Origin of the sequence: Alcanivorax sp. IL2, from assembly GCF_047495475.1 — a bacterium.
Classification (GTDB): domain Bacteria; phylum Pseudomonadota; class Gammaproteobacteria; order Pseudomonadales; family Alcanivoracaceae; genus Alcanivorax.
This window is the reverse complement of the sequence record NZ_CP179932.1, coordinates 3197233-3426705: the sequence shown is the minus strand read 5'-3', so window position 1 is coordinate 3426705 and position 229473 is coordinate 3197233. Positions and strand designations below refer to the sequence as shown.

The following is a 229473-nucleotide window of genomic DNA, read 5'->3' as shown; positions in this document are numbered from 1 at the left end:
AGAAAGTCACGAACACCCTGTTGGTGCCGACCATGGTCAATCTTCTAGCCTCATCTGGTCGCATCGCCAATTACGATGTCAGCAGCATAAAACGCATGCTGTATGGCGCCTCGCCAATGCCAGAGGCGGTATTGATTAGTGCTATGGAACAAATGCCGACAGTGTCATTTGCTCAGGGCTATGGCCAGACCGAAGCCTCCCCAATCATTACCTCACTCGGGCCAGAACATCACATTCCCGGCGGAGAAAAATTACGTAGCGCCGGTCGCGCAGCACTGGGTGTGGAGGTGGTGGTGCTTGATGAAAATGATCAGGTGGTATCTCAAGGTACGGTTGGCGAAATATGTGCGCGGGGACCAAACGTCATGTTGGGTTACTGGGGAATGGAATCAACAACCGCTGATACCTTGCGCAATGGTTGGCTACATACCGGCGACCTTGGCTACATGGACGAGGATGGATTTGTCTTCATCGTTGATCGAGCCAAGGACATGGTAATCAGCGGTGGAGAAAATATTTTCTCTGTTGAAGTTGAAGGTGCCATTTATGGCCATCCTGCGGTACAGGAGTGCGCGGTAATTGGTATTCCCGATGAACGCTGGGGTGAAGCTGTGCATGCAATCGTGGTGCTGCGTGAAGGAGAGCACGCCAGTGAGGCAGAGATTATCGAACATTGCCGTGAAAGAATTGCAGGTTACAAAGTGCCTCGTAGCGTTGAGTTTAAGGCCGAGTCGTTGCCGGTGAGTGGGGCAGGTAAGGTGCTGAAAAACGAACTGCGAGCCCCCTTTTGGGAGAGCAACGGTAAACAGGTTAATTGAGTAATCGATGACCTTGTATTGCGAAATTTATTGGCTTGGAGGCTTCCATGAATCTGGATTTCAGTAATGACGAAAAAGAATTTCGTAAGAGTATCCGGCAGTGGATGAAGGAAAATGTGCCTGATGATATTCGGCGCTGTACTGCCCGAGGAGCGATGCCAGACAAGAATATGCAGCAACGATGGGAGCGTTTGCTGGGCAGTCAAGGTTGGCTCACGTCTACTTGGCCAGAACAATTTGGTGGCCCAGGGTGGAGCGCTACCCAGCGGTATATTTTCGATCAGGAACGCGCCTCGGCAGGGGCTCCGCCAACAAGTCCTTTTGGTGTGGCCATGGTTGGGCCGGTGTTATATACCTTTGGTTCTGAAGCACAGAAGGAACGGTGGTTGCCCGGCATTCAGCGTGGCGAAACGCTATGGTGCCAGGGTTATTCTGAGCCCAATGCGGGCTCAGATCTGGCCTCGTTAAAAACGCGAGCCACGCGTAATGGCGACCATTATTTGGTTAATGGTCAAAAAATCTGGACGACACAGGCCCATTGGGCAGACATGATGTTTTGCTTGGTGCGAACGGATAGCACCGTGAAACAGCAGCAGGGTATTTCATTCCTGCTGATCGATATGAAAACCCCCGGGCTTGAAGTACGGCCGATTTATTCAATTGATGGGCATCATCACCTTAACGAAGTCTATTTTACCGACGTGAAAGTGCCTGTGGAAAATTTGGTGGGTCAAGAAGGAATGGGGTGGACCATTGCCAAGTTTCTTCTTACCCACGAACGCACCACCATTGCCGGTGTGGCGGATATTCACTACGAAATCAATCGCCTTAAAAGTGCTATCGATGCGCTACCAACGGAAACAGATAAGCAGTTGGCGGTGCGTCGGTTGGCTGGCTTGGAAGTCGATCTTATGGCACTGGAATACACCAACTTTCGCACCGTTGCTGCCACAGATGAAGGCAAGCCGTTCGGCCCAGAATCGTCAGGACTGAAAATCAAAGGCACGGAACTACAGCAAAGGGTTTCCCAAGCGATGGTGGAAATCGGAGGTTTGATGTCTTTGCCATGGGATAACGAGGAGCCCATTGGGGAGCAAATTTTTAATCAGGCCAGTCGCCGCTATAACTTCCTGCGTGCGAGCACCATCTATGGTGGATCTAACGAGATCCAGAAAAACGTGTTGGCGAAGATGTTGCTCGGATTGTGAGGTGAAAAATGGATTTCAAGTTACCCGAAAATACCACCATGATTGCGGATACCGCGCGCCGTTATCTTAAAGACAACTATTCATTTGACACCTACATTGCACAGTTGAATGAGAGTAATCACCTTGAAGCGAATCGCTGGCAGGCCATGAATGATTTGGGTTGGTTTGGCCTTCCGTTTGCTGAATCTGTTGGAGGGTATGGCGGCTCATTGCTTGACGTGTGCGCCATTGTTCAGGAGTTAGGAGCCGCGCTTTGTCTTGACCCTTTTGTCGATTTAATTGTTTCCCCCGGCAAGTTATTGGAGTGCGCCAATACGCCAACATCCTTGGCGTTGCTTGATCGCATTATTGCTGGTGAGGCACGTGTGGCTTGCGGTCTTTATGACCGGCATGCCGGTTATCACGTGCTGAACCCTTCCTTGAGGCTAAACGGAGAACGACTTTCCGGGCAGAAGCACGTTGTGTCTGATGGTGGCGTTGCAGACACCGTGCTCGTCTCCGCTATGTCTGGTGATGAGTTGGTCATTGTCGCGCTACCTTTCGACGCCTGTGGCGTTGAAAGATATCGACTGCTCGATGGAAGCCGTGCTGCCAGTTTGACGCTTGATGATGTGCTCATCACAGACGAAATGGTTTTGTGTCGTGGTGATGCGGCAAAGCAGGCGGTTTCTGCCTGGTTCGATTATCTGTGCGCATTGGATTGCGCACGTATGTACGGTGCCTGCCGAGAGGTGTATCAGGCCACTCTGGAGTACGCTCGAACGCGTAAACAGTTTGGTACAACGATTGGCAGTTTTCAGGTAATCCAGCACTACCTTGTTGATGCGTTTATTGATCTCCAGCAGCTGGAATCCATGCTCTTGATGGTGTCAGTAAAAGGAGAGGACGCAAACGCTTGTGAGCGCGGGCGCGCGACAGCGGCGGCAAAGGCTTACTACGCAAACCAGGCCGTCGGTATCACGCAGCAAGGTATCCAGATCCATGGTGGCGTTGGTGTTACGGAAGAGCTGAACATTGGCCATTACTTCCGTCTGGTGACACATGCGTCATTGAGTCATGGCGACCGAGAGCACCACATGTCACGGTTTATTCAGGCGGGGGAGAACCAAAATGAAGTCGTTTGATTTTATCGTCGTGGGGGCGGGCTCTTCGGGCTGTGTTCTTGCCAACCGGTTAAGCGAGTGCGGCAAGTATTCCGTTTGTCTTATTGAGGCCGGCCCCCACGATAATAGCGGTTTTATTAATATTCCGTTTGGACTCATCGGTCTAATTAAACAAGGAAAGCGAAACTGGGGCTACGACACCGCGCCACAGAGTCACCTTAATAAAAGGCGCCTCTACTGGCCGCGAGGAAAAACACTGGGGGGCAGCAGCTCAATCAATGCCATGGTCTACATTCGAGGCCAACAACAAGACTATGATGACTGGGCAGCGCAAGGCGCAACAGGGTGGGCGTGGAAAGATGTGCAGCCGGTATTCAATGCACATGAAAACAATGAACAATACTCCGCTGACAATTGGCATGGTGTGGGTGGGCCGCTGAATGTTACCCAAGTCAGGGATGTTAACCCGTTAACCCCGCTGTTTATTAAGTCCGGTGAAGAGCTGGGTTATACCCGAAACGATGATTTTAATGGGCCGGAACAGAAAGGCTTTGGCCGGTTTCAGGTAACACAAAAAGAAGGGCGCCGATGGAGTGCCGCGCGTGCTTTCCTGGATCCTGCACGTGGCCGCGATAACTTGCACATCATGACGGATGTGCAGGTAACCAAGGTGTTACTGGATTGCGGCAGGGCGATTGGCGTCGAAATTTGTGATAGTGATGGTGCTCAATCGGTCATTGGTACGAACAAAGAAGTCATCCTGTCCGGTGGGGCGATCAATACCCCTCAGTTGCTGATGTTGTCGGGTATTGGAGAGCGAGAGCACCTATCGAAAATCGGCATCACCTGTTTGCAAGACTCGCCGGAAGTTGGGGAGAACCTTCAAGATCACCTTGATATGACCGTCATGATCAAGGATAAAAGCCGTCAATCAATCGGCATGTCACCGTTTTTTATACCTCGGCTGATTAGTGCCTTCTACCAGTATTTTCGTCATCGGCGCGGCTTTCTTGCCAGTAACGCGGCGGAAGCAGGGGCTTTTGTCAGCCTGCTCAGCGAGCCGGATCGTCCGGATGCTCAGCTACACTTTTTACCGGCTTATCTACGAGATCATGGACGTCAGTTGACGCCAGGGTTTGGTTGTACGATTCATGTGTGCCAACTCAGGCCTAAGAGTCGAGGACAGATTCGATTGGCCAATAGCGATCCATTTGCTGCGCCTTTGATAGACCCAAACTATCTTTCTCATCCTGACGATATTCTTGTGCTCCGTGAAGGCGTGAAACTAGCCAGAAAAGTGTTTCACAGTCATTCTTTCAGCTCTGCTTTTGGCGGTGATGACGAACCGGCTTCCAGCGTGGAGAGTGATGAACAGATTGACGCGGATATTCGCCAGCGCGCTGAAACAATCTACCATCCCGTCGGCACTTGCCGAATGGGTAGTGATAAAAAAGCGGTGGTGGATGTCCGTCTGCGGGTAAACGGTGTGAAGGGGTTGCGTGTCGCGGATGCCTCGATCATGCCACTGTTGATCAGTGGTAATACGAACGCGCCATGTATGATGATTGGCGAGCGAGCGGCACAATTCATTCTAGAGGATGCGCAATAAAGATCGGCTAGAGAAAAGCTATTATAAAAGGTGTAATGCCGGAGTTGCATGGAAGCAATTCCGGCATTTTTTTGTGTGTCTTTTAGCAAACGGTGGTGACAGAGTCGTCAACTATTCAGAGGTTCCCTAAACCCCTTGAGCATTATTATGCCGCCGGATTGCTATACAGCTCATGCAGTTGGCCACCTTCAGCGAACAACTTATCACGCCACAGTTTTTCCAGCCCTTTGGTGTCATGTTGATCAGGGTGGAAATCCGGCTGAATGAACTCAGGAAGGCGCGAAAGGATTTGCGATACAAACCCGTTACGACCTAGCAAAATATTCAGACCTTTAACATTATCGCTGATGTTGCCGAGCTGGCCGTCTTTGACAAGCATCCAGCTCCAGGTGATGCCCAGCATCGGCAGCAAGACGACCATCGAGGCGAGGGCTGCAGCCACGCGCTCTGTACGGCTGTTACCAATAAGCTCATATACGTCGTAGGCAACAGATTTGTGTTCCAGCTCTTCGAGCGCATGCCACTGCCATATTTTGAGCATTTCAGGGTCTGCCTGGCGTACAAAATTCTCGTCTTCAAGCAGCTGCTCGGCGAGAAGCGCAGTAAAGTGCTCCATAAACGTGGTGGCGGCTAGCCGAGTGCTCGGCGGCAACTTCTCTAGTATGGCCAAGCCAATTTTGACAAACCGATCTGGCGACTGCATGTCATAGCCGTACTCGGCGAGAATCTGGTTCAGCCTGTCATGCTCTCGTCCGTGAATGGCCTCCTGCCCCATGAAGCCCGATATGGCCGCCCGTAGAGATTCGTCCTTAACCTGACCACGAAAGTGTCTAACAGACTCCATGAAATAGCGTTCACCAGGTGGGAAAAACCCGGAGAGCATGGCAAAGAAAGTCGTTGCTGTGGCATTTCCAGCATAAAAATACTTTGGAATGGAATCCGGAAATTGAAAATTGATATGACGCGGTGGAATGCCCACCAGCGCGCCGCTGAGTTTCTTAATGCTTTTTACCGTATTAGACGAGCGCATATCGCCTCCAATCAATAATGTGATAGTTAAATAGAAAAATGTCAGGCCATGCCCTGATGCGTTTTTTTATTTTTGCTGCTTTGCTGTTTTTTAAACATAATTTCAAGCAAGCGTTGGTAGCCTGTGGGTATCAGTCTTTGTGTGGTGTCCAGCATGACCGCGTCACCGCCTACCAAAACTCTTCGCCGGTTTTTCCGCACGCCTTTCAGGATGGTTCTAGCGGCAGCTTCGGGTGTGGTCATGGCAATTTTTTCGAACATGCTGGCAATCTCTTCTTTGTCGCCCATGTTCATGCTGCCCATGTCTCCCATGCGACTATTACGCGCTATGTTGGTCTTTACTCCACCTGGATGAACGCAAGTCGCGCTGACAAGGCCGCCCGCGATATCCAGCTCTTCACGTAATGATTCTGTAAATCCGCGAACAGCAAATTTTGCGGCGTTGTAGGCTGACTGGGTTGGAACACCGATAATGCCGAAAACGCTGGAGATGTTGACGATATGGCCTTCACCTATTTTCTGGAGATGGGGAAGAAATGCCTTTGTACCGTATACGACACCCCAGAAATTGATATTCATCAGCCATTCAAAGTTTTCATAGCTCATGTTCTCGACGGTCTCACCCAGTCCCACACCGGCATTGTTCATGATGAGATTTACTTTTCCGTGTGTTGATACGGTATCTTCCGCGTATTGATAAACCGCATTTTTGTTGCTGACATCAACAACATGAGTGCTGATGTTGACGGCGTAGCCTGCCAGTAATTCGACCGTCTTCTCTAGGCTTTCTTCGCTGATATCAGAGATCGCTAAGTGGCAGCCTTCTTTTGCTAGAGCAATCGCCGTGGCTTGCCCGATGCCCGACCCGGCGCCAGTGATCGCCGCGACTTTTCCTGAAAATGATTTCATCGTTGCGCCTCTATATTGAGTGTGTTGCTCAGAAGTTTTTGGACGAGATTGCGTTTCGTTTTATGTAGGTTTGTCGTTTCGAATTTAAGGTGGCCATCATTCATTTTTCCATAACGAAGCGCCGGCAGGTCGTGAAGATAATCGTTGAGGTTTTGCCAAGGATCTTTGTTGCCTTGGCGTGGCAGGCGGTCATCAGCACGTTGAATGTAGCCAGAGCGAAGGTTGAGAAAGTTGACATCAGAGCCACACCCTTCCTCGTCGATAGGGGTCACCTTTTCTGCGCCTGTCTTGCGCATATGCTTGAGAAGCCGACAAACAAATTCGGAGGCAATATCTGCCTTGAGGGTCCAGGACGCGTTGGTATAGCCAAAGACCAGTGCCATATTAGGCACTTTTTCCAGCATTAAGCCTTTGTACATCATGGTGTTTGAGAGATTGACGTGCGTACCATCAACACGTAGCTCTGCGCCGCCCAACATTTGCAAATCCAGACCGGTAGCTGTGACGATAATATCGGCAGGTATCCAATCCCCAGATTCCAGTTTTATACCGGTTTTGGTGACATTTTTTATATGATCCGTCACCACGGAAGCCTTGCCTTCACGAAGCACCTTGAACAGATCCCCCTTGGGAACTGCGCACATTCGTTCCTCCCATGGGTTGTAGTGAGGTTGAAAATGCTTCATGTCGATATCCGGCCCCAGTTGTTTGCGAGCAGCGGCCAGCAGTAATCTGCGGATCGCTTTGGGCTTACGAATCGATAGGTTAAATACGGTTCTCTGCAGCAGGATATTGCGTGTGCGCGCCATGCGGTAAACAAGCATTTCTGGCAGTACTCGGCGCAGGTTTTTCGAGATGAGATCTTGCTCAGGGACGGAGGCAACATAAGTAGGGGAGCGCTGTAACATGGTGACATGCGCAGCGCGGTCGGTCATCGCGGGCACCAGTGTTACGGCGGTGGCGCCGCTGCCGATCACGACAACTCGCTTACCCGTATAGTCGTAGTTATCTGGCCAGTGCTGCGGGTGAATTACCTCGCCGCCAAAGCGATTGATTCCAGGAATTTTCGGTGTGTAGCCGGCGTCATAGTTATAATAACCGGTACAGTTGAGGACAAACCCAGCGGTGAAAACTTCTTCTTCACCGGTTTCCTCGTTCAACGCGGTAACCGTCCAGCGATTGAATTCGCTGCTCCAGTCCTCGGCAGTGACTTTCAGGCCAAAATGAATTTTCTTGTGGACCTGATGATGCTCAGCGGTTTCTTCGATGTAATTGCGAATAGAGGGGCCATCGGCAAGCATCTTGGTGTCTGTCCAAGGCCGAAAGTTATAGCCGAGTGTGAACATATCGGAGTCCGAACGGATGCCGGGATAGCGAAATAAATCCCAGGTGCCACCAACGCGCTTGCGTCGCTCAAGGATGCCATAGCGTAGATCTGGGCACTTGCGGCTTAGGTGACAAGCCGCACCAACGCCGGAAAGGCCCGCGCCAATGATCAGCACGTCGAGGTGTTTATGTTTCATGGTGTAAGTCTCCGATCGGTGGAGCGTATGTGATTTCCTTGCGGGTCAAGGTGCTGAAGAAAGTCCAGCACTGCTCCGGTAAAAATACTGTTGCGGTCACCCGCTACCATATGACCTGCTTGATGGATTACTCGGTACTTGGCATGTGGCACGAGGGCTAATAATTCCTGGGCTCCTGCTTCGCTGAGTACATCACTGTGATGGCCGCGGATGAGTAATATCGGTAATTTGAGTTTGCTTGCTGCAAGATTGAGTCGCGCTCGGCCGAACATGCCTTCATTTGCTTCAGGGATTACCGCATGATCAAGAAACGCAGGATCCCAGTGCCAATGGAGACGGCCATTAGCGTCCTGGCGGAGGTTTTTTCGCAAGCCCTGTGAGCTTGATTGTGCTTTTCGTGTTGGGTTATAGGCAGCCACGGCATCCTGAACCTGATCCAGAGAGTCGAAACCGTCAGGGTGGCGGCGCATGAACTCAATCACCCGGCGAACGCCTTTGGTCTCAAGCCGTGGGGCCACATCCACCAGTACCAGACCTCGACAGGGCAAGGGGGGCTCCTCCCCAAGGGTAAGCATGGCCGTCAGTCCGCCCATTGACGCTCCCACGATATAAGGTGATGTGGGAAGTGATTGGATGATGGCGCGGAGGTCTGATACCAGCGCGGTGCCGCTGTAATCCCCTTCAGGGCACCACTGGCTTTGACCATGACCGCGGGCATCAATGCAGGTAGCGCAGTACCCGGATCTGGCCAGAGCTGTTGCCGTGTGCGCCCAGGCATGACGGGTCTGTCCGCCGCCATGCAGCAAAAGCACCTGCGGTGACTTCGGGTCCCCGAACTGGGTTGCACTAAGAACCAACCCGCCGTTTCCCGGGAACTGTATATCCCTGCCAGATTCCGGTGAGTGCTTTGAATCGCTATAGGCAAGGCTTGCGAGGCTGTCGTGAGGATGCATCATTATAGGCATTTATTTATTTGGCCAAACAACCAAATATTAGCGTTTCTTCTACACAAAGAAAAGTCCTATTTGACGATATTGATGATCATTCAGCGGTGTGGCATACGGTGAGGACAGAAAAAAGCCCCCATAAAGGGGGCATGAAAGTGCGTTAGCACAAGGGGAATATATTAAAAATCTTTTACCGGCAAGAAGGTAAAAGTAAGGTCTACGCCGAGGGGCGGTACCTCCAATTCGACACCGGCCAAACCTATGCCAAGCAGATCAATGTTGGCTGGTATGACGAGAGAGTCAGGGTTGCGAACTTTTAGAATCAGGCGACCATCGTCAACAAAACGTAACGGCCCTTCCAAGGTGACTCCGGTTATTTTTTTACTGCGGATGTCATGCCCAAGTTCAATGATTAGTCGTGGTTCCAGTTCTGGTGCATCCACCATGAGATCAAACGTGGTGCTAAACCAGGGGCCATCAGGGGTTCGGGTGATATAGCCAGTAATGGGCTGATTGTTTTCATATGCCAAGCGAAGCACCAGGGGGCCGGTGTCTAACGGTATTGTGATTAATCCCAGTGCACGGGCTTCCAGAAACACACTCGTCGTTGGGAGAACAGTGGGGAAGACTTTGGCAATGACGGCGCCGGTGACTTCATTTGATGTCATTGGGTCGCTGTCGATGAGGCGTCGGTTGATGGTGACATCCGGCTCATACTGGCTTACCCCGGCTTGCAAGGCGCCTGACCCGACAAAGGCAAATTTCTTTTCCGGGCAATCGTCGCCTATACCACAGCCAATGTTGGCATGGGTTATTACTCCCGATTTGTTTTTTAGCCTAAGCTGTAGGTAGTTGGCATCGGCAATGGCACCGCCGTTACCATCGGGTACCGCACCTTGCTCGTTGTCATCGATACTAAGATTAGCGTTAACATCCGCAACCGGCAGAGAGCGTAACGACACACGGGTGATCCGGTCCTCTTCCCCTGTTACAACGAAGTGATTGGTTAGGTCTGGACCTCCTTCTCTAAGCTCTGGGGCTGAGGAACTGGACTGAGAGATTTGACGTGTTTGTAGCGGTGCACCATCGGTTGAACATATGGCATTGGTGCCACAAACAGGCGAGTTTTGCTCGGAGTGCAGGGTGTAGCGATAAAGCTCGCCAATCTGCCACGGGTTGTTCGGGAGAAACTCTATTCGCTGGGCAAGCACCTTGAGACGACCATTGATGGGGTCCCATGCGTTATTGTTGGTATCGAAGTGTTCAACAACAAAAGTCTGATCATTAACCGTGTCGCCGTCGATACTGCGGCTAAAGATGACTCGAATACTAAAATCCTTGAACATATTCGGTACAGGATAGAGCGGGTCGCTATTTTTACCTCCTACACATCGGCCATTGCGCCAAGTCTCTCTTTCGCCGGTAAGATCGACATCGGTTAACGCACAGGGGTAACCGGGAAAAACAGCAGCGACAAGTGGTGCACGTAGCTCATTGGTGCTGCCATTGGGAAGCACGAAGTCCGGTAGGCGGATGTTGAGTGTCTGGTCCTGGTTGAGCGGGTTTCCCTGCGTATCTCGGAGCAGGCTGGTGAGGGTGACCTCGACGTCTTTTCCGTGTTGAAGGATATCTCCTCCGATGATGATCGTGGCTCCATCGTGACGTATTGGGTACGTCTTTACTACATCATCAACAGAAACCTGTACGGCACCGTCAAGGAACACCGAAGCTGGGTCTAATGGTTTGTTGAAGTTCAGGATAACGGGGTCACCAGGCCTTGCATTGGGTTGGAACGTTTCTCCCGGTGCCCAAGACTGAAGCTGCAAGGGTCGAGTGTCTTGGCTTGGGGCAGGCGCTTGGCGCTGGTTTTGATAGGCCTCCATGCGGAATGAGAGCAGACCGGATGCCTTCTCCAGGCCCAGTACATCAGGTTCAACCACACTGACCGCATCCAGTACTAGTACACCATCCTTTACAACGGCTAAACCCGCTACCTGCACATTAAGCAGGTTCTGGCTGAGAGCCGCATTGGGCTCTTGACCTGCTGCAGTCATTGCTGCGTCCATATTAAGCAGGGCATAGCGGGGAACCGATGGGGAATCACTGAATGGATTCGGGATCAGATACCCATTAGCGTCGCTGAGTATCGTGATGGTGACTTCACCGGTTTCCAGCCCGGACGGTATTTCGCCCAGTATATTGACGTCCACGGGGGTGCCTCGGAGTACGGAACCAGCGGGTACTCGCAGTGGAACGGCATTAGGAAAGTTGGGAGCAAAAGCCAGATCTGCAGCTAGATCCCCGCTCAACCCGGTAAATGATTCATCTCCCAGCACAAAGGATTGTACTGGCACCTGATTGATCGGGTTGCCGGTTAAAGTTGACACTAGTCCAGGTTGCTCAGCTCCAAGACTGCCAACTTTTAGAACGGATGTAGCACGGGGAAGAGTGGCTTCCGGAACAAAAGTCCGATTGTACTCCGGCAACTGTTCACCGGTAGTCTGGGCCCGCAGCCCAGCAATCGTTAGTGTGTGTTCCACAGGTTTCAGATCCTGGTCAGGATCCAGTGTCAGGTAACGACCCTGCAAAAATAGCGATGCGGGAACCAACTTGCCGAGGTTGTCACGAAGTTGAACCGATCCGGTTTCGCCATATGCTGTGCTGGTCGGATCAACCGTTTGGTTAAACGACATCCTGAAGGTGCTCATGTCGTTGGGATGGCTGGCATCATCAATCGGCTCTAGCAATGACGGTTGGTCTAGAGGAGTGGCTGAAAGCAGGGTGAAAGAGCCGCTTCCCATGGTTTGCGATGCGCCGGCTTGACTGCCTGCAGTCCGAAACCGAACGCGGGCCACGGAGTTATCATCAATGGCTCCAAGGCCATCATCGTTGACAACCAGATGGTACGCTTCCGCCGGAGCCAGCCGCGATTGAGGATACAGGGCCAGGCCTCTGCCATTGTCTACCACCTGATAGTCAACCATGACGGTATTCCCATCAGTATCACTGACCAGCTGTAGGCGTGAGTCAATGTCATCAATAACCTCTTGCTCAAGTGCAGAGGAAAATCGCAGGATTACTGGCGCGGTAGCTGGAACCTCGGTCTGGCCAGGATAAGGGTAAGAAAAAATTAATGTCTCTGGTGTGCTCCAGGGATTGCTTACATCGCCCTGATCGCCACCGCACCCGGTCAGAAGGGCTGCTATGGCGACCGCCAGACTAATCAGAAACTGGTGGATTGTGATGGGGTTATTATTCATTGCTCTTCTCCTGGTATTAATCGCATGCCTGTTGTTAAAACTTTAGCGACAGGGAGGAAGAAAATACGTTTATTTCACCATCAGCCCTTACCGTTTCATAAGGGGCTGGATCGGTGGAAGAGTTGATGGAGGTCAATTCGAAATCAGCTTCATCCAGCATTTGATACTGGTAAGCGAAGGAGAGTTCTAATGGCATATCTATTATTGGCGCGCTGGACAGACGGTAGCTGGCACCCAGACCGAAAACCTTTTTATCGGTGTCAAGATAGTTAACGTCCTGGGATCGGCTGGATTTTAAAGGTGAGTCCTCCAGGGCTGCGCCGGCAAAGAGTTTCATGGACTCCGACCACTGATAGCTAACGCCAATTCGGGGAATGGTGATGTCGTCAAACGCTAGATTAGCCTGATCGCGAATAGTATCGTCGGCAAACTCGCTTTCAAGCGCAGACCAATTGTGCTGCTCAATGCCTGCCGTCAATTCGAATTTGCCAACGGGAAGCAAAATGGCTGCGCCGAGAACTTCAGGTTGATAGGTATCAATTGTACTAAGCGCTAGGCTCAGGCCTGGTTCAGGGATAACTCCCGGCACAACCACATTGGCATCCACGGATACCTCATAGCTACTTTCCCCCCGCCAGAAAAGAGCCAGCTCCATCTTATCCATTCCAAAAGGCATGCACTCGCTTGTACCGCAAAACATTTCTCCAGAGCGGATATTGATACCTAGTGCCGGTGATAGGGATGGAGAGGCTTCCAGGGAAAGTTTTTCAGAGTCTGTGTTGCCGCCAAGGTCTGAAACTGCTTCCAGGTTGGCTTTGGCCTGGAGGGTAAGACGTGCTGATGCGCCGACGTCAACGCCCCTCAGGACGTTGCTGATAGCGCCACCAAAGGCGAGATAAAGTGGCTGAGATTCATAGCGTAGAAACTGCCCTTTCTGGCTGGTATTGGCCTGATAGGGCAATAGGTTGGATGTGTATTGGTCTACACCCACGTTCAGGCCAAAGTAAATGGGCTTGTCGATGCTGGAAATGCCGGCGACGCGGCTTTTGAAGCCGATTAATAATAGTTCGGAACTGGTGTCAGAGAGGATATCATTCTCTCGCTCCAAAGGGTCTGTTCCTCCCAGTGATTTGGCACGTAATTCCTGGTCGCCATACTGCACAATGACTCCCAGTTCGCCCTCCGGGGAGCGGGCCATGGCGGCCGGGTTGTAGTACACCGACCAGCTGTTGGATGCAAAAGGACTGAATGCCAAGGCAGTGCCGGCATTCATCGGGCCTAGCCCATAAGTGCTCGCTCCGTCGCCAGCACCGCCAATAGCCAAGCCGGGTGAGAGCAATGCTGTAGTGCACGTGAAGAAAAGGAGAGGTAACCGTTTTGTTTTTTTTGCAGACATTTCAGGCTCCTAAAGGGGGCTGTTCTGGTTATAGATGGTGAGTTGTTCTGATTTTCTGTTTGTTTGGTTAAACAACCAATATTGGTCTCAGGCTTAGCTGTCTGTGTCCATGACTGTAATGACGTTGTGCTCTGGCGCTCCGGTAATGTCACACATTAATGCGTGACGCCCAGTCGTCGTCTATGACGAGATGCAGTGTTCTGTTGCTGACCAGGCATGGGTTATCGAGTGGTGTAACGCCTCCTGGGCAGCGCTAAAGCGCACGGTCAACTGGATCTGGAGAGCTCTGCTGGCGTGACATGTACAAGCAGGCTCCACACTTTCTCTGGCACAGTCACTGAGAATTGTTATCTGTTTGTTTTGCCGGAATGCCCTTCTCTGGCAGCTGGGGATGTGGCTCACAGGCTTGTCTCCCGCCGTCGTGTCTGCTGGGAGTGTGCCCGGCCAGTACACTGAACCGGTAGTGATCCATCGGTAAATGCTTGGCTCGCCACAGCATTTCCAGAGAGGTAGAGGGCCGCAGCATTGGCGCGTCACCATGATGGTCGAAGTAATAACTGTTCGACAGCGCGCAGTTGTGGTTAAGGAACACGGTGTTTTGCTGGCGTTTCTGGATATTGCGGAAATACGCGTCATGGACGGACTGACGTATTTCCACTTGGCTGGCTCCACGTCGGTTGGCTTCGCGAATACAGCGAGAGAGGTGGATGGCATTCCCTTCGACCATCTTGAAGTAAGAGGTGCCGATAAGGGCATAGGGACCGAGCATGATGTAAAAGTTCGGGTAGCCCGGAATGGTCAACCCTTCATAGGCCTGGTAACGGTAGTCATGCCAGAAATCGCCCAAATTGATGTTGTTGCTGCCGATGACGTCGAACGAGGGAATATTTCCTTTCTCGAAGGTTTTGTAACCGGTGGCGAGGATCAAGGTATCGATACGCCGTGAGCGGCCGTCCTGGGTGGTGATGCCGCGGGACGTAATACGCTTGATCGGGGTCGTGACAAGCTCAACGTTGTTTCGGGCAAAGGTTCGGAAATAGTCGTTGGAAAACGTTGGCCTTTTGCACCCGAAGCCGTATTTCGGTGTCAGTGCTTGCCACAGGTCCTGGCGGTTGGGCAGCTGTTCGCGCAGGTTGTTTATGCCCGCCTTTTCACACATGCGAACCAGCCAAGGGGCCTGCCGGTAATATATTGCGGAAAGCACCATCAGGGTTTCGCTGACGGTGTCGGTAGCGCCGCGAAGGCTGCGTTGCAAGCCCGGTACGGTTCGGAACAATACCTTGAGCCAGCCAGGCAGAGTCTGATCAGGCTTCTTCAGCACCCAGATGGGGGTGCGCTGGTAGACGTCAAGTTGACGAGCCTGGCGGGCAATTTTCGGAATCAGTTGCACTGCAGTGGCGCCAGTGCCTATTACCGCTACTCGCTTGTCACTAAGATCAAGGTCATCTGGCCAGCGTGCAGTGTGAATGACATTGCCCTGGAACGTATCAAGCCCTTCAATATCTGGCATCTTGGGTGATATCAAACCGCCACAGGCCGAGACAATATGGCGTGCACTAAGTCGCCTGCCATCCGTAAGATCGATCAACCAGACATGGCTGTCGAGATCAAAACGGGCGCTAGCGACTTCGACACCAAAGCGAATCAGTGGGTAGATGCCATACTTGCTTGTTACCAGTCTTGTATACTGGTAAAGCTCGTTTCCCGGCGCAAAAACGCGAGACCAATTTGCGTTTTGTTCGAAGGAAAATGAATAGGTAAACGAGGTAATGTCGACAGCGATTCCCGGATAACGGTTGTCGCGCCAGGTTCCTCCCACATCCTTGCTTCGCTCAAGGATCAAGATATCTTTGATGCCATCGGCACGCAGCTGGATTGCCGCACCAATTCCAGAAATTCCCGCGCCGATGATAATGACTTCATGATCAGGAGTAACGCTGGGACGAGGGTTATGGATTGCAACAGCAGCCATATTCATGATGCAACCTCAACTATGGCGCTATCGCTAGCATTGACCGTTTGGGATGGGGCTTTGCCGACGTTATTGCTGGTCAGATACTTTCCCAGAATTCGGACGATGGTAGGGAAGTCCTGCTTTGCCTCTGGTAGCAAAAAGGTGAATACGGGCCACACGTGCGGCATATCATCGCGCTCCAGAACCTGCACGGGCACCCCCGCATCTCGCGCGCATTGTGCTGCTGCATGGGTATCGTCGCGCAGACACTCTTCGCTACTGACAGTGAAAAGTAGAGGGGGCAAGCCGGTGAAATCCGCGGTGATTGGTGAGGCATACGGGTGAGCGGGGTCCGCGCCGGCCAGATAGATATCCGTTGCCACCTCAATCATGCCATGGGAAAGCATGGTATCGCTGTCGCTATTCGCCTGTCTGGACATCAGGGTGCCTCGCGCATCCGATGCCGGCGAAATGGCGAGGGCGCAAGCCGGCATTTTCAGCAGCTGATCACGGGCACGCAGCAATGTGACTAACGTCAGGTTGCCTCCCGCAGAGTCTCCTGCAATGACCACAGGGCGAGGGTCTGCGATCAGTTCACGATACACATTAAAGGCGTCATCCGTTGCTGCCGGGAAGGGGTGCTCAGGGGCTAGTCGGTAATCCGGAAGAAAGACCCGCGCATTCAGGGCGTGAGCCAAACGGCCACAAAAGTGGTGATAGGTATCAAGCCGCCCGCCGATGAAGGCGCCACCATGCAGGTAGAGTATGGTGATGTGTGGGTCTGCGGTGCCTAGCCAGTGGCCAGCTATTCCTGCAACCTTGCCTCGCTTGAGTCGCACTCCGCGTGGCAGCAGAGAGGGGGCCAAAGGCGCGTTCATCACCCTGCGAAGATGTCTTACCAGTTTGTCCGGGTCGCGTATATCACGCTTCATGCCGGCGCGAAAAAGTAGCTTCAAAATTGTTGTAGGAATGGAGGCCATATTGAATTCCTTGCGTGTTCCGTTTCCTCAAATGCGGTTTAATCAGCCAGCATTCTGTAAGCTTCGCCAATTGCGCGGGCGTATAGTCGTGGCGTCAGGCGTTTCAACCGCCAGGCAAGCCGGCCGTCAATTTGTGGCAGCATGTAAAGCTCACCTCGATCAAGGGCACTGAGGGTCTGTCGGGCCACCTGGTCGGCGTTGGTGAGGGCATAGCGGGTCATCGCTGAACGGGCAAAGTCACGGCGACGTTCAGGCAGGCGCCCATTCTCGACGATATTGGTCGGGACCACGGTTGGGCACAGGGCCGTGATTTTTACGCCGGTTCCGGTCAGTTCAGAAGACAGCGTTTCGGACAGGGCCAGTACCCCTGCCTTGGTGACGTTGTAGGCGGCCATTTCCGGGGCGGACCCGAATGCGGCAGCAGAGGCCACATTGATGATGCCTCCATAGCCCAGATCGCGAAGCTGAGGGGCAAAATAATGGCAGCCGTGAATAACTCCCCATAGATTGACGTTCATGCACCAGTGCCAATCTTCAAGTGACACCTCGCCGATTGGGCCACCGAGGCCGACGCCGGCGTTGTTGATTACCAGGGTTACCGGCCTGCCGAGCAAAGGCTCGGCATTTTCCGCCAGGTATGCCATCTGTTTTTCATCGCCGACATCACACCCCAGGGCTACCGCGTGAGTACCGAGTGCTCGCAGGCTGATCGCCACCTGTTCGGCGCGCTCTTCATTGATATCGACACACAGTACCGAACCGCCTCGACGGGCAACTTCGTAAGCAAAGCTACGACCGATGCCGCTACCCGCCCCGGTGATGACAGCTGCCGCCTGAGTTGACGGGTGCAAGGGTTTCTTTTTCATGCCTGCCCCCATGCGGGTTCAGGTTGTGGCGTTTCGAATGTACCGTGTACATTGTTGGCTCGGTGGTCTCTGAGCGCTTGATAGGCCTTATGAGGGTCGCCAGTTCTTTCGTAGGCGCGTTTCCAGATCCGGATTACATCACGGTTATCGTCATCCCACGGGTGGAAAGTGGGGGAGAAATAGGGGGGCACGCCAGCGAGTACCTTGGAAAGAATGCCGGGACGCCAGAACAGGACTTTGGTCATTTTGGCGGCGGACCACAAATTCAGAATTTGACGATCCTTGTAGAGCAGATAGGTCTGGTTGCCGATCATAATGGGGAAGCCCAGGGCAATGGCCAGTAGCATGCCACTGATACGCAGTCGGTAACTGCGGTAGCCACCACCACTGGCATCGACGAAGACGTCATAACTGACGCTCTTGTGCTCGGTTTCTTCGACAAAGTGCCAGTAGAGCATGGCACGCAAATCCGGGTGGGTTTCGTCAAACAGCTCCGGGTGCTCAAGCAGTACCGAGGAAATAATGGCCGTGAAATGTTCAAACGCCGCTGCGATGGAGCTCTGCATATCGTCACTGAGGCGGTGTTGGAGTTGCTTACGGATCAGCTTGAACACGCCTTCAACCTTGTCGATGGGAACCCCGTGTTGCACGCCGATGGCGTTCATTTCATCGTGCTCACGAGCATGAATGCGCTCCTGACGAATGAATTCTTTAGCTGCGTTCAGCACTTCTGGATCGTCAAGCTTGCCAAGCTGCCGTCTTGCAGAATTCATCACCCAGCGTTCACCGTCGGGGACGGCGGCGAGAATGGCATTCATCCAGTGAGTGGACCACGGGTCGTTGCGAAACCAGTGGCGAGCCACGTTTTCGATGTTCATGGGAAAGTGAATGTCACGGGTTACAACCTCGTCGTAACCAATCTTGCGGTTTGCCAGAGCCATTGGATCGCTCCCAAGTAAAGTGCATTCATTGGACTTTATTTGTATGACCAACCAAATTCAAGATTATAAGGTAGACAGCGTGTTTTTATCTGTATAGATCGAATAGTGCCATCGGCCAGGAAGGCTGGGCCGACTTTAAAAGGAATGCTAGAATCAAAGGCTTATAGTATGGGAGTGGCTTGTGGGAAGAAAGAAAAATCAGGTAACACCGGTAGCGCAAGCGGATCGAGAGTTTGTGCTCGGTGCTGCGGCACGTCTATTTCGTCAAAAGGGGTTCGATAAAACCACCGTTAAAGAAATTGCCGAAGCTTGTGACATGTTGCCTGGCAGCCTGCATTACCGTTATCCCTCCAAGGAAAGCATCCTGGTAGACCTGATGCGTCTTGCGCTTGAGCAAGCCTCCACAGCTTTGTCTGAGGCTATTCGGGGGGAGAGTGAACCACTTGAGCAGTTGCGTCAGGGCATTAATGCTCACCTTGAGTTACTGGTCGGCGGTTCGGATATGGTCTATGTGCTCCTTTTTGAATGGCGCTCCTTGCAGGGCCAGTCACGCAAGGAAATGATTGATCTACGAGACAGATACGAACTTCTTTGGTCTGCTATGATCCAATCCTTGTCCTCTCAAAACCTGATTCGTGCGGATGTAGATCGTGACCTTTTGCGCCTTATCGGCTTGGGAGCGTTAAATTGGGTCGCAACATGGTTTAACGAGGGCGGGCGGTATACCGTAAAAGATATCGGTGACTTTGTGTGGGTGGTAATTAAAGACGGTGTGCTCAAGCGCTAGACGATCTATTGAATGAGAAGTCATGACCAGCGCTGATTGCTGACTGTCAGCACGGCTTATGTGCCCGTCCTTTGTCTGTACTGATCAGGAGTCTGACCAAACCAGCGTTTAAACGCCCGTCTGAAGCTGGCAGTGTCATGATAATTCAACAGTGTAGCGGTTGCTTCGACCGAGAGCTGACTCTCGCATAAATAGCTTGCTGCTTGCCTGGATAGCACTTCATCGCGAATCTTTCTGAAGCTGCTGTTTTCTTTCTTGAGCTTCCGTGCAAGGGTGCGTTTGCTCATGAAGAGGGAGGCGGCGGCTTCATCTTCACTCAGTGTCCCGGGTGGTCGGGAAAGCATCATTTTCTGTAGCCGAGTCCGATAGTCCGGTTCAGGGTTCTGAAGGCGCGCAAGCATGGATTCGCACTGCTGAAAGGCCAGATGATAGCTTTCATGATTGGCTGATGCGTTCGGCTTTCGACATAACTCCATTGCTAATTTTAGTTTGAAGTGATTGCAGTCGAAGTAAACTTTGCCTGGTAAATACTCCCGGTACATGTCCTGGTAGACGGGGGCTGGATGGGGGAAATGAACCTCTGATTCATACAATGGGCGACCTACGATGAACTCGCCAATTTCAAAAAAAGCCTTGATCACAGTATCTGCCAAGCAGCGCTCCACGTCGTTGTCCATCGCTACCTGAAAGCTCACAACACATTCCAGATAATCCTCAGTGTTTTGCAAGTTCACCTGAATAAAGCTTGCTCGCGTAGGCAGGAAAGTGTGAACGGCTTGCAGCGCGGTATAAAGGTCGGGGCTGCTGTTAGCAACAAAGCCCATCACCCCATGGGTTGCCGGGGTGAGGCGCCTGCCCAACCGCAAGCCGAACTCTGGTTTACCGGATAGATCCAAAGCATTACGCAAGATCTGCATCTGTTGGGTTGCGGTGAGTCGACTCTCATCTTTGAGTAATTGCGTAACATCCACATCTGTTTTGCGCAGGAGTCGGGGCAGCTCTCGTGCACTCAGACCAAGTTCACGGGCGATAAGGCGTGAGTAGTTCGATGGGATATCAGCATCCACGCTTTGCAAGCTATCACTCTGCGTAGTTATTGCCATTAGCCTCTCCTCGGAAAGTCATTACTGTCTTTAAATGTCCCCGTCCTGTCAAGAAATGTCCTCGCTGGCATGCCGCTATATAGCCAATCTTCAGGTTAGACATAAATACTAGGAGACGCGCTGTGGGAAAAATTATCTTTATTGAACATGACGATACCGAGCATGTGACGGAATTCAGGGCGGGTTCTACGCTTATGCAAGTTGCGGTTGATAACGCCGTGCCAGGTATCGATGGTGATTGTGGCGGCGAGTGCGCCTGTGGTACCTGCCACATGATTGTTGCCGATGAGTGGTTCGGCAATACCGGAACGGTTGGTGACGCGGAAGAACAGATGCTGTCCATGACCCCGGAGCGGGCGAGAACCTCGCGTCTGGGCTGCCAGGTGGAAATTACTGAGGCGATGGACGGTATGACCGTGCATTTGCCTGAATTCCAGATGTAAGCAGGGAGAAAGCTATGTCAACAAAAACAAGCTCAAGCAATAGTTTGCAGACCAAGGTTTTCAACGTTTCGTCGAAAGTGGTGCCAATGCATTTTCAGATTAAAACCATGAAAATGTTGATGAAGGCAAAGAGAAAGGCCGTGGGTTCTCGCTCCACACAAATGGAGTTTGTCGAAACTCCCCTGCCTGATGTTAGCACCTTGGCACTGGAAGATATCGACACCAGCAACCCTTTTCTGTATCGACAAGATCAGTGGCGCGCCTATTTTAAGCGGTTACGAGATGAAGCTCCGGTACATTACCAGAAGAACAGTCCATTCGGGCCTTTCTGGTCAATAACGCGCTATGAAGATATTTTGTTCGTCGACAAGAGCCATGAACTGTTTTCCTCTGAGCCGCAAATTATTCTGGGTGATCCACCGGACGGACTATCGGTGGAAATGTTTATCGCCATGGATCCGCCCAAACATGATGTACAGCGCCGAGCGGTGCAGGGCGTCGTTGCTCCGAAAAACCTTAAAGAAATGGAAGGGCTGATTCGTTCTCGTGCGGCGGAAGTGCTAGACAGCTTGCCTCTGGATAAACCTTTCGATTGGGTGCCGGCGGTGTCCAAAGAACTGACTGGCCGTATGCTCGCTACGTTGCTGGATTTCCCTTATGAGGATCGTCACAAACTCGTTGAATGGTCTGATCGTTTGTCTGGCGCGGCATCCGCCACGGGTGGAGAATTTACCGACGAAGATGTCATGTTTGATGACGCGGCAGATATGGCGAGGGCGTTCTCCAGGCTGTGGCGAGACAAGGAGGCGCGACGTGCTTCCGGCGAAGAACCCGGTTTCGATTTGATCAGTATGCTGCAGAGCAACGACGATACAAAAGACCTTATCAATCGACCGATGGAGTTTATCGGGAATCTGGCTCTGCTTATCGTTGGCGGCAATGACACCACAAGGAATTCCATGAGTGGTGGTGTTTTGGCCTTGAATCAATTCCCCGAGGAATTCACCAAGCTGAAGGCGAATCCGGACCTGATTCCGAACATGGTTTCGGAAATCATTCGTTGGCAAACTCCACTGGCCAACATGCGTAGGGTCGCGACACAGGATGTAGAACTTCGTGGCCAGACCATCAAGAAAGGGGACCGGGTGTTAATGTGGTATGCCTCGGGTAATCGGGACGAACGCAAGTTTGATAATCCCGACCAACTCATTATTGATCGCAAGGACGCACGGAACCATATTTCTTTTGGCTACGGTATTCATCGTTGTATGGGTAACCGCTTGGCCGAACTGCAGTTGCGCATTTTGTGGGAAGAGCTGCTCAAGCGCTTCGAGAATATCGAAGTGGTTGGTGAGCCGGAGCGTGTACAGTCCAACTTCGTGCGCGGCTATTCCAAGTTGATGGTCAAACTGACGGAAAAAAATTAATGAAAGGTTTGACCGGACTGGCGACTGAAAAATTCGATTATATCGTTGTGGGGGCTGGGTCGGCAGGGTGTGCGGTAGCCAATCGTTTGTCTGAGAGTGGCCACTATACGGTGTTGCTACTCGAAGCCGGGCCAGAGAGTCGCCGCAACCCTTTCGTCAGCACGCCTCTTGGATTTTTGCAGTTGATGTTCAGTCGCCGTTTCAACTGGCAGTTCTATACTGAGCCACAGCGGCACATGTACGGTCGTTCATTGTTCCAGCCGCGGGGCAAGATGCTTGGCGGTTCGAGTGGGATTAACGCCCAAGTCTATATCCGTGGTCACGCCAGAGACTACGACGAGTGGGCACGGCAGGGGTGTAACGGTTGGTCATACGCCGAGGTGCTGCCGTATTTTCGTAAGTCAGAACATTACGAGCCTGAGATGGTGCCGGGTACAGAAGGCTTCCATGGTCAGGATGGCCCTCTCAATGTGGCGGAGCGGCGTTATACCAACCCGTTGAGTGCGGCGTTTGTCGAGGCAGCAGTACAGGCGGGGTATCGACGTAATCGGGATTTCAACGGTCCTGATCAGGAAGGTGTCGGTTATTACTACGCCTACCAGAAAGACGGCTCCCGTTGCAGTAATGCGCGTGCTTATCTTGAGCCTGCGGCGGGGCGATCTAACTTGACCATTTGCAGCGATGCACATGTTACCCGCGTGCTATTTGAGGGTGCTCGCGCTATTGGTGTCGAGTATCGTCACGCAAAGCGTTTGGTTAGAGCGCATGCCAGACGGGAGGTTGTCCTCTGCGGTGGTGCATTCAATTCGCCGCAACTGCTTATGTTGTCAGGCATCGGTCCCCGCGAGGAACTTGCTCGACATGGCATTGAGCTACGTCATGCACTGGAGGGGGTGGGGCGCAATCTCCAGGACCATATTGATGTTTTCGTCCGGGTCAAGGCACGCAGCCGCCATAGTATCTCGATGCACCCCAGCTACTGGTTGAACGGTGCGTGGGCCTTGCTGCAATACCTATGGGGCCGTCGCGGTGCACTGTCGAGCAACGGCGCTGAGGCCGGTGCGTTTATCTGTTCCCGGCCAGAGTCGCCGATGCCCGATCTGCAATTGCACTTCGGGCCAATGCTATACGCCGATCACGGACGTGACATAAGAACCGCAATGAGCGGTTATGGCTACATAGTGATGCTCTATGGGCTCAGGCCTTTGTCCCGTGGCCGTATTGGTTTACACAGTGCCGATCCTCTGGTAGCCCCGTTGATTGATCCCAACTATATGGCTGAACCTGCCGATGTCGAGCAGCTCGTTCGTGGGGTAAGGATTGTTCGTAAGATCCTGATGCAGCGTGCATTTTATGAGCACCAGGACGTAGAGCTTTCACCAAGCCAGTCCATACAGGAGGACGTCGATCTCGCCGACTGGGTGCGTCGCAACGGCGAATCGGCATATCACCCGGTCGGCACCTGCAAGATGGGGAGGGGGCCGATGGCTGTGGTGGATTCCCGACTTCGTGTGCACGGTTTGCAATCGTTGCGGGTGGTTGATGCTTCCATCATGCCAACACTGGTTGGTGGGAATACTAATCAGCCGGCGACCATGATCGGTGAGAAAGGCGCTGCGATGATTCTTGAGGACGCCGCGATGACAGGCGGTCAGGCATGATGTGCTTAGTTCGCTGGATATTACAGGTTCTTTTTCTTCACTAAGTTTTTGGTAAGTGGATAACTCGGTTACAGGACACATAGAAAGAGACAAGATATGACCAACAAAAAGAAAGAGACCACTGTCATCATTGGTGGTGGACACGCAGCAGGAACACTTCTGACCGCCTTGCTGCAAAAAAAATACCCAAACGAAGTGGTCTTGGTGAGCGAAGAGCCGCACCCTCCCTACCAGCGGCCGCCCTTGTCCAAGACTTATCTGGCGGGGGAGGTTGATCAGACGTCGTTATACCTTAAATCGCCCTCTGTCTACGAGAATGCGGGGCAGCAATTACGACTCGGCGTGCGCGTAGAACAGATTAACAGAGACGACAAAAACCTCATTTTGTCAGATCAGAGCACCTTGCAGTACGACCGACTGGTCTTGGCCACTGGCTCACATGTTCGCCGCCTTAACGCGCCGGGCTCAGAATTGAAAGGCATTCATTATCTGCATGATATCGCGGACACGGATGCCCTGCGTAGTGAGTTAGCACCCGGTAAACGCCTGGTCATCGTGGGGGGCGGCTATATCGGACTTGAAGTAGCAGCCAGTGCGACCAAGCAGGGTGTTAGTGTTACCGTCCTGGAAGCTGCCGAGCGCTTAATGCAGCGTGTTACTGGGCCAGAGATATCTGAATTTCTCTACGCCAAACACACGAGTGCAGGAGTCGATGTTCGTCTGGGGGCGGCCGTAATTGGTTTTGAATCAGATGATCAAGGGTGCGTGAATGGTGTGACCTTGGCCGATGGGGGTAAGGTGTCAGCGGACATCGTTCTCGTTTCGATTGGTGTCATACCAGAAACGGCCTTGGCTGAAAATGCTGGCCTGCTTTGCGATGATGGCGTTGTCGTCGATGAATTTACCCGCACCGATGACCCAGACATTCTGGCGATAGGAGATTGTACCCGCCATCATAATCTGTTCTTCGACAAAAGGCAGCGTCTTGAATCAGTCGCTAACGCTGTTGAGCAAGCTCGTACGGCGGCAGCTACACTTATGAGTGAAGAAAAGCCCTACGATAGCCCTCCCTGGTTCTGGTCGAACCAGTATGATGTTCGTTTGCAGATGGTAGGATTGTCCCAAAATCATGACCAGCGTGTACTGCGTGGCAGTATCCTTGACAAGGAATTCGCAGTTTTCTATCTATGTCTTGGTCATGTTATTGCTGTTGATGCAGTCAATTTTCCAGTTGCATTCATGGTGGGTAAACAGTTGGTTAAACTGCGCAAGAGTGTCAGCGCTGAAGTATTGTCTAATCCGAATATCGAACTGAAGTCTTTAATCTGAAGCACTGCAAGAATTGCTATCTCCAATAGTCTCGATGACGACTTGTGTCAACGGAAACCGTATCCGGTACCGAAGGTCGATCTGAGCAATCAAGTGGCGTGGACATGGTCGATATACAGCTTTATTCGTTGGGTGTTAACGACAACGTAGCTATGTGTAGAGATGCCGCAAGCCCAAGTGGGGCGGTCAAGCATCGCTCAGCGGTAGTTCCCACTTGGGCGGGTAAGGCGGTGGGTCGTTTACATCTGCACGGGCTCGCAGATGAACGGCGAGCATGTTGCACCAGACTTTGAGATAGCGGTCAAAGAGCGTTTTGTCGGCAACGATGTGCAAATCCTGCGCCATGCCGCGCAACAGCCATTGCGTCAACATCATCATCGAGCGCACATCGGTGTCTTCACTAATGGCCTCCAGATAATGGTCAGCCGCGTTACCGACGATGAAGTAATTGGAAGTCCAGACACGTTGCAAAATGGATGCAAGCTCAGGGTCATGTTGGCTGGCTGTCAATAGTTGCATCAACGGGATAAATTCCGGCTGATCGAAAACATTCTTCCATGCACCAAAGATAAGGGCTTCTAGTCGATCTTCAGATCCATGGAGTTTGGCGATGGCTTTACCCAGCTGAATATAGTGCTGGCGAATTAAATGCTCAGCTGCCGCAGCGATCATGTCTGCTTTACTAGAGAAATGGTGTAGTGGGGCGCCCCTAGATACGCCAGCGATGTTGATAATGCGACTGACGGTGGTGCCAGCGAATCCATCCTTCTCTAGACAGGTGAGCACTGCCTGAATGATGCGTTCCCGCATGGCGTCGCTACGTTGTTCCTGGGTGCGTCGTTGAGCATTCATCGCGTTCTCTGTCTATTACTGAGCATGGTCACTGGGATGCAGAGGCCTGATTCTAAATGATAAATGGATTGTAGCGTAGCTCGCCAATAAACAAGTTGAACGTACGTATTGTAAGTTATAAAGTCTTGCCATTGTTCCTGAATCAACGTTGGAAGCCTGTAATGAGTGATGTGCATGTACCGGCGGCTGTATCGCCGATGATCCCCCGTACTCTCTTCAATGAAGACCATGAGGCGTTCCGCGCCACAGCAAGGCGTTTCTTCGAGACTGAAATCTCCCCTTACCACGAGAAGTGGGAGGAGCAGCAACATATTGATCGTGAACTGTGGAATAAGGCGGGGGAGCTGGGGCTGCTGTGTCCAACGATGCCTGAAGAGTACGGCGGCTGCGGCGTTGACCGTCTCTATTCGATGATACTGATGGAGGAGCAGGCGAGGGTGGGGGATTCGGCCAGCGGCTTTGCCCTGCACTCGGACATTGTTGCCAACTACATCAACAACTTTGGTTCCCATGAACAGAAAAGCCAGTGGCTGCCCAAAATGGCCACCGGTGAAGCGGTCACTGCCGTGGCCATGACCGAGCCGGGTACCGGTTCCGATCTTCAACGTATCAAGACCACGGCCACCCTTGAGGGCGATCACTACGTGGTAAATGGCTCGAAAATCTTTATCACCAACGGTTACCTCTGTGACATGGCGGTGGTGGCGGTGCGTACCGGGCCGGCTGAGCTGGGTGCACAAAGTGTGTCCCTGATGATTATTGAGGCGGATCGCGAGGGCTTCTCCAAGGGCAAGCCGCTGAAGAAAGTCGGCATGCGCGGGCAGGACACCTGCGAGTTGTTCTTCGACAACGTCAAGGTGCCCAAGGAAAACCTGCTGGGTGCCGAGGGCATGGGTTTCATTGCCTTGATGAAGGAGCTGGCCTGGGAGCGGATGATGATCGCCATCATCTGTTCGTCGGCTGCCGAGCATGCGCTGGCAACCACCGTGGAATATGTGAAACAGCGCCAGGCGTTTGGCAAGCCCGTGGCGGCATTCCAGAACACCCGCTTTGAATTGGCCGAGATGCGTTCTGAAATCCAGATTGCACGGGTTTATGTTGATCGCTGTATGGAGCTGGTGGTGAAGAATTCCCTGTCGCCCGAGGCTGCCTGTGCGGCCAAGTACTGGGTATCCGATTTGCTCAGCAAGGTGGTTGACCGCTGTGTGCAACTGCATGGTGGCTATGGCTACATGCTCGAGTATCCGATCGCCCGAGCCTACATCGACACCCGTGCCAACCGCATCTACGGCGGCACCAACGAAATCATGAAAGAACTTATTTCACGCTCTATCTGAGGATTCTCGACCCTGCACGGCATGTGTGCCCTGTATTGAAAAGAGGAAAGTATCATGGCAGAACTTCGTTTTGATGATCGTGTAGCCATTGTCACCGGTGCCGGGGGCGGGCTGGGCCGGCAGCATGCCCTGACCCTGGCCGCGCGTGGCTGCAAGGTGGTGGTTAACGACCTGGGTGGCAGCGCCCACGGTGATGGCAAGTCGTCGTCTGCCGCAGACAAGGTGGTGGATGAGATCCGGGCCATGGGAGGGGAGGCGGTTGCCAACTATGACTCGGTGGAAAACGGCGAGTCGATAGTACAAACCGCGTTGGATAGCTTCGGCACTGTGGACATCGTGGTCAACAATGCCGGCATCCTGCGTGACGTCAGTTTTGCCAAGATGTCGAAGCAGGACTGGGACTTGGTGTTGAAAGTCCATCTGGAAGGTTCCATGAGCGTCACCCATGCGGCTTGGCCGATCATGCGTGAGAAGGGCTATGGCCGCATCATCATGACGACCTCGGCAGCCGGCCTCTACGGTAACTTTGGTCAGGCCAACTACTGTGCTGCCAAGTTGGGTCTGGCCGGGCTGGCCAACTGTCTGGCGGAGGAAGGTCGCAGCAAAAAAATTCATGTGAATACCATTGCGCCGATTGCGGCCTCGCGGCTGACTGAAACCATCATGCCGCCGAATTTGCTGGAAAACCTCAAGCCAGAAGCGGTCAGTCCGCTGGTGGCCTGGTTGTGCCATGAAAAGTGCGAAGAAACCAAGGGTATCTTCGAAGTGGGTGCCGGCTTCATCAGCAAGTTGCGCTGGGAACGTAGCCAGGGCAATAGCTTCCCCCTTGGCAAGGCCTTCAGTGTTGATGATGTAGCGCGTCGTTGGGGCAAGATCACCGACTTCACCGATGCGGAGCATCCATCCAATGTCAACGAATCCTTCTCGCCGATTCTCGACAACATCAACAACCCGTCACTGGGCGGCAACGAATTCATCGATCTGGATGTGGCCAGCAAGGAAAGCCTCGAGCTGGAATCGTCCTATGATGAAAATGACCTGTCGTTGTATGCCCTAAGTGTGGGCGCCGCACGTGATCCGCTCGACAAGGATGAACTGAAGTTCGTCTACGAGCTGGGTGGCAATTTCCAGGCGTTGCCCACCTATGGCGTCATGCCACAGATCGGCGCGATGCTAAAGGCAGCAAAAGAAGGCGCGCTGGCTCTGCCAGGGATGAACTTTGGCTTCGACCGGTTGCTGCATGGCGAGCAATACACCGAAATCAAACGGCCGCTGCCGCCGCACGCCAAGCTGAAGCACACCTTCAAATTCAAGAAGGCATTGGACAAGGATCCGAATGCGGTAGTTACCTTTGCTATTACCTCCACCGACGAAAACGGTAACGAGGTGGCCTATAACGAGATGACCTCGTTCGTGAAAGACGCCGGCGGCTGGGGCGGTGAGCGGGGCGATTCCGGCGAGATCAATGTGCCGCCCGCACGTGAACCGGATGCGGTGATCGAAGAGAAAACCGACGCCAACCAGACGCTGCTGTATCGCCTGTGCGGTGACTGGAATCCGCTGCACGCCGACCCGGCGTTTGCCAGGGCGTTCGGTTATGACAAGCCGATCCTGCATGGGCTGTGTACCTTCGGTTATGCCGGACGCCATGTCATCAAGGCGTTCAGCAATAACGATGGCCGTTATTTCAAGAGCATCAAGGTGCGCTTTGCCAAGACGGTCTTTCCGGGTGAAACCCTGGAAACCCGCATGTGGAAGGAATCCGATAACCGCATCGTCTTCGAAACCTGGGTGAAAGAGCGTAACGAGGTGGTGCTGAAGAATGCCGCCATCGAGTTGTTCTCGGAGATTCCGGCAGAAGCGCCGGTGCCGGAACAGGTGTCCGCCGAGGAAGTGTCTGCGCCGCAGGTGGAGCAGGCGGTGACGCCTGACGATGTGTTCGCGGCGGTGGCGACCTACATCAAGCAGAAACCGGAACTGGTTGATCAGACCGGTACCAGCTTCCAGTTCGAGTTCAGCAATCCGGATCAGCAGTTCTTTATTGATCTGAAAAATGCACCAGGCGCGGCAGGGCCTGGCACGATCGACAAACCGGACGTGACTCTGGCGCTGGACAGCGAGCATCTGGCGACCGTGTTTGGTGGCGATCTTGCGGCGGTGCAGAAACTGTTCTTCGGTGGCGAGCTGAAAATTTCCGGCAACGTGATGGCGTCCAACAAGTTGACCGTGTTGCAGGACATGGACCCGAAACTGGCCGAGCAGGCGCGTGACAAGCGCGTGGCTGACGGTGGTGGTTCACAAGCTGTCGCAGTACCGGTCGAATCGCAGGAGCCGACCATGGCGGATGTGTTCAGTGCCATCGGCCACTTCATCGCTGACAACCCGGATCTGATCGAGAAGGCCGCTACCAGCTTCCAGTTTGCGTTCAGCAACCCGGATCAGGATTTCTATATTGATCTGAAAAACGCACCGGGTACCGCCGGGGCGGGCCAGCTGGACAAGGCGGATGTGACGCTGGAGTTGGACAGCAAACATGCCCCGACCCTGTTTGGCGGTGATCTGGCTGCGGTACAGAAACTGTTTTTTGGTGGCGATCTGAAGATCGGAGGTAACGTGATGGCCTCCAACAAGCTCACCGTGTTGCAGGACATGGACCCTAAGCTGGTGGAGCAGGCACGCGACAAGCGATTGGCCTCCGGCCAGCCGGATACCGCTACCGCACAACCGAAAAAGCAGAAAGCACCGCAGGCGGAGAAAGTGCTGCCGGAGCTGGCGGAAAAACTGTCGGCCATTGGTGGACAGGGTGGTGTGTTGCAGATCAAGGTGCGGAGCCCAGACAGTGCCTGGTTTATCGATCTATCCGCCTCGTCGCCCGGCATCGTCAGCGGCGAGAAGGACGCGGCGGCGGTGATCACGCTGGACGACAGCAAGCTTGCCGACCTGATTGCCGGCAAGGTGGCCTTGAGCACCTTGTACCAGAAGGGCGACATGCGCGTCGACGGTGACCTGGCGCTGGTGCGCAAACTTGAACAAATCCTGTAACGCCATAATTCGGAGAACAGAGAATGAAACGTAGAGTGAATGTGATCGGTGTCGGGATGACCAAGTTTGCCAAGCCCGGTGCCTGCGATGATTACCATGTGATGGCAAAAGCGGCTGGCCTCGCCGCAATGAAGGATGCCGGCATCCAGTACAGCGATGTTGAGCAGGCGTTCTGTGGTTATGTCTACGGCGATTCCACCTGTGGTCAGCGTGCCGTGTATGAACTGGGCTTGACCGGCATTCCCGTGGTCAATGTGAACAACAATTGTTCCACCGGTTCGTCGGCCCTGTTCCTGGCGCGCCAGGCCATCGAAGGCGGTTTGGCTGAATGTGTCATCGCCCTGGGTTTTGAAAAAATGGAGCGCGGCGCGCTTGGTGCTAAGTTCAATGATCGCGAGAACCCCATGAGCCAGCATGCGCAGGTGATGATGGATACGCAGGGCTTCAATCAGGCGCCGCCGGCGGCACAGATGTTCGGTGGCGCAGGGCGTGAATACCGCTGGAAGTACGGCACCAAACGGGAAACCTTCGGCAAGATTGCCGAGAAGGCGCGTCAGCATGCCGCCAACAATCCTTACGCACTGTTCAGTCAGGTGCTGTCGCTGGAAGAGATCATGGCGTCAGACGAGGTGTTTGATCCGCTCACCCGTTTCCAATGCTGCCCGCCCACCTGTGGTGCCGGCGCCGCGATTCTGTGTTCGGACGAGTTCGCCAAGAAGCATGGCATTGCTAACCCGGTGTATATCGCCGCCCAGGCGATGACCACGGATTTCGCCAGCAGCTTTGATGAAAAATCCATGATCAAGATGGTCGGTTACGACATGACCCGTTCCGCCGCCGACAGCGTGTACGAGCAGGCCGGTATCGGCCCGCAAGACATCAATGTGGTCGAGTTGCACGACTGCTTTACCGCCAATGAGCTGCTCACCTATGAAGGTCTGGGTCTGTGCCGGGAAGGCGGCGCGGAGAAATTTATCTGGGATGGCGACAACACTTATGGAGGCAAGTTCGTGACCAATCCGTCCGGTGGCTTGCTGTCCAAGGGGCACCCGCTGGGGGCTACAGGTCTGGCGCAATGTGCCGAACTGGTGTGGCAGTTGCGTGGCCAAGCAGAAAAGCGACAGGTCGAGGGAGCTCGGGTAGCCTTGCAGCACAACCTTGGTCTGGGGGGGGCCTGTGTAGTGACCCTGTACCGCAACGATTGAGCCGTTACATGCAAGGGATGGGCTGGCTGCGCTTCTGATCGGGATGTTGACCAAATAGGGCAGTATCCTTGGATGTGCGCTGACGTCTTTGGTGGCCCTAGGACTATGTTCAATGACTTGCTTTGTGAGCCTGCGCTATACTGCCGCCCACGAAGGGTTCGGGTCCCATTTTTAGGCTATTTTTAGTGGGGCCAACAGTGTGGCCAACACCCTTTTTGGTTTTTTTATTATGTTGTAAATCAGATGGTTGGGGGTCTATTTGAGTCCGGCCTCTGTACCAAACGAATAAAAAAGCCCGCTTAGTGCGGGCTTTTTTATGGGCGTTGCATGCACAGGCTAGTCGCCAAATGCACCATCGCTCGACGCTGAATGGGAGTGACCTGATGGAACAGCTGCAACCTGCCGGTTTGCTGAAACGTCTTATGGCGCTGGTTTATGACGGTTTTCTGGTGCTGGCGCTGTGGTTCGTGACTGCTGGCATCTTTGTGCTGGTGTATCCCCACACCGGTTTGCCGGAGGAGTCCATCAATGGCGTGACCCGAGCGGCACCGGGTTACCTGAAAGGCATTCTGTTGCCCTTGTTGCTGCTGGAGACTTGGCTGTTTTATGCCTGGTTCTGGATGCGCGGCGGGCAGACCCTGGGCATGCGTGCCTGGCGGTTGCAGGTGCAGGATTACCGGGGTGGGCCAGTCAAGCTGTGGCAGACCGTGGTCCGTTTTCTGGGCGCCTGTGTTTCCTGGGCGCTATTCGGCGCCGGCTATCTGGTGGTGCTGATCGCGCCCCATCAGACGTTACACGACCGTCTTTCCGCCACCGCCACGGTGGAATTGCCGAAAAAGCCGAAGAAGAGCTGATTTTCCCCTCGCACTTTATTCGCGAAGCCGCCGTAGGGGTTCCTCTTGAGGGACGAATCCGAGCCTTCGCGAGGAAAAAGCAGTGATGTCTGGCTCCGGGGCGTTCAGGAGAAACCTGATAGCCATTTCACGCTGACGCGTGATTCGTCCCTCAAGAGGAACTCCTACAGCAACGCCGTAGAGGTCTTGATGAAGGGTGTTTTTTCCTCGTGGCAGAGCAGGTATCCTTGCAACCCCCAATAGCTTCCGTGCCGGTACAGTACGTGAACGTCGACGATTTTGATTTTGATCTCCCTGACGGGCTGATTGCTCGTCATCCTCCCGCCGAGCGTCGTGACGCCCGCCTGTTGGCGCTGACCCGGGATGCCCTGCAGCATCACCAATTCCCGGATCTGCTCTCCCATGTGCGCCCTGGCGATCTGCTGGTCTTCAATGACACCCGGGTGATTCCGGCCCGCCTGTTTGGCCAGAAGGAAAGCGGCGGCAAGGTGGAAGTGCTGATTGAGCGGGTGGTGGACGACCACGAGGCCCTGGCCCATGTGCGCGCCTCCAAGTCGCCAAAGCCGGGCTCCTGGCTGCAGTTCGACGATGGCGTGCGCGCCCAGGTAACCGGTCGCCGCGATGCCCTGTTCATGCTCCAGTTTCATGGTTGCGACACCTTGTTGGGCGCGCTGGAGCGTATTGGTCATGTGCCCTTGCCGCCGTATATAGACCGGCCCGATGAAGCCGGGGACATGGAGCGTTACCAGACGGTCTATGCCCGCGAGCCGGGTGCGGTAGCGGCCCCCACAGCGGGCCTGCATTTTGACGATGAGATGCTGGCGGCCCTGCAGCAGCACGGGGTAGATGTCGGGTTTGTCACCCTTCATGTCGGTGCCGGCACGTTTCAGCCGGTGCGGGTGGACAAGGTGGAAGACCATCACATGCACAGTGAGCGCTACCAGATCCCCGACTCACTGGTGGAGCAGGTGGCGCAGGCCCACGCCCGGGGAGGCCGGGTTGTGGCGGTGGGTACCACCGCGCTGCGCGCCCTGGAAGCGGCCAGTCAGTCCGGTGGCTTGGTGGCGGGGCAGGGGGAGACCGAGATTTTTATCTATCCGGGCTACCGGTTCCGGCTGGTGGATTGCCTGGTGACCAATTTCCATCTTCCCAAGTCCACCTTGTTGATGCTGATCAGCGCCTTCGCCGGTCGCGACCGGGTAATGGCGGCTTACCAGGCGGCCATTGACGCGCAATACCGTTTCTTCAGTTACGGCGATGCCATGTTTATTGAGCGGGTGGATATATCTCCCGCAGAGGGGCTTTGAATGTCTCGAATGCAGTTTTCTCTCAATACTACCGATGGCGCCGCGCGGCGTGGTCAGATCACCTTTCCGCGCGGCACCATCCAGACGCCGGCGTTCATGCCGGTGGGCACCTATGGCACCGTCAAGGGGATGCTGCCCAGGGATCTGGCGGATACCGGCGCCGAAATCTGCCTGGGCAATACCTTCCACCTGATGCTGCGTCCCGGTACGGAAGTGATTGAGGCTCACGGCTCCCTGCATGGTTTCATGCAGTGGGACAAGCCGATCCTCACCGATTCCGGCGGCTTTCAGGTGTTCAGCCTGGGCGACATGCGCAAGATTTCCGAGCAGGGGGTGGTGTTCAAGAACCCCATCAACGGCGACCGGGTGGAGCTGACTCCGGAAAAGGCCATGCAGGTGCAGCGTTCCCTGGGCAGCGATATCTGCATGATCTTTGATGAATGCACACCGTTCCCGGCTACCGAACAGCAGGCCCGCGATTCCATGCAGCTGTCCCTGCGCTGGGCCCAGCGTTCAAAAGAGGCCCATGAGGGTAATGATGCGGCCTGTTTCGGCATCGTTCAGGGTGGCATGTACGACAACCTTCGCCAGGAGTCCCTGGCCGGGCTGGTGGATATCGGTTTTGACGGTTATGCCATAGGTGGTCTCAGTGTGGGCGAGCCCCAGGAAGAGATGCTGCGCACCTTGGGTGCCATCGCCCCGCATATGCCTGAAGACCGCCCCCGTTACCTGATGGGCGTGGGCAAGCCGGACGACATCGTTGAGGCGGTCCGGCGTGGTGTGGACATGTTCGATTGTGTGATGCCCACCCGTAATGCCCGTAACGGGCACCTGTTTACTGCCGAAGGCGTGGTGAAAATCCGCAACGCCCGGCATCGTCATGATCTGGCTCCCCTGGAGTCAGATTGTGACTGCTATACCTGCCAGCATTTCTCGCGCAGCTATCTGCATCACCTGGATCGCTGCAACGAAATGCTGGGCTCCCAACTCAATACCATCCACAACCTGCGTTATTATCAGCGGCTGATGGCTGGATTGCGGGGGGCCATTGAAGGGGGTACATTGTCCGCCTTTGTGGACGACTTCTACGCAACGCGAGGCCAACAAACCCCCGCGTTGTAGCTATTTGAAACTGGAGTAATCAATGAAAATCGCAATGCGTTCCATCCTGGCCCTGTTGGCCACGGCCCTGATCTCCCCGGCCTACGCTGCTGCACCTGCCGGCCCCGGTGGCGTGGAGCTGATCATGCTGGTGGTGATGATGGTGGTGTTCTACTTCTTCCTGATCCGCCCTCAGCAAAAGCGTGCCAAGGAACACAAGAACCTGGTGGAAAGCCTGAGCAAGGGTGATGAAGTGGTCACCAGCGGCGGCATTCTGGGCCGGATCACCAAGGTCACCGATGACTTCGTGGTAGTGGAAATCAGCAATAACCTGGAAATCAAGCTGCAGAAAGGCAGCGTCCAGGCGACCTTGCCCAAAGGCACCATGAAGTCCATCTAAAAACAACGGTCAGCCCCGTCGAGTACGGGGCTTTTTGCAGGCCCATTGATGCCTGTATTGCCAAGGGATTGAGGGCGCAGCGCTTTCGATACCCAGCCCAAAGGACCGGCAACACCGGAAAGAACTATGACCCGCTACCCCCGCTGGAAATTTTTCCTGCTAATGGCTGCGCTGATTGTCTGCGGCCTTTATGCGCTCCCTAATCTTTATCCCGATGCGCCTGCCATTCAGATCAGCCATGCCGAAGCCGGTGGCGAAGTCACCGATGTGGCACGTCAGCGAGTGCTTGGCGCCCTGGAGAATGCTGGTCTCAGCCCTGGCCCCGGCGAGAGTGTCGGTACCTCTCTGCTGGTCCGCTTGAGCGATACGGAAGCGCAATTGCGTGCCCGGGAAATCGCCTCCAACCTGCTGGGGGATAACTATGTGGTAGCCCTGAACCTGGCAGCCACCACCCCGCAATGGCTGCGAGCGGTGGGCGCTAGCCCGATGAATCTGGGGCTGGATCTGCGTGGCGGGGTGCACTTCCTGCTGCAGGTGGATATGGAAGAAGTGGTGACCAGCCGCATGGAAGCCTGGGCGGGGAATGCCAAGCTGACCCTGCGCGATGCCGGGGTTCGCTATCGCGGTGTAGAGGTTGATGGAACGACCATCACCGCTACCTTTGCGGATCAGGTGGCAGCCGATGCGGCCCGGGCGCCGTTGCGTCGGGCGCTGGAGAACTTTGCCATGAAGCCCGCCGGGGATAGCCCGGAAGTGGTGCTGACACTTAACGATACCGCGCTCAAGGAAATGCAGGACTACGCGGTGGACCAGAACCGCACCGCCCTGAACAAGCGGGTCAACGAACTGGGTGTAGCGGAAGCGGTGGTACAGCGTCAGGGGTCTGATCGCATCGTCGTGCAGCTGCCGGGGATTCAGGATGCCTCTCAGGCTCGCCGGATTCTTGGCCGTACCGCTACCCTGGAATTCCGCCTGGTCGACAACAGTGTGTCGTCCGCCCGTTTGCGCACCGGGGTGGCGCCGCCGGGGCTGGAATTCTTCCCCTTCAAGGGGCAGCAAGGCCGTATTGTGGCACTGAGCAAATCCAAGATTGCCACCGGCGATCAGGTGATCGATGCGCGCATGGGCTTCGACCAGCAGAACGGTTCACCGGAGGTGAACGTGACGCTGGATGGCGATGGCGCCAAACGCATGCAGCGCATCACCGGCAAGAATGTGGGTAACCCCATGGGTGTGCTGTTCATCGAAACCAAAACCGATGTGCAGAAGGCCACCGATGCCGATGGCAATACCGTGGACAAGATGGTCAGCACCACGGAAAAGTACGTGATCAACGTGGCCACTATTCAGGATACCCTGGGTAGTCGCTTCCGCATCACCGGCCTGGATAATCCGGCGGAAGCCTCTGAACTGGCCCTGCTGCTGCGCGCCGGCTCCCTGGCGGCGCCGGTCAGCATTGTCGAAGAGCGGACTGTAGGGCCAAGCCTGGGGGCGGAAAACATTGAAGCCGGCCTCAAATCCATGGCGCTGGGGCTGACCCTGGTGCTGATATTCATGGCGGCCTGGTACAAGGTGTTCGGGCTGGTGGCCAATGTGGCCCTGCTGGGCAACCTGGTGATTATCGTCGGCATCATGTCACTGATTCCCGGCGCTACCCTGACCCTGCCCGGCATTGCCGGTATCGTGCTGACAGTGGGGATGGCGGTGGATGCCAACGTGCTGATTTTCGAGCGGGTGAAAGAAGATCTGCGCCGGGGCCTTAAACCGTTGCAGGCTATCGAAGAAGGCTACGGTAAGGCCTTTACCACCATTCTGGATGCCAATATCACCACCCTGATCGTGGCGGTGATCCTGTTTGCTGCCGGTACCGGCTCGGTACAAGGGTTCGCGGTAACCCTGTTCATCGGCATTCTCACTTCCATGTTCACGTCTATCATTGGCACCCGTGCCATGGTGGAAATGATCTACGGTCGCGGTGCCCGTGCACCGGCCAAACTGAGTATCTAAGGCGGTGATGGCGATGAGTAAGGAAGAAATGAACATCAATTTCATGGCTGCCCGGAAACCCCTGGGCATGCTGTCCATTGCGCTGGTGGTCATCTCAGTCATCCTGTTGGTGACCCGAGGCCTGAACCTGGGCCTGGATTTCACTGGCGGCACCACCATCGTGGTGAAAAGCCCGGTGGATGTGGAGCTGTCCCAGACCCGGGCTGACCTGACCGAAGCCGGTTTTGGTGATGCGGTGGTTCAGCATTATGGTTCGCCCAAGGAAGTGAATATCCGTGTGGCGCCCAAGGACAGTGTCGATGCGGACAAGATCGGCTATGTCGTGTTTGACGCGCTCAAGGCAGGCAACAGTGACCTGGAATTACTGAAGGTGGAGTTTGTCGGCCCGCAAGTGGGCGACGAACTACGCGATGAATCCGGCACAGCCATGTTGCTGGCGCTGGGGCTTATGATGCTCTACGTCTGGTTCCGCTTTTCCAACAAGTTCGGGGTGGCCACCGTGGTCGCCCTGTTCCACGACGTGATCGTCGTGCTGGGTCTGTTTTCATTGCTGCAGTGGTCTTTTGATCTGACGGTGCTGGCGGCGGTGCTGGCACTCATCGGTTACTCACTGAACGACTCCATCGTAGTGGCGGACCGGATTCGCGACGAATTCCGTAATACCCGTGAAACGGACCCGGTGGCCATTATCAATGGTGCGGTGAATCAGACCATGACCCGGACTATCAACACCTCGTTGACGACGTTGCTGGTGCTGGTGGCATTGTTCTTCTTCGGTGGCGAAGTCATGAAGTCGTTTTCCGAAGCACTGATCGTGGGTGTGCTGGTGGGGACGTATTCCTCCATCTACGTGGTGACCAACATCCTGTTCATGATGAAGGTCGACAAGGAAGACTTCCTGATTCCGGAACCGGAAGAACTGGATGAAACACCATAAAAGACAGTGAATAGTTAATAGCTAAACCAAAAAAGCCGCGATTTTCGCGGCTTTTTTGTGTCTGGCGTTTTGGTGTTTTATTACCCGAAATTTTGTTTTTTCATCCATGGGATGATGCGTTCGAAAGCTTCTTCGATCTGGTCCAGGGAGGTGGAATAGCTGATGCGCAGGGCGTTTTTGCCGGCTTCGCCGAAGGTGTCGCCGGGGATGGTACAGACGCCGGTTTCACGTAGCAGCTTCAGGGCCACGTTGGCGCCATCCACGCCGTCCGGCAGGGAGGGGAACAGGTAGAACGCACCGTCCGGTCGGTAGCCGGTCAGGTGTGGGGTCTGGCCCACCAGTTCCACCAGCCGGTCCCGGCGGTGCTGGTATTCCGACACCATGCTGTCAATGAAATCATTGCTGCCGCGCAGGGCGGCGACCCCGGCCCACTGACAGGGAGTGTTGGCCACGGTGGTGGTGAACATGTGGTAGCGCCGCAGCTTCTTGATGGCGCCCTGGCTGCCGATCAGCCAGCCAATGCGCATGCCGGCCATGGAAAACGTTTTCGAGAAACTGCTGATGACCATGACATGGTCCAGGTCCGAGCAGCATGACAGTACGCTGGGGTAATCCCGACCATCATAGATCAGGTGGTCATAGACCTCGTCACTGATCACATGAATGCCCCGGTAGGCCGCTTCTTCCACGATGGCTTCGATGGTCTCCCGTGGATAGATGGTCCCGGTGGGGTTGCTGGGGGAGTTGAGTACCACAGCAAAGGTATTTGGACCCATGGCATCAATCACTTCCTGGGGGTCCAGTTGGTGATTGTTCTCTGCGCGGGTGGCAATGCTCTTTACAGTGCCGCCATTCATGCGGATCAGGGGGCCGTAAAGCATGAACGACGGGTCGGGGACGATGAACTCCCGCCCGGGTGCGGAAGTGGCCGTGAGCGCCAGGTAGATTGCCTCCGTGGCGCCAGTGGTGATCATCAGGTTTTCCGGCACCAAGGGGCGTTGGTATCGGTGGCTGTAGTATTCGGCCAGGGCTTCGAGCAGTTCCGGTAGACCCGCGTCCATGGTGTAGCCGGTCTGCCCCGCGTTCAGGGCGTCCACGGCGGCCTGGATCACATGGTCAGGTGGCTTGAAGTCCGGTTGGCCAATGGAAAGGTGAATCACGTTATCCAGGTCCGATGCCAGATTCACCATGCGGCGAATGCCAGGCACCGGAATGGTGAGCAGCGCCGGATTCCAGATCGGGTCTTCGCTTTCGTAGAAATCCGTATCCAGATTGATATTGCCCATCATGTGCTCCTTCTCTTTGATTCGCTGCTCTGTAGAGGCGTCGACTATGCCCCTCGCAAAGACCTTTTTTAGTTTTGCAGCAACGGTGGCAACACGGTAAACGGCTTGGCTTGCTCGAAGGCGTGGCCGGCGGCCAGGACCCGGGCATCATCGAAACGCGCACCCACAATCTGCAGCCCCATGGGCAAACCGTTGCTGTCCAGCCCCATGGGTACTGACAGTGCAGGCTGGCCGGTAAGGTTGAACGGATAGGTAAAGGGGGTCCAGGTGGGCCAGCGGGTGCTGGGCCAGTCCACCGGCACTTCGCGGTTGGTGTCGAACGCCCCCAGGGGCAGCGTCGGGGTGATCAGCAGATCGTATTTGGTGTGGAAGACCGCCATGCGTTCACTGACCGCCATTCGCTCGTTCATGGCGCCCAGATAATCCAGCATGGAGAGTTTCTCGGCCTTGGTAGCGACTTCAATCAGCGCCGGGTCCATCAGGCTACGTTGGCGCTCACCGAGATCACGCATGGCATTGGCCGCACCGCTATAGAAGAGGTGACTGAACGCGGCCAGCGGGTTGCTGAATCCGGGATCAGCCTCGGTGATGATTGCGCCCAGATCTTCGAATACCTTGGCGGCATCCTGGAACGCTTTCTCGATATCCGGATCCACATCCACATAACCCAGATTGGTGCTCATGGCGATTTTCAGCCCCTTCATGGGTTGGTCCAGAGCCGCCAGATAATCGATATGACGGCGGGGCGCGGCCAGGCTATCTCGGGCATCGGCTTCGCACATCACGTTCATCATCAATGCCGCATCCGCTACCGAGCGCGTCATGGGGCCAGCGTGGGCGAGCGTGCCGAAAGGGCTTGCGGGCCAGTGAGGAACTTCACTGAAGGTCGGTTTGTGGCCGACGATGCCACAGAAGCTGGCGGGGATGCGGATGGAGCCGCCGGCATCGGTGCCGAGAGCCAGTGGGGCCATGCCTGCGGAAACCGCGGCGGAACTGCCGCCACTACTCCCCCCGGCGGTTTTAGATGGATCCCAGGGGTTGTTGGTGGGCCCGCACATGGGGCTATCGGTAATCCCTTTCCAGCCGAATTCAGGCGTCGTGGTCTTGCCCAGAGGGACATAACCATGGCGTTCCAGCGCGGCTACCGCCGGGGAGCGCTTGTTCAGCGTAGAGGCCGGATCAATGGTTTTTGAGCCTTTCAGTGTCGGCCACATGGGGGTGAGGAAGACATCCTTGACGGCCACAGGCACGCCATCCAGCAACCCTTCTGATGTACCTTGCTGATAGCGTTGTTCTGATTCCCGCGCCCATTGCAGGGTGGTGTCGCGGTCAATCAGGCACCAGGCATTCAGCGCCTGATCATGCTTTTCGATATGGTCCAACAGGTTGGAGCAAACCTCCACTGGGGATAAGGCGCCGGTGTGGTAGGCGGTTTTCAGCGCCTGGGCGCTCATGGTCAGTAGTTCCTTGCTCATCGACATCACTCCTGGTTGACGCGAATATCCTCTCTTGCTCTGCGCAGTATGCTGCTGGTGGCCGTCGTCAGGCTCGTGCCTCAGGCATTACTGACATAGCCGTGTTCCTTGCTGACCGGGTTTTTCAGGGGCTCTCCCTTTTGCCAGCGTTGAAAGTTATCAACAAATTGCTGCCCCAGCGCAGCGCGCCAGCCAATAAAGTCACCGGCCATATGGGCGGATAACATGGCGTTGGGTTCATCCCAGAGAGGGTGGTTGGCGTGCAGGGGTTCTTCTTCGAATACGTCCAGAGCGACCCCGCCCAGGCGTCCGCTTTGCAAGGCGGCAAGCAGCGCCGATGTTTCCACGATCGGGCCGCGCCCCACATTGACCAATACCGCGCCAGGCTTCATGCGCAGGAACTGGTCGGCGTCGAACAGCCCTTCGGTCTGCGGTGTCAGGGGTGCCGTGATGATGACGTAGTCTGCTTCCGGGAGAAGATCAGGTAGCTCCTGTTGGGCATGAACCCGCTCGAAAGCCGCATCCTCACGGGCGTTGCGGGCGGTGCCCACCACACTGACGCCCATGGCACCCAGTACGGTTGCCACCTCCCGGCCAATGGAGCCGGCTCCCACAACCAAAGCCCGGCTGCCTCGCAGCAGGTGGGTTTCCCGATGTTGCCAGCGATGCTCCTTCATCAAAGACAGGTTGGTGAGCGTGTCTTTGGCAAACAGTAGCAGGGCGCCGAGTACATATTCGGCAATACCGCGGTCAAAGATACCCCTGGCATTGGTGACAGGAATATCGCTGTCACGCACCGGTGGAATCATCAGAGCATCCACCCCCGCACTAGTGGCATGTATCCAGCGTATTTTGCAGGGATCGGGCCAGACTTCCTGCAGCATGTCGGTGCGAAAATCCGTCACCAACAGGATTTCCGTTTCCGGAAGTGCCGCTTCCAGCTCCCCCCGATGCCGGGCCTCGCGAACCACCGCTTGCCCCTCAAGGGCTTCAAGCCCGGGCATGGTGGGCTCATCCTCGGCCATCAGTACCGTAATTACCGGTTTGCTCATAATGTGACTCTTTCACTTTCCGGTGGTTTTCGATTTCAGCTTTTGCAGCCTGGGCAGCGTTTATCCTGATTATTGCACGTGCTGGCCAGCGCCTTGGCGAAGGCGCCCACGGCAATATCGATTTCCTCGCGGGTCACATTCAGTGCAGGAAGCCAGCGCACCACCTGGCCCTTGTGACCACAGCGAAGCAGCAGGACACCATCGTCCTCGCAGGCCTTGAGTATGGCAGCCGCGTGGTCGCCATCCGCAACGCCCGGTGAGCTGGTGATCTCGGCGCCGAGCATGAGACCCTGGCCGCGTATCTCTTCGATGCAGGGGAAATCCTGTTGAACGGCAACGAGTTTTTCCAGTAGGTAGTCACCCATTACACGGGCGTGCTCTACCAGCCCTTCTTCTTCGATCACGTCCAGGGTGGCGATGGCTGCGGCACAGGCAACCGCATTGGCGCCGTAAGTGCCGCCCTGGGAGCCGGGGTAGCCCTTGTCCATGAGTGACTTGCTGGCAGCGATGGCAGACAGCGGATAACCGCTGGCCAGCCCCTTGGCGGTAATCAGGATGTCGCCGGATACCCCGCTGTGTTCGTGGCTCCAGAACTTGCCGGTACGCCCGTAGCCGGCCTGGATTTCGTCCACAATCAGCAGGATGCCGTGTTCCTTGCAGCGTGCCTGCAGGCCTTCCATGAAGCGTTTCGGCGCCGGGTAGTAGCCATATTCACCCTGAACCGGCTCGATGATGATGGCCGCAGTGTCCTTGGGATTGCACTCGGTAATCATCACGTGGTCGAGTTCTTCCAGGCAGAAGTCCACTGTGGTGTCTTCGTCCCAGCCATAGCGGTAGGAATGCGGGAAGGGAGCCACCGACACGCCCGCCATCAGTGGTGCCCAGCCGGTACGCACCTTGTTGTTGGAGGTGGTCAGCGAGGCCGCCCCCATGGTTCTGCCATGGAAGCCGCCCCGAAACACCACAATGTTGGGGCGACCGGTAGCCTGGCGTGCCAGGCGAAATGCCGCTTCCACGGATTCACTGCCGGAATTGGAAAACGCGATAGCATCCATATGTGCGGGTAGATGCTTGTAGAGCCGGTCGGTCAGTTCAAGCAGGTTGGGATGTTTGACGGTGGCATATTGCGCGTGCACCAGTTTGGCGACCTGCTCCTGAGCGGCGGCCACCACTTTGGGGTGGCAGTGTCCGGTGGAGGTCACGCCGATACCGGAGGTGAAATCCAGCCAGCGGTTGCCTTCCTGGTCGTAGAGCCAGTTTCCTTCGCCGCGCTCTGCACAAATACCGCTGGATTGCACCAGCAGGGGGGACAGGTGACTCATAGTGCCTCCTTTCTGTTGTTGGCTTGCCAGCGCCGCTTCAGGCTGCCAGCCATTGGCATAGCCGTTGTCCGGTTTCCCGGGTACCCGAAAAGGCTTCACCGTCCGCCTCTCGAGCCAAGTCTGCCTGGATAAGGTCATGCAGATGTTGTGCCGCGCTGCCGATGGCCGGGTGATGGTGGGCCAGATTGTCCAGCAGCATGGCCAAGCTCATCAGTGTAGCGCGGGGGTCGGCCAAGTTCTGGCCGGCAATATCCGGAGCGCTGCCGTGAACGGGTTCGAACAGGGCCGGCAGGGCCGGTTCATTCGGGTTCAGGTTGGCGGATGGCGCCAGTCCCGGCCCGCCACACAGCACCGCCGCCAGGTCAGTAAGAATGTCGCCGTGCAGATTGCTGGCGACGACGACGTCGAAGCGCCAGGGGCACTGCACGAACTTCATGCAGGCGGCATCCACCAGCTCGTGATGGATGTCCACATCGGGAAACTCGGCGGCGATGCGGTGAAAGGTGTCCGTATAAAGGTCGCCCCAGAAGGGCTGGGCATTGCGCTTGGTGATCAGGCACACCTGGGCGTGCTTGTCGTCTTTGAACTGGCGCGGCATTTCCCGCTGGGTGGCCCGTTGACGGGCCCGCTGGAAAGCGTGGCGAATCAGCCGTTCGGTGGCGCGGGCGGTGAACACTTCTACCTGGGTGGCCACCTCCTGTGCCGTGCCCGGGGCGAGCCGCCCCCCCTGGCCGCTGTATTCCCCTTCACTGTTTTCGCGGATCACCAGCATGTCCACTTCCCGGGCGCGCGGGTCGGCAAGATACTGGGGCGAGCCGGGTAGCCAGCGGGCCGGGCGTTCGCAAGCCCACAGGTCCAGCTGTTTGCGCAGGGCCAGCAATGGTGCCAGCGAGACACTGTCGGAAAGGACAAAACGGGAAGGGTCTTCAAGCGGCCCCGGGTCGCCCAGAGCGCCCAGCAGCATGGCATCAAATTCGCGTAGCTGTGCGACCCCGTCGCTGGGCATCATCTCTCCATGGCTCTGATGCCAGGCGTGGGACGGCCAGTCAAAGCGGGTATGCTCCAACGGCAGCCGGTAGCGCTGGATCAGCAGGTCCAGCACTGCCTCCGCCACGTCCATGACTTCCGGGCCGATGCCGTCACCGGGGAGCAGGGCGATGTTCAACGCTTGTCCCATTCCGCCTCCTAATCAGCTGCAGGTCACTTTCTCCACGCTGCAACGCAGGCTGTGTCTTGGCAGTGGCGGCAATGTGTGCCCGCGATGCAAGCCTGTGTGCGTAAATGAAGCGCTGCGGTTACTGCAAGCAATGCGTCAGCATTCAGCGTGCAGCCTGTCTCGTGAAGCTGTCGTTAGCTACCCATACACAGGTACTTGTCTTCCAGGTACTCGTCCATGCCCTGGTGGGAGCCCTCACGACCCAGGCCGGATTCCTTGACCCCGCCGAAGGGCGCGGCAGCGTTGGAGATCAGCCCTTCGTTAACGCCCACCATGCCGCTTTCCAGGGCTTCTGCCACGCGCCAGCAGCGGTGGATGTTGTCGCTGTAGAAATAGGCAGCCAAGCCGTAGGGGGTGTCGTTGGCAATGCGAATGGCCTCCTCTTCCGTGCGGAATGGAATCACAGCAGCCAGCGGGCCAAAGGTTTCTTCCTGGCAGAGCTTCGCATCGGTGGTCACGCCGGTGATCAGGGTGGGCTGCACGAAGTTGCCACCGCGCTGATGACGTTGACCGCCGGTAACTACTTTGGCGCCCTTGCCCAGGGCATCTTCCAGATGCTCCATGACCTTGTCGGCGGCATCGCGGTTGATCAGGGCCGCCTGGCTGACGCCGTCTTCCAGACCATCACCGACTTTTATGGCCTCAATGGCGGTTTTCAGCTTTTCCACGAAAGCGTCGTGAATGCTGTCCTGAACCAGGAAGCGGTTAACGCACACGCAGGTCTGACCGGTATTGCGGAACTTGCTGGCCATGGCGCCTTCCACGGCCTTGTCCAGGTTGGCATCGTCAAACACGATAAAGGGCGCGTTGCCGCCCAGCTCCAGGGATACTTTCTGGATGTGCTTGGCGCACTGAGCCATCAGCTTGGAGCCCACTTCCGTGGACCCGGTAAAGCTCAGCTTGCGAAGAATGGGCGAGTCGGTGAGGGCGGTGGAAATGGCCCCCGCGCTGCCGGTAATTACATTGAACACGCCAGCGGGAATGCCCGCGCGCTCGGCCAGCTCGGCCAGGGCCAGGGCGGAGTAGGGGGTAGCACTGGCGGGTTTGACCACCATGGTGCAGCCGGCTGCCAGAGCTGCCCCGGCCTTGCGGGTGATCATGGAGGAGGGAAAGTTCCATGGCGTGATGGCGGCGGTGACGCCGATGGGCTGCTTGATCACCACAATCCGCTGGCCCGGCTTGGGGGCAGGAATGGTATCGCCGTAGGCGCGCCGTGCTTCCTCGGCAAACCACTTCAGGAAAGAGGCGGCATAGGCGATTTCGCCTTTTGCCTCGGCCAGGGGCTTGCCCTGCTCCAGGGTCATCAGTCGACCCAGGTCGTCCTGGTGTTCCATCATCAGGTCGTACCAGGCCTCCAGCAAAACGGCCCGTTGCGCGGCGGCCATATCCCGCCAGGCAGGAAAAGCCCTGTGGGCGGCATCGATGGCCTGGCGGGTTTCTGCTTCGCCCATGCGCGGCGAGGTGCCCAGGCTTTCATCAGTGGCCGGGTTGGTCACGGTGAAGGTGGCGCCGTCATCCGCATCGCACCAGTGGCCATTGATATAGCACTGCTGGCGAAACAGGGCGTTGTCAGTGAGGGTAACCGTCATCGTACATCTCCCGAGCTTTTTGCACCGTGTTGCGTATTACGCTAGCAAAGCAAGGGCAGATGTCCATGCCGGAAGAGAAAAATCGGTTCGGGGTCTAAGGAAAAGATGGGAGGGGTTGGCGTGGAAGGGTAACAATCTCGCCGTAGGGGCGCCGCTTGAGACGCGAATGATACGAAGCGAGAAGCGAGTAACGAAAATCAAAACCGAAGTACGTATCGCCTTTCGCGACTCGCTTCTCGGTACTCGCCTCGGATTTTTGCCTATTCGCGCCTCAAGCGGCGCTCCTACAGAGGCGTGAGAGTAGAGGATCTACCGACGCAAACTCTCGTTCAGGTGCGGTTTGATCTTCTGCAGCAGGCCCTTGAAGACTTTCGGGCTGCCGGCGACGATGCCGCCGCTTTCCAGGAATTTGTGGCCACCGCTCAGGTCGCCTACCAGGCCACCGGCTTCGGTGATCAGCAGGGCGCCGGCGGCCAGGTCCCACTCGGACAGGCCGAATTCGAAGAACCCGTCCAGGCGGCCGGCGGCCAGCCAGGCCAGATCCAGCGCAGCAGAGCCCGGGCGGCGCAGGCCAGCGGTGGCAGCAGCGATGTCGGCAAACATGCCCAGGTAGGCGTCCATGTGCGGCGCCTGGTCCTTGCGGAACGGGAAGCCGGTGCCGATCAGGCAGCCTTCCAGGCCGGGGCGGTTGGTGCAGCGGATACGGCGACCGTTGAGGGCGGCGCCACGGCCGCGGCTGGCGGTAAATTCTTCATCCCGATTGGGGTCATAAATCACCGCGTGCTCCAGCTTGCCCCGGTATTTCAGGGCGATGGAGACGCAGTACTGCGGGAAGCCGTGGATAAAGTTGGTGGTGCCATCCAGCGGGTCGATCACCCACTGATATTCGGCCCCGTCACCCTTGCCGCGGGTTTCGCCGGATTCTTCGGCCAGGATGCTGTGATCCGGGTAGGCCTTGAGGATCACCTCGATGATGCGTTGTTCGGCGGCCCGATCCACTTCGGTGACGAAGTCGTTCATCCCTTTCTTGCTGACAGATAACGGGTCATTGCTTTCGGCAGCACGACGAATCAGGTTACCCGCCTGACGGGCGGCTCGCAGGGCAATATTCACTTGCGGCGCATGCATGCATCTGTCCTCAAAAAAGTATTAGGGCTGTCAAAGAACGCCCGGCCAAATAAACCGGGGCGCGGATTGTAGCAGAGCCTGCGCGATCAGGGCAGCGTTAGGCGCCACTTAAGGGATTATTCAGTGATTCCCATGATAACATTGCCGCCTTTTCCGGCCAGACCCGTGTACAGGTACCTCTCATGCTAGAAAATGTGCGTATCGTGATGGTGGAAACCACCCATCCCGGCAATATTGGTGCCGCAGCCCGGGCCATGAAAACCATGGGCATGTCGGACCTGAGGCTCATCCAGCCCCGTGATTATCCGTCCGTGGAAGCGACTGCCCGGGCTTCCGGGGCAGGAGACGTGCTGGAAGCCGCCCAGGTCTGCGAGACGCTGGATGAGGCTCTGGAGGGCGCCACCCTGGTGATCGGCACCAGCGCCCGCCAGCGGCGCATTCCCTGGCCCTGTCTGACGCCCCGGCAGCTGGCGGCGCAATTGTCCCACGAGCCCGATGACACCCGTATTGCGGTGCTGTTCGGTCGTGAGGACCGGGGGCTCACCAATGACGAGTTGCGCCGCTGTAATCTGCATGTGAGCGTGCCCACCAATCCCGAGTACGGGGTCTTGAATGTGGCGTCGGCGGTCCAATTAATCAGTTACGAGCTGCGCATGGCTCTGCTGGGCGATGATTTCGATCTGAAGGAATCCCGTTCCCGTCGCGAGGCCATGCCGCTGCCGGAGATGTTCTGGGATGAGCCGTTGGCCAGCAACGAAGCGGTGGCCGGTTTCCTGGATCACCTGGAAAAGGTCATGGCGCAGAGCGGTTTCCTCAATCCTCAGCAGCCTGGCCAGGTCATGACGCGCATGCGCCGTTTGTTTATGCGCGCGCGACCGGACAAAATGGAAATGAGTATTCTGCGTGGTGTGCTGGTGGCGCTGGAAAGAAAAATGCCGCGCAATGACGGGAAGTAGCAAACGCTCCCCGTGTTATCCAACCGGCTATACCTGAGACGAGGTATCTATGTTTGATCGAGTACGCGAGGACATCGCGTCGGTATTCCACCGGGACCCCGCGGCGCGCAACACGCTTGAGGTGTTGCTGAATTACCCGGGCCTGCATGCGGTGCTGTTTCATCGTCTTGCCCATGGCCTGTGGAGGCGCAATTTCAAGCAACTGGCGCGCTTTGTTTCCACCTTCGCCCGCTGGATGACCGGCATCGAAATTCATCCCGGCGCCAAAATCGGTCGACGTTTCTTTATCGACCATGGCATGGGAGTGGTGATTGGTGAAACCGCAGAAATTGGCGATGACGTGACGCTCTATCATGGCGTCACGCTGGGTGGTACCAGCTGGAGCAAAGGCAAGCGTCACCCGACCCTGGAAGATGGCGTGGTGGTCGGTGCCGGTGCCAAGGTGCTGGGCCCATTCACCGTACACAAGAACGCCAAGATCGGTTCCAACTCCGTGGTCACCAAGGAAGTGCCGGAAGGGGCAACGGTGATAGGTATTCCCGGCCGGGTGGTCAGTAAGCCGATTACCGAGACGGAAAAGAACCGTCAGGAAATGGCAGAGAAGATCGGTTTTCAAGCCTATGGTGTCAGCAACGACATGCCCGATCCGGTGGCTGAAGCCATCCACCTTCTGCTGGATCACATGCACGCAGTGGACAACAAGCTGGACCGGGTCTGCAATAATCTCAAGAAGCAGGGGATTCAGGGTTGCGACGAGAAGCTGCCGGAGTTGAAGGATGAAGACTTCGAGCCGGTGAATGCCGGCGGCACGGACTGAAAAGCAGTTAACAGTTAATAGTGAATAGTTAACAGCGGAAACAAAAAAGCCGCGCCTGGGAGGGTGCGGCTTTTTTTATTCCGGGGGCGCTTAAACGTTAAACCGGAAGTGCACTACGTCTCCGTCCTTGACGATGTATTCCTTCCCTTCCAGGCGCCATTTGCCGGCATCCTTGGCGCCGGCCTCGCCGTTATTTTCGACATAGTCATCGTAGGCCGTGACTTCGGCGCGGATGAACCCCTTCTCGAAGTCGGTGTGGATGACGCCGGCGGCCTGGGGGGCGGTGGCGCCAACGCGAACGGTCCAGGCGCGAACCTCCTTCTTGCCTGCGGTGAAGTAGGTCTGCAGGCCCAGCAGGCTGAAGCCGGCGCGGATGACTCGGTTCAGGCCCGGCTCTTCCATGCCCAGGTCGGCCAGGAAGTCGGCTTTCTCTTCGTCGTCCAGCTCGGCAATTTCCGATTCGATCTTGGCGCAGATCGGCACCACGGAGGAATTTTCCTTCTCGGCCAGTTCGCGCACGGCGTCCAGCAGGGCGTTGTCTTCAAAGCCGCCTTCGTCCACGTTGGCGATGTACATGGTCGGCTTCAGAGTCAGCAGGTTGAGACTCTTGATGGCCTTGCGCTCATCATCGGTCAGCTCCACGGAACGTGCCGGTTGGCCTTCGTTGAGGGCGGGCAGCACCTTGTCCAGCACGGGCAGCAGGCCCTTGGCGTCCTTGTCCTGCCCCTTGGCAGCTTTGGTGGCACGCAGGTGAGCCTTCTCCACGGTGTCCAGATCGGCCAGCGCCAGCTCGGTGTTGATGATGTCGATATCATCCAGCGGCGAGACCTTGCCGGACACATGGATCACGTTTTCGTCATCGAAGCAGCGCACGACGTGGGCGATGGCATCGGTTTCGCGAATGTTGGCGAGAAACTTGTTACCCAGGCCTTCGCCCTTGGAGGCCCCGGCTACCAGGCCGGCGATATCCACGAACTCCATGGTGGCGGGCATGACCCGCTCCGGGCTGACAATGGCGGACAGCTTGTCCATCCGCGGGTCAGGAATCGGTACAACCCCGGTGTTGGGCTCAATGGTGCAGAACGGGAAGTTCTCGGCATCAATTCCCGCTTTGGTCAGCGCGTTGAACAGGGTGGATTTCCCCACGTTGGGCAGACCGACGATACCGCATTTGAAACCCATGACAGACCTCCGTTTTTCGAGGCCGCAATGCTACGCAAGCCGGGGCAAAAAAGCGACCGTGGCAGGTGCAGGATCAAGGTTAAGCCGGGTTGCTGGCGGGACGGACGTGTCAGGCGCTGTTGCCGCTAACGACGGGACAGGGGGCGGCTAGACTGCAAGTCCGCAAAACTGAACAAGAGTCACCATGGCCGAGCGTATTCTTTACCAGTTCCCCATCTCCCATTATTGCGAGAAATCCCGCTGGCAGCTGGACCACAAGGGTCTGGCATACCGTACGGTCAATTTGCTGCCGGTGGCGCATCGGGTGCGTACCCAGTGGCTGGCCCGTGGCAATACCGTGCCGTTGCTGCGCGACGGCAGGCGTCGGGTGAGCGATTCCACCAAAATCGCCTATTACCTGGAAAAGTACTACCCCGATCCGTCGCTGTTGCCCAAGGCCGGTGATGCGCGAGCCCGGGTCATTGAACTGGAGCAGCAGTTTGATCGTTACGGCGTGCATGTACGGCGCTGGGTGTACGGTCAGATTCTTGATCGACCGGAGGTAATGACGGCCCTGGTGGGCGATTGCGGCCTGCCTTCTCCCCTGGAACGGCTGGCGAAACCGCTGGTTCGCGAAGCAATACGTCGAGGTTACGCTATCAACCCGCAACGGGTGATGCGCTCGGAGCAGCGGGTGGAAGAGGCCTTGGCGCTCCTGGAGAGCGAGCTGAAGAAAGGCAAGGGGCAGTATCTGGTGGGTGACCGCTTCAGCCTCGCAGACATCACAGCCGCCAGTATGCTGGCGCCACTGCTCAGCCCGGAGGGCTCGCCCTGGGATCTGTTCGATGAAACCACGTTGTCACCGGCATTGCGCAAGCAGATCGAAAAATGGCGAGCCCGGCCGGCGGGGGAGTGGCTGTTGGCGAGGTACGCGCAGGATAGATAATAATCAGCTACGAGCTACGAGCTACGAGCTACGAGCTACGAGCTACGAGAAAAAGAAAAGCTGATATTGCGGCTGGGCTTCGTTTTAGCTGGGGCACAATCCTGCAAGCTAGAAGCTAGAAGCTAGAAGCTAGAAGCTAGAAGCTACCGTCAGGCTTTAAACCCGTTCAGCCGATTCATCGCCCCGTTCAAATCCCCGCGCAGCATATCGGCGGTGTGGTAAGCCGCTTCATCAATGGCGCGGTCGATCAGGTCACGGTCGGCCTGGGAGGGTTTGTTGAGGACATGGGGGGTGACGCGGTCGGCGGAGCCGGGGTGGCCGATGCCGATGCGTAGCCGGTAGAAGTCGCGGCTGTTGCCATGCTTGCTGATGATGTCGCGCAGACCGTTATGGCCGCCATGGCCGCCGCCTTGTTTGAAGCGGGCACAACCGGGGGGCAGGTCGAGTTCGTCATGGGCGACGAGCATCTGCGTGACAGGAATCTTGAAGAAATTCGCCAGAGCGGCGGTGGCCTGACCACTGCGGTTCATGAAGGTAGTGGGAACCAGCAGACGAATCGTTTCGCCTTCGAAGGTAAAGGTGCCGGTAAGGCCGAAATATTTCTTGTCTTCAGAAAGGAAAACGCCCTGGCGACGAGCCAGGGCGTCCACATACCAGACGCCGGCATTGTGGCGGGTGTCCTCGTATTCGCGGCCCGGATTACCCAAGCCTACGATCAGTCGAACCGGTTCCGCTACAGCCACAGTGCGTCTTATTCCTCGCCAGCGGCTTCTTCGCCTTCGCCTTCGCCGTCTTCGTCGTCAGCAGAAGCACGGACTTTCGGCGCGTGAACGGCGGCTACCGGCTGGTCGTGGTCGTCGCCCAGCGCGAGCTGAGTCAGTTCCACGCCTTTCGGCAGTTTCAGATCGGACAGGTGGATAATGGTGTCCAGCTCGGCCGCTGCCATGTCCACTTCGATGAACTCTGGCAGGTTCTGGGGCAGACAGCTGATCTCCACCTCGGCGATGTTGTGCTGAATCTCGCCGCCCTGTTTCTTCACACCAATGGAGCTTTCTTCATTGATGAAGTGCAGGGGCACGTTCATGGTGATCTTGTGGGTCTTGTCGACGCGCAGGAAATCCACGTGCATCGGGTGACCTTTGGCCGGGTGACGCTGCATATCGCGCAGGACTGCCTGCACCTCGGTGCCATCCAGTTTCAGGGTCAGTACGTGGCTGTAGAAGGCTTCGGTTTCCAGAGCCTTTTTCAGTTCGCGCAGTTCCACGCTGATCATCTGCGGCTCGTCTTTGCCACCGTAAATGATGCCGGGAACACGTTCTTGCAGACGACGCAGGCGGCGGCTCGCACCTTTCCCCATGTCGCTGCGGCTTTCAGCGAATAGCTGGAATTCATTGGACATGATATGTCTCCATTAAGCTCTCGGGCGTCCCGCGACCAGGTCGGCCAGAGAGGTTGATAAGCCACGGAGGATTCCGCGGGGGCGCGATTATGCAGGAAAAAGGCGCTGCGTGCCAGCGGAAAGGGCTTCAAGCCACAAGCTACAAGCTGCAACACGGTTTGGGATTGGGGTGGCCTAGAATGAAAGAGGCCGCGCACAGGAGCTGTGCGCGGCCTCAGGGGCTTCAATCTGGCAACAATTCATGTCGTGTTGAAGCTTGTAGCTTGATGCTTGCCGCTGATTTACACCAGCTCCAGCCGGTCGAACATGGCGCTCAGGGATTCTTCGTTGTTCACCCGGCGTACTGTTTCGGCCAGCATGGGCGCCAGGCTGAGCACGCGGATGTTGGCGCAGGCGCGGCCGGCTTCAGACAGCGGGATGGTGTCGGTGACGACCAGCTGGTCCAGAGCGCTGTTGGCGATGTTGTCGATGGCCGGGCCGGACAGTACCGGGTGGGTAATGTAGGCGTAGACCTTGGCAGCGCCGTGGTCTTTCAGGGCCTGGGCGGCCTTGCACAGGGTGCCGGCGGTATCGACCATGTCGTCCACCAGGATACAGGTGCGGCCTTCCACTTCACCGATGATGTGCATCACCTGGGAAATATTGGCCTTGGGGCGGCGCTTGTCGATGATGGCCAGGTCGGCATCGTTGAGCTGCTTGGCCAGGGCGCGGGCACGAACCACACCGCCCACGTCCGGGGATACCACCATCAGGTCATCGTGGTTCTGGCGTTCGATGTCCGCCACGATCAGCGGGGTGGCGTAGACGTTGTCCACCGGAATATCGAAGAAACCCTGAATCTGGTCGGCGTGCAGGTCGACGGTGACAACCCGGTCGATGCCCACGGCGGTAATCATGTCGGCGACCACCTTGGCGGTAATCGGTACCCGTGCGGAACGCACCCGGCGATCCTGGCGGGCGTAACCGAAATAGGGCATCACGGCGGTGATCCGGCCTGCAGAGGAACGACGCAGGGCGTCGGCCATGACCAGCAACTCCATGATGTTGTTGTTGGTGGGGTTGCAGGTGGATTGCACGATAAAGACGTCTTTGCCGCGCACGTTTTCCTGGATTTCCACGGCCACTTCACCATCACTGAAGGTGCCCACATCGGCGTTGCCAATGGGCAGGTTCAGGTGTTTGACCATGGCCTGGGCCAGTTCGGGATTAGCGTTACCGGTGAAAACGACGAGTTTGGACACTGGCGTCCCTCTTGAGTCGTGAATTTCGGGAGCCTCCGAGGAAAGGGGGGAGGGCTCCGGGCAAGAAAATGGCTGGGGTACCAGGACTCGAACCTGGGAATCACGGGATCAAAACCCGTTGCCTTACCAACTTGGCTATACCCCAACACTCGGTCTCAGGTCTGCGTTAAGCAGGTTTTCCTGAATTCTGTGTCTCTCGAAACTTCGCCAGTGTCTCTCCCAGTATCTGGTGGAGAGGAGAAGTATTACAGCTTCGAGCGACGAAACCTGTCCAGTGTTGTGGCAACTGTTGCAGCAGATGCTGCCCCTGTTGCACTCCGGCAAGGCGTGCAAAACAACAAGCGCCAGTGCCGGTCATACGGGCATTTCCCGTATGTTGCTTGAGCCAGTGAAGCAACTCCCCGATTTCTGGAAATTGCCGTATTGCTGCCGCTTCACAGTCATTGCGAAAGTCGCGGGTCAGCACCACCTCAAGCGAGGCCGGTAATTTACTGACGGGGGTATCCCTTGTCAATTGCCGGTCGCCGAAAATTCGAGCAGTTGACACATGAATTGCGGGATGAATGACTAAAAAAACGTCGTTTGGTAGAGAAACCGGGGTGATTTGCTCGCCGACCCCTTCCGCCCAGGCACTGTTGCCGCGCACAAAGACCGGTACGTCCGCCCCCAGCGACAGCCCCAGTTCTGCCAGCGTGTCCTCGGACAGGTCCAGACCCCACAGCGCATTGAGCCCCAGCAGGGCGGTGGCCGCATCGGAGGAGCCGCCGCCCACGCCACCGCCCATGGGCAGGTGTTTTTCCAGGACGATGCGGGCACCTTTCTGACAGCCGGTGTGGCTCTGCAGTAGATGGGCGGCCCGCAGGATCAGATTGTTGTGGTCGGTGGGCACCCCGGCCTGATCGCATTCCAGGGTCAGGGTGTCCGCCGGAGCGAAGTGCAGGGTGTCGCCCTGATCGAGCAGGGCAAACAGGGTCTGCAGCTCATGGTAGCCGTCCGGACGACGGCCGGTGATATGCAGGAACAGGTTCAGCTTGCCGGGGGCCGGAAGGGTCAGCATGGTCATTTTTCGGCGCCGGGCTGCCAGTCCTTGATCAGCAGGGTGAAGCGATTACCGTTCTGCCGCGCCTTGATGCGATAAGGCAGGGTAACGCCGGCTACCGGCTGGTATCGGTCGAACTCCAGGCTCCAGCCCAGTTGCTGCAGAGTTTGCAGGTGACCGCCTTCGTCATAGTCGGCCTCGCCATGGGCGCCGGGCCAGGGCAGGCCGCGGGCCCAGTATTGCAGGGCGGAGACCGGCAGCCAGAAGCCGGTCAGGTGCCAGGCCAGCTCGCCGGGGCTGCGTGCCTGATATTGCTCCTTGGCGGTAATCAGTTCGGCGCGGCCACTGTCCCAGCGCAGGTCGGCGCTACCGAACCCCAGCGGCCCGGAAAAGCGGATCTGCCCCCGATTGGGTTTCTGGGTCCAGTCGAAGGAGGCACTGCCGCCGTCATTGGCGGTGCGGTAGCCGAGTTTGCCGCTCATTGCCCAGCGGTCGATCTGGTTGGGGTGCTCGAAGGTGTCAGTGGTGGTGTGTCGCGACTGACAGGCACTCAGGGCCAGGGCCATCAGCGCCAGGGTGATAATGCGGGTGGGGCTCAGGGTCACAGGCGGGCTCCGAGTTTTTCCATGACTTCACGGATATGGGGGGCGTCCGGGTTACTGTTCAGGGTGTCGCGCCAGACCTGGCGGGCCTGGTGCTGGGCACCCAGTACCCAGAGGACTTCGCCGTAATGGGCGGCCACTTCCGGGTCGGGGAATTTGTCGTAGGCCCGGCGCAGGTAGTCCCGGGCGGCTTCCAGCTCGCCACGCTTGTAGAGTACCCAGCCCATGGAATCCAGGATGGCCGGATCGTCCGGGCGTAATTCCAGAGCCCGGGAAATATAGTCGTAGGCTTCGTCCAGACGCTGGGTGCGGTTGGCCAGGGTATAACCCAGGGCGTTGAGGGCGCTGGCATCGTCTGGGTCGATGGCCAGCACCCGCCGCAGATCGCTTTCCAGTTTTGCCATATCGCCGGTCTTTTCCGCGATCATGGCCCGGCTGTAAAGCAATTCGGTATTGTCCGGTTCTGTCTCCACTGCCCGGTCAAGCAGGACAAGGGCGCCTTGTGGGTCGCCGATAGTGTTACGCATTTCCGCTTCGGTGACGGTGAGGCTGGTGGCCAACTCCGGATGCTGCTGGGCCAGGCTGGCCATCAGCGCGCTGGCCTGATCATTGTTGCCTTGCTGGTAGAGCAAGCGGGCCGCCTGGACGTTGGCGCGAACGGCCTGGGGCCCCTGGACTTTCAGGTAATGGTCCACTGCCTGGGCCGGCTCTTCGGCCTGTTCGGCGGCCTGGCCCAGGTAGAGATGCATGTCATCGGGGCGATAATTCTCCGCCAGCAGGGCCTGCAGTTGCTGGCGGGCCGGTTCGGTGGCGCCGGCTTCCAGGGCCAGCAGAGCCAGCGAGAAGCGCAGATCCAGATCCTCCGGATGCTGCTCGGCCATGGTGGACAGTTGCTTCTCTGCTGCGCCGGTTTCACCGGCGGCCAGCAGCATGCGGATGTAGGTAATCCGGGGGCGCCGTGCCTGAGGATATTTGCGAACCAGTTTTTTCAGGTGGCGCAGGGCCTGCTTTTCTTCGCCGAGTTTGTGCAGTAACTGGGCCTTGAGTAGCAAGGCGTCTTCGTGGCGGGGCATCAGATCCAGCGCCCGTTCATCTGCCTCCAGGGCGCCGGCGTAATCGTTTTCATGCTCCAGCCAGAGCGCGCGGGCGTACCACAGTGGTGCCTGTTTCGGGTAGCGGTCGGAAAGTTGCGCCAGTGCCTGCACCAGTTGCCGGTTGCCCTGGGCATCCAGGCCACGGGCCTGACTGACCAGCCGGCCCAGGGCGTCGCCGCCGTGTTCGCCGAGCAGGGTATCCAGATAGCGGCTGGCGGCGTCGATGTTGCCCAGGCGAATTTCCGAAAGAATGGCCAGTTGCAGGGCCTCTTCGTTGGCGGGGACCGTCTCCAGCCACAGCTGGCTCAGTGCCAGGGTCTGCTGGTGATCTTCCAGATAATGGGCCAGTTGTGCTGCCTGGCTGATCACTTGTGGATCGCCGGTAGTCCGGGCCGCCTGGCTGTAATAGGCGAGCGTCACCCCCAGAGACTGGCGCTGGGCGGCCACTTCCGCTACCAGCAGGTCCGACAGGGTCTCACTGTCATAGCTCGGCGCGCTCTGGGTTGCCGCAGGTGGCTCGGGGTCGGCGGGTGTCGGGGCCGGTGTCTTGCTGGCGCAGCCGTTGAGCAGCAGGGCGCCGCACAGCGGCAAAAAAGCGAATCGCGTCATTAACCAGTATGCCTGTTTGATGGTCCGGCTATCATGGCACAGCGATCTGGGATTGCCCAAACCCTGTTGCTATCGGTGCTCGCTGTGTCGCTGATCAGCGGGCTCGTCATTGTTTTGGAGGGCGCTTTCACGCAAAATGCGTGACCCTTGCGTGGCCTGTTTTCACCGGGCTATTGCCTTCTGACGAGATTGGCGGACAGAGAGTTCCATGCGCCGCCAACACGTGTGTAAACCGGTGAGGAAAGTGGCCCGGGTCTGCTGCGGGCACGAGAGTCTATGAATCTAGTCGCTGTTGGCGTAAATCACACCACCGCGGATGTGGAGTTGCGTGAACGTCTGGCGTTCTCCACGCAGCAGGCGGAAGCGGCGCTGGCCAGCTTGCGAGACATGCCCGGGGTGCGCGAAGCGGCTCTGCTATCCACCTGTAACCGCACCGAACTGTATTGTCTGGTTGACGAGACAGTGCCGGATTTTGCTGCCTGGCTGGCGCAAAGCCGCCACCTGCCGGTGGACAAACTGGTGTCCGTACTCTACCAGCATCAGGGCGAGCAGGCCCTGGAGCACATGATGCGAGTGGCCGGCGGCCTGGATTCGCTGGTCCTGGGCGAGCCGCAGATTCTGGGCCAGATGCGTGAAGCCTATGCCCGTGCCCATGAGGCGGGGTTGTTGAATGGCGAGTTGTCGCGGCTGTTCCAGGAAGTGTTCTCGGTGGCCAAACGCATCCGTACCGAAACCGGTATCGGCGCCAACCCGGTATCCGTGGCCTATGCCGCGGTGTCTTTTGCTCGCCATATCTTTGCCGATCTGAAAAAGAGCCGCGCCTTGTTGATTGGCGCCGGGGAGATGATCGAGCTGGTGGCGCGCCACCTCAATGAGCAACAGGTCAGCGAAATCACCATCGCCAATCGTACCCAGCAGCGGGCTGCGGAGCTGGCCGCCAGTGTCGGCGGTCGCGGCATCAGCCTGGAAGAGTTGCCGGTGGCCCTGGAGCGGGCGGATATCCTGATTTCCTGTACCGCGGCGCCCCTGCCTATTTTGGGCAAGGGGATGGTCGAGCGCGCCCTGAAAAAACGTCGTCACAAACCCATGTTCATGGTCGATATCGCCGTGCCTCGCGATATCGAGCCCGAGGTGGGTGACCTGGATGATGTCTATCTGTACACGGTGGATCATCTGCAGGAAGCGATTCAGGAAAATGTTCGCGCCCGACAGCAGGCCGCCCAGGAGGCTGCCGAGCTGATTGGTGATGCCATCGTTCGCCACCGTCGCCAGCGTCGAGAGCAGGATGCGGTGAGTGTGCTGCGAGAGTATCGCCAGCAGCGCACCAGCCTGGCCGAGAGCGAGCTGGAGAAAGCGCTTCAGCAGTTGAACAATGGCGCAGACCCGGAACAGGTGCTGCGCAAGTTTCAGCATTCCCTGGTCAACAAGTGGCTGCATACGCCCAGCGTGACCCTGCGCAAGCTGGCGGCGGAGGGCCGGGCAGAATCATTGCTGCTGGCCCGCGAGTTGCTGCTTGACGACCCGGACACCTCGTCCGAACCGAAATAAATCCCTCTGAGGGTCTTATGAAAGCGTCTTTGCAAGGCAAGCTGGAAAAGCTCGCCGACCGTTTTGAAGAATTGTCCGGCCTGTTGTCGGACCCGGAGATTATTGGCAACCAGAAAAAGTTTCGGGACCTGTCCCGGGAATATTCGGAAATCGATCCGGTGGTGAAGTGTTATCAGAATTACCTGAAAGTCGCTGCCAACCTGGACGCTGCCAGGGCAATGCAGGATGACAGTGATCCTGAGATGCGTGAAATGGGGCAGGAAGAGGCCCGTGACGCGACGACGAAGATGGATGCACTGGCCGACGAGTTGCAGAAACTGATGTTGCCCAAGGATCCCCGCGATGGCGCCAATGTGTTTCTGGAAGTGCGCGCCGGCACCGGCGGTGATGAGGCGGCGATTTTTGCCGGTGATCTGTTCCGCATGTACAGCAAATATGCCGAGCAGAATGGCTGGAAAGTCGAGCTGGTCAGTGCCAGCGAAGGCGAACATGGCGGCTACAAGGAAGTGATCGCACGGGTCATCGGTGATGGTGTCTATTCGCGCTTCAAATTTGAATCCGGTGCCCATCGGGTGCAGCGGGTGCCGGCGACGGAATCCCAGGGGCGTATTCATACCTCTGCCTGTACGGTTGCGATCATGGCGGAAGCCGAAGATCTCGGTGATATCCAGATTCGTACCGAAGATCTGCGTATTGATACCTACCGTTCCTCCGGTGCCGGGGGGCAGCACGTGAACACCACCGACTCCGCGGTGCGAATTACTCACCTGCCCACCGGTGTGGTGGTGGAATGCCAGGATGAGCGTAGCCAGCACAAGAACAAGGCCAAGGCCATGAGCCTGCTCAGCGCCAAACTGTATGATGCCCAGCAGAATGCCGCCCATGCGGAGCAGGCGGCAGAGCGTAAATCCCTGGTCGGCTCCGGTGACCGTTCCGAGCGCATTCGCACCTACAATTATCCCCAGGGCCGGGTGAGCGATCATCGCATCAACCTGACGCTTTACCGGCTTGGTGAAATCATGGAAGGGGACCTGGATGAACTGCTGGGTGCGCTGATGTCCGAACACCAGGCGGATCTGTTGGCGACCCTGGGCGACAGCTGAGATGCGCATTGATGCGGCCCTGCGCCAGGCCCGTGAACGGCTTGCCGCGTCCCCCAGTGCGAGCCTGGATGCCCAGGTGCTGTTGTGCCATGTGCTGGTGCGGCCGCGCAGTTATCTGTTCACCTGGCCGGAAAGGGAGTTGGATGCGCAGCAGCAACAGCGATTTCTGGCCCTGCTGGCGCGCCGCGAACAGGGTGAGCCCGTGGCGCACCTGACCGGCGAGCGTGAATTCTTTGGCCGTCTTTTCACCGTTACCGCCGATACCCTGATTCCCCGCCCGGACACGGAAACCCTGGTGGAGCTGGCATTGCAGCTGGGCCCCGCCGGCCCCGCCCGGGTCGTGGACCTAGGCACCGGTACCGGTGCCATTGGCCTGTCTCTGGCGCTGGAGCGCCCCCAGTGGCAGGTGACCCTGGTCGATCTGAGTGCCGAGGCCCTGTCGGTGGCCCAGCGCAATGCCCGTGACTTGTCTGCCCGGGTGACCTTGCAACAGGGCAACTGGCTGCAGGGTTGCGAGGGTCTGTTCGACCTGATCGTCAGCAACCCGCCCTATATCGACCCGACGGATCATCACCTTGAACAAGGCGATGTGCGCTTCGAGCCACGTTCTGCGTTAGTGGCAGATCAGCGGGGCCTGGCGGACCTGGCCACCATCATCACTCAGTCGTCCTCCCGGCTGGTTGTCGGCGGCTGGTTGCTGCTGGAACATGGTTACCAGCAGGGGGCTGAGGTGCGTACCTTGATGGTGGCGGGTGGTTTTGACGCGGTGCGTACAGAGCGGGATTTGGGGGGGAATGAGCGGGTGACGGTGGGGCAGTTAACAGTTAATAGTTAACAGCGAAAAACCCCGAACACCGAATCAGTAGGGTGCACTGAGCGCAGCGAACTGCACCATGGAATGCTAGGGCCTTTGCGTGCCAGCGAGATGACGATGCTTAACGACGACCAGCTACTTCGCTACAGCCGCCAGTTGATGGTGGAGGACTTTGACCTGGCCGGGCAGGAAGCCCTGGCGGGAGCGAGGGTGTTGGTGGTGGGCTGTGGCGGGCTGGCCAGCCCGGCGACCTTGTACCTGGCCGGTGCGGGAGTCGGCGAGCTGGTGCTGGCAGACGATGACGCGGTGGAGTTGAGTAACCTGCATCGGCAGGTGGCCTTTCGGGGCGCCGATGTGGGCCAGCACAAGGCCGAGGCCCTGAAGGCGCAATTGCTGGCGCTGAACCCGGAGGTGTCGGTACAGGCACATACCCTGCGGGTCGACGCAGACTGGCTGGATCGGGAGGTGGCAGCGGCCAGTGTGGTGCTGGACTGCACGGATAATTTCGCCACGCGTCAGCGTATCAATCAGGCCTGTGTGATTCACCGGGCGCCGCTGGTCAGCGGCGCCGCCATCCGCATGGACGGACAACTGGCGGTGTTCGATCTGCGCCAGCCGGACAGCGCTTGCTACGCCTGCGTCTATGGCGATGGCACTGACGGCGATCTGGCCTGCAGCCAGGCGGGTATCGTCGGCCCGGTGGTGGGTACCATCGGCACCCTGCAGGCACTGGCTGCCATACAGGTGCTGCAGGGCAAGCCTCTGCCCGCCAGCCTGCGGTTGTTTGACGGCCGAACCCTGTCCTGGCGGGAAATGCGCTTTCATAAAGATCCGGCCTGTCCGGTCTGTTCCCGGCCATAACCGCAGGGCCTGGCTTGTATTGGTAGATGCAAGTCTTGAAGGGCAAGGCTCTCGGCTATAGCCGTTTTCTGCTCTTCACTTCTCGTCCCTCGTTCCGTTTGCGGATCCTCCCTATGCAGTCTGTGTCTGCCAGAGAGCCGGGATCATTACTCGGCGGGTGGTGACGTTTCACCGGGATCATCCTGGCGGCTGGAAGGGGATTGCGGTGTGGTAACGGTTTGCTGCTCTGGCTCCAGCGTAAAGCCGGGCTGGGTGATCTCGGGCTGGGAGTCAGACAGGAAATAGACTGCCACCAGAATCAGCAGGCAGATAATGATGGCGATGGAGAGAATATGGCGCATGATCGGGACCTCCCTGGCTGAGGACGAGAAGGTCGGCCTTGCGAGAAGTTGTGCGGGCCAACCTCTGTCCTTCCAATATAGGCCCCTTTTCCGGGAGGGACAATATAGGGCCTCACAGGCTCAGGCGGACAGCTGGACCACCTGATTATTCAGATCGGTGACCTGCCGTGCCATGTCGGTAAGCAGGCTGTGGATCATGCCCGGGTTGGTGCGGATCAGGTCCTTGAATTGATGCTTGGGCACCTTGACCACGGAGCAGCGGCGTTTTGCCCTCACCGTGGCGCTGCGCGGGGAGTGGGTAAGCAGGGCGATGGCGCCGAGCACTTCGCCTTCACTGACATGGCCCACGACCACATCGTCCACCAGCACATCCGCCTGACCTTCGAACAGGCTGAAGACATAATCCGCCGGTTCTCCCTGACGGATGATCACGTCGCCGGGTTCGAAATAGGCAAAGCCCGGGGTGGTATGGCTTTCTTCCGGCACGTAGGCCGCCAGCAGGCGTAGCAGCATGGCTTGCTGGATGGTGAGGATGCGTGTCCACAGCCGCGCCAGTTGTTCATCGGCCAGGGCAGCTTCCACCAGTTTTACGGTGGGGTAGGCGGCCAGTAACACCGCGCTCTCTGCGTAGTAGGTGACCTCGTCGCTGCCCGCGTCCGGGAGAATCATGTCCCCCTCGTCCCAGGTAAACAGCTTGCGTGTCTGGCAGCGCATGCCCAGCATGCCGCCTTTCACCACATAGGTGGTGTCGGCACACATGCCTTGCTGGAAGGCATCCTCGGTGGGGGCCAGAGGGAATGACTGGGGTTGCAGCGGGAGCTGCCCGATAAATTCATCGACCAGACGTTTGTACATGCGGGTTAGGGCGGAAAAGCCGCCGCTGGCTTCGGCCACGGAAATCATGCTGTGCCTCAACAAACTCAGATTTTTGCCTGAGTATGCCGTAAGAAGCGGCTACGAAACAGGGGTGAGTTGGCAGTTGCAGGGGGTGATGGTTTTGTTGCGTGGCCAGGGTGCAAGTCGCTGTGTGATGTGCACCCTGTCGTCATTACCTCAGTAGTCCCGTTCGCGGGGGCCGAATTGCGGCTTTTCCTTTTTCTGGCCCGCCTGCAGGGCACGACGATAATTCTTGCCGCGCAGCAGCTTGAACTGCAGTTTGCTTTCGGTATCGAAGGCCTGGGCTTCCGGTACATTCCAGGTCTGCTGGAACAGACTCTTGGCGGCGCTGATGCCATCCGGGGAGCGGGTCTTGATGGCCTCGGCCAGTTGCTCGGCTTCTGCCAGTGGGTCGTCGGCAACCCGGGTCACCAGGTTAAGGGCCTTGGCTTCGTCGCCCTTGAACAGTCGGCCGGTCATGGTCAATTCCTTGGCCACATCCATGGGAACCAGTTCGCGCAGGGTGACACTGCCGGTCATGTCCGGGATCAGCCCCCACTTGATTTCCATGATCGACATTTCGCAGTCCGGGGTGCTGATACGGAAATCCGCCGCCAGGGCGATCTGCATGCCGCCGCCGTAGCAGTAACCATGCAGTACCGTGATCACCGGAATGGGGAGTTCGCGCCAGCACCAGCAGACTTCCTGAAACAGGTTGGTTTTCTTGATGCCGTATTTGGTAAAACCTTTCAGTAATTTCAGCGGTTGTTTCATCACCGTGCCGAAATCCAGCCCGGCACAAAATGCCTTGCCTTCGCCCTGCATAATGACCACGCGCAGGCTTTTGTCTTTGCGTACGGCTTTGGCAGCTTCCAGCAGCCCTTCCATCATGGCGAAATCCAGGCCGTTGTATTTGTCGGCGCGGCTCAAAGTGACATAAGCAATGTCATTTTTCTTTTCCAGGGTAACGCGGTTCTGGAAGGTGGTGGTCATATAGCCTCCGGCTGGCTGGTACGCCGCATGCTCCACGCCAGCACGCCAAAAGCGTGATGCGTGGAGCGTGTGGGAGTGATGCGTTATTGCAGTTTTTTCTGCAATAACTGGTTCAATTGCTGCGGGTTTGCTTTGCCCTGTGTTGCCTTCATTGCCTGGCCAACAAAGAAACCGATTTTTTTCTTTTTCTTGGCGTCGTCAGAGTTGCGGTAATCCTCAACCTGGGGGGCGTTGTTGGCGATGATGTCATCGACGATTTTTTCCAGCTCGCCGCTGTCGCTCATCTGCTTGAGGCCCTTGGCTTCAATGATGGCATCCGGGTCACCTTCGCCGGCCCAGCAGGCTTCGAATACCTGCTTGGCAATTTTGGAACTGATGGTGCCGTCCTTGAGACGGGCGATCAGCTGGCCCAGTTGTTCAGCGGAGACCGGGCTGTCGCTGATCGCTTTTTCTTCCGCGTTCAACCTGGCGGCCATTTCACCCATCACCCAGTTGGCTGCCAGCTTGGCGTCGCCGCCCGCTTTGCTAACCGCTTCAAAGAAGGTGGCGGTAGCGACCGAGCCGGACAGCAAATCGGCGTCGTACTCGGACAACTGATAGTCGTCCATGAAACGTGCCTTGCGTGCATTGGGCAGTTCCGGCATGGCGGCTTTCAGTTCCTCGAGATCGGCGTCGGTAATGGCTACCGGCAGCAGATCCGGGCAGGGGAAGTAGCGGTAGTCGTTGGCGTCTTCCTTGCTGCGCATGGAGCGGGCGGTGTGCGTGTCGCCATTATAGAGACGCGTCTCCTGCACGATTTTGCCGCCGTCTTCGAGCACATCGATCTGTCGTTCCACTTCCAGGGCAATGGCTTTTTCCATGAAGCGGAAAGAGTTGAGGTTTTTGGTTTCGGTGCGAGTGCCCAGTTCATCGCCGGGCTTGCGGATAGACACGTTTACATCAAAACGCATGTTGCCCTGGGACATGTCGCCATCACAGATACCGATGGAAGTCACAATCGCATGCAGTTTGCGGGCAAAGGCCACGGCTTCTTCCGCGTTGGACATATCCGGTTCGGTGACCACTTCAATCAGTGGCGTGCCGGCCCGGTTCAGGTCGATGCCGGTCATGCCATGGAAGTCTTCATGTAAAGACTTGCCGGCGTCTTCTTCCAGATGCGCATGATGAATGCGCACGGTTTTTTTCTCGCCGCTTTCCAGCTGAATTTCTACCTCACCGGCACCAACGATAGGTTCGGCGAGCTGGGTGGTTTGATACCCTTTCGGAAGATCCGGATAAAAATAATTTTTTCGTTCAAACACACTGTGACGGCAGATATCTGCATTGATGGCCAGGCCGAACAGCGCGGCTTTGCGCACCGCTTCCTTGTTCACCACCGGCAGGGTGCCGGGCATGCCCAGGTCTACCAAGGATGCCTGGGTATTCGGCTCGGCGCCGGTGGACAGTTTGCTGCCGGAAAACAATTTGCTGACGGTATTGAGCTGGACATGAATTTCCAGACCAATCACGACTTCCCAACTCATTGGTCACCTCCAAACACGGGTGCCTGTTTATGCCAGTCGGTGGCCTGTTGATATTTGTGCGCCACGTTGAGGATTTGCCCTTCCCGAAAATAGTTACCGATCACCTGGGTGCCGGTAGGCAGGCCGTTGATAAAGCCGGTGGGCATGGACAACGCCGGCAGGCCCGCCAGGTTAACGCCGATGGTAAAGACGTCGGCCATGTACATGCTCACCGGATCGTCTTTTTTGGCGCCCAGTTTGAAGGCGGTTTCGGGGGCGGTTGGGCCCATCAACACGTCCACTTTTTCGAAGGCGCGTGCGAAGTCATCACGGATCAAGCGACGGACCTGCTGGGCGCGACGGTAGTAAGCGTCGTAGTAACCGGCGGACAGGGCGTAAGCACCGACCAGAATACGGCGCTTCACTTCATCACCGAACCCTTCGGAGCGGGAGCGTTTGTACAGGTCTTCCAGATCTTTCGGGTCGTCACAGCGGTGGCCGAAACGCACGCCGTCGAAGCGGCTCAAATTGGAGCTGGCTTCTGCCGGGGCGATCACGTAATAGGCCGGTACTGACAGCTTGATGCTGGGCAGTGATACAGAGACGACCTTGGCGCCCAGTTTTTCCAGTTCGCGAATCGCGGCGTGGCTGTTGTCGGCGATGGCGCCATCCAGGGTGTCCGGGAAAAACTCTTCCGGGATGCCGATGGTCAGGCCACTGATGTCGTTGTTCAGGGTGCCCAGATAGTCATCCACTTTTTCATTGAGGCTGGTGGAGTCACGATGGTCGTGACCGGCCATGGCCTGCAGCATCAGGGCACAGTCCTCGGCGCTCTGGGCCATGGGCCCGGCCTGATCCAGGCTGGAGGCGAAGGCGATCATGCCCCAGCGGGACACGCGGCCGTAGGTGGGCTTGAGGCCGGTGATGTTGTTCAGGGCCGCTGGCTGGCGGATGGAGCCGCCGGTGTCAGTGCCAGTAGCGCCAGGGGCCAGACGGGCGCCCAGACAGGCCGCCGCACCGCCGGAGGAGCCGCCGGGCACCCGTTCCAGATTCCAGGGGTTCTTCACCGGGCCGTAGTAGCTGGTTTCGTTGGAGGAGCCCATGGCGAACTCGTCCATGTTGGTCTTGCCCAGCATTACCGCGCCTTCGGCGGCCATCTTTTCCACCACGGTGGCGGTGTAGGGGGCAATAAAGGAATCCAGCATCTTCGAGCCGCAGCTGGTGCGCACGCCCTCGGTGCAGAAGATGTCCTTGTGGGCGATCGGCAGGCCGGTGAGCAGGCCGCCATTGCCAGCCGCGAGGGCAGTATCGGCTGCATCCGCCTGGGCCAGGGCCTGTTCGGCGGTCACGGTAATAAAGCTGTTCAGCTCGCCGTCGTGCTGCTGAATGCGGGCCAGGAAATGCTCGGTGAGCTCCCGGGAGGAGAAGTCCCCGGCAGTCAGACCGGCTTTGAGTTCTGTCAGTGTCTTGTTGTGCATGGCGTTGCTCATCACCTGTTTACTCAATCACCCGGGGAACCAGGAAACAGCCGTCTTCGGCAGCGGGGGCGATGTCCAGTGCCTTGTCGCGCACGTTGGGCTCGCTGACTTCGTCTTCACGCAGGGGCTGGGTCACGTCCAGAGGGTGGGCCATGGGCGCCACATCGGCCACATCGGCCTGCTGTAGTTGGTCCACCATGGCAAGAATGTCATTGAGACGGTCGGACAGGGCGGCGCTGTCTGCCTCATCCACTTTCAGGCGCGCCAGATGGGCCACCTGGGCTACCACCTTGGAATCAATGGCCATGATTCTCTCCGTTGGGATTCTCTGCGGCGGGCAGAGATAAGCTAATGCGGGTCTGGAAAGGCGGAAAAAGTACCATAGACCGCCTGTCCGGGGCCACTGCCCACCAGCGTAAAAGCCGTAGTGTCAGCTTGCCCAATGCCCCTGCCGTTGCTAGAGTTGCGCCATCTTGTGAGATGCCCGGTTTTTTCCCGCCCGGTGTCGTTTTTTCGCGAAAATTTCAGGAAACACGCCAGAGATGTCCATGATCAAGCGTATTCGGGGGATGTTCTCCACCGATTTGTCCATCGATTTGGGGACCGCCAACACCCTTATTTATGTACGTGGCCGCGGCATCGTACTGGACGAGCCGTCCGTGGTGGCCATTCGGCACCATGGTGCCCAGAAGAGTGTCGCTGCCGTGGGGGCCGACGCCAAGCGTATGCTGGGCCGTACCCCCGGCAACATTACTGCCATTCGACCCATGAAGGACGGGGTGATCGCTGACTTTGATGTCACCGAGAAGATGCTCCAGTACTTTATCAAGAAGGTCCACGATACCGGCTTCTTCCCGCCGGCACCGCGGGTGCTGGTCTGTGTGCCCTGCAAATCCACCCAGGTGGAGCGCCGTGCCATTCAGGATTCCGCCTACGGCGCCGGGGCCCGTGATGTCTATCTGATTGAAGAGCCCATGGCTGCTGCCATTGGTGCCGGCCTGCCGGTAGAGGAAGCACGCGGTTCCATGGTGGTGGATATCGGTGGGGGTACCACCGAGATTGCCCTGATTTCCCTGAACGGCGTGGTCTATTCCGAGTCCGTGCGTATCGGTGGCGACCGTTTCGACGAAGCGATTGTGGCTTTCGTGCGCAAGGAATACGGCTCGCTGATCGGTGAATCCACCGCCGAGCGTATCAAGCATGAAATCGGTACCGCTTACCCCGGTTCCGAGATCCGCGAGATCGACGTGCGCGGCCGTAACCTGGCTGAAGGGGTGCCGCGCAGCTTCACCCTGAACTCCGAGGAAATCCTGGAAGCGTTGAAAGAGCCGCTGGCGGCCATCGTCAATGCGGTGAAAAACGCACTGGAAGCCTCCCCGCCGGAACTGGCCTCCGACATCGCCGAGCGTGGTCTTGTGATTACCGGTGGCGGTGCACTGCTGCGTGATATCGACCGGCTGATCAGCGAAGAAACCGGCCTGCCGGTGATCGTTGCCGATGATCCGCTGACCTGTGTGGCCCGTGGTGGCGGCAAGGCGCTGGAGCTGATGGACAGCCAGGGTTTCGATATGCTGGCCATGGGGTAATCGCCCATGGCTGCCCCGGCCAATCCTACCTACCGACTGCTGATTGCGCTGGTTCTGGCCATTATCATGATGGTGCTGGACCAGCGCACCCCTTGGGCTACGCCCGTGCGGCATGTGCTCGGCTATCTTACTGCTCCCATCCATTATCTGGCCCACCTGCCGGTGGACTCCAGTGAGTGGCTGTCCGAGCAGACACAGAGCCGCGGTTCCCTGATGGATGAAAACCGGCGCCTGCAGCGCCAGGCCCTGATTCTGGAACAGAAGGTTCAGCGCCTGGCGGTGCTGGAAGCGGAAAACGTGCGTCTGCGTGAGTTGCTCAACTCCTCGGCGGACCTGGATGCCAATGTGCTGGTGGCCGAGATCATCGGCGTGGATCCGGATCCTAACCGCCAGGAGCTGGTCATCAACAAGGGCAGGGGCGATCAGGTTTCCCGGGGGCAGGCGGTGCTGGATGCCCAGGGCCTGATCGGTCAGGTGGTGGATGCGGGGCCGCTCAGCGCCCGGGTGCTGCTGGTCACCGATGCCAGCCACGCCATGAGCGTACAGGTGAATCGCAACGGCGTGCGTGCGGTTCTCGCCGGCACCGGTCAGTCCGATGGGCTCAAGCTGCTCTACGTGCCGGATACGGCGGACATCCGCGAGGGCGATCTGTTAGTGAGCACGGGCTTGGGCCAGCGTTATCCGCGCGGCTATCCCGTGGCGACGGTTACCAGCGTGCGTCACCAGTCCGGTGCGCCTTTCGCGGAAATAACCGCCCGGCCCACTGCCCGGGTAGACCGTGCCAGTCATGTGCTGCTGGTGCAGCCCACTGAGAAACCCCTGATTCCGGTACCCGACCCGGAGGCCGCCAATGATGCATGATCGTCCCGCCGGCACCGGTGTCATTATCGTCACCTTGCTGATCGCCGCGTTGCTGGAAGTGGTGCCGTTACCGGACAGCGTCAACTGGGTGCGCCCGGAGTGGATGCTGCTGGTGCTGGTTTACTGGGTGCTGGAATTGCCCAGCCGCATCGGTGTGCTGTGGGGCTTCTTCGTTGGCCTGTATCACGATGTGCTGGTGGGTACCACGCTGGGACAATGGGGTCTGGCCTATGCGTTGGGCGCCTTTGTGATGCTGGCGGCCTATAAACGCATGCGGGTATTCACCTCGCTGCAGCAGTGTGCCGTGGTATTCCTGCTGGTGGGAACCGTCAGCCTGCTGGCATTTCTGGTGCAGGAATCTGTGGGTCGTACCCTGTATCCGCCTTACACCATTCTTTATGCTTCCCTGACCAGCGCAGTGCTCTGGCGTCCGGTCTGTGCGCTATTGCGCTGGGTGCAGCTGCGTTTTCTAGTACGATAAACACCAATTAATAATTAATAGTGAATAATTAATAACGACGCGAATCAGGCACGGAAGCAAACAGACAGCTTTGGAGTCGCGTTCTGGTGACGTCAATTATTCATTATTAACTATTAACTATTAATTATTAATTGATCCTATGATTCTTTACCTCGCCTCAAGTTCGCCACGTCGGGCAGAGCTGCTACGGCAGATTGCTGTCCCCTTTTCCGTGCTGCCCGCTCCGGATATCGATGAAACCCCGTTGCCGCAGGAGCCGCCCCTGGAGTATGTCTGTCGCATGGCCCGGGAGAAGGCCCAGGCCGGTGCGGTGGCAGCCCATGGCCAGCCGGTTGGTGCTGTGCTTGGGGCTGATACTGCGGTGGTGCTGGGTGACGAGATACTGGGCAAGCCGGTGGATAGGCAACAGGCGCTGGCCATGCTGAAGAGCCTCAACGGGGGGGAGCATCAGGTCATCTCTGCGCTGGCCTTGTTGCACCGCGGGCAGCTGGAGGTGCGGCACGCCATTACCCGAGTGCAATTCCGTCATCTTGATGAGTCGCAGCTGCAGGCTTATGTGGACACCGGTGAAGGCGCTGACAAGGCCGGTGGCTATGGGATTCAGGGACTGGGCGCGGCGCTGGTGGCCTCGTTGACGGGCAGTTACAGTGGGGTAGTCGGCCTGCCGCTGGAACAGATGGTGGAATTGCTGGATCAGGTCGGCATCCGTTACTGGCAAACCAACTGACTATGGCCTCGACCCGACCCAATCGCTGGCATCGACTTTATCCGTCCCTCTGGTGGCTGACGGTGGCCTTGCTGCTGCTGATGGCGGCCTACGTGGTGGTTGGCCGTCAGATGATGCTGCTGGTGCCGGATTATCGCGAACGGCTGGAAGTCCTCTTTGAAGAGCGTATCCAGACACCGCTGACCATCGCCGAGCTGGACGGCAAGATGTCCGGCTTGGTGCCCCAGTTTGTGGCCCGCCAGATTCGCTTGCCGGCCCCGGAAGGCGATACCGCTCTGGAGCTGGACGAAGTGGTGCTGGGCATCGACGTGTTCCGTTCTTTGTTGCACCGGGATCTGGTGCTTAAGGAGCTGCGTATTCATGGGGTGGAGCTGCATCTGGTGCGCGGCGAGGATGGCAGTATCCGACTGCGTGGCCTGGAGGCGCTGGGAAGCAATGACCCGGAGCAGCGGCCGCCGCTGGAGCGTATCCTCACCCTGTTTTACCGCCAGCAGTTGCTGGTGATCAGCGATGCCCGTTTGTCCATGGAGTGGCCGGGTATGCCGCCACTGGCAGCCTCCGAGCTGGAAGCCACCCTGATCAATCGGGGAGACGAGCACCGCCTGGCGTTGAACCTGGAGGCCCGGGATCGCCCGCTGTCTCTGCAGGCGCGCATTCATCTGCACGGCGATGCGTTTTCCCTGGAAGAGGTGGAAGCGGATTTGTACGCCAGCCTCAAGGGCGAGCGGCTGCACGAGTGGCTGCCCGAGGAGCTGGGGTGGCCGGTGCAGGTGGCAGCCCTGGATGGTCGCCTGAAGGTGTGGTCAACCCTGAAACAGGGGCAGCCTCATGATGCCCGTATCAATCTGAATCTGCCTGCCCTGACCCTGCAGCAAAACGGTCAAGACTGGCCGATGACCGAGTTGTCGGCGCGGCTGGCCCTGGTTCGGGACGGCGAGCGCGCGACCCTGTCCCTGACCAACCTGTCCGGTGACTCGCCAGCCGGTACTCTCAACCTGGGTGATCTGGCGCTGCGCTGGCAGACCCGGGGGGAGCAGCGGCAATGGCAGTTTCGGGGCAATGAATTGCCTCTCCACGCGCTCAGCCAGCAGTTTCAGCAGTGGCCTTTTGCTTTGCCCGATAACCTGCAACAGGTCCGTGAACGTTTGAAGGTGCAGGCGCCACGGGGCCTGCTGGATGGTGTTTATCTGCGTGGACGCGCCCGGCAAGTGGAGAAATTCCAGTTGCGCTTCACCGGTCTGTCGAGCCAGGCGCAGGACCGGATACCGGGTGTGCAGGGGCTTTCCGGCTGGGTGTCGGGCAGCGCTTCTGAAGGGCTGACGCACCTGCACAGCGACAATCTGAGCCTGCAATTTCCGCGGCTTTATGACCATGCCCTGGGTGGCCAGATCAGCGGGCTGCTGGACTGGCAGCGTGATGGCGAACAGCTGCTGGTGCGCTCCGGGCGGTTGCGCGTGGTCAATCCGGATGCCCATGGCGAGGCGCTCATGCAGCTCAGTCTGCGCCCCGATCAGATTCCGCAATTGCGCCTGGCGGCAGAAATCTACGAAGGCAATGGTGCCCGCGCCAGCCATTACATGCCGCTCAAGCGGTTACCCGAGGGGTTGTCTGGCTGGCTTGGGCAAGCTATCCAGGGCGGCCATCTGCAGCGTGGGCAGATTCTTTACCAGGGCCCGGTAAAAATCGACAAGAGCCGCCAGCAGGATCGCACCTTGCAGATGCGCTATCAGGGTCGCGATGTGCGCCTGTCTTTTCTGCCGGATTGGCCAGTAGCCAGCGACGTGTCGGCGGATGTGCTGATCAATGGTCGCCAGGTACGCGGGCTGGCTCGCAGCGGGACATTACTGGGCAGCAAGCTGCAGGATGTACACGTTGATGTGCCGGATTTTGCCACCGGCGAGACGCCGAAGCTGATTATTTCCGGTCGGGCTCAAGGGCCGGTCAAGGATCTGGATACGCTCTTTCAGGATACGCCCCTGCGGAAACAGCTTCCCGAAGAGCTGCTGGACTGGCGTTTCCGGGACGGCAGTATGGCGGGCTATCTGTTGCTGGATATTCCGCTGCAAAAAGACAGCGGCACACCGGTGGTGATTGTGGATGCCCAGGTGAACGATGCCACCCTTCACAATACGCCACGCAAACTGCAGGTAACCGAGGCCTCGGCGCCAGTCTATTTTCATCTGCGTGATGGCATGCAGATCGACCGGCTGCAGGCCCGAGCCCTGGGAGGTCAATTCGGTGGCCAGTGGCTGACCCGTGATGGCCGTAGCCGCTTGCAGCTCGATGGCAGCCTGCCCATGAAGCAGGCGGCAAACTGGCTGGGTTTCCCCTGGCTGAAGCCTCTCTCCGGGCAGCTGCCACTGGGGCTGACCGTGCAGATTCCCTGGCAGGGCACCCCGTTTTCACTGCGAGCGGCCTCGTCGATGAAAGGGATTACCGTGGATGCGCCGGCGCCACTGGGCAAGTCTGCCCAGGCAACCCGGCCGCTGGATATCCGCCTCAGTAATCCGGGTGGACGTCTGGCGCTGGACATGGAATACGGCGGGTTGCTGCGAGGGGCATTGCGCATCGACAAGCGCGTGCGGGGTGATCTGCTGGTGGGCAGCGGCACCTTGCAGGTGCCCGCCGAGGGGATCCAGGTGCGCGGCCGGCTGGCTAATGCCAGTGTGGAACCCTGGATCGACTTTATCGGCAACCGGCTGGTGCCTTCGCTGAATGCCGGCACGGCTGGCGGGGTGGCTACCGCCGATGCCTCGCTGAGCAAGGTCAGCCTGCAGGTGGATCGCCTGGACCTGTTTGGCATGGAGGTAGCCGATACCCGGCTCTCGGTGCTGCCGGCGGCCGCTGGCTGGGATATGGCGCTGAGTAGCCGTGCGGTGGCCGGGTCCGTGCGTATCCCGGACGGGTTCACCGCCCGGGGAGAGGTGCCGCTGGCCATGTCGGTGTCCCGTCTCAATCTGAACCTGCCCGAGGGGGCACTCGGTGATGATGGGGAATCCGCACCGGTGTCGCCGCTGACGCTGCCGCCGCTGGATGCGGATTTCAACAGTATCGTTATCAATGGTGAGGACTACGGCCAGTGGCAAGGCAAGGTGCGGCCGGTGAAACAGGGCGTGCGTATTTCCGATCTGGACGGGCGCTGGCGATCCAGTCGTTTCCAAGGCACGCTGGACTGGACCGAGGAAGCCGGCAAGCCGTACAGCCGCTTCAACGGCAGCCTGTCCTCGGACAATCTTGGCCGCTCCCTGAACGCCTGGGGTTTGCCGGCATTGATAGAGTCCGATGATGCCCGCGCCCAGGTGGTGCTGGGTTGGGCTGACTGGCCATTGAATATGGATTATCTGGCCCTGGAGGGGCAGACCCAAGTGGATATCGGGGAATGCCGGATTCCGGATACCGATACCAGGACGTCTTTCCTGCGTCTGCTGGGTATTCTCAATATCGGCACGATCCAGCGTCGTTTGCGGCTGGATTTCTCGGACCTGTACAAGAAAGGCATGAGTTGCGACAGCATTACTGGCGACTTCTCCATCGATGGCCCCCGGGTGGCTACATCCAATCTGGCCATTGATTCGCCGTCAGCCGCGATTCGCGTCAAGGGGGCCATTGATCTGGAAAAGGAAACCCTGGATCACAACATGGAGGTCACCCTGCCATTGTCCAGTAACCTGTATGCGGGCTGTCTGGCTGGGCCAGCTGCCTGTGCGGGTATTTTTGTGGTGGAGCGGATCTGGGGCGATCGGCTCGACAAGACCACCACCATGGAATACCGGGTAACCGGTAACTGGAGCAGCCCACAGGTGAAAGAGACCGAGGGGATATTCGAATGACGGTGCAACGCTATCAGATTGCCGCCATCCAGATGACCAGCGGCAAGCAGCCCGATGACAACCTGCGCCAGGCGGAAACGCTACTGGCCGAGGCCCGGCAAAAGGGTGCCGAGCTGGCCGTGTTGCCGGAAAATTTCGCCGGCTACGGCGGTGATTACCGGGTGCTGGGTGAGCGTCATGACGAGCTGGTCGGCTGGTTGTGTGAGCAGGCCCGCAGCCTGGGTATGGCGATCATCGGTGGCAGTCTGCCCGCCCTGCAGCGCCCGGATGGGCAGCCGGTACCATCGCCGCTTGTGCGCACCTGCTCCATCGCGGTAAACGCTGCCGGGGAGCGCTTGGCCCGTTACGACAAGCTGCATCTGTTCGATGCGGATGTGCAGGATGCCCAGGGCCGTTATCGTGAGTCGGATTTCTTTGAACCCGGCCAGGAAGTGGTGACCGCCTCTCTGGGGGAGCTGCAGGTGGGCATGGCGATCTGTTATGACCTGCGCTTTCCGGCCCTGGCCCAGCGGCTGGTTGCCGCCGGGGCCCAGCTGTTGGTCTATCCCTCTGCGTTTACTGCGGTCACCGGTGCGGCCCACTGGCAATTGCTGCTGCGTGCCACGGCGGTGCAGACCGGCTGTTATGTGCTGGGCGCCAACCAGTGCGGCCAGCACGGCCCGCGTCGGGCCACCTATGGGCATTCCATGCTGGTGGACCCCTGGGGCCGGGTGGTGGATAGTCTGAGCGATTCTCCCGGTGCTCTTGTGGCCGAGCTGGACCTTGCTACCATGAATGAGCTTCGGCAAAGCATGCCGGTTCAACAGCATCAACGATTCCGAATTGAAGGACCCTATGACACATAATGACGCCCTCTCCATTGCCGAGTCCGTACTGCTGGCGCCGGCAAACCTGCACACCCCGCAATTGGCGTCGCTGCTGAACGGCAAACTGACCGGCCAGGCAGATTATGCCGACATGTATTTCCAGCACAGCCGCCATGAGGCCTGGGTACTCGAAGACGGTATCGTCCGCGATGCCAGCTTCAATACCGAGCGCGGCGCCGGCGTGCGCATTGTCCAGGGCGACAAGACCGGGTTTGCCTATAGTGATGACATCACCCTGGACGCGTTGCAGCAGGCCAGCGGTGCGGCCCGTGCCATTACCCGACATGGTCAGGACCGGCAGATCCAGCTTGCCAGCCGGGCGGTGCCGGCCCGTTATGCCGCCATTGATCCGCTACTGGGCTGGCCCGCCGAAGACAAGGTGGCCCTGCTGCAACGTATCGATGCCCTGGCCCGCTCACTGGACCCGGCCATCGTGGAAGTCACGGCCAGCCTCAGTGCTGAACAGGATGTGATCATGGTTGTCGCCAGTGACGGCACCCTGGCGGCGGATGTGCGGCCTTTGATCCGCTGCAATGTGAGCGTGATCGCCGAACGCAATGGCCGCCGCGAGCGCGGCAGTGCCGGCGGTGGTGGTCGGGTGGCCTACGACTGGCTGTTGCAGGAAGAGCGAATCGAAACCTGGGCCCGGGAAGCCGTACGTGGCGCCTTGCTGAACCTGGACGCCGAAGCGGCACCGGCAGGCACCATGCCGGTGGTACTGGGGCCGGGCTGGCCCGGTGTGCTGTTGCACGAAGCGGTGGGTCATGGTCTGGAAGGCGATTTCAATCGCAAGGGCACTTCCATGTTCGCCAAAAAATTTGGTCAGCAGGTGGCATCGCCCCTGTGTACCGTAGTGGATGATGGCACCCTGCCGGATCGCCGAGGCTCTCTGACCATCGACGACGAAGGCACCCCTACCGCCTGCAATACCCTGATCGAAAACGGCAAACTGGTGGGCTTCATGCAGGACAAGACCAACGCCCGGCTGATGGGTGTGGCTCCCACCGGTAACGGCCGCCGGGAATCCTATGCCCACCTGCCCATGCCACGCATGACCAACACCTACATGCTGCCCGGTGAGAGTGATCCGCAGGATATTGTTGCCAGTCTCGACCGCGGCATTTACGCGGTAAATTTCGGTGGTGGCCAGGTGGATATCACCTCCGGGCGTTTTGTATTTTCCACCAGCGAAGCCTACCTGGTGGAGAAGGGCAAAATCGTCTGCCCGGTGAAAGGCGCCACCCTGATCGGTAGCGGCGCGGAAGTGATGAGCCGCATCTCCATGGTGGGTAATGATCTGGCCCTGGACAGTGGCATCGGCGTTTGCGGCAAGGACGGTCAGTCCGTGCCGGTAGGGGTGGGGCAGCCCACCCTGCGGGTGGACGCCCTCACCGTGGGGGGCACTGCCTGATGTCCCAGGTACTGGATGTTCTGTCACGCATGCGTCTGTTCGCCGGGCTTAGTGATGAAGAACTGGCGGTACTGGAAAAACTGGTGTTTGTTAACCGGGTCCCTGCCGGGGAGCCGGTATGCCGGGAAGGGGACCGCAGTGATTTTGTCTGTTTTGTGGTGCGCGGTTGCCTGGATATCGTCAAGAACAGCGAAGCCGGCGGCGAGGTGGTGATTGCCCATCTGCGACCGGGTGACTCCATGGGCGAGATGGCGCTGGTGGATCACGAGCCTCGTTCGGCCACGGTCCGTGCCGCCGAGGATGCCACCCTGATCGTGCTCACCCGCAAGGGTATCGAGCAATTGCGCAAGCGCAGCCCCCATGCGGTCAGTCTGATCATGGAAAACATTGCCCGACTGCTATGCGTGCACCTGCGCCGCACCTCGTCACAGCTGGCCCAGTTCAAACTGCCGGTAGGATAACAAACGCTAATAAATACGTTACGGGTTTACCGATGAAAGTATTCTGCCTTGGAATGGTTCTGGTTGCGCTGGTTGGCTGTGATCCGGTGCAGTGGCCGGCGGATCTGCGTTTGCCGGACGGGGCGGTGTATGACGGTGACACCCGTGATGATCTCTTTCATGGCGAAGGTACGCTGACCTGGCCGGATGGTCGCTACTACGAAGGGGAATTCCGCGAAGGGCGGCTTAATGGCCACGGCAAACTGGTGGACCGTCGCGGCTGCGCTCAGGAAGGTCAGTTTGTCGACGGCGTTCTGCACGGGGAAGGGCAGTTCACCTGTGACGATGCCACCTGGCAGGGTCGGTTCGAACAGGGTGAGCTGATTGAGGGCACCGTCAGCTATGAGAGCGGCGGCTCTTACCAGGGGGAATTCCGTGATTTTGCTCCCCATGGCCAGGGACTCTGGGTCACCGAAGATGGTGCGCACTACGAAGGCCGGTTCGAGGATGGCGAGCTGCTCGAGGGCAGCTACCGGGACGAAGAAGGTTACCGGTATGAAGGGGCGTTTCGCTATTTTTCCTACCACGGTCAGGGGGCACTGACCCGCCCGGATGGGGTGGTGATTCGTGGCCAGTTTGAAAACGGCTATGCCCACGGCAGCGGCACACGCATTCAACCGGCTGAGGGCGACGGTGAGCCGCAGGAAGAAAAAGGGTATTTCGTGCGTGGCCGCTATTACGCCAGTGAGCAGGCCTACCGGCAAAATCGCCATGCCCGGGCAGCAAAAATGGAGGCGAGGCTGTACACCGAATCCAGCCGTTTGCAGTCGGTGCTGTCATCCCTGGCACCACAGCGGCCCGGAGTGCGCGACGTTTACCTGCTGGTGGTGGGTGGTGATGGAACAGAGGCTGTGTTTGCCCGGGAAGTGGATTGGGTGGCGGAGCGGCTGGGCTCGGTATTCGACCTCAAGCGTCGGCAGGTGCGTCTGATCAACGGCGGCAGCGATGATCTGCCCCTGGCGACTCGAACCAGTGTACGTGAAGCGCTGGAAGCGCTGGATGCCTTGCTGGATCCGCAAGAAGATCTGCTCATGGTGCATCTGGTCAGCCACGGCTCGAAAGAGGGCGACCTGTTACTGGATGACCGAAACCTCAAGCTCAATGATCTGAGTGTGGCGGATGGCAAGCAATGGCTGAATGGGCTGCAGGCAAAGCATCAGTGGCTGGTGGTGTCGGCCTGCTATTCCGGAAAATGGGTAGACGCCCTGGCTTCCCCCCAGCGGGTAGTGTTTTCCTCTGCAGCGTCAGACCGTACCTCTTTCGGTTGCGGTGACGATTCCGACCGTACCTGGTTCAGCAAGGCGTTGTATGGCGAAGATATGGCTGCCGGCATTGACGATCCGGAAGCCTGGTTTGCCGCTGCCAACGAGAAGGTTTCGCGGATGGAAGAAGAGCAGGGCATTGAGGGCGATGCGCACTCCATGCCGCAAAAGGCGGTAGGGGCGGCATTTTTGCGCTGGTGGCAGGGCAAGGCAGTTAACAGTGAATAGTTAACAGTTAATAGCGAAAACCCGCGAGTGATAGGAACGTAGGGTGAATTAGCCGCAGGCGTAATCCACCATGCTTTCCTCGCATTGCCCTCACCATGGTGAAATTGAAGGTGGATTACGCTTAGGCTAATCCACCCTACGCCAGCCGCATGAAGCGTTTCTCATCTCAATAGAGAGGCGCGGTTTTGTCCAGCTGGTTCAGGTAGCTCATCAGCTTGCGCCGCTCGCGTTTGAACTTGTCTTTTTCTGCGGCAGACGCCGTGGTCGGGTCGTCAACGCGGGCCTTGAGTGCATTACGGCTCAGGTTGCGCAGTTGCTGGCGGTCACCGTGGGGGAAGAAGTCCAGGACTTGCTGCAGGGTGCTTTCTGCGTCCCTGGGCTGGTCGCAGGCCATGATCTGTTCTACCCAGTTGGTCAGCCGTTGCTGGCGGAACGGATCATGAAACGCTTCCAGCGCCTGGATGATCTGCTCGCTGTTGGATTCGCGCATCAGGCGGCCGATGTACTGGGCATGGCGACGGCGAGCCTCGTGGTGGTTGATGCGGCCGGCTTCGTCCAGGGCCTTTTTCAGCTCATCGCCCAGGGGCAGTCGCTCGCGCTCTGCCGGCTTCATGTCCATTAACGAGAGTCCCAGCTCCTGCAAAGCACTGTCATCGCGTTTTTGTTGTGTCTTGCTGGTCAGCAGGTCGTCGTTATACTCGGTCATTACATTTTCTGATTCTGGTTACGGAACCGCTATTTTATGTCTGATTCCCCCGCAACGACAGCAGTACTGGATATTGCCCAATTACGCCAGGCGGAAGATACGGCCGCCTGGGTGCTGGAAGAGGCGAAACGGCAGGGTGCCGATGGCGCGGAAGTGAATGTGAGCCTGTCCCAGGGGTATTCGGTCAATGTGCGCCAGGGGGAGGTGGAAACCGTGGAATTCCACCGTGATCGCGGTGTGTCGGTGACCCTGTTCCGTGGCCAGCGCAAGGGGCACGCCAGCAGTTCCGACGACAATCGTGACAGCCTGCGCGACACCATCCAGGCGGCGGCCTCCATTGCCCGCTACACCGAGGAAGATCGTTATGCGGGTCTGGCGCCGGCCTCGATGCTGGCTCGGGAGGTACCGGACCTGGACTTGTATCACCCCTGGGCAATGGATACCCAGGCGGCCATCGACGAGGCATTGCGCTGTGAAACCATTGCCCGCAATGATGACCGTATCGTCAATTCGGAAGGCGCGTCCATCAACAGCGGTGCCAGCCTGCGTGTCTTTGCCACCTCGGAAGGTTTTCTGCACGGCTATCGTGGCACCCATCATAGCCGGGTCTGCAGCGTGGTGGCGGAAGACGATGATGGCATGCAGCGCGATTACTGGTACGACGGAGGTCGCATCGGCGAGCGGTTAGCCAGCGCCGAAGAGATTGGTGAAAAAGCCCGTGAGCGGACCCTGGCGCGGCTGGGGGCGAGTATTCCCGAGACCGGTGAGTTGCCAGTGATTTTTGCGCCGGAGGTGGCCTCCGGTCTGCTGGGTCACCTGGTCTCGGCCATCAGCGGTGGCGCCCTTTACCGTCGCAGCTCCTTCCTGCAGGACAGTATCGGTACCGCAGTGCTGCCCAAGGGGTTTGCGCTGACAGAGAGTCCCCATCTGTCTGCCGGCAATGCCTCTGCCCCTTTCGATGGTGATGGCCTGCCCACTCGTGCCCAGTCTTTCGTGGAGGATGGCGTACTGCGCCAGTATGTACTGGGGCTTTATGCTGGTCGCCGTTTGCAGATGGAGCCCACCGGCAATGGTGGCGGGGTGCGTAACCTGTCTATTACCGATACCGGCGAGTCACTGGCAGCGTTAATGGCCCGGGTGCCGAAAGGCATTCTGATCACGGAAGTCATGGGGCAGGGGGTGAACCTGGTGACCGGAGACTATTCCCGTGGCGCTAGCGGTTTCTGGTTTGAGAACGGTGTCATACAAGGAGCGTTGCAAGAGTTTACCATTGCGGGGCATTTGGGGGAGATGCTCAAGGGTATTCAGGGTAGCGGTACCGATGTGGATTATCGGGGTAACATCGCCAGCGGCTCGCTGTTGTTGTCGCCCATCAAAATCGCAGGGCGATAGCGATACGTTGTATCCGGGCATTTTCAATGGATGAAAATTTTTTTCGGGAAAGGAGCAAACCGTGAGTGAAATCAATCCGTATCAACAGCCGCAGGCCGAGCTGGTTGACGACAATAATCCGCCGGCGCAGCCGCTGACCATTCTGGCCGAGCCGCGCAAGATCAGTGCGGGGGACGCACTGGGCTGGATCAGCAGTGGTCACAAGATGCTGCCGGGGCACTGGGGTGTGGTGCTGGGGGCCCTGGTGGTCACCGTGCTGATTACCTCTGCGTTCCAGATCATTCCGTTGCTTGGCATGATCGCTCAGATTCTGGCGACGCCTCTGCTATACGCGGGGATCGTGAAAATCTTCCATCGCATGGAAACCGAGGGCACCTCGGACTTCGCCGACCTGTTCGCCGCGTTTTCTGATCGAACCGGCCCACTGATTCTGATGGCACTGGCTCAGCTCGGCGTGATGCTGCTGCTCGGGATTGTCTTTGGCGGGCTGGGTTATGCACTGGGTGCCGGCGGTGGCGCTAACACCGGGGCCATGGTGGTGCTTGGCCTGTTGGGGCTGGTGGCCATGTTTGGCTTCGTCTATCTGTTCTATTTCACCGTGCCGTTGATCTTCCTGGGCAACAAGGGTGTGGGCGAAGCCATGAAGCTGAGCCTGCGCGGCTTCACCCGCAACGTGATTCCCTTGATCGTTTACCTGCTGGTAACCATGGTGATCGTGCTGGTGGCTGCCTTGCCATTGCTGCTGGGTTGGCTGTTCGTCATGCCGATTCTGGCCGGCGCCTACTACGTGTCTTTCCGGCAGATTTTTGTGGAATAAATTCTGCGGAAAGCATGACAAGAAAGGCGCCACTCGATGGCGCCTTTTTTTTCAGACCAGCAGATGGGCGTAGAGCACGGTGGCCAGGCCCAGGAAGGCAAAGAAGCCCACGATATCGGTGATGGTGGTGAGCACCACGGAGCCCGCCAGGGCCGGGTCGATGCCCATCTTTTTCATGATCATGGGTAGCAAGGCACCCGCGCAGGCGGCCATGATCAGATTGATGATCATGGCGGCGGCGATGACCATGCCGATACTGGGGTCGTCGAACCAAAGCGCAGCGGTAATGCCGATCACCGTGGCCCACAGCACGCCGTTCAATGCCCCCACGGACAGCTCCTTGACCAGCAGATAGCGAGTATTGCTCGACTGGATCTGCCCCAATGCCATGGCGCGGATCACCAGGGTCAGGGTCTGGCTGCCGGCGATACCGCCCATGCTGGCAACGATAGGCATGAGAATGGCCAGCGCCACCACTTTTTCCAGGGTGGCTTCGAACAGTCCGATGACGGCGGAAGCCGCCAGCGCAGTCAGCAAGTTGATGCCCAGCCAGACGGCCCGGCGGCGAGCGGTCTGCCAGACGGAACCGAAGGTGTCCTCGTCTTCATCCAGACCGGCCATGCTCATCAGTGAGTGGTCGGCTTCCTCGATAATCACGTCTACCACGTCATCAATGGTAATCCGGCCCACCAGCATGCCGTCTTCGTCCACCACCGGGGCGGTTACCAGATCCTGGCGTTCGAAGATCTTGGCCACTTCGTGAGCGGGCAAGGTGGCGGGGATGGATTCGGTATCGGTGATCATGGCCTCGCGCACGGTGGTGCCGGGGTCGCTGATCAGGACCTTGGTCAGCGGCAGCAGCCCGATAAACTGGTTGCGGCGATTGACCACCGCCAGGTTATCGGTGGTGCGAGGGATTTCGCCTCGTCGGCGCAGATAGCGCTGCACGACCTCGAAGGTGATTTCCGGGCGGATGGTAATGACATCCGTGTTCATCAGGCCCCCGGCGGTATCCTCCGGGTAACTCATTACCTGTTCCAGCCGATCCCGGTTCTGCGCGTCCAGGCTGGCCATGACCTGGCTGGTGACGTGGTCCGGCAATTCCTGTAACAGGTCGGCCAGGTCATCGGTGTCCAGCTCTTCCACCAGCGAGACCAGCTCGTCGGTGCTCAGGTTGCGCAGCAGTTCAACCCGCACTTCCTCGCCCAGATACTGGAGGACTTCGCTTTCCTGGTCCTTGCTCAGCAGTTGCCAGAGAATTTCCCGTTCCCGGGGAGGGAAGGATTCCAGCAAATGCGCCGCTTCAGCACCGGGCAGATTATTGAACAGCTGACGGACCTGGGTGTAGGTGCCGCTGGACAAGGCGCGGTTGATGATTTTGTGGTGCTGTTGGCTACGGCTGGTATCGGCGGGCATCGAAGAATCAGTTAACAGTTAACAGTGAATAGTTAACAGCGGGAACAATGTGTGCTGCTGCTCGGACTTGGATAAACCAACAGTAACAGCCCTTCGGGGCATGTGGTACTTGATTTTTTAGCTGTTCACTATTCGCTGTTAACTTTTAACTGTTTTCATTCTTCTTCATCAAAGCGGCGGGCGAACAGATCGGTGAGTTCTTCCATGGCGGCGGTTTCATCGTTGCCGTCAACCTGAAAGGTGACGCTGGTGCCCTTGGCGGCGCCAAGCATGAGCAGCCCCATGATGCTTTTGGCGTCGATGGGGCTGCCGTTGTGAATCACATGAATGCGGCTTTCATAGCGGGAGGCCACGCTGACCACCTTGGCGGCAGCACGGGCATGCAGGCCAAGCTTGTTGATGATATCCAGTTGTTTTTCGATCATTGAGTGGCTTAATCCAGTTCGCGGTGGCGGACCTGAAGGGTGGTGCCCTCATCGCGTAGCCGTTTTGCCAGTTGTTCGGTAATGAATACCGAACGATGGCGGCCGCCAGTGCAGCCAATGGCGACAGTCACATAGCTGCGATCGCTGTCAGCAAACGCCGGCAGCCAGCGTTTTACGAAATGATGAATATCTTCAAGCATGTCGTGGCTGGCCTGGTGCTGCTGGAGGAAATCGATAATGGCGTCATCGCGGCCGGTAAAGGGCCGCAGGTCGGCCCGCCAGTGCGGGTTGGGCAGCACCCGCACGTCAAACACCAGGTCGGCATCGTTGGGCAGGCCGTTCTTGAAACCGAAGGATTCCAGCTGCAGGGACAGGGCGGCGCTGCGATTGGCTACCCGTTCGCGCATCAGGTTACGCAGGCTGTGAACGTCATAGTTGCTGGTGTCGATCACCAGGTCGGCGCGCAGGCGGATATTGGACAGCAATTCCCGCTCATGCTGGATGGCTGCTTCCACGGAGCCTTGCTGGGCGCCCAGCGGGTGTCGCCGGCGGGTGGCGCTGAAGCGCTTGAGCAGAGTGTTGTCGTCCGCATCCAGATAAATAATTTCGGTCTTTACCTGCTGCTGGTGCAGTGCATCCAGGATGGCGTCAAAAGCCAGTAACTGGGTGGGCAGGTTGCGCGCATCAATGCCTACTGCCGCTCGCTCTATGGGGAGCTCGCCCTGGTCAAGCTGTTCCGCAAGTGTCGGGAGCATGCCCACCGGCAGGTTGTCGACGCAGTAGTAGTTCTGGTCTTCCATGGCTTGCAGGGCGGTGGTTTTCCCCGAGCCGGATCGGCCGCTGATGATGGTGAGTTTCATGGTTGCACCGCTTGCACGCTATTTGCAGCACGTTGGCACGCAAAATGGATAGACGAGGGGATGTCCCGGGTGATGCCTGAAAGCGTGTTGCGTTCCTTCATGATGCCAGTCGCAGCTCCGCTTCGGATTCCACGGCGGTGTGATAAAGGTGGTGGTCGTTCTTGCTCAATCGCAGCTCGGCACGGTAATCGTCGTCGTTGAACAGGGACGCCAGGTGGCTGAGGGTTTTCAGGTGCTGTTCCGGGTTTTCCTGGGGAACCAGCAGTACAAAAACCAGATCTACCGGGCGACCGTCAACGGCGTCAAAATCGATGGGGGTAGAGAGTTTCAGCAGCAGCCCGATGGGTTGCTGGCAGTGACCAAGACGACAGTGAGGAATGGCGATGCCTTCACCGATGCCCGTGGAGCCCAGCTTTTCCCGGGCTACCAGGGCGTCGAAGACCTCCTGTTCGTTGAGGCTGTCGCAGCCGGCCGCGGCCAGCTGCGCAACCTGGTCCAGCAGCTGTTTCTTGCTGCTGGCCTGCACCTCGCTATGGGTGCGTGCTTCGGTGAGTAGTTCGCGAACTCGCATAATTGTCGCTTTGGGTTCAGTGGCCGCCGTGCTTGTGGCTGACGGCCTTTTCCTTGTGTTTGAGGATCTGGCGGTCGAGCTTGTCCGTCAGCTTGTCGATGGCAGCGTACATGTCGACTGCTTCAGCGGTGGCGAAGACGTCGGCCCCGGAAATATGGATAGTGGATTCCGCCTTGTGGGTCTTGGGTTCCGGGGAAAGGATCACCTGGACACTGGTAATCTGGTCGAAATGCCGTTCAAGACGGGAGAATTTGTCTCCTACGTAGGCTCGCAAAGCATCGGTAATTTCCAGGTGATGACCGCTGATATTAATTTGCATGGCTGGCTCCTTTACCTGCTCGTTGGGCCGTCCCGGCGCCTACACCAAACGCTTGCGGGCGCTGGATGACGGTATTCTCATCGCCTCACGGTACTTGGCGACTGTCCGGCGCGCTACATTGATTCCCTGCTCATTCAGCAAGCTTGCAAGCTTGTTGTCGCTGAGCGGTTTGCGGGGATTCTCGGCAGCGACCAGCTTCTTAATAATGGCACGAATAGCGGTGGAGGAACACTCACCGCCGCCGTCTGTTCCCACGTGGCTGGAGAAGAAATACTTCAACTCAAAGACGCCGCGGGGTGTCATCATGTATTTCTGGTTGGTGACCCGACTGATGGTCGATTCGTGCATCTCGACGGCGTCGGCAATGTCGGCCAGAACCAGGGGTTTCATGGCCTCTTCCCCATAGTCGAAGAAGTCCTGCTGAACGTCAACGATGCGGGTTGCCACCTTCAGCAGGGTGTCGTGGCGGCTTTGCAGGCTCTTGATGAACCACTTGGCTTCTTGCACGCAGTTGCGCAGGTACTGGCCATCCTCGCCACCGGCCTTGCGGGCCATGGAGGCGTACTGCTGCTGCAAATTGACCTTGGGCAGCACCTCCTCGTTCAGGCTGACCTGCCAGCGCCCCTGGTGCTGGCGTACGATCACGTCCGGCACCGCGTAATCCACCTGGCTTTCCCCAATCTGTTCGCCGGGAGCCGGGTCCAGGGTGCGTAGCAGCGAGAGGGCGTCCAGCAGGTTTTCTTCGCTGATCTGCAGTACCCGGCGCAGGGCGGCGTAGTCGTGCTTTTCCAGTAGCTCGAGATGCCCGAGCAGGGCCAGGGCATAGTCCAGAAAGGGCGTGTCCGTGGGCAGTTGGCGCAGCTGCACCCGCAGGCAGTCGGCCAGATCCAGACTGGCAACTCCCACCGGGTCGAATTGTTGCAGGCGGTGCTGCACAGCCAGGACTTCATCGGCTTCCAGCTCGTCACCTTCGGTGAGCAGGTCATCCTGGGCGTTCATCATCGCCACGATGTCGTCCACGGTGACGGTCAGGTAGCCGCGATCGTCCAGGGATTCGATGATGGTCATGGCGATAATGCGGTCCACATCGCTCATGGGGGTCAGATTCAGTTGCCAGAGCAGGTGGTCCTGTAGATTGCCGGCCACACTATGGCGCTGCTGCCAGTCGTCGGCATCGTCGGGGAGGGCGCTGGAGGCGCTGCTGGTCTGGCCGGAATAAACATCGTCCCATTCCGTTTCGATGCCGGGTTCGTCATCCACGAACTCTTCCAGGGCATCGTCACGCTCGGTATCCAGCTCCTGGTCGTCCTGACGTTCCTCGTCAGCGTCAGGCAGGGATTCGTCACCGAAATCATCGGCCAGCTCCAGCAACGGATTACTTTCCACGGCCTGCTGAATCTCTTGACGCAGGTCCAGCGTGGAGAGCTGCAGGAGGCGTATAGCCTGCTGCAGCTGCGGAGTCATGGTCAGCTGCTGGCCGATTTGTAGTTGTAGGCTTGGCTTCATACTGCTCAGACTGGTGTCATCCCCAAAACCTGAGAATAACAGCCTATGCATAAGGCAAGCAATATTTGTGCCAATGGTGGTTGTGTGCTAGGAGGAAGGTAGTTAACAGTGAACAGTTAATAGTTAACAGCGCGCGGGGCAGGTTTTCTGTGTTTCAAGCCTTTCCGTCGCGAACAAGCTATGGGCGCGGCGGCTTGCTCAAAAATAGTGCATGCCCCGGCCGCGAGCTGTTAACTGTTCACTATTAACTATTTACTGCCTTTTACAGCCTGAAATCGGCCCCCAGATACACATCCCGCACCTGCTGGTTGCCAAGAATGGTGTCCGCATCGCCGGAGGCGATGATATGGCCGGCGCTGACGATGTAGGCGGTGTCGCAGATATCCAGGGTTTCGCGCACGTTGTGGTCGGTGATCAGTACGCCGATGCCGCGCTCTTTCAGATGGCGGATGATGCCCTTGATGTCGTTCACGGAAATCGGGTCCACGCCGGCGAAGGGTTCATCCAGCAGGATGAAATCCGGGTCGGTGGCCAGGCCGCGGGCGATTTCTGCCCGGCGCCGCTCACCGCCGGACAGGCTCATACCCAGGGAATCACGGATGTGGGTGATATGGAATTCCTTGAGCAGGCTTTCCATGCGTTCGTGACGCTCCGCCTTGCTCAGCTCCTTGCGGGTTTCCAGGATCGCCATGATGTTCTCTTCCACGGTCAGGCGGCGGAAGATGCTGGCTTCCTGGGGCAAGTAGCCGATGCCACGCTGGGCGCGGCCATGCATGGGCAGATGGGTGATATCCGCCTCGTTGATGTCGATCCGACCGGCGTCCGCTTCCACCAGTCCGACAATCATGTAGAAGCAGGTGGTCTTGCCGGCGCCATTGGGACCGAGCAGGCCGACGATCTGGCCGGCTTCCACGTCCAGGGAGACATCTTCGATGACCCGGCGACCCTTGTAGCTTTTTGCCAGGTGGTGGGCACGTAAATGGCTCATGGGGTGTTTGGCTCCGCCTCTGAGGAGGGCGCTACGGGCGCCTCGTCGTTTGCATTGTTGTCCGCAGGGGTGTCTTCCTTGGGCGTCTGGTTCTCGGCAGGGATCACCAGTCGTACCCGTTTGTCGCCTTCGCTGCTGGCGTCTACCCGCTTGGAATCCAGGCTGTATTCCACCTTGGCGCCTTCAAAGGTGTTGCCCAGGTGTTCAATGTAAGCATCGCCGGTGAGTACCAGGGTGCGTTGGCGAATGTCGTAGACCAGGTTATTGGCGTGGGCCTGCAGGTCCTCACCTTCTTCCATGCGCACCGGGGTGCCGGACGCTTCCACGCGGATCAGTTCGCCATTACGGGTAAACAGGCGCATCTCATCGGCAAACAGTTTCCGCTTGCCCTGTATCAGTTCCACATTGCCGCGATACAGCCCGCTGCCGGCGTCCTGTTCGAAACGTCCGGAGTCGGCGGTGACGGACACCGGCATTTGTGCTGGGGCGGCCACTGCGCTCACCGGCAGGGTCACAGCCAGGGCGATGGTGCAGGTTCTAAGAAGCCGGCGCGTCAAACTCACTCTTTACTCCTTTTTCAAGGGTCAGTATGCCCTTGTCGAGATCGGCCTCCAGCGCACCCGCGCGGGTCCTGCCGGATTCAAATTCTATGTCAACATCCCCGGGAGAGCTGGCGATGTTGGTCTCGCTGAGAAAGCGCAGTTCCTGGGTGTCCAGGGTGATTTTCTGTTGCTGGTTGCGGGCTGTCACGTCGCCGGAGAAGACAATCAGGTCGCCATTTTCTTGCACCACGCCCTGTTCGCTGACAATGGTCCAGCTGCCTTTGTCGTTGGCCATTTCCAGCTCGGGTTGCTGCATTTCCGTGAGTGGGTTGTGGTCGTATTGGGTCAGCGTCTCGGCGGTGAGATAGTACTGGAGACGGCCGTCCTCTTCACTAAAGGCGCGTGCAGTAATGTCCTTGGCGACAATGGCAGGCGCAGTGAGGATGGCATCCTCCTGGCCGGGCAGGGTGTCATCCCACTCGTGCAGGGTCATCAGCATGACCAGCCCCAGCATCAGAATGCCGGTGGCACTGAGCAGGCCCTGGCGCTTCATGCCGGGCTCCGTTGCGCCAGGATAGCGTCGCAGATTTCGCGAACCGCGCCTTCGCCGCCGCGCCGTTCGGTAATGTGATCGGCGGCTGTCTTGGCACAGTCATGGGCATTGGCCGGGGCAAAACTGATCTGGGCCCAGTCCAGGGCGCTTACGTCCGGTTCGTCATCGCCGGCATAGCCGGTCTCGCTGGCGGCGATACCCAGCTGTTCTGCCAGATCCGCCAGGGCGACGCCCTTGTCTTCACGACCCTGTATCACATGGGCGATGCCCAGGTCGGCGGCACGCTTGGCTACCATGGGTGTATTGCGACCGGTGATGATGGCCAGGGTGACGCCGCTGGCGGCCAGTTTTTTCAGACCGTGGCCGTCCAGGGTGTTAAATACCTTGATGGCTTCGCCTTCCGGGCTGAAGTAGATGCGCCCGTCGGTCATCACTCCGTCCACGTCGAAGGCCATCAGGCGCAGGTTCTGGGCATCAATGGATGAGAGCTGCAGAGGCATTTACACCACCCCCGCGCGCAGCAGATCCTGCATGTTGAAGGCACCAAGAGGCTTGTGGTCCTTGTCACAGACCATCAGGCCGTTGATTTTGCGGGTTTCCATGATCTGCAGGGCCTCGGCGGCCAGGTGGCCGGGTTCGATGGTGATCGGCTGAGCCACCATGACTTCATCAATGGTGGCCTGGCGAATGTCGATATCCCGATCCAGCATGCGGCGCAGATCGCCATCCGTAAAGATGCCGGCCAGGGTGCCATCGTCCCGGGTGATGGCGGTCATGCCCAGGCCTTTGCGGGTCATTTCCAGCAGGGCTTCGCTGAGCGGAGTGCCCGAGGCAACCACCGGCAGGCGCTCGCCAGCATGCATGATGTCGTCCACCTTGAGCAGCAGGCGTCGGCCCAGGCTGCCACCAGGGTGGCTCATGGCGAAGTCTTCAGGGGTGAAGCCGCGTGCTTCCAGCAGGGCGATGGCCAGGGCGTCGCCCATGGCGAGGGCCGCTGTGGTGGACGAGGTGGGTGCCAGATTGTGCGGGCAGGCTTCTTCACTGACTGCCACGGTCAGGTGCACATCAGAGAGTTGTGCCAGTGCGGATTGCGGGCGACCGGTCATGCCGATCAGGGCGGTGCCCTTGCGCTTTATCACCGGCAGAATGGCCAGCACTTCGGCGGTTTCTCCGGAATTGGACAGGGCGAGCACCACATCATCGGTGGTGATCATGCCCAGGTCGCCGTGGGAGGCCTCACCCGGGTGAACAAAGAAAGCCGGGGTGCCGGTGCTGGCCAGGGTGGCGGCCAGTTTGCTGCCCACATGGCCACTTTTGCCCATGCCAGTAACAATTACCCGGCCACGGGCGCCAAGCATCAGGTCGCAGGCGGCGGAGAAGCTGTCATCCAGGCTGTCTTTCAGGGCATCCACGGCTCTGGCTTCAATGTCCAGAACCCGCCGGCCCACGCCGATGTGGTTGTGACTCATTCATCTCTCCTCTGGTCGGGGCCGATTATACATTGCTGGGCAGGCCACGTTGACCCGAATTCTGTTTCATTTGGAACCGTTGTGACATCTTGGGACTCCAATAAAGCAGATGCGGTTCAGTGTGTTACTGGACAACAGCGGTATAAAACCGTAAAACCGCCGGACATTAACAGGGAGTTTTCTATGCATTTGCAGCGTGTTATCCGGATCTGGCTGGCGATGGTGCTTACCGCCATGGCCTCTTTGGCGGCGGCGGAAAATGATCCGCGGCAAGTGGTGATGGAGGCGGTGGAACGCATGACATCCCGCATTGAAGCGGAGCGGGAGCAACTGGAAACGAATCCGGACCGGGCCAAGGAACTGGTGCGCGAGGAGCTTGGCGATCTGGTGGATTTCAAGCGCATCACCCGTATGGTGATGGGCGATTACTTCGGGCCGTCCAGCAAGGAGCAAAAGTACCGTTTTCTGGATGTGTTCAAGAACAGCCTGATCAACACCTATGCCTCCGGCATCACCCTTTATGAAGGTCAGAAAATTACTACCCTGCCCATGCAGGAAGGGGATCGTAAGGGGGACTATGCACGGGTACGCATGGAGGTGAAAACCAACTCCGGCAAGACGGTACCGATCTATTACACCCTGTTCCTGCGTGATGATCAGTGGCGGGTGATCAATGTCTACGTCAACGGCCTGGATTTGCGCGATACCTTCCAGAGCCAGTTCGCCCAGGGTATGCAGCAGTACAACGACATCGACAAGGTGATCGACAACTGGTCCGCGGATGCCAAGATCGACGCTGGCATCGAGGGTGAAGACCAGAAGGGTTGATTGTTCCGCCGCCGCCGCCGTGGCAAGGGGGCGCCGGCTCGCGTATTATTGCCGTTTTTACCGAGGAGCGGGTCTGTCCCGCTCCTTGCTGTTCGGGCCGCTGTCGGCCCCGATGAGGAGCGAACATGAATCCGGAAGAGGTAAAAGCGCTGGTCGAAGCCGGTTTTGATGATGCTGACGTGGCGGTAGAAGGCGGCGGTGACCGGTTCCAGATTCGCGTGATATCCACCGCCTTTGATGGTCTGATGCCGGTGAAGAAGCAGCAGCTGGTGTACGCGACCATCAACGAGCAGATCCAGAGCAACACCATCCACGCGGTGCAGATCATTACCTATACCCCGGCCGAGTGGGAAAAAGCCCAGAAAATGGGTATCGGCTGAGGCATTGCGCCCGGCCTTCTGATAAGCCTAGAGACACTTCATGGATAAATTGATCATCACCGGCGGTCGGCGTCTGGACGGCGAAATCCGTATTTCCGGCGCCAAAAACGCAGCACTGCCGATCCTGGCCGCCACTCTGCTGGCCGACGAGCCGGTCACCGTGGGCAACCTGCCGCATCTGCAGGATGTCACCACCCTGATCGAGCTGCTGGGTCGCATGGGCGTCCACGTGGTGATCGACGACCGCATGAACGTGGAAGTGAACGCTACCACCATCAAGGAACTCACCGCTCCCTACGAGCTGGTGAAGACCATGCGTGCCTCCATCCTGGTGCTGGGACCCATGGTGGCCCATTTCGGTAGAGCTTCCGTTTCCCTGCCGGGTGGCTGTGCCATTGGCTCGCGGCCGGTGGATATTCACCTGCGTGGCCTGGAGGCCATGGGCGCCACCATAGAGGTGTCCAACGGTTACGTGCATGCCTCCGTGGAGGGTCGCCTCAAAGGCGCCCGGATTGTCATGGATACGGTGACCGTGACCGGTACCGAAAACCTGTTGATGGCCGCGGCTCTGGCGGAAGGTACCACCTACCTGGAAAACGCCGCCCGGGAACCGGAAGTGGTGGATCTGGCTGACTTCATCAACACCATGGGTGGCAAGGTCAGTGGCGCCGGTACCGACACCATCACCATTGAAGGGGTGGAGCGTCTTCACGGCGGTCATCATGAAGTGATCGCTGACCGTATCGAAACCGGCACCTACCTGATCGCCGCTGCCATCACAGGTGGCCGTATCAAGACCAAGGACACCGTGCCCGGCATTCTCGATGCGGTGCTGCAGAAACTGGAAGAAGCCGGTGCCAAAATCACCACCGGTGAAGACTGGATCGAGTTGGACATGGAAGGCCGCCGGCCCAAGGCGATCTCCCTGCGGACCGCGCCGTACCCGGCCATGCCTACGGACATGCAGGCCCAGTTCATGGCCCTGAACCTGATTGCCGAAGGCACCGGCACCATTGTGGAAACGGTATTTGAAAACCGCTTCATGCATGTCCAGGAAATGAACCGCATGGGCGCCGATATCGAAGTGCAGGGCAATACCGCTATTTGTCGCGGTGTGGAGCAGCTTACCGGTGCGCCGGTGATGGCCACCGACCTGCGCGCCTCCGCCTCCCTGGTGATCGCGGCGCTGGCGGCGCAAGGGGAAACCACGGTAGACCGTATCTATCACATCGATCGCGGCTATGAGTGTATTGAAGAGAAACTGCAATCGCTGGGTGCGGTGATTCGCCGCGTCCCGCGCTGAACGAGAGCGTAATGACCAAGCCGTTGACCATCGCCCTGTCCAAGGGGCGCATCCTCAAGGAAACCCTGCCGCTGCTCAAAGCGGCGGGCATTGAACTGCTGGAAGATCCGGAAGCGTCACGCAAGCTGATCTTCGATACCACCCGCGATGATGTGAAAATCATCATTATTCGCGCCACCGACGTGCCTCCCTATGTGCAGCACGGTGCGGCGGATATCGGTGTGGCCGGCAAGGATGTGCTAATGGAGCATGGCGGCGACGGCGTGTTCGAGCCCCTGGATCTGGATATCGCTCGTTGCAAATTGATGGTAGCGGCGGTGAAGGATGCCCCGGATGTGGGCGGTCGCCTGCGTGTGGCCACCAAATTCGTCAATGTGGCCAAGGCCTACTACGCCCAGCAGGGCAAACAGGCAGAAGTGATCAAACTTTACGGTGCCATGGAGCTGGCTCCGCTGGTGGGGCTGGCCGACCGCATCGTGGATATCGTGGACACCGGCAACACCCTGCGCGCCAACGGTCTGGAGCCCACCGAACTGATCGCCCATATTTCCACCCGGGTGATCGTCAACCGTGCCAGCATGAAAACCCGACATGGGGATATTCAGGGAATCCTGGATCAGCTGGCCGAAGCGGTGGATGCCCGCAAGGTGGGCTAAACGCCTTTCACCACAGAGGTCGCAGTGCGCGCAGAATAAAAAGCCCACATTTTGGTGTGGCCTTGAGCAACAGGCGTTGTTGATCTCTGTGATAGAAAAAGACCCGCCTTCTCCTCACTGAACTCTGTGCCCTCTGTGGTAAAAACAGATTGTGACTTTGACAACGGTGCCAACCATGGAAACCACCTGGCTTAACGCCCAAGACGCGGATTTCGATGCCAAGCTGGCTGCGCTCACCGCCTGGTCCGAAGAACGGGACGAGGAAGTGGCGGACCGGGTGCGCGGCATTCTTCGTGATGTGGCCAAACGCGGCGATGCGGCGCTGGTGGAATACACCAACCGTTTTGATCGCCGTGACGTGGCCGCCATGAACGAACTGGTGGTGGCGCATGATCAGTTGCAGGCGGCTCTGGACCGTATTCCCGCCGAACAGCGCCAGGCCCTGGAGGCGGCCGCCGAACGGGTGCGTCGCTACCACGAAAAGCAGAAGCAGGATTCCTGGCAGTACCGGGAAGCCGACGGCACCCTGCTGGGCCAGCAAGTCACCCCGCTGGATCGGGCCGGTATCTACGTGCCCGGCGGCAAGGCCGCCTATCCCAGCTCGGTGCTGATGAATGCCCTGCCGGCCAAAGTGGCGGGCGTTGGCGAAATCATCATGGTGTCGCCGGCCCCGGACGGCGAGATCAACGACATGGTGCTGGCGGCGGCGGCCATAGCCGGCGTGGACAAACTGTTCACCCTGGGGGGCGCCCAGGCCGTAGCGGCACTGGCCTACGGCACCGAGACGGTGCCTGCGGTGGACAAGATCGTCGGTCCCGGCAATATCTATGTGGCGGAAGCCAAGCGTCAGGTGTTCGGCAAGGTAGGCATCGACATGATCGCCGGGCCGTCGGAAATTCTGGTGGTGTGCGATGGCAAGACCGACCCGGACTGGATCGCCATGGACCTGTTTTCCCAGGCAGAGCATGACGAGGAAGCCCAGGCCATCCTGGTCAGCCCTGATGGCGACTTCCTGCAACAGGTGGCCGAGTCCATGGAAAAACTGGCGGTGACCCTGGAGCGGGAAACCATCATCCGCACTTCCATGAAAAATCGCGGCGCCATGATTCAGGTGCAGGATCTGCAGCAGGCCATCGACCTGGCCAATACCATCGCCTCCGAGCACCTGGAGTTGTCCATCGACGACGCGGAACAGTGGGCAAAGCAGATTCGTCATGCCGGCGCCATCTTCCTGGGCCGTTACACGCCGGAAGCCCTGGGTGATTACTGCGCGGGCCCCAACCATGTGTTGCCCACCAGTGCCACGGCACGGTTTTCTTCACCCCTGGGTGTCTATGATTTCCAGAAGCGCAGCTCGTTGATCGGCTGTTCCCCGGAGGGCGCCAGCGAACTGGCAAAAATCGCCTCACCCCTGGCCCGCGGCGAAAGCCTTACCGCCCACGCGCGCAGTGCCGAGTATCGAATTAAGAAGGCGTCAGACGCCTGACGTCGGACGACAAGACTATGAGCAAATACTGGAGCGAATTCGTTCACCACCTGGAGCCCTACGTCCCCGGCGAGCAGCCGAAGATGGACAAGTTGGTGAAGCTGAATACCAATGAGCATCCGCTGGGCCCCTCGCCGAAGGTGATCGAGGCGATTCGTGCCGAGGCGGACGACCGTCTGCGTCTCTACCCGGACCCGGACAGCGGTCTGCTCAAGCAGGCCATTGCCGATTACTATTCCGGCAAAGGTCATGGCATCAAGCGCTCCCAGGTATTTGTTGGCAATGGTTCCGATGAAGTGCTGGCCCATCTGTTCATGGGTTTTTTCCGCCAGGACGAGCCGCTGCTGTTTCCGGACATTACCTACAGCTTCTATAAAGTCTATTGCGGCCTCTATCAGATTGATTATGACGCGGTGCCGCTGGACGAGACGTTGTCCATCGACGTGGAGGATTATCTGAGACCCAATGGCGGGATTATCTTCCCCAACCCCAATGCCCCCACCGGCAAGTTAATGCCGTTGAGCGATATTGAGCGTCTGTTGCAGGCCAACACGGAATCCCTGGTGGTAATTGATGAAGCCTACATCGACTTCGGTGGTGACACGGCGATCAGTCTGGTCAACCGTTACCCGAACCTTCTGGTCACCCAGACCCTGTCCAAGTCCCGTTCCCTGGCCGGTTTGCGTATTGGCCTGGCGGTCGGCGATGAGGCGTTGATCGATGGCCTCAATCGTATCAAGGACAGCTTCAATTCCTACCCGCTGGATCGCCTGGCCATTGCTGCCGGTGTGGCCGCTTTTGAAGATCAGCAGTGGTTCGAGAAAGGCTGTGATCAGGTAATCAGTCAGCGTGACTGGCTCAACGAGCAGCTTTCCCAGCGGGGCTTTGAAAGCCTGCCGTCAGCGGCCAACTTTCTCTTCACTTACCACCCGCAACACCGTGGTGCTTCCCTGGCCCAGGGCCTGCGCGAGCAGGGCATCATCGTGCGCCACTTCGGCAAACCCGAACGCATCGCCGACTACCTGCGTATTACCGTTGGCACCGCAGAGCAGAACCAGGCGTTGATTGACGTGCTGGACACGCTGCTCTGATTCTCGCCGCGGAAACTCTTTTCTCACCACAGAGGGCACCGAGCACACCGAGAAAAAGGCTGGCTCGGCTCCTGTGGTGAAAGCCTTTCGTGTAGGAGCGTCGCTGGCGGCGCGATCCCGCCGTTGATAAAACATCCATTACAGAATGCGTAGGGTGCACTGAGCCTAAGGCGAACTGCACCATTGCCCAACCATCCGGTGCAGTTCGCCCTAGGCTCAGTGCACCCTACGCGGGCCGCCGGGGTTTATCTTTTCCTCATTGAGCTCTGTGCCCTCTGTGGTAAAAAATCTTTTGCCACACAACGAGAGAGATCGCGCCAACCAGCGACGCAAGACTCCCCGCTTGAACCTTTCCCCATACCTGCGGTACTAACAGGTATCGTCCAACGGAAAGGCCCCGATAATGAAAAAAACGTTACTGCTCGCCTGCGCGCTGTTGCCGACGCCCCTCTTGGCGGCTGACTTCAATGTTACCGCCCCGGTGACCGAGGCGGTGCTGTTTCCCTCCCAGGCTCATCTTACTCGTACTCTCAGCCAGTCCTTGCCGGCCGGCGAGCATCAGCTTGTCATCAGTGGCTTGCCGGAGCTGGACCTGGATAGCCTGCAGGTGGCGGTGGAAGATGCGGTGTTGACCGGGGTGCGGCAGGGTTTTGCCATTACCGAGGCGGATGTGTCGACACGCCGGGCTGAACTGGATGCGGCCATCCGCGAACTGGAGCAGACCATGGCCGCCGCCAAGGCGGCGGATGCGTTGGACCAGCAACAGATCCACCATCTGCAATCGCTTATGGGACAAGCTCCCCAGGGGCAGGCCGTGTTTGCGCAGGTGCCGGTAGAAAAGTGGTCCAGCGCCTGGGAGTCCATTGGCAAGGCGGTGGAAACGCGTCAGGCGGCCATCAATCAGCGGGCGGTGGTTCGCCATGACCAGCAGCAAAAACTGGATGCCTTGCGTCAGCAGCGCCAGCAACTGGGCCAGGGGCAGACCCGTAGCCGTGAACTGGTGCTGGCCGTCAGCGCGGGCAAGGCCTCCGCAGCGATAGTGAAACTGCAGTATTTTACCCGCCAGGCCGGTTGGCAGAATCAGCTACGGGTGGATCTGAACAGCAGCAATGAAACCGTCGCGGTGACCGGGATTGCCCAGATCCAGAATCGTACCGGTGAGGATTGGCAGAATGTCAGCACGACCCTGGGCCTGGTGCCCGCCGGCTACCGTCACTTGCCAGACCCGCAGCCCTGGATCGTGCGGCTGGCAACCCCGCAACCGGAGCTGCGCAAACAGTCATTGCGTGCGGTGATGGCGGAGCCGGCGTATGAGGCCGACATGGTGAGTGCCAAGGCCATGCCAATGGCGCCGGCACCGGTGGCCCACGGCTTTGATATGCGCGTGCCGTTGTCGGCGCCGCTGTCCCTGGCCAGTGGCGACGCCAGTGCCCGGGTTCCCTATCAGCAGGCCGAGCTGCCGATGACGCTCAGCCGGGAAAGCTACCTCTGGCAGCAGCCTGCGGTGTTACTGGTTGGGGAGTGGAAGAACACCAGCCCGCTTCCCTGGCTGGCAGGCAGTGTCACGCTGCTGCGCGATGGCCAGCGCCTGACCCGTTATCACCGCCATGAGAGCATCAAGCAGGGTGAGCAGGTGAAGATGAGCTTCGGCGATGACCCGCGCCTGCAGATTGCCGTGGTCCGCGAGCCTTCCCGGGAAGGCGAGACCGGCCTGATCAGCAAGGAAAGCACCCTCTCGGCCCTGAAGAACATTACCCTCACCTCCCACTACGACAAGCCGATCACGGTGAACCTGCTGGACCGCCTGCCGGTGGCCGGCAACGACGACATTACCGTCACCGCCAAGGGCAAGGCTGCCGATGATCGCGATGTGGACGATGTGAAGGGCCTGCAACGCTGGCAATTCACCCTGTCCGCCGGCGGAGAGGAAAGCTTCAAGCAAGGCTTTGAGATACGTTATCCGGCGGGGGAAAGCTTGAGCGGGGTGGAAGGGCTTTGAAGGCAGTTAACAGTTAATAGTGAATAGTTAACAGCGACGCGTGCAGCGTTTGTCTGTCTTTGAAACGCAAGAGGCCGCGCCCATCGCTTGGGCGCGGCCTCTTGCGTTTCAGATCAAACCAGCGGGCTGTCGCGCCGCTGTTCACTGTTAACTATTCACTGTTCACTTTAGTCATTCTGTTTCCGCCGGCGGCCGTGTGCCAATCACCACATCTACGGTCAGCGGCTGGCGATTGCGGACGATGTTGAGGCTGACTTTCTCGTCCGGTTTCATGCCGGCGATACGGTTCATGGCTTCATAGCCGTCGGCCATGGCGGTGTCGTTGATGCCTACCAGGACGTCGCCGGGCTGCAGGCCGCCCTTGTGGGCGGGGCTGTCGATGACCACTTCGGTGATCACGCCGCCGCGCACCTGGTCCATGCCGAAGGTCTCGGCCAGGGACGGGGTAATATCCTGCACGGTGACGCCCAGATAACCGCGAATCACCCGACCATGGTCGATCAGGTCGCGCATCACTTCCCGGGCAATGGAGGCCGGGGTGGCGAAGCCGATGCCCTGCCAGCTGCCATCCGCAGAGAGAATGGCGGTATTGATGCCGATCAGGTGGCCGCGGGTGTCGATCAGGGCGCCGCCGGAGTTGCCGCGGTTGATGGCCGCGTCGGTCTGGATGAAATTCTCGAAGGTGGCAATGCCCAGGTGGCTGCGCCCGGTGGCACTGACAATGCCCATTGAGACGGTCTGACCCACGCCCAGCGGGTTACCGATGGCCAGCACCACATCGCCTACCTGCACCGGACCGTTGCCATTGAGTTCCACTTCCGGCAGGTCCTCCAGCGCCACATGGAGCAGCGCCAGATCGGTTTCCGGGTCAGTGCCCACCACCCGTGCCGGGGCGTCGCGGCCATCGCGCAGGGCCACCAGGATTTCGTCCGCATCGCGGATCACGTGATAACTGGTGAGGATATAACCCTCGTCGTCCACAATCACCCCGGAGCCCAGGCTGTTCAGCGCCCGTTCGCGGCGGGGTTCTTCCATGAAGCGGTTGAACAGTGGGTCTTCAGGCACATCCTCACTGGCGAGAATCTGGGTGGTGTAGATATTGACCACCGCCGGGGCGGAGTGATTGACCGCGCCGGCATAGCTGGCGGTACCGCTGTCATAGCGGCCGGGGCGGGAATTGGGGCCCCACTCGTACCACCACAGCACGGCCAGGCCCACGGCCAGGCCCGCCAGGATCGGTCCGGCAAAAAAACGAAAGGCTCTGATCACCGACAATGCCCCCATGCGCTTGCTTTGGCCCGTGCTATTGCCTGGTGCAGCCGACGAGACGGGGTGCGAACGAGACAAGCGCGGGTCTGGATAGGTAAACTGCGAGCAATATTATCAGATCATTGCCCGGTAGGTGTCATGCTCAAGCGCGATTACATGCTGACCTTGCTCGACCAGGAGCTGGCTGCGGATCACTTTCAGGATTACTGTCCCAATGGATTGCAGGTGGAAGGCCGCGAGCAGATCCGGCGGGTGGTCAGCGGGGTTACCGCCTGCCAGGCCTTGATTGATGCCGCAATCGTGGAAGAGGCGGACGCCATTCTGGTCCACCATGGCTACTTCTGGAAGGGCGAGAATCAGCGGGTGCGAGGCATGAAAAAACAACGCCTGCAGACGCTGTTGCGTCACGATATCAACCTGTTTGCCTATCATCTTCCCCTGGATGCGCACCCGACCCTGGGCAATAACGCCCAGCTCGCCCGGCGTCTGGGTTTCAGTGTGGAAGGGGGGCTGGACGATTCTCCGCGCCCCATCGGCAATGTGGGGCGGCTGGACAGCCCCATGTCAGCGGCGGAATTTGCCGCCCACGCGGAAGCGGTGCTCGGTCGCACCCCGCTGCACGTGGGGGACCCGGGCGATGAAATAGAAACCATCGGCTGGTGTACCGGCGGTGCCCAGGGCTTTATCGACAAGGCCCAGACCCGTGGTGTGGACGCCTACCTGAGTGGCGAGATTTCCGAACCCACCACACACTTTGCCCGGGAAACCGGCATGCATTATTTCGCCTGTGGTCATCATGCCACCGAACGCTACGGGGTCCAGGCCCTGGGGCAATGGCTCAATGAGCAGTTCGGAGTGGAACATATCTTTATCGATATCGATAATCCGGCCTGAAACAGGTTCTGAGGAACACCCTGATCCCATGAAGATTACTGTTGTATATAACCCGGCCGCCGGTGGCGGTCGGGAGAAACTGCTTTGCCGTTTTGTGGCCGAACTGGAAAAACAGGGTGCCCGCGTGCGTCTTTACCACACCCGTGGGCCTGGCGATGCCATTGAGTACCTGCAGGGCCTGGACGAGCAGGGCGACTGTGTGGTGGCGGTGGGCGGCGACGGCACCACCAACGAGGTGCTCAATGGTCTGGCTCCCGGTGTGGCCCTGGGCGTCTTTGCCACTGGCACTGCCAATGTGCTGGCAAAAGAGCTGCAGCTGCCCAGAACGCCGGAGCTGGCGGCTCAGATCGTCGTCAATGGCAAGAATGTGCCGGTGACGCCGGCCCGGCTCAACGGTCGGCGCTTCATCATGATGTGCGGCATCGGCTATGACGCCTGGGTGGTGAACGGGGTGAATCTGGCAGTGAAAGAGCGCTTCGGCAAGCTGGCCTATGTGCAGTCCATGCTCGCGCAGATCCGCCGTTACGGTCAGCGTCATTACCGGGTCATGGTGGATGGTCGTCCGCTGGACTGTTTTTCTGCCATTGTCACCAATGGTCGCCATTACGGCGGCAGCTTTGTGCTCAGCCGGGAAGCCAACATCCTGCGCCCTCAGGTACAGGTGTTGTTGTTTCAGAAGCCGGGCGTCAGCTTTCTGCTGCGTTGCCTGGCCGCGCTGTTGCTGGGGCGTATGGAGCGGGTGGATGGCGTTGCCAGTTTGCGGGCCCAGCGGGTGGATATTCGCTGCGAGGGCGCCGACGAACCGATCCAGGCCGATGGTGACCCGGCCGGCCAACTGCCGGCGGAGATAGTGATGGAAGATGAGCCGGTACCCATGCGGGTGGCGGACACGTTTCAGTAGTTCATTGTGAGGAGCCGCTGGGTAACCTGCCCGGTGAAACCCCGGCCAAGGTAATCAAAAAAGCCCGCGCAAGCGGGCTTTTTGATTCAGCGACGAGCGAAAACCGTAACCGAGTGATGCGGTAAGGTGCGTTCGGCGTGCCGCAGGAAGTCTGTTGTCTGTCAGTTTCCTCTCATTTCTTTTCTTCTGGCGGGCAACCCTGTTCGTCGCAGCCTTCCGCATAGTCACGAGGCGGCTCCACGATGTTGTCAGGTGCAGGGCTGTCTGCCACATCGACCGGTGTGAAAGGCCCGGTGGCTTTCTGTTGCAGGCCGAAATCCTCGGCGAGGGTGCCGCCTTTGGCGCTGGGGGCATAGTCCAGCGGCGGAGCCACCGGTTCATCGCTGCCTTTTTGCGGTGCGGAATCCAGTGATTTCGCCACCGCCCGTTTGCGACCGACTTCGGAGCACAGTGCCTGAGCGCCTTTGGAAAGGTGTTCGTGGACGGAGCGATAGGCCTGCGTCATGTCGTTGACCAGCTCTGCGGTGTGCAGGAAATGGTCATCCACCTGATCACGATAATGATTGAGGGCCTGGCGGGCCTCGTCGCGATCACGGATCAACTGGCCGGCCTGACGCCGTGCCGGTAACAACCAGAACAGTAATCCTGCGCCCACTACCACGCCGGCGGCGAAGCACAGCACCCCAGTTGTCAGCATATCCATGGCATACTCCTTCTGAATTCCAGCTATTCCAGCACAGTGCCGGGCAGTCGCCAAGGGTATAAGGTGTAAGAGACTGTTGATACTCTTGAAGTCCTTGATGCGGCGTAAGGTTTTGCGTCCGGGTGCAGCAGCTGGTCGGCAGGGCAAGAAAAGCGAGAGAGGTGAAATATGGCAGCACAACAGCGACAAAGTCTCTCCGGGCCGGCGGGCAATCTTGAGGCCGTGGTGGAGCAGGGTAGTGACACGCCTTCTTTTGTCGCCATTGTCTGCCATCCGCACCCCCTGTTTGGTGGCACCATGGATAACAAGGTGGTGACCAGCCTGAGTCGTTTGGCCCGGGACCAGGGCGCAGTGGTGGTGCGTTTCAACTTCCGCGGCGTTGGTGAAAGCCAGGGTGCTTATAGTGACGGTATCGGTGAAACCGAGGACTTGCTGGCGATACACAGCTGGCTGACTCATGCCTGGCCGGATCTGCCTCTGTGGCTTGCCGGCTTTTCCTTTGGCAGTTTTGTGGCCGCCCGTGGGGCGGAAATACTCAAGGCCAATGGCATGCCTGCCCGGGAGCTCTTGCTGGTGGCGCCGCCAGTGCACCACTACCCCTTTGATGCTATCGAGCAGAGCGGCTGCCCGGTGACTGTGGTCCAGGGGGACGATGATGAAGTGGTTCCGGCGGAGCAGGTGTTTCGCTGGGCGGAAACGACGCCCTTGGCGCCGGATTTGATTCGGTTCCCGGATTGCGGGCACTTCTTTCATGGCAAGCTGGTGGAGCTGAAAGAGGCCGCCGCCAGCCATTTGCCTGGCTGACAACCTTGTCAGTCCCCTTTGGCGACGCTACATTGCCCCGTCCGAGCAGCAGGCCCCGAGACCCATGACGCCTCTTGAGCAGTATAAAGCCGACCTTCAGCGCGAAGATTTCTTCCAGGACCCCGCCCAGGAAAGGGCGGTGGCAGAGCTGGATGAACTCTATCACCGGTTGCTGGCAGAGCCCGTCGGTGGTGGTTTTCTTTCCCGTTTCCGCAAGCCACGTACTCTTACGGGGCTGTACATGTGGGGTGGCGTCGGCCGCGGCAAGACCTACCTGATGGATGTGTTCTTCCAGGCGTTGCCGTTCAAGGAAAAGCGCCGCATGCACTTTCACCGTTTCATGCAGAAGGTGCACCGGGAAATGCGTGAGCGCCAGGGGGAGAAGAACCCGTTGGTGAGCATTGCCCGTAAATTTGCCAGTCAGGCCCGGGTGCTGTGCTTTGATGAGTTCTTCGTCACTGACATTACTGATGCCATGATCCTGGCCGGGCTGATGGGCGAGTTGTTTGCCAATGGCGTCACTCTGGTGGCGACGTCCAACATCGAGCCCGATGGCCTCTACAAGGATGGCCTGCAACGGGCGCGCTTCCTGCCGGCCATTGATCTGCTCAAGGAATACACCAAGGTGCTCAACGTGGACGGCGGCAATGACTACCGTCTGCGGCTACTGGAGCAGGCTGAGTTGTATCATTGTCCGCTGGGCAAGGCCGCTGATGCCTTTCTCCGCGAACGGTTTCATACCCTGGAACCGGATCATTCCCGTCACCGTGATCATGGCAATGTGCTGATCGAGGGCCGTAAGATCCCCTCGGTAATGTGCGCTGATGATGTGGTGTGGTTTGAATTCAAGGCTCTGTGTGATGGGCCGCGCAGCCAGACTGATTACATTGAAGTCGCACGGGAGTTTCATACCGTGCTGGTGTCCAATGTGGAGCAGATGGGCGCTGGCAAGGATGACATGGCCCGGCGTTTCATCAATCTGGTGGATGAGTTCTACGATCGGGCTGTGAAGCTGGTGATTACCGCAGAAGTGCCCATCGAAGATATCTATGCCGGCGGCCGCCTGGACTTCGAGTTCGAGCGCACCCGTTCCCGCCTTCAGGAAATGCAGTCCTCCGAGTATCTCGGTCGCGAGCACCGGGCCTGAGACCGCTATCGTCATTGGCCGGAATTGTCATCGCTGCCCGGCGGTGAACATTTCGGTCATTGCCCGATAGCAGGTTAAGTGAACAGAATGGGGCATTCTTTGCCCCGGCCGAGCCCGGTATCGGGGCCACCCCTGATAACCTGATACCGGAGAGCTTGATGATTCCCCGTACGCTGTTCAGTTCCGACCATGAAACCTTCCGCGATACCGTTCGCAAATTTCTCGAAAACGAGGCGGTGCCTCACCATGAGGAATGGGAACACACCGGTGTTGTGCCGAAAGACGTCTGGCTGAAGGCGGGTGAGCAGGGTTTCCTGTGCCCCATGGTGAGTGAAGAGTACGGCGGCATCGGTGCCGACTTTCTCTACAGTGTGGTGATTGGTGAGGAAGTGTCCCGTCTTGGCCTGACTGGTATCGGTTGGGGTTTGCATACGGAAATCGTAGCCCCCTACATCGAGCACAACGGCTCTGAAGCCCTGAAGCAGAAATACTTGCCGAAAATGGTGACGGGTGAGGTGATTGGTGCCATCGCCATGACCGAACCGGGTGCCGGTTCTGATCTGCAGGGCGTGAAGACGTCCGCCGTGAAAGAGGGCGATCACTACATCCTCAACGGTTCCAAAACCTTTATTACCAACGGCCAGAACGCGGATATCGTCATCGTTGTGGCGAAGACCGATCCGTCCAAAGGTGCCAAGGGTATCAGCCTGTTCGTGGTGGAAACCGACTCTGAAGGCTTTGAGAAGGGCACCAACCTGAAGAAAGTGGGCATGAAGGCCCAGGACACCTCCGAGCTGTTCTTCCAGGACGTGAAAGTACCGGCGGAGAATCTTCTGGGTGAGGAAGGCATGGGCTTTGTCTACCTGATGCAGGAGCTGCCGCAGGAGCGTCTGGGGATTGCCATCGGTGGTCTGGCCATGGCGGAATCCGCGCTGGAACATACCATCAATTATGTAAAAGAACGTAAAGCATTTGGCAAGCCAGTCGCCGCGTTCCAGAACACCCAGTTCAAGATCGCCGAGATGCACACCAAACTGGAAGTGGCCCGCGCCTACGTGGATCGCTGTCTGGAGCTGCACCTGAAAAAGGAACTGGATATTCCCACCGCTGCGGCGGCCAAGTATTACATCACTGATTTGCAGTGCGAAGTAATCGACGAGTGCGTGCAGTTGCATGGTGGTTATGGCTACATGTGGGAATACCCGGTAGCGCGCATGTTTGCAGATTCACGCGTACAGCGGATCTATGGCGGCACCAATGAGATCATGAAAACGATTATTGCCAAGGCAGTTCTGGCTGACTGAAGCCGGTGGCATGATCGCAAATAAAAAAAGGCAGCATTCGCTGCCTTTTTTTTTATTTTCTCTTTCTAATACGAAAGGCTGAGTGAACGGGATTCCTTGCGTGTATCGCGGCCTATTGTGTATAAGTGGATTGCTGTTCTTTTAATCATTTCGACAGCACTACTTTGCGAGGAAGAGGGAGAGAAATCATGAAAAAAACAGGTGCCGTTCTTGTCGGTTCCGCATTGAGCCTGGTTGCCGGGCACGCGGCGGCAAGTGGCTTTTCCGTGTCCTATCAATCCGTGTCCGCTCTGGGTACCGCCTATGCCGGTGCCGGTGTGCTGAGCGAGAACGCCTCTAACCAATGGTACAACCCGGCTACCCTGGCAGGGCTGAAACAGGCAGAGCTTTCTGCTGCGGTTCATCAGGTGTGGGTCGATACGACGTTTGAAGCTGATAATGACGGCAGCTTTGCAGGTTTGATTCCCCAGTCAGGCGTTGGGCCTGGTGATTTCGAAGACGTGGAACCTTTTGTCGGTAGTCTTTTTCTGGCTGTCCCGCTCAGTGACATGATGACTTTCGGTTTGGGCGTGAATGCTCCATTTGGAACCAAGATTGAGTATGAGCAAAACTGGGGCAACAGTTACCTGACGCCTCTGGGTCCCATTACTGCAGGGGATCTTTACTCAACAGAATCAGATCTTAGAACGTATAATATTAATCCGTCACTTGGTGTTCAGCTGACAGATTCCCTGAGTGTTGGGCTGGGCCTGAGTTACCAGCGACTGGATGCGGATATTCGCAACGCCGCGACGCGTCTTGAAGGTGACGATGATAGCTACGGCTGGAATCTCGGACTGAAATACAGCCCTGATGACAATAACCACTTCGGTGTCGCCTATCGTTCCAAAATTGAATATGACGTAGAAGGTGATATCACTTTCAGTCAGCTCGGTGCCAACTTGACCAATTTCCAGGCAGGTGCGCCAGTTGTCGCGGCTGGAACCTATGAAGGCGAGGCTTCCATTGATTTGCCGGCATCGCTGCAACTGTCCTATGCGGGCGACCTCTCTGATCGTACTCAAATCCTGATGGGTGTTGAATGGATGGAGTGGAGTAGCCTGGATCAGTTGGTGGTAGAGAGCGATCAGCTTGCTTTCAACCCGACCGAAAATTTCGACTGGGAAAACACCGTGCGTTATTCCCTTGGCGTCCGTCACGCCATGAATGAGACCACAGTGCTGCGTGCCGGTGTGGCGCAGGAAGAATCTACTCAGGGGACTGATAACCGCTCGGCCATCTCTCCGGATTCCGATCGCGTCTGGCTGACTCTGGGCGCCGGGTTCACCCCGGTGGAGAATATGACCATCGACGTGGGTTATGCGCATATCTTTGTGGAAGATGCGGATATCAACCGGGCTGACAAAGGCGCTCAGCTGAAAGGGACCTACGAACTGGATGCGGATGTAATTGGCGCGCAGCTCAGCTACCGCTTCTGATCCCTTGCCACGTTCCAACAGAAAAGGCCCTGCTAGCAGGGCCTTTTTTTATGTTCGCTATACACTCGGATGAGGGCGGTAAAACCTTTCCGGCAATGTAGGGTGGATTAGCCGCAGGCGTAATCCGCCATGTTTGCATTTCATATCAAGGCTGCCGATAAAAGGTGGATTACGCCTTAGGCTGATTCACCCTGCGCCACCCTACGTTTCTTTCCATGTCAGCAGTTTTGCGGCAATGGCCGGTGCCAGCGCGGTAGCCATGGCCTGATACCCCTTGATGCCGGGGTGGTAGCCGTCTTCGGCCAGCAGGGCCGGGTCGTTCATTGGCGGATAGCTCAGATAGATAAAGTCATCAGGATGCTCCCGGGCCAGTTGCTGCTGGATGGCATCCAGTTGTTTGGCCCGCCAGCCCAGCAGCTGGCGCAGGGGGGAGGGCAGGGCGGTAAAGCGGTGCATGGGGGGCACGCTGAGCAGGTAGAGCGGCTTTGACAGTCCGCCAGCGAGTATCCGTAGTTGCTCGCGGTAACGTCGTCTGGATGTCAGGCCGGTGGTGTCATTGACGCCCATGCTGAGCAGAGTGGCATCCACCGCCGGCAGCTCGGCGGTTTTCAGGTGATCAAGCAGACCGCTCAAACGGGTGCCGTTAATGCCATGGCTGTGCCAGCCAATGGTGTGCCGGCTTTGCTGCTGTAACTGCCGGGCCAGTTGGCTGGCCAGGCCATCTTGATGATGCGCCACGCCTACCCCGGCCGCGGTGGATTCGCCAATCACCAGCAACCGTAGTGCCGGCTCGCCGTCACCGTACTGGCCGTGCGGCTCACCGCCGGCCTCTGGCAGGCGCGGGGTGGTGCGGCGGGTCTGTTTTCCCTGCCACACCAGTAGCGGTGCGAGCAGGGTGACACTGAGCCAGAAGGGCAGGTGCATGCATTACCCCACAAACATTTTCTTGGCCAGCGGCAGGCCTTTCAGGCCGCTCACGGCAACGGTGGTGAGCAGGCCGCCGATCATGGCGCCGACCACGCCGCAGGTCATGATGTCCTGGCCGGTCAGGTAGAGGCCGGGGAGGCGGGTCTTGGGTTTCAGCCAGTCCTGCTCAAACCGTTCGGGCGTGTGGTCCAACCCGTAGATCTCGCCGGTGCTGTAGCGGCAGAAATAGTCCGTGGACAGCGGCGTGGACAGTTCGTAGTAATCCACCTTGCCGCGCAGATGGGGCATTTTTTCATAGAGCTTTTCCAGCAGACGCTGGGCATAGGCTTCCTTCTTTGCCTCGTAATCCTCCCCGCGTTTGCCCCAGGGCTTGTCTGCCCAGTCCTGATACCACTCGAACGGCCCCGGTGCCACGATTTCGATGGTGGCCCGGCCCGGGTAGCGCTCTGCGAAGCTGGGGTCCTTGGCGGAGGGAAAGGAAATATAGGTGAGCGGAATATCGTGGCTGTCCGGGGCGGCGAGAAAATTCTCAACCTGACCACGGTAATCCGCTCCCGGGTAAATCCAGAAGTTGGTTTTCGGTAGCGCCAGGTTATCCGCCGTGTCCTGCAGGCCGATATACAGACAGACGCTGGCCATGGAGCGTTGCACCTGGCCCAGTTTGTTCTGGTAGAACGCCTTGTGGGGCGCGTGATCCGGCAGTAGTGGGCCGAAGGTATTGAAGACCCCGGCGTTGCTGATTACGGCGGGGGCGTGGATGGCGTGGCCGTCGGCCATGCGCACGCCCACTGCCTTGCCGTTTTCGACCAGGATCTCTTTCACGTCCGCATAGGTGAAGACTTCGCCACCGCCTTGCTGGATCACCGGAATAATGGTCTTGGCCATTTCCGAGGCGCCGCCCACCGGGTAATAGCCGCCGTAGAGGTAATGCCGGGCGATCAGGGCGTGGATGATAAAGCTGGAATCATCGGGCACCAGGCCATTGTCGCCCCACTGGCCGGTGAGGGCGGCGATCAGTTCCTGGTTGCCAGTCAGGGTTTCCAGGACGTCCCGGGTGGTGCGGTTAAGAAAGGCGGGGGCCTTGCGGCGGGCCAGATACCGGAACGGGCCGGCCAGCAGGTTTGGCAGTACCTTGGCCAGGGTGACCCCGGGCATGGCCTTGGCCACCTGGGAGAGATAATCCAGATAGCGGTCGATGGCCTGCACTTCGCCGGGAAACTGGCTTTTCAGTTCCTTGGCAAAGGCCTCAGGCCCGGCGACCAGATCGATCTGGCGATCGCCGATGAACAGGCGGTCGTAGTGATCGTCCATGGCCGCCCATTGCAGTTTGCTGTCAGTGACGTAATCGAACAGGCGGCGAGCCAGGGTGTGTTTGGCGCCCATATCGCCGATGTAATGCACGCCCACATCCCATTCGTAGCCGTTGCGGTCATAGCTGTGGGTGAAGCCGCCGGCGGTATAGTGCTGCTCCAGCACAATAACCTTCTTGCCCAGTTTGCTCAGGCAGGCGGCGGCGGTCAGGCCGCCGATACCGGAGCCGATGACGATGGCGTCATAGGGGCCGTCCAGCCGGTTGGCCCGGTAACGTCGGCCAACGCGGATTGTGCTCGGTGTGGGGTTGCTCATGGGGTGGGCTCCTTGCTGGAACGTTCAATGCTGCCATCCAGCAGCAGGGCGGTGATGCCCGCTGCCAGTTGCGGTTCGGTGTCAGGGCCGGGCAGGTGGCCGTCGATGGTCAGTTGCGACAGCCCGTGCACCAGGGACCAGGCGGCGGCGGTAAGCAGGGCCAGGGGAGCGGCTTTCAGGTAACCGCGTTGCTGGCCGTTTGCCACGGTGTCTTCCAGTACCTGGAATGCCGCCAGCCCGGCCTGATCCAGTCGCGGGTGAGCGCCGCGCGGCAACACTCGCCCGCCGAACATGAGCCGGTAGAGGTTAGGTTCCTCCCGGGCGAAGGCCACGTAGGCCAGGCCGATGCCGATCAGGGCGCTGCGGCTGTCTTGCTGGTCCACGGCCAGCAAATGCTCACGCAGGGTCTGGAAACCGCTGATGGCCAGTTCGGCCAGCAGGCTTTCCCGGTCGGCATAGTGGCGATACAGCGCCGGCGTGCTGACGCCGATCTGCCTGGCCAGGGCGCGCAGGCTGATAGCGCTGTCGCCCTGCTCACGAACAATGGCCAGGGCCTGCTCGTGGGCCTGCTGATAAAGGTCGCCGTGGTGGTATGCCGTGCGTGCCATGGTTTCTCATTTGCTGAAGTTAACGCCGTTAACATTGCATGAGCAAGACTGTATCGTCAACGGTTCTATGCGGATCGCTTGGTAGCTCTGGAGCTGTTGTAGGAACGGAGCGTAGCGGAGTAACGCACGTATTTCCGTGCGGCCCGAAGGGTGAGCGAAGCGAATAACACTTCTCGAGGCGCGAACCACGCGCCAGCGTGGAAATCGCCCGCAGGACGATCAGGGATGTCAGCGCTCGACAGGTTTCTGGAAGAACAGGGTTTTTGAAAGGGCTGTCGCCTCGCTGCGCTCGGTTCGTCCCCAGGATGGGAACTCCTACAGTCGAGGGTAAGGCCTTCAGGTGTGACGCACCGCGCCCGGGCATTGGGCGCGGCGGCTTGCCTGATATCAGGGGGCCGGGTAGGGGAAGCGGGCGTGGATAGCCTCCAGGGCTTTTTCCAGGTCCCGGTCCCAGGGCAGGTCCACGCTCTTCAGGTTTTCCTCCAGCTGAGACAGGCTGGTGGCGCCGATGATATTGCTGGCAACGAAGGGGCGGGTTGTTACGAACTGCAATGCCAGCTGGGTCGGGCTCAGGCCGCGTTCCTCTGCCAGCTGACAATAGGCCTCGGTGGCAGCGCTGGCCTGGTCGTTGGTGTAGCGGCTGAATTGTTTGACCTCTGTCAGCCGGGCACCTTTGGGCCATTGGTTGTTGCGGTATTTGCCGGTCAGCATGCCGAAGGCCAGGGGCGAGTAGGCGAGCAGGCTGACGGCTTCTCGATGCGCGATTTCTGCCAGACCCACTTCGAAACTGCGGTTGAGCAGGGAGTAGGGGTTCTGGATGCTGGCCGGCGGGGCCAGGCCAATCTTTTCGGCTTCACGCAGAAAGGTCATGGTGCCCCAGGGGGTTTCGTTGGAAAGACCCCAGTGGCGGATCTTGCCCGCCTCTACCAGTTCCTTGAGGGCGGCCACCGTTTCGCCGATGGCGATGCCGTCCTCGCCGTCACGATGCTTGTAGCCCAGCCGACCAAAGTAGTTGGTAGTGCGTTCCGGCCAGTGCAGCTGATAAAGGTCGATCACATCGGTCTGCAGGCGCTTGAGGCTGCCTTCTACGGCACTTTGCAGGCTGGGGCGGTCGAAACGCGGGCCGCCGCGTATATGCTTTACATAGTCGCCGGGGCCGGCGGCCTTGGTGGCCAGGACCACCTTGTTGCGGTTGCCGGTGCGGGCGAACCACTCGCCAATGATGGTTTCTGTGCGGAATGAGGTGTTCGGGCTGGCCGGCACCGCGTACATCTCCGCGGTATCAAAAAAATTGATGCCGTGATCCAGCGCCATGTCCATCTGGGCATGGCCTTCATCTGCAGTGTTCTGGCTTCCCCAGGTCATGGTACCCAGGCACAGGCTGCTGATGTTGAGGTCAGTGCGTCCAAGACGGCGGTATTCCATGGTGTACTCCTTGCAAAGGGGCCGGTAGGCACGGGTAGAATAGGCGCCAATCTCATCATGCTGCCTGTTGCGGCACAATGGTGGGAACTGACCTGCAGCCAGGCAGTAAACGACATGACAACAAAAGCCCCCGAACCGCTTGTGTTCTTTGGGGGGCTTGGGTAGAATTCGCGCTCTCTTGCCCGGCGGAACTGACGCCGGCGGGTGTTTGCTACCCGTAACATATTGAATTTAGGGCAGAATTCCATGAAGACCTACAGCGCAAAACCGGAAAGCGTAAAGCGCGACTGGTATGTGGTAGACGCCTCCGGCAAAACGCTGGGTCGGTTGGCGACCGAAGTCGCCAGCCGTCTGCGCGGTAAACACAAGCCGGAGTTTACTCCACACGTCGATACCGGTGATTACATCGTCGTAGTCAATGCCGATAAAGTGGCCGTTACCGGTAACAAGGCAAATGACAAGATGTACTACCGTCACACCGGTTACCCGGGTGGCCTGAAACAAGCCAACTTCTCCACTCTGCAGGCTGAAAAGCCTGAAATGATCATTGAGAAGGCGGTGAAGGGCATGTTGCCGCGTAACCCTCTGGGTCGCGCCATGTTCCGCAAACTGAAAGTTTACGCCGGTACTGAGCATCCTCACACCGCTCAGCAGCCGCAGCAGCTGGAAATTTAAGGGGTTAATTGATGGCAACTGTAGAAACCAACTACGGAACCGGTCGCCGCAAGACCTCTTCCGCTCGCGTTTTTCTGCGTCCGGGCAGCGGCAAGATTTCTGTGAATGGCCGCCCTCTGGATGTTTACTTTGGTCGTAAAACCAACCAGATGGTGGTTCGTCAGCCGCTGGAACTGATCGAAGTGAGCGACAAGTTTGACGTGCTGGTTACCGTAAGCGGTGGCGGCAACAACGGTCAGGCTGGCGCCATCCGTCACGGTATCACCCGTGCGCTGATGGAATATGACGGTGAGCTGCGTGGTCAGCTGCGTCGTGCCGGTTACGTAACCCGTGATGCGCGTGAAGTTGAGCGTAAAAAAGTGGGTCTGCGCAAGGCGCGTCGTCGTCCGCAGTTCTCCAAGCGTTAAGCTTTACAACAGCTGTTCACAAAAAAGCCCAGCAATGCTGGGCTTTTTTGTGTTCAAATCAGGCGTTTAGCGACTCTGGCCGGGGAATAACCGGTTGTCAGGTGTGGGCTTTTTCTTTACCATTTGCGCCGCCTTACTCCGCCCGGAGCGCGAGGTAGTACCTCGAGTCTCGGACTATTCCCGAGCGTGGGATCTAAGGGGAGAATAACTGAATGAGCAACGACGGCGTTAATACCAGCCGCCGCACCTTCTTGATCGGCTTGACCTCGGCTATTGGTGCCGCAGGTGCAGTTGGCGCGGCTGTTCCTTTTGTGAAATCCTGGCAACCCAGTGCCAAAGCCAAGAATGCCGGTGCGCCGGTAACGGTGGATATTGGCAAACTGGAGCCCGGTCAGCGTGTGGTTGAGGAATGGCGAGGCCAGCCCGTGTGGGTGGTGCGTCGTACCGACGATATGCTGCAAACCTTGCCTCAGCTGGAAAACAAGCTTAGTGACCCTGCGTCTGAAGCTGACCAGCAGCCTGCCTATGCGCAGAACGAGTGGCGCTCTATCAAGAAAGAGCTGCTGGTGCTGATTGGCACCTGTACCCATCTGGGGTGTTCGCCGTTGTATGAGGACGAGCCTACGGTGGAACTTGAGCACGGTGGTTTTTTCTGCCCCTGTCACGGTTCCAAGTTTGATCTGGCCGGTCGCGTCTACAAGGGCGTGCCCGCACCCACCAACCTGGTGGTGCCGCCGCACTCCTATCTGAGTGAAGGCGTCATCATTGTGGGTTCTGAAGAAGGGGAGACCGAGGCATGATGGGAATGGTGAATCGTGTTGTCGACTGGGTAGATGCCCGTCTGCCCGTGGTGGACGCTTACAAGCGCCACATGTCCGAATACTACGCCCCGAAGAACTTCAACTTCTGGTACTACTTCGGTGTGCTGTCCCTGGTGGTGCTGATCAACCAGCTGCTCACCGGTATCTGGCTGACCATGTTCTACTCCCCCAGCGAAGGTTTTGCGTCGGTGGAATACATCATGCGTGATGTGGAGTGGGGCTGGTTGATCCGTTACATGCACGCGGTAGGGGCGTCCGCCTTCTTCGCCGTGGTCTATATCCACATGTTCCGTGGTTTGATGTACGGCTCCTACAAGCCGCCGCGGGAACTGGTGTGGATCTTCGGTATGCTGATCTACCTGGCGCTGATGGCGGAAGGTTTCCTCGGCTATGTGCTGCCCTGGGGCAACATGTCCTACTGGGGCGCTCAGGTGATTATTTCTCTGGCTGGCGCCATTCCCTTTGATCTGCTGCCGTTTATCGATGCCGCAGAAGCGAAGGAAATCGGCGAGGGCCTGACTACCTGGGTGCGCGGTGACTATCTGCTGTCCACGGCGACGGTGAACAAGTTCTTCGCTCTGCACGTGGTGGCTATCCCCATCGTGTTGCTGGCTCTGGTGGTACTGCACATCCTGGCGCTCCACGAAGTGGGCTCCAACAACCCGGATGGCGTGGACATCAAGCAGAACAAGGACGAAAACGGTATCCCGGTAGATGGCATCCCGTTCCACCCCTACTACACCGTGAAGGACCTGCCCGGCGTGATCGTGTTCCTGATGATCTTTGCCGTGGTGATCTTCTTCTTCCCGGATGGCGGTGGCTACCTGCTGGAGAAGCCGAATTTTGAGCCGGCTAACCCGCTGAAAACGCCGGATCATATTGCTCCGGTATGGTATTACGGTCCTTACTACGCGATGTTGCGTGCCGCGACCCTGGATATCATCATGCCTGCCAAGGCCTGGGGCCTGGTGGCCATGGGTGGCGCTATCGTGATCCTGTTCGTGATCCCCTGGCTGGATCGCCACCCGGTTCGCTCCATCCGCTATCGTGGCTGGTTGAGTAAGCTGTTCATGACGATCTTCGTGTTGGACTTCCTGATGCTGGGTTATTTTGGTACTCAGCCGGCGACTCCTGCTAAGACCATGATGGCTCAGTTCGGTACGATCTATTACTTCAGCTACTTCCTGTTGATCATGCCGTTTGTCCACAAATTCGAAAAATCCAAGCCGGTTCCGGAACGGGTAACGGGGGGTCACTGATGAAGAAATTAGCGGTCGTTCTTTTCAGCTGCCTGCCGTTGGTCGCCTTCGCGGCCGGTGGTGGCAAGAGTGAGTATGAAGTGCCGGCACCGGTCAACCTGCAGGACAAGGTGAGCCTGCAGAATGGTGCCAAGCTGTTTGTAAACTACTGCATGGGCTGTCATGGTCTGCAGTATCAGCGCTACAGCCGACTGGCTGAAGATCTGGAGATTCCGGAAGAGCTGGTGCAGGAAAAGCTGAATTTCACCACCGACAAGGTGGGTGATCAGATGCGTACTGCCATGGCTTCGGAAGATGCCAAGGCCTGGTTCGGCAATGCACCGCCGGATCTCACCATGGTGACCCGTTATCGTTCAGAGGATTGGGTGTATTCCTACCTGATCAACTTCTACGAAGACGAATCTCGTCCCTTCGGTTACAACAACCGGGTGTTCGAGAACGTGGGCATGCCTCATGTGATGGCAAGCCTGGAAGAAGAGCTGAGCGAAGACGAGTTCAAGCAGGAAATGGGTGATCTGACCAATTTCCTGGCTTACACCGCGGAGCCGGTTCGTCCCTTGCGTGAGCGTCTGGGCGTGTATGTTCTGGTGTTCCTGGGCATTCTTCTTGTCCCGGCATACCTGCTCAAGAAGGAATACTGGAAAGACGTGCACTAACGATTAGTGCCCCTTTTCAGCGTTGAACAGGGTATCCGTGTAAGCGGTTACCCTGTTTCTGTTATAGCTATTTGTGCGGAGATGATTCGACCATGGGTGTGGTGACCAAGCGTTCTTCAATGACTTTCTTTTCTTCCCCGGAAGATCATTACAGCCATCGCGTGCGTATCGTGCTGGCGGAAAAAGGGGTCACAGTCGATATCGTTGATGTGGACAATAACAGCAAGCCGGAAGATCTGGCATCGCTGAACCCTTACAACGAAGTGCCTACCCTGGTAGACCGTGAACTGACCCTGTATCAGTCTACGGTCATCATGGAATATCTGGATGAGCGTTTCCCGCATCCGCCGTTGCTGCCCGTTTATCCGGTAGCTCGTGCCCACAGCCGTTTGCTGATCCATCGGGTTGAGCGTGACTGGTGTGGCCATGTTGATGCGATTCTGGCCGGTGAAGAAAAAGAAGCCAGCTTGAACAAGCGTCGCAAGGAGCTGCGTGAAGCGATTATTGCCACCGCGCCGATCTTCAGCGAGCTGCCGTACTTCATGAGCGAAGAGTTCACCCTGGTGGACTGTGTGGTGGGCCCGATTTTGTGGCGGTTGCCTGCCCTGGGTATCGAGCTGCCGGCGAAGCAGGTCAAGCCGCTGCTGGATTATGCCGAGCGTCTGTTCGACCGTGATGCCTTCCAGGCCAGCCTGACCGATGCCGAGCGCGAACTGCGCAACCCGCTGTAATCATGTCTGATATGTCCCCCAATCGCCCGTATCTGATACGGGCGATCCACGAGTGGATCTGTGATAACGGCCTGACCACCCACCTGGCGGTGAATACCTCCTATCCCGGTGTGGAAGTGCCCCAGGACTTTGTTCAGGACGGTCAGATCGTCCTCAATATTGCGCCGCGGGCAGTGACGCAGTTTATTGCCGGGAATGACGAGATTACCTTCTCTGCTCGTTTCGGCGGCATGCCCATGACCATCCGGGTGCCGGTGAACGCGGTGGTAGCGGTTTTTGCCCGTGAAAACGGCCAGGGTATGGCCTTCGATCCGGCAGAGACGCCTCCCGAGCCGACGCCCCCGGAACCGGAAAAGGACGACAGCAAGGGAAAGGTCAGCCACTTGAAGGTGGTTAAATAAAAAAACCGGCGAAAGCCGGTTTTTTTTAGCTACGCGCTAGAAGCTAGAAGCTAGAAAAACCGCACCCTTTGGGCGCGGTTTTTTGTTTTGGGCGGGGTAGCGCGGGCTCGGCGTTCCGATTGGGGAGGGCCTTTCTTCGAGTTGCAGCTTGTCGCTTGCAGCTGCTCTTTAGTCGATATACTCAATAATCTTTACGATCTTCTGCACGCCGTAGACTTTCTGCACCTGTTCGACGACCGCATCGGCCTCTGCGCGAGTCAGCAGGCCCATCAGGTAGACCACACCGTTTTCTGTCACCACCTTGGTGCGCCAGCCGGGGGCTTCGCCGTTGATCAGCAGGCGGCTTTTCACCTTGCTGGTCAACCAGGTGTCATTGGTGCGTGCCAGAAAGGAATTGGACCCCACTACCTGCAGTTCGTTGTGCACATGGCGAACATGGCGGACCTTCTCGGCAATATTTCCGGCCTGGGTCTTCAGGTCTTCGTTGGCTACCTGGCCGGCAAGCAGGACGTTGCCGTTGTAGCTCACCGCCACAATGCGTGACTCGTCCAGCTCGGCACTGGCCCGGGCCAGATTCACGGCGACCTTGCGTTCAATATTGCCGTCCTCGACAAAGGCGCCGAAGGTGCGTTTGCCGTGATTCTGGTCGACGGGATCATCGGACATGCCCTTGGACAGGGAGACACAACCGGTGCTGGTAACCAGCATCAAAAACAGAGTCAGAATGCTGCTCAAGCGGGTGAAGCGTGCGGCCATTTACTGGCCTCCAAACAGTTGCTGATCGATGTAATCGCACAGGGAGTGAATCACCAGCAGGTGAACTTCCTGAATACGAGCAGTGGAGGTAGCTGGCACCCGGATCTCGATGTCGTTGGGGCCATACAGGTTGACCATCTCGCCGCCTTCCTTGCCGGTCATGGCGACAACACGCATTTCCCGGTCGTGAGCGGCCTGTATAGCCTGTATCACGTTGGCAGAGTTGCCGCTGGTGGAGATGGCCAGCAGGATATCGCCGCTGCCGCCCAGGGCGCGGACCTGCTTGGAAAAGATTTCGTTATAGCTGTAATCGTTGGCGATGGAGGTGAGTGTAGAGGAATCCGTGGTCAGCGCGATCGCGGGCAATGCCGGACGCTCCATCTCGAAGCGATTGAGCAACTCGGAAGAAAAGTGCTGGGCATCGCCGGCGGAGCCGCCGTTACCACAGGTGAGAATCTTGCCGCCGTTGAGCAGGCATTCCACCATGGCCTGACCGGCCGCTTCGATGACGGTGGGCAGGACTTCGCCGGCCTTGGCTTTGGTTTCGATGCTTTCGGCAAATAATTGCCGGATACGGTCCACGCTCATAATTACCTCATTGTTCTGCGCGTTCGATTATTTGGGCTATTCGCTGTAGAACGCGTTTTGTATCCACTGATAACGGACAGTGTCGTTGTTGTCCGGTTCCATTCCCAGTACATCAAAGCGGCAGGGGCGATCATGGTATTGCGGGTGGCGGGCCAGGTAATGCTGGGCCGCCAGGATCAGCCGGCGTTGCTTGTGGTGATCCACGGAAGCCAGTGCGCCACCATGACTGCGGTAGCTGCGCCAGCGCACTTCCGTAAACACCAGGGTGTCACCGTCCTGCATAATCAGGTCGATTTCACCTTGCCGGCAGCGGAAATTGCGGGCCACAACGTCTAGCCCCTGCTGCGTGAGCCAGTGTGCAGCCTGTTTTTCCGCTTCGCCACCGGAATTTTTGTTACTGCGCGGTAATTTCACTGGTTCGGTTGTTGTTTCCGGGTTCGGCTACCTTGGGCAGGGGGCGTGCCTCACCATTGATAAAGACGCCCCAGTTCAGTTCGCGAACGATGCGCTGCTGTTTCATGCTCAGGCGTCCGGTGACGCCAGGCAGTTCACTGGAGGGCAGGGTGCTTAGCAGGAAAACACGGCTTTGCAGACGATAGGCATCAATGCCCATGGCAAACAGCCGCTCATAGCGGCCATGGCCTTCGGGCCATTGCTCATTGCTCATTCGGCGCAGCTCGGAGTCTTCGTTGCTGAGCATCCATGGCATGTCCACAAAGCGCACCCCGTTCAGGTCCTGGTCGCGGCGCGGGTTGGATTCGCCGCTGTGAATCAGGGCGGTGGAGTAGACCGGCAGATCCTTGGCGTAGTGGAAATTCAGCGCCGGTTTGACCTGGCGTCCCTGGTCGGGATTGGCGAGCAGAAACAGGAAGCCCATGTCCTGGCGACGACGTGGCTGGATATCCATGTCCAGGCTGGTGAAGCGGCTCACTGCCTGGCCGCGGCTCTGGCTCTGCGCCACCAGCAGCAGTTCCTTGACGGTGTCACCTAGGGTGGGGCCTTCCTGGTAAGTCCGGGTGACGGTCACGGTGCCACCGAGGGATTGCCATTCTTGCGCAAATGCCTGGGCAACCCGTTCACCCCATTCCCCTTCCGGGTAGAGGATGCCGGCCTGGCTGGCGCCTTCGCGCGCACCTTGCAGGGCAATCTGGCGAGCTTCGTCTTCCGGGGCGAGGCCGAACTGGAAGAAGTTCTCAGGCAGCTCGCCCTGATCAATATAGTTCAATGCCAGGGTGGTAACAGGCAGGGTGCCCTGGCTGGCAATGGTGGCTGCCTTGTCCTTGGCCAGAGGCCCGAGGATGAAGTCGGCGCCGTCCTGAACGGCCTGCTGGTAGAGCGCGAGGATGTCGTCACCGCCGGAATCGTAGAAGCGCAATACCGGTGGGTTGCCATCCTGCTTATGCCGATAGTAGGCCGTCATGATGCCTTCCTGGAGTGCCTTGCCGGCATTTTTCAGTGGGCCAGTGGCAGGCAGCAGAATGGCAACCTTGCTGGGCCGCTCGCTGACAGCTTTTTCCAGGGCGTCGAGCATATCGGGGACGTCATCGATGGCCGGGTGGGTGCGCCACTGGGCGCTCCACTGATTCAGCCGGCTGACCTGGGCGTCGAGATCGGCGATCGGATCCCGGTAAAGCCGAGCCAGGGTGAGCCAGCCGCGCAAGTCACCACTGCTGTCTTCAATGGCATCAGCCAGTTCGGCATTGGACAGCTGCATCAGAAGCTGCCAGATCATGCCGTGGTTGTAGTCCTGATCTTTATCTTCCAGCAGGGGGTGGGTGGCAACCCGTTGTTGTAGGCTGCCGGTCAGATCACCCTTCATGGCCAGGGCATCGGCTTTAAGCAGATCCAGCCGTGCCTGTTGCTCGGCGGGATACTGAAGAATGTCATCCTCGTGGCGTTGCAGCAGGGCAAGCGCGTCGTCGGGTTGTTGATCACCAAGCTGGGCGCGACCGCTGAGCAGCATCCAGGCAAACCGCTGTTCGTTGTCCAAGGCCTGAGGATTCAGATCGGCCAGTAACTGGCCGGCATCACCGGGGCGTTGCTGATCCAGATAATGTTCCGCCCACTGCAGTGCGGCACCGATGCGTGCATCGGTTTTCATGGTGGCAAGTTGACTGCGGGCCGCAGACAGTGCCGTGGGGGCGGCGCCAACCTTGGTAGCCGACGGCTGTTCATAAACCGTGGTGCGCGTAGGAGTTGTGGTAGAACAGCCGGCGATGACTGCGGCAGCAAGCAGGGCTGCCAAACGGGCCTTTCTGAATTCCATGGCGAGAGGTTCGTATTACCAGAATGAAGCCGCTATTGTAGGCGCTTCATTGGAGCCTCACCAGTTGAGTCGTGCACAGATATGAGTGGAACTTTGTATATTGTTAGTACACCGATCGGAAATCTGGATGACATCAGTCGTCGGGCGATAGCGGTACTGGGTGAGGTGGACTGGGTGGCGGCGGAGGATACCCGACACAGTCAGCGCATGCTGGAACAGCTGGGAATCCGCAGTCGGTTAATCAGTTGTCATGACCACAACGAAAGTGCGCGCAGCGAAGAGTTGGTGGCCCGTTTGCAGTCAGGTGAGCAGGGTGCCCTGATCAGTGATGCGGGAACCCCGCTGGTCAGTGATCCCGGTTATCGTCTGGTGCGCGCCTGCCACCAGGCCGGTGTACGGGTGGTGCCGATTCCCGGTGCGTCGGCACTGCTGGCAGCGTTGGCAGCGGCGGGCCAGCCCTCTGATCGTTTTCTTTTTGAGGGCTTCGTGCCGGCCAAGGGAGCGCCTCGCCAACAGGCCATTGAGCGCCTGGCCAAGCTGTCAGTCACAAGTATTATCTACGAAGCCCCTCACCGGGTGCTTTCTTTCCTGGAAGCGCTGAAAGCGTCAGTTGAAAAAGATCGTGAAATCTCGTTGTGTCGTGAGCTGACCAAGCAATTTGAGACGATTCGCATGGGAACCGTGGCTGATATTTGTGACTGGGTGGCATCGGATCGCAATCAGCAACGCGGCGAGCTGGTGCTGGTATTGTCACCTGCGGCACAAACCGCAGACTGGAGCGAGCAGGACCAGGCCCTGGCAAAATCCCTGCTGGCGGAACTGCCGGTATCCCGGGTGGCGAAGATCATGGCGGCCCACACCGGCCTGAAGCGGCAGGCGGTGTATGCGCTCCTTGAGGGCAGTTAACAGTTAACAGTTAACAGCTCGCGAGAGGACAGGAGAGAAGCGTCTGCAATGAAGGCCGCGCCCGGGGTTTGGGCGCGGCCTTCTGCGTTTAGGAGCAGAAAAACACGGCCCGCGAACTATTAACTGTTCACTGTTCACTGTTAACTGACTAGAATCGCCCCCGGACCGGTCAGACAGTCGCTGGCGGCGTAGCCGCTAGAGGAAAGTCCGGGCTCCACAGGGCAGGGTGCCAGGTAACGCCTGGGGGCCACACTGGGAACGGTGTGGCTACGGCTAGTGCCACAGAGAAGATACCGCCTGTTCCTTCCTCGTGTCGGAACCGGTAAGGGTGAAAAGGTGCGGTAAGAGCGCACCGCGCCGCTGGCAACAGTGGTGGCAGGGTAAACCCCACCCGGAGCAAGACCAAATAGGGATCCGTTGGCGTGGCCCGCGCTGGATCCGGGTAGGTTGCTAGAGGTTTGTGGCGACGCAAACCCGAGATGAATGACTGTCCACGACAGAACCCGGCTTATCGACCGGTCCACCTTTTCAGTACGAGATGCGAGTTGCGAGAAGTGAATCCCTGAACCGGGGTTTGCCTTTCGTGACTCGTCACTCTCACCTCGAAACGCTTTCTCTTTTTCATCTGAGTCATTATCCAGTGATGCGATGTTGTCAGAATTGCCGAGCTTACAACCTGGCAGGAATCCGACATGGCGCAAATCGATACCCTCTTTCTCTACAATAATCACGAAGTGCTGCGCTTTTCCGATCTGGTTGTCGGGGAAGGCGTGCAGGCCAACCAATTCTGCATTCGCCACGGGGACCGCGCTGCGCTGATCGATCCGGGTGGGGATCTGACCTACACCCCGCTGACCATTGCTCTGAGTCGCCGAATCAGTCTGGATGGTCTGGACTACATTCTGGCATCCCATCAGGACCCGGATATTATCGCGTCCCTGCCGCGCTGGCTGATGCACACTCGCAGCCAGGTGGTGGTCAGCCGGTTTATGGCCAGCAACCGGGCCTGTCGGCTGTGGGTAGCCATGGTGCGCAAGCTGGGGCCACGCATGATCGTTCCCCAGCATGGTGGCTACTTTGCAGGGGAGCAGGTAGGGCACTTTCTTGACTGGTTGGCGGCGCTGGAGTGCGGCGTCGACCTGCTGGATAGTCAATCCTATCGCTTGCCCGTGTCCGAACAGGATTTGACCTTTAATAAGTGCATATAAAAAAAGTTAGTAATAACTAATCCGTCTAACACTTAAAGTGCTTTCTCACCTGCACGTTCCAGCGCTCTGATTCGTCTCGAAACTCCCTCCGTTCGTCTCTTCCTTCATTCCGTGTGACACAGCTAACAGGCTGATTTGTCTGGAAATTCTTTTACGTTTGCCTGGGTGCCGACGCTTGACTTGGTGTTCCCGGTGGCCATAGAGTGTCTCAATGTGGTGAAAAGTGGGAAAAAGTGGGAATTTCTTGGCGGCCGGTGTCGCGAAGTGGGGTAAACAGAACCCCCGGGAAGGAACCGAATAATCGAGCATGAGGACGGCCAGTGTTTACTGGAAGCACATCACTCAATCTGGATGCCAAGGGGCGGCTCACCATGCCGACCCGCTATCGCGCTTCGTTGAACGAAGCCTGCGGCGGCCAGCTTGTGCTTACCCGTCACCCTTATGACGAATGCCTCGCGCTGTACCCACGTGATGAATTCATGGAAACCGCCGGCAAGTTGTCCGCCCAGCGAGACTCCAGTCCGCAGGTGCGTCAGCTGAAGCGTCGCTTTCTCGGTCAGGCGGTGGAAATCGACATGGATAGCAATGGCAGGCTGCTGGTGCCGCCGGAATTACGGGCAGCCATCGGCCTGGAGAAGCAGGCGATGTTGATCGGTCAGATGCACCGTTTTGAAATCTGGAAAGCAGAAAGCTGGTTGGAAGAGGATGGCACCCTGGACCCGGATGCATTGCCGGAAAGTGTGCAGGAGCTGTCTTTCTGATGACCGACAAGGGCGCGCAGTACGAACACCAGCCGGTGATGCTGGAAGAGGTACTGGATATGTGGTTCAGCCGTAGTGATGGCTTTTATGTGGATGGCACCTTCGGGCGAGGGGGCCACAGCCGTGCACTGCTGGAAAAACTGGACGCACAGGGTCGCCTTGCCGGTATCGATCGTGACCCTCAGGCCGTTGCCGCGGGTGAGCAGCTGGCGTCGGAAGATGGCCGTTTCCAGATCGTGGCAAGCCGCTTTGACTGCCTGCCTGATGTGGTCGACCAGGTGGGTCGCCCCATTGATGGCTTGTTGCTGGATCTGGGTGTGTCGTCGCCGCAGCTGGACGACGCGGGTCGTGGCTTCAGCTTTCTGCGTGATGGGCCGTTGGATATGCGCATGGATCCGACTCAGGGTGAAAGTGTTGCGCAGTGGCTGGCTCGGGCCGACGAGCAGGATATTGCCAATGTGCTGTATCGCTATGGCGATGAGCGCAAGTCGCGGCGGATTGCCCGGCGTATCTGTGAGGAGCGCAAGGAGCAGCCGATTACCCGCACCTTGCAGCTTGCCGATCTGATCGAGTCGGCCATCGGCCGCGGCGAGCCGGGTAAGCACCCGGCCACACGCAGTTTTCAGGCATTGCGAATACATATAAACGGGGAGCTGGATGCGCTGACCCAAGTGCTCGAACAGTCCCTGGAGACGCTCGCCATCGGCGGGCGTCTCGCCATTATCAGCTTCCATTCTCTGGAAGACCGGATCGTGAAGCTGTTTATTCGCGATCATTCCGGCCGGGCTCCCAAGGGGCGCGGTGGTTTGCCGTTGGGCGATGAAATGCCCCAGCGGTTGGAGCCGGTTGGCAAGGCTATTCGTGCCAGCAAGGCCGAGCTGAAAGTGAATGTTCGCTCGCGCAGTGCGGTGTTGCGGGTAGCGGAGAAGGTGGCCTGATGAGCGCCCCCTGGCTGATCCGCACCCTGGTGATGCTGGTAGTGATCTCCGCGCTGGCGGTGAGTTACAGCGTTCATGAGGCCCGTCGACTCACCGACGAGAGCCAGAAATTGAAGCAGCAGCAAACTCGACTGGAGAGCCAGTGGAGTCAGCTGCTGTTGGAGCACAGTACCTGGGGCAGCTATGCCCGGGTAGAGCGCCTGGCTCGCGAGAAGCTGGGCATGAAATTACCGAAAACCGATGAGAGAGTGCTGATCCGGCCATGAAACGCCAGGCTCGCAAGACACGGCAACCCAATCACCAGATGCGCTGGCGCTTTGTGCTGGGCTTCTGGCTGGTGTGTGCCTGTGTCCTGGTGGTGCGGGCGGTAGACCTGCAAGTGATCCAGCACGACTTTCTTGCTCATCAGGGCGATATCCGCAATCTGCGTGTGGAGCCCCTGGCTGCTCACCGGGGCGTGATTCGGGATCGTGATGGCCGTCCCCTGGCGGTCAGTACGCCGGTGGTCACCCTCTGGGCCAATCCCCGCGAAGCCCTGGAAAACCAGGAGCAATGGTCGCGGCTGGCGGGTAATCCGGTGATCAGCCAGCAGGATTTCGCCAGCAAGGTACGTCGTCACGAGTCCCGTGAGTTTATCTATCTGGGGCGCGGTCTGGCGCCGGAAGCGGCCAAGGCGGTGCTGGATCTGAATGTTCCCGGCATCCATTCGCTGACCGAATACCGTCGTTACTACCCCGCCGGTGAAGTGACCAGCCATGTGGTGGGCTTTACCAATATTGACGATCAGGGCCAGGAAGGCGTTGAGCTGGACATGGAGTCACACCTGTCTGGCAAATCCGGTCGCAAGAAGGTGGTTCGTGATCTGCTGGGTCGGGTAATTCAGGATATTGAAGTGCTGGAGCCGGCCCAGCCCGGTGAAGACGTAACCCTGAGTATTGACCTGCGTCTGCAGTACCTGGCTTACCGGGAGCTGCTTGGCGCCGTGCAGCAATTCAAGGCCAAGGGCGGCAGTGCGGTGGTGCTGGATGTACGCACCGGCGAAGTGCTGGCCATGGTGAACCAGCCCGCCTACAACCCCAACAACCGTGGCAATCTGGATACCGGTGCCCTGCGCAACCGCGCGGTGACTGATCTGTTCGAGCCCGGTTCCACCATGAAGCCCTTTACCGTGGCGGCGGCCATGGAAATGGGCATGGTGACGCCGTCTACCACCATCAATACTCACCCCGGCACCTTGCGGGTGGGTAGCAAAACCATTCGTGACCATCGCGACTACGGAGTGATTGATATCACCACCGTGCTCACCAAGAGCTCCAACGTGGGCACCAGCAAGCTGGCGTTGGCCATGGAGCCGCTGGCGCTGCCGTCCTACCTGGAACGTTTCGGTTTTGGTCAGGCTACCGCCATTGATTTTCCCGGTGAAAGCAACGGTATGCTGCCATTGCGCAGCCACTGGCGGGAAGTGGAGCGAGCTGCGCTTTCCTATGGCTACGGTTTGAGTGTTTCCGCGGTGCAGCTGGCTCAGGCCTATGCGGTGATCGCCAATGACGGCGTCAAGGTGCCGCTGACCCTGAAAAAGGTGAAAGAAAAACCCGCCGGTGAACAGGTGCTCGGCAAGCCGGTTGCCCGGCAACTGGTGCAGATGCTGGAAACCGTGGTTAGCCAGGTGGGCACGGCCAGCCGCGCCCAGGTGCCCGGTTACCAGGTAGCTGGCAAGACCGGCACCGTGCACAAGGTAGTCTCCGGCGGTTATGCGGATGACAGCTATATCGGTCTGTTTGCCGGCCTGGCCCCGGCCACAGACCCGCGCATTGTCACCGTAGTGGTTATCGACGATCCACGCAGTGATGCCTACTACGGCGGTCTGGTAGCCGCGCCGGCCTTTTCCCGAATCATGGGCGGGGTGTTACGGACCTTGCATGTGCCACCGGACAGGCCCGAAGGGCTGCTGGCCGGCGGCCCGGATACGGAGGACCGCTCATGATGCGCCTCCAGCAACTGCTCCCCGAGCACAGCCTGCCTGCCCAAGTGGCAGGCCTTGCCATTTCTGGCTTGCAGCTGGACAGCCGCCGCCTGCAGCCGGGTGAAGTGTTTGTGGCGGTACCTGGCGTGGCCAGTGACGGCCGTCATTTCATCAGTCAGGCGATCAGTGCCGGTGCCGCCGTGGTGCTGGCGGATGCGGAGACCTTCTCCGTGGATCTGCAGCAGCCAGTGCCCTGCGTGAATCTGCCGGGGCTGGCGGGGCAGGTGGGTGATCTGGCCGCGCGCTGGTTCGGTGAGCCGGCCAATCGCCTGCGCATTACCGGTGTGACGGGCACCAACGGCAAGACCAGCATCACCTGGTTCCTGCGCGATGCACTGAATGCGCTGGGGCACCGCTGTGCCCTGGTGGGTACCCTGGGGTTGGGGCTGAAAGGCCAGGAGCAGACCACCGGTCATACCACCCCGGACCCGATTACCCTGCAGGCCGGATTGGCGACAGTGCGCGATGCCGGTGCCGATACCGTAGCCATGGAGATTTCCTCCCATGCCCTGGACCAGAATCGTCTGGGCGGCACCCTGGTTACCACCGCGGTATTCAGCAATCTGAGCCGGGATCATCTGGATTATCACGGCGACATGGAATCCTACCTGGCTGCCAAGGCCATGCTGTTTACTCGCGAAGGGGTTCAGCTGGCGGTGATCAACTGTGATGACCCGGCAGCCTCAACCCTGATTGCCTGTCTGCCCGACGGGGTTCGCTGTGTCACCTTCGGCAGCCAGCAGGGTGCCACCGTGCGCTGCCTGTCCCTGCAGTGCACCGCAGAGGGAATCCAGGCGGAGCTGTTCGTGGGCGGCACCGTGCTGCCGTTGAGCCTACCTCTGTTTGGTCGCTTCAATCTCAGCAATGTGATGGCCGTGGCGGCTATCCTGCATGGTCAGGGCGTGGCCGCTGAGGCGCTGGGCGGGGCACTGGCCGCCATTACTCCCGTACCGGGGCGTATGGAACCGGTGCAGGCTGATGGCTGTCCGACGGTGATCGTGGATTATGCCCACACCCCGGATGGCCTGGAAAAAGCGCTGCAGGCGTGCCGGGATCATTTCGCCGGCCGTCTGTTCTGCGTGGTCGGCTGCGGCGGCGACCGGGATGAGGGCAAGCGCCCGCAGATGGCGGCGGTGGCGGAAAAGCTCGCCGATACCGTGGTGCTGACCAGCGATAACCCGCGCAGCGAAGACCCGCAAACCATTATTGATCAGATGCGCGCCGGTCTTGTCGGGGCGCAGGCGGTCCGCGAAAACGTGGATCGTGCCGAGGCCATTCAGGAAACCGTAAACAGTGCCCTGGCCGGCGACGTGATTCTGCTGGCCGGCAAGGGCCATGAGGACTACCAGGAAATCGACGGCGTGCGTTACCCCAGTGATGACAGAGAACTTGCCCGCCAGGCGCTGGCCGCCCGGGGAGGTGCCTCATGATGTGGTTGTCGCAGATCGCCCAATGGACCGGTGGCACTCTGATCGGGGAAGACCACAAGGTCAGCGCCGTAGTGACCGATACCCGTGACATGGCGCCGGGCTGCCTGTTTGTGGCGCTCAAGGGCGAGCGTTTTGATGCCCATGATTTTCTTGCCCAGGCCGCTGAAGGTGGCGCCATCGCCGCCCTGGTGGATCGTGAGCAAAGTGACTTTGCCAGCGCGGTGCAGGTAGCTGATACCCGTCTGGGTCTGGGCCGTCTGGCCAGCGGTTATGCGGACCAGTTTACCGGCGAGCGCCTGGCGGTAACCGGCAATGCCGGCAAGACCACCGTCAAGGAAATGGCCGCCGCCATGCTGGGCGAGGGCACCCTGGCTACCCGTGGCAACTTCAACAATGACATCGGTGTGCCGCTGACGTTGCTGCGTCTGGCCGGCGAACACCGTTATGCGGTCATCGAACTGGGCGCCAATGCCCCCGGTGAAATCGCCTGGACCAGCTCCCTGGCCAAACCGAAGGTGGTGCTGGTGACCAATGTGACCGGTGCCCATCTGGAAGGGTTTGGTTCCATGCAGGGCATTGCCAACGCCAAGGCGGAAATCTTCGGCGGTTGTCAGCCCGGTGGGCAGGCGATCATCAACAACGATGACAGCTTTGCCGATTTCTTTGCCGCTGAGGCAGAAAAGGCCGGCCTTACCGTGATTCGTGTGGGCAGCCAGGCGCCGGCGGACTTGTATGCCGACAATATTCAGCTGCATCAGGAGCGGGTGGAATTTGTCCTTCAGCCGTTGGGCGAGACAGTGATCGTGCCACTGCCCGGCGCTCATCAGGTCAGCAATGCCTTGCTGGCCTGTGCCGCCGTGCGAGCTCTGGGTGTGAACCTGGGCCAGGTGCTGCCACGCCTGGCGCAGCTCAAGCCGGTGCCCGGCCGCATGAATCTGCATGCGGTGGGCGATGGCGTGTTGGTGGATGACACCTACAACGCCAACCCGGGTTCCGTGCGTGTTGCCATAGACTGGCTGGCCGTTCAGCCGGCACCGCAGATGCTGGTGCTGGGGGCCATGGGCGAGCTGGGTCCGCAGGCAGAACAACTGGTTGAAGAGCTGGGTGGCTATGCCCGCCAGGCAGGCATCAGTGACTTGGTGGTGATGACCGGCGCCAGTGCTGCAGCCATAGGTTTTGGTGAAGGCGCCAGGACGGCCCAGAACGATCAGCAGGCGGCAACCTGGAGTGCCCCGGTTCTTCAACAGGGTGGAACCGTGTTGGTGAAAGGTTCGCGTAGTGCCGGTATGGAAGCGGTGGTGCAGCGACTGACCATGGGCGCAGGCCCTCACAAATCGAAACAGGGGGCACTCTGATGTTGCTATGGCTGGCTGAACTTCTGGCAGAATTTCACAGCGGTTTCCTGGTGGTGCAGTACATCACCCTGCGCGGCATTCTCAGCGTGTTGACGGCCCTGTTTATCGCCTTCTGGGTGGGCCCGATCATGATCCGCAAGCTGCAGGAAAAGCAGGTGGGTCAGGCCATTCGTGACGATGGCCCCAAGAGCCACCTGAGCAAGGCCGGCACCCCCACCATGGGCGGGGCGTTGATCCTGATTGCCATCGTTATTTCCACCCTGCTGTGGGCAGACCTGAGTAACCGCTTTATCTGGATCACCCTGGGTGTGCTGTTTGTGTTCGGTGCCGTGGGTTGGGTAGATGACTGGCGCAAGGTAGTGGAAAAGAATCCTCGCGGCCTGCCGGCCCGCTGGAAATACCTGTGGTTGTCCATTGGCGCTCTCGGTGCGGCTTTTGCCCTGTTCTTTACCGCTCAGAGCCCGGTGGAAACCCAGCTGATCGTGCCCTTCTTCAAGAATGTGGTCATCAACATGGGTTGGTTCTATATCGTGCTGACCTATTTCGTGATCAACGGCACCAGCAATGCGGTGAACCTGACCGATGGCCTGGATGGCCTGGCGATCATGCCGGCGGTATTGGTGGGCGGTGCTCTGGGCATCTTTGCCTATGCCGGTGGCCATGCGGAGTTTGCCCCTTACTTGCAGATTCCCTATGTGGCCGGTGCCGGCGAGCTGGTGATTATTTCTGCCGCCCTGTGTGGTGCTGGCCTCGGGTTCCTGTGGTTCAACGCTTACCCGGCACAGGTGTTCATGGGCGATGTGGGCGCGTTGGGCCTGGGCGCGGTGCTGGGTGTGATGGCGGTGATCGTCCGCCAGGAAATCGTACTGTTCATCATGGGCGGCGTGTTCGTGATGGAAACCGTTTCGGTGATGCTGCAGGTGGGCTCGTTCAAGCTCACCGGCCGCCGGGTCTTCCGCATGGCGCCGATTCATCACCACTTTGAACTGAAAGGATGGCCGGAGCCGAAGATCATTGTGCGCTTCTGGATCATCACCGTAATTCTGGTCCTGGTGGGTCTGGCGACCCTGAAAATCCGATAGGGGATTGAGTTAACTTTATGGCGAAAGACGGGTTTGATCTGGTAATTGGCCTGGGAGTATCCGGGCGTTCCGTGATCCGTTATCTGACGGACCAGGGGATGCCTGTGCGCGCCCTGGACACCCGTGCCGAGCCCGCCGGCCTGGAGGCGCTGCGCGCCGAATTCCCCAACGTGAAAATTCATACCGGCGGTTTCAAGGCCGGCTGGATGAACAACGCCCGTCGCCTGATCGTCAGCCCCGGCGTGGCCGTGGCAACACCGGCCATTGCCGAGCAAGTGGTTGCCGGCAAGGAAGTGATCGGCGATGTGGAGTTGTTTGCCCGTGCCGCCAGCGAGCCACTGGTGGCGATTACCGGTTCCAACGCCAAGAGCACGGTGACGACCCTGCTGGGGCAGGTGGCTGACGCCTGCGGCATGAACCCGGGCATCGGCGGCAATCTGGGCGTGCCGGCCCTGGAGCTGCTCGACGACCAGGCCCGGCTGTACGCCCTGGAGTTGTCCAGTTTCCAGCTGGAAACCACCTACAGCCTGAGCGCGGAAGTGGCGACCATTCTCAATGTGTCCCAGGATCATCTTGATCGCTACGCCAGCTTTGCCGACTACGTGGCCGCCAAGCAGCGCATCTATGATGGCTGTCAGGTAGCGGTATGGAACCGGGATGACCTGGCTACCCGCCCCCCTGCCGGGGTGCCGCGCCAGATCAGTTTCGGTGCGCATCCGGAAGCGGATTACCGCCTGGACACGGAGAACGGCCGGCTACTATGCCGTGGCGAGCAACTGCTGGCCCTGTCCGAACTGGCGCTCACCGGCCATCACAACGCCATGAACATCCTTTCCGTGCTGGCCATCAGTGATGCCTTGTCCCTGAACCGGGACAAGGCGCTGGCCACGGTGAAAGCCTTTACCGGCCTGCCGCACCGCTGCCAACAGGTGGCTGAAGCGGGTGGCGTGCGCTGGTTCAACGATTCCAAGGCCACCAATGTGGGCGCCACCCTGGCGGCCCTCACCGGTATCGGTGAAAGCATCGACGGCAAGGTGATCCTGATTGCCGGCGGCCAGGGCAAGGGCCAGGACTTCTCGCCGCTGGCCGAGCCGGCGCGTCAGTATCTGCGTGCGGGCCTGCTGATGGGCGAAGACCGCAGCACCCTGGCTCAGGGTATGTCCGCTGCCCCGTGCGAGCTGGTGGCTGACATGGAAGCGGCTGTGGCCCGGGCCCATGCACTGGCACAGCCCGGTGATGCAGTCTTGCTGTCGCCGGCCTGTGCGTCTTTTGACATGTATTCCGGCTTTGTTGCCCGCGGCGATGATTTCTCTGCCCGGGCCAGGAAGGTGTGCCATGACTGAGCGCATGATCCTCAAGCTGGATAACCGGGGTCTGGACAAGACCCTGATGTGGACAGCCATCCTGTTGGCTCTGGCCGGCCTGGTGATGGTCTCGTCTGCGAGCCTGCAGATTGCCGAAACCCGGCTGGGCGACCCCTTCTACTATGCGTTGCGCCACGGTATCTATCTGTCGTTGGGGCTGGCTGCCGGCGCCTTTGTTTATTTTGCTGTGCCTTTGGCCTTGCTGGAGCGGTTGCGCTTCTTGATGTTGCCGGTGGCGCTGGTGGTGCTGGTGATGGTGTTCATCCCCGGTCTGGGGCGCACGGTTAACGGCTCCACTCGCTGGATTGCATTGCCGGGCCTGACCATTCAGGCCTCGGAAATCGTCAAACTCTGTTTCGTCCTTTACCTGGCAGGGTATATCGCCCAGCGCAAGGCGGCCCTGGAAACCGAGTGGAAGGCCTTTTTGCTGCCGCTGGCGCTGCTGGGCGTATTGACCATCCTGCTGCTGCTGGAGCCGGATTTCGGCGCCGTGGTGGTGCTGGGTATCACCGCCATGGGCATGTTGTTCCTGTCCGGGGTGCCGACCCTGCGCTTCTTGCTGATTGGTCTGGCGGCGGTGGCATTGGGCGCCCTGGTGGCCTTTGCTGAACCCTATCGGGTGGCGCGGCTGATGACCTTTACCGACCCCTGGGCCGATCAGTATGGCTCCGGCTACCAGTTGACCCAGAGCCTGATCGCCTTTGGCCGTGGCCACTGGGATGGCGTCGGCCTGGGCAACAGCGTGCAGAAACTGTTTTACCTGCCGGAAGCCCATACCGATTTTGTTTACGCGGTGATGGCCGAAGAGCTGGGGCTGCTGGGAAATCTGGCGTTGATCAGCGGCTTTGTGCTGCTGGGCTGGCGCATCTTCCGCCTGGGTCACAGCCTGGAAACCCGCGGTCTGTTGTACCACGCCTATCTGGTTTATGGCTGCGCCTTCGTCTTGTGCTCTCAGGTCTTTATCAACCTGGGTGTGAACATGGGGCTGCTGCCCACCAAGGGCCTGACCCTGCCATTCATCAGCTATGGCGGCTCTTCACTGCTGATCTTCTCCGCCATGGTGGGGTTGATCCTGCGCGCCGGTGCCGAAGCCGAGCAGCTGAAAGCGAGAGGGAGGGCGGCACGATGAGCGGCACCATCCTGATCATGGCAGGCGGTACCGGCGGGCATGTGTTCCCGGCACTGGCAGTGGCGGATCAATTGTGTGAGCGCGGTTTCCGGATCCTCTGGCTGGGCGCGGAAAACGGTATGGAAGGCAAGCTGGTGCGCCAGTACGGCTATGAGATCGCCGAACTGGCCGTATCCCGGCTGCGTGGTGGCGGACTCAAGCGCAAGCTCACCGCGCCCTTCAACCTGCTGCGTGCGGTATTGCAGGCGCGCAGCCTGATCAGCCAGCGCCAACCGCTGCTGGCGGTGGGCTTTGGCGGTTTTGCCAGCGGTCCCGGTGGCCTGGCCGCGCGCCTGTGCAAGGTGCCAGTGGTGGTCCACGAACAGAATGCGGTGCCGGGGCTGACCAACCGGTTGTTGTCGAAAATGGCCACCGTGACCCTGGAAGGTTTCCAGGGTGCGTTCGGCACCCAGAGTGCCTGCTGGGTGGGTAACCCGGTACGCGCCGAGATCGCCAGCCTGGAAGAGCCATCCCGTCGGTATGCTCAGCACCAGGGCGGCCTGCGGGTGCTGGTCCTGGGTGGCAGCCAGGGGGCCCTGGTACTGAATCAGGACTTGCCGGAATTGCTGCTGGCGGTACTGGGCCGGGATATCCAGGTGCGCCACCAGTGTGGTGCCGGCCGTACCGGTGAAGCGGCGCCGATTTACCAGGCGCTGGGGCTGGACGCCCAGGTCAGTGAATTTATCGACGACATGGCGCAAGCCTACGGCTGGGCGGATTTGGTGATCTGTCGGGCCGGAGCCCTGACTGTGGCGGAAGTGGCCGCCGCCGGTGTGGCAGCCCTGTTCGTGCCCCTGCCCACCGCCGTGGACGATCACCAGACATTGAATGCCCGTTGGCTGTCAGACCGGGGCGCGGCCCTGTTGCTGCCCCAGCGGGATATGAGCGCCGCCAGCCTGGCGGGCACATTGAAACCGGTTGCAGAACGCGGGCTGCTGGCGCAAATGGCGCAGCGTGCCCGTGAGCAGGCCGTGGCCGACAGCGCCGAGCGCGCGGCCACGCTGTGTGAGGAGGTGGCCAATGGCCGATAACGACAACATCCATATCGTCCCCGAGATGCGGCGTATCAGCGGTATCCACTTTGTGGGTATCGGCGGCGTGGGTATGTGTGGCATCGCCGAGGTGCTGGCCAATCAGGGCTATGCCATCAGTGGTAGCGACATCAAGGAATCGGCGGTGGTAGAGCGCCTGCGTGGCCTGGGTGTGCGGGTGGAAATCGGCCACCGGGCAGAAAATATTGATGGCGCCGACGTGGTGGTAACGTCCACGGCGGTGACCACGGAAAACGAGGAAGTGGCGGAAGCCCATGCCCGCCGGATTCCGGTGGTGCCGCGGGCCCAGATGCTGGCGGAGCTGATGCGCTTCCGTCACGGCATCGCTGTGGCCGGCACTCATGGCAAGACCACCACCACCTCCATGACCGCGGCCATCATGGCGGAAGCGGGCCTGGACCCCACCTTCGTGATTGGCGGGCGGCTGAACAGCGCCGGCACCAATGCGCGCCTGGGGCAGAGCCGTTATCTGGTGGCGGAAGCGGATGAGTCCGATGCCAGCTTCCTGCACCTGCAGCCCATGAGTGCCATCGTGACCAATATCGAAGCGGATCACATGCACACCTATGGCGGGGACTTTGCCCAGCTGGAGAACACCTTTATCGAGTTCCTGCACAACCTGCCGTTCTACGGCGTGGCGGTGATGTGCGTGGACGACCCGGTGGTGCGCAAGCTGCTGCCACGGGTGAACCGTCAGGTGATTCGCTACGGCTTCAGTGACGATGCGGACCTGCGTGCGGAGAACGTGCAGCAGCAGGGCATGACCACGTCTTTCCGGGTGATCCGCAAAGAAGGCGAGCCGCTGGATGTGGTTCTGCACATGCCCGGCAAGCACAACGTACTCAATGCCCTGGCGGCCATTGCCGTGGCCGCCGATGAAGGCGCCAGCGATGAGGCCATTATTCGTGGTCTGAACAACTTTACCGGTGTGGGCCGGCGCTTTGATGTACAGGGCGAGTATCACTTCGAAGGCGGTAGCGCGACCCTGGTGGACGATTACGGCCACCATCCCAGCGAAGTGGCTGTCACCATCGATGCCATCCGCGCCGGTTGGCCGGGTCGTCGCCTGGCCATGCTGTTCCAGCCGCACCGTTATACCCGTACCCAGGACCTTTACGAGGACTTTGTGGACGTGCTGTCCGGGGTGGATGTGCTGTTGATGCTGGAGGTCTACGGCGCCGGTGAAGACCCGATTCCCGGTGCGGATGCCCGCGCCCTGTGCCGCAGCATTCGCAAGCGTGGCCGGGTGGAGCCGGTGTTTGTGGATGATCCGGCCAAGCTGGCCGACATTCTGGCCACCCAGCTGCAGGACGGCGATCTGCTGGTGACCCAGGGTGCCGGCAATGTGGGCGCCATCGCCAAAGAACTGGCTGAACAGGGAGGCGCCAAGCGTGGATAAGGTGCTGCTGAAGAAGCAACTGGCCAGCGTGGGCCGGGTAGCGGTACTGGCCGGCGGCAAATCCGCCGAGCGACCCGTGTCACTGAAAAGTGGTGCGGCGGTCCATCAGGCCCTGCGTAATCTGGGGCTGATCGCCGAGCTGGTGGATCCGGCTTACAAGAGCGTGGATACCCTGAAGGGGTTTGATGTGGCCTTTATCGCCCTGCATGGTCGGGGCGGCGAAGACGGTGTCATCCAGGGCGTCCTGGAGCACCTGGGCATTCCCTATACCGGCTCCGGGGTGATGGCCTCTGCCATCGGCATGGACAAGGTGCGCACCAAACAACTGTGGAAAGGCGCCGGTTTACCGACGCCGCCGTTCTATGTGGCTGGCCGTAATGACACAGAAGACCTGGGCTTCCCGCTGATGATCAAGCCGGCCCATGAAGGCTCTTCCATCGGCATGGCCAAGGCGGATAACGCCGAGCAGCTGGCCCAGGCGCTGAAAGAAGCGGAAAAATTTGATTCCGATGTGCTGGTGGAAGCCTGGGTTAACGGCCCGGAATACACCGTAGCCATCCTTGGCGAGGAGCCGTTGCCGGCGATCCGCCTGAAGACGCCCAATGCGTTTTATGACTTTGAAGCCAAGTACCAGTCCAACAGCACCGAATATCTGTGCCCGGCCGGACTGGACGACTCTGATGAGCAGGCCCTGCGCCAACTGGCCCTGACCGCCTTCCGGGTAGCAGGCTGCCACGGCTGGGGCCGGGTGGACGTGATGCGCGACGAGCAGGGCAACTGGCAGTTACTGGAAGTGAACACGGTACCGGGAATGACGGACCACTCCCTGGTGCCCATGGCGGCCAAGGCCGCCGGGCGGGATTTCGACACCCTGGTGGGGGAAATCCTGCTCGATGCGCTGGAACGAGGTGATGGCTAAGCAGGCCGCGACCCCGCGCGGGGCCCGCCGCAAGCCGGTGAAGAAAGCCGGCGTACCGCTCAATGAGCGGTTGTCAGCAGCGGTGCCCTGGATGCTGGTGGGAACGGTGGCGGCGGTGTTGCTGGTCGGCGTGATCTATCTGCCGGCGGCACTGGATGGTTATCCGGTGCGCAAGGTGGGTGTGGACGGTGTTACCGATGTGCGCCGTCAACAGCAGATCCAGACCGCCCTGGCGGCGCTGGTTCGCGATGAAAACTATTTTTCCGTGCCGCTGGAGGAAATCTACCAGCAGGCACAGGGCCTGAGCTGGGTGGAACGGGTTTCCGTTCGCCGGCAGTGGCCCGACACCGTGGTGTTGACCGTGGAAGAGCGGCGCCCGGTGGCGGTGTGGAATGACACCGTGCTGATTTCAGACAGCGGCGAGCCCTTCAAGGCGCTCAAGCAGTATGACCTGAGCGGCCTGCCGCGGCTGAGCGGACCGCAACAGCGGCTGGAAGAGGTGATGGGGTTCTATCACAGCATGGGCAAGATGCTGGCAGATGTGGACCTGGGTATTCGCAGCATGGAGGTCAACGCACGACTGACCGCGCGACTGACCCTGAACAACGATATGCAGCTGGTGGTAGACCGTGAAGCATACACCAGCAAACTGCGCCGCTTTGTGCGGCTCTATCGCGGTGTGCTGAGCACGGACAGCCGCCGGGTAACCCGGGTCGACCTGCGTTATGCCGATGGCATGGCGGTGACCTGGGGCGAGCAAAGCTAGTTTTAGGAGAATGGATGACATGGCAAACGCATCAGAAAACATGATTGTCGGACTCGACATTGGCACCTCCAAGGTGGTGGCCATCGTCGGTCAGTCATCCGCCGATGGCACCATGGAAATTGTCGGCATTGGCTCCCAGCCGTCCCGGGGGATGAAGAAGGGCGTAGTGGTGGATATCGAAGCCACCGTGCGCTCTATCCAGCGGGCAGTGGAAGAGGCCGAGCTGATGGCCGGTTGCCACATTCATACCGTGTATGCGGGCATCGCCGGCTCTCATGTGCGTAGCCTCAATTCCCACGGCATCGTCGCCATTCGCGACCGGGAAGTGGCCCAGGCGGATATCGACCGGGTGATCGACGCGGCCCAGGCGGTGGCGATCCCGGCAGATCAGAAAACCCTGCACGTGCTGCCCCAGGAGTACGTGGTGGACAACCAGGAGGGGGTGCGCGAGCCCATCGGCATGAGCGGTGTGCGTCTGGAGGCCAAGGTGCACCTGGTGACCTGTGCCGTGAACGCTGCCCAGAACATCGAGAAATGCGTGCGCCGCTGCAACCTGGAGGTCGATGACATCATCCTTGAGCAGTTAGCGAGTGCTCACGCCGTGTTGACCGAAGACGAGCGTGAACTGGGTGTCTGCATCGTCGATATCGGTGGCGGCACCACGGATATTGCCATCTTCACCGAAGGCGCCATTCGTCACACCGCCAACATCCCCATTGCCGGGGATCAGGTGACCAACGATATCGCCATGGCCCTGCGGACCCCCAAGCAGCACGCGGACGAGATCAAGATCAAGTACGCCTGCGCACTGACCCAGCTGGCCGGCGCGGACGAAACCATCAAGGTGCCCAGCGTGGGCGACCGGCCGCCCCGTACCCTCAGCCGCCAGAATCTGGCCGAGGTGGTGGAGCCGCGCTATGACGAGCTGTTCACCCTGATCCAGGCCGAGCTTCGTCGCTCCGGCTTCGAGGACCTGATCCCCGGTGGCATCGTGCTCACCGGTGGCTCCTCAAAGATCGAGGGTGCGGTGGACCTGGCCGAAGAAATCTTTCACATGCCGGTGCGTCTGGGGTCCCCGCAGGGTATCTCCGGGCTCATCGACGTGGTCAAGAACCCGATCTATTCCACCGCGGTTGGCCTGCTGTTGTACGGCCAGCGCATGGAAAAGGACGGCACCAGTGCCCGCGCCCTTGCCGGTGGCGGGGAAGTGAACTGGGTAGAGCGTTTCAAAAACTGGTTCAAGGGCAACTTCTAGTTCCTGAGCCGGGTAACAGTTTTTGCGGAAGCGGCAGTTCCGGGCCGCAGCAACATCACCGGGACCATTCGACGTTAAATGACGTTCAAAGTAGTAACAGGGAAGCAATAACGGGAGATCAACCATGCAATTCAAACTGGAAGACAGCGTACCGCATGGCGCGGTCATTAAAGTGGTAGGTGTCGGTGGTGGCGGCGGTAACGCCGTGGATCACATGGTGCGTTCCGGTGTGGAAGGGGTGGATTTTATCTGCGCCAACACCGACGCCCAGGCACTGCGAAATGCCTCCTCCAAAACCGTGATTCAGCTGGGCAGCCAGGTGACCAAGGGCTTGGGTGCAGGCGCAAACCCGGAAATCGGTCGTCAGTCCGCCCAGGAAGACCGTGACCGCATCGCCGAGCTGCTGGACGGCGCTGACATGGTGTTCGTTACCGCCGGTATGGGTGGTGGAACCGGCACCGGTGCCGCCCCTGTGGTGGCTGAGATCGCCAAGGAGCTGGGTATCCTGACCGTGGCGGTGGTGACCAAGCCGTTCCCCTTCGAGGGCAAGAAGCGCATGCGCTCCGCCCAGGAAGGTATCGAGGAGCTGAAAGAGCACGTTCACTCCCTGATCACCATCCCCAACGAGAAGCTGCAAGCGGTTCTCGGCGGCTCCACCAGCCTGCTGGACGCCTTCAAGGCGGCCAACGAAGTGCTGCAGGGTGCGGTAAAAGGGATTGCGGATCTGATCGTTCGCCCGGGCATGATCAACGTGGATTTCGCTGACGTGCGCACGGTGATGAGTGAAATGGGTACGGCCATGATGGGTACCGGTACTGCCAGCGGCGAAGGCCGGGCGGCAGAAGCGGCCCAGGCAGCCATTTCCAGCCCGTTGCTGGAAGATGTAGACCTGCGTGGCGCCCGCGGTATCCTGATCAACATCACCGCCAACGAGTCCATCGCCCTGGACGAGTTCTCCGAGGTGGGTGACATCGTCAGCGAACTGGCCAGCGATGACGCCAACGTGATCATCGGCACCGCCATCGACCCGGATATGGGCGACAGCATCAGTGTCACCGTTGTGGCTACCGGCCTGGGTGCCGCCGCCCAGCAGGAACTAAAAGTGGTGCGTGGTCGTCAGACCCCCGTCACCGCGGATGGCCGAGTGGACTACAGCGACCTGGATCGCCCGGCAGTGGAGCGCAAACGCGCTGCCCAGCAGGCGGCCAGCGGCCGTGGTCAGCAGGCGGTGAGCACCGCGGAAGATCTGGATTTCATTGATATCCCGACCTTCCTCCGTCGCCAGGCCGACTAACGGTCTGGCGCCAAGGGTGCAAAATCAGGGCATTGCAGTATAATTACGCCCTCATTTTGTGTTGAGGAAAGCGGTATCCTGCAGGATACCCGCAGCTGTGTGACAGACTGATGATCAGACAACGAACGCTGAAAAACGTGATCCGCGCCACCGGCGTGGGACTTCACACCGGCGAAAAGGTCTACATGACCGTGCGCCCGGCACCGGTGGATACCGGTATCGTGTTCCGGCGTGTCGACCTGGACCCGGTGGTGGAGATCAAGGCGTCTGCCGATGCCGTCCGCGAAACCACTTTGTCGTCGACCCTGGTTCAGGATGGCGTGAAGGTGGGCACGGTAGAGCATTTCCTGTCTGCCATGGCAGGACTGGGCATCGATAACGCCTTAGTGGAGTTGTCCGCGCCGGAAATGCCGATCATGGACGGCAGTGCCGGTCCTTTCGTGTTCCTGCTGCAGTCTGCCGGCATCAAGGAGCAGGAAGCGGCCAAGAAGTTCATCCGCATCAAGAAAGAAGTGACGGTGCGTGAGGGCGACAAGTCAGCGACTTTCGTTCCCTTTGATGGCTTCAAGGTGACCTTCTCCATCGAATTCGATCACCCGGTGTTTGAAGAGCGAAACCAGGTGTCCAGCATCGACTTCTCCACGACCTCTTTCGTGAAAGAAGTGGCGCGGGCGCGGACGTTCGGCTTCATGCGCGATATCGAGTTCCTGCGCAGCCAGAATCTGGCGCTGGGCGGCAGTGTCGATAACGCCATCGTGGTGGATGAGTACCGCATCCTCAACGAGGACGGGCTGCGTTACGAGGACGAATTCGTCAAGCACAAGATGCTGGATGCCATCGGCGACCTGTATCTGCTGGGCCACAGCCTGATCGGCGAGTTCATCGGTCACAAATCCGGCCATGCCCTCAACAATGCCCTGCTGCGCGAGATTCTCCGTCAGGAGGATTCCTACGAGGTGGTGACCTTCGAAGATGCCACCGATGCGCCGGTGTCCTACATGCGACCGGTGCTGGCGGCGGCGGAGTAGCCGTACTCAGCAGCAAGTTGGAAACGTCGAAACCCTGTTGCCACCCGGCGGTTCTCCCGCCGCCGGGTGGTTTTTCGTTTCAGGGAAGGCGTGTTAGCCAGAGTTCCGGGCTTCAACACCGATCCGGTAATGCCCGGCGTTAGCCCCCTTTCACTTGCCTGTTACACACTCTCTGTTCAGGTATTCAGACATTGAAGGTGCTGTTCACCGTTGAACTTTTAAACGGTTGGCTCACTCTGATTCACCGCGGCTGGCCAGCCGCTGCAAGGATGCCTTGAGGCCTTTGTCCTCAATGGTGTCAGCCAGATCGGCGATTTGTCTGGCACTTTCCCTGGCCAATTTGGGCTTGTCCTGTTGGTTGGCACGGACGTTGCTACTCTGCATCTGGCGTTTTCCGCCCACCACGATTTTGATCTGCTGGCCGGGCAGGGCCTGCTGCAGTTTGGGCAGGTGAAAACGCAATAGCTGAGCTGTAGCGCTGGTTTCGGCAATGGCCAACCAGCGCATGCTGTCTTCCACCAGAGTGACTCGCTCGCGCAGTGCCGGTGGCAGGCAGTCAAGCGGATCGGTGGCTGCTGCGGTATCCGGCTCCTGGCGAGCGGTCTTTTTGGCCTCCCTGGTCAGGCCGGAGAGAGTAGGGTGACCACTCAGCAGGGCGAGCAGGGCTTTGGGCGAAGTTGTCTTGCTCATAGGTTTTACTTAGACTAGCCTGCAAATTGTAAAAAATAATCAAGAAAACCAGTGCAACTATTTGAAATTCTTAATTTTTAGTCGGTGCGTTACACGAATCTATGAATATTTTAGTCATTAACAGCAAGCGTGGCCATTCGCGCACACTTCCGGTTCCGCGACACTGGCCCTGGTTACTGGCTGCCGTGCTGGTGGTAGTGCCGGTGCTGATGGGCGTTGGCGGCTACCTACTGGTGTCGCAACTTAACGACCAGCCCGAGTATACGCCGGTAATGACCGAACGTTTTTCCACCCATCTGGAAGAGCAGAAAAAGGCCCTGGAATCGCTGGATCGCCTCAGCCAGGAGCAGTTTCGGGCACTGACCCTGAAGCTGGCCCAGGCCCAGGCTCGACTGGTTCGACTGGATGCGCTGGGTGAGCGGCTGGTGGAAGTGGCAGATATTGATGGCGAGGAGTTTGATTTCAGTACCGTGCCAGGACTCGGCGGGCCGGAAGGTTCGGAAGAGGGCGCCAGCTACGAGCTGCCTTCCTTTATGGAAGCGGTGAACCAGATGGCGGACACCCTTGAACGCCGCGAGCGTCAGCTGGAAATTCTGGAAAACCTGCTGGCCGGCAAGCAGATCGAAGACCAGACCTACCTGTCCGGCCGGCCTCTTGCCAAGGGCTGGATGTCCAGCCGCTTCGGGCGTCGTTCTGATCCCTTCACCGGCCGTGTGGCCTGGCACAAAGGGGTGGATTTTGCCGGCAAGGAAGGCACGCCGATCATTGCCACCGGCGCCGGTGTCGTGACTTATTCCGGTGATCGCTCCGGCTATGGCCTGATGGTGGAAATCAACCACGGTAATGGTATTGCCACTCGCTATGGTCATGCCCTGGAATTACTGGTGGAGCCGGGTGAGATTGTTCGCACCGGGGACGTTATCGGCAAAGTGGGCAATTCCGGCCGCTCTACCGGGCCGCACATTCATTATGAAGTGCTTAAAAATGGCGCTCAGGTGAACCCTCAGCCCTATATTTACCGCGCCCGACGTTAAAGAACAGACGAAAAACGGCCCCTTGTAGGGGCCGTTTTTCGTTGAGCACCCTTGATAACCGGGAATACCACCTTATCTCTTCATCTTATTGTGTTTAGAATGGCTCACCTTGCGGCCAGCACTTTGCCGCCAACGGGCTGTTTGTCCTGACTTTTTACCGAACCGGAAGTTGTATGCTGGGTACCATCGTAAAAAAAATCATCGGCACCAAGAATGATCGTGAGCTGAAACGCATGGGCAAGTTGGTCGAAACGATCAACAGCCACGGGGAAGCGCTGACACAGCTCAGCGAAGCAGACTTGCAGCTCAAGACCCGCGAATTCCGTCAGGCGTTCCAGGACGGCAAGACCCTGGATGAATTGTTGCCGGAAGCCTTTGCGGTGGTGCGGGAAGCCTCCACCCGGGTGATGGGCATGCGCCATTTCGACGTGCAGATGATGGGCGGTATCGCTCTGCATGAGGGGCGAATTTCCGAAATGCGCACCGGTGAGGGTAAGACTCTGACCGCGACTCTGGCGGCGTACCTCAATGCGCTGTCCGGCGAAGGCGTGCACGTGGTCACCGTGAATGACTACCTTGCCGAGCGTGACGCCAACTGGATGCGCCCCCTTTACGAATTTCTGGGCCTCAGTGTCGGTGTGATTCTTTCCCAGCAGCCCACCGATGAGAAGCGGGCGGCCTACGCGTCTGATATCACCTACGGTACCAATAACGAGTACGGTTTCGACTACCTGCGCGACAACATGGCCTTTCGCCTGGAAGATCGGGTTCAGCGTGGTCTCAACTACGCGATTGTGGATGAGGTGGATTCCATTCTCATCGACGAATCCCGCACCCCGCTGATCATTTCCGGGCCGGCAGCCGATTCCTCCGAGCTGTATACGGCCGTCAATAAGCTGATGCCAAATCTCACCGCCGAGACGGAAGAGCAGGAAGGCGATTACTTTGTTGATGAAAAGCAGCGTCAGGTCGAGTTGACAGAAACCGGGCACCAGAAAATTGAGGCGCTGCTGGTCAGTAATGCTCTGCTGGAGCAGGGCGAAAGCCTCTACGCAGCTCATAACCTGGCGCTGCTTCACCATGTCCATGCGGCATTGAAGGCCCACGCTCTATTCCATGTGGACCGGGACTACATTGTCCAGAATAACCAGATCGTTATCGTTGACGAGCACACCGGCCGCACCATGCCCGGACGTCGCTGGTCCGAGGGCATTCACCAGGCGATCGAAGCCAAGGAAGGGGTGAATATCCAGCAGGAAAACCAGACCCTGGCATCTACCACCTTCCAGAACTATTTCCGCCTCTACAACAAGCTGGCGGGTATGACCGGTACGGCTGATACCGAAGCCCTGGAATTCCGTCAGATTTATGGCATGGATGTGGTGGTGGTGCCGACCAATCGGCCCATGGTTCGTGTGGATGCCAATGATCTGGTGTATCTGACACTGGAAGAAAAATTCGATGCCATCGTCAAGGAAATCAGCGAAGCGGTGGCCAAGGGTGCCCCGGTGCTGGTGGGTACCGCGACCATTGAATCGTCCGAGTATCTGTCCAAGCGCCTGAAAAAAGACAAGATTGCCCACGAAGTACTGAACGCCAAGTTTCACCAGCGTGAAGCACAGATTATTGCCCAGGCGGGGCGGCCTGGTGCGGTAACGATCGCCACCAATATGGCGGGCCGGGGTACCGATATCGTGCTGGGTGGCAACCCGGAAGAGCAGATCAAGCACATGGATACCCCCTCGGACAAGGAAGCGGAAAAAATTCGCGCCGAGTGGCAGGGCAACCATGACACCGTGATGGAAGCTGGCGGCCTGCATATCATCGGCACAGAGCGTCACGAGTCTCGCCGTATCGATAACCAGCTCCGCGGTCGTGCCGGTCGTCAGGGTGATCCGGGCTACACCCGCTTCTTCCTGTCAATGGAAGATGACCTGATGCGGATTTTCGCCTCGGACCGCATTCGCAACATGATGCGCTCCCTGGGGCTGGAGAACGGCGAAGCGATTGAGCACCGTTGGGTGACCCGGGCCATCGAGAATGCCCAGCGCAAGGTGGAAGGCCGTAACTTCGATATCCGCAAGAACCTGCTGGAATACGATGACGTGGCCAATGACCAGCGTCGTGTGATCTACACCCAGCGTGACCAGATTCTGGAAACCGACGATCTGCGCACCTCCGTGCAGGGCATTCGTTATGATGTGGTGACCGAGCTGGTGCACAGTTATCTGCCGCCGGGTTCCGTGGAAGATCAGTGGGATGTGCCGGGTCTGGAGAAAACCCTGGAGGCGGAATTCCAGTGTAATGCGCCGGTGGGTCAGTGGCTCAACGAAGACAACCAGATGCATATCGACGGTGTCATCGAGAAGCTGGTGGAAACCCTGGAGCAGGACTATCTGCGCAAGGAAGGGGAAATCGGCGTCGAGGACCTGCGCAAGATCGAAAAACACCTGATGCTGCAGATCCTCGACCGTCACTGGAAAGAGCATCTGGCCAGCATGGACCACCTGCGTCAGGGCATTCATCTGCGCGGCTATGCGCAGAAAAACCCCAAGCAGGAATACAAGAAAGAGTCTTTCGAGTTGTTCCAGGGGTTGCTCAACCAGATCCAGCATGAGCTGATTCGCGTGCTGCACAGCTTCCAGGTGCGACGTGATGACGAAGTGGAGCGCCTCGAGCAGCAGCGCCAGGAAGAGGCCCGCCGCCAGGCAGAAAAAATGAAGATGCAGGCGGCCCCGGAACCGGGCACTGATGGCACGGCCGGCGAGAATAATCAGGCCGACGGTACCAAGACCGTGGTTCGCGAAGGTCGAAAGGTGGGTCGTAATGAACCTTGCCCCTGTGGCTCGGGCAAGAAATACAAGCAGTGCCACGGCAAGATTGAATAACAGCAGCCTCAAGCTACAAGCTGCAAGGAAATCCAGAGCACCGGCAACGCCGGTGCTTTCTTTGTTTGGGCTTGTGGCTTGAAGCTTGTCGCTGAACGCTAAAGGATTGGTTATGACACAGACAGAATGGTTGCCCGTCCCCGGTATCCGTCTTGCCGCTGTTGAAGCTGGCATCAAGAAGGCCAACCGCAAGGACCTGGTGGTGCTGGAGCTGAGTGAAGATTCCCGTGTCAGCGGAGTTTTCACCTTGAACCGTTTTTGCGCCGCGCCGGTGCAGGTGGCAAAAAACCGTCTTGCCGCAGGGGCACCCAAATACCTGATGATCAATACCGGCTATGCCAACGCGGGCACCGGCAAGAAGGGCATGGAAAACTGTCTGGCCAGCTGTCGCCTGTTGGCCGATGCGGCTGGTTGCGCTGAGGATCAGATCCTGCCGTATTCCACCGGGGTAATCGGTGAGCAGTTTCCGTTGCCGGCGTTTGCAACTGGCTTGCCCAAGGCATTGGCGGAACTGGATGAGCATCACTGGGGCCGTGCGTCAGAGGGCATCATGACCACCGATACCTACCCCAAGCTTACCAGCCGGCGGGTGGAGATCGACGGTGTGCCGATTACTGTCACCGGCATGGCCAAGGGCTCGGGCATGATCAAGCCGAACATGGCCACCATGCTGGGCTTTATCGCCACCGATGCGCCTATCGCCAAGCCACTGCTGGATCAGTGGGTGAAGGCGCTGGCGGACAAGTCGTTCAACCGGGTCACGGTGGACGGTGACACCTCCACCAACGATGCCTGTATGCTGATCAGCACTGCTGCGGCCCAGATGCCGGAGATTCAGGCGCTGGATGAGCATAGCCAGGTGCTGTATCAGGCTCTGGAAAGTGTCTTCGTGGAGCTGGCTCAGGCACTGGTGCGCGATGGCGAAGGGGCCACCAAGTTTGTGTCGATTACCGTGGCAGGAGCGGCCAGTGAATCCGACGCCCGCATCGTGGCGGAAACCATCGCCCATTCCCCGCTGGTGAAAACAGCGCTGTTTGCTTCCGACCCCAACTGGGGCCGCATCCTGGCTGCCATCGGCAGAGCCCCCATTGCGTCCCTGGACGTGGAGAAGGTCAATGTCTGGCTGGACGATCTGTTGCTGGTGGAGCAGGGTGGTGTGGCGGACAGCTATGAAGAGGCAAAAGGCGCAGCGGTGATGGCCCAGCCGGAAATCAGCATCCGTGCGGATCTGGCCAGCGGCGATGCCGAGTGCACCGTGTGGACCTGTGATTTCAGCTACGACTACGTGAAGATCAACGCGGAATATCGCACATAATCTGAACGCCCGACGTCTGATGCCTGACGTAAAAAGCCGCTGTAGGAGCTATGCTTGCATGGCGAACGTGCTCGCGACGTTCATCTGCTGTTGCGCCTGCGGGCATGGCTCTCCCGACGCTCCTTAAGAAACGTTGTTTATGACTACAACCACCCCCGCCATCACCGTCGTTGCCGCCATCATCCGCGGCAACGACGGCCGCATCTGCCTGAGTCGGCGTCCGGACCACAAGCATCAAGGGGGGCGCTGGGAGTTTCCCGGCGGCAAGGTGGAGCCGGGTGAGCCCCTGTCGACGGCCCTGGCCAGGGAGCTGGAGGAAGAGCTTGGCATGCAGGCGGCCATTTCCTCCCCGTTTATGACTATCGCCCACCAGTACCAGGATCTGCATGTCACCCTGCATTTTCGCGATGTTACCGCCTGGCAGGGCGACCCTTCGGGCTGTGAAGGGCAGCAAGTGAGCTGGTTTGAGATTCCGGAACTGCCAGCGCTGGAGTTTCCGGCGGCGAACCGGCCGGTGGTCACCGCGATCACGCTTCCCGATTATCTCGCCATCGCGCCGGATAATCTAGATCTGGAAGCCCTCAAAGCGGGTATCGGTCGTCTGGATGCTACCTGTATGGGGCTGTATCTGCGCCAGTGGAGCGAACATGCGGCACTGCCTGAGATTCTGGCACTGTGCCGAGAAACAGGCATAAAGGTATGGTTGCGGGCCTCATCGCCAGCCTGGGCGCAGCAGGTGTCCTTACAGGGCGTCTTTGGGCTGCATCTGCCGGGCTCGGCATTGATGGATTGTCAGGGGCGACCGGATTTTGCGGGGGTGGTTTCAGCGGCCTGTCACAGCCGTGACGCCCTGGAAAAGGCGGCAGACCTGGGGCTGGATATGGCGCTGGTCTCCCCGGTAGAGGCCACTGCCAGTCATCCGGATCGTCCTCCCCTGGGGTGGCAACAGGCGGGGGAATGGATCTCTGGGTTGCCTATTGCATGCTATGGGCTGGGAGGTGTCTCGCCAACAGATTTGGAGACCGCCCGTCAGCACGGCGCCATTGGCGTGGCAGGTATCCGGGCCTTCTGGCCGGATGCCTCAACCTCTCTGTAGAGTGCAGCTGGCTTAAGCTCAGCGCACCCTACAGTAAGTGCTCCATACAACCAGTCCTGCAATTCCCCTATTGGAATCCAACCAGCGTACCGCGTTAACGGCCCACGCTTGAGCGGATTGGTCAGACGATCAAAACTCCTCAAAATCCCCGGGGGCATTGTCATCACCGGGAATTGCATGGCGTTCCGCCGCCCAATCGCCCAGATCGATCAACTTACAGCGCTCAGAGCAGAAGGGCCGCCAGGGGTTGTTGGTCCAGCGGGTGAGGGATTTGCACTGGGGGCAGGGATAGGTTTGGGTGGTGTTATTGGTATCAGACATGTTCAGAGTGCGTTAGCCAGTTCCAGGTAGCGTTGATGCAGGCTAGTCAGTTGCTCGTGAAGTGCCTGCAGCGAACCGTGATTCTCAACCACATCGTCGGCCTGGTCCAGGCGTTTGGTTCTCTCCATCTGAGCCTTGATGATGGCGGCAATCTGCTCTTCGGGAACATGATCCCGTTCCATGGCCCGTTTGACCTGCAATTCTGCCGGCGCATCAATGACCAGAATGCGGTCTACCAGCGCTTTCTGGCTGGTTTCCAGCAACAAAGGCGATACCAGCACGGTATAGATGGACTGACTGACAGCAATTTGCCGTTTCAGCTCCTCGCCGATGGCGGGGTGAGTAATGCCTTCAAGTACCTTCAGGGCGTCCGCATCTGCAAACACGATCTCGCGCAAAGCGCGACGGTCCAGGGCGCCATCCGCAGTGAGTACATGCTCACCAAAATGATTGGCGATACTCTTGAGTGCAGGCTGGCCCGGTTCCACGACTACCCGGGACGCCAGATCCGCGTCCACAATGGTGATGCCCTGCTGGGCGAGGAAATCCGTGGCAGCGGTTTTGCCGCTACCAATACCGCCAGTCAGGCCGACTACGAACATGCATACTCCAGAACAAGACTTCACTGGCGCTGGAGCTTGACCCCTTCGCTTTGCAAAGCAAGGCTCCAACGAAAATTATCCAGGGGTTTTTCAGCTATTAACTATTCACTGTTAACTATTAACTGATTCTGAACATCCCCAGATACGAGCTGACGATGGTATCGCCCCACAGCAATGCAATCCAGCCAGCGGCCGCCAGATAGGGGCCAAAAGGGATCTGGGTGCGCTTTTCGCCACCGAAGAGAGTGGCGATGAGGGTGAACACCAGGCCCACCACGGAAGACAGCAAAATAATCAGCGGCAGATACTGCCAACCCGTCCAGGCGCCCAGGGCAGCAAGAAGCTTGAAGTCACCATAGCCCATGCCTTCCTTGCCAGTAAGCAGCTTGAACAGCCAGTACACGCTCCACAAGGACAGATAACCTGCCATGGCACCCACCACGGCATCCGGCAGGGAAACCGGTGAAACGCCAAGCAGTGCCGCCAACAGGCCGGCCCACAGCAGAGGGTAATTCATGCTGTCCGGTAGCAGGGTGGTATCCGCATCAATCATTGCGGCTGCCAGCAGCGTCCAGGTGGCAAACAGGGTAAAAGTCAGCCAGGGACCATAACCGAAGTGCCAGGCGCACAGGCCGGCCAGCACGCCACTGGCAACTTCAATGATCGGATAACGCTTGCTGATCGGTGTTGCGCAGCCTTTGCATTTGCCTTTCAGCGCTAACCAGCTCACCACCGGAATATTTTCATACCAGGTGATGGCGTGGTCACATTTTGGACAGCGCGAACGCGGCGTCACCAGGTTGAAGATCTCGCCATCATCCTCTGCGGGTAGCTCGAGAATTTCGCGGGCTTCCTGTTTCCAGCCACGCTCCATCATCACCGGTACGCGGTAGATGACGACATTGAGGAAGCTGCCAATTAACAGGCCCAGAAAAACACAGAGCCCAACCAGCAGGGTTGGGCTCGCGGAGAGGATATTCAGAAAACTGTCGATCATCGATTAGCCTACAACTGCGCCCATTTGGAAGATAGGAAGATACATGGCGATGATCAAGCCACCAATAACAACCCCCAAGACACTCATGATTAGTGGTTCCATCATGCTGGTTAAGCCGTCCACAGCATTATCAACTTCATCTTCGTAGTAAATGGCCACCTTCTCAAGCATCGCATCAAGCGCGCCAGATTCTTCGCCAATCGCTGTCATTTGCAAAGCCATGGCAGGAAAAACGCCGGTGCTGCGCATCGCAAATTGGAGCTGCTGACCCGTAGAGACATCCTCTTTCACCTGTATTACTGCATTGCGGTATACCACATTGCCTGTTGCGCCAGCACAAGCGTCGAGAGCATCAATCAAAGGTACGCCGGCTGCAAAGGTGGTGGAGAGGGTGCGGGCATACCTGGCAATGGTGGATTTGAATGCCAGGTCTCCAACGATGGGGAGTTTTAATACCAGCCTGTCCAGGCTATTTCTAAATGCTTCAGAGCGCTTTTTTAACTGAACAAAAATAGCGGAAAAGGCTATGAGGAAAATCACGATAAAAAAGAAGTTTTCCTGAAGCGATTCGGATAACGATATAACAAATTGAGTGAATGCGGGCAGCTCTGCGCCAAAACCATGGAAGAGATCTTCAAAAACCGGAACGACTTTAAGCAGCAAAATTGCAGTCACAATTACAGCGGCAACTACAACGGTTGCTGGATATTTCATTGCTTTCTTGATTTTTTGTTTTAGGGCTTCGCTCTTTTCCTTATAGAGAGCAACTCTGTCCAGCATGGTTTCCAGCGCGCCTGATTGTTCGCCTGCATCAATCAGGCTGCAATAGAGGTCGTCAAAGTAGTCTGGATGTTTTGATAGAGCGCCAGCAAAATTGTTGCCGCCTTCTACATCTACTTTTAATTTGAGGACCAGGTCCTTCATGCTGGGGTTGTCGAGCCCATCGGCAACGATCTCAAAGGCCTGGACCAAAGGGACACCGGCTTTCATCATGGTGGCCATTTGACGAGTAAAAAGTGCTATGTCGAGAGGCTTGATTTTCTTTTTGCCACCGAAACGAAGTTCTCGTTTTTTTACTACTTTCTTGGCGTTGATGCCTTGCTTGCGCAGCTCTGCACGAACCATGGCGGGAGTTTTCCCGGCGGCTTCCCCTTTGACTTTGGTCCCTTTACGATCCACCCCTTCATAAGTAAAAGTGACACTTTGTTGTGCTGCTGTTTTAGTTGCCATAATTAATGTCCGCTTGTTACACGGTTAACTTCTTCCAGGCTGGTTACGCCTTGCATGGCTTTCACCAGCCCGGAGCGGTGTAGATCATTGAATCCTTCCTTGCGGCATTGGTCACCAATCTGAATGGAGTTGCCCTCTTCCATAATAATTCGAGCAATACCATCAGTGATCTTGACCACTTCGTAGATCCCTACGCGCCCTTTGTAACCGTTGTTGCATTTGTCGCATCCCTCAGGGCCGTACACAGTAAACTCGGAAGCCGCATCTTCTTCCGTGAATCCCATCTCAAGCAGCGATTGTTTTGGGATTTCCACCTTGGTTTTGCAGTGTTCGCAAAGCCTGCGAGCCAAACGCTGGGCGATAATCAATACCACGGAGGTGGCGATATTAAAGGACGGGACACCCATGTTACGAAGACGGGTCAGCGTTTCCGGTGCGCTGTTGGTGTGGAGGGTCGACAGTACCAAGTGACCGGTTTGTGCTGCCTTGATTGCAATATTGGCGGTTTCCAGATCGCGGATCTCACCAACCAGAATGACGTCAGGGTCCTGACGGAGGAAAGCGCGCAAGGCGGCAGCGAAGTCCATGCCCTGTTTGGGGTTGACGTTCACCTGGTTGATGCCCTCCAGGTTGATCTCTACTGGGTCTTCGGCAGTGGAAATGTTCCGCTCGGGCGTGTTGAGAATGTTTACCCCGGTATAAAGGGAGACGGTTTTCCCGGAGCCGGTGGGGCCTGTAACCAGAATCATGCCCTGGGGTTTTTGCAAGGCATCCATATAGAGCTGTTTCTGATTTTCTTCGTAGCCGAGGGCGTCGATGCCCATCTTGGCCGATTCAGGGTCGAGGATCCGCAGGACGATCTTTTCCCCAAACAGAGTAGGGCAGGTGTTCACTCGAAAATCGATTGCTCGGGTCTTGGAGATTTTAAGTTTGATGCGTCCATCCTGGGGGACCCTCCGTTCCGAGATGTCCAGCCGCGACATGACTTTAAGGCGAGCTGAAAGCTTACTGGCAATATTGACCGGCGGTTTGGAGACTGTTTTGAGAATCCCGTCTTGGCGGAATCGTACTCGATAAGTTTTCTCATATGGCTCGAAATGAAGATCCGAAGCTCCGCCTTTGATGGCATCCAGCAGGAGCTTGTTGACGAAGCGAACAATGGGGGCATCATCTGAGCCGGATTTCGTCTCGTCGGTAGTTTTTTCCTCTGCCGCACCTATATCAAGGTCATCCAGCCCATCATCCAGGTCATCAAAAGCGCTGTCTTCTGAATCGGACTCAAGGTTATCGATCCAGTGGGTCAGCTTGTCTTGCTCAACAATAATGGTTTCAACGTTGAGGCCTGTATTGAAGCGGATTTCTTCCAGAGCGGGCAAGTTGGTAGGGTCGGCAACGGCCACAAATAAACGGCTGCCCCGGCGAAACAATGGCAGCACATGGTGCTTGGTAATCAGTTTGGGGTCGACAAGATCTTTGACCAGGCTGTCCCGCTGGAAGGTGCTGAGATCCAGGATCGGGTCTCCGAACTCTTCGGCAACGGCTCCGGCCACAACGTTGGCCGACAGCTTGCCCGAAGTGACGAGCTGGTAAACCAGGCTCATCCGTTCTTCACGGGCCTGTTTTTGCGCCTGCTGTATTTCCTCGGCGGTTAGTAGCTCCTGCCGAATCAGGCGCTGCGGTAAGCCGCTGAATGAAAGGGTCTGGCTAGTCATGGCAACCTGCTTGTTTATGCTTAGTATTGTCGGTATGCCCAACACTTTCTTCGTAACATACCGGTTGTGGTTGTCACAGGGAAGACCGGATGTCGCAAAATCAGTGCCTTGCCGCAGTTTTCTAAGGTATTTCCCCAGACTATTTCCGTCATGCCCAGAGAGGAATTTCCAGAGAGCCTCTTGTCAGGGTGTGGATGGTGTGACCCAGTGTGGCACCAGTGCGAGGAAGGGGTGACGTATATCGTCAGCTGCTGACATTAAAGGTAACCCAAATAGTGGGCCGACTATGATGCTTTCTGCAACAGCCGGGGCTCGACGCCAGAGAATGTGCCTTCTCCTAATGATTTCGTCGCACTACCGAAAAGTTGGCCCACTCTGTGCATTATGACAACGCAGAGGCTCGCCAGGGGTGGGCTCACAACAAGATTTGCCAATTTAGTTGGAGAGAACGACATGAAAAAGCAAATGCAACAGGGTTTCACCCTTATTGAACTGATGATCGTGGTAGCCATCATCGGTATTCTGGCTGCTGTGGCTATTCCTCAGTACCAAAACTACATCGCTCGCTCTCAGGTAACCCGCGTCATGCAGGAAGCTGGTGCGATGAAAACGGCTGTTGAGGCTTGTATCAATGATGGCCGTTTGGCTTTGGGTGCTGCCGCTGGCGAATGTGATCCGGGTGCTACCGGCTCTAACCTGCTGACTGGTGCCGCACAGGTTGGTCCAGCACTTCCGGCTGGCACTGGTGTTCCTCAGGCTACTAATCCGCTGACAGCTGCTTCCACGATTATTGCAACTTTTGGCAACAATGCTGCTGCAGTACTGCAAGATGCTGGCGCCACATTGACCTGGACTCGTGACGCTACTGGTTCTTGGGTGTGTACCACTACTGCCCCTGCAAACCTGAAGCCGACTGGTTGTACGAACTAAGCAGTTTGTATTGCATAAGGCTTGACCTCGATCAGCCTGGAAACCCGGTGCGAAAGCACCGGGTTTTTTTATGGCGGTGGTTTTTTCGGGGCGGGAGTTAGATGGTAGCTAGAAGTCAACGCGGATAACGGAGCCTAGCGTTTTCGACTATTACGTCTTGTCATATTCCTACCCCTTTCTGTGCAGCCTATTGGCATTCTGGATATGGCGCCTGGCTGCGTGATTAGCCTCTTATCTAAGTGAAACTGAACGTCGATTGATGTGGAGATCAAGATTGCAGTCGGAGAGATAAGTCAGTGGCTATTACATGCTTGGTTAAGGCTCCGGACGACAAAAACCAGCTACGGTTGTCGGGTAAGCAATTGGCATTTTCCAATGTAAGGTTGCCAGAAACCTCAAGAGCAGCTACGTCAGTAGTGTTCCCAGCGTTGTGCAGCATTTCGGCACTAAAGTTATCCAGCATAATCTGATCTGGTTTCAGCCGTGCGGCTTCCTCCAGTTCCTCCAGTGTTTCCACTTCTACAATGATCTTCTTTTCCGGCGCCAATGCCCGCGCCCGCTCGATGGCTGCGGTAATTCCACCACAAGCAGCCACATGGTTCTCCTTGATCAAAAACGCATCGTACAAGCCGATGCGGTGATTCTGGCAGCCCCCACAAAGCACGGCGTATTTCTGGCCAGCCCTAAGGCCGGGGAGCGTTTTACGCGTATCCAGAATGGTGACGTTCGTGCCTTCTACGGCATCCGCGTAGCGGCGCGCAGTAGTAGCGGTACCCATCAGGGTCTGCAGGAAGTTCAGCGCGGTGCGTTCGCCTGTGAGAATCTGGCGGGTGTTGCCTCGCAGGGTGCAGAGTGTGGTATCTGCGGTCAGCCGATTACCATCCTGCACATGCCACTCAATCTGCACATCGCCCAGTTGCCGGAAGACCTCATCAGCCCAGGGAATGCCGCACATGACCGCGTCTTCGCGGGTAATGATGGTGGCGGTCGTTTCGCTGTCGGCATCGATAAGCTGAGCGGTGATGTCGCCGCTGCGGATGTCTTCTTCAAGAGCAAAGCTTACGTTGCGCTGAATATCGTCACGCACATAGTCGGGCAGGGTGATGGTCATGCTGTTCTCGGTGCTGAACTCAATGAAAACCCGCAGGCAGGCCTGCGGGTCGTGTTATTGGGTGGTGTTTTCAATCGGGCCGGGTGGAAAAGAATTCCCGGCTGAGCCTGACCACCACGGGTGACAATAATAGCAGAGCAATCAGGTTAGGTATCGCCATCAAGATATTCATGATGTCGGCTAGTGCCCAGACCAGGTTCAGGCTGACGACGGCACCAAAAGGCACTGCCAGTACCCAGATCACCCGGAAGGGCAGGACGGCCCGGTCGCCAAACAGGAACTGGGTGCAGCGTTCGCTGTACAGGCTCCAGCCCAGCAGGGTGGTGAAGGCAAAGATCGCCAGGCCGCCGGCCACAATCACATTGCCGAAGTCCCCGAAGGTAGAGGAAAAGGCCAGGGCGGACAGCGGCGCGCCTTCTGCACCGCTGGTCCAGGCGCCGGAGGAAACGATGGCCAGGCCGGTGATGGAGCAGACGATGATGGTGTCGATAAACGTACCCAACATGGCGATGGAGCCCTGTCTGGCCGGGTGATCGGTATTGGCGGAGGCATGGGCGATGGGCGCGCTGCCCAGGCCGGCCTCGTTGGAGAAGATGCCACGGGCAATCCCGAAACGGATCGCTTCCTTGACCAGAGCGCCCGCGAAACCGCCGGCAGCCGCAGTGCCGGTGAAGGCACTTTCGAAGCATAGGGCCAGGGCGGCGGGCAGGGCGTCAGCATGGTCTACCAGCACCACCAAACCGGCCAGCAGGTAGGCCAGCGCCATAAAGGGGACGATATAAGTCGCCACGGTGGCAATCCGCTTCATGCCGCCTAGTACCACCAGGCCCACGAGGACGGCCAGGGTGACCCCTGTTACCCATGCTGGAAGCCCGAAGCTGTCCTGCAGGCCGTGAGCGACAGAGTTGGCCTGGACGCTATTGCCAATGCCGAAGCCGGCCAACATGCCGAAGATGGCAAAAGCGATGGCCAGCCAGCGCCAATTTGGGCCGAGACCGTTCTGGATGTAGTACATGGGGCCGCCCACATACTGGCCGGCGCTGTCCTTTTCCCGATATTGCACGGCCAGTACGGCTTCCGCGTACTTGGTGGCCATGCCCACCAGGGCAATCAGCCACATCCACACGAGTGCTCCCGGCCCGCCGGAGTGAATAGCCGTCGCTACCCCCACGATGTTACCGGTACCGATGGTCGCAGACAGCGACGTGGCCAGGGCGGCGCCGGCACCGATCGTGCCGACCCCGATCTTCGGGCCGAACATCTGTCTGAAGCCAAACCCCAGCTGTCTCAGGGGCAGGAAACGCAGGATCAGAGTCAGATAGAGGCCTGTGCCAGCAATCAGGATTAGTGCCGGCCATCCCCACAGGAAGCCGCTGATCTGTTTAAGAATGGTAACCGCTTGCTCCATGGCTCTCGTCCATTGCCCCAAAAGGCCTTAGGCTATGGGAATTTAGCGGGCAGGGAAAGCTGGCGACGTGTTTGTGGTTAACTAAATATAAAGCCTCACATGCCAACTAGTTCAAAATTATTAGTTTGATGGTGTGATAGCTTAGTTAGGTATTAAAACCACAGTCCCATTTTCTGAACGGGTGCAGCTTAATCCCGGGGGTGTCATGGCCAAGGTTACCCAACTCAAATCGGTCGCTGCCAAAGCAGCCGCTAACAGCCTGCCCAGACCGATCGAAAAAGTGCGTGACCGCTATCTGTCGCTGGCGTCTTCCTATCTGGAGGATATGCTCGATGGAGCCGATGACATCCTTTACGACCTGGCGGAAAAAGAAGCGGATAGCGAGCGCGAGCGCTACTTTGATGCCATGCGTGAGCTGCGCATCCAGCGAGCTGGGCTGATGGCTGGCTTGAAACAGGTCATCCAGCAGCAGTTTTCCAATCTTGGACGCCCCCAGGAGGAAACGTCTTCACTGGAAAGTACCAAGCTTGATCTGGACTCTCTGACTCTGGTCAATGAGGAAGAATTGGAAACCACGGTGGCCCTGGACAACATGGCTCGCCGTGCCCGCAATGGCTGTGTGGAACAGCTCAAGGTGTTGTGCCACCGCCTGGAATATCTTTTTGAAAGCAAGGCAGAAATCACCGAACGGAATAATCCGCTGGAGCCACGCCAGCTGGTGGACGCCTTCAGCCAGGGGCTTGAAAAGCTCTCTCTGGACATCAAGTCTCGCCTGATCATCCTCAAGCTGTTTGAGCGTGAAGTCATGGCGGAAACCGGATACATGGTGTCTGAAGCCAACAAGGTGCTAGTGGACGCGGGTGTCTTGCCGGACATGAAAACCGCGCCCATCGCACCTGCACGTAAGCCTGGGAATCGTTCACTGGCGGGCAGCCAGGCATCCTCCTCGAGCTCTGCTGCCGGTAGCAATGACCAGATGTTCGGGTTGTTACAGGAGCTGCTGGTAACCATGCGTGGCATGCAGGGTGGCTCAGCTGCCGCATCCGGAGCCTCTGCAGGCGCGGACATGAGCGCGGCCATGGCAGTCATGCAGAACGGTGTGCCTTATCTCAATGGCGCCCCGGTGGCCAACGCGGCTTCCGTCCACCAGGTCAGCTCTGATGACTTGATGGGTGTGCTCAATCGTTTGCAGCGTGTGGAACGCAGCCTCAGCGAAACAGATGGCGAAAAGGCCAACCTGAAGGACGACCTGTCAGAATTGCTCGACAGTGAGCATGGCGAAGCCATTCATGCGCTGGATCAGGCCGATGACGATGTGATCAACCTGGTGTCCCTGCTGTTTGATTTCATTCTGGATGACGAGGGCCTGCCCTCCGAGATCAAGGCGTTGATTGGGCGCCTGCAGATTCCCTTGCTGAAAGTGGCAATCACCGACAAGAACTTCTTCAGTAACGACAACCACGAAGCTCGACTACTGCTCAACATGCTGGCCCGGGCCGGCAATCAGTGGGACCCGCAACAGGGTATCCAGGACGACCTGTACCAGCGTATCAACCACGCGGTACATCGCATCATTGATGATTTTGAAGACGATGCCAGCTTGTTTGCCACCCTGCTGGATGAGTTTCAGCGCTTTTTCGACAGCCAGAGCTCACGCTCCGAGCGCGTTGAGCAGCGGGTGCGTGAGGCGGAGGAAGGCAAGGCTCGTGCCGAGCTGGCCCGTCAGGAAGTGGTGGCGGTGCTCGACAAGCGTATGGCAGGCCGTCAGTTACCCGATGTGGTGGTACGGTTGCTGCGCCAGGGTTGGCAACAGGTGCTTTACCTGACCTGGTTACGCGAAGGTGCCGACAATGGTGCCTGGCAGCAGCAGGTCAAGGTGGTTGATGGCGTGGTCTGGAGTGTTCTGCCACACCGTGATCAGGCGGCGCTGGAAAAGCTCAAGGCGCTCAGCCCCAAACTCCTCAAGACGCTGCATAGCGGGCTTGCCCAGATCAGTTATGATGAAGCAGAAGCCAAGCAGTTACTGATCAAGTTCCAGGATGTGCACCAGCAACTGCTCAAGGGCCTGGAAACCGAGCGAGTGGCTGTGGAGCCGGAAATGCCGGCACCGCAACCGCAAGCCCAGGAAGAAGCCGTTTTGCCGGAAAATCACTTCCTGGTGAAAAAAGCCGGGCAGCTTGCCCCGGGCCAGTGGATTGAGCTCGTGGACGGTGACGAGCCGCGCCGTGCCAAGCTGGCTGCCAATATCCGCGCCGGCGTCAAGATGGTGTTTACCAACCGTCGCGGCATCAAGGTGGAAGAGTTCTCTGCTTACACGCTGGCCGTTGCCCTGCATGAAGGGACTGTTAAACTCATCGAAGAGGGAGCCCTGTTCGACCGGGCTCTGGAAGCGGTTATTGGAGACCTGCGCCGCATGCAGGCCAGCGCACAGCACTAGTCGTTGGTTTGTCCGCGCGGGCATAGAACCTGTTCATGATCTATACGCAGCCGCGTTGCCGCTAAAAATGGTGCCAGGCAATACTCGCAGAGCACAGAGGGCGCGGACCGCAGGGCCTGACGGGTCAAGTTCAAGGTCCGCAACACAGCATGGCGCCATTTTTAGCGGTAACCCGAAGGGCCGGGCCCCTTTTTCCGCCAGCCCGCGATTGCTCTTATTTATGTAGAATGACTACACGACACAATCGCAATCACGACCTGGCGAAAAAATTGACTCCGGCGCGGTTGCGTATAGATCATGAACAGGTTCTAAGGAGCTTGCGCGGGTGCTCACCCTCAACGAACACCGGGTCGATCAGGCACAGTGGTGCCCATCCCCCAATTTCAATCTCCGCCCCGATCCCGATGATATATCCCTGCTGGTGATTCATAACATCAGCCTGCCGCCGGAGCAGTTCGGCGGCGATCACATCCAGGCCCTGTTCCAGAACTGCCTGAACCCGGACGACCACCCCTATTTCCGCGAAATCCACCAGCTGACCGTATCGTCGCATTTTCTCATCCGGCGTGACGGCAGCCTGTTGCAGTTTGTTCCCTGCGATCGGCGGGCCTGGCATGCCGGAGTTTCCAGCTTTGCCGGGCGGGAAAACTGTAATGATTTTTCCATCGGCATCGAGCTGGAAGGCGCAGATACTGTTCCCTATGAAGAGGTGCAGTACGCGACCCTGACGGAACTTACTGCACTACTGCAATCCCATTACCCGGCGATCAAGGATGTCCGCATCACCGGCCACGAACATATTGCCCCGGGCCGCAAGACTGACCCGGGGCCCGCTTTCGACTGGGCGGATTACCGGGCCCGCCTGGCCCGTTTCAAGGAGGAAATGGCATGAAGTTTCTGGTGCTGATACTGGTCCTCGGCCTGCGCCGTCTGGATACCAGCTGGCCGCTGTGGCTCGCCAACCCGCAACGCCATCAGGGCTGGTTGCAGCAATGGGGCAACCGCCTGGGGCAGGGGCAGCGAGTCTGGTGGCTGGCCGTGCTGTTGCCAGCACTATTGATTTACGCCCTGACCTGCTGGCTGGACGGTTTCTGGGGGCAGCTGGTGGTGTTGCTTCTGGGCGTGATATTGATGCTGTGGCTGGCAGGAGGACAAAGCGAGTTTCGTCATGTGGATGAATTACTGGTGCGTGGTCGAATGAACGACCCGGAAGGCTTTGCGGCCCTGGCCACGGATGAATTCGATGTGACCGGAACACCGGACGATCCTGCCTACCAGAGTGCCCTGACGGAAAAAATTCTGGCGCGGGAACAACAGCTCTTTATCGCTATCTTCTGGCTGGTGCTACTGGGTTTCGCCGCGGCGTTTCTGGTCGTACTCAATCGAGCCTGGGTAATCCGGGCTGGCGACGAGCAGGCCAATCACTGGCAGACACGCCTGGATAGCTGGCTAAGCTGGCCGGCCAACCGGTTGCTGGTGTTGAGTATGGCGCTGGCCGGTGATTTCACCGCCGTTATGGAAAAAATGCGTGGCCATTGGTCGCGCCAGGAACACAGCGGCCAAGCGCTACAACAGGTGGCCAATGTGGCCCTGGAAGACTCCCAGTCCAGCGGTGAAGGTTCCCTGTCAGCGGCCCTGGATCATCTGGAATCCCTGCAGGGGCTGCTACTGCGCTGTGTTGCCATCTGGCTGATCCTGGCGGCGCTGTGGGTTATCGCGATCTGAAGGCGCTGGGTCGCGCGTGGGGTGCACTGAGCGAACCCTCTAATTAATCATTGAGAATGGATAATTGATAACGGCGCGATCAACGCTGTGTCGGTTCTCAATTCTCAATTATTCATTATCAATTGCTTTTCGCCTGGTGTTGTTCGCTTGGGCTCATGCACCCTGCGGGAAGGGTGGAGGTGCTTTTCTCCCGACCAGACTTAGGTCTGATGTCGTCCTGCTGTGGCCGTCGTCATGCTGGCAGGGCTTTTGCCATACCAAAACATCCGCCTGTAACCCGCCTGTGGTGATTATCGTCATTTGACCGGCCAGTCATTGCGGCTAGTATGGAAAGAGCTTGTATCAGTTCGCCCAACACCCCCGGGCGCTTATTTCCGCGGTGCTGCAGTGATCCTGCAGGGCTGCCAGGCGACGCGAAAAAGGACGCATGCCCATGCACAAAAGAAGTTTCTTTGATGATATGGACCCGGCAGAAACCCGGGAGTGGCTTGAAGCCCTGGAATCCGTGGTCGAGCGCGAAGGCCCTGAGCGGGCCGCCTGGTTGCTTGACACCATCACCAACGAGGCCCAGGAACAGGGCATTCGCCGTACCGACCTCAATACCCCGTACCTCAATACCATTGCTGCCAAAGACGAAGTACCGATCCCCAGCGATATCTTCATGGAACGCCGGGTGCGGTCCCTGGTGCGCTGGAATGCGCTGGCTATGGTGATGCGGGCGAACATGGATAACGATGACGAGCTGGGTGGCCATATCGCTTCCTTTGCGTCATCTGCCACGCTTTACGATGTAGGTTTCAATCATTTCTTCCGGGCCCCCAGCGACAAGAACGAAGGGGACCTGGTGTTCTTCCAGGGCCATTCGGCCCCGGGCGTTTATGCCCGCGCTTACCTGGAAGGGCGCATCAGCGAAGAGCAACTCGACAACTTTCGCCGGGAAGTGGATGGCAAGGGCCTGTCCTCCTATCCGCATCCCTGGCTGATGCCGGATTTCTGGCAATTTCCCACCGTGTCCATGGGGCTGGGGCCGATTCAGGCCATCTACCAGGCCCACGTTATGAAGTACCTGCAAAACCGCGAGCTGATCCAGAAGGATGACCGCAAGGTGTGGGCCTTCCTGGGCGACGGCGAAATGGACGAGCCGGAATCCCAGGGTGCTCTGGCCCTGGCCGGTCGCGAGAAACTGGATAATCTGATCTTCGTGGTCAACTGCAACCTGCAGCGCCTGGATGGTCCGGTGCGCGGTAATGGCAAGATCATCCAGGAGCTGGAAGGCGTCTTCCGGGGTGCCGGCTGGAATGTGATCAAGGTGGTCTGGGGGAGTCTCTGGGACCCACTGCTGGAACGGGACAGCCAGGGGTTGCTGCGCCGGCGCATGGAAGAGTGCGTGGACGGTGAATACCAGGCCTACAAGAAAAACGGTGGCGCCTATACCCGCGAGCATTTCTTCGGTGAGTACCCGGAGCTGAAGAAGCTGGTGGAGCATATGTCCGACGATGAGGTGTACCGCCTAAATCGCGGTGGCCACGATCCTTTCAAGGTCTACGCGGCCTACCATGCGGCGGTCAACCATACCGGTCGGCCCACGGTGATCCTGGCCAAGACCGTAAAGGGTTACGCCACCGGTGCCGGCGAAGCGGTCAACAAGGCCCACCAGATGAAGAAGCTGGACCTGGAAAGCCTGAAGGATTTCCGTGATCGCTTCGATATGCCGTTCACCGATGAACAGCTCAAGGACGTGCCCTACTACCGGCCGGATGCGAATGCCCCGGAAATGCGCTTCATGAAAGAGCAGCGCGATCAGCTGGGCGGCTATATGCCGATGCGTCGCCAGCAGGCCAGCCAGGCGCTGACCCTGCCCGGGCTGGATATCTTTGCCAACTTCCTGGAAGGCAGCGGTGACCGGGAAATTTCCACCACCATGGCGTTTGTGCGCATGATGAGCGCGCTGATCAAGGACAAGCAGATCGGCGAAAGGGTGGTGCCGATTGTGCCCGATGAAGCTCGTACCTTCGGCATGGAAGGCCTGTTTCGACAGCTGGGCATTTACTCTTCCGGTGGCCAGAAATACGAGCCCGAGGACGCCGGCCAGGTCATGTATTACCGGGAAGACAAGAAGGGCCGCATTCTGGAAGAGGGCATCAACGAAGCGGGCGCCATGTCCGGCTGGCTGGCGGCTGCCACCAGCTACAGCGTGCACGATTTCACCCTGATTCCGTTCTACATCTATTACTCCATGTTCGGTTTCCAGCGCGTGGGAGACCTGTGCTGGGCCGCCGGCGATAGCCAGGCCCGGGGTTTCCTGCTGGGAGCCACCGCCGGGCGCACCACCCTCAATGGCGAAGGGCTGCAGCACCAGGATGGCCACAGCCATCTGCTGGCCAGCACCGTGCCCAACTGTGTCAGCTATGACCCCACCTACAGCTATGAGCTGGCGGTAATTCTCCATGACGGGCTCAAGCGCATGTATGAAGACAACGAAAAAGTCTTCTACTACCTGACGCTGATGAACGAAAACTACGTGCACGGCGCCATGCCGGAGGGGGCCGAAGAAGGCATTCGCCGGGGCATGTATCTGTTACGCGAAGGCAAGGGAAAAACCAAAAAATCCCCCCGTGTGCAGTTGCTGGGCAGTGGCACCATTCTTCGCGAAGTGGAAGCCGCCGCGGAACTGCTCCGTGATGACTTCGGAGTGGCCGCGGACGTGTGGAGTGTCACCAGCTTCAACGAACTACGTCGGCAAGGTCTGCGCCTGGACCGGGACGAAATCCTCAATCCGGATCAGGAGCGTGAGCGCAGCTGGGTAGAGAAATGTCTGGATGATCGCGACGGCCCGGTGATTGCGTCCACCGATTACATGCGTGCCTTTGCCGACCAGATCCGGCCCTGGGTACATGCTCCTTATACGGTGCTGGGCACCGACGGGTTCGGCCGCAGTGATTCCCGCCAGAAACTGCGCCACTTCTTTGAAGTAGACCGCTATTTTGTGGTGCTGGCGGCACTCAGTGCGCTGCGCAAGGATGGCAAGGTAGAGGCGTCTACTGTGAAAAAGGCCATCGAAAAATACGGCATCGATACGGATAAACCCTATCCGGTGATGCATTGATCGCACCCCAGCGTGATCTCACAAAAGGAGACAGGTGTGAGTAAGAGCATGATTTGTGTTCCCGATGTGGGCAGCAGTGATCCTGTTGACGTCATCGAGATCAGCGTGAAAGTCGGCGATACCATTGCCGCAGAAGACACCATTATTGTTATGGAGTCCGACAAGGCCACGGTGGAAGTGCCGGCGCCCCAGGCGGGGACGATTACTGCCATCAGCGTCAAGGTGGGGGATCGGGTCAAGGAAGGCGATGAACTGATGGAAGTGGAGGCCGACGGCGAGTCGGAAGACGACGCCGTCCAGGAATCCGAGGCTGTCAGTGAAGCGTCGCAAGCTGCAGAGGAAAAACCGGCGCCAGAGTCGACGCCGCAAGAAGAGGATGAGCCCGAAGCACCGCAAGCGCAGGAAAGCGGTGGCAGCGAAACGGTTTCCGTCCCCGATCTTGGCGATATCGATGCTGCAGAAATCATCGAAGTGAATGTGGCCGTGGGTGATGAGCTCGAACAGGAGCAGGTCATCGTGGTGGTGGAATCGGACAAGGCGTCCCTGGAAATTCCAGCCCCCTTCGCCGGCAAGGTGGAATCGGTGGCAGTGAAGATGGGCGACAAGGTTGGCACCGGCGATGCGCTGCTGACCATGGCCGTAGCCGGCGGTAAGCCGACAGCGGACAACAAAGCAGAGGCGGCAGAAAAGTCAGAGACGAAGTCGGCGCCAGCCCCGGAGCAGACCTCCTCCGAGCAAAAACCGGCTCCGGCAACGTCGCAGCCAACCACAGCGGATGCCGGTTCCCCCTCCAGGTCCGTGCACGCCGGCCCGGCGGTCCGCAAGCTGGCACGGGAAATGGGCGTGGATCTGGCGCAGGTCAACGGCACCGGGCCCAAGGATCGTATCCTCAAGGAAGATGTGCATGCCTGGGTGAAGCAACGCCTTGAAGGTGCGCCAAAGGCATCCGGCGGTGGTCTGGCGGTGGAATTGCCGGAGATCGATTTCAGCCAGTTTGGTGAGATCGAGCGGCTGGAACTCAACAAGCTGCGCAAGGTTTCCGCCCAGAACCTGACTCGCTCCTGGCTGACCATTCCCCATGTCACCCAACACGAGATGGCAGATATCACCGGCCTGGAAGCGTTCCGCAAACAGCAGAACAAGGTGCTGGAGAAAGAAGGCGTTAAGCTGACCATGCTGGCGTTTCTGGTCAGCGCCTGCGCCAGGGCGCTGCAGGAGTTCCCGCGTTTCAACAGCTCCCTGGAAAACAGCGGTGAGGCTTTGATTCAGAAGCACTACATCAACATCGGCATTGCCGTGGATACCCCCAATGGACTGGTGGTGCCGGTGATCAAGGATGCGGACAAGAAGGGTCTGAAAGCCATTGCCCAGGAAATGGGTGAGCTGGCGGAAAAGGCCCGTAACCGCAAACTGACACCGGCGGATATGAAAGGCGGGACTTTCAGTATTTCCTCGCTGGGGGGGATCGGAGGCACCGCCTTTACGCCCATTGTGAATTGGCCGGAAGTGGCCATCCTCGGGGTAAGCCGATCCGACATGCAGCCGGCCTGGGACGGTGAGCAGTTTCAGCCTCGGCTGATGCTGCCGCTGAGCCTGTCCTATGACCACCGGGTGATTGATGGCGCCGATGCGGCCCGTTTCACCACCTACCTGAGTCAGTTGTTGACGGATATGCGACGGGCGCTGCTTTAAGTGGTCCTCTCAATGCAACGAAGATAGCCGGCAATTTGCCGGCTATCTTCGTTGGGGGGTGCGGGTCTGACGTCGGAAGTCTGAGGTCAAACCCAAAACCAGCTTTCATGCTTTTCAGACTTTTATTTTTTAGCGTCGGATGTCCGACCTCAGACGTCCGAAAAAAACGGTAGCCTGAATTATTCCCCCTGCTTACCCTTTTTTCCCTTCCATTTTTCCTTGCGTTCTTCCCAGCGCTCCTTGCGCTTTTCTTTCATCTCGGCCAGCTTTTCCTGCTGCTCCGGGGTCAGTACGGTATTCATTTTAGTCTGCGTTTCTTCATGCAGGGCTTTCATCTTTTCGCCCTGCTCCTGAAAGATGGCCTTGAGCTGAGTGCTTTGTTCTTCGCTCAGTTCCAGTTTCTTTTCCAGACGCTCCACCATGTGCTCGCCGCCTTTATGACCAGGGCCATAGGCAAAAGCGGAGGTGGTAAAGATAGCCAGGGCAACAATAGCCAGTTTTTTCATGATGCTCTCCTTGTGACTCAGTGAGTCCCTGTGAATGTGTGGAAGCAGTATGGGCGGGAAGGGTGCAAGGAATATGCAGGAAATAAGGAAGACGCAGGTTCGATGGCGCCAGGCTGTAGGAGCCCCTCTTGAGGGGCGAACCGGAACTGACCGGCGAGTGGCTATCTGGAACATGTCGATGGGTGAAATCCCTGATCGCCCTTCGGTCGATTCCGTGCTTCGCACGGTTCGCGGCTCTAGAGCCGCTCCTACAGCGGCTTTGTAGAGGGGGTTGTTGCCGCTACGGCTGCTCCAACCGATACCCCACCCCATAAACACTACCGATCCAGTCATGGGAGGTATCATCCCCGTCGCTGAGCTTGCGGCGCAGTTTGCGGATGTGGCTGTCGATGGTGCGGTCAGAAACCACACGGTGGTCCTGGTAGATTTCATCCATCAACTGATCCCGGGACCAGATGCGACCAGGGTGGCGGGACAGGGTCTCGAGCAGGGCGAATTCGATGGCGGTGAGGGCGACCCGCTGCTTGCCCATGACCGCTTCATAGCGCTCGTCGTCCAGGGTCAAGGTGGGGCCGGTAGTGTCTGGTTGTGGGTTGGACCGGCGCAGTACTGCCTTGACTCTGGCCACCACTTCCCGGGGGCTGAAGGGTTTACAGATATAGTCGTCGGCACCCAGTTCCAGGCCCAGCAGGCGATCCACTTCATCCACCCGGGCGGTGACCATCAGGATCGGCACCTGGCTGTGACGGCGGATGGCCTTGCACACTTCCATACCGTCGCCGTCCGGCAGCATCAGGTCCAGCAAGATAGCCTGGAAGCGTTCCTCTTTTGCCAGTGCCATGGCGGTCCGCGCGCTGTCGGTCTGTTCGGTGTGGAAGTGGGCGTGCTGGAGATAGTCTGCCATCAGTTGTGACAGCCGTGGCTCGTCTTCCACGATCAAAATGCGGCTCATGTGCTCTCTCCCGGCAAGGTGATACGGATCCGCACGCCGCCCAGAGGGCTGTGCTGCGCACCGATGGTGCCGCCATGGGCTTCAACGATACGCTGGCAAATGGCCAGCCCCAGGCCGGCGCCGCCGGTGCGGCGGTTGCGGGAGCTTTCTACCCGGTACAGATGGTCGAACAAGCGGGGCAGGGCCTCGTCGGGCACACCCGGGGCACTGTCTTCCAGCAGTAGTTCCCAGTTGTCGCCAGTGTGTGTCAGCGAGAGGCTCAAGGTACCGCCGCTGGCGGTGTACTTGAGAGAGTTCTGCAGCAGGTTGTCCAGCAGCTGGCGAATGCGCACCGGATCCATATCAATAACGGCAAGGTCGGGAATACGGGTTTCCAGGCTGATGCTCTGCTGGCTAAAGCTGTTGCGATAGCTGTCGACCACCTCGCCGAGCAGGTACGCCAGATCCTCCCGGTGGAACTGATAACGCAGATTGCCGCCATCCGCCAGCGCCAGGTCGTGCAGGTCGTTGATCAGGTGAGTGAGCTGGGCCACTTCCCCTTCCAGAGACTTGATGAATTCGGCGCTCAAGGGGCGAATGCCATCGCTGATGGCTTCCAGCTCACCCTGCAGGATTGCCACCGGGGTGCGCAGCTCATGGGCAATATCCGAGAACCAGCGTTGGCGGGCCTGCTGGCCCTGATCCAGACGCTGCGCCAACTGATTGACCTGTTCGGTGAGGGTGCCCAGTTCGTCCCGGCGGCGGGTTTCCAGGCGGGCGCTGTAGTGGCCTTCCTGCAGGTCGCGGGTGTGGTTGGACAGGGCAAGAATCGGTGCCACCAGGTGGCGGGCCAGTAGCCAGGACACCAGCAGTGACAGCAACACGCCCACAAACAGCATCCAGCCCATGAAGCGCAGCTGGCGGCCCTTGAAGCGTTGGTCCAGTTTGTCGCGGATAGCGTCCTGATCCGGGTAGGTCAGGTAGCCGACGATACTGCGGCCGACCTGAACAGGAATGTCCGAACGGAATTTCGGCGGCGCGGGTGGGCCTAACAGCCGTTGTTTGTGGGCATCCAGCAGCTGCAGATGGCGGTGATCGCCGCGGCTGTCACGGTCGTCATCCCTATCTCCGGCCAGCCGGTAGAGTCGTTTGAGCAGACGGGGGTCATCCATCAGGAACTGCCAGCCGCCGCGCTGTTGGTAGAGGATGCCAAGGTGATCCGCCAGTCGTTCTACCTGGGCTTGCTGACGTTCATCCAGATAGGTTTCCAGACTGCGCAGGAACGACAGGTAATAGAATCCGCTGGCCGCCAGGGTGAGCACCAGGAAGGTGGACAGGAAAATGACAAAGAGTTTGTTGCGAATGCCCATGGCGAAACGTCGTCGGTCCGGGCCTCCAGTGTAGCCCTTGCTTGTGCCCTTGAGGCAGGGTTGCACAATGTTTTCACAATGGGGATGGAGAAGGCCGGAGGCACGACTTGTGGGAAGCGATGCTTGCATCGCGAAGCGGTTGGCAGTGCGGGCGTTTTCACGATGCAAGCATCGCTTCCCACAAAAACACCTGCCTGGCGACGAAAACCAGCACAGACTAACGGATAGCGTAGGGTGCACTGAGCCTAAGCGAACTGCACCGATTTAGCTGTGCCCTCTGTGGTTAAAACCGGCTTTTCAAGGAGCGAGCTTAGCCCCTTTCTGCCTTCGGCTGCCAAAGTACTTCCGGCGACTCCTGGCGCAGGTTGATCACCCGGGCCATCACGAACAAGAGGTCGGAAAGTCGGTTGACCAGGGCCAGGCTCACCGGGTTGACGGCGTCTTCGTCGGCCTCATGCAGGGCCACAAAGTGGCGCTCGGTACGTCGGGCCACGGTGCGGCAGTGGTGGCACCAGGCGGCGTCCGGGTGCCCGCCCGGGAGGACGAACTCTTTCAGTGGTGGCAGTTCGGCGTTGAAGGTATCCGCCCGGGATTCCAGCTCCACCAGATCGTGGTCGTCGATGACGCGATGACCGGGAATGGCCAGTTCGCCACCAATATCGAACAGTAACTGCTGGGCCAGGCCGAGCACGGTATCCAGATCTGCATCCAGCGACCGGGCGCGCAGTACGCCCAGGCCGCTATTCAGTTCGTCCAGTTCCCCCAGTACCTGGATGCGCGGATGCCACTTGCTGACCCGGCTGCCATCGGCCAGGCCGGTATCGCCGCGGTCGCCGGTGCGGGTGATCACCCGGTTGATGCGGGTCTTTTCCTTGTCGCTCATGGTGGCTCCTGGTGGGAGGGTTATGGCTCGGGTAAGACTCTTGCCGTTGGAGCCTTGTGAACAAGGCCCAACGGGTTTGCTGTCAGGTGTTTAAAACTCCACGCCAAACGCCGCGCGGTAGTGGCGCTCTGGAAGTGGGTACAGTGTTGCCGTGTTTGTGGTGTTGCTGAAGTTACCGTAGTCCACCACCTGGTGGTCTTCCAGATTGTAGACGCCCGCCTTGAGATAAAACGCCTGATAACGGGCGGTCAGTTGCAGGTCTGTGGTGCGGTAGTGGTCCAGTTTGCGGAAGCGGTTGTCCAGGTCACCGTCAAAGCGGCGATCCCCCACATAGCGGTGGCTGATCTGTGCGGACAGCCAGGACAGGGCCTGCCAGTCGGCGATCAATTGCAGGGTATGTTCAGGTACCAGTGGTACGTCTTTGCGGTCGAAGGGGCCGCCGTCGAAGCGGGCCTGCTGGGCGCTGGCGTTGATGGTCAGCATCAGGTCCTTGTCCAGTCGCCAGCGGGAATTGATGCTGACGCCCTTGTGGACGGTGCGGTCTTCCAGATTGCGATTGGTAAAGCTGACCGGATCAAAGAGGATCTCATTGTCGATCTCGGCCCGCCAGAAGGTCAGGGTGGAATGCTGGCGACCCTGGGACCAGCTGGCCCCGGCGGTGTAGCCCTTGCCAGTTTGCGGATCAATGGGGGGATTGAAAGGGCTCAGTTCATCCACGTTGGCAATGCGCACGCTGCGCTGGGCGCCAGCGAACAGGGCCAGGTTACCCGTGAAGGTATAACGGATCCCGCCCTCGTACATTTCTCCGTCCTGTTCCTTATCCGTCCCTTCGCCACTCAGGGTGCTTTCCAGTTTTCGGGCGCCGGCACTGAGAGACAGTTTCGGGGTCAGGCTGACCAAGTTGTGCAGATACCAGGCCTGCTGGCTTTGCTCCAGTTCCCGGTTACCGAAACTGGTGCGGCTGTGGTAATCGTATTCGTGCAGATCCAGACCCAGGGTCCAGTTGTGAACGGCACTGCCAGTAGTGTGCTGGCCTTCCAGTTTGGGCGTGACGCTGTAGCTCTCCACCACGGTTTCACCGAAGCTGCCGCTGGAGAAAAACGCAAAGGTCTGCTCTTGACGGCGTTTGCTGGCTTCCAGGGTGAGCGCGGTATTACCGCGCAGGGCGATGCGCAGGCCCGGCATCAGCCAGTAGTTTTCCTGTTCGGCATCATCAAAGGGGGTGTCGGTACCCTGTGGGTCATTGCGAAATTGCGCTTCGGAACGACCGCCGGGCAGGCCCAGCTCCTGTTCTTCGCCGTTGGCAGTGAAATAGGCCTCAATGCCGTCTTGTTGATAACGCACATCGGCGAATACGCTGTGGTTGCGCACCTCGTTATTGTCCCGATAGCCGTCGCTGTCCAGGGTGCTCATGGCCACGGCGCCGCTCAGGCTGCCCTGATGACCGGTGGCGTAGCCGTTGCCGCCCAGGGTGCCGTGGCTACCGCCATTGACTTCCAGCCCGGCGCTATTGTCATAGCGGCGGCGGGTAACGATATTGATTACCCCGCCCACGGCACCATTGCCATACAAGGCCGCACCCGCTCCGGGAAGAATCTCGATACGCTCAATGGCAGCCAGCGGAATACCGCTGAGAAAGGGGCTGGCCAGATCGATATTGGAGAGGCGGCGACCATTAAGCAGGATCAGGGTGTTCTGGTTGGCGCCGGCGCCGAAGCCCAACAGATCCAGGCTGGCCTCACTGCCGTTGATGCCATAGAGCTGGCTGGCCTGCAGCCCCCCCACGGTATCCAGCACTTCCGTCAGGTTGCTGGCAGGCATGCTGGCCAGGGTCTCCCGATCCAGGGTCAGGGTACCGGTGGGTAGTTCCCCGGCCAGGCTTGGGTGGCTGGCGCCACTGACTTTCACTGCCTTGATTTCGTTGTTGGCCAGGGTCAGGCCACTGGTGGCGATCAGGCCAACGGCCAGAAAAATGCGACTGTGCATGGAGGTTCCACGAATCCGGATTAGTGCCCGCTACGATGGCGAAAAACGGCATTTAATTCCAGTGCTACAGGGTAAAAGTCTCTGCGGGGGCTGTCGGCAAGTATTCAGGTGCGAGTGGCGAGATGCGGGTTTCGAAGAGCAAAGCCATGGTGCCGACAAGGACCGCTTTTTGCTGCTCGAACCCCGTTGCCCTAGCGCAACGTCAGTGCCGTAACCATTTTCCTGTTGGCAGGGACTGCCAGATCCAGCTGGTCTGCCTGCTTCACCAGCCAGCCATTGATAGCATCAATTTCCGTCTGCGCTCCCCGCTGCCGGTCAGCGCGCATGGAAGAAGTATTGCTGGCGGTAGCCCGGGCCACGGTGAGCACATTCTCCAGGGAGTGACCGGGCCATGCCGGGTCCAGTTGTTGCAGTACATGATCCGCTTCTTCGCAAAGCTGTGTGGCCTGTTTGCGTAAGGCCGGGTCGTCGTTAATACGGCCATTGGGCACATCGTAAAGAGCGGTCAGCGGATTGATCACTGCATTTGCCACCAGTTTATGCCACTGGCGCGGGCGGATGTCGTCTTCCCAATGCAGATCCGGCCAGTGTTCGGTCAGAGCGGCAAACCAGGCAGGCGGGGCGGTACTGCCTCCGAGCCAGGTGGCATTTTCTGCCACTACCGTGTGGTCCGGGTGCTGCCCTTTGACGGCGCTGGTGGTGATGGCTTCCAGGGGTATGCAGCCCGGCGGCAACAGGCTATCCAGGGCTCCCAGGCCATTCTGAAAACGCAGCACCTGAGTCTGGCTATCAAGGCGCTGCCTCAGCGGTGCCATCGCCGAGCGGGTATAGGGAGTTTTAATCGCCACCAGCAAGTGCCCGATGCGATCGGGGAGGGCAGAAGGAGTCAGCACCGGTAACGATACCGCTTGCTGGCGTCCGTCCGGCAACCAGAGCGTTTTTTTCAGGGGCGATGCAGACTCGCTCCGAATCACGGTAACGCGATGTCCGGCCAGGGTCAGATACCAGGCCGCCAGCGTGCCCATATTGCCGGCGCCCAGCAAAAACCAGTGGGGAGGAGTATGTGGCATGTTGTCCAAAGGCAAAGAACTGATTTTTACCACATGAGGGCACAGTGAGCACAGGGGAAGCTGGATGCCAGATGCCGGACGCAAAAACCAAAAAACGTGAGGCGAAAAAATGCTCGTCACTGATTGGCGTCAGGCGTCACCATTCACACATTGGCGGTGGCTGACACAATGCGTCGTTCGCTGAGGGACTGATCCAGCTCGGCTAGGGCCTGTTCGAACATCTGCTCCCCATGGCTTTGGCCTTCAGAGGCGGCGATTGCCATACTCACTTGCAGGCTCAGGAAGCCGGCGGCGGTCTGGTAGGCGCGATGGTTGAGGCCTTCATAAAGGCGGCGAAAACCGGTGGGGTCGCAGTGGTCCATGTGGGGTTGCCAGGTGATAAGGGCAAACTGATCGGTCTGCAACCGGCACAGATGATCCATGGGGCGTACCGACTGGCGCAGGCGCCGGCTGAACGCCAGCACACCTTGCTGCATGACCTTGTCGCCACGCTGGGCACGTAGTGCCTCGAAGTCTTCCAGGCGCAGCATTAGCAGGCAGGCGGCGCCGCCCCGTTTTTCCGCTTGCTTCAAGGTATTTTGCAATGCTCGCAGGGCATCCTGGCGATTGCCGAAACCGGTCAGCGGATCGATCAGTGCGTGGCGTTTGAGCTGACGGTTCACGGTCAGCATGCGCTGATAGTCGGTCTGTACCCGGTTGTGGCGCTGGATGATCCGGTCTGCGGCCATCACCCGGTGATGCAGTTGCTCGGTCATGGCGGATTTGGAGACAAAATCGTCCACACCCTGATCAAAGGCCTGTTGCAGGGCATCCACCCCTTCGCGGGCGGTGAGCAGCAGCACATAGGTATAGCGATTGCTGGCTTCGTCGTTTTGACGAATGCGGCGGGTCAGTTCCAGGCCATCCATGCCGGGCATCAACCAGTCTGCCACCACCAGATCGGCGGGTTGCTCGGTCAGTTGACCAAGGGCGTCCTGGGCACTGTGGGCGTGGCGAATGCGGGTGTATCCGGCAGAGGCGAGGGTACGGTTGACCACCGCCGCCGAGAAGCGGGCATCGTCCACAACCAGAATATCGAGTTCCGAGTGACTCATCCGTGTGTTCTTATTGTTGTTTTTTGTAAGTTCCCACTATAGCCGGTTTGTGAATTGATTGAAAAGTATACTGCAAGCCTGTTTCGGCGAATGAGCGGGGCTCAGTGCCGAAAGGCCTCGTGGCGCTGGATTAGATAGATTAGCCCCAACACCGGTACGCCCATCAAGCTGGCCAACAGGAAAAACCCGGGGTAGCCCAGGTTATCCACCATGCTGCCCGAGTAGCCACCAATGGTCTTGGGTAGCAGGGTCATCAATGAGCTGAAGATAGCGTACTGGACGGCAGTGAAAGAGACATTGGTGAGCTGCGAGAGGAAGGCCACAAAGGCGGCACTGGCGAGACCGGCGGTCAGGTTATCGGCGGAGATCACTGCATAGAGGATGCGGATGTCGTGGCCCGCATAGGCCAGCCACAGGAACAGCAGGTTGGTCGCAACGGTCAGAAAGGCGCCCAGATACAGCACCCGGATCACGCCGTGACGCATGGCCAGCAGCCCACCCAGGAACCCGCCGGCAATGGTCATGAACAGACCGAAGGTTTTGACCACCCCGGCAATCTCGTTCTTGGTGAAACCGATGTCCTCAAAGAAGACGTTGGAAATGACGCCGAGCACAATATCTGAGATGCGGTAAAAACCCACGAAAACCAGCAACAGCAAGGCGAGCCGGCTACCGTAGCGCTGGAAAAAATCCTTCACCGGGTCCAGATAACTTTCCCGAACCAGCTGTCTGTCATACAGCGGTGTCAATGAGAGTGCTTTGATCAAGGCGGCAACGATGGTAATCGCCAGCGCCAGCCGCAGACTCTCCACCACCAGGCCGGACAGGGCGCTGTTCTCAACGATCTCCGTGAGCGTTTGCCGGAGCGAGCCTGCCGAATCGGCGGTCAGGACATACACCGTCACGAAGGCCGTGATGCCTGCCACGAAAATCGCCAGAAACTTCAGATACTGCCCGCTGGTGTACTGATGGGCTGAGGGGCGAGGGTTGTCCGGTTCGCGAATGATCAGGGTGGTAATAGCGCCCACCAGCATGGTGAGTGCCATGAGTGCATAGGTGGTTTGCCAGGCGGGATAGCTGTACGCCTCGCTGGTGGAGCCCAGCCAGCTTGCCAATACCAGCGAGCCTGCCCCGGAAGAGAGCATCCCTATCCGGTAACCGGCAATGTAGGAGGAGGACATCAAAGCCTGTAATTCGACCCCCGCAGATTCAATTCGGTAGGCATCGATGACGATATCCTGGGTGGCGGCGGTAAAGCCGAGCATGACCACGGCAAAAGCCATCAGGTTGAGTGCCCCAGGCTGGCTCGGGTCGACCAGGGAAATACTGAAAATGGAGGCGGCCACAGTGAGCTGCGCCACCAGCAGCCAGGCCCGGCGCCTGCCCAACCAACGTGTCAGAGCAGGAATCGGCAAGCGATCAATCAGTGGCGCCCAGAGAAACTTGAACGAATAGGCCAGTGCCGCCCAGCTGAAGTACGTGACCGTGGAGCGCTCCACGCCGGCCTCTCGCAACCATAGTGACAGCGAGGAGAAAATCAGCAGTAGTGGGATGCCTGCAGAAAACCCGTAGAAGAACATGGTCACTACACGGGGATGCAGGAAGGCTTTCAGGGATTGCTGCCAGTTGGTCGATTGTGGGGGCATAGGTCTCTTAGCGGGTATTGCCGAATGGCGAAAGGCTCATCATAGACACTTTGTCCGCAGCGAGCGATGTGGGTTCACCGTGCGCGGGGAGGAATGAGTCTGGCCGAGTGCGCAAAAGCCTCTTGCGTGCTCAGCGAACCCTTCAGGACATGGCCGTGTGCTCTGCGAGGATAAATTGCGAGCGAATCCGACTGCCCAGGCGTGCCGGCTGTGATTCAACAAGGCGTGTTACCAATGAAGGAAGTACTGTCTGGGCACCCGGTCACCCAGCACGGTGACGTTTTCGTCGAGTAGCCGCTGGATCTGTTGCTCTCCGGCGGGCGTGCCCGCCAGGGCAACTCGGCCGTCCCCGCGCAATACCCGATGCCAGGGCAGACGGGTATCTGTCGGTAACTGGCTCATCAGCCGGCCCACAATGCGGGCATGGCGGGGAAAGCCGGCCTGCCGTGCCACGGCTCCATAGCTGCTCACCGTCCCGGGCGGGATGGCGGCAACGATCTGGTAGACGGCGTCTCGGAAAGAAGGGTCCATACAGGCAGCTTCGAGCGACTAGCGTTGAGCTGCAAGGGAAAACGAAAAAATGAGAAGGGGCAACCCTTTGGTTGCCCCTTCTCATCAGCGGAACATTCTCTTAGCTAGAAGCTAGAAGCTAGAAGCTAGAAGCTAGAAACTATTACCGCAGCCCGCCATCCATATCGATACAGCGACCGGTGAAGTAATCGGTCTCGAAGATGAAGGCCACGGAACGGGCGACGTGTTCCGCTTCGCCCAGGCGACGCAGGGGAACGGCCTGGATCAGACGCTCGCGGGCCTCCGGTTTCATGGCGGCGAGCATGTCGGTGTTGATGGTGCCGGGAGCCACCGCGCCAGTGCGGATGTTGTAGCGAGCCAGCTCTTTGGCCCACACCTCGGCCAGGGCAACCACCCCGGTCTTGGCAGCGGCGTAGTTGCTTTGCCCGAAGCTGCCCTGGCGAGCCAGGGAGGAAATGTTGACGATCACCCCTTCCTCGACCCCCAGTTCCAGCATTTTTGCAGCCGCTTCGCGGCCACACAAAAACACGCCGGTCAGGTTCACGTCGATCACAGCCTGCCATTGTTGCAGGCTCATCTTGCTGACGATCTCGCCGTCCTTGTACTTCACCAGCAGGCCATCGCGGGTGATGCCGGCGTTATTGACCACGCCGTGCAGGCTGCCGAAGTCCGCCACCACGTCACTGAACAGCTTTTCCACGTCCTCTTCTTTGGCCACGTTGGCCAAATAGGCGCGCGCTTCCCCGCCGGCAGCCTCACAGGCGGCCACGGTGGCGTTCAGGTCTTCCTGGCTCAGGTCGACGCAGGCCAGGCGGGCACCCTTGCCGGCAAAGTAGGTGGCAATACCCCGGCCCAGGCCACGGCCGGCGCCGGTAACAACAACCACTTTCTGGTTCAGATCCATGGTGATTCCTTGCAATGTCGGTTCACGATGGCCCGGATTATGGTGGGCTGACCCTGCCTGGCCAATGACCGGATTGCTCAGTGACTCGCAAAAACGGCAAACGACACTCCCGGGTTGCCTGACCCGGCAAAGGATTTTTCGTCGCCCCCCTTGAAACCCGGCGCTGTGGCCCCACTCCTGTGTCCTGCAGGCGGTCGCGGGACAGGCGCTTTCAAAGGTCACTTTCCCTATTGACTGCACTGGCATCATTACTATGATTAGCACTCGACTCGTTAGAGTGCTAATTCGGACTGCCGAGCTTCGCTTCCGCGAGCTTGGATGTCATCAGAACTAAAACTGGGAGTTTAAGGAAAAATGAGCATCCGTCCTTTGCATGATCGCGTGCTGGTTCGCCGTGAAGAGGAAGAAACCAAGACCGCCGGCGGTATTGTGCTGCCCGGTTCCGCTGCCGAGAAGCCGTCCCGCGGCGAAGTGATCGCGGTGGGTAACGGCAAAATCACCGATAGCGGAGATGTGCGTCCGCTGGACGTGAAAGCCGGTGACAAGGTGATCTTCGGTCAGTACGCCGGTAACACCGTGAAGGTGGACGGCGAAGAATTGCTGATCATGAGCGAAGCTGAAATTCTGGCCGTCGTCGAAGGCTAAGTGCCGCAGGCCAAGAGCAAGAACATGAACGCCCGCAAGGGCATTCACCCCATTCCGGGGTAAAGATTTGCAGAGGTAAAGAACCATGGCGAAAGAAATTCTGTTCCGTGACGAAGCCCGTCAACGTATGGCCAAAGGCGTTAACATCCTGGCCGACGCCGTCAAGGTAACACTGGGCCCGAAAGGCCGTAACGTGGTGCTGGAAAAATCCTTCGGCGCACCGTCCATCACCAAGGATGGCGTCTCCGTGGCCCGTGAAATCGAACTGGAAGACAAGTTCGAGAACATGGGTGCCCAGATGGTGAAAGAAGTTGCCTCCAAGGCCAACGACGAGGCCGGTGACGGCACCACCACCGCCACCGTGCTGGCTCAGGCATTCGTTAACGAAGGCCTCAAGTCTGTCACCGCCGGCATGAACCCCATGGACCTGAAGCGCGGCATCGACCAGGCCGTAGCGGCCGTCGTGGAAGAGCTGAAAAAGCTGTCCACGCCGTGTGACAACACCAAGAGCATCGAGCAGGTGGGCACCATCTCCGCCAACGCCGACAAATCCGTGGGCGAAATCATCGCCCAGGCCATGGAAAAAGTGGGCCAGGAAGGCGTTATCACCGTTGAAGAAGGCCAGTCCCTGCAGAACGAGCTGGACGTGGTTGAGGGCATGCAGTTTGATCGCGGTTACCTGAGCCCCTACTTCATCAACAACCAGGAGAAAATGCAGGTCGAGCTGGAAGACCCGTACATCCTGCTGGTGGACAAAAAGATCTCCAACATCCGCGAACTGCTGCCAGCCTTGGAAAATGTGGCTAAAGCAGGCAAGCCGTTGCTGATCATCGCCGAAGACATCGAAGGCGAAGCACTGGCCACTCTGGTTGTGAACAACATGCGCGGCATCATCAAGTGCGCCGCCGTGAAAGCGCCGGGCTTCGGTGACCGTCGCAAGGCCATGCTGCAGGACATCGCCATCCTCACCGGCGGTACCGTAATCAGCGAAGAAGTGGGCCTGAGCCTGGAAAATGCGTCCCTGGAAGATCTGGGTACCGCCAAGAAAGTGAACATCGACAAGGAAAACACCACCATTGTTGATGGCGCTGGCCAGCAGGCTGATATTGATGGCCGTGTGGAGCAGATCCGCAAGGAAATCGAGAACTCTTCCTCTGACTACGACAAGGAAAAACTGCAAGAGCGCGTGGCCAAGCTGGCCGGCGGTGTTGCGGTGATCAAGATCGGTGCTGCCACCGAGATTGAAATGAAAGAGAAGAAAGCCCGTGTGGACGATGCCCTGCATGCGACCCGCGCTGCCGTGGAAGAAGGTGTGGTCCCCGGTGGTGGTGTGGCACTGGTGCGCGCTCTGGCCAACGTTGGTGTCATCAAGGGTGACAACGACGAGCAGAACGCTGGTATCGCCCTGACCTTCCGCGCGCTGGAAATGCCCCTGCGTCAGATCGCCTACAACGCCGGTGCTGAAGCGTCCGTGATCGTGCAGGAAGTGCGCAACGGTTCCGGTAACTACGGCTACAACGCCGCCACCGGTGAATACGGTGACATGCTGGAAATGGGCATCCTGGATCCTGCCAAGGTAACCCGTTCCGCGCTGCAGGCAGCGGCCTCCATTGCCGGCCTGATGATCACCACCGAAGCCATGGTGGCTGACAAGCCGGAAGAAAACGGCGGTGGCGCCCCGGATATGGGCGGCATGGGTGGAATGGGCGGTATGGGCGGCATGATGTAAATCAGCCCCTCGTAATACGCTCCACAGAAAACCCCGCCTTGTGCGGGGTTTTCTTTTTTAAAGGCAGCTACAAGTTTCAAGCTACAAGCTGCATCGCGATTCGATGTTGCAGCCAAACCGCTAACGCGTGCGCCGCGCCGCTGACTTGGGGTCGCAGGCACTGTCTGCCAGTATCGGTACAATCCATCCCGCGCCTTGTAGCTTGCAGCTTGCAGCTTGTGGCTTAATACCCCTTCAATTTCAGCCGGTACCTCCATGCAACCCAGAGACAACAAACTCCGCCCGCACTTCGCCCTGGTGGTGGCCACCATGGTGGTGCTGGGTCTGGCGCATTCCTGGGTGAACCCCTGGCTGGCGTTTGATCGTTCGGCCATCGAACAGGGGCAGGTCTGGCGGTTGCTGACCTGCCATCTGGTGCATCTCAATCACTGGCACATGCTGCTCAATCTGGCCGGTCTGGTCCTGTGCGGCTATTTCTTTACGGACCTGCTTGATCGGGCACGTTTCTGGAGCTGGTTGCTGTTTTGTGGGCTGGTCACCGGGCTGGCGTTGTATTTTCTGGATACCGGTTTGCAGCACTATGTGGGGCTGTCCGGTATCCTCCATGGTTTGCTGGTCTATTGCCTGCTGCAGGGCTGGCGGGGGAATCCCTGGTTGCATTCACTGGTGTTGCTGGTGATCGCCGGGCGCATTGTCAGTGAGCAGCAGGCAGGCTATGACGTGAACTATCTCCGTAGCTGGATCGACGGGCGGGTCTATGTGAATGCCCACCTGTACGGTGCCCTGGCCGGAGTGTTGTTGTTTGGGGGAATCACGGGTGTCGAATACGGCAGAAAACGCAGAACAGGAAACGCAGAAAGACAATAAAGCCTCGGGCTGCATGACAATACTCTTTCCCGGCGTTTTTCTGGTGGCGGGTTTGGCGGTGATGTTTTTTGTGGGGCTTAAACCGGCCTTTCAATACTGGCAATCCGGCAGTTGGGAGCGGGTGCCGGCCACGGTGCTGAGCAGTACCCTCAATCGCAATTATTCGGATGGCTCGACGACTTATAGTGTCAGCGCCAGCTATCGCTATGAGTATCAGGGGCGCAGCTATTCCAGTCATACCGTGAGTCAGTACGGTGGCAGCGATAATTTCGACGATTACTGGCAGCGTCTGGCCAGCCGACTGGAGTCCGCTCGCTCCCGGGGGCGAACCGTCATGGCCTGGGTCAACCCGGCGAATCCGTCCGAGGCTTTTCTGGATCGCACTCTGCGCTGGGGATCATTGGTGTTTGGCCTGGCCTTCGGCGGCGTGTTTGCCTTGGTGGGTGGCGGCCTGATGTTCCTGTTCAACCGGGGCAGCAAGGGCAAGGCCGATCTGGCAGAAGGGGGGCAGTACCACAGCAAGGAAAAATCCGGCCACTGGTTTCTGGTTGGCTTCGGCGCCATCTTTATCCTGCTACCATCGCCGGCCTATCTGGCGGTCTGGGACAAGGTCAGTCGCGGTGACTACGCGATTCTGATGGTGCTGCTGTTTCCCGCCGTGGGCGCCGGTATTGCCTGGTCGGGCTGGAAAATGCGCAGTAATTACCAGTTCTTCGGCCCCACACCTCTGCAGCTGGACCCGGAGCCGGGCCATGCCGGTGGTCAGGTGGGTGGCTCCATCCACCTGGGCAAGGCGTTGCCCCGTGAGACGGATATGGATGTGTGGCTGAGCTGCATCCGTGGCCGCGAAAGCGGTAGTGGCAAAGACCGCAAGACCGTGGAAGACATCCTCTGGCAAACCGACCAGCGCGCCCTGTGCCAGCCCACCCAGCAGGGCAGTGACATCCTGTTTTGTTTCGATGTGCCGGCGGAGCAGCCGCCGTCCTCCGGTAGCGGTCGCAATTACATCTGCTGGCGAGTCGAGCTGGAGGGCATGGTCGAAGGCCGCAAGCTGAAACGCAGCTGGGATATCCCGGTGGTGGCGGGGGAGGGCGAGAGTCGTTTTCGTCTGCCGGAGTCCCACGTCATGGCCGACCAGCGCGAGCGGGAAGTCGAGGCGCTGGAATCTGCCAACGAACAGATCCGGGTGGAGCAGACCGGCCAGGGCCTGCACCTGGAAAGCCGCCCAGGTCGGCACCTGGGCATGAAGCTGGCGCTGCTGGTGTTTGGTGGCATCTTCGCTGCCGTGGGCACCGGGCTCTTTATCGCCGCCGCCAGCGAAGGTTTCATGTTGTACCTCATGGGCAGTATTTTCGGGCTGATCGGCTATGCCATTGTCGGCAGTACCCTGTTCACCCTGGGGCGGGGGCTGGATGTGTGGGTGCGCGGTGGCGAAGTGCGCAGCCTGCGCCGCTGGCTGGGTGTCCCGCTGTTCACCCGCAAGGGCCAGTTGCTGCGGGCAGAGCAAGTGGTGCTGAAGACCGGCATGAGCAGCACCAGCAATGGCCGCCAGACCGAGTACATGACGCTGATCGCCGAGGTGGATGGCAAAAAGATCCGCCTGGCCGAGGGGATCGCCGGGCGAGAGGCGGGTGAGGCCCTGCGCGAAGCCGTGCTGCGCACCCTGCGACTGGTGTAGAATTGAGCGATACCACAACGACAAATCACCGTAGGAGCCATGCAAGCATAGCTCCTACAGCTCGGTGAGCTGGATGGCTCACCCGCCAGAGAGAGATAACGATGAGCAAAGAGCGCCTGATTATTTTCGATACCACCCTGCGTGATGGTGAGCAGAGCCCCGGTGCCACCATGGATCAGGACGAGAAGCTGCGTATCGCCAAGGCTCTGGAGCGCATGAAGGTGGATGTGATCGAGGCCGGTTTTGCTATCGCCAGCCAGGGGGATTTCCTGTCGGTGAAGGCCATTGCCGATACCGTGCGCGAATCCACCATTTGCTCGCTGGCCCGCGCCAAGGCGTCGGATATCGATCGCGCTGCGGAAGCGCTGGCCGGGGCCGAGTCCGGGCGAATTCACACCTTCCTCGCCACCAGCCCCATTCATATGCAGCACAAGCTGCGGTTAGAGCCGGATCAGGTAGTCGAGCATGCAGTGGCGGCGGTGAAGCATGCCCGCAATCACATGGGCGATGTGGAATTTTCCTGCGAGGATGCCGGTCGCTCCGAGCTGGATTTCCTCTGCCGCATTATCGAGGCGGTGATCGACGCCGGTGCCACCACCATCAACATCCCCGACACCGTGGGCTATGCCATTCCGGAACAATATGGCCATACCATTGGCCAGCTGCTGGCTCGTATCCCCAATGCCGACAAGGCGGTGTTCTCGGTGCACTGCCATAACGACCTGGGGCTGGCGGTGGCCAACTCCCTGGCCGCGGTCCAGGCCGGCGCCCGGCAGGTGGAATGCACCATCAACGGCCTTGGCGAACGGGCCGGCAATGCGTCTCTGGAAGAGATTGTCATGGCGGTACGCACCCGCCAGGATCTGTTCAATGTGGATACCGGCATCAATGCCAAAGAGATCGTACCCACCTCGAAAATGGTGTCGCAGATCACCGGCTTCCCGGTGCAGCCCAACAAGGCCATCGTCGGTGCCAATGCCTTTGCCCACGAGTCCGGTATCCACCAGGACGGGGTGCTCAAACACCGCGAGACCTACGAGATCATGTCTGCCGAGGATGTGGGCTGGCATACCAACCGCATGGTGCTGGGCAAGCACTCCGGCCGTGCCGCTTTCCGCGCCCGTCTGGACGAGCTGGGCATCACCTTTGCCTCGGAAGCGGCCATGAACGAAGCCTTCCAGCGCTTCAAGGATCTGGCTGACAAGAAACACGAAGTGTTCGATGAGGATCTGCAGGCCCTGGTCAGCGACACCAAGAAAGCCGCCGAAGAAGAGCGCTTCAAACTGGTTCTGCTGGAAGCCACCGCGCGTACCGGTGAAACGCCGGAAGCCCGTATCGTGCTGGCTATCGATGGGAAGGAACGGGAAGCTACGTCCACTGGGGCCGGGCCTGTGGATGCGGCCTTCAAGGCCATCGAGATGCTGGCGGAAAGCCATAGCATCCTGCAGCTGTACTCGGTGAATGCCATCACCGCCGGCACTGACAGCCAGGGTGAAGTGACGGTACGACTGGAAAAAGGCGGGCGGATCGTCAATGGCCACGGCGCCGACGTGGATATCATCACCGCTTCCGCCAAGGCCTACCTGAATGCGCTTAACCATTTTGCGGCGGGCCTGGAACGGGCTCACCCGCAGGCGGCGGATGTATGAAGAACGTAGCAAGCGTCACGCAACATGCCAGCACGCCGCTGTCAGGCATGACGTGTGTGCGTGAGGCCTGCAAGCCGTTGCGGAGCGCCCCATGAATGAAGCCCAGCGACAGCACTACCTGAAAGCCCTGGGGCTGACGCCCTGGGTGGCCAGGGCGCCGTTGCCCGGTGCCGCGTCCTCGCAGCTGCTGGATTGGGAGGACGAGGAAGAGCAGCAGGCAGCACCGACATCACCCGCGCCTGCCCAGGAAGCGCCCGTCCCGGCGCCGCCGCAGACAGCGGCCCCGGTTGTCACTGAAGCGCCGGCTCAGGAGGCTCCACAGAGTTCGCCGCCGGCCAAAGCCACCACCGATACTCCGGAACCCGCGCCAACCGCACCGGCAGTCGCCAGAGGCAAGGGGCTGACCTTTACCCTGGAAGCCCATCTAGGTGGCGATACCTGGTTGCTATGCGCCCAGGAAGACAGCCAGGCCCCGGGGCTGGGACGCTTTGAGGCGCCGCTGATGGCCAACTTGTTGGCCCTGTTCCAGGCACGGCCTCAGCGTCCGCGGCGTTTCTTCTGTCCACTTACTGAACAGCCCATGCCCGCAGAAGAAGCGGCGCAGGCGCTTTCGGCCTTTATTGCCGGCCTGTGTGAGCAGGCGGGTGGCGAGCGCGTATTGCTGTGCTTGCCGGAGGCGCTCAGTGAGGCGCTGTTTGATCAGCCCCGCTATCAACCCGTCGAGTTAGGTGGTCGCCCGGCACTGGTGGTCAGCAGCTTGGCAGAAATGTTGGCGGAGCCGGCGCAGCACAAGAAGGCCAGCTGGCACGCCATGCAGGCAAATGGCTTTCATGGCGAGTGAGCGGACCCGCGTGGCAGCCATCCGTGCCATGGAGCTGGAAGACGTAGACGCGGTGATGGCCATCGAAACCGCCGCCCAGCTGACCCCCTGGAATAGCGCCCACTTTCACGATTGCCTGGGCAACACCAATTATCTGTGCCAGGTGGCCACCGTGGACGACGTGCCGGCGGCCTTTCTGATCCTGTCGCGAATCCTCGACGAAACCCATGTCCTCAACATCGCCGTGGCCCCGGCCTGGCAACGCCACGGCATCGCCCGGCGATTACTGCAACAGGCTCTCGAGGCGGCCCGCGCCGATGCCATGACCGTGGTCTATCTGGAAGTGCGGGAAAGCAACCAAAGTGCCCAGGGACTCTACCGCCAGCTGGGCTTTGAGGTCTGTGGGGTGCGCAAGAATTATTACCGCAAGGGGGACGGGCACGAGAATGCGGTATTGATGCAGTGCCTGCTCACCAGCGGGCATAAATAATTCTCTACATCCTATCTACGAAGCCGCTGTAGGAACGGAGCGCAGCGGAGTAACGCACGTAGTTCCGTGCGGCCCGAAGGGTGAGCGTAGCGAATAATACCTCTTGAGGCGCGAACCGCGCTTGCGCGGAAATCGTCCGCAGGGCGATCAGGGCTCCCAAGGCTCGACAGGTTCCAGAAAGAATGGTGGTCAAACCTTGAACTTTGTCGCCTCGCTACGCTCGGTTCGCGGCTCGAGAGCCGCTCCTACAGCAGGCAAGGTGCGATTCGAACAGCTTCCCGTTACTCCTGAATGGGCATCCAGCCGTTCTCAGAATCCCGGAAGGTAATCACCCGCTGGCGCTGGAAGGTATCACCCTTCTTGAAGTTGCCGTGCTCCATGCGCAGGGCGCTGAGGGTCATGATCATGGCGAAGCGATCCATGCCGGACAGATCTTCATTGCCCTTGATCTTGTCGGTGTAACCACCCAGATCTTCTCTGGCTTTCAGCTGGTAATCCACTTCCAGCGTGTAGCGGCCGTCTCCGTCGTCGTAGCCATTACGCTTTTCCACATCGGTGACTGCCAACAGGCCGGACAGGTGCGCGTTTTCCAGTTCTGCTTCCAGCGCTTTACGGGCATCGCCGGCATCCGGGGTACGGCTGCAGGCCGCCAGCAGGGTGGCGAGGAAGAGGGCAGCGAAAGCGCGGAGATAAACAGGCATGGTCTGGCATCCTTGTTGTTCTGGAACCGATACTCTAGCACTGCTTTTGGTTCGCCCTGAAGTGTTAGGGAGCCTCTGAATCACTCCTTGCATGATCAGCCTGTCAGGATGACCCGCAGAGCGCGGCCTGAAGAGCACAACAGCTGCACCCTTCCGGCCACGATGAGTACGCAAGGAGTGATTCAGAGGCTGCCTTGGTGGACACGCCAGAGTAAATCCTCAAGGATACGGTGATTACGGATGACCTATTGCGAGGACTTGGCCTGTGTCAGAGAACCTGTTTCGTCGACTGTTATTGCTGGTAGCCCTGAGCTTTTGTGTGGTGTTTGCGGTGCTGATCATCCCGCCGCTGCTCGAGAACCCGGATATCCTGGCTGCCGCCGCCGGAGGCTTCGTGAATCCCTTTGCGGCCGGGTATTCCACGGATGTGATTTTGTGCTGGGTGGTACTTGCCATCTGGGTGATCTTCGAGCGTCAGCGTTACCAGGTCCGCGGCGGTTGGTTGGCGCTGCTGCTGGGGCTGGTCCCTGGTGTTGCGGTGGGATTTGCCCTCTATCTGCTAATGCGTCAGCGTCAGCTGAAAGGCTCCGGCATCGTCTGACAGGGTGGCGCTGAGAGCCTGATAAGGGCACGCAAGGCTGTTATACTCGCGCCCTCGAAAATCCTGTCAGAGTCGGAAGCCCCATGAGCCTGCAAGACCAGGTGGCCAAGCGCCGCACCTTCGCGATTATTTCGCACCCGGACGCCGGTAAAACCACCATTACCGAAAAACTGTTGTTGTACGGCAACCTGATCCAGAGCGCAGGTACCGTGAAAGGCAAGAAGTCCGGCAAGCACGCCACCTCTGACTGGATGGAGATGGAGAAGGAGCGGGGCATTTCGGTGACCACCTCGGTGATGCAGTTCCCCTACAAGGATGCCACCGTCAACCTGCTGGATACCCCCGGCCACGCCGACTTCTCTGAAGACACCTACCGCACCCTCACTGCGGTGGATTCGGCGCTGATGGTGATCGATGCCGCCAAGGGTGTGGAGCAGCGGACCGTCAAGCTGATGGAAGTGTGTCGCTTGCGCGACACGCCGATCCTTACCTTTATCAACAAGCTGGACCGGGACGTCCGTGACGGCATTGAAGTGCTTGATGAAATCGAGGATGTGCTCAAGATTGAGTGCGCTCCGATTACCTGGCCCATCGGTATGGGCAAGAGCTTCAAGGGTGTCTACAACCTCCTCACTGACACCACCGTGCTCTACAAGACCGGTCAGGGCCACACCGTGCAGGACGTGCGCGAAGTAAAAGGCCTCAATAATCCCGAGCTGGACCAGGCCGTGGGGGCCGACTACGCCGAAGAACTGCGTGAGACCCTGGAGCTGGTACAGGGCGCCAGCCACGAATTCGATCTGGAACGCTTCCTGGCCGGCAAGCTGACCCCGGTGTTCTTCGGTACCGCCCTGGGCAACTTCGGCGTCGATCACATGCTTGACGGCCTGGTGAAGTGGGCACCGCCGCCCCAGCCCCGCGATGCCACCGCGCGTACCGTAGTCGCCGACGAGCCCAAGATGACCGGCTTCGTGTTCAAGATTCAGGCGAACATGGACCCCCGCCACCGGGACCGCATCGCCTTCATGCGCATCTGTTCCGGCAAATACCACAAGGGTATCAAGCTCAAGCAGGTGCGTACCGGCAAGGACGTGCGTATTCCTGATGCGTTGACCTTCCTGGCCGGTGAGCGTGACAACGTGGAAGAGGCTTTTTCCGGCGATATCATTGGCCTGCACAACCACGGCACCATCCAGATCGGTGACACCTTCACTGAAGGGGAAGAGTTGGCCTTCACCGGCATTCCCCACTTCGCCCCGGAATTGTTCCAGCGTGTGGTGCTCAACGACCCGCTGAAGAGCAAGCAGCTGCACAAGGGGCTGACTCAGCTGGCGGAAGAGGGCGCCACCCAGGTGTTCTTCCCGTTGCGCAACAACGACGTGATTCTGGGCGCCGTGGGCACCCTGCAGTTCGATGTGGTGGCCGCTCGCCTGAAAGGGGAATACGGCGTGGATTGCCGCTATGAACCGGTCAGTGTGGCGACAGCGCGCTGGATCGAAGCCGGCAGCGAGAAAGAGCTGACCGCCTTCGAGCGCAAGGCCCATGACAACTTGTCCCGCGACGGCGCGGGTCACCTGACCTACCTGGCACCGACCCGTGTGAACCTGCAACTGGCACAGGAGCGTCATCCGGAGATCCGCTTCCGAGAGACCCGCGAAATTTCATAGCAATGCAGCAGACGCACGCAACAATGCGAGTAACACGAGCTTCGCATTGTTGCGTGGTATTTCCCGTCAGCGATGAGCATCGTGCATGATGGGTAAATGCACTGCCTCAGCGGTCGCGATCCTTTTCACAAGCGGGTAAACTTCCTGACTTGTTTCGGCCCCGCCTCACAAGGGTACTGTCGGGACACAAGACCCCGGCTATCCGCCGGGGTTTTTTATTGGGCGCGAATCTCCCGGCCCGCCCTTCCTCATCCGCTGAGTGCTGGGGCCCCTGTGCTGCGGCGATGAGCAGGGAGAGGTATGATGACAGCCTTACTGCGGCCGTCTCCCAACCGGCCAATGCCGGAATAGCGGGTCAATCAGGGATGTCTTGATCATGGATGCCAAAGCCGCACAAGCGTATCTGTTGAGCAAGCCGGAAGCGCGAGAGGATTTTCCCTTCGGCCCGGATGTGGCGGTGATGAAGGTGCGGGACAAGATGTTCGCGACACTGGGGGAAGAGCAGGGCGAAGGGCGCATGAATCTCAAATGTGATCCGGACCAGGCGCAGGCACTGCGGGATATCTTCGAAGCTGTGATTCCCGGTTACCAAATGAACAAGAAACACTGGAATACCATCAAGTTGGACGGCTCCATCCCGGCGGGGGAAATCCAGCGCATGATTGATCATTCCTACGCTCTGGTGGTGGCTGGACTGCCGAAAAAAGTCCGCGAAGGCATGGCGGTCCGGCACGGCCGTGAGGCACTCTACGGACAACAGGAACAGGAGCGTTAACGGTGGCAGTGATTATTGGTGGTCTGATCGTTATCTGGCTTGGCCTTGGCATGGGCGGCGCCGTTCTGCGCTGGCTGGGCATTGAGCTGCATTACCCGGCTCGATTGGCGGCCCCCTTGTTGCTGGCAGTACTGGAAACCGTGCTGTTCCTGGTGTTTGTACCCGGCACCGACCTGCTGCCGGACACCTGGGGTTGGCCCATGGCCGGGGGCCTGGTCGCCGCTGCCTGGCTGATCAACGGTGCAGTCAGTGGTGTGGATTGGTATCGCAACAGGCCGGTAAAAGACGCCCCGGCGATGGAATAATTGCGACCTTAGGAGCGTCGCCAGCGAGGCTTCTAGGCATGACACGGGCTCGCCGTAGGAGCCCCGCTTGAGGGGCGAACCGGCCTTGCAGGGCGGCGAGCTCCGAAAGAAGAAACCGTGAGTTGGGCTTTGTTGGTTTTCGAAACTCGTTTCTCGCAACTCGAACCTGGGAGTTCGCGCCTCAAGCGGCGCTCCTACGGCGTTTATCCCTAAAAACTACTCCACCCGGTAAATTCCATTAGCCGATACACCCAGTACTTCCAGCTCGCTTCATCCGCATACACATCGTAATCGGTACTGTGTTTCTCCCCGTCACGATTTTCCCAGCGTCTGGCGAAAGCGGATCGGGCATCGACCATAAGGGCCTGATCCGTTTTCGCCAGCACTCGCACGCTGCTTTCCAGGTTCAGGTTGTCCAGATTGCGGCGGGTGAAGTTGGCGGAGCCGATAATCACTTCTGAGCGTTCTGATCCTCTGCGTAACAACATCTTGGTATGGCACTGCTCGCCCTGAGTGTTGCACCAGCGCACCTCGATGCCCGCAGCCCGCAGTTCCGCGCCCACCTGACGGTTGGGAATGCCATTCTTCTGACGGCCGAAGGCATCCTTGTTGGGGTCCAGCAGCACACGGACTGTCACTCCTCGCTCATGGGCCGCCAGAAGCGCTTTCACCAGGGGGCGGTGAGACAGGTAGAACACCGACACATCCAGCGCTTCGCCGCGCTGGCTGCGCTCAATGGCGGCCAGCAGGGCATCGCGGATGGCGCCTTCGGTGAGCACCTGTAGCTGGGCGGCGGCGCTGTCTGACGTTTCGGCGTCGGGGGCGGCCGGCAGATCGGGCAGGCTGACGCCTACCATTCGTGCTACGGCCAGCTCACTCTCCAGCAGTGTCTTAACGGCGGGGCCCTGGAAGGTGATGCCGAGATTGCTGTGGGCGCTGCTGGCATCATGGGGATTGGCCGTGGTGACCAGAGCGGTCCAGCGGTCGCCTTCATCCACCACCAGGGTCTTGCGGTGGTTAGCCTTGAAGTTGAGCAGGGTCAGATAGCTGCGCAGGGTGACCTTGCCGGGCCCCATGGGGTTGGGCAGCCAGCCGCCCTCGTTGCTGTTGCCCAGCCACTGACAGCAGATCCGCCAGATGCCGGACCAGCTCGGGTTGGAGTCGCGCAGACGTGTCAGCGGGGTGGTGATCACCACCACCCCGGCGTCTTCCAGGCGTTCCAGGTGCTCGCTGTGCAGACCGCCGTAAAGTGTGTTGATCGGGTCAGTGATCAGGATGACCGGCAGATCCGGTTGCTGCTGTTTCTTGCCCACCAGTGCCCGGGTCAACTCTGCGGACAGGGGGCGGTAACTGGCATCGTCGGCGCCCTGAAAGGCATTGAACAGAAACATGTCCACCACCACCAGTTGTCGGGCCTGGCCGATCAGTCGCAGGGCCTCGTCGAAAATGGTCTGGCGCATGGCGCGCTCGCCGTTGGCGGTTTCCCAGGTGTCGTCCACTAGCAGGTTCAGGCCCTGGGCGGGCAGCAACGGCGATTCATGGGCCAGACCGTCAGGCAGCGGTTTGTAACGATGCCAGAGGGCGGTGCAGGCGATCAGCGCCAGCAGCATGAACAGGGCAAGTTTCAGTCGAATCATGGGCAGTCCATCGGTTGATTGCGGCTACCTTAGCAGGGAGCGGTGAGAGCCTGAACCGGGTTTTAACGGTGCAATGGTACACTCGTACAACATTCTGCAAAGAATGCCGCCTTCCTGTAACTATCCTGCTACCGCACATCAACAGTAAGTCGCCACCCTGTCCATGAGAATGGGTTAACACTGATGTTAATAACAATAAGCTGGCCCGCGCGCCGGCCTGGAGTGTTCCATGAAAGCCCTTTCTCGTTTGCTGGCCGCTGCCCTGGTGGCCCTGCTTGCCGCCTGTGGCGGTGGCGGTTCTTCCTCGTCACCCGCCGCCAGTAATCCGGTCCCGAATACGCCCGATCCGGATCTCCCCGAGGCCCCGCGGGCGGGAGAAGGGGAAATACGCGTGCTCTCCAACCGTGCGGACCTGATCAGTGGCGGTGATGCCCTGGTGGAAATTACTGCCGACGATAGCGCCCTGCTAAGCGGGGCAAAGGTCATGCTGGATGATCGGGAGGTGACCGGGCAATTGACGGCAACCAGCGAGGGCACCCTCAAGGGCTTGCTGGGCGGTATGGTGCTGGGAGCCAACACGGTCACCGTGGTGCTGGCGGATGAGTCGGTGCTGGAGCGGCAGATCATCAACCACCCCAATGGCGGTCCGGTGTTTTCCGGGCCCCAGCTGCAACCCTGGCAGTGCACCAACGAGCAGGCGGTGGATGCCCAGTGCAACCAGCCGCCGGAATACACCTTTCAGTATGTGCCGGCCAACAAGCTGGAAAGTCTGCTGACCAATTTCGATCCGGAAAACCCCGGCTTGCCGCAAGCCTTCCAGCCCTATGACCCGGCGAATCCACCGGCGGATGACAGTATTGCCCGGATAACCACCGATGAAGGCGTAGACGTGCCCTTTATTGTGCGTATGGAAGAGGGGGTCATGAATCGTGACCGTTATCTGATCATGACCCTCTATCAGCCGGATCAGCCCTGGACCGCTCTGACACCGCAACCGCAATGGAACGGCAAACTGCTGATCCATCATGGCGGTAACGTGGGTGTCAGTTATGGCATGGGTGAGGTGCCCCGCGGAGATATCGCCGGCACCGCGCCGGCGGGCGCCGAGCTGTTACTGGGTGACAGTATTACCACTGCACTGGCGCGGGGTTTCATGACCCTGTCCACCGCCCAGGCCAACCTGGGCCATAACGCCAATCTGGTGACGGCGGCGGAATCGCTGATGATGGGTAAAGAGCGCATCATCGAACAGTACGGGGAAATCCGTTACACCATCGGTACCGGCTGCTCCGGTGGCTCCATCACCCAGCAGCATGTGGCCAATGCCTACCCGGGCATTTATCAGGGGCTGATCGTGCAGTGCTCCTACCCGGATGTGTGGACCACCGCTACCCAGTTCGCAGACTACAACCTGCTCAGCAATTACTTCGGCAATCAGCTGCCCACCGACCCGCAGGGGTTTCAAGAGGTGGTTACTTCGCTGCTGACATCCGGGGTGATTCCGGCCGCGCAATGGTCGGCCTTTTATGGTCACTTGCCGCTGAACCCGGTGGTCTCCGATCTGGCATTTTTCCCGTCCGCCTATCCGAACCAGGAAGACTGCCCGGGTCTGCAGGAAGGGGTCGCGGTGTATGACGCCGAGACTCAGCCGGATGGGCTGCGCTGCGGGTTGCTGGATTACATGATCAATCAGTTTGGTCCCCGTGATCCATCGGTATGGTCCAGCAACGAACAGCTTGTCGGTCGCGGTTTTGGCGGTATTCCGCTGGATAATGTGGGCGTTCAGTATGGTTTGAAGGCGCTGCAAAGCGGGCTGATCAGTGGCGAGCAGTTCCTCAGGGTAAATCGCGAAATCGGTGGCTTGAGCGTGGATATCGACTACCAGGCCGAACGCACCGTGGCCGATCCGCAAGCCTTGCGAAATGCCTACCGCACCGGCGCCATCAACACCGCCGAGCATCTGGCCAAGGTGCCGATCATTGATCTGCGTGGCCCGGACCCGGGCATCGCCCACGATGCCTACCATTCCTGGCAGATGCGTGCGCGACTGGAGCAGACCCAGGGCCATGCCGACAACCATGTGATCTGGTATGGTCCGGCGCCGCTGTTTGGCGATACGGTGTTCACCACCGAAGCCCTGCTGGTCATGGACCTGTGGTTATCGGGCATCGAGCAGGACGACACGGCCACGCCAGTGGCAGAAAAGGTGGTGGCCAACAAGCCGGTCTATGCCCGTGACCGTTGTCTGTCGGTGTCGTCCCTGTTCGGCCCGGAGGGGCCCATCGTACCGTTGACCGGTAACCTGCTGTACCCGGACCCGATCCTGCCGGGGCTGGATCTGTCCTTGCTGCCGCCGGCACCGGCGGAAGCAGGCGTGGTAGTGGATGCGCTTAGCGGCCAGGTATGTGGCCTGGATGTCAGCGAGCTGCCGGTAGTGTCCGAGCTGCCGGTGCTGGGGGACGTGCTGGGTACGCTGGGCGAGTTGCTGTCGCCACTCACCGACCCGATTCTGAACCTGCAACAGACGGTGGTGCAGACCCGTTTTGGCACACCACGTACCGTGGCCGGTGACAGCATCGAAACCCTGACCAACAAGTGCCAGCTGAAACCGGTGGACCCGGCGGATTATCCTCTGGCCCTGGACCCGGAGGGCTTTGCGGATCAGGTGGCGGACATCTTCCCGCAGGGCGTTTGCGATTACAGCAAGCCGGGCGAGGGGGTAATGCCCACGCAGACCTGGCTGCAGTACGGCGATGGGCAGCAGGTGATTTACGGCGGTGCACCGCTGGCTGATGACGGCGCTAGCGCCCCCCAGGGCTGGGCATCGCCGGCCTTTGAGGTGGAGATTCGCTAATCTTCAGTCTCTGGGGATGCTGAGTTTCGAGTGTCGAGAAATGAGTTGCGAAGACCGGGAAAGGTTTTCGCAACTCGAAACTCGAAACTCGTACCTCGTTACTCACCCTTTCCCATCCGAGCAGTGCTAGCGATTGATTTGGTAAGCCGCCAGGCCGTTGTCGTCGTCAAAGGTCATGGTGGTGCCGCCATTGAGCTGCACGGACTCCCGGCTCAGGGCAACCGCCTCATCCCCCAGCACCCCATCATTAAACCGGTACACCGGTTTGGGCGCCTCGTTCAGGCAGTGGTCGCGGAAACCGGCCTTGGCCTGCAGCACACTGTCCCGAGCGCTTTGCCAGCTCGCAATGGCCTTGTCTCCATGGCGCTGGCGCAGCATGGTTTCGGTAACCGTGGCGGACAGGGCCACGGCGGTGGCGTTGTTGCCGCCAAAGCCTTTCGAGTTGATCAGGCTGGCCTGCAGGTCGTCGCGCGGTACATGATCCATGGCGAAGTCCAGGTGCTGGCGGTGTACATCGCCGGCGATGTGATCAATGGTGCGAATGCCGGGCAGCACGCCTTGGGCAAAGCTGCCCAGGGCCGCCGCCAGCTGATCGCCGCCGGCACTGCCCAGGGAGTGTCCCACAAACGCCTTGATGGCCGTCACCGGCCAGTGGCGCACCCCAAAGGCCTCGGCCACCCGGTCCAGAATCACCGATTCGGTGACCCGGTTCTGTGGCGTGCCGGTGCCGTGGGCATGGACAAAGCTGTGCTCGCGCAAGCCCTTGTCGCCGATCAGTTGGCGGGTCAGGGCGGCGGCCTTGCCCACGGTCAGGTAGTTGCCCACGCCGGGGGCAGAAATGGATTTCTTGGCGCCGTCCGCATGAATAAACACATCCGGCACCGCGCCGAGAATGTCGGCACCCAGCTCCAGGGCCAGGGCATCATCCATCAGCACGGTAAACTGGGCAGACTCGGCCATGGTAAAGCCGCAGTTGTCGGAAAACGGCCGGCAGGCGCGGCGCACATCGGCTTGCTTAGCACCATCCAGGGCGGCCAGATCCTGGTCTTCCGCCAGCGCGCCCATGGCCCGGTAACCTTCCATGATCTCCGCCACCAGCGGTGCTTCGCTGGTGCCGACAATGGCTACCCGCACCTTGCCACTGCGGATCGCCTGCACGCCTTTTTCCAGGTTGTAGAGGAAGGTGGCACAGGCGCCCAGCATGCCGCCGGTGGTGCCCACCGAGTGCAGCACATAGGCATTGAGAAAATCCGCAGTCATCTCACCCAGGCCCAGTGGCACCTGCTTGGAGGTGATGCGCTGGCCGTTGGGCGGGAAACGCATGACGCCGCCCAGGCCGTTGTCGTCCAGCTGAGACATGGCGTTGCTGGCGTAAACCGCCACCTGGTCCGGGCGTACCTTGCCAGCCACAGTGGCCCAGTCCATGCCCAGATCCCCCAGCGCATCGCTGATACCAAAGATGGCCATCTGCAGGGCCCGGGGATGGTTGCGCGAGGCATACAGGGCGCCGGGGTCGAAGCCGTCCGGCAGCTGCCCGGCGGCGCTGACCCGGCGCGGGGCATCATGGGGGACACGCAGGTCCAGCCCCGCAGGCAGGATGACCCGGCTGCGGCGCTTGTCGATAGGGGAGACCTGCCAGCCCGCGGGTAGCGGGTCAGGCAGGTCCATGTTGCGCATTTCCAGGGTAACGGGAATGTCGCTGGTGCCGCTGATGGCGGCGTGGAGACGGTGGGAATCGGGCAGGGCACGGATCAGGGTGGCGGCCAGCTGATCGTCCGGTGCGCGGCCGGTCAATTGGCCCAGCGAACGCAGGGTATCCTGACGGCCACCATCCGGCAGGGCATCAAAAATCAGTCGCTGAAAGCCAAAATGCAGGGCGCTACGGCCGGCCGCATTGATGCCGCCCATGGCGGTAATAACGGGTAATGCTGACATTGTGCCCAACCCAAAACGGTGACTAGCCGGTCAGGGTACAGGTGAAATCCGGTTTTGCGTATACGACGGAGGGCGAATCCGGTCAGGAAAGTGCAACAGAGTTTGAAAGTGAAAGCGGATGTTTCAGGATTGAATTGTTGGAGGTGTGGCTTTGTCATTTCTACGCAGCCGCTGTAGGAGCGGCGCTCGAGCCGCGAACCGCGCTTGCGCGGAAATCGCCCGCAGGGCGATCAGGCATTCCAGGACCTGCCAGATCTTTCTAAATGATCACGCTTCTCTGCTTTGCTCCGCTTGGTTCGCGGCTCAAGCGCCGCTCCTACGGAGGGGGATAGAGGTGGAATACAGAGGGCGCTGCCAACAAAAACGGGGCCCGAAGGCCCCGTTTGGTCTGGCATCAAGCGTCGAGCCTATTACAGCAGCTCGATAGCCACCGCAGTCGCTTCACCACCACCGATGCACAGGCTGGCCACACCGCGCTTGCCGCCGGTGCGCTTGAGTGCGTGGATCAGGGTGAGAATGATGCGTGAGCCGGTGGAGCCCACCGGGTGACCCAGGGCACAGGCGCCGCCGTGGATGTTCACCTTCTCGTGGGGAATGCCCAGATCGATCATCGGCATCATCGCCACCATGGCGAAGGCTTCGTTGATCTCGAACAGATCCACGTCGTCCACGGTCCAGCCCGCTTTCTTCATCACCGCTTCGGTGGCACCGATGGGGGCAATGGTGAATTCGCTGGGGTGTTTGCTGTTGGTGGCGTGGGCGAGGATACGGGCCAGCGGCTTCAGGCCACGCTCATTGGCCACGGATTCACGGGCCAGTACCAGTGCAGAGCCACCATCGGAGATGGAGCTGGCGTTGGCGGCGGTGACGGTGCCGTCTTTGGCGAAGGCCGGACGCAGGGTGGGGATCTTGTCGATGTTGGCGTTACCCGGCTGCTCGTCGGTGTCGACAACCACTTCACCCTTACGGGTCTTCACGGTCACCGGTACGATTTCGTCCTTGAACCAGCCGTTGTCGATGGCAGCATTGGCGCGGTTCAGGGATTCGATGGCGTAGTTGTCCATGTCTTCGCGGGTAATGGAGCGCTTGTCAGCCACTTCCTGGGCGAAGGAGCCCATCAGGCGACCGGTTTCCGCGTCTTCCAGACCGTCCAGGAACATGTGGTCAAACACCTGGCCGTGGCCCATGCGCATGCCGCTGCGGGCCTTGTCCAGCACATAGGGAGCGTTGGTCATGGATTCCATGCCACCGGAAACGACGATGTCGTTGGTGCCGGCCTTGATGGAATCGTAGGCGAACATGGTGGCCTTCATGCCGGAGCCACACAGCTTGTTGATGGTGGTGGCACCGGTGTTGTCCGGCAGACCGGCCAGACGCATGGCCTGACGGGCCGGGCCCTGTTTGAGGCCAGCGGGCAGTACACAGCCCATGATGACTTCCTGCACGTCTTCCGGCTTCAGGCCGGCGCGGGACACGGCTTCACGGATAGAGGCGGCGCCCAGTTCGGGAGCGGAAACCGCAGACAAGGAACCCTGGAAGCCACCCATGGCGGTACGGGCACCATTTACAATTACTACAGCATCATCAGACATGGTTTTCTCCTGCCAGCAAAATAGTACCTGAATCCGTGACCTCATCGCGGCGCCTGACGCAAGCCTTTGCCGCCACAGAAAATTTGTCTTCAGTCGATCGTATTCCCTGATACGACGCTTCTTCAGAAAATCCCCTGTGACAACAAATTCTTACGCCATGCATCCGCGCTGAGATCACGGATTCAGGTAGCAGTTATCAAAATTTGGGGCGCATTGTACTTGAAACAAGGGGGATACACCCCATCTCACAGGGACCTGCCGGTCACGGACCAGGCGATATTGATAGTTTTCGTCTATTGCAGTCAAAGGCAATCATGGTAAACCCCGGTCTGTGGTGGAGATTGCCGCCGGTAGCTTGTTATTATCTTTCAGCCGCTGGCGGCAGGCATGCCGTCAGCGGGGAATTTCTTTCTGTTGCCTAGCCGCGACAGAACAACATGATGTCAGGGGAAATGACTATGGCTTTTGAATTACCGCCGCTTCCGTTCGAGAAAAATGCACTGGAACCGCATATTTCTGCAGAAACTCTCGAGTATCACCATGGCAAGCACCACAATGCCTACGTGACCAAGCTGAACGATATGGTTGCTGGCACCGACAACGAAGGCAAATCCCTGGAAGAGATCATCAAGAGCGCCGAAGGCGGTCTGTTCAACCAGGCTGCCCAGGTCTGGAACCACACCTTCTACTGGAACAGCCTGAGCCCTAACGGCGGTGGCGCTCCCACCGGTGATCTGGCTGCGGCCATCGACACCGCTTTCGGCTCCTTCGACGAGTTCAAGTCCCAGTTCAATGCCAAAGCGACCGGCAACTTCGGTTCCGGCTGGACCTGGCTGGTGAAGAACACCGATGGCAGCCTGGAAATCGTCAACACCGACGATGCGGACACCCCGATCGCCCACGACAAGGGCCAGACTCCGCTGTTCACCGTGGACGTGTGGGAACACGCCTACTACGTGGATTACCGCAATGCCCGTCCCAAGTATCTGGAATCCATCTGGAACCTGATCAACTGGGACTTTGCCGCCAGCAACTTTGCCGGTTAAGACGGCATATCCCTTATAGGGATACCGTTCAGGTAGTGAAAAAGGCCGCTTTTGCGGCCTTTTTCGTGTCTGTCTGGCGGTGGTGGGGGAAGTTTGGTAGCGTCCCTCCCGGGATATTGTCGGGGTTTGTGTGGTCCAATCTGCAGGTTAATGAAAATAACAGGTGTCATATGCGTTTTTTGGGAATCTTTTTTCTGGTGATGGGTTTGTCGGCAACCGCTGCCATGGCAGAAGGGCCGGCGCCAGCTTCCGCCGAGCAAAAACAGAAAAGCCCCGAGCAGCAGGCCATGGATCAGTTGGCAGAAGCTGGCCTGCGCCAGGCGCTGAAGGCCATCCAGAGCTCTGGTGGACTCTATCCTTTCGGCATGATTCAGTCTGGAGATACGGTGAGGGCGGTGGGTTATTCCGGCGACAGGGCCGATGCTCCAAGTTCAGAAGAGTGGGCCCAAGGCCTTTTTCGGCAGCTGCGGAAGATCGGCAATGAGCAACCGGATATCGAGCTGATGGCTCTGTTTCGCCTACACGAAGTCACCGCCGAAAATGGTGAAAAAGTCACCGGTGTATGGGCCCAAGTAGATCACCGCGATGTACGCCCCTGGGTGATTTTCCTGCCGTTGCTCAAGAACGAAGAAGGCAAGCACGAGCTGGGCGATATGGTCTACTACGCCACCGAACAGCCGTTGTTCGAGAAAAGCGGCGAATAAGTTTTTCAAAGACAGGCAGGACTAAATGGGCGCTGTTCGGCAGCGCCGCAGTGCCCCCTGTGGCACTATCTGTCAATCGGGCCATGAACCGGACTATCCGGTATGCAGGACACAGGAATGACGCGAGATCGTGAAGTAAATCTGGGTAATCTGAATGATGTCACCGTGGATGATCATGGTGATGCCGGCCGCCGGCCTTCTCCTGCCGGCAGCAACAAGCCGGTCGAGAAGGGGGCGGGCAAGCCTCCCAAGGCACCCAAAAAGCCGGTGCCGCCCTCCAATGGCGGAGGGGGTGGCTGGATGATTGCCTGTCTGGTGCTGGTGGTGCTGATCGCCGTGATGGGGGTCTGGTTCCAGAAACAGATGAGCGTGCTCCAGTCACAAATGGACGAGCGCATCTCGGAATCCAGCCAGAAACTGGGCAACCTCCAGTCCCGGTTGTCTGCCACCGACGAGAGCCTGAACCAGTCGTCCGGTCAACTGCAGGATACGGTCCGCGCTCAAGGCAAGAAGCTGGAAGAAAACAACACCGAAATCCGTAAACTCTGGGATCTGAGCAACAAGCGCAATCGGGCGGATATTGCCGAGCAGAGCAAGAAACTGACTGCACTGTCAGCCACACTGAATGAGGTCAAAAAGGCCCAGGCCGGGGTGGATGGCAAACTGCAGGGGATCAGCAAGGACACCACTGCCCTGAAGAAGCAGGTGGACAGTGCGGTGTCTGCCGTCAACAAGAGCAGTGAACAGTGGCAGACCCGCATCAGTCAGATGCAGACTCAGGTGGATGTGCTGGCGGAAAACATCAATCAGCTGGAAAGCCAGCAGCAAAACCTGAAAAGCGGTCTGGCCAAGGTGGAAAAAAACCAGGCCGGGCTGGCAGCGTTAAAAGATCGGCTGGATGAGACAGAGGCAGCGATTGCGGCTTTTGATTCTTACCGGCTGCAGGTCAATAGTCGTCTGGATAAACTGGAAGGGCGCTGATCGGCCACGGGGGGTGGTGATCAGCTAAAAACAACAAGTAAAAGAGCGTCTTGCCATGGCCAAGTTGCCGGAAAGTAAAGAGCGGCGTTTACAGGGGTTGAATCAGGATGTACTGGCGGTAGCTACCCCGGTACCGGGGCCGGATCTGGAACCGGTCAATCTGCGCGCGCCCAAAAAAACCAACCCTATCTCGGTTAGCGAGGGTGGCCACTCCGGCTTGTTGTGGTTGTCCCTGGTGCTGGCGGTCATCGCCTTGCTGTTGGCCGCCAGCCAGTGGCTGGCCCACGCTGAATCCAGCCGTGAACTCAGTGAATTGCGAGAGCAATACTATCAGCTGGCATCGCTGCGTCAGGGAGAGGCGAGAGATGGTGCTCGAAGTACGGCAAAAGCGCCTGCCACTTCTGAAGCCGCTCCGGGCGATGCGGTGGTCAACAGCCTGCGTGACGATCTGCGCGAACTGAATGCCAAGGTGCGCGGGCTCACCGTGGCCATGGCCAAACAGCGCAACAGCAACAGCGAAAGCGCCGAGCTGGCGACGCGCCTTAACGAGATGGACAGCAAGCTGAAAGGCCTGTCCTCGCGGATCAGCAGCCTGGCCGACCGTCCACAACCCGCCGCCACCCCTGTGGTGCAACCGGCATCCGACAACAGCGTCGAGGTGTCTGCACTGGCGGGCAAGGTAGCGAAAATCGACAAAGACCTGCAGGCGCTTTACCGGATTCTTCAAGGAGGCTGAACCTGCTGGTAATTAGCGATTAGCCTGCTAGAATACCCGCCCATTGCGCCAGTGGTGGAATTGGTAGACACGCCAGATTTAGGTTCTGGTGCCGAGAGGTGTGGGGGTTCAACTCCCTCCTGGCGCACCATCTCAAAGAAAGGCCGTAACAGCATTGCTGTTACGGCCTTTTGTTTTTTGGGGTTGGGATGCTTCCTTGCATCGGGCATCCCGGGGGATGGTTGCTCACCCCTGAAAACGCTTTTCTATGGGTAAAAGCCTTTGGGGAAAACCTTCCTGATTTCCCCCCGGTTCTCCATAAACACTATCGGTTCGGTGGGGTATGAAATTGAGCAATAGGCTGTCTGGATACGTGCGCTACTTTTTCATAACTCAAGCTATTGACCACTAGCACTATCAAGTTAATTTCATTAACTGCCAGGTTTTACCTTCTTTTCATACCGTTCACGTCTCAGATCCATAACATGCGCCCTGTCGAATCCGCTAATCGGGGAAGGGTATGCGGTATTACCTCAGCAAGATCAAGGCCGACGATGACACCTGGGAAATCCACACGGTGAATTGCCAGCAATTGCCAAATGAAAACGACCAGCGCATTTATCTGGGCGATTTCTCTCACTGTATCCACGCCTTGCCGGTGGCCAAGCTGTATTTCCGCACCCTGCGGTTTTGCCCGGAATGCTCTCTGCACGCTTAGTGCGGTACTTGCGAGTTTGCCTCGTCCCGGGTAGAACAAAAGGAGAGGTGGCATTATGCGTGAGCACACACAAGACAGAGACCGTAAGGCCAATCACTTTCCGGCGGCACGAAAGCTTGAGGCTGATCGCGTGCGCCTGCTGGCGCTGGTGGCGTTGGCGGTGGGGGCGATGGTGTTGGGCGGGTTGATCCATGCCGAGGGCCAGGCGGCCCACGGTTCCCTGCATGAGATCAAGGCGTCGCTGATGGCGGCGGTGGACTCACTCTAGCGGGGAAGCCACCCGGCGAATCTCCCCCGCGTTACCCTTCAAAGCGCGTTTTGCACCGTTATGGCTGTAGTGACTAAAGCGGTGTCCAGCACCTGTCGGCGCCGTGACGGGTCCATCATATTAAACCCAAAGGCTTGCAAATCATCGGCATTGGGTTCCAGACGAATCACTGTCTTACCCGCTTTTTCCAGTTTGCTCACTTCCCGATCCACAATGCCGGTCATGTAGCGGCGTACTCGCCGTTCGATGGCAGTGAGGGGCGAGCGCGGTTTGTCCGGTTGCCGTGAGGCCATGGGCGCGAGAATGATCACCTCGTCCACGGCGCTGTCCATCAGCAGATCCGCCGAGGTGGGGGAGGCCACGCCACCGTCGATGTAGGTACGGCTGCCCAGGGTCACCGGTGGGCACCAGAAGGGCACCCCATAGGAGGCACAGACCGCGTCGCGGATGTGCGCCTGCGGCGCGCCGCCTTTACCGAAGGCCACCCGTTTGCCGCTGGTGGTGTCCACGGCCATGATCCAGGTGGCCGGGTGGGCAACCCAGTCTGCTCCTCCGGTGGCGTCGTCCACCAATTGCCGGAAAGGCGCCATGTCGAACTGGCCACGGGGCAGCAGGCCGCAGAAGGCGGTCAGCGGGGAGACGTCCCCGCGCAGGCCTTTCAGGGCCAGCTTGGCACCGGTGAAGCGGGCGCCGGGCAGGGGCGGCAGGGCGCCGCCGCTGTCGCTGTCGTGATCCCAGCGGCACTGCTCGCTGGTGCCCTGCTGGCAGGCCAGCAGCTGATCCACGCTGATGCCGCTCCCCAGCAAGGTGGCCAGCACCGCGCCTGCCGAGGTGCCGATAAGGATATCGGCATCGCGGGCGTCCCAGTCCAGTTGCTGCTCAAGATTGTGCAGGGCGGCAATGGACCAGGCGCCGCCGGCGACACCGCCGCAGCCCAGTACCAGGGCACGGCGGGGAGATGGAGTGTTGTTTGTCATTATTCTGGCCTGTTCATATTAAAAGACGGGTTGGGTGGCGGGTGTCAGGGTATAGCTGTCGGGATCAAAGTCCTTGAGCAGACGCTGCATTTCCAGGGTGCTCCAGGGGAAGCCCACGCTGTTGAAGCCGTTCTTGTCCAGGTAGTAGCTGGAGCAGCCACCGGTGTTCCAGACGGTGCCCTGCAGGTCTTTCTGGACCTTGCGGTTGTAGGTTCTCTGGCTGTCGGCTTTCACTTCCACCCGGCTCAGTTGCTGGTCGCGCATGGTTTGCAGGGTGCTGAGGATGTAGTTGATCTGCGCCTCGATGACGATAAAGGCGGAGTTGTGGCCGATGCCCAGGTTGGGACCCAGCACCATGAAGGCATTGGGCAGCCCGGCGATGGTGGTGCCGCGATAGGCCTGCATGCCGTCCTGCCACATGTTGCTGAGCGATTCGCCGGCATCGTTATAGATGTGATCGGCAATGGGTGGCTCGGTGACGAAGAACCCGGTGCCCAGAATGATCGTGTCCACGTCGCACTCGCTGCCGTCCTGGCCCACCAGGGTGTTGCCGCGCACTTCCTTCAGGCCGGTGGCGAACACATCCACATTGGCCTGATTGAGCGCCGGGTAATACTGGTTGCTCATCAGCACCCGCTTGCAGCCCAGGGTGTAATCCGGGGTCAGTTTGGCGCGCAGGGCCGGGTCCTTGATGGCCAGGCGGATATGCGCCTCACCCAGTTTCTGGATCTGTCGCAGCAGGGCCGGTTTGCGAAAGCCGATGCCGAAAGTTTCAAAGCCGCCGTAAAGCATCTTGCGCCAGGCGTTCAGGGTGAACGGCAGACGGAAGAAGTTTTCCTCGATTTTGGGGATGGGATGATCCGGCTTGGGCAGCACCCATTGTGGGGTGCGCTGGAACAAGGTCAGCTGTTGTACCTTCGGTTGGATCTCCGGCACAAACTGGATCGCCGAAGCGCCGGTGCCGATCACCGCCACCCGTTCTCCGCTCAGGTCGTGGTCATGGTCCCAGCGGGAGGAATGGAACAGCTTGCCCTGAAAATCCTTCAGGCCGGGGATGTTGGGAATGATGGGTTCGTGCAGGTAGCCGGAGCAGGCCACCACGGTACGGGCCAGGTAGAGCTGGTCGCCGGTCTGCACTTCCCAGAGATTTTTGCTTTCCCGCCATTGCGCCCGTTCCACTGCCTGATTGAAACGAATGAAGCCGGGAATGTTGTGGCGGTTAGCCGTGTCGCGCACATAGTCGAGAATCTCCGTCTGACCGGCGAAGGCCCGGCTCCAGTCCGGTTTCTGGGCGAAGGAATAGGAATATAACGCCGAGGGCACATCGCAGGCGCAGCCCGGGTAGGTGTTGTCCCGCCAGGTGCCGCCCAGGTCGGCGGCCTTTTCCAGGATTACGAAATTATCGAACCCGGCGTCCTGCAGACGAATGCCCAGGCCAATGCCGCTGATGCCGGCGCCGACAATCAGGACGTCGTAAATGGGAGAGTTGGCTTGTTGTGTCATGGGGGTGTCCGTGGTCACTGGTTCGGTTGTGGGCTGAAGAAATCCATGGCCCGGTTGGTCAGATTCAGGTTGGCCACCTGCTTGGCCAGGGCGTAGATATCCGGGTAGATCACCCGGGCGCCGCCCTTGCGGAAGGTGCGGTAGATGCGCTCGGCCAGCACCTCCGGTTTGCCGGTGGGGATATAGCGGGACACCGGGCCTTTTTTGACCTGGCTGCGGGCATGGCTTTCCAGGCCGGAATGGATCGGGCCCGGGTAGACGGTGATCACATTGACGCCCTGCTTCTTCAGATCCAGCCGGGCAATTTCCGAGGCCAGGCCGATGCCGGCCTTGGCGCCGCCGTAATAGCTGCAGCCACGAATCGGCACGCGCCCGGCCATGCTGGCCACATTGATCACGCAGCCTTGGCGGGCTTCCACCATGGCCGGAAAGGCCAGGTCCATCAGTCGCATGGGAGCGGTGAAATTGATATCCAGCAGACGCTTGCCTTGCTCCCAGCCGGTGCCGGTGATGCTGATGATGTCCATGATGCCGGCGCAGTTGATCAGTACGTCCACCGGCCCGCGACGGTCCACCAGCGACTGCCACCAGGCGGGCAGGGCATCGATATTTGTCAGGTCGCAGGTTTCCGTCTGGGCGCCATGTTTGTCGGCGGCCAGGGCGAGGGCGTCGGCATTCAGGTCCACCAGGGTGATGCGGGCCTCCGGGTGGTGCTGGCGAAACTGCCCAGCGAGCTGGCTGCCGATGGCGCCAGCCCCGCCGGTAATCAGGATGTGGGTCGGGTTCATGGTTGGGGGCCCTTGTTATTGTCATGGGGGGTGTTGTGATTGGCGATGGCGAGCCAGCAGGCATCCCGCGCCCGTTTCAGATCGTCGTCATCCAGGGTCAGATAGCCCAGCCGTTCCGCTTTGAAGACACCCACAAACGCTCCCCAGAACAGGGCAATGGCCAGGTCCGGTTTCATGATGTCGTTGAGCAGGCCGGTGCGCTGGCCAATGACCACCATCATGCCCAGGGGAATCAGCAGTGCCTGCTCCTGGTGGCGGCTTTCCGGATCCAGGTAGCTGTGGTGATCCTGCATTTCCAGAAAATGAAAGGCATCCGGCTCTTCGCGGGCGAAGGCGGTGAGCCGGGCCCACAGGTTGTCGAACAGGCTGCGCGAGGGGTGAAGCAGGTCGAGATCGCTGAGCAGGCGTTCCTTTAGGCGGCTCTTGCTGTCGCGAAACACGGCGTTTATCAGCGTTTCCTTGCTGTCGAAATAGCGATACAAGGTGCCGACACCTACACCGGCTTCAGCGGCGATCGGCGGTACCGGGGTGCCGTGCAGACCGTGCTCGGCGAATACTCGCAGGGCGGCACGGATGATCTGCTCGTGCTTGCGGGTTTCCTTGTTGTCGACCGGGGTAACCGGGGCAGGGCTGGCCATGGCGGATCTCACGCAATGAATGAATGTTCATTCCGTAACTGTGCCATTGGGTGATGTTTTTATGGAAGGGTCATATGGGGACAAAGTGCGGTGAGTTGAAAGTTCAAAGTTTAAAGTTGAAACGCGAATCTATGGTGTCGCCACACGAAGAACTACAGAGCCGCGCAGGGCGGTAAAGGGGGGAGCAAGAGAGGGGCATTGCTGTTTAGGTCTTAACCTCAGCGCGGAGCGAGGAAATTCCCAGCCAAGCCGGCCTTGCCCCGCGTTTGAACTTTCAACTTTGAACTTGTAACTCTTAGATCAACCCCTTCTCCCGGGCGGCAAGCTCGGTGAGTTCTGCGGCGAGGGTGACCGGGCGGGCGTAGGAGCGGTCATAGTGGGCCTGGGCCAGGGCGTGGCATTCGGCACTGATCTGGTCGTAGAGCTCCCGGGGCAGCAGGCCCTGGGTCGGGGGCAGGGCGCGCAGGCCGAAACGATCATAGGGGATCTGTTGTTTACCGGCGGCTTTGAGTAGCTCCGGCACCCAGCCCTGGGGGGAAAGCTGGGTCTGGTAACGCAGGTTCTGGAAGTCCATCTCCGCCGCCAGCCGGCCCGCATCGGTGACCACAAAATAGTTATCCACCACCTGGCAGAGCAGCAAATTCAGCCGTTTCCAGACAATTTGCTTCTCTTCGTTGGTATAACCATTCCAGTGCACCACCTCGTGACTGAAGCGGCAACAGCCACGGCAGACCGTATCACCGAAGACGGTGGAACAGACGCCGATACAGGGGGTGTGGATGCGATTAACTGCCATGGCGGAAGATTAGCAGAAAAGGCGGTGCAGGGGAGAGGAGAGACGAATCACTTGGCGGGAATTTGAGCACCTACCTTCATCTTGAGCAATAACCGCAAATCGGCCATAGTTACCACCTTCATAAGCATTATCTTGCGCTGAATAATAAACAGGGTCGCACCGGGCTAACGGGAAGCGGCATCACTGGAGAATAATAATGCGATTGGCTGTGTTGCTGGCAGCTTGCCTGTGGATGCTTTCGGGATGTTCCGGCCTCGGTATGGGGATTCCCTCCACCCCGGGTGCCTTTATCCATGCCCCCCAGGGCAAGACTTTCAAACCCATGGATACGCTGGATCCGCGTAATGCCATGGTCTATATCTACCGACCGATTACCCGGTGGGGCTATGAAGAGGTGCAGGCACCGGTGTTCTTCCTGGATGCCTCGCAGCTGTTCGGCCTCAAGGCTGGCGCCTACAGCTGGCTGGAATTGCCTGCCGGCACCCACGATTTCTATGCCCGCCGTCCGCTTAGCGTGCTTTACCTGAAGATGGTGTTCGAGATGCCGTTGGAAGTGGAGGGCGGCAAGGACTACTACTTCCGCTACTCGGAAACCCGCCCGCTGGATATGGAAGAACTGGTTGCCGACCCGGAAAACTTCCAGCAGGCCGGCCCGTTGCAGCAGGTCCCCCGTGCCGTGGCCCTGCGCGAAATTGCCGACCTGCGTCTGGATGAGCCAGGCGTCTACTACGCAGGTAAGGACAGCCAGGTGCCGCGCTGGGCGCCGTTCCATACCTACGCGACGGAATAATGATCGCTGCGAGTGGCTAACTACTCGCTTCCAGCCAAAACAAAAAAGCCCCGGCATGCCGGGGCTTTTGCTGTCTGGAGAGGAATAACCTTTCTACGAAGTGACTGTAGGAGTTCCTCTTGAGGGACGAATCCGAGCTTGGGCGAGGAGGCAGGATATGTGATGCTTCCAGATCAATCTGGTGGCACCTGGAATCCCTGATCGCCCGGTGGGCGACTTCCTCGCTACGCGAGGTTCGCGGCTCGAGAGCCGCTCCTACAGCGGTATTTCTGCTCGGTGTGGGACCTAGCTGCGGAGGTTGGGTTGAGTTTGCGACATGCCTTTAGGCTGGACGCCCGCAGGGCGCCCCGAAGGGGTTTATCAAACCCAACAATGCTAGTCACTCTCCGTCAGCCGCCGCTTGGTCTGCAACAACCGCTTCCACTGTTCCACATACTCCGGCAGGGCCGGGGAGGTCTGGTTGAAGCCGGTGATTTCCTGAAGGGTCTGGGGGCTGATGGATTTGCCACCATAGACGTTGGCCACCCGCAGCAGGGCGTGGGTGTGCAGTTTGCGCTGGGATTCGAAGCGCTGATCGTAGTACACGTACTTGTCATCCCAGCCGAGAATACGGGTGTGCACCTGGAACTGCTGGTATGGTCGCAGCTCGCGGATGTAGGAAATCTCGGTGTTGGCCACCACGCCATTACAGCGCGCTTCGATCATGCGGTTGAGCAACCCGGTAACCACCGCGTGTTCCAGTCGGCAGCGATCCATGAACTTCAAGTACTTGGCGTTGTTCAGATGCATGTTCAGGTCAATATCCAGCAACCCCACCCGGTACTCCTGGGTGACAACATCAAACAGCTGGTGTGTGGGCGGCCGTTTACGACGGCGAGCCGCGCTGATCAGTTCGAGCATCCGATCTCCCTATGCCACGGTAGCCCGTGACCCCTTTTATTCTGTCGAAGACTGAATCGGCAAAAAAACGCGGTTCAGTATAACGGTACCAGTGCCAGTTCACACTATGCACTGATGTCAAAGTGATCAGTTTTACAGTCTTTGCCGTCCTGGCCAGCGTCTGGCGTGCGTTGCGGGGTGACATGGCCTGTGATTCACAGACGTTGTCGATGGTCAGGAACAGGCCAGATGCAGACTGAACAGACTGTCGCTGTCGGTCCAGCAGGCGGAGGGGGTGAAACCGGCGGCGACCAGTTCTGCGGAAAACCCTTCGACGGTGAATTTGTAGGAATTTTCCGTGTGAATACGGGTGCCGGCGGCGAGTGTCAGGCTATTTTTACCCAGCTGGATATGTTGGTCCTGCAGGCATTCCAGGTGCATTTCGATACGGTTTTGCGCGCTGTTGTAGAACGCCAGATGGCGCATGGTGTCGGTATCGAACCCACAATCCAGCTCCCGGTTCAGATGATGCAGTGCATTCAGATTGAAGGCAGCAGTGAGCCCTCCTGCATCATTATAGGCGGCGTGGAGTCGTTCTGAGGGTTTCTGCAGATCCGCTCCGATCAGCAGGGAACCGCCGGGGCCTGCCAGTTCGCGCAGGCCGCGCAGGAAAGTGGCCCGCTGTTCAGGCTCAAAGTTGCCGATGGTAGAGCCAGGGAAAAAAACCAGACGTCCGGGTTGTCGTAAGCCCTCCGGCATGGCCATGGCCTGGCAATAATCTGCGCACACGGCGCTGATATGTATGTGGGGGAAGTCCTCGGCCAGGCGCCGTGAGGCGCCAAGCAGGCATTCCCGTGAGATTTCCAGTGGCATGTAATGCGCCGGTTGCCAGGCATTGAGTAATACCCGCACCTTTTCGCAGCTGCCGGCACCGGGTTCGGCGATGGTATGGATGCCGTCCAGTCGTGACTGAATGTCCTCGGCGTAGCGATGCAGCAAGCTCGCTTCGGTACGGGTGGGGTAGTACTCCGGGGTGCGGGTAATCCGGTCGAAAAGGCTGGAACCGGTTTCGTCGTAGAAGAACTTGGGATGTAGTGTCGGTGTCGGCGCCCGCAGGGACTCGCTGACTTCGGCAAGCATGTCGGTGGTCGGTGGCTGCAGGTCGAAAAAGGTCAGGTTGGGGCCGAGCTGTTGCTGGTTCACGACGGGTCTCCCGCAAGCCGGATACCGCTGAACTGCCAGCGGTGGTGGGGGTAGAAAAAATTACGATAGCTGGCCCGCAAATGGTCTTGGCTGCTGGCACAGGAGCCGCCACGCAGCACCATCTGGTTACACATGAACTTGCCGTTGTATTCCCCCACCGCCCCTGCGGCTGCCTGAAATCCCGGGTAGGGCAGGTAGGCGCTGGCGGTCCATTCCCAGACATCGCCGAACAAGTGGGCCATGGCCGTATCGCGGGCCTGACCGGGCTGGTAGCTACCGTTGTCCACAAAATGTCCTTGCAGTGGTTGCGCTGTCGCCGCGTGCTCCCATTCCTGCTCCGAGGGCAGCCGCTTGCCGGCCCAGCGGGCATAGGCATCCGCTTCGTAATAATTTACATGGGCAAGAATCTGCCCATGGTGTAGCGGTTGTAGCCCTGCCAGAGTGAAGTGCCGGTCAAGATCCTCGTGCCAGTAAAGCGGCCGCTGGCTATGTTGCGCCTGTACCCAGGCCCAGCCGTCAGACAGCCATAACTCCGGTCGTCGGTAGCCGCCATCCTTGATGAATTCACGAAATTCGCCGTTGCAGACCGGACGGTTAGCCAGCGAAAAAGGCTCCAGCCAGACCCGGTGGCGGGGTGTTTCGTTATCGAAAGAAAAATCCTGGCCGCTGGCACCGATTTCCACCAAACCGCCACTGAAAGACTGAAAGCTCAGCGGTGCAGGGCTGTCTGCTTCAGTGAGAGGTTGGCCGAGGGAGGGCGACAGCGGATTGAAGGAGAGGCTGTATTTCAGGTCTGTCAGCAGCAGCTCTTGGTGCTGCTGCTCATGATTGAGTCCCAGTGTGACCAGATCTGTCAGGCCCGGTTGTTGTTCGATAAGGCGAACCATGGCGTCATCCACCTGTTGTCGCCAGGCATAGACTTCTTCGCCGGTGGGGCGTGACAAAAGGTGGCGTTGCGGGCGGGCGAACTGTTCGCCAATGCCGTTGTAGTAGCTGTTGAACAGGTACTCGAATTGCGGGTTGAACACTCGGTAGTCGGCGAGGTGGGGCTTGAGAAGAAAGGTTTCGAAGAACCAGGTGGTGTGGGCCAGATGCCAGCGTGGCGGACTCACGTCAGCGCAGGCCTGTAGCCCCATGTCTTCGGTGAGCAGGGGGGCGCAGAGCTGTTCGCTGAAGGCCCGGATACGCTGGTAACGCGCTATCAGTGTGGCGCTGGCGTCATGTCTGGCGGTATCTGGCAAGGTTTTCCCTCCCAATCCGGTTGTCAAAGAGTGGCACCCACTTTGAGCGAAAGCAACAATGTGACGCGTGAACGGGGTGGGTATACTGCGTGGCAGCATTTGTAATGGGTTGCTGTTGTTGACGCAGCGACAGCCCATGCCCTTTCACCACAAGGAGAGCATATGAATATTACCGATAAAGTTGCCGTGATTACCGGCGCTGCGTCCGGTCTGGGTCAGGCCACTGCTGAAGCGATTATTGCCAAGGGCGGCAAAGTCATGATCCTGGACCGTGACGACAAGCGCGGCCCGGAAGTGGCGGCGGAGCTGGGTGCCAATGCAGCTTTTGTGCAGACTGACGTGACCGACGAGGAGTCTGTAAAGGCGGCTATCGACGCCACCGTGGAAAAATTCGGTGCCATCCATGTGTGTGTGAACTGTGCCGGTGTGGGCTCTGCCATGAAGACCGTGGGGCGCGAGAACAAGCCCCATGATCTGGGCGTGTTCAACATGGTGGTCAAGATCAACCTGATCGGTACCTTCAACGTGGCCCGTCTGGCCGCTGCTGCCATGGCAGAGAATGAGCCGGGTGAAGACAACGAGCGTGGCCTGATCGTGAACACGGCTTCCGTGGCGGCCTTTGACGGTCAGGTTGGCCAAGTGGCTTACGCGGCCACCAAAGGGGGGGTGGTCGGCATGACCCTGCCTATCGCTCGCGACCTGGCGCCGCTGGGCATTCGCTGCAACACCATCGCCCCGGGTATCTTCAACACCCCGCTGATGAACGCCGCCCCGGACAAGGTGAAAATGCCGCTGATCGAAATGACCCAGTTTCCCAAGCGCCTGGGTAACCCGGCGGAATACGCTCAGCTGGTCTGCCACATGATCGAGAACAGCTTCCTCAATGGCGAGACCATCCGTATTGATGGTGGCATCCGTATGCAGCCGCGGTAAGAGCAGCTGCGAGCGACTAGCTGCTAGCTACGAGTGAAACGAAAAAGCCCCGGATTTCCGGGGCTTTTTTCGTTCTACGAAGCTGCCGTAGGAGCGGCGCTTGAGCCGCGAACTGTTTTGGGGAATGCCTTAGCAAGTAAGTTCGCGGCTCAAGCGCCGCTCCTACAAAATGTCTTACCTCGGAGCTAGCAGCTAGAAGCTAGCTCCTTTCCTTCACCCCACCAACGCATAGCACGGCACGTAATGACTCCCGGGCAGCTTCATGCGGTGTTGCTCCACAAATGCCTGCAGCAACTCATCAAGGTGCTTCATCAACTCGCCCGGGGCGTGCAGGCGGTAGGGGCCGTGTTGTTCGATGGCGTGGATGCCCTGTTCTTTCACGTTGCCAGCGACGATGCCGGAGAAGGCGCGGCGCAGGTTGGCGGCCAACAGGTGGACCGGCTGATTGGCGCTGAGATCCAGGCTGGCCATGGCCTCGTGGGTAGGCTCGAACGGTTGTTGGAATTCCAGGGGGATTTTCAGTCGCCAGTTGAAGTAGAAGGCGTCGTCGTTATCCCGGCGGAACAGGGTGAGGCGATCAATGCCGGCGCACATGGCCAGGGCCACGGCCTCCGGATCATCAATGATGATCTGGTAGCGCTCGGCGGCTTTCTCTCCCAGGGTATAACGGATAAAGGCATCCACCTGGCGAAAATACTCCGCGCTGCTGGCTGGCCCGGTCAGCACCATGGGCAGCGGCATATCTGCGTTGTCGGGATGCAGTAACACGCCGAGCAGATAAAGAATTTCCTCGGTGGTGCCTACCCCGCCAGGGAAGACAATGATGCCGTGACCCACCCGCAGAAACGCTTCCAGTCGTTTCTCGATATCCGGCATGATCACCAATTCGTTGACGATAGGGTTGGGGGCCTCAGCGGCGATAATGCCCGGCTCGGAGATTCCCAGGTAACGACCGTCCTTGAAGCGTTGTTTGGCATGGGCCACATGGGCGCCCTTCATGGGCCCTTTCATGGCGCCGGGCCCGCAGCCGGTGCAGATATCCTTGTGGCGTAAGCCGAGCTGGTAGCCCACGCTCTTGCTGTAGTCATATTCGACCCGGGAAATACTGTGGCCCCCCCAGCACACCACCATATTGGGGGACGCCCCGGCTCGAAGCGCCCCGGCATTACGGAGGATATGGAACACCGCATTGGTGATGCCCTGGCTGCTGCTCAGGTTGAAGCTGTCGTTATTCTGGATTTCGTTGGCCACATAAACCAGATCGCGCAGCACTGCAGACAGGTGCTCGCGAATCCCGCGAATCATGCGCCCGTCCACAAAGGCCCCGGCAGGGGCATTGTCCACCTTGAGTCGTAGCCCCCGGTCCTCCTGGATCACCTCGATATCAAAATCCTTGTAGGTCTCCAGCACCTGACGGCTGTCATCGGTGGGGGTGCCGCAGTTGAGCACCGCCAGGGCGCAACGGCGTAGCAGCTCGTGCAGGCCGCTGCCGGAGGTGTCACGCAGGCGTTCGACTTCGTGCTGGCTGAGTACTTCCAGGCTGCCTTCCGGAGCAACAATGGTGGATACCGTTTCGGTCATAGGGTCGGGTCCGTCGCAAAATAATCGTTATTCGGGGGCTGCCGGGCAGCCCGTGCGGCTACGAAGCCGTCGCCGCCCATCCCAAAGACAGGGGCACTTTACAAGAGTACCCCAGATGACAATCCCTGTGAGTGAAGAGTTGCAGGCCCGGCGTCCCTGGGGTTACGACAGACTCTTTTACAATTTGCCGGGAACGCCACGCCGCCCCAGGCGTCCGAATCTTTATCAAGTCTGGCACACTGACTGCATGGTTGATCTGTGTCATATGGCTGTCGCTAAGCGTCGCCATACTTGGTCGATTGGGAACCGGCACAATGCCGGCCCGTTAATGAGGTTTTATCTGGAGCAAAGCATGTTGCTCAAATATCTGAATCAGCTGGAACAGGCGGTGAAGGCCGCGTCCGAACACCCGGATACGGATTCCATGAACCGCTGTGCCGATTGTGTGGCCACCCTGGATGCCTACCTGGATGCCCAGATGGAGCCGGTACAGCGCCGGGGCCGGGAACTGATGGATGGGCTGATCCCTTCGGATTTGCACAGTCGCGTCTGCCAGCGGGTGCATTGAAGCTCCCACGTTCCCGGTAGGAGCGTCGCTGGCGGCGCGATAGCCAAAGGCCGGAAAAGATAGATTTACCACAGAGGGCACAGAGCTCGCTGAGGAAAAGAACGGATTTTCTTGGTGAGCTCTGTGCCCTCCGTGGTGAAAATCCTTTTGATCCGGGTCTGTTATTGGCGCCGCCCCTAGAGCCGATTACGCTGATGCCGCAGCGCTTTTTCCCTTTCTTCCGGAAACAGGTCCGGCTGCTGCGGGGCTTTCAGGTCGCGCAGGCGAGCGCCGATACCGATCAGGCGGGCAGGGCCCTGGCGGCGTTCCCATAGCTGTCGCAGAAGTGCCTCGAAATGGGCCGGGTCCAGATCGTCTCCCACTTTGTCGCAGCTCAGGCTGACAAAATCCTGATACTTCACCTTGGCGGTCAGCCCGCTGATCAGATAGTGCTGGTCGAGCTTGTCGAAGCGGGCCTTGAGCTTTTCCAGCAGGCCATCCAGCTCTCTCAGCCAGGCATTCAGATCCACCTGATCCTTGTCGTAGGTTCGCTCTACAGACACGGATTTGCGACGCCGGCCGGTTTGCACGGGCCGATTATCTTCGCCACGACTCAGGTGGTAAAGCCGCTCACCGAAACTGCCGAAGTGCTGAGACAGTTCCAGCCGACTCATGTTCTGCAGGTCGCCGCAGGTATGCAGGTTTAGCCCGGCCATGCGCTCGCCGGTAACCCGGCCCACGCCGGAAATCTTTTTTACCGGCAGGGCCGCCACAAAGTCGTCTACCTGAGCGGGGGGAATCACAAAGAGCCCGTCCGGCTTGCGCCAGTCGCTGGCCACCTTGGCGAGAAACTTGTTGGGGGCCACGCCAGCGGACACGGTAATTCCCAGTTCCCGACGAATGTCCTGCCTTAACGCCTCGGCAATGCGGGTTGCGCTATTATCGAACTGGTCGCTGGCGCTCACGTCCAGAAACGCCTCGTCCAGCGACAAGGGCTCGATCAGGCTGGTGTAACGGCGAAAGATGTCATGGATCTGTGTGGAGACCTTGCGATACTTGTCGAAGTTGGGCGGTACAATGACCAGTTCCGGGCAGAGTCGCAGAGCCTGTGACGAGGCCATGGCTGAATGCACCCCGAAATGACGGGCCGGATAATTGCAGGTGGCGATAACGCCGCGTCGGTTAGGGTCGCCCCCGACGGCCACGGGACGATGACGCAAGGTCGGGTCATCACGCATTTCCACGGCGGCATAGAAGCAGTCGCAGTCCACGTGGATAATCTTGCGTGAGGCCTGTGCCATGAATGAACTCTGGGATGTGGCAGGATTGAAAATCGGGTTGCCTGTGTCACACGGGCAGCCCTAAGGAGAGTGTAACATCGGCATTACCGGTAACCGCACACCGCAGGTCCTGATTGTTGGCGCCGGCCCCACAGGCCTGGCGCTGGGGATCGGCCTGCGTCGACACGGCATTGATTGCTGCATTATCGACCGGCTCGCCGAGCCGTCCCCCTGGTCCAGGGCCCTGGGGCTACACGCCCGTAGCCTGGAAATTTTTGCTGCCCTGGAAGTGCTGGCACCGATCCGCAAGGCCTCGCGCACCATGCGCGCCGTGTCTGTCTATGGTGACAAGGGCTTCCTGTTCGAGCTGGATCTGACCAGCCTGGATGCCCCGTATCCCTGGGTGCTGAGCTGCCCCCAGTCCGATGTGGAAAAAGCCCTGACGGAACGCTATCGAAGTCTTGGTGGCGAGCTGATCCGTGGCACAGAGTTGCTCGATTTTACCCAGGATGGTGCAGGCGTCCGCGCCCGGATACGGCAAGGTGCCGACGTGGAAACGGTCAGCTGTGATCTGCTTGTCGGCGCAGATGGTGTCGGTTCCACCGTGCGTCAGCAGTTGGGCATCGGCTTCAATGGCGTCGATTACGACGAACATTTCCTGCTTGCGGATGTGGACTGGCAAGGGCCCTGGCGCAGTGATAGCTCCCATGGCTTTTTGCAGGAGGACGGTCTGCTGATCGCCTTGCCGTTACCAAAAGGCTGGCGGTTGATCATGGCCAGGGAGCAGGCCTGGGAAGGTGAACTGAGCCTGCAGCCCTTTACCGACCGGCTGACGTCTATTCTTGGCGAAACGCCGGATCTGGGTGAGCCTCGCTGGATCAGCCGCTTTTCCGTGCAGAGGCGGCTGGCGCATCATTACCGGCGCAACCGGGTGTTTCTGGCCGGCGATGCCGCCCATGTACAGAGTCCGCTGGGCGCCCAGGGAATGAACACTGGCCTGGCAGATGCCTTTAATCTGAGCTGGAAACTGGCGTTCTACCTCAAGGGCTATGGCAGCGGTGCCTTGCTCGACAGCTACGAGCAGGAACGCAAACCGGTGGCAGATAAGATGCTGCACGGGGTGGACATGTTATCGCGGGCCTCGTTGGTGAAGCTGCCCATGCTGCGGCGCACCCGCGACTCCCTGTTGAAAATGGCGGGAGGACGGACCGGTCTGTCCAGGCGCTTGCTACGCAGGGCCAGCCAGCTGGATGTGCATTATCGGTCCTCGCCGCTGGTGGGCTGTGGCCCGGAAGCAGAGCTGGGCTGGCGCAATCGGGGACCGTTGCCCGGTGACCGGCTTCCCGATGCGGCGCTTCGCTCTGTGCGCACTGGCCACCTTCACCAGCTCCATGATCTGTTGCGAAAACCGGTTCATCACCTGTTGCTGCAACTGGGCGATAACCCCGAGCACAATGAACGGCTGGTGCTGTATGCACTGAGCGATCGTCTTGGTCAGGAATATCGTGAGCGTGTTCACCTGACGGTTATCGTGGCCCCTGATACCCCGAGTGAAGAGATCCCCCGGGAGGGCACCACCCGTATTTGGCAGGATCATCAAGGAGAGTTTGGCAAGGCCTTCGGCGACGGGCCGAGAATGTGGCTGATGCGCCCTGATGGTCATCTGGCCTACCGGGCGCCGGTGAGCAATGCCAACCATCTGCTGGAGTATCTGGATACGGTGCTGGGGAGAGGTAACAGTTAACAGTGAATAGTTAACAGCGACGCGCGCAGTGTCGTTTCTGTTCGTAAACGCAAGAAGCCGCGCCCAGCCTCTGGGCGCGGCTTCTTTGCTATGAATACAGCAAGCGTTTTCCGCGCAACTGCTCACTATTCACGGTTAACTGTTCACTGCTTTTGTCCATCGCTGAATCACAAAGTGCGCATTCATGGCTTTGCCGGCCAGCTTGCCGATACCAGCTTTGGCCTCGGGCTTGGCGCGCCAGTGATGTGGCGTCATGGCCAGCAGGTTTTGTAATTCCTGTTCGTCATCGGGAGTCCACTCCAGGTGGATATCTTGGCTATCGATCTGCGTAAAACGCGCATCCAGAAATTTGCCCGCGTCGAACCCGGATTGACGAACCTCCTCATAGAGGGCCTCGCGCAAGGGCAGCAGATGCTGTTCTCCGGTACCCACCACAATCAGTTCGCCGCCGGGTTTCAGCACCCGGGCAATATCATCGGTGAATAGCCGTGTGAACAGCACAAAAACGCGCTGCTGGCTGGCGTCGAAGAGAGGCAACCGAGCGCCACTGGCCACCAGCCAGGTCAGTGCCTTGTCCCGCTTGGCGGCTGCATCCACGGCAAACTTGGAAATATCAACGCCCATGCCGTTGTCGCTTCCCAGCCGTCGGGCGAACTGGCAGGTATACCAGCCTTCTCCGCAACCGATATCCAGCCAGGGCTGGTCATCGTCGTCCAGCCCGGCCAGCAGCGCATCGGCGAGGGGCTGATAACGCCCCATTTCCAGAAATGCCGTACGGGCCTGCACCATGGCTTTGTCATCACCCGGTGCGCGTGAGCGGCGGTGCTGGGCCAGCAGCAGGTTGGTATAGCCGCGTTTGGCCCGGTCGAAGCGGTGGCTGTTGTCGCAGAGCCAGCTATTGCCGGTGAGTTGCAGGGGCTGGTCGCAGCTGGGGCATTTGAGGTTGGGCATGGTATGGATGCGACCCGGGAAGGGCGCATTTCACTGTGGAAGAGGGCTGCATTGTCGCAAATTATCCAGACAATAAAAAAGGGCCAGCAACGGCTGGCCCTTTTTGTGCTTCCGGTTGATGGTCAGGCTTTACGGCGATAAAGCCCTAACAGCATCAACATGGACAGTAATCCAGCCGGCAGGCTACCGCCGCCACCGCCAGAACCGCCCGGTGCCAGAGTAGCAGGAGGCGCCACACTGGGGCATTCCTCAAGGTCTTCGCGGCTGAAATCCAGTGCAACGTTAGCTTGCAGAACGGAGCCTACCTGCGCCCCGTTGTCGCTATCCACATTGATTGAAATAGTTTCGGTAGTTTCAGCTGCGGCCTTGATCGCAATGGTTGAGGTTTGTTCTGCACCGGCTTCCAGTAGGCCGAGCTGACATTCATAGTCGCCGGCTTCCACGGTACAGGATGTGCTTCTCTTGCTGACCAGAGTGATCGTTTCCGGTAGTGAGCCGAAGGCAAAAGTGCCTGTGGAATCAATCACATCGTCCAGGTTGGCCACGCTTGTTTCGATGCGCATTTCCACACCGTTATTTCGGTTGGACAGACAGACTGGCTCTGCGGTAATGGACAGTTCGGGCTGGCCCAGTTGCAAGGTGACAGTGCCGCTGTTGTTAAGACGGTGGTAATCCCGGCTGTTATCCAACTCGACAGAGACCTGGAAGGGAACAGCGATGCCGCTCTGGCTGTTGGCATCAACCGCTGTAAAGGCCAAGGGTTTGGTTGAGCCGCCGGAGATGGCCTCGCCGTCATAAACGCATTCGGTAACGTCATTGTCAGAAGGGGAGCAGGACAGCCCGGCTTCTGCCGCAGAGGGTGTCAGGGTGAATTCCTTGGGGTGTTCAATGACAAGAGAGAAATCAGTCGCTCCTCGGGTACCTGCGTTTTCTACCGGAACCTGGAAATCGATATTCACGAATCCCTGAAAATTGTTGCTTCCATCAGCAATAGTGAGGTCACGGAGCGCCAGGTTTTCACTGCTGGTTTTTCGTTCGATCCAGTCGAGATATTGTGAGACCCGGGTGTAGACAGACGGGATCTCCGGGTCGCCACATTTGTCATCCAGGGAATAGCCAAAACTGGTAATGCCGACCTGGGGGCTGTCATTCAGTGTCGCGCTGGTCAGGAACAGTGGGCCGCCACTATCGCCCTGGCAGGAGTCTTCGCCAAAAGGGTCGCCAGCATCGGGTGACGGTTCATTGGCGCAGAGCATGGTATCCAGAATCTGGTCGCCATTGGTATAGAGATCAATGATGGTCTGGCACGATGCATTGGTGACATAGTCCAGGGCTACTTCCTGAAGCTCCACAAACGCCACGGGTTCCAGGTCGGGGTCTTCGTCCCGGTTCTCATAGGTGGCGATCCCCCAGCCTAATACGCTGAGAATGTCATCGTAGCTGACAAGGTTTTCCAGGGCGTTATCGGTATCAAGCTTGGCCAGCACCCCGGTCTGGATAGTGGCAGTGCCTGTATCGGCTGGTTCTGCCAACCGGATCAATGCAATATCGTTTTCAAACGTATTTTCGTTGAAGCCGGCGTGGACGATGATATTCGCGGCGTCGAGCAAGAGCGGGCTATCTGGGGAGACCTCCAGAGTTTGGCTGCCGACCAGGAGTTCGAGTTCACTGGCCGGGGTTGTAACGATGCCGGAGCGGACACAGTGTGCTGCGGTCAGCACCCAGTCCCGGGACAGCAAGGTGCCGCCGCAGACCTGTCCTTGACCAACCGGGAAAGGTTGCTCTGCATCGATGGCGTCTTGTTTTCTCTGTTTATCAATCAGAGCAACCAGTGTGTTCCAGTTAGTGTCAGCGGTCTCCCCGCCGACAACTCTTGGTGAGGCGGTTGCAGCGAACAAGGTGCTGCAGGCCAGTGTGGAAGCCAGTGCGGCAATCAAGCGGTACTTCATGTGAAATTCCCCAGATGAATCAAAATGCCCAAAAAGCGGCATTCTAGGTGCGGTTAGCGCTGAAAGATGTAGGAAAAACGCCATACTTTTTGTAGTCAGCATGGCTGGTGTGACGTGCTTCACATTCCTTGTCAGCGTTTCCGAGAGGGGTTAAGGGCTTTTTGGTAGTGGATTCCCGAACCGTTCCAGATACACCTTGCCAATCTCCGTTGACCCCACATGGTTAAGATGACTTTCATCCCGGTACAAGGGGATGCCATTCAGTACGGTCTGGCAGCGGTTTTCGCCGCAGACGGCCTGTCTCGGATTGATCCAGATGATCTCCGGGAAGCGTTCCTGCACGGTTTGCTTGAAGCGATAGAAGTTGGCCAGGCGCTTTTCGGCTTCCACCGCATCAATGGAGCAATCGTCCATATTTTTCAGCAGGCATTCCGCGTAGGACGCGGAGGGCAGTTCCGGGACGTCTTCAATGAGGATAACGGTGTGACCCTGGGCGTGCAGCCAGGCCACGGTGTCCACAAAGTAGGTCTGGAACGAGTCGTTTTGCAGGTAGGCATTCCACCAGGCGTTGACGAAGACGGTCATGGGACGCTGTTGCAGATACTCGGCCAGGGCGGCGTTGCGTTCGGTTTTTTCCGGGTCGCCGAAGGCGTTGGCGGAGTGTTCGGGGATCACGAAGGGTGTCGAGGCGCGGGTAACCACCAGCATGGAATGGCGGTTACCGATCAGCTGCTCCACGAAACCCAGCAGGGCGATGGCGTGGGAATCACCGATCAGCATGGTATCCGGCTGGCCGTTTTTCGGCTCGGCGCCGAACATGCAGGCTTTGCCCTTGTTGAACTCCGTGGGATCTCCCTTGAAGCATCGCTTGTAGAGGTCTGCGGCATTGTTCTCGGCGATGATGCTGTAAAGCTCGCGGCGATCTTCCGGGATGCGGAAGCTCAGGTCATCGGCGATGCGGATAGTGGACTGGATCGCCCAGATGATCAGCAACGGCACGAAGATGAACACCATGAAGGATTTCTTGAAGCTCCAGGGGCGGTTGCGGTAGCGGTTTTCCACCAGGCGGTAGCTCAGCCACGACAGCGCCACGACGACGGCCATCAGCAGCAGACGATTGCTCCAGGTCAGTTCTATCAGCTGATAGTGCAGCAACGCCACCGGCGGCCAGTGCCACAGATACAGGGAGTAGGAAATGCCGCCCAGAAACACCATCACCGGCAGGCTGAGCAGGCGGGCGGTTAGAGTGCCGGTCTGGTGCAGGCCGGCATAGATCACCATGGCGGTCCCCAGGGTGGGCCACAGGGCGTTATAGCCGGGGAAATGGTCATGCTTGGTCAGCAGCAGGCCGGTGGCGATGATCATGGCCAGTCCCAGACCCGCGAGAATTTCTGCACCGGGCCGGTTCAGGGCCGGAAGCTGACGGCTGAACAGGGCCACGCCGGTGCCCAGCATGAATTCAAAAAGGCGGGCGGGCAGCAGGTAATAGGCGGCAGAGGGATAGGCGCCGGCCAGATAGACCGACAGTGCAAAGGTAGCGATTAGTGTGATGCGGAACGGCCAGTGGCCGTCACGCCCCTTGCCGAACCGGTAGGCAAGGTACAGGGCCAGAGGCCAGATCAGGTAGAACTGCTCTTCCACAGCCAGCGACCAGGTGTGCAGCAGCGACAGGGAGCGGGTTTCCGGGGCGAAGTACTGGGCCAATTCCTGGAAATAGTAGATATTGCTCAGGCCTACCAGTGAGGACAGCCAGCTCTTGGCAAAGATGTAGTAGGCATCGCCGATATAGAAGGGCGAGATCATCAGGAAGGTGACGGTGGACACCAGCAGGAACAGGGGCACCAGACGGCGGATACGACGGGCGTAGAAATCGCGGAACTGGAAGGTGCCTTTTTCAAAAGCCCGCTGCAGGAGCTGGGTGATCACGAACCCGGAAATGACGAAGAACACATCCACGCCGATGAAACCGCCGGTGATGCCAGGAACGTCGTAGTGGTAGAGAATCACCAGCACAACGGCCAGCGCACGCAGCCCTTCGATATCGGCACGGTAGCTTGGCGTGGTCTTCAAGGTGTTCTCCCCGGAATGATCAGCAAAGCGGGGAGAATATAGGGCGGTGGCAGGGCAAACAAGACTGGGCGGGCTTGCCCCCGCAGGGATAACGTCCTTCTCGCGTTTATCGTTTGAGCGTGACGGAGCATGGTCCGAACATGATTCAGGGTGGCGTTGTTGCATGGTAATGTGAGCGCCGAGCCAATTCCTCCGGCTGTTATCAAGGAGCATTCTGTGGCGACATCCCTGCCGTTTTCCCTGCTGGAACTGGCCTCGGTCCGTGAAGGCGACACCATCGGCCAGACCCTGGCCAACAGCGTGGCCTATGCGCGCCATGCGGAGTCCCTCGGCTTCAGCCGGTTCTGGTTGGCCGAGCATCACAACATGGAGGGCATCAGCAGTGCCGCCACGTCGGTGTTGATTGGTCACATCGCCAATGCCACGGAAACCATACGGGTGGGCTCAGGTGGGGTGATGTTGCCCAATCATCCGCCACTGGTGATCGCCGAGCAGTTCGGCACCCTGGAAATCCTGCATCCCGGCCGGATCGATCTGGGGCTTGGCCGGGCGCCGGGCACCGACCCGATGACCAGCCGCGCCCTGCGGCGCGAAGGCCTTGGTGCCGAGCAGTTCCCCCATGACGTGGCCGAATTGCAGCGGCTGCTGGGGCCGCTGGATCGTTCACGCCCGGTCAATGCCATACCCGGTGCCGGCACAGAAGTGCCGATCTGGTTGCTGGGCTCCAGCCTCTACAGTGCGCAACTGGCGGCCCAGCAGGGGCTGCCCTATGCCTTTGCCGGGCATTTTGCGCCGCGTCTCTATCGCGAAGCGCTGCGCCTCTACCGGGAGCAATTTCAGCCGTCGGCCCAGCTGGACAAGCCCTACGCCATGCTGGCGGTACCGGCGGTGGCGGCGGATTCCGATGAGGAAGCCCATTTTCTTACCACCACCAGCTATCGACGTATCCTGTCCCTGTTTCGCGGCCAGCCTCTATGGATGCGCCCGCCGGTGGAGAGTATGGACGGGTACTGGAATCCGGAAGAAGAGGCGGGCGTAAGAGGGTTTCTGGCGCTGCAATTGCTGGGCACTGCCAACACTATCCAGGGGCAGCTGGATCAATTGCTCGATAGCGTAGAAATTGATGAATTGATGGTGACTGTCGATCTCTACGATCCGGAAAAGCGTCGCCACGCTCTGGATATTCTGGCGTCGCTGCCGCAGTTTTGTCGCGAGCAGTAGCGACAGCGCCAGACTGTGTTGTTGCAAAGCGAATGGTCCTTCGCCTTGTGAAAAAGGCGCCAACAGGACAGGAAGGGGCTAGCGGTGTTGTGCTTTGGCGCGCGTGTTGCGCAACACCAGTAGCAGCCCGGCCAGCAGGGTGAGGATGGCCGGGGCTCCACCGCCACTGCTGCCACCTCCCGTCTGCGTCGGGGCCGGGGAGGGGTATCGCAAGGTCAGTGTGGCCCTGCTGTCGCTATCGTTTGGCACGTCCCCATTACCAGAGAAACCGGTAAAGGTAACGGCCTGGTTGTCTCCGGTGTCTGAGACAAACGTCAGATTCAAGGTTCGGCTGCCGCTGGCGGCTAAATTGCCCACCGGGCACCGTAGCGGGTTGGACAAGGTACAGCCCAGTTCGTCAGCGTTTGCCAGGGTTGTATTGAGCGGCAGGGAAAAGCGGATTTCCCCATCGGTAGCGCCATTGAGGGTGGACCGATTGCTGAGCGTTACCGCTACCCTGGCTTCACTGGTGTTGCCGCTCTGCTGGATGGCGGACAGAGCCAGATCCGGCTGGTTGGAGAACACCACCTTCTGCGTAATGCGGTTATTGCGGCGTCGGTAATCATCCTGATTGGCAGTGGCGGAGATGGCCACAGTGACCACCTGATCGGCGCCGCTATTGCCATCAATCACCAGATCCTGGGGAACACTGCCGCTGGCCGCGAGGCTGGCGACGGGCCGACAGCGGTTGCCGGAAAGCAGGCCGCCACACCCGGACCAGCGTCCACTGGCAAAGGTATTGCCAGTGAGACTAAACCCCAGGATCGGATTGGTAACAGTGTTTTCCTTACTGTCGTTTTTCAGGGTCAGGGTCAGCGTCTGGCTGCCGCCGGGGGGCTGGTAGTAATACTGCGGTGGTGGTGTGAGCCATTCAGGGAGTAAGTCCACCAGAGGGATACCGGCGGAAGCGGTCAACACTTCCAGCTCCCGGGTTTCCGCAGACAGATGCGTATAACCCGATGGCGCGCCGGTGGCACAGTTACGCAGGCCAAAACTTGTCAGGCCGACCAGCCAGGGTTGTCGGTCCCGGTCCAGAAAAAGGGGGCCGCCGCTATCACCAAAGCAGGAGTCTTGCTGGACGCCGTTGACCGGGTTCAACTCGGCGGCGCAGACCGCAAAGTTGGTGATGGTAAGACTGGATAGCTCTCGACAGCGCTGCTGGGGGATGTAGTCCAGTTGCACTTCTCGGAGCACATTGCTGAGGTTGCCGGCGCCGGTATCGCCCCATCCCAGAGCAGTGACAGACTCATCCAGCGCACCGGTACTTCGCCGCTCCAGATCGTCAAAGTTGTCCTTGCTGATGATGCTGGGCCACAGAGTATTACCACGGGGGTCGATACGCAGGAGGGCCAGATCGCGGTCCAGATTTTCGTACTGACGATGTACCAGGATCTGTCGGACGGGAATGCCGTTCTGTGGGACATTATTGCGATCGGTGTCACCGATAAAAACGAAGGTTCGATTCGCTTCCGCGCGCTCGCCGCTGAGATATTCCATGCAATGAGCCGCCGTCACCAGCCATTCCGGGCTGAGCTGGCTGGCGCCACAGAGCAGATAGCCGCTCACACTGGGATCGTCAACGGCCAACTGGGCCATCCAGGGCCAGCGATCAACCGGTGCCGGTTCGCCACCCACAATTCGAGCGGTGGCGGTGTCTGCGAGGGCGCTGGAGAAGGGGAGTGTGGCGAGCCCTGCCAGCAGAGCGATACGACGGAACATGACAGCTGCCTTGCACGTTTTTCACCATTTTATCGGCTTTTACGGCAAGGCAGTGTGAGCTTATGTATCTGACCCGAATTCACCAATTCGAGTCTTGTTTTGGGGATGGGGTTCAGTGCATGGGCGGGGCGTGGGCCAGCCAATGGTCGTTGTCGTCCCGGGTGCGGGCCATGGAACTTTGCAGGTGGGCCAGCGCCTGTTCCAGAGCGGCATCACCATCAGTCAGGGTCATGATGGCGGCGCGCAGGCCAGGGTGGCGGTCGCGCAGATCATTGAGTAGCTGCTCAGCGGCGGCGGTGGCGGTGCAGGGCAGCAGCAAGGCCAGATGCTGTTCGTCATAGCGCGCGGCCACATCGCTGCGGCGGATACGGTGGGCCACCCGGTTGGCCAGCTGGGGCAGCTCATCGTGATGCACCAGCGCCAGGGTCATGGGTGAGGAAATCCGGTCATGCAGCGGCACCAGCCAGCCGGCGGTGCTGATCAGCGCCTCGCGGCTGATGAAATCCGTATCCGGATCCCGCCAGGTGGCTTCCAGGGCCGCCCGGGCCAGGGCCTGGTTACGCCAGATCATCAGCCCGAAATAGAGCATACAGGCGCTCAGGGCGATGACCAGAAACAGGCTCGCCGAGGCAGACGGCGTGGTCACATAGCTCAGCCGGATCGGCAACACGAAGGCCAGCACGATTTCCGCACCGGCCAGCATGATCAGGAAGCGTTTGATACCGTGCAGCAGGCCGTTGCTGAGTACGGCGATAAACAATAGCGCCATGGTGGGCGGCGGGTTGCCCGGGTCCAGCAGTAGCACAATGCCCAGGGTCAGCAGATCCAGACCGGAAGCAAACGCATCGCCATTGGCAGGCCGCCAGAACAGCAGCAGTAGCTGCAGGCCCACATAGGCAGCAAACAGCAGCCAGGGCGTGGCCTTTGGCAGCGCAAAGAAGAAGCTGTCCGCGTGATGGAAATAAATCACGGCCAGGGCGGCAAACAGGGCCCGGGCCAGGTACTGCATGATCACCACACCCTGATCCGAGGTGATACGGCTGGAAGTCGTCATGATTCATCGATCCCCGGTGACTTATGGAGCCTCTGAATAGCTCCTTGTGTGCTCAGTCTTTCAGGCTGGCTCGCAATCTATACTCGCAGAGCACAGAGGGCGCGATTTTGAAGGTGTATGTCCATCCATCGACTCTTCACCTTCAACACGCAACAACGAGTGCGGGTCAGCCTGGAAGACCCGTAGGGCGAGGCCTGAAGGGCCCATCTGCTGCGCTTTGTCGCTAGGAAAGGGAACCACCCTGTCCGTCGCGACAAAACACAACAGCTGCACCCTTCAGGTCACGCTGAGCACGCAAGGAGTTATCCAGAGGCTCCCAAGCCGCCTATGTTGCGTCAGGGCCCCCCGGGAATAAAGATGTGATGCACGCTAATCTTGTTAAAAATGCGTTTTTTTGCGGTTGTCATGGCCAAGTCGAATGTGCTCAGGCATAAATGAAGGCCATACCGTTCGGCAGTTATGAAGGAGCCACAGTGGATAACAGTGTCAATACGCCCCTGAGAGATGATGTCCGTTTACTGGGGGACTTGCTGGGCGAGTGTCTGCGTCAGCAAGCCGGTGAAGATCTGTATCAGACCATCGAAACCATCCGCAAAGCCTCGGTGGCCACCCGCGGCGAGCAGGGAGCCGCATTGTCTTCCCTGCGTGATCTGCTTTCCCCCCTGGATGACGCCACCCTGCTGGAAGTGGCGCGGGCCTTCAGCCAGTTTCTCAATTTGAGCAACATTGCCGAACAGCATCACCGTGAACGCCTGCACCGTCAGCATCAGCGTTACCCCGGAGATCCCGGTGGTGATCAGGGGATCGCCAATGTGCTGCAACGCCTGCAACAGGAGCAGATCAGCGCTGATGTGATCGACGGCACCCTGCAAGACCTGTCCGTGGAGCTGGTGCTCACTGCTCACCCTACCGAAGTGACCCGTCGCACCCTGATCCGCAAATACGACCAGATGGCGGATCTGCTCGGCGAACTGGACCGGCCGGACCTGACCGATGACGAGCTGGCCTTTCGTCGTGAGAAGCTCTACCGGCTGATCCTGGCTGCCTGGAGCACCGATGAGATCCGCCGCGAACGGCCCACTCCGGTGGACGAAGCCAAGTGGGGCTTCGCCACCATTGAGCAATCCCTGTGGCAGGCGGTACCGGAAATGGTGCGGCAACTGGAGCGGGAGCTGGCCGAGCAGGGCCTGCCCCAGCCGCCGGCGGACTGGGCGCCGGTGAAGCTGGCCTCCTGGATGGGTGGCGACCGGGACGGTAACCCCAATGTGACCGCGCCGGTGACCCGGGAAGTGTTGCTGCTGGCCCGCTGGATGGCCGCGGATCTGTACCTGCGTGACGTGGAAAACCTGCTGGCGGATCTGTCCATGGAAGCGGCCAGTGAGGAACTGCTGGCAGAAACCGGCCCCAGCCATGAACCCTACCGGGTGATTCTGCGCCAGGTTCGCCAGAGGCTGAAGCTCACCCGGCGGCAGATGGAAGCCCAGGTAGAAAATCAGCCGGTGCCCGAGGGCGAGGGGTTCCTGCGCCGTGAGCAATTACTGGCCCCCCTGCAACTGATCGACCGTTCCCTGCGTGAGGTGGGGTTGGGCGATATCGCCGATGGCGATCTGAAAAACACCCTGCGCCGGCTTAATTGCTTCGGCATTACCCTGTTGCGGCTGGATATCCGCCAGGAATCCACTCGCCATCGCGATGCCGTGGATGCGGTCACCCGTTATCTGGAGCTGGGCAGCTACGCGGACTGGCCGGAGGAGCGCAAGCAGGCGTTCCTGGTGGAGGAACTCCAGGCTCGCCGTCCACTGATAGATGACAGTTTCCACGCCAGTGAGGCATGCACCGACGAGGTGGCAGAAGTGCTGGCCACCTGCCGGGTGATTGCCGAGCAGGGCAGTGAAGGGCTGGGCGCCTATGTCATCTCCATGGCCCGGGCTCCGTCGGATGTACTGGCAGTGATGCTGCTGCAGAAAATCGCCGGCGTCAGCAATCCCATGCGGGTGGTGCCGTTGTTTGAGACCCTGGATGACCTGGACAATGCCGAGGCCACCATGTCGGCCTTGCTAGCGGTGCCGTTCTACCGCCAGCGAGTGGCCGGGGGCCAGGAAGTGATGATCGGCTATTCTGATTCTGCCAAGGATGCCGGCTTTCTCGGTGCCGCTTGGGCCCAGTACCGCTCCCAGGAAAAGCTAACCGCGCTGTTTGCCGAGCACAAGATTCCACTGACCCTGTTCCATGGTCGCGGTGGTTCCATCTCGCGGGGTGGTTCGCCTACTCGCATGGCGTTGCTGTCCCAGCCGCCGGGCTCGGTGGCCGGGCGCATTCGTGTCACCGAGCAGGGGGAAGTGATCCGCTTCAAGTACGGTCGCCCGGCGGTGGCCGTGTTCAACCTGGCGCAATATGTGGCCGCTACCCTGGAAGCGACCCTGTTGCCGCCCCGGGCGGCCAAGCCGCAATGGCGGGAACAGATGCAGACGCTGACGGATGTCTCCGTGGCCGGGTATCGCAGCGTGGTCCAGGAGGAGCCGGAACTGGTGCGCTACCTGCGCACGGTGACCCCGGAAACCGAGCTGTCCCGGCTGGCCCTGGGCAGTCGCCCGGCGCGGCGAAAGCAGGATGCCGGCATCAGCTCCCTGCGGGCTATCCCCTGGGTGTTCGCCTGGACCCAGATCCGCCTGATGCTGCCCGCCTGGCTGGGCACCGGCGCGGCGCTGGAAGCGGCCCAGGCGGATCCGGCGCAGAGCCGTACCGTGCAGGAAATGGTGGCGCAGTGGCCCTTCTTTCAGGGTGTGGTGGACATGCTGGAAATGGTGCTGGCCAAGGCGGACCTGCGCGTGGCGGCCTGGTACGAGCAACGCCTGGCCGGGGATGACGCTGATCTGGCCCGGTTGGGTGAGGTGTTACGCGAGCGACTCACCGGCACGGTGGATGCCCTGTCTGCCCTCACCGGGCGTGAGGATCTGCTGGACAACAACCCGGTGATGCGCTGGTCCATCCGTGTCCGCGACCCTTACACGGACCCCCTGCACCTGCTCCAGGCAGAACTGATGGCGCGCCTGCGCCAGCAGGATGGCGATAAAGTCCTGGAAAGCGCCTTGATGGTGACCATCGCGGGTATTGCAGCGGGGCTGCGCAATACCGGTTAAACGCCTGGCCACGAAGCCGCCGTAGGAGCGGCGCTTGAGCCGCGAAACCGAGCCAAAGCGAGGAAAAGGGCTTGCGAATTACTCCGATCTCTCTAGAGGGGCTGTCGAGCATGGAAATGCCTGATCGCCCTCTGGGCGATTTCCTCGCTACGCGAGGTTCGCGGCTCAAGCGCCGCTCCTACAGGGGGTGTGTGGATTACGCCTTAGGCTAATCCACCCTACGGCAACTGTTCACTATTCACTATCTTCGAATGGCTGCCATCACAAACCGGCCCCTTGCCGCTGTGTTTGCAGCCGCAGAAGAACACGATCTTGTCCCGTGGGGCGGTGTAGGCCACCGGGGTGATGCCGGTGCCTTTGTGGCTGCCGTCACAGTAAGGCTGGTTTGCGCTGCGGCCGCAGGCACACCAGAACACCTTTTCCCCTTTCTTCACCGGCAATGGGTAGGGCTGCCGGGAAACAATGACTGGCTTGTCCATAAAATATCCTTTTCACAAACGGCCGGGGCGTTGTACTTGCTACGCGAATTGCTGCGCAATCGCCTCTCTATCTTCAACCCGGAATTTCACTCCCCACTTTTTGCGCGCGGTCTCATGCGTTTCAGCAACCACAGCGCCACTTCCGCGCAACTATTAACTATTCACTGTTAACTGTTCACTGCTTTAACCCTTGTCGCACAACTGTCACCCAAGCGTCACCACTGTGCCACGTCCACTGGCGAAACTGCCCGAAACTGCCAGTGGAGTACACTATGCTTGCGCAAGCCGCAGGAAAGATCAAAGCCCTTAGCCCCCACTTAAGAGGGGCCCTGGCCAAGCCGTTTACGGCCACTGCCGATATTCTCCGTTTCCCCAGGGACATGACGGCGGATGCGGAAAATGCTGGACGGTTCAGTGCCTACTTCACCCGCTCCCGACGGGAAATCATCAAGGTCCAGCGTCTGCGCTACCGTATTTTCTCCCAGGAATACGGCGCCAGTTTCAGTGCTCCCTTCGGGCTGGATCGGGACCGCTTTGATAAACACTGTCTGCACCTGGTGGTGCGCGATAACCAGAGCGGCGAGATCGTCGGGTACACCCGGGTGTTGCCGGGTGAGCGTCTGCATCGCACCGGCGGTTTCTATTCCAGCGGCGAATTCGATCTGTCCATGCTGCGCCATCTGGATGGCCGGGTGGCAGAGATCGGCCGCACCTGCATTCATCCCGCCCACCGCAGCGGTGCCGTGATCACCGTGCTGTGGGCGCGGTTGGCCCAATACATGCTCGAAAACGATGTGCGCTACCTGCTGGGCTGCGCCAGCATTGCCCTGAGTGAGGGCTACAACGTGGCCGCCATTCAGCAGCGCATCAACCAGCGTCACCTGAGCGAGCCGGCACTGCGGGTGCAGCCGCACCTGCGTCTGGAGCGCCTGCCGGGCAATGCCGACGACGAGAGCGTGAAAATGCCGCCGTTGCTCAAGGCCTACCTGCGCATGGGCGCCCGGGTCTGTGGCGAGCCCTGCTGGGACCCGGATTTCAATTGCCTGGATTTCTTCGTGCTGATGGCGGTGGATGACCTGCCGGCCCGTTATGTGCAGCACTTCCTGCAACCGGCCCAGGCGGTGTAGGAACGGGGCCTATACGATTCGGCTCAGGCTCTGAACTATGAGTGAAATGAACGATAGCGTCAGCGTCAGTCCTGATATGCAAAGCGGCCTCTGGCCGCAACTGCGCAGGGTGTTGCGGGTTGCCCGCATCGTGCTTTATCTGCTGTGGGGTTTTGTGCTGGCATTTTTGCTGGGGGCGTTCTGGTCGCCTTATCGGCCGGTGGTGCTGGTGGCCAAGCAGCGTTGGTGTCGTCGCTTTCTGTGCATCCTCGGCGTGGAGCTGACTGTCACCGGCACCCCGGTCGACGCCCCGGTGTTTCTGGTCAGCAATCATGTGTCCTGGCTGGATATTCCGTTGATCGCCAGCCAGCGCCATTTGTATTTCCTCTCCAAGGCGGAAGTGGGGGGCTGGCCGTTGATTGGCACCCTGGCCCGTGCCATGGGCACCCTGTTCATCAAGCGGGGCAGCGGCGAGTCCGGACGCAAGGCCCTGGAAATTGCCGACCGTCTGAAGCGAGGGCACACCGTACTGGTGTTCCCGGAAGGCACCACCACCGACGGCACCAGCCTGCGCCGCTTTTTTCCGCAACTATTCGATGCGCCGCTGATGGCCAATGTGCCGGTACAACCCCTGGCGGTGCGCTACCTGGACGACAACGGCGCCCCGGATGCCGCCATGGCCTTCATCGGCGACGACGAATTCCACCACCACCTGTGGGCCATGCTGCTGCGCAATCGCATCCGCGTGCGCCTGCACTTCTGCGAACCGCTATCGGCACAGGGCACGGATCGGAAGGGGATTTGTGAGGCGGCACATGGGAAGGTGGCGGAGCAGTTAACAGTTAACAGTGAATAGTTAACAGCGTCGCGGATTGGGCCGTCATGGCTTCCAAGCGCAAGAGGCCGCGCCTGCATGTTGGGCGCGGCCTCTTGCGTTTGAAAACCCGAAGAGCTGCTTTCGCGCTGCTGTTAACTGTTCACTATTCACTGTTAACTGGCTAGCATCGCCCTTTCCAACACATCAAGGATCTCCCCCAACCATGACCCGCGCCAGCGATCTGAAAAAATCCGACGTTATCGAAGCCAACGGTACCCTTTACGCCATTCGCCAGATTGAGGTGCAGTCGCCCTCGGCCCGGGGCGCGGCGACGCTGTATCGGGTGAAGGCCAGTGCGGTCGGTGGTGGGCCCAAGTTCGAGGAGCGGTACAAGGGGGATGACGACGTGACCACGGTGGAGTTGTTGCGCCGGCCGGTGCAGTTCTCTTATCTGGATGGTGACGATTACATCTTCATGGATAACGAGGATTTCTCCCAGTATCTGCTCAAGGCCGAGGACATTGCCGACGAGTTGGCCTTTATTACCGAGGACACCGAAGGCCTGCTGGCGCTGCGGGTGGAGGATGCGGTGATCGGCCTGGAGCTGCCTGCCTCCGTGGTGTTGGAAGTCACTGAAACGGCTCCGGCCATGAAGGCCGCCTCTGCCTCCGCACGGACCAAACCGGCCACCCTGAATACCGGGCTGGTGGTGCAGGTGCCGGAATATATCGTGGAAGGCGAAAAGGTGCGGGTGAATACCGCCGAGCGCAAATTCATGTCCCGGGCCTGATCCCGGATCATGAGGTTATTGCGGGTCGCCACGCTGGCATGCATGACCCTTCTGGGCGGCTGCCAGCTTGGCTATTACAGTCAGGCCGCCAAGGGCCACCTGTCGCTGATGGGCCAGCGTGAACCCCTGAAAGCGGTGCTGGCGGACCCGCAGACTCCCCCGCAGATCGCCGATTCCCTGCGGTTCAGCCAGCAGGTGGTCCGCTTTGCC

204 protein-coding genes, 2 tRNA genes and 1 other RNA gene (2 of these 207 cut by a window edge) are annotated in these 229473 nt (G+C 58.9%); 114 read left to right on the top strand and 93 right to left on the bottom strand.

Annotated features, from left to right (window positions below; all coding sequences use genetic code 11):
* The 4 genes in view from ACMG4N_RS15745 to ACMG4N_RS15730 are tightly spaced (at most 47 nt apart) and all read left to right on the top strand, a layout consistent with a single transcriptional unit that may run on beyond the window.
* Positions 1-818, top strand: partial view of a long-chain-fatty-acid--CoA ligase gene (locus ACMG4N_RS15745; RefSeq protein WP_414432373.1) — the 3' portion only. The gene continues 733 nt to the left of window position 1, outside the view; the window shows 818 of its 1551 coding nt (coding positions 734-1551); its start codon lies off the left edge, out of view; it ends in the stop codon at positions 816-818.
* Positions 819-865: 47 nt separating this feature from the next.
* On the top strand, positions 866-2026 hold the full coding sequence (locus ACMG4N_RS15740; protein WP_414432371.1) for an acyl-CoA dehydrogenase family protein: 1161 nt from the start codon (positions 866-868) through the stop codon (positions 2024-2026).
* Positions 2027-2034: 8 nt separating this feature from the next.
* The gene (locus ACMG4N_RS15735; RefSeq protein WP_414432369.1) at positions 2035-3150 is read left to right on the top strand and encodes an acyl-CoA dehydrogenase family protein; all 1116 of its coding nucleotides are present in this window, start codon (positions 2035-2037) and stop codon (positions 3148-3150) included.
* A complete protein-coding gene (locus ACMG4N_RS15730) occupies positions 3137-4738 on the top strand; it encodes a GMC family oxidoreductase (RefSeq protein ID WP_414432367.1) in 1602 nt (533 codons plus the stop codon). The genes ACMG4N_RS15735 and ACMG4N_RS15730 overlap by 14 nt, the downstream gene beginning before the upstream one ends.
* 145 nt (positions 4739-4883) lie before the next feature.
* Here the strand turns inward: ACMG4N_RS15730 and ACMG4N_RS15725 are convergent, their stop codons facing one another.
* The 10 genes from ACMG4N_RS15725 to ACMG4N_RS15680 form a co-directional block, all read right to left on the bottom strand.
* Positions 4884-5768, bottom strand: a complete 885-nt coding sequence (locus ACMG4N_RS15725; RefSeq protein WP_414432365.1) for a metal-dependent hydrolase — start codon at positions 5766-5768, stop codon at positions 4884-4886.
* Positions 5769-5809: 41 nt separating this feature from the next.
* Positions 5810-6676 (bottom strand): SDR family NAD(P)-dependent oxidoreductase, encoded by an 867-nt coding sequence (locus ACMG4N_RS15720; RefSeq protein ID WP_007150445.1) that lies wholly within the window; start codon positions 6674-6676, stop codon positions 5810-5812.
* Positions 6673-8199: a flavin-containing monooxygenase gene (locus ACMG4N_RS15715; RefSeq protein ID WP_035248735.1), complete on the bottom strand. Its 1527-nt coding sequence runs from the start codon at positions 8197-8199 to the stop codon at positions 6673-6675. The genes ACMG4N_RS15720 and ACMG4N_RS15715 overlap by 4 nt, the downstream gene beginning before the upstream one ends.
* Positions 8196-9152 (bottom strand): alpha/beta fold hydrolase, encoded by a 957-nt coding sequence (locus ACMG4N_RS15710; protein WP_063509528.1) that lies wholly within the window; start codon positions 9150-9152, stop codon positions 8196-8198. Before ACMG4N_RS15710 ends, ACMG4N_RS15715 begins: the two co-directional genes overlap by 4 nt.
* Positions 9153-9325: 173 nt before the next feature.
* Positions 9326-12406 carry an Ig-like domain-containing protein gene (locus ACMG4N_RS15705; protein WP_063509527.1) on the bottom strand — a complete coding sequence of 1027 codons (3081 nt, stop codon included), beginning with the start codon at positions 12404-12406 and terminating at the stop codon, positions 9326-9328.
* A gap of 34 nt (positions 12407-12440) precedes the next feature.
* A complete protein-coding gene (locus ACMG4N_RS15700) occupies positions 12441-13802 on the bottom strand; it encodes an OmpP1/FadL family transporter (protein WP_063509526.1) in 1362 nt (453 codons plus the stop codon).
* 334 nt (positions 13803-14136) lie between these two features.
* Positions 14137-15780 carry a flavin-containing monooxygenase gene (locus ACMG4N_RS15695; RefSeq protein ID WP_414432364.1) on the bottom strand — a complete coding sequence of 548 codons (1644 nt, stop codon included), beginning with the start codon at positions 15778-15780 and terminating at the stop codon, positions 14137-14139.
* Complete coding sequence (locus ACMG4N_RS15690) at positions 15777-16736, bottom strand: alpha/beta hydrolase (protein WP_414432362.1); 960 nt, start codon at positions 16734-16736, stop codon at positions 15777-15779. Before ACMG4N_RS15690 ends, ACMG4N_RS15695 begins: the two co-directional genes overlap by 4 nt.
* Positions 16737-16774: 38 nt before the next feature.
* Positions 16775-17602: an SDR family NAD(P)-dependent oxidoreductase gene (locus ACMG4N_RS15685; RefSeq protein ID WP_008930238.1), complete on the bottom strand. Its 828-nt coding sequence runs from the start codon at positions 17600-17602 to the stop codon at positions 16775-16777.
* Entirely contained in the window at positions 17599-18543 is a 945-nt protein-coding gene (locus tag ACMG4N_RS15680; RefSeq protein ID WP_008930237.1) for a metal-dependent hydrolase, read from the bottom strand. Before ACMG4N_RS15680 ends, ACMG4N_RS15685 begins: the two co-directional genes overlap by 4 nt.
* Before the next feature lie 181 nt (positions 18544-18724).
* Between ACMG4N_RS15680 and ACMG4N_RS15675 the strand changes: the two genes are divergently transcribed.
* Positions 18725-19330, top strand: coding sequence for a TetR/AcrR family transcriptional regulator (locus ACMG4N_RS15675; RefSeq protein ID WP_063525805.1), 606 nt, complete (start codon positions 18725-18727; stop codon positions 19328-19330).
* 56 nt (positions 19331-19386) lie between these two features.
* Here ACMG4N_RS15675 and ACMG4N_RS15670 read toward each other — a convergent pair whose 3' ends face one another.
* Positions 19387-20433: an AraC family transcriptional regulator gene (locus tag ACMG4N_RS15670; RefSeq protein WP_035233471.1), complete on the bottom strand. Its 1047-nt coding sequence runs from the start codon at positions 20431-20433 to the stop codon at positions 19387-19389.
* A 122-nt stretch (positions 20434-20555) separates the two neighbouring features.
* Between ACMG4N_RS15670 and ACMG4N_RS15665 the strand changes: the two genes are divergently transcribed.
* The 4 genes from ACMG4N_RS15665 to ACMG4N_RS15650 all read left to right on the top strand — a co-directional run bounded on the left by ACMG4N_RS15665 (position 20556) and on the right by ACMG4N_RS15650 (position 25293).
* The gene (locus tag ACMG4N_RS15665; RefSeq protein ID WP_008930234.1) at positions 20556-20876 is read left to right on the top strand and encodes a 2Fe-2S iron-sulfur cluster-binding protein; all 321 of its coding nucleotides are present in this window, start codon (positions 20556-20558) and stop codon (positions 20874-20876) included.
* 14 nt (positions 20877-20890) lie between these two features.
* Positions 20891-22303: a cytochrome P450 gene (locus tag ACMG4N_RS15660; protein ID WP_414432360.1), complete on the top strand. Its 1413-nt coding sequence runs from the start codon at positions 20891-20893 to the stop codon at positions 22301-22303.
* Positions 22303-23964, top strand: coding sequence for a GMC family oxidoreductase (locus tag ACMG4N_RS15655; protein WP_414432358.1), 1662 nt, complete (start codon positions 22303-22305; stop codon positions 23962-23964). The genes ACMG4N_RS15660 and ACMG4N_RS15655 overlap by 1 nt, the downstream gene beginning before the upstream one ends.
* 96 nt (positions 23965-24060) lie before the next feature.
* Entirely contained in the window at positions 24061-25293 is a 1233-nt protein-coding gene (locus ACMG4N_RS15650) for an NAD(P)/FAD-dependent oxidoreductase (RefSeq protein ID WP_414432356.1), read from the top strand.
* 186 nt (positions 25294-25479) lie between these two features.
* Here the strand turns inward: ACMG4N_RS15650 and ACMG4N_RS15645 are convergent, their stop codons facing one another.
* Entirely contained in the window at positions 25480-26145 is a 666-nt protein-coding gene (locus ACMG4N_RS15645; protein WP_022983803.1) for a TetR/AcrR family transcriptional regulator, read from the bottom strand.
* A 161-nt stretch (positions 26146-26306) separates the two neighbouring features.
* Here ACMG4N_RS15645 and ACMG4N_RS15640 point away from each other — a divergent pair, with 161 nt between their 5' ends.
* The 9 genes from ACMG4N_RS15640 to secF all read left to right on the top strand — a co-directional run bounded on the left by ACMG4N_RS15640 (position 26307) and on the right by secF (position 38335).
* Positions 26307-27482: an acyl-CoA dehydrogenase family protein gene (locus ACMG4N_RS15640; protein WP_022983802.1), complete on the top strand. Its 1176-nt coding sequence runs from the start codon at positions 26307-26309 to the stop codon at positions 27480-27482.
* Between the two features lie 54 nt (positions 27483-27536).
* Positions 27537-30524, top strand: coding sequence for a peroxisomal multifunctional enzyme type 2 (locus ACMG4N_RS15635; protein WP_199175920.1), 2988 nt, complete (start codon positions 27537-27539; stop codon positions 30522-30524).
* A gap of 23 nt (positions 30525-30547) precedes the next feature.
* Positions 30548-31729: a lipid-transfer protein gene (locus ACMG4N_RS15630; RefSeq protein WP_414432353.1), complete on the top strand. Its 1182-nt coding sequence runs from the start codon at positions 30548-30550 to the stop codon at positions 31727-31729.
* Positions 31730-32112: 383 nt separating this feature from the next.
* A complete protein-coding gene (locus ACMG4N_RS15625) occupies positions 32113-32583 on the top strand; it encodes an RDD family protein (protein WP_297767297.1) in 471 nt (156 codons plus the stop codon).
* A 263-nt stretch (positions 32584-32846) separates the two neighbouring features.
* Positions 32847-33890 (top strand): tRNA preQ1(34) S-adenosylmethionine ribosyltransferase-isomerase QueA, encoded by a 1044-nt coding sequence (queA, locus tag ACMG4N_RS15620; protein WP_297767347.1) that lies wholly within the window; start codon positions 32847-32849, stop codon positions 33888-33890.
* 9 nt (positions 33891-33899) lie between these two features.
* Complete coding sequence (tgt, locus tag ACMG4N_RS15615; RefSeq protein ID WP_414433318.1) at positions 33900-35012, top strand: tRNA guanosine(34) transglycosylase Tgt; 1113 nt, start codon at positions 33900-33902, stop codon at positions 35010-35012.
* Between the two features lie 22 nt (positions 35013-35034).
* Positions 35035-35391 (top strand): preprotein translocase subunit YajC, encoded by a 357-nt coding sequence (yajC, locus tag ACMG4N_RS15610; RefSeq protein ID WP_269530044.1) that lies wholly within the window; start codon positions 35035-35037, stop codon positions 35389-35391.
* A gap of 126 nt (positions 35392-35517) precedes the next feature.
* The gene (secD, locus tag ACMG4N_RS15605) at positions 35518-37398 is read left to right on the top strand and encodes a protein translocase subunit SecD (RefSeq protein WP_414432351.1); all 1881 of its coding nucleotides are present in this window, start codon (positions 35518-35520) and stop codon (positions 37396-37398) included.
* 13 nt (positions 37399-37411) lie between these two features.
* Complete coding sequence (secF, locus tag ACMG4N_RS15600) at positions 37412-38335, top strand: protein translocase subunit SecF (RefSeq protein ID WP_297767292.1); 924 nt, start codon at positions 37412-37414, stop codon at positions 38333-38335.
* An 80-nt stretch (positions 38336-38415) separates the two neighbouring features.
* On the opposite strand, the gene ACMG4N_RS15595 is transcribed toward secF, so the two are convergent.
* From ACMG4N_RS15595 to ACMG4N_RS15565, 7 genes are all read right to left on the bottom strand, one after another.
* Positions 38416-39624, bottom strand: coding sequence for a pyridoxal phosphate-dependent aminotransferase (locus ACMG4N_RS15595; protein WP_297767290.1), 1209 nt, complete (start codon positions 39622-39624; stop codon positions 38416-38418).
* Positions 39625-39689: 65 nt separating this feature from the next.
* Positions 39690-41096, bottom strand: a complete 1407-nt coding sequence (locus ACMG4N_RS15590) for an amidase (protein WP_414432348.1) — start codon at positions 41094-41096, stop codon at positions 39690-39692.
* 80 nt (positions 41097-41176) lie between these two features.
* Positions 41177-42148: a D-2-hydroxyacid dehydrogenase gene (locus ACMG4N_RS15585; RefSeq protein WP_297767286.1), complete on the bottom strand. Its 972-nt coding sequence runs from the start codon at positions 42146-42148 to the stop codon at positions 41177-41179.
* Between the two features lie 35 nt (positions 42149-42183).
* Entirely contained in the window at positions 42184-43470 is a 1287-nt protein-coding gene (locus tag ACMG4N_RS15580) for an aspartate aminotransferase family protein (protein ID WP_297767284.1), read from the bottom strand.
* A 37-nt stretch (positions 43471-43507) separates the two neighbouring features.
* Entirely contained in the window at positions 43508-44647 is a 1140-nt protein-coding gene (locus ACMG4N_RS15575) for an isocitrate/isopropylmalate dehydrogenase family protein (protein ID WP_297767282.1), read from the bottom strand.
* A 173-nt stretch (positions 44648-44820) separates the two neighbouring features.
* Positions 44821-46275 (bottom strand): NAD-dependent succinate-semialdehyde dehydrogenase, encoded by a 1455-nt coding sequence (locus ACMG4N_RS15570; protein ID WP_414432345.1) that lies wholly within the window; start codon positions 46273-46275, stop codon positions 44821-44823.
* 309 nt (positions 46276-46584) lie between these two features.
* Complete coding sequence (locus tag ACMG4N_RS15565) at positions 46585-47403, bottom strand: inositol monophosphatase family protein (protein WP_297767278.1); 819 nt, start codon at positions 47401-47403, stop codon at positions 46585-46587.
* 182 nt (positions 47404-47585) lie between these two features.
* Here ACMG4N_RS15565 and ACMG4N_RS15560 point away from each other — a divergent pair, with 182 nt between their 5' ends.
* On the top strand, positions 47586-48359 hold the full coding sequence (locus tag ACMG4N_RS15560) for an RNA methyltransferase (RefSeq protein WP_297767276.1): 774 nt from the start codon (positions 47586-47588) through the stop codon (positions 48357-48359).
* 49 nt (positions 48360-48408) lie between these two features.
* Positions 48409-49176, top strand: a complete 768-nt coding sequence (gene cysE, locus ACMG4N_RS15555; protein ID WP_035248149.1) for a serine O-acetyltransferase — start codon at positions 48409-48411, stop codon at positions 49174-49176.
* 90 nt (positions 49177-49266) lie between these two features.
* Here the strand turns inward: cysE and ychF are convergent, their stop codons facing one another.
* Positions 49267-50358 carry a redox-regulated ATPase YchF gene (gene ychF, locus ACMG4N_RS15550; protein WP_272974918.1) on the bottom strand — a complete coding sequence of 364 codons (1092 nt, stop codon included), beginning with the start codon at positions 50356-50358 and terminating at the stop codon, positions 49267-49269.
* Between the two features lie 184 nt (positions 50359-50542).
* Between ychF and ACMG4N_RS15545 the strand changes: the two genes are divergently transcribed.
* Positions 50543-51283: a glutathione S-transferase family protein gene (locus tag ACMG4N_RS15545; RefSeq protein ID WP_297767271.1), complete on the top strand. Its 741-nt coding sequence runs from the start codon at positions 50543-50545 to the stop codon at positions 51281-51283.
* Positions 51284-51432: 149 nt separating this feature from the next.
* On the opposite strand, the gene pth is transcribed toward ACMG4N_RS15545, so the two are convergent.
* The 7 genes from pth to ACMG4N_RS15510 form a co-directional block, all read right to left on the bottom strand.
* Positions 51433-52026: an aminoacyl-tRNA hydrolase gene (pth, locus tag ACMG4N_RS15540; protein ID WP_297767270.1), complete on the bottom strand. Its 594-nt coding sequence runs from the start codon at positions 52024-52026 to the stop codon at positions 51433-51435.
* Positions 52027-52034: 8 nt separating this feature from the next.
* Positions 52035-52682 carry a 50S ribosomal protein L25/general stress protein Ctc gene (locus tag ACMG4N_RS15535; RefSeq protein ID WP_297767268.1) on the bottom strand — a complete coding sequence of 216 codons (648 nt, stop codon included), beginning with the start codon at positions 52680-52682 and terminating at the stop codon, positions 52035-52037.
* A gap of 281 nt (positions 52683-52963) precedes the next feature.
* On the bottom strand, positions 52964-53923 hold the full coding sequence (locus ACMG4N_RS15530; RefSeq protein WP_035248141.1) for a ribose-phosphate diphosphokinase: 960 nt from the start codon (positions 53921-53923) through the stop codon (positions 52964-52966).
* A 69-nt stretch (positions 53924-53992) separates the two neighbouring features.
* Positions 53993-54068, bottom strand: a tRNA-Gln gene (locus tag ACMG4N_RS15525).
* A gap of 21 nt (positions 54069-54089) precedes the next feature.
* Entirely contained in the window at positions 54090-54986 is an 897-nt protein-coding gene (ispE, locus tag ACMG4N_RS15520) for a 4-(cytidine 5'-diphospho)-2-C-methyl-D-erythritol kinase (protein WP_414432341.1), read from the bottom strand.
* Positions 54983-55567: a lipoprotein insertase outer membrane protein LolB gene (gene lolB / locus ACMG4N_RS15515; RefSeq protein WP_414432339.1), complete on the bottom strand. Its 585-nt coding sequence runs from the start codon at positions 55565-55567 to the stop codon at positions 54983-54985. The genes ispE and lolB overlap by 4 nt, the downstream gene beginning before the upstream one ends.
* Positions 55564-57267: a tetratricopeptide repeat protein gene (locus ACMG4N_RS15510; protein ID WP_414432338.1), complete on the bottom strand. Its 1704-nt coding sequence runs from the start codon at positions 57265-57267 to the stop codon at positions 55564-55566. Before ACMG4N_RS15510 ends, lolB begins: the two co-directional genes overlap by 4 nt.
* A 276-nt stretch (positions 57268-57543) precedes the next feature.
* Between ACMG4N_RS15510 and hemA the strand changes: the two genes are divergently transcribed.
* The 4 genes from hemA (at position 57544) to ACMG4N_RS15490 (ending at position 61593) form a co-directional block, all read left to right on the top strand.
* Complete coding sequence (gene hemA, locus ACMG4N_RS15505; protein WP_414432336.1) at positions 57544-58815, top strand: glutamyl-tRNA reductase; 1272 nt, start codon at positions 57544-57546, stop codon at positions 58813-58815.
* A gap of 17 nt (positions 58816-58832) precedes the next feature.
* Positions 58833-59918: a peptide chain release factor 1 gene (gene prfA, locus ACMG4N_RS15500; RefSeq protein ID WP_414432335.1), complete on the top strand. Its 1086-nt coding sequence runs from the start codon at positions 58833-58835 to the stop codon at positions 59916-59918.
* 1 nt (position 59919) lies between these two features.
* Positions 59920-60753 carry a peptide chain release factor N(5)-glutamine methyltransferase gene (gene prmC / locus ACMG4N_RS15495; RefSeq protein ID WP_414432333.1) on the top strand — a complete coding sequence of 278 codons (834 nt, stop codon included), beginning with the start codon at positions 59920-59922 and terminating at the stop codon, positions 60751-60753.
* 96 nt (positions 60754-60849) lie between these two features.
* Complete coding sequence (locus ACMG4N_RS15490; protein ID WP_414432331.1) at positions 60850-61593, top strand: HesA/MoeB/ThiF family protein; 744 nt, start codon at positions 60850-60852, stop codon at positions 61591-61593.
* A gap of 146 nt (positions 61594-61739) precedes the next feature.
* Here ACMG4N_RS15490 and ACMG4N_RS15485 read toward each other — a convergent pair whose 3' ends face one another.
* From ACMG4N_RS15485 to gatC, 6 genes are all read right to left on the bottom strand, one after another.
* Positions 61740-61934, bottom strand: coding sequence for a hypothetical protein (locus ACMG4N_RS15485; RefSeq protein WP_297767256.1), 195 nt, complete (start codon positions 61932-61934; stop codon positions 61740-61742).
* 120 nt (positions 61935-62054) lie between these two features.
* On the bottom strand, positions 62055-62837 hold the full coding sequence (locus ACMG4N_RS15480; RefSeq protein ID WP_414432330.1) for a cyclic nucleotide-binding domain-containing protein: 783 nt from the start codon (positions 62835-62837) through the stop codon (positions 62055-62057).
* Between the two features lie 150 nt (positions 62838-62987).
* A complete protein-coding gene (locus ACMG4N_RS15475; RefSeq protein WP_414432329.1) occupies positions 62988-63803 on the bottom strand; it encodes a crotonase/enoyl-CoA hydratase family protein in 816 nt (271 codons plus the stop codon).
* A gap of 83 nt (positions 63804-63886) precedes the next feature.
* Positions 63887-65326 (bottom strand): Asp-tRNA(Asn)/Glu-tRNA(Gln) amidotransferase subunit GatB, encoded by a 1440-nt coding sequence (gatB, locus tag ACMG4N_RS15470; RefSeq protein ID WP_414432327.1) that lies wholly within the window; start codon positions 65324-65326, stop codon positions 63887-63889.
* Positions 65323-66783, bottom strand: coding sequence for an Asp-tRNA(Asn)/Glu-tRNA(Gln) amidotransferase subunit GatA (gene gatA, locus ACMG4N_RS15465; RefSeq protein ID WP_414432326.1), 1461 nt, complete (start codon positions 66781-66783; stop codon positions 65323-65325). The genes gatB and gatA overlap by 4 nt, the downstream gene beginning before the upstream one ends.
* A gap of 19 nt (positions 66784-66802) precedes the next feature.
* Positions 66803-67090, bottom strand: a complete 288-nt coding sequence (gatC, locus tag ACMG4N_RS15460) for an Asp-tRNA(Asn)/Glu-tRNA(Gln) amidotransferase subunit GatC (protein WP_290537603.1) — start codon at positions 67088-67090, stop codon at positions 66803-66805.
* Between the two features lie 241 nt (positions 67091-67331).
* Here gatC and ACMG4N_RS15455 point away from each other — a divergent pair, with 241 nt between their 5' ends.
* The 9 genes from ACMG4N_RS15455 to ACMG4N_RS15415 all read left to right on the top strand — a co-directional run bounded on the left by ACMG4N_RS15455 (position 67332) and on the right by ACMG4N_RS15415 (position 78535).
* Entirely contained in the window at positions 67332-68369 is a 1038-nt protein-coding gene (locus tag ACMG4N_RS15455) for a rod shape-determining protein (protein ID WP_035248243.1), read from the top strand.
* Positions 68370-68375: 6 nt separating this feature from the next.
* Positions 68376-69230, top strand: a complete 855-nt coding sequence (mreC, locus tag ACMG4N_RS15450) for a rod shape-determining protein MreC (RefSeq protein WP_297767244.1) — start codon at positions 68376-68378, stop codon at positions 69228-69230.
* The gene (mreD, locus tag ACMG4N_RS15445; RefSeq protein ID WP_297767242.1) at positions 69220-69711 is read left to right on the top strand and encodes a rod shape-determining protein MreD; all 492 of its coding nucleotides are present in this window, start codon (positions 69220-69222) and stop codon (positions 69709-69711) included. Before mreC ends, mreD begins: the two co-directional genes overlap by 11 nt.
* Positions 69712-69850: 139 nt before the next feature.
* Positions 69851-70438 (top strand): Maf family protein, encoded by a 588-nt coding sequence (locus ACMG4N_RS15440; RefSeq protein WP_414432323.1) that lies wholly within the window; start codon positions 69851-69853, stop codon positions 70436-70438.
* Positions 70439-70440: 2 nt separating this feature from the next.
* The gene (locus ACMG4N_RS15435; RefSeq protein WP_414432322.1) at positions 70441-74268 is read left to right on the top strand and encodes a YhdP family protein; all 3828 of its coding nucleotides are present in this window, start codon (positions 70441-70443) and stop codon (positions 74266-74268) included.
* The gene (locus ACMG4N_RS15430; RefSeq protein WP_297767236.1) at positions 74265-75113 is read left to right on the top strand and encodes a carbon-nitrogen hydrolase family protein; all 849 of its coding nucleotides are present in this window, start codon (positions 74265-74267) and stop codon (positions 75111-75113) included. The genes ACMG4N_RS15435 and ACMG4N_RS15430 overlap by 4 nt, the downstream gene beginning before the upstream one ends.
* Positions 75103-76545, top strand: coding sequence for a metalloprotease TldD (gene tldD, locus ACMG4N_RS15425; protein WP_297767234.1), 1443 nt, complete (start codon positions 75103-75105; stop codon positions 76543-76545). The genes ACMG4N_RS15430 and tldD overlap by 11 nt, the downstream gene beginning before the upstream one ends.
* Positions 76545-77006 (top strand): Crp/Fnr family transcriptional regulator, encoded by a 462-nt coding sequence (locus ACMG4N_RS15420; RefSeq protein WP_297767232.1) that lies wholly within the window; start codon positions 76545-76547, stop codon positions 77004-77006. Before tldD ends, ACMG4N_RS15420 begins: the two co-directional genes overlap by 1 nt.
* Before the next feature lie 32 nt (positions 77007-77038).
* The gene (locus tag ACMG4N_RS15415) at positions 77039-78535 is read left to right on the top strand and encodes a C13 family peptidase (protein ID WP_414432320.1); all 1497 of its coding nucleotides are present in this window, start codon (positions 77039-77041) and stop codon (positions 78533-78535) included.
* A 166-nt stretch (positions 78536-78701) separates the two neighbouring features.
* Here ACMG4N_RS15415 and yjgA read toward each other — a convergent pair whose 3' ends face one another.
* Positions 78702-79241 (bottom strand): ribosome biogenesis factor YjgA, encoded by a 540-nt coding sequence (yjgA, locus tag ACMG4N_RS15410; protein ID WP_297767228.1) that lies wholly within the window; start codon positions 79239-79241, stop codon positions 78702-78704.
* A 36-nt stretch (positions 79242-79277) separates the two neighbouring features.
* Between yjgA and pmbA the strand changes: the two genes are divergently transcribed.
* Positions 79278-80633, top strand: coding sequence for a metalloprotease PmbA (gene pmbA / locus ACMG4N_RS15405; RefSeq protein ID WP_414432317.1), 1356 nt, complete (start codon positions 79278-79280; stop codon positions 80631-80633).
* A 61-nt stretch (positions 80634-80694) separates the two neighbouring features.
* The gene (locus ACMG4N_RS15400; RefSeq protein WP_297767224.1) at positions 80695-81450 is read left to right on the top strand and encodes a BPSS1780 family membrane protein; all 756 of its coding nucleotides are present in this window, start codon (positions 80695-80697) and stop codon (positions 81448-81450) included.
* Positions 81451-81501: 51 nt separating this feature from the next.
* Here ACMG4N_RS15400 and mgtE read toward each other — a convergent pair whose 3' ends face one another.
* From mgtE to ACMG4N_RS15345, 11 genes are all read right to left on the bottom strand, one after another.
* The gene (gene mgtE, locus ACMG4N_RS15395) at positions 81502-82866 is read right to left on the bottom strand and encodes a magnesium transporter (protein ID WP_414432315.1); all 1365 of its coding nucleotides are present in this window, start codon (positions 82864-82866) and stop codon (positions 81502-81504) included.
* A 155-nt stretch (positions 82867-83021) separates the two neighbouring features.
* Complete coding sequence (locus tag ACMG4N_RS15390) at positions 83022-83291, bottom strand: HPr family phosphocarrier protein (protein WP_297767220.1); 270 nt, start codon at positions 83289-83291, stop codon at positions 83022-83024.
* An 8-nt stretch (positions 83292-83299) separates the two neighbouring features.
* Positions 83300-84151: an RNase adapter RapZ gene (gene rapZ / locus ACMG4N_RS15385; RefSeq protein ID WP_297767219.1), complete on the bottom strand. Its 852-nt coding sequence runs from the start codon at positions 84149-84151 to the stop codon at positions 83300-83302.
* Positions 84152-84248: 97 nt separating this feature from the next.
* Positions 84249-84722, bottom strand: a complete 474-nt coding sequence (ptsN, locus tag ACMG4N_RS15380; RefSeq protein WP_290510648.1) for a PTS IIA-like nitrogen regulatory protein PtsN — start codon at positions 84720-84722, stop codon at positions 84249-84251.
* 16 nt (positions 84723-84738) lie between these two features.
* Positions 84739-85041 carry a ribosome hibernation-promoting factor, HPF/YfiA family gene (gene hpf, locus ACMG4N_RS15375; RefSeq protein ID WP_035248094.1) on the bottom strand — a complete coding sequence of 101 codons (303 nt, stop codon included), beginning with the start codon at positions 85039-85041 and terminating at the stop codon, positions 84739-84741.
* 39 nt (positions 85042-85080) lie between these two features.
* The gene (locus ACMG4N_RS15370; protein ID WP_297767215.1) at positions 85081-86547 is read right to left on the bottom strand and encodes an RNA polymerase factor sigma-54; all 1467 of its coding nucleotides are present in this window, start codon (positions 86545-86547) and stop codon (positions 85081-85083) included.
* Positions 86548-86809: 262 nt separating this feature from the next.
* Positions 86810-87535 (bottom strand): LPS export ABC transporter ATP-binding protein, encoded by a 726-nt coding sequence (gene lptB / locus ACMG4N_RS15365; protein ID WP_290510650.1) that lies wholly within the window; start codon positions 87533-87535, stop codon positions 86810-86812.
* Positions 87532-88098: a lipopolysaccharide transport periplasmic protein LptA gene (gene lptA / locus ACMG4N_RS15360; RefSeq protein ID WP_414432312.1), complete on the bottom strand. Its 567-nt coding sequence runs from the start codon at positions 88096-88098 to the stop codon at positions 87532-87534. Before lptA ends, lptB begins: the two co-directional genes overlap by 4 nt.
* A complete protein-coding gene (gene lptC / locus ACMG4N_RS15355) occupies positions 88073-88630 on the bottom strand; it encodes an LPS export ABC transporter periplasmic protein LptC (RefSeq protein WP_297767210.1) in 558 nt (185 codons plus the stop codon). The genes lptA and lptC overlap by 26 nt, the downstream gene beginning before the upstream one ends.
* The gene (locus ACMG4N_RS15350; protein WP_297767208.1) at positions 88627-89130 is read right to left on the bottom strand and encodes a KdsC family phosphatase; all 504 of its coding nucleotides are present in this window, start codon (positions 89128-89130) and stop codon (positions 88627-88629) included. Before ACMG4N_RS15350 ends, lptC begins: the two co-directional genes overlap by 4 nt.
* Positions 89131-90099, bottom strand: a complete 969-nt coding sequence (locus ACMG4N_RS15345; protein ID WP_297767206.1) for a KpsF/GutQ family sugar-phosphate isomerase — start codon at positions 90097-90099, stop codon at positions 89131-89133. It abuts the gene before it with no gap.
* Between the two features lie 183 nt (positions 90100-90282).
* On the opposite strand from ACMG4N_RS15345, the gene ACMG4N_RS15340 reads away from it, so the two are divergent.
* The 7 genes from ACMG4N_RS15340 to ACMG4N_RS15310 all read left to right on the top strand — a co-directional run bounded on the left by ACMG4N_RS15340 (position 90283) and on the right by ACMG4N_RS15310 (position 97842).
* Complete coding sequence (locus tag ACMG4N_RS15340; protein WP_297767204.1) at positions 90283-90927, top strand: phospholipid-binding protein MlaC; 645 nt, start codon at positions 90283-90285, stop codon at positions 90925-90927.
* Positions 90928-91052: 125 nt separating this feature from the next.
* Positions 91053-91307, top strand: coding sequence for a BolA family protein (locus tag ACMG4N_RS15335; RefSeq protein ID WP_035248083.1), 255 nt, complete (start codon positions 91053-91055; stop codon positions 91305-91307).
* A gap of 40 nt (positions 91308-91347) precedes the next feature.
* Positions 91348-92610: a UDP-N-acetylglucosamine 1-carboxyvinyltransferase gene (gene murA / locus ACMG4N_RS15330; RefSeq protein WP_297767200.1), complete on the top strand. Its 1263-nt coding sequence runs from the start codon at positions 91348-91350 to the stop codon at positions 92608-92610.
* Between the two features lie 11 nt (positions 92611-92621).
* Complete coding sequence (hisG, locus tag ACMG4N_RS15325) at positions 92622-93266, top strand: ATP phosphoribosyltransferase (RefSeq protein ID WP_414432309.1); 645 nt, start codon at positions 92622-92624, stop codon at positions 93264-93266.
* 175 nt (positions 93267-93441) lie between these two features.
* Positions 93442-94752, top strand: coding sequence for a histidinol dehydrogenase (gene hisD, locus ACMG4N_RS15320; protein ID WP_414432307.1), 1311 nt, complete (start codon positions 93442-93444; stop codon positions 94750-94752).
* Positions 94753-94769: 17 nt separating this feature from the next.
* Positions 94770-95843 (top strand): histidinol-phosphate transaminase, encoded by a 1074-nt coding sequence (gene hisC / locus ACMG4N_RS15315; RefSeq protein WP_414432306.1) that lies wholly within the window; start codon positions 94770-94772, stop codon positions 95841-95843.
* A 403-nt stretch (positions 95844-96246) separates the two neighbouring features.
* Positions 96247-97842 carry a DUF4139 domain-containing protein gene (locus ACMG4N_RS15310; protein ID WP_414432305.1) on the top strand — a complete coding sequence of 532 codons (1596 nt, stop codon included), beginning with the start codon at positions 96247-96249 and terminating at the stop codon, positions 97840-97842.
* Positions 97843-98013: 171 nt separating this feature from the next.
* Here the strand turns inward: ACMG4N_RS15310 and ACMG4N_RS15305 are convergent, their stop codons facing one another.
* On the bottom strand, positions 98014-99126 hold the full coding sequence (locus ACMG4N_RS15305; protein WP_414432304.1) for a S1C family serine protease: 1113 nt from the start codon (positions 99124-99126) through the stop codon (positions 98014-98016).
* 123 nt (positions 99127-99249) lie between these two features.
* Here ACMG4N_RS15305 and ACMG4N_RS15300 point away from each other — a divergent pair, with 123 nt between their 5' ends.
* Positions 99250-100005 (top strand): Nif3-like dinuclear metal center hexameric protein, encoded by a 756-nt coding sequence (locus ACMG4N_RS15300; RefSeq protein WP_297767189.1) that lies wholly within the window; start codon positions 99250-99252, stop codon positions 100003-100005.
* 28 nt (positions 100006-100033) lie between these two features.
* Positions 100034-100906 (top strand): diacylglycerol/lipid kinase family protein, encoded by an 873-nt coding sequence (locus tag ACMG4N_RS15295; protein WP_414432302.1) that lies wholly within the window; start codon positions 100034-100036, stop codon positions 100904-100906.
* Positions 100907-101078: 172 nt separating this feature from the next.
* On the opposite strand, the gene ACMG4N_RS15290 is transcribed toward ACMG4N_RS15295, so the two are convergent.
* Positions 101079-101609, bottom strand: a complete 531-nt coding sequence (locus ACMG4N_RS15290; protein ID WP_414432300.1) for a YhcB family protein — start codon at positions 101607-101609, stop codon at positions 101079-101081.
* Between the two features lie 168 nt (positions 101610-101777).
* On the opposite strand from ACMG4N_RS15290, the gene ACMG4N_RS15285 reads away from it, so the two are divergent.
* From ACMG4N_RS15285 to ACMG4N_RS15270, 4 genes are all read left to right on the top strand, one after another.
* On the top strand, positions 101778-102413 hold the full coding sequence (locus tag ACMG4N_RS15285) for an alpha/beta hydrolase (RefSeq protein WP_297767183.1): 636 nt from the start codon (positions 101778-101780) through the stop codon (positions 102411-102413).
* Positions 102414-102477: 64 nt separating this feature from the next.
* A complete protein-coding gene (zapE, locus tag ACMG4N_RS15280) occupies positions 102478-103560 on the top strand; it encodes a cell division protein ZapE (protein ID WP_297767181.1) in 1083 nt (360 codons plus the stop codon).
* Positions 103561-103718: 158 nt separating this feature from the next.
* The gene (locus tag ACMG4N_RS15275) at positions 103719-104864 is read left to right on the top strand and encodes an acyl-CoA dehydrogenase family protein (RefSeq protein ID WP_414432298.1); all 1146 of its coding nucleotides are present in this window, start codon (positions 103719-103721) and stop codon (positions 104862-104864) included.
* A 188-nt stretch (positions 104865-105052) separates the two neighbouring features.
* The gene (locus tag ACMG4N_RS15270; RefSeq protein WP_414432297.1) at positions 105053-106342 is read left to right on the top strand and encodes an OmpP1/FadL family transporter; all 1290 of its coding nucleotides are present in this window, start codon (positions 105053-105055) and stop codon (positions 106340-106342) included.
* Between the two features lie 201 nt (positions 106343-106543).
* Here the strand turns inward: ACMG4N_RS15270 and ACMG4N_RS15265 are convergent, their stop codons facing one another.
* The 4 genes from ACMG4N_RS15265 to ACMG4N_RS15250 all read right to left on the bottom strand — a co-directional run bounded on the left by ACMG4N_RS15265 (position 106544) and on the right by ACMG4N_RS15250 (position 110928).
* Positions 106544-107266 (bottom strand): SGNH/GDSL hydrolase family protein, encoded by a 723-nt coding sequence (locus ACMG4N_RS15265; protein ID WP_414432296.1) that lies wholly within the window; start codon positions 107264-107266, stop codon positions 106544-106546.
* A 3-nt stretch (positions 107267-107269) separates the two neighbouring features.
* On the bottom strand, positions 107270-108895 hold the full coding sequence (locus tag ACMG4N_RS15260) for a phytoene desaturase family protein (RefSeq protein WP_414432295.1): 1626 nt from the start codon (positions 108893-108895) through the stop codon (positions 107270-107272).
* The gene (locus ACMG4N_RS15255) at positions 108892-109503 is read right to left on the bottom strand and encodes a TetR/AcrR family transcriptional regulator (RefSeq protein ID WP_414432294.1); all 612 of its coding nucleotides are present in this window, start codon (positions 109501-109503) and stop codon (positions 108892-108894) included. The genes ACMG4N_RS15260 and ACMG4N_RS15255 overlap by 4 nt, the downstream gene beginning before the upstream one ends.
* A gap of 387 nt (positions 109504-109890) precedes the next feature.
* Positions 109891-110928: an aldo/keto reductase gene (locus ACMG4N_RS15250; RefSeq protein ID WP_414432293.1), complete on the bottom strand. Its 1038-nt coding sequence runs from the start codon at positions 110926-110928 to the stop codon at positions 109891-109893.
* A gap of 246 nt (positions 110929-111174) precedes the next feature.
* Between ACMG4N_RS15250 and rplM the strand changes: the two genes are divergently transcribed.
* The 7 genes from rplM (at position 111175) to ACMG4N_RS15215 (ending at position 115878) form a co-directional block, all read left to right on the top strand.
* Positions 111175-111603: a 50S ribosomal protein L13 gene (gene rplM, locus ACMG4N_RS15245; protein ID WP_297767167.1), complete on the top strand. Its 429-nt coding sequence runs from the start codon at positions 111175-111177 to the stop codon at positions 111601-111603.
* 11 nt (positions 111604-111614) lie between these two features.
* Positions 111615-112010 carry a 30S ribosomal protein S9 gene (gene rpsI / locus ACMG4N_RS15240; RefSeq protein WP_062816707.1) on the top strand — a complete coding sequence of 132 codons (396 nt, stop codon included), beginning with the start codon at positions 111615-111617 and terminating at the stop codon, positions 112008-112010.
* Positions 112011-112222: 212 nt separating this feature from the next.
* Positions 112223-112810, top strand: coding sequence for a ubiquinol-cytochrome c reductase iron-sulfur subunit (gene petA / locus ACMG4N_RS15235; protein ID WP_035248047.1), 588 nt, complete (start codon positions 112223-112225; stop codon positions 112808-112810).
* A gap of 5 nt (positions 112811-112815) precedes the next feature.
* A complete protein-coding gene (locus tag ACMG4N_RS15230; protein ID WP_297767336.1) occupies positions 112816-114090 on the top strand; it encodes a cytochrome b in 1275 nt (424 codons plus the stop codon).
* Positions 114090-114746 carry a cytochrome c1 gene (locus ACMG4N_RS15225; RefSeq protein ID WP_297767163.1) on the top strand — a complete coding sequence of 219 codons (657 nt, stop codon included), beginning with the start codon at positions 114090-114092 and terminating at the stop codon, positions 114744-114746. Before ACMG4N_RS15230 ends, ACMG4N_RS15225 begins: the two co-directional genes overlap by 1 nt.
* 92 nt (positions 114747-114838) lie before the next feature.
* A complete protein-coding gene (gene sspA, locus ACMG4N_RS15220; RefSeq protein ID WP_035248043.1) occupies positions 114839-115477 on the top strand; it encodes a stringent starvation protein SspA in 639 nt (212 codons plus the stop codon).
* Between the two features lie 2 nt (positions 115478-115479).
* On the top strand, positions 115480-115878 hold the full coding sequence (locus ACMG4N_RS15215) for a ClpXP protease specificity-enhancing factor (protein WP_297767160.1): 399 nt from the start codon (positions 115480-115482) through the stop codon (positions 115876-115878).
* Between the two features lie 168 nt (positions 115879-116046).
* Here the strand turns inward: ACMG4N_RS15215 and ACMG4N_RS15210 are convergent, their stop codons facing one another.
* From ACMG4N_RS15210 to ACMG4N_RS15195, 4 genes are read right to left on the bottom strand one after another with little or no spacing between them, the layout of a single operon-like run.
* Positions 116047-116634, bottom strand: coding sequence for a BON domain-containing protein (locus ACMG4N_RS15210; RefSeq protein WP_297767158.1), 588 nt, complete (start codon positions 116632-116634; stop codon positions 116047-116049).
* Positions 116635-117222: a phosphoheptose isomerase gene (locus ACMG4N_RS15205; protein ID WP_007150375.1), complete on the bottom strand. Its 588-nt coding sequence runs from the start codon at positions 117220-117222 to the stop codon at positions 116635-116637. It lies immediately after the preceding gene.
* Between the two features lie 36 nt (positions 117223-117258).
* Positions 117259-117636, bottom strand: coding sequence for a YraN family protein (locus ACMG4N_RS15200; RefSeq protein ID WP_297767156.1), 378 nt, complete (start codon positions 117634-117636; stop codon positions 117259-117261).
* Complete coding sequence (locus tag ACMG4N_RS15195) at positions 117617-119488, bottom strand: penicillin-binding protein activator (RefSeq protein WP_414432292.1); 1872 nt, start codon at positions 119486-119488, stop codon at positions 117617-117619. The genes ACMG4N_RS15200 and ACMG4N_RS15195 overlap by 20 nt, the downstream gene beginning before the upstream one ends.
* An 81-nt stretch (positions 119489-119569) precedes the next feature.
* On the opposite strand from ACMG4N_RS15195, the gene rsmI reads away from it, so the two are divergent.
* The 19 genes from rsmI to lpxC all read left to right on the top strand — a co-directional run bounded on the left by rsmI (position 119570) and on the right by lpxC (position 139436).
* Entirely contained in the window at positions 119570-120394 is an 825-nt protein-coding gene (rsmI, locus tag ACMG4N_RS15190) for a 16S rRNA (cytidine(1402)-2'-O)-methyltransferase (protein WP_414432290.1), read from the top strand.
* Between the two features lie 161 nt (positions 120395-120555).
* An RNA gene (rnpB, locus tag ACMG4N_RS15185) (RNase P RNA component class A) lies at positions 120556-120921 on the top strand.
* Between the two features lie 165 nt (positions 120922-121086).
* The gene (locus ACMG4N_RS15180) at positions 121087-121602 is read left to right on the top strand and encodes an MBL fold metallo-hydrolase (protein ID WP_414432289.1); all 516 of its coding nucleotides are present in this window, start codon (positions 121087-121089) and stop codon (positions 121600-121602) included.
* 320 nt (positions 121603-121922) lie between these two features.
* On the top strand, positions 121923-122363 hold the full coding sequence (mraZ, locus tag ACMG4N_RS15175) for a division/cell wall cluster transcriptional repressor MraZ (protein WP_035248027.1): 441 nt from the start codon (positions 121923-121925) through the stop codon (positions 122361-122363).
* The gene (gene rsmH, locus ACMG4N_RS15170) at positions 122363-123301 is read left to right on the top strand and encodes a 16S rRNA (cytosine(1402)-N(4))-methyltransferase RsmH (protein ID WP_414432287.1); all 939 of its coding nucleotides are present in this window, start codon (positions 122363-122365) and stop codon (positions 123299-123301) included. The genes mraZ and rsmH overlap by 1 nt, the downstream gene beginning before the upstream one ends.
* The gene (ftsL, locus tag ACMG4N_RS15165) at positions 123301-123567 is read left to right on the top strand and encodes a cell division protein FtsL (RefSeq protein ID WP_272997242.1); all 267 of its coding nucleotides are present in this window, start codon (positions 123301-123303) and stop codon (positions 123565-123567) included. The genes rsmH and ftsL overlap by 1 nt, the downstream gene beginning before the upstream one ends.
* A complete protein-coding gene (locus ACMG4N_RS15160) occupies positions 123564-125285 on the top strand; it encodes a peptidoglycan D,D-transpeptidase FtsI family protein (protein ID WP_414432286.1) in 1722 nt (573 codons plus the stop codon). The genes ftsL and ACMG4N_RS15160 overlap by 4 nt, the downstream gene beginning before the upstream one ends.
* Complete coding sequence (locus ACMG4N_RS15155; protein ID WP_414432285.1) at positions 125282-126754, top strand: UDP-N-acetylmuramoyl-L-alanyl-D-glutamate--2,6-diaminopimelate ligase; 1473 nt, start codon at positions 125282-125284, stop codon at positions 126752-126754. The genes ACMG4N_RS15160 and ACMG4N_RS15155 overlap by 4 nt, the downstream gene beginning before the upstream one ends.
* Entirely contained in the window at positions 126751-128109 is a 1359-nt protein-coding gene (locus ACMG4N_RS15150) for a UDP-N-acetylmuramoyl-tripeptide--D-alanyl-D-alanine ligase (RefSeq protein WP_414432284.1), read from the top strand. Before ACMG4N_RS15155 ends, ACMG4N_RS15150 begins: the two co-directional genes overlap by 4 nt.
* On the top strand, positions 128109-129191 hold the full coding sequence (mraY, locus tag ACMG4N_RS15145; RefSeq protein WP_035248018.1) for a phospho-N-acetylmuramoyl-pentapeptide-transferase: 1083 nt from the start codon (positions 128109-128111) through the stop codon (positions 129189-129191). Before ACMG4N_RS15150 ends, mraY begins: the two co-directional genes overlap by 1 nt.
* A gap of 17 nt (positions 129192-129208) precedes the next feature.
* Positions 129209-130534 (top strand): UDP-N-acetylmuramoyl-L-alanine--D-glutamate ligase, encoded by a 1326-nt coding sequence (murD, locus tag ACMG4N_RS15140; RefSeq protein ID WP_297767137.1) that lies wholly within the window; start codon positions 129209-129211, stop codon positions 130532-130534.
* Positions 130527-131684, top strand: a complete 1158-nt coding sequence (ftsW, locus tag ACMG4N_RS15135) for a putative lipid II flippase FtsW (protein ID WP_297767135.1) — start codon at positions 130527-130529, stop codon at positions 131682-131684. The genes murD and ftsW overlap by 8 nt, the downstream gene beginning before the upstream one ends.
* Positions 131681-132754, top strand: coding sequence for an undecaprenyldiphospho-muramoylpentapeptide beta-N-acetylglucosaminyltransferase (gene murG / locus ACMG4N_RS15130; protein ID WP_414432282.1), 1074 nt, complete (start codon positions 131681-131683; stop codon positions 132752-132754). Before ftsW ends, murG begins: the two co-directional genes overlap by 4 nt.
* Positions 132744-134174, top strand: coding sequence for a UDP-N-acetylmuramate--L-alanine ligase (murC, locus tag ACMG4N_RS15125; RefSeq protein ID WP_414432280.1), 1431 nt, complete (start codon positions 132744-132746; stop codon positions 134172-134174). Before murG ends, murC begins: the two co-directional genes overlap by 11 nt.
* The gene (locus tag ACMG4N_RS15120) at positions 134167-135093 is read left to right on the top strand and encodes a D-alanine--D-alanine ligase (RefSeq protein WP_414432279.1); all 927 of its coding nucleotides are present in this window, start codon (positions 134167-134169) and stop codon (positions 135091-135093) included. The genes murC and ACMG4N_RS15120 overlap by 8 nt, the downstream gene beginning before the upstream one ends.
* Positions 135086-135859, top strand: a complete 774-nt coding sequence (locus ACMG4N_RS15115; RefSeq protein ID WP_297767127.1) for a cell division protein FtsQ/DivIB — start codon at positions 135086-135088, stop codon at positions 135857-135859. Before ACMG4N_RS15120 ends, ACMG4N_RS15115 begins: the two co-directional genes overlap by 8 nt.
* A 19-nt stretch (positions 135860-135878) precedes the next feature.
* Positions 135879-137114 (top strand): cell division protein FtsA, encoded by a 1236-nt coding sequence (ftsA, locus tag ACMG4N_RS15110; protein WP_035248224.1) that lies wholly within the window; start codon positions 135879-135881, stop codon positions 137112-137114.
* Positions 137115-137238: 124 nt separating this feature from the next.
* Positions 137239-138408, top strand: coding sequence for a cell division protein FtsZ (gene ftsZ, locus ACMG4N_RS15105; RefSeq protein ID WP_297767124.1), 1170 nt, complete (start codon positions 137239-137241; stop codon positions 138406-138408).
* 110 nt (positions 138409-138518) lie between these two features.
* Entirely contained in the window at positions 138519-139436 is a 918-nt protein-coding gene (gene lpxC, locus ACMG4N_RS15100; RefSeq protein WP_414432277.1) for a UDP-3-O-acyl-N-acetylglucosamine deacetylase, read from the top strand.
* Positions 139437-139667: 231 nt separating this feature from the next.
* Here lpxC and ACMG4N_RS15095 read toward each other — a convergent pair whose 3' ends face one another.
* Positions 139668-140126, bottom strand: coding sequence for a hypothetical protein (locus ACMG4N_RS15095; protein WP_297767121.1), 459 nt, complete (start codon positions 140124-140126; stop codon positions 139668-139670).
* A 101-nt stretch (positions 140127-140227) separates the two neighbouring features.
* Here ACMG4N_RS15095 and ACMG4N_RS15090 point away from each other — a divergent pair, with 101 nt between their 5' ends.
* From ACMG4N_RS15090 to ACMG4N_RS15075, 4 genes are all read left to right on the top strand, one after another.
* A complete protein-coding gene (locus ACMG4N_RS15090; protein ID WP_297767119.1) occupies positions 140228-141160 on the top strand; it encodes a M23 family metallopeptidase in 933 nt (310 codons plus the stop codon).
* 173 nt (positions 141161-141333) lie between these two features.
* The gene (gene secA / locus ACMG4N_RS15085; protein WP_414432274.1) at positions 141334-144048 is read left to right on the top strand and encodes a preprotein translocase subunit SecA; all 2715 of its coding nucleotides are present in this window, start codon (positions 141334-141336) and stop codon (positions 144046-144048) included.
* Positions 144049-144160: 112 nt separating this feature from the next.
* The gene (gene argJ / locus ACMG4N_RS15080) at positions 144161-145363 is read left to right on the top strand and encodes a bifunctional glutamate N-acetyltransferase/amino-acid acetyltransferase ArgJ (RefSeq protein WP_414432273.1); all 1203 of its coding nucleotides are present in this window, start codon (positions 144161-144163) and stop codon (positions 145361-145363) included.
* 139 nt (positions 145364-145502) lie between these two features.
* Positions 145503-146459 carry a Nudix family hydrolase gene (locus ACMG4N_RS15075; protein ID WP_414432271.1) on the top strand — a complete coding sequence of 319 codons (957 nt, stop codon included), beginning with the start codon at positions 145503-145505 and terminating at the stop codon, positions 146457-146459.
* Between the two features lie 129 nt (positions 146460-146588).
* On the opposite strand, the gene ACMG4N_RS15070 is transcribed toward ACMG4N_RS15075, so the two are convergent.
* The 5 genes from ACMG4N_RS15070 to pilB form a co-directional block, all read right to left on the bottom strand.
* The gene (locus tag ACMG4N_RS15070; protein WP_035249304.1) at positions 146589-146780 is read right to left on the bottom strand and encodes a DNA gyrase inhibitor YacG; all 192 of its coding nucleotides are present in this window, start codon (positions 146778-146780) and stop codon (positions 146589-146591) included.
* Between the two features lie 2 nt (positions 146781-146782).
* Complete coding sequence (gene coaE, locus ACMG4N_RS15065; protein ID WP_297767110.1) at positions 146783-147382, bottom strand: dephospho-CoA kinase; 600 nt, start codon at positions 147380-147382, stop codon at positions 146783-146785.
* Positions 147383-147500: 118 nt separating this feature from the next.
* Positions 147501-148379: a prepilin peptidase gene (locus tag ACMG4N_RS15060; protein WP_414432269.1), complete on the bottom strand. Its 879-nt coding sequence runs from the start codon at positions 148377-148379 to the stop codon at positions 147501-147503.
* A 3-nt stretch (positions 148380-148382) separates the two neighbouring features.
* A complete protein-coding gene (locus tag ACMG4N_RS15055) occupies positions 148383-149609 on the bottom strand; it encodes a type II secretion system F family protein (protein WP_414432267.1) in 1227 nt (408 codons plus the stop codon).
* Between the two features lie 2 nt (positions 149610-149611).
* Entirely contained in the window at positions 149612-151321 is a 1710-nt protein-coding gene (gene pilB / locus ACMG4N_RS15050) for a type IV-A pilus assembly ATPase PilB (protein WP_297767104.1), read from the bottom strand.
* Positions 151322-151774: 453 nt separating this feature from the next.
* Between pilB and ACMG4N_RS15045 the strand changes: the two genes are divergently transcribed.
* Positions 151775-152251 carry a pilin gene (locus ACMG4N_RS15045; RefSeq protein ID WP_297767103.1) on the top strand — a complete coding sequence of 159 codons (477 nt, stop codon included), beginning with the start codon at positions 151775-151777 and terminating at the stop codon, positions 152249-152251.
* A 268-nt stretch (positions 152252-152519) separates the two neighbouring features.
* Here the strand turns inward: ACMG4N_RS15045 and nadC are convergent, their stop codons facing one another.
* The gene (nadC, locus tag ACMG4N_RS15040) at positions 152520-153362 is read right to left on the bottom strand and encodes a carboxylating nicotinate-nucleotide diphosphorylase (protein ID WP_297767101.1); all 843 of its coding nucleotides are present in this window, start codon (positions 153360-153362) and stop codon (positions 152520-152522) included.
* Between the two features lie 70 nt (positions 153363-153432).
* On the bottom strand, positions 153433-154770 hold the full coding sequence (locus tag ACMG4N_RS15035) for an alanine/glycine:cation symporter family protein (RefSeq protein WP_297767100.1): 1338 nt from the start codon (positions 154768-154770) through the stop codon (positions 153433-153435).
* Positions 154771-154975: 205 nt separating this feature from the next.
* On the opposite strand from ACMG4N_RS15035, the gene ACMG4N_RS15030 reads away from it, so the two are divergent.
* From ACMG4N_RS15030 to aceF, 5 genes are all read left to right on the top strand, one after another.
* Positions 154976-157207: a DUF1631 domain-containing protein gene (locus ACMG4N_RS15030; RefSeq protein ID WP_414432265.1), complete on the top strand. Its 2232-nt coding sequence runs from the start codon at positions 154976-154978 to the stop codon at positions 157205-157207.
* Between the two features lie 325 nt (positions 157208-157532).
* Positions 157533-158099 carry a 1,6-anhydro-N-acetylmuramyl-L-alanine amidase AmpD gene (ampD, locus tag ACMG4N_RS15025; protein WP_297767096.1) on the top strand — a complete coding sequence of 189 codons (567 nt, stop codon included), beginning with the start codon at positions 157533-157535 and terminating at the stop codon, positions 158097-158099.
* Positions 158096-158932 carry a hypothetical protein gene (locus ACMG4N_RS15020; RefSeq protein ID WP_297767094.1) on the top strand — a complete coding sequence of 279 codons (837 nt, stop codon included), beginning with the start codon at positions 158096-158098 and terminating at the stop codon, positions 158930-158932. The genes ampD and ACMG4N_RS15020 overlap by 4 nt, the downstream gene beginning before the upstream one ends.
* A 433-nt stretch (positions 158933-159365) precedes the next feature.
* The gene (gene aceE / locus ACMG4N_RS15015) at positions 159366-162038 is read left to right on the top strand and encodes a pyruvate dehydrogenase (acetyl-transferring), homodimeric type (protein WP_297767092.1); all 2673 of its coding nucleotides are present in this window, start codon (positions 159366-159368) and stop codon (positions 162036-162038) included.
* 36 nt (positions 162039-162074) lie between these two features.
* Complete coding sequence (gene aceF, locus ACMG4N_RS15010; RefSeq protein WP_414432262.1) at positions 162075-163730, top strand: dihydrolipoyllysine-residue acetyltransferase; 1656 nt, start codon at positions 162075-162077, stop codon at positions 163728-163730.
* A 179-nt stretch (positions 163731-163909) separates the two neighbouring features.
* On the opposite strand, the gene ACMG4N_RS15005 is transcribed toward aceF, so the two are convergent.
* From ACMG4N_RS15005 to ACMG4N_RS14960, 10 genes are all read right to left on the bottom strand, one after another.
* Positions 163910-164236: a Spy/CpxP family protein refolding chaperone gene (locus tag ACMG4N_RS15005; RefSeq protein WP_297767088.1), complete on the bottom strand. Its 327-nt coding sequence runs from the start codon at positions 164234-164236 to the stop codon at positions 163910-163912.
* Between the two features lie 280 nt (positions 164237-164516).
* Entirely contained in the window at positions 164517-165188 is a 672-nt protein-coding gene (locus tag ACMG4N_RS15000) for a response regulator (protein WP_297767086.1), read from the bottom strand.
* Positions 165185-166537 (bottom strand): ATP-binding protein, encoded by a 1353-nt coding sequence (locus ACMG4N_RS14995; protein WP_297767084.1) that lies wholly within the window; start codon positions 166535-166537, stop codon positions 165185-165187. The genes ACMG4N_RS15000 and ACMG4N_RS14995 overlap by 4 nt, the downstream gene beginning before the upstream one ends.
* Before the next feature lie 310 nt (positions 166538-166847).
* Positions 166848-167420, bottom strand: a complete 573-nt coding sequence (locus tag ACMG4N_RS14990) for a cob(I)yrinic acid a,c-diamide adenosyltransferase (RefSeq protein WP_297767083.1) — start codon at positions 167418-167420, stop codon at positions 166848-166850.
* Positions 167421-167510: 90 nt separating this feature from the next.
* On the bottom strand, positions 167511-169406 hold the full coding sequence (locus ACMG4N_RS14985; protein ID WP_297767081.1) for a TonB-dependent receptor plug domain-containing protein: 1896 nt from the start codon (positions 169404-169406) through the stop codon (positions 167511-167513).
* Between the two features lie 191 nt (positions 169407-169597).
* Positions 169598-170476 (bottom strand): ketopantoate reductase family protein, encoded by an 879-nt coding sequence (locus tag ACMG4N_RS14980; RefSeq protein ID WP_297767079.1) that lies wholly within the window; start codon positions 170474-170476, stop codon positions 169598-169600.
* 143 nt (positions 170477-170619) lie between these two features.
* The gene (locus tag ACMG4N_RS14975; RefSeq protein ID WP_297767077.1) at positions 170620-171570 is read right to left on the bottom strand and encodes a response regulator; all 951 of its coding nucleotides are present in this window, start codon (positions 171568-171570) and stop codon (positions 170620-170622) included.
* Positions 171571-171671: 101 nt separating this feature from the next.
* Positions 171672-173216: an AmpG family muropeptide MFS transporter gene (locus tag ACMG4N_RS14970; RefSeq protein WP_297767075.1), complete on the bottom strand. Its 1545-nt coding sequence runs from the start codon at positions 173214-173216 to the stop codon at positions 171672-171674.
* 228 nt (positions 173217-173444) lie between these two features.
* On the bottom strand, positions 173445-173747 hold the full coding sequence (locus ACMG4N_RS14965) for an MGMT family protein (RefSeq protein ID WP_297767074.1): 303 nt from the start codon (positions 173745-173747) through the stop codon (positions 173445-173447).
* A 142-nt stretch (positions 173748-173889) separates the two neighbouring features.
* Positions 173890-174651 (bottom strand): SDR family oxidoreductase, encoded by a 762-nt coding sequence (locus ACMG4N_RS14960; RefSeq protein WP_297767072.1) that lies wholly within the window; start codon positions 174649-174651, stop codon positions 173890-173892.
* A 354-nt stretch (positions 174652-175005) separates the two neighbouring features.
* On the opposite strand from ACMG4N_RS14960, the gene groES reads away from it, so the two are divergent.
* The 7 genes from groES (at position 175006) to rimI (ending at position 182529) form a co-directional block, all read left to right on the top strand.
* Positions 175006-175296, top strand: coding sequence for a co-chaperone GroES (groES, locus tag ACMG4N_RS14955; RefSeq protein ID WP_035249363.1), 291 nt, complete (start codon positions 175006-175008; stop codon positions 175294-175296).
* 85 nt (positions 175297-175381) lie between these two features.
* Entirely contained in the window at positions 175382-177025 is a 1644-nt protein-coding gene (gene groL, locus ACMG4N_RS14950) for a chaperonin GroEL (RefSeq protein ID WP_414432258.1), read from the top strand.
* Positions 177026-177280: 255 nt separating this feature from the next.
* Entirely contained in the window at positions 177281-177892 is a 612-nt protein-coding gene (gene rrtA, locus ACMG4N_RS14945) for a rhombosortase (protein ID WP_297767066.1), read from the top strand.
* 13 nt (positions 177893-177905) lie between these two features.
* Complete coding sequence (locus tag ACMG4N_RS14940; protein ID WP_414432256.1) at positions 177906-179570, top strand: DUF3592 domain-containing protein; 1665 nt, start codon at positions 177906-177908, stop codon at positions 179568-179570.
* A gap of 101 nt (positions 179571-179671) precedes the next feature.
* Positions 179672-181219 (top strand): 2-isopropylmalate synthase, encoded by a 1548-nt coding sequence (locus ACMG4N_RS14935; RefSeq protein ID WP_297767062.1) that lies wholly within the window; start codon positions 179672-179674, stop codon positions 181217-181219.
* A 91-nt stretch (positions 181220-181310) separates the two neighbouring features.
* A complete protein-coding gene (locus ACMG4N_RS14930; RefSeq protein WP_414432254.1) occupies positions 181311-182060 on the top strand; it encodes a hypothetical protein in 750 nt (249 codons plus the stop codon).
* Positions 182050-182529: a ribosomal protein S18-alanine N-acetyltransferase gene (gene rimI / locus ACMG4N_RS14925; protein ID WP_414432252.1), complete on the top strand. Its 480-nt coding sequence runs from the start codon at positions 182050-182052 to the stop codon at positions 182527-182529. Before ACMG4N_RS14930 ends, rimI begins: the two co-directional genes overlap by 11 nt.
* Before the next feature lie 281 nt (positions 182530-182810).
* On the opposite strand, the gene ACMG4N_RS14920 is transcribed toward rimI, so the two are convergent.
* The gene (locus ACMG4N_RS14920) at positions 182811-183230 is read right to left on the bottom strand and encodes a hypothetical protein (RefSeq protein ID WP_414432250.1); all 420 of its coding nucleotides are present in this window, start codon (positions 183228-183230) and stop codon (positions 182811-182813) included.
* Between the two features lie 265 nt (positions 183231-183495).
* Here ACMG4N_RS14920 and ACMG4N_RS14915 point away from each other — a divergent pair, with 265 nt between their 5' ends.
* The 4 genes from ACMG4N_RS14915 (at position 183496) to ACMG4N_RS14900 (ending at position 186578) form a co-directional block, all read left to right on the top strand.
* Positions 183496-183831 (top strand): DUF2834 domain-containing protein, encoded by a 336-nt coding sequence (locus tag ACMG4N_RS14915; RefSeq protein WP_297767057.1) that lies wholly within the window; start codon positions 183496-183498, stop codon positions 183829-183831.
* A gap of 83 nt (positions 183832-183914) precedes the next feature.
* On the top strand, positions 183915-185498 hold the full coding sequence (gene prfC, locus ACMG4N_RS14910; protein WP_414432249.1) for a peptide chain release factor 3: 1584 nt from the start codon (positions 183915-183917) through the stop codon (positions 185496-185498).
* A 376-nt stretch (positions 185499-185874) separates the two neighbouring features.
* Complete coding sequence (locus ACMG4N_RS14905; protein WP_414432248.1) at positions 185875-186273, top strand: MmcQ/YjbR family DNA-binding protein; 399 nt, start codon at positions 185875-185877, stop codon at positions 186271-186273.
* A gap of 2 nt (positions 186274-186275) precedes the next feature.
* Complete coding sequence (locus ACMG4N_RS14900) at positions 186276-186578, top strand: hypothetical protein (protein WP_414432247.1); 303 nt, start codon at positions 186276-186278, stop codon at positions 186576-186578.
* A 209-nt stretch (positions 186579-186787) separates the two neighbouring features.
* On the opposite strand, the gene ACMG4N_RS14895 is transcribed toward ACMG4N_RS14900, so the two are convergent.
* On the bottom strand, positions 186788-188215 hold the full coding sequence (locus tag ACMG4N_RS14895; RefSeq protein WP_414432245.1) for a phospholipase D family protein: 1428 nt from the start codon (positions 188213-188215) through the stop codon (positions 186788-186790).
* A gap of 229 nt (positions 188216-188444) precedes the next feature.
* Here ACMG4N_RS14895 and ACMG4N_RS14890 point away from each other — a divergent pair, with 229 nt between their 5' ends.
* Complete coding sequence (locus tag ACMG4N_RS14890; RefSeq protein WP_414432243.1) at positions 188445-191069, top strand: DUF6351 family protein; 2625 nt, start codon at positions 188445-188447, stop codon at positions 191067-191069.
* Between the two features lie 126 nt (positions 191070-191195).
* Here the strand turns inward: ACMG4N_RS14890 and ACMG4N_RS14885 are convergent, their stop codons facing one another.
* The gene (locus ACMG4N_RS14885; RefSeq protein ID WP_414432241.1) at positions 191196-193004 is read right to left on the bottom strand and encodes a beta-ketoacyl synthase; all 1809 of its coding nucleotides are present in this window, start codon (positions 193002-193004) and stop codon (positions 191196-191198) included.
* Between the two features lie 410 nt (positions 193005-193414).
* Complete coding sequence (locus tag ACMG4N_RS14880) at positions 193415-194596, bottom strand: acetyl-CoA C-acyltransferase (protein ID WP_273009934.1); 1182 nt, start codon at positions 194594-194596, stop codon at positions 193415-193417.
* Between the two features lie 458 nt (positions 194597-195054).
* On the opposite strand from ACMG4N_RS14880, the gene ACMG4N_RS14875 reads away from it, so the two are divergent.
* The 7 genes from ACMG4N_RS14875 to ACMG4N_RS14845 all read left to right on the top strand — a co-directional run bounded on the left by ACMG4N_RS14875 (position 195055) and on the right by ACMG4N_RS14845 (position 199028).
* The gene (locus ACMG4N_RS14875) at positions 195055-195642 is read left to right on the top strand and encodes a superoxide dismutase (protein ID WP_297767042.1); all 588 of its coding nucleotides are present in this window, start codon (positions 195055-195057) and stop codon (positions 195640-195642) included.
* 35 nt (positions 195643-195677) lie between these two features.
* A complete protein-coding gene (locus ACMG4N_RS14870; protein ID WP_414432239.1) occupies positions 195678-196346 on the top strand; it encodes a hypothetical protein in 669 nt (222 codons plus the stop codon).
* Between the two features lie 117 nt (positions 196347-196463).
* Complete coding sequence (locus ACMG4N_RS14865; RefSeq protein ID WP_414432237.1) at positions 196464-197327, top strand: hypothetical protein; 864 nt, start codon at positions 196464-196466, stop codon at positions 197325-197327.
* 55 nt (positions 197328-197382) lie between these two features.
* Complete coding sequence (locus tag ACMG4N_RS14860; RefSeq protein WP_414432236.1) at positions 197383-198063, top strand: hypothetical protein; 681 nt, start codon at positions 197383-197385, stop codon at positions 198061-198063.
* Between the two features lie 45 nt (positions 198064-198108).
* Positions 198109-198193, top strand: a tRNA-Leu gene (locus ACMG4N_RS14855).
* Positions 198194-198562: 369 nt separating this feature from the next.
* A complete protein-coding gene (locus ACMG4N_RS14850) occupies positions 198563-198760 on the top strand; it encodes a hypothetical protein (protein ID WP_297767034.1) in 198 nt (65 codons plus the stop codon).
* A gap of 55 nt (positions 198761-198815) precedes the next feature.
* Positions 198816-199028 (top strand): hypothetical protein, encoded by a 213-nt coding sequence (locus tag ACMG4N_RS14845; protein WP_297767032.1) that lies wholly within the window; start codon positions 198816-198818, stop codon positions 199026-199028.
* 38 nt (positions 199029-199066) lie between these two features.
* Here ACMG4N_RS14845 and ACMG4N_RS14840 read toward each other — a convergent pair whose 3' ends face one another.
* From ACMG4N_RS14840 to ACMG4N_RS14820, 5 genes are all read right to left on the bottom strand, one after another.
* A complete protein-coding gene (locus ACMG4N_RS14840; protein ID WP_297767031.1) occupies positions 199067-200005 on the bottom strand; it encodes a patatin-like phospholipase family protein in 939 nt (312 codons plus the stop codon).
* 18 nt (positions 200006-200023) lie between these two features.
* The gene (locus ACMG4N_RS14835; RefSeq protein ID WP_297767029.1) at positions 200024-201508 is read right to left on the bottom strand and encodes a flavin-containing monooxygenase; all 1485 of its coding nucleotides are present in this window, start codon (positions 201506-201508) and stop codon (positions 200024-200026) included.
* A 14-nt stretch (positions 201509-201522) separates the two neighbouring features.
* On the bottom strand, positions 201523-202296 hold the full coding sequence (locus ACMG4N_RS14830; protein WP_297767028.1) for an SDR family NAD(P)-dependent oxidoreductase: 774 nt from the start codon (positions 202294-202296) through the stop codon (positions 201523-201525).
* Positions 202293-202934, bottom strand: coding sequence for a TetR/AcrR family transcriptional regulator (locus ACMG4N_RS14825; RefSeq protein ID WP_297767027.1), 642 nt, complete (start codon positions 202932-202934; stop codon positions 202293-202295). The genes ACMG4N_RS14830 and ACMG4N_RS14825 overlap by 4 nt, the downstream gene beginning before the upstream one ends.
* A gap of 295 nt (positions 202935-203229) precedes the next feature.
* Positions 203230-203730 (bottom strand): DUF1289 domain-containing protein, encoded by a 501-nt coding sequence (locus tag ACMG4N_RS14820; protein ID WP_297767026.1) that lies wholly within the window; start codon positions 203728-203730, stop codon positions 203230-203232.
* 196 nt (positions 203731-203926) lie between these two features.
* Between ACMG4N_RS14820 and ACMG4N_RS14815 the strand changes: the two genes are divergently transcribed.
* Entirely contained in the window at positions 203927-204520 is a 594-nt protein-coding gene (locus ACMG4N_RS14815; RefSeq protein ID WP_297767025.1) for a DUF2846 domain-containing protein, read from the top strand.
* Positions 204521-204895: 375 nt separating this feature from the next.
* On the opposite strand, the gene ACMG4N_RS14810 is transcribed toward ACMG4N_RS14815, so the two are convergent.
* The 3 genes from ACMG4N_RS14810 to egtB form a co-directional block, all read right to left on the bottom strand.
* Positions 204896-205420, bottom strand: a complete 525-nt coding sequence (locus ACMG4N_RS14810) for an acyl-CoA thioesterase (protein ID WP_035249412.1) — start codon at positions 205418-205420, stop codon at positions 204896-204898.
* 213 nt (positions 205421-205633) lie between these two features.
* Positions 205634-206602: an L-histidine N(alpha)-methyltransferase gene (gene egtD, locus ACMG4N_RS14805; RefSeq protein WP_297767023.1), complete on the bottom strand. Its 969-nt coding sequence runs from the start codon at positions 206600-206602 to the stop codon at positions 205634-205636.
* Complete coding sequence (egtB, locus tag ACMG4N_RS14800; RefSeq protein WP_297767021.1) at positions 206599-207843, bottom strand: ergothioneine biosynthesis protein EgtB; 1245 nt, start codon at positions 207841-207843, stop codon at positions 206599-206601. The genes egtD and egtB overlap by 4 nt, the downstream gene beginning before the upstream one ends.
* A 162-nt stretch (positions 207844-208005) precedes the next feature.
* On the opposite strand from egtB, the gene ACMG4N_RS14795 reads away from it, so the two are divergent.
* Positions 208006-208776 (top strand): 3-hydroxyacyl-CoA dehydrogenase, encoded by a 771-nt coding sequence (locus ACMG4N_RS14795; RefSeq protein ID WP_062816786.1) that lies wholly within the window; start codon positions 208006-208008, stop codon positions 208774-208776.
* 213 nt (positions 208777-208989) lie between these two features.
* On the opposite strand, the gene ppnN is transcribed toward ACMG4N_RS14795, so the two are convergent.
* Positions 208990-210357, bottom strand: coding sequence for a nucleotide 5'-monophosphate nucleosidase PpnN (gene ppnN, locus ACMG4N_RS14790; protein WP_297768113.1), 1368 nt, complete (start codon positions 210355-210357; stop codon positions 208990-208992).
* A gap of 352 nt (positions 210358-210709) precedes the next feature.
* On the opposite strand from ppnN, the gene ACMG4N_RS14785 reads away from it, so the two are divergent.
* Positions 210710-210925, top strand: a complete 216-nt coding sequence (locus tag ACMG4N_RS14785) for a hypothetical protein (RefSeq protein WP_297768116.1) — start codon at positions 210710-210712, stop codon at positions 210923-210925.
* A gap of 176 nt (positions 210926-211101) precedes the next feature.
* Here the strand turns inward: ACMG4N_RS14785 and dinB are convergent, their stop codons facing one another.
* Positions 211102-212205 (bottom strand): DNA polymerase IV, encoded by a 1104-nt coding sequence (gene dinB / locus ACMG4N_RS14780; RefSeq protein ID WP_297768118.1) that lies wholly within the window; start codon positions 212203-212205, stop codon positions 211102-211104.
* Positions 212206-212281: 76 nt separating this feature from the next.
* Here dinB and ACMG4N_RS14775 point away from each other — a divergent pair, with 76 nt between their 5' ends.
* Complete coding sequence (locus tag ACMG4N_RS14775) at positions 212282-213928, top strand: FAD-dependent monooxygenase (RefSeq protein WP_414433317.1); 1647 nt, start codon at positions 212282-212284, stop codon at positions 213926-213928.
* A gap of 135 nt (positions 213929-214063) precedes the next feature.
* Here the strand turns inward: ACMG4N_RS14775 and ACMG4N_RS14770 are convergent, their stop codons facing one another.
* The 3 genes from ACMG4N_RS14770 to ACMG4N_RS14760 all read right to left on the bottom strand — a co-directional run bounded on the left by ACMG4N_RS14770 (position 214064) and on the right by ACMG4N_RS14760 (position 218898).
* Entirely contained in the window at positions 214064-214879 is an 816-nt protein-coding gene (locus ACMG4N_RS14770) for a putative RNA methyltransferase (protein WP_414432230.1), read from the bottom strand.
* A gap of 122 nt (positions 214880-215001) precedes the next feature.
* Positions 215002-216951, bottom strand: a complete 1950-nt coding sequence (locus ACMG4N_RS14765) for a trypsin-like serine protease (protein WP_414432228.1) — start codon at positions 216949-216951, stop codon at positions 215002-215004.
* 27 nt (positions 216952-216978) lie between these two features.
* Positions 216979-218898, bottom strand: a complete 1920-nt coding sequence (locus ACMG4N_RS14760) for an acyltransferase family protein (RefSeq protein ID WP_414432226.1) — start codon at positions 218896-218898, stop codon at positions 216979-216981.
* Between the two features lie 216 nt (positions 218899-219114).
* Here ACMG4N_RS14760 and ACMG4N_RS14755 point away from each other — a divergent pair, with 216 nt between their 5' ends.
* A complete protein-coding gene (locus ACMG4N_RS14755) occupies positions 219115-220119 on the top strand; it encodes an LLM class flavin-dependent oxidoreductase (RefSeq protein WP_414432225.1) in 1005 nt (334 codons plus the stop codon).
* A 78-nt stretch (positions 220120-220197) separates the two neighbouring features.
* Here the strand turns inward: ACMG4N_RS14755 and ACMG4N_RS14750 are convergent, their stop codons facing one another.
* Positions 220198-221877: a S1 family peptidase gene (locus ACMG4N_RS14750; protein WP_414432224.1), complete on the bottom strand. Its 1680-nt coding sequence runs from the start codon at positions 221875-221877 to the stop codon at positions 220198-220200.
* 112 nt (positions 221878-221989) lie between these two features.
* Positions 221990-222931, bottom strand: coding sequence for a GGDEF domain-containing protein (locus ACMG4N_RS14745; protein WP_297768135.1), 942 nt, complete (start codon positions 222929-222931; stop codon positions 221990-221992).
* Between the two features lie 473 nt (positions 222932-223404).
* Between ACMG4N_RS14745 and ppc the strand changes: the two genes are divergently transcribed.
* A complete protein-coding gene (gene ppc / locus ACMG4N_RS14740) occupies positions 223405-226071 on the top strand; it encodes a phosphoenolpyruvate carboxylase (RefSeq protein ID WP_297768138.1) in 2667 nt (888 codons plus the stop codon).
* 218 nt (positions 226072-226289) lie between these two features.
* Here the strand turns inward: ppc and ACMG4N_RS14735 are convergent, their stop codons facing one another.
* Positions 226290-226550 (bottom strand): CDGSH iron-sulfur domain-containing protein, encoded by a 261-nt coding sequence (locus tag ACMG4N_RS14735; RefSeq protein WP_414432222.1) that lies wholly within the window; start codon positions 226548-226550, stop codon positions 226290-226292.
* A 272-nt stretch (positions 226551-226822) separates the two neighbouring features.
* Between ACMG4N_RS14735 and ACMG4N_RS14730 the strand changes: the two genes are divergently transcribed.
* The 4 genes from ACMG4N_RS14730 to ACMG4N_RS14715 form a co-directional block, all read left to right on the top strand.
* Complete coding sequence (locus ACMG4N_RS14730; protein WP_297768143.1) at positions 226823-227677, top strand: GNAT family N-acetyltransferase; 855 nt, start codon at positions 226823-226825, stop codon at positions 227675-227677.
* Between the two features lie 37 nt (positions 227678-227714).
* A complete protein-coding gene (locus ACMG4N_RS14725; protein ID WP_414432221.1) occupies positions 227715-228512 on the top strand; it encodes a lysophospholipid acyltransferase family protein in 798 nt (265 codons plus the stop codon).
* Between the two features lie 184 nt (positions 228513-228696).
* Complete coding sequence (yeiP, locus tag ACMG4N_RS14720; protein ID WP_297768149.1) at positions 228697-229263, top strand: elongation factor P-like protein YeiP; 567 nt, start codon at positions 228697-228699, stop codon at positions 229261-229263.
* Positions 229264-229305: 42 nt separating this feature from the next.
* Positions 229306-229473: the start of an aminopeptidase gene (locus ACMG4N_RS14715; RefSeq protein ID WP_414432220.1), read on the top strand. Its footprint extends 843 nt past the window's final position; only the first 168 of its 1011 coding nucleotides appear in the window; the start codon lies at positions 229306-229308; its stop codon lies beyond the right edge, outside the window.

What these genes read in the sequence shown, in the direction of transcription:
- ftsL (WP_272997242.1), top strand. Translation starts at nt 123,301, where the DNA reads ATGAGCGCCCCCTGGCTGATCCGCACCCTGGTGATGCTGGTAGTGATC.
- ACMG4N_RS14895 (WP_414432245.1), bottom strand. Translation starts at nt 188,215, where the DNA reads ATGATTCGACTGAAACTTGCCCTGTTCATGCTGCTGGCGCTGATCGCC.
- yjgA (WP_297767228.1), bottom strand. Translation starts at nt 79,241, where the DNA reads ATGACCGAGTATAACGACGACCTGCTGACCAGCAAGACACAACAAAAA.
- rapZ (WP_297767219.1), bottom strand. Translation starts at nt 84,151, where the DNA reads ATGAAACTCACCATCATCAGCGGCCGATCCGGCTCGGGGAAAACCACC.
- ACMG4N_RS15725 (WP_414432365.1), bottom strand. Translation starts at nt 5,768, where the DNA reads ATGCGCTCGTCTAATACGGTAAAAAGCATTAAGAAACTCAGCGGCGCG.
- ACMG4N_RS15635 (WP_199175920.1), top strand. Translation starts at nt 27,537, where the DNA reads ATGGCAGAACTTCGTTTTGATGATCGTGTAGCCATTGTCACCGGTGCC.
- ACMG4N_RS15670 (WP_035233471.1), bottom strand. Translation starts at nt 20,433, where the DNA reads ATGGCAATAACTACGCAGAGTGATAGCTTGCAAAGCGTGGATGCTGAT.
- ACMG4N_RS14930 (WP_414432254.1), top strand. Translation starts at nt 181,311, where the DNA reads ATGAATGAAGCCCAGCGACAGCACTACCTGAAAGCCCTGGGGCTGACG.
- ACMG4N_RS15350 (WP_297767208.1), bottom strand. Translation starts at nt 89,130, where the DNA reads ATGCCTCTGCAGCTCTCATCCATTGATGCCCAGAACCTGCGCCTGATG.
- rplM (WP_297767167.1), top strand. Translation starts at nt 111,175, where the DNA reads ATGAAGACCTACAGCGCAAAACCGGAAAGCGTAAAGCGCGACTGGTAT.
- ACMG4N_RS15490 (WP_414432331.1), top strand. Translation starts at nt 60,850, where the DNA reads ATGCTTAACGACGACCAGCTACTTCGCTACAGCCGCCAGTTGATGGTG.
- ACMG4N_RS15205 (WP_007150375.1), bottom strand. Translation starts at nt 117,222, where the DNA reads ATGAGCGTGGACCGTATCCGGCAATTATTTGCCGAAAGCATCGAAACC.
- ACMG4N_RS15485 (WP_297767256.1), bottom strand. Translation starts at nt 61,934, where the DNA reads ATGCGCCATATTCTCTCCATCGCCATCATTATCTGCCTGCTGATTCTG.
- ACMG4N_RS15340 (WP_297767204.1), top strand. Translation starts at nt 90,283, where the DNA reads ATGCATTTGCAGCGTGTTATCCGGATCTGGCTGGCGATGGTGCTTACC.
- prfA (WP_414432335.1), top strand. Translation starts at nt 58,833, where the DNA reads ATGAAAGCGTCTTTGCAAGGCAAGCTGGAAAAGCTCGCCGACCGTTTT.
- ACMG4N_RS14795 (WP_062816786.1), top strand. Translation starts at nt 208,006, where the DNA reads ATGAATATTACCGATAAAGTTGCCGTGATTACCGGCGCTGCGTCCGGT.
- ACMG4N_RS14815 (WP_297767025.1), top strand. Translation starts at nt 203,927, where the DNA reads ATGCGATTGGCTGTGTTGCTGGCAGCTTGCCTGTGGATGCTTTCGGGA.
- ACMG4N_RS14935 (WP_297767062.1), top strand. Translation starts at nt 179,672, where the DNA reads ATGAGCAAAGAGCGCCTGATTATTTTCGATACCACCCTGCGTGATGGT.
- argJ (WP_414432273.1), top strand. Translation starts at nt 144,161, where the DNA reads ATGACACAGACAGAATGGTTGCCCGTCCCCGGTATCCGTCTTGCCGCT.
- ACMG4N_RS15595 (WP_297767290.1), bottom strand. Translation starts at nt 39,624, where the DNA reads ATGATGGGCAATATCAATCTGGATACGGATTTCTACGAAAGCGAAGAC.
- ACMG4N_RS15115 (WP_297767127.1), top strand. Translation starts at nt 135,086, where the DNA reads ATGGCTAAGCAGGCCGCGACCCCGCGCGGGGCCCGCCGCAAGCCGGTG.
- lptB (WP_290510650.1), bottom strand. Translation starts at nt 87,535, where the DNA reads ATGAGCCATTTACGTGCCCACCACCTGGCAAAAAGCTACAAGGGTCGC.
- ACMG4N_RS15575 (WP_297767282.1), bottom strand. Translation starts at nt 44,647, where the DNA reads ATGGGACAAGCGTTGAACATCGCCCTGCTCCCCGGTGACGGCATCGGC.
- ACMG4N_RS14920 (WP_414432250.1), bottom strand. Translation starts at nt 183,230, where the DNA reads ATGCCTGTTTATCTCCGCGCTTTCGCTGCCCTCTTCCTCGCCACCCTG.
- ACMG4N_RS15300 (WP_297767189.1), top strand. Translation starts at nt 99,250, where the DNA reads ATGCTCAAGCGCGATTACATGCTGACCTTGCTCGACCAGGAGCTGGCT.
- ACMG4N_RS15275 (WP_414432298.1), top strand. Translation starts at nt 103,719, where the DNA reads ATGATTCCCCGTACGCTGTTCAGTTCCGACCATGAAACCTTCCGCGAT.
- ACMG4N_RS15560 (WP_297767276.1), top strand. Translation starts at nt 47,586, where the DNA reads ATGCTAGAAAATGTGCGTATCGTGATGGTGGAAACCACCCATCCCGGC.
- rimI (WP_414432252.1), top strand. Translation starts at nt 182,050, where the DNA reads ATGGCGAGTGAGCGGACCCGCGTGGCAGCCATCCGTGCCATGGAGCTG.
- dinB (WP_297768118.1), bottom strand. Translation starts at nt 212,205, where the DNA reads ATGGCACAGGCCTCACGCAAGATTATCCACGTGGACTGCGACTGCTTC.
- ACMG4N_RS14830 (WP_297767028.1), bottom strand. Translation starts at nt 202,296, where the DNA reads ATGAACCCGACCCACATCCTGATTACCGGCGGGGCTGGCGCCATCGGC.
- ACMG4N_RS15390 (WP_297767220.1), bottom strand. Translation starts at nt 83,291, where the DNA reads ATGATCGAAAAACAACTGGATATCATCAACAAGCTTGGCCTGCATGCC.
- ACMG4N_RS14880 (WP_273009934.1), bottom strand. Translation starts at nt 194,596, where the DNA reads ATGTCTGATGATGCTGTAGTAATTGTAAATGGTGCCCGTACCGCCATG.
- ACMG4N_RS15370 (WP_297767215.1), bottom strand. Translation starts at nt 86,547, where the DNA reads ATGAAGCCAAGCCTACAACTACAAATCGGCCAGCAGCTGACCATGACT.
- ACMG4N_RS15270 (WP_414432297.1), top strand. Translation starts at nt 105,053, where the DNA reads ATGAAAAAAACAGGTGCCGTTCTTGTCGGTTCCGCATTGAGCCTGGTT.
- ACMG4N_RS15285 (WP_297767183.1), top strand. Translation starts at nt 101,778, where the DNA reads ATGGCAGCACAACAGCGACAAAGTCTCTCCGGGCCGGCGGGCAATCTT.
- ACMG4N_RS15230 (WP_297767336.1), top strand. Translation starts at nt 112,816, where the DNA reads ATGGTGAATCGTGTTGTCGACTGGGTAGATGCCCGTCTGCCCGTGGTG.
- ACMG4N_RS15630 (WP_414432353.1), top strand. Translation starts at nt 30,548, where the DNA reads ATGAAACGTAGAGTGAATGTGATCGGTGTCGGGATGACCAAGTTTGCC.
- ptsN (WP_290510648.1), bottom strand. Translation starts at nt 84,722, where the DNA reads ATGCGAGTTCGCGAACTACTCACCGAAGCACGCACCCATAGCGAGGTG.
- ACMG4N_RS15095 (WP_297767121.1), bottom strand. Translation starts at nt 140,126, where the DNA reads ATGAGCAAGACAACTTCGCCCAAAGCCCTGCTCGCCCTGCTGAGTGGT.
- ACMG4N_RS15020 (WP_297767094.1), top strand. Translation starts at nt 158,096, where the DNA reads ATGAAGTTTCTGGTGCTGATACTGGTCCTCGGCCTGCGCCGTCTGGAT.
- ACMG4N_RS15680 (WP_008930237.1), bottom strand. Translation starts at nt 18,543, where the DNA reads ATGGCTCTGGCAAACCGCAAGATTGGTTACGACGAGGTTGTAACCCGT.
- ACMG4N_RS15030 (WP_414432265.1), top strand. Translation starts at nt 154,976, where the DNA reads ATGGCCAAGGTTACCCAACTCAAATCGGTCGCTGCCAAAGCAGCCGCT.
- ACMG4N_RS14970 (WP_297767075.1), bottom strand. Translation starts at nt 173,216, where the DNA reads ATGCCCCCACAATCGACCAACTGGCAGCAATCCCTGAAAGCCTTCCTG.
- ftsA (WP_035248224.1), top strand. Translation starts at nt 135,879, where the DNA reads ATGGCAAACGCATCAGAAAACATGATTGTCGGACTCGACATTGGCACC.
- murA (WP_297767200.1), top strand. Translation starts at nt 91,348, where the DNA reads ATGGATAAATTGATCATCACCGGCGGTCGGCGTCTGGACGGCGAAATC.
- mgtE (WP_414432315.1), bottom strand. Translation starts at nt 82,866, where the DNA reads ATGCCCGCCGATACCAGCCGTAGCCAACAGCACCACAAAATCATCAAC.
- sspA (WP_035248043.1), top strand. Translation starts at nt 114,839, where the DNA reads ATGGGTGTGGTGACCAAGCGTTCTTCAATGACTTTCTTTTCTTCCCCG.
- yajC (WP_269530044.1), top strand. Translation starts at nt 35,035, where the DNA reads ATGAAAATCGCAATGCGTTCCATCCTGGCCCTGTTGGCCACGGCCCTG.
- mraY (WP_035248018.1), top strand. Translation starts at nt 128,109, where the DNA reads ATGTTGCTATGGCTGGCTGAACTTCTGGCAGAATTTCACAGCGGTTTC.
- ACMG4N_RS15255 (WP_414432294.1), bottom strand. Translation starts at nt 109,503, where the DNA reads ATGGCACGCACGGCATACCACCACGGCGACCTTTATCAGCAGGCCCAC.
- tgt (WP_414433318.1), top strand. Translation starts at nt 33,900, where the DNA reads ATGCAGTTTTCTCTCAATACTACCGATGGCGCCGCGCGGCGTGGTCAG.
- ACMG4N_RS14965 (WP_297767074.1), bottom strand. Translation starts at nt 173,747, where the DNA reads ATGGACCCTTCTTTCCGAGACGCCGTCTACCAGATCGTTGCCGCCATC.
- ACMG4N_RS15210 (WP_297767158.1), bottom strand. Translation starts at nt 116,634, where the DNA reads ATGGCCGCACGCTTCACCCGCTTGAGCAGCATTCTGACTCTGTTTTTG.
- ACMG4N_RS14890 (WP_414432243.1), top strand. Translation starts at nt 188,445, where the DNA reads ATGAAAGCCCTTTCTCGTTTGCTGGCCGCTGCCCTGGTGGCCCTGCTT.
- coaE (WP_297767110.1), bottom strand. Translation starts at nt 147,382, where the DNA reads ATGTTCGTAGTCGGCCTGACTGGCGGTATTGGTAGCGGCAAAACCGCT.
- murD (WP_297767137.1), top strand. Translation starts at nt 129,209, where the DNA reads ATGGCGAAAGACGGGTTTGATCTGGTAATTGGCCTGGGAGTATCCGGG.
- nadC (WP_297767101.1), bottom strand. Translation starts at nt 153,362, where the DNA reads ATGACCATCACCCTGCCCGACTATGTGCGTGACGATATTCAGCGCAAC.
- ACMG4N_RS15215 (WP_297767160.1), top strand. Translation starts at nt 115,480, where the DNA reads ATGTCTGATATGTCCCCCAATCGCCCGTATCTGATACGGGCGATCCAC.
- ACMG4N_RS15335 (WP_035248083.1), top strand. Translation starts at nt 91,053, where the DNA reads ATGAATCCGGAAGAGGTAAAAGCGCTGGTCGAAGCCGGTTTTGATGAT.
- groES (WP_035249363.1), top strand. Translation starts at nt 175,006, where the DNA reads ATGAGCATCCGTCCTTTGCATGATCGCGTGCTGGTTCGCCGTGAAGAG.
- ACMG4N_RS15225 (WP_297767163.1), top strand. Translation starts at nt 114,090, where the DNA reads ATGAAGAAATTAGCGGTCGTTCTTTTCAGCTGCCTGCCGTTGGTCGCC.
- ACMG4N_RS14990 (WP_297767083.1), bottom strand. Translation starts at nt 167,420, where the DNA reads ATGAGCGACAAGGAAAAGACCCGCATCAACCGGGTGATCACCCGCACC.
- ACMG4N_RS15700 (WP_063509526.1), bottom strand. Translation starts at nt 13,802, where the DNA reads ATGTCTGCAAAAAAAACAAAACGGTTACCTCTCCTTTTCTTCACGTGC.
- ACMG4N_RS14995 (WP_297767084.1), bottom strand. Translation starts at nt 166,537, where the DNA reads ATGGGCATTCGCAACAAACTCTTTGTCATTTTCCTGTCCACCTTCCTG.
- ACMG4N_RS14860 (WP_414432236.1), top strand. Translation starts at nt 197,383, where the DNA reads ATGGCCAAGTTGCCGGAAAGTAAAGAGCGGCGTTTACAGGGGTTGAAT.
- ACMG4N_RS14845 (WP_297767032.1), top strand. Translation starts at nt 198,816, where the DNA reads ATGCGTGAGCACACACAAGACAGAGACCGTAAGGCCAATCACTTTCCG.
- petA (WP_035248047.1), top strand. Translation starts at nt 112,223, where the DNA reads ATGAGCAACGACGGCGTTAATACCAGCCGCCGCACCTTCTTGATCGGC.
- ACMG4N_RS14825 (WP_297767027.1), bottom strand. Translation starts at nt 202,934, where the DNA reads ATGGCCAGCCCTGCCCCGGTTACCCCGGTCGACAACAAGGAAACCCGC.
- ACMG4N_RS14875 (WP_297767042.1), top strand. Translation starts at nt 195,055, where the DNA reads ATGGCTTTTGAATTACCGCCGCTTCCGTTCGAGAAAAATGCACTGGAA.
- ACMG4N_RS15645 (WP_022983803.1), bottom strand. Translation starts at nt 26,145, where the DNA reads ATGAATGCTCAACGACGCACCCAGGAACAACGTAGCGACGCCATGCGG.
- ACMG4N_RS14785 (WP_297768116.1), top strand. Translation starts at nt 210,710, where the DNA reads ATGTTGCTCAAATATCTGAATCAGCTGGAACAGGCGGTGAAGGCCGCG.
- ACMG4N_RS15075 (WP_414432271.1), top strand. Translation starts at nt 145,503, where the DNA reads ATGACTACAACCACCCCCGCCATCACCGTCGTTGCCGCCATCATCCGC.
- ACMG4N_RS15155 (WP_414432285.1), top strand. Translation starts at nt 125,282, where the DNA reads ATGATGCGCCTCCAGCAACTGCTCCCCGAGCACAGCCTGCCTGCCCAA.
- secD (WP_414432351.1), top strand. Translation starts at nt 35,518, where the DNA reads ATGACCCGCTACCCCCGCTGGAAATTTTTCCTGCTAATGGCTGCGCTG.
- ACMG4N_RS15650 (WP_414432356.1), top strand. Translation starts at nt 24,061, where the DNA reads ATGACCAACAAAAAGAAAGAGACCACTGTCATCATTGGTGGTGGACAC.
- ftsZ (WP_297767124.1), top strand. Translation starts at nt 137,239, where the DNA reads ATGCAATTCAAACTGGAAGACAGCGTACCGCATGGCGCGGTCATTAAA.
- ACMG4N_RS14980 (WP_297767079.1), bottom strand. Translation starts at nt 170,476, where the DNA reads ATGCCACATACTCCTCCCCACTGGTTTTTGCTGGGCGCCGGCAATATG.
- ACMG4N_RS15510 (WP_414432338.1), bottom strand. Translation starts at nt 57,267, where the DNA reads ATGACGCGATTCGCTTTTTTGCCGCTGTGCGGCGCCCTGCTGCTCAAC.
- ACMG4N_RS15195 (WP_414432292.1), bottom strand. Translation starts at nt 119,488, where the DNA reads ATGGAATTCAGAAAGGCCCGTTTGGCAGCCCTGCTTGCTGCCGCAGTC.
- ACMG4N_RS15000 (WP_297767086.1), bottom strand. Translation starts at nt 165,188, where the DNA reads ATGAGCCGCATTTTGATCGTGGAAGACGAGCCACGGCTGTCACAACTG.
- ACMG4N_RS15435 (WP_414432322.1), top strand. Translation starts at nt 70,441, where the DNA reads ATGGCCTCGACCCGACCCAATCGCTGGCATCGACTTTATCCGTCCCTC.
- hemA (WP_414432336.1), top strand. Translation starts at nt 57,544, where the DNA reads ATGAATCTAGTCGCTGTTGGCGTAAATCACACCACCGCGGATGTGGAG.
- ppnN (WP_297768113.1), bottom strand. Translation starts at nt 210,357, where the DNA reads ATGACCGAAACGGTATCCACCATTGTTGCTCCGGAAGGCAGCCTGGAA.
- rsmH (WP_414432287.1), top strand. Translation starts at nt 122,363, where the DNA reads ATGACCGACAAGGGCGCGCAGTACGAACACCAGCCGGTGATGCTGGAA.
- ACMG4N_RS14960 (WP_297767072.1), bottom strand. Translation starts at nt 174,651, where the DNA reads ATGGATCTGAACCAGAAAGTGGTTGTTGTTACCGGCGCCGGCCGTGGC.
- yeiP (WP_297768149.1), top strand. Translation starts at nt 228,697, where the DNA reads ATGACCCGCGCCAGCGATCTGAAAAAATCCGACGTTATCGAAGCCAAC.
- ftsW (WP_297767135.1), top strand. Translation starts at nt 130,527, where the DNA reads ATGACTGAGCGCATGATCCTCAAGCTGGATAACCGGGGTCTGGACAAG.
- hpf (WP_035248094.1), bottom strand. Translation starts at nt 85,041, where the DNA reads ATGCAAATTAATATCAGCGGTCATCACCTGGAAATTACCGATGCTTTG.
- ACMG4N_RS15035 (WP_297767100.1), bottom strand. Translation starts at nt 154,770, where the DNA reads ATGGAGCAAGCGGTTACCATTCTTAAACAGATCAGCGGCTTCCTGTGG.
- ACMG4N_RS15585 (WP_297767286.1), bottom strand. Translation starts at nt 42,148, where the DNA reads ATGAGCAAACCGGTAATTACGGTACTGATGGCCGAGGATGAGCCCACC.
- murC (WP_414432280.1), top strand. Translation starts at nt 132,744, where the DNA reads ATGGCCGATAACGACAACATCCATATCGTCCCCGAGATGCGGCGTATC.
- mreC (WP_297767244.1), top strand. Translation starts at nt 68,376, where the DNA reads ATGGCTGCCCCGGCCAATCCTACCTACCGACTGCTGATTGCGCTGGTT.
- ACMG4N_RS15250 (WP_414432293.1), bottom strand. Translation starts at nt 110,928, where the DNA reads ATGGAATACCGCCGTCTTGGACGCACTGACCTCAACATCAGCAGCCTG.
- ACMG4N_RS15730 (WP_414432367.1), top strand. Translation starts at nt 3,137, where the DNA reads ATGAAGTCGTTTGATTTTATCGTCGTGGGGGCGGGCTCTTCGGGCTGT.
- hisD (WP_414432307.1), top strand. Translation starts at nt 93,442, where the DNA reads ATGGAAACCACCTGGCTTAACGCCCAAGACGCGGATTTCGATGCCAAG.
- prmC (WP_414432333.1), top strand. Translation starts at nt 59,920, where the DNA reads ATGCGCATTGATGCGGCCCTGCGCCAGGCCCGTGAACGGCTTGCCGCG.
- ACMG4N_RS15545 (WP_297767271.1), top strand. Translation starts at nt 50,543, where the DNA reads ATGGCCGAGCGTATTCTTTACCAGTTCCCCATCTCCCATTATTGCGAG.
- ACMG4N_RS15430 (WP_297767236.1), top strand. Translation starts at nt 74,265, where the DNA reads ATGACGGTGCAACGCTATCAGATTGCCGCCATCCAGATGACCAGCGGC.
- ACMG4N_RS14885 (WP_414432241.1), bottom strand. Translation starts at nt 193,004, where the DNA reads ATGTCAGCATTACCCGTTATTACCGCCATGGGCGGCATCAATGCGGCC.
- tldD (WP_297767234.1), top strand. Translation starts at nt 75,103, where the DNA reads ATGACACATAATGACGCCCTCTCCATTGCCGAGTCCGTACTGCTGGCG.
- ACMG4N_RS15735 (WP_414432369.1), top strand. Translation starts at nt 2,035, where the DNA reads ATGGATTTCAAGTTACCCGAAAATACCACCATGATTGCGGATACCGCG.
- ACMG4N_RS15535 (WP_297767268.1), bottom strand. Translation starts at nt 52,682, where the DNA reads ATGTCCAATGAATTCCAGCTATTCGCTGAAAGCCGCAGCGACATGGGG.
- prfC (WP_414432249.1), top strand. Translation starts at nt 183,915, where the DNA reads ATGAGCCTGCAAGACCAGGTGGCCAAGCGCCGCACCTTCGCGATTATT.
- ACMG4N_RS15740 (WP_414432371.1), top strand. Translation starts at nt 866, where the DNA reads ATGAATCTGGATTTCAGTAATGACGAAAAAGAATTTCGTAAGAGTATC.
- ACMG4N_RS14840 (WP_297767031.1), bottom strand. Translation starts at nt 200,005, where the DNA reads ATGACAAACAACACTCCATCTCCCCGCCGTGCCCTGGTACTGGGCTGC.
- ACMG4N_RS15455 (WP_035248243.1), top strand. Translation starts at nt 67,332, where the DNA reads ATGATCAAGCGTATTCGGGGGATGTTCTCCACCGATTTGTCCATCGAT.
- ACMG4N_RS15045 (WP_297767103.1), top strand. Translation starts at nt 151,775, where the DNA reads ATGAAAAAGCAAATGCAACAGGGTTTCACCCTTATTGAACTGATGATC.
- ACMG4N_RS15690 (WP_414432362.1), bottom strand. Translation starts at nt 16,736, where the DNA reads ATGGCCTCCATTCCTACAACAATTTTGAAGCTACTTTTTCGCGCCGGC.
- rpsI (WP_062816707.1), top strand. Translation starts at nt 111,615, where the DNA reads ATGGCAACTGTAGAAACCAACTACGGAACCGGTCGCCGCAAGACCTCT.
- mreD (WP_297767242.1), top strand. Translation starts at nt 69,220, where the DNA reads ATGATGCATGATCGTCCCGCCGGCACCGGTGTCATTATCGTCACCTTG.
- gatA (WP_414432326.1), bottom strand. Translation starts at nt 66,783, where the DNA reads ATGCACAACAAGACACTGACAGAACTCAAAGCCGGTCTGACTGCCGGG.
- ACMG4N_RS15660 (WP_414432360.1), top strand. Translation starts at nt 20,891, where the DNA reads ATGTCAACAAAAACAAGCTCAAGCAATAGTTTGCAGACCAAGGTTTTC.
- ACMG4N_RS15310 (WP_414432305.1), top strand. Translation starts at nt 96,247, where the DNA reads ATGAAAAAAACGTTACTGCTCGCCTGCGCGCTGTTGCCGACGCCCCTC.
- aceE (WP_297767092.1), top strand. Translation starts at nt 159,366, where the DNA reads ATGCACAAAAGAAGTTTCTTTGATGATATGGACCCGGCAGAAACCCGG.
- ACMG4N_RS14770 (WP_414432230.1), bottom strand. Translation starts at nt 214,879, where the DNA reads ATGCCCAACCTCAAATGCCCCAGCTGCGACCAGCCCCTGCAACTCACC.
- rrtA (WP_297767066.1), top strand. Translation starts at nt 177,281, where the DNA reads ATGCAACCCAGAGACAACAAACTCCGCCCGCACTTCGCCCTGGTGGTG.
- ACMG4N_RS14750 (WP_414432224.1), bottom strand. Translation starts at nt 221,877, where the DNA reads ATGTTCCGTCGTATCGCTCTGCTGGCAGGGCTCGCCACACTCCCCTTC.
- ACMG4N_RS14985 (WP_297767081.1), bottom strand. Translation starts at nt 169,406, where the DNA reads ATGCACAGTCGCATTTTTCTGGCCGTTGGCCTGATCGCCACCAGTGGC.
- ACMG4N_RS14850 (WP_297767034.1), top strand. Translation starts at nt 198,563, where the DNA reads ATGCGGTATTACCTCAGCAAGATCAAGGCCGACGATGACACCTGGGAA.
- ACMG4N_RS15720 (WP_007150445.1), bottom strand. Translation starts at nt 6,676, where the DNA reads ATGAAATCATTTTCAGGAAAAGTCGCGGCGATCACTGGCGCCGGGTCG.
- ACMG4N_RS15180 (WP_414432289.1), top strand. Translation starts at nt 121,087, where the DNA reads ATGGCGCAAATCGATACCCTCTTTCTCTACAATAATCACGAAGTGCTG.
- ACMG4N_RS14820 (WP_297767026.1), bottom strand. Translation starts at nt 203,730, where the DNA reads ATGGCAGTTAATCGCATCCACACCCCCTGTATCGGCGTCTGTTCCACC.
- ACMG4N_RS15260 (WP_414432295.1), bottom strand. Translation starts at nt 108,895, where the DNA reads ATGAGCAACCCCACACCGAGCACAATCCGCGTTGGCCGACGTTACCGG.
- rsmI (WP_414432290.1), top strand. Translation starts at nt 119,570, where the DNA reads ATGAGTGGAACTTTGTATATTGTTAGTACACCGATCGGAAATCTGGAT.
- ACMG4N_RS15150 (WP_414432284.1), top strand. Translation starts at nt 126,751, where the DNA reads ATGATGTGGTTGTCGCAGATCGCCCAATGGACCGGTGGCACTCTGATC.
- ACMG4N_RS15655 (WP_414432358.1), top strand. Translation starts at nt 22,303, where the DNA reads ATGAAAGGTTTGACCGGACTGGCGACTGAAAAATTCGATTATATCGTT.
- ACMG4N_RS15570 (WP_414432345.1), bottom strand. Translation starts at nt 46,275, where the DNA reads ATGACGGTTACCCTCACTGACAACGCCCTGTTTCGCCAGCAGTGCTAT.
- ACMG4N_RS15415 (WP_414432320.1), top strand. Translation starts at nt 77,039, where the DNA reads ATGAAAGTATTCTGCCTTGGAATGGTTCTGGTTGCGCTGGTTGGCTGT.
- secA (WP_414432274.1), top strand. Translation starts at nt 141,334, where the DNA reads ATGCTGGGTACCATCGTAAAAAAAATCATCGGCACCAAGAATGATCGT.
- ACMG4N_RS15685 (WP_008930238.1), bottom strand. Translation starts at nt 17,602, where the DNA reads ATGAAAAAGAAACCCTTGCACCCGTCAACTCAGGCGGCAGCTGTCATC.
- gatB (WP_414432327.1), bottom strand. Translation starts at nt 65,326, where the DNA reads ATGAGTTGGGAAGTCGTGATTGGTCTGGAAATTCATGTCCAGCTCAAT.
- ACMG4N_RS15290 (WP_414432300.1), bottom strand. Translation starts at nt 101,609, where the DNA reads ATGGATATGCTGACAACTGGGGTGCTGTGCTTCGCCGCCGGCGTGGTA.
- ispE (WP_414432341.1), bottom strand. Translation starts at nt 54,986, where the DNA reads ATGACCATGCTGACCCTTCCGGCCCCCGGCAAGCTGAACCTGTTCCTG.
- ACMG4N_RS15440 (WP_414432323.1), top strand. Translation starts at nt 69,851, where the DNA reads ATGATTCTTTACCTCGCCTCAAGTTCGCCACGTCGGGCAGAGCTGCTA.
- lpxC (WP_414432277.1), top strand. Translation starts at nt 138,519, where the DNA reads ATGATCAGACAACGAACGCTGAAAAACGTGATCCGCGCCACCGGCGTG.
- ACMG4N_RS15160 (WP_414432286.1), top strand. Translation starts at nt 123,564, where the DNA reads ATGAAACGCCAGGCTCGCAAGACACGGCAACCCAATCACCAGATGCGC.
- cysE (WP_035248149.1), top strand. Translation starts at nt 48,409, where the DNA reads ATGTTTGATCGAGTACGCGAGGACATCGCGTCGGTATTCCACCGGGAC.
- ACMG4N_RS14810 (WP_035249412.1), bottom strand. Translation starts at nt 205,420, where the DNA reads ATGCTCGAACTGATCAGCGCGGCTCGCCGTCGTAAACGGCCGCCCACA.
- ACMG4N_RS15005 (WP_297767088.1), bottom strand. Translation starts at nt 164,236, where the DNA reads ATGAAAAAACTGGCTATTGTTGCCCTGGCTATCTTTACCACCTCCGCT.
- ACMG4N_RS15705 (WP_063509527.1), bottom strand. Translation starts at nt 12,406, where the DNA reads ATGAATAATAACCCCATCACAATCCACCAGTTTCTGATTAGTCTGGCG.
- ACMG4N_RS15305 (WP_414432304.1), bottom strand. Translation starts at nt 99,126, where the DNA reads ATGGGGGCATTGTCGGTGATCAGAGCCTTTCGTTTTTTTGCCGGACCG.
- ACMG4N_RS15590 (WP_414432348.1), bottom strand. Translation starts at nt 41,096, where the DNA reads ATGAGCAAGGAACTACTGACCATGAGCGCCCAGGCGCTGAAAACCGCC.
- ACMG4N_RS15640 (WP_022983802.1), top strand. Translation starts at nt 26,307, where the DNA reads ATGAGTGATGTGCATGTACCGGCGGCTGTATCGCCGATGATCCCCCGT.
- ACMG4N_RS15070 (WP_035249304.1), bottom strand. Translation starts at nt 146,780, where the DNA reads ATGTCTGATACCAATAACACCACCCAAACCTATCCCTGCCCCCAGTGC.
- ACMG4N_RS15625 (WP_297767297.1), top strand. Translation starts at nt 32,113, where the DNA reads ATGGAACAGCTGCAACCTGCCGGTTTGCTGAAACGTCTTATGGCGCTG.
- ACMG4N_RS14735 (WP_414432222.1), bottom strand. Translation starts at nt 226,550, where the DNA reads ATGGACAAGCCAGTCATTGTTTCCCGGCAGCCCTACCCATTGCCGGTG.
- ACMG4N_RS15055 (WP_414432267.1), bottom strand. Translation starts at nt 149,609, where the DNA reads ATGGCAACTAAAACAGCAGCACAACAAAGTGTCACTTTTACTTATGAA.
- pilB (WP_297767104.1), bottom strand. Translation starts at nt 151,321, where the DNA reads ATGACTAGCCAGACCCTTTCATTCAGCGGCTTACCGCAGCGCCTGATT.
- ACMG4N_RS14725 (WP_414432221.1), top strand. Translation starts at nt 227,715, where the DNA reads ATGAGTGAAATGAACGATAGCGTCAGCGTCAGTCCTGATATGCAAAGC.
- ACMG4N_RS14745 (WP_297768135.1), bottom strand. Translation starts at nt 222,931, where the DNA reads ATGACGACTTCCAGCCGTATCACCTCGGATCAGGGTGTGGTGATCATG.
- lptC (WP_297767210.1), bottom strand. Translation starts at nt 88,630, where the DNA reads ATGAAGCGCCAGGGCCTGCTCAGTGCCACCGGCATTCTGATGCTGGGG.
- hisG (WP_414432309.1), top strand. Translation starts at nt 92,622, where the DNA reads ATGACCAAGCCGTTGACCATCGCCCTGTCCAAGGGGCGCATCCTCAAG.
- ACMG4N_RS15060 (WP_414432269.1), bottom strand. Translation starts at nt 148,379, where the DNA reads ATGATCGACAGTTTTCTGAATATCCTCTCCGCGAGCCCAACCCTGCTG.
- ACMG4N_RS15295 (WP_414432302.1), top strand. Translation starts at nt 100,034, where the DNA reads ATGAAGATTACTGTTGTATATAACCCGGCCGCCGGTGGCGGTCGGGAG.
- ACMG4N_RS14975 (WP_297767077.1), bottom strand. Translation starts at nt 171,570, where the DNA reads ATGAGTCACTCGGAACTCGATATTCTGGTTGTGGACGATGCCCGCTTC.
- ychF (WP_272974918.1), bottom strand. Translation starts at nt 50,358, where the DNA reads ATGGGTTTCAAATGCGGTATCGTCGGTCTGCCCAACGTGGGGAAATCC.
- groL (WP_414432258.1), top strand. Translation starts at nt 175,382, where the DNA reads ATGGCGAAAGAAATTCTGTTCCGTGACGAAGCCCGTCAACGTATGGCC.
- ACMG4N_RS15475 (WP_414432329.1), bottom strand. Translation starts at nt 63,803, where the DNA reads ATGACCACCACCTTCCAGAACCGCGTTACCCTGGAAAAGAAAAATGAC.
- ACMG4N_RS14940 (WP_414432256.1), top strand. Translation starts at nt 177,906, where the DNA reads ATGACAATACTCTTTCCCGGCGTTTTTCTGGTGGCGGGTTTGGCGGTG.
- ACMG4N_RS15345 (WP_297767206.1), bottom strand. Translation starts at nt 90,099, where the DNA reads ATGAGTCACAACCACATCGGCGTGGGCCGGCGGGTTCTGGACATTGAA.
- pmbA (WP_414432317.1), top strand. Translation starts at nt 79,278, where the DNA reads ATGTCTGATTCCCCCGCAACGACAGCAGTACTGGATATTGCCCAATTA.
- ACMG4N_RS15580 (WP_297767284.1), bottom strand. Translation starts at nt 43,470, where the DNA reads ATGAGTCACCTGTCCCCCCTGCTGGTGCAATCCAGCGGTATTTGTGCA.
- ACMG4N_RS15420 (WP_297767232.1), top strand. Translation starts at nt 76,545, where the DNA reads ATGTCCCAGGTACTGGATGTTCTGTCACGCATGCGTCTGTTCGCCGGG.
- ACMG4N_RS15695 (WP_414432364.1), bottom strand. Translation starts at nt 15,780, where the DNA reads ATGAATATGGCTGCTGTTGCAATCCATAACCCTCGTCCCAGCGTTACT.
- hisC (WP_414432306.1), top strand. Translation starts at nt 94,770, where the DNA reads ATGAGCAAATACTGGAGCGAATTCGTTCACCACCTGGAGCCCTACGTC.
- gatC (WP_290537603.1), bottom strand. Translation starts at nt 67,090, where the DNA reads ATGGCCATTGATTCCAAGGTGGTAGCCCAGGTGGCCCATCTGGCGCGC.
- zapE (WP_297767181.1), top strand. Translation starts at nt 102,478, where the DNA reads ATGACGCCTCTTGAGCAGTATAAAGCCGACCTTCAGCGCGAAGATTTC.
- ACMG4N_RS15265 (WP_414432296.1), bottom strand. Translation starts at nt 107,266, where the DNA reads ATGCACCTGCCCTTCTGGCTCAGTGTCACCCTGCTCGCACCGCTACTG.
- ACMG4N_RS14905 (WP_414432248.1), top strand. Translation starts at nt 185,875, where the DNA reads ATGGATGCCAAAGCCGCACAAGCGTATCTGTTGAGCAAGCCGGAAGCG.
- ACMG4N_RS15715 (WP_035248735.1), bottom strand. Translation starts at nt 8,199, where the DNA reads ATGAAACATAAACACCTCGACGTGCTGATCATTGGCGCGGGCCTTTCC.
- ACMG4N_RS14730 (WP_297768143.1), top strand. Translation starts at nt 226,823, where the DNA reads ATGCTTGCGCAAGCCGCAGGAAAGATCAAAGCCCTTAGCCCCCACTTA.
- murG (WP_414432282.1), top strand. Translation starts at nt 131,681, where the DNA reads ATGAGCGGCACCATCCTGATCATGGCAGGCGGTACCGGCGGGCATGTG.
- ACMG4N_RS15565 (WP_297767278.1), bottom strand. Translation starts at nt 47,403, where the DNA reads ATGCATGCGCCGCAAGTGAATATTGCCCTGCGAGCCGCCCGTCAGGCG.
- ACMG4N_RS15090 (WP_297767119.1), top strand. Translation starts at nt 140,228, where the DNA reads ATGAATATTTTAGTCATTAACAGCAAGCGTGGCCATTCGCGCACACTT.
- ACMG4N_RS15710 (WP_063509528.1), bottom strand. Translation starts at nt 9,152, where the DNA reads ATGCATCCTCACGACAGCCTCGCAAGCCTTGCCTATAGCGATTCAAAG.
- secF (WP_297767292.1), top strand. Translation starts at nt 37,412, where the DNA reads ATGAGTAAGGAAGAAATGAACATCAATTTCATGGCTGCCCGGAAACCC.
- ACMG4N_RS14835 (WP_297767029.1), bottom strand. Translation starts at nt 201,508, where the DNA reads ATGACACAACAAGCCAACTCTCCCATTTACGACGTCCTGATTGTCGGC.
- ACMG4N_RS15480 (WP_414432330.1), bottom strand. Translation starts at nt 62,837, where the DNA reads ATGATTTCCGTGGCCGAAGCCAGCGGCGGCTTTTCCGCCCTAACCCGC.
- ACMG4N_RS14865 (WP_414432237.1), top strand. Translation starts at nt 196,464, where the DNA reads ATGACGCGAGATCGTGAAGTAAATCTGGGTAATCTGAATGATGTCACC.